The 230,686-nt window shown below is 72.6% G+C and carries 182 protein-coding genes, 13 pseudogenes and 2 riboswitches (2 of these 197 running past the window's edge); of the genes and pseudogenes, 93 read left to right on the top strand and 102 right to left on the bottom strand.

Annotation, left to right across the window (positions count from 1 at the left end; translation table 11 throughout):
- From OG286_RS06195 to OG286_RS06185, 3 genes are all read left to right on the top strand, one after another.
- A protein-coding gene (locus OG286_RS06195) for a hypothetical protein (RefSeq protein WP_396323124.1) crosses the window boundary here: on the top strand, positions 1-119 show its 3' end. 145 nt of this gene lie to the left of the window's left edge; the window shows 119 of its 264 coding nt (coding positions 146-264); its start codon lies off the left edge, out of view; it ends in the stop codon at positions 117-119.
- Between the two features lie 32 nt (positions 120-151).
- Positions 152-1,051 carry a phosphotransferase family protein gene (locus OG286_RS06190; protein WP_405362789.1) on the top strand — a complete coding sequence of 300 codons (900 nt, stop codon included), beginning with the start codon at positions 152-154 and terminating at the stop codon, positions 1,049-1,051.
- Between the two features lie 723 nt (positions 1,052-1,774).
- Complete coding sequence (locus OG286_RS06185) at positions 1,775-3,862, top strand: HelD family protein (protein WP_405362791.1); 2,088 nt, start codon at positions 1,775-1,777, stop codon at positions 3,860-3,862.
- 366 nt (positions 3,863-4,228) lie between these two features.
- Here OG286_RS06185 and OG286_RS06180 read toward each other — a convergent pair whose 3' ends face one another.
- Complete coding sequence (locus OG286_RS06180; protein ID WP_405364825.1) at positions 4,229-5,932, bottom strand: hypothetical protein; 1,704 nt, start codon at positions 5,930-5,932, stop codon at positions 4,229-4,231.
- 194 nt (positions 5,933-6,126) lie between these two features.
- Positions 6,127-7,296, bottom strand: a complete 1,170-nt coding sequence (locus OG286_RS06175; protein WP_405362795.1) for a CopD family protein — start codon at positions 7,294-7,296, stop codon at positions 6,127-6,129.
- A gap of 136 nt (positions 7,297-7,432) precedes the next feature.
- Here OG286_RS06175 and OG286_RS06170 point away from each other — a divergent pair.
- Positions 7,433-7,936: pseudogene (locus OG286_RS06170) on the top strand (5-methyltetrahydropteroyltriglutamate--homocysteine S-methyltransferase); the annotation flags it as partial.
- A gap of 293 nt (positions 7,937-8,229) precedes the next feature.
- Positions 8,230-8,369, top strand: a riboswitch (cobalamin riboswitch).
- Positions 8,370-8,449: 80 nt separating this feature from the next.
- Positions 8,450-9,001, top strand: a pseudogene (locus tag OG286_RS06165) (ECF transporter S component); the annotation flags it as partial.
- 254 nt (positions 9,002-9,255) lie between these two features.
- Here OG286_RS06165 and OG286_RS06160 read toward each other — a convergent pair.
- From OG286_RS06160 to OG286_RS06135, 6 genes are all read right to left on the bottom strand, one after another.
- Complete coding sequence (locus OG286_RS06160) at positions 9,256-11,091, bottom strand: glycoside hydrolase family 15 protein (protein WP_396323091.1); 1,836 nt, start codon at positions 11,089-11,091, stop codon at positions 9,256-9,258.
- A gap of 282 nt (positions 11,092-11,373) precedes the next feature.
- The gene (locus OG286_RS06155) at positions 11,374-12,411 is read right to left on the bottom strand and encodes a sugar ABC transporter substrate-binding protein (protein WP_405362797.1); all 1,038 of its coding nucleotides are present in this window, start codon (positions 12,409-12,411) and stop codon (positions 11,374-11,376) included.
- A 79-nt stretch (positions 12,412-12,490) separates the two neighbouring features.
- Entirely contained in the window at positions 12,491-13,189 is a 699-nt protein-coding gene (locus OG286_RS06150) for a FadR/GntR family transcriptional regulator (protein ID WP_405362799.1), read from the bottom strand.
- Positions 13,190-13,334: 145 nt separating this feature from the next.
- Positions 13,335-14,366 (bottom strand): ABC transporter permease, encoded by a 1,032-nt coding sequence (locus OG286_RS06145; RefSeq protein WP_396323088.1) that lies wholly within the window; start codon positions 14,364-14,366, stop codon positions 13,335-13,337.
- Entirely contained in the window at positions 14,350-15,921 is a 1,572-nt protein-coding gene (locus tag OG286_RS06140) for a sugar ABC transporter ATP-binding protein (protein WP_396323087.1), read from the bottom strand. The genes OG286_RS06145 and OG286_RS06140 overlap by 17 nt, the downstream gene beginning before the upstream one ends.
- 84 nt (positions 15,922-16,005) lie before the next feature.
- Positions 16,006-17,052 (bottom strand): sugar ABC transporter substrate-binding protein, encoded by a 1,047-nt coding sequence (locus OG286_RS06135; RefSeq protein ID WP_396323086.1) that lies wholly within the window; start codon positions 17,050-17,052, stop codon positions 16,006-16,008.
- A gap of 520 nt (positions 17,053-17,572) precedes the next feature.
- Between OG286_RS06135 and OG286_RS06130 the strand changes: the two genes are divergently transcribed.
- The 10 genes from OG286_RS06130 to OG286_RS06085 all read left to right on the top strand — a co-directional run bounded on the left by OG286_RS06130 (position 17,573) and on the right by OG286_RS06085 (position 26,510).
- Positions 17,573-18,424: a fumarylacetoacetate hydrolase family protein gene (locus OG286_RS06130; protein WP_396323085.1), complete on the top strand. Its 852-nt coding sequence runs from the start codon at positions 17,573-17,575 to the stop codon at positions 18,422-18,424.
- Between the two features lie 11 nt (positions 18,425-18,435).
- Entirely contained in the window at positions 18,436-19,776 is a 1,341-nt protein-coding gene (locus tag OG286_RS06125) for an L-fuconate dehydratase (RefSeq protein ID WP_396323084.1), read from the top strand.
- Positions 19,773-20,534 carry an SDR family NAD(P)-dependent oxidoreductase gene (locus OG286_RS06120; RefSeq protein ID WP_396323083.1) on the top strand — a complete coding sequence of 254 codons (762 nt, stop codon included), beginning with the start codon at positions 19,773-19,775 and terminating at the stop codon, positions 20,532-20,534. Before OG286_RS06125 ends, OG286_RS06120 begins: the two co-directional genes overlap by 4 nt.
- A gap of 2 nt (positions 20,535-20,536) precedes the next feature.
- Complete coding sequence (locus tag OG286_RS06115) at positions 20,537-21,529, top strand: aldo/keto reductase (protein ID WP_396323123.1); 993 nt, start codon at positions 20,537-20,539, stop codon at positions 21,527-21,529.
- A complete protein-coding gene (locus OG286_RS06110) occupies positions 21,529-22,269 on the top strand; it encodes a (Fe-S)-binding protein (RefSeq protein ID WP_396323082.1) in 741 nt (246 codons plus the stop codon). The genes OG286_RS06115 and OG286_RS06110 overlap by 1 nt, the downstream gene beginning before the upstream one ends.
- The gene (locus OG286_RS06105) at positions 22,266-23,753 is read left to right on the top strand and encodes a LutB/LldF family L-lactate oxidation iron-sulfur protein (protein WP_396323081.1); all 1,488 of its coding nucleotides are present in this window, start codon (positions 22,266-22,268) and stop codon (positions 23,751-23,753) included. The genes OG286_RS06110 and OG286_RS06105 overlap by 4 nt, the downstream gene beginning before the upstream one ends.
- Positions 23,750-24,403, top strand: a complete 654-nt coding sequence (locus tag OG286_RS06100) for a lactate utilization protein C (protein ID WP_396323080.1) — start codon at positions 23,750-23,752, stop codon at positions 24,401-24,403. Before OG286_RS06105 ends, OG286_RS06100 begins: the two co-directional genes overlap by 4 nt.
- Entirely contained in the window at positions 24,400-24,711 is a 312-nt protein-coding gene (locus OG286_RS06095) for an L-rhamnose mutarotase (RefSeq protein ID WP_405362804.1), read from the top strand. Before OG286_RS06100 ends, OG286_RS06095 begins: the two co-directional genes overlap by 4 nt.
- Positions 24,708-25,568, top strand: coding sequence for an amidohydrolase family protein (locus tag OG286_RS06090; protein ID WP_396323079.1), 861 nt, complete (start codon positions 24,708-24,710; stop codon positions 25,566-25,568). The genes OG286_RS06095 and OG286_RS06090 overlap by 4 nt, the downstream gene beginning before the upstream one ends.
- A gap of 246 nt (positions 25,569-25,814) precedes the next feature.
- Positions 25,815-26,510 (top strand): FadR/GntR family transcriptional regulator, encoded by a 696-nt coding sequence (locus OG286_RS06085; protein WP_405362806.1) that lies wholly within the window; start codon positions 25,815-25,817, stop codon positions 26,508-26,510.
- A 79-nt stretch (positions 26,511-26,589) separates the two neighbouring features.
- On the opposite strand, the gene OG286_RS06080 is transcribed toward OG286_RS06085, so the two are convergent.
- Positions 26,590-26,796, bottom strand: a complete 207-nt coding sequence (locus tag OG286_RS06080) for a hypothetical protein (protein WP_405362808.1) — start codon at positions 26,794-26,796, stop codon at positions 26,590-26,592.
- A 401-nt stretch (positions 26,797-27,197) separates the two neighbouring features.
- On the opposite strand from OG286_RS06080, the gene OG286_RS06075 reads away from it, so the two are divergent.
- Both OG286_RS06075 and OG286_RS06070 read left to right on the top strand, forming a co-directional pair.
- Complete coding sequence (locus OG286_RS06075; RefSeq protein ID WP_405364823.1) at positions 27,198-30,017, top strand: SdrD B-like domain-containing protein; 2,820 nt, start codon at positions 27,198-27,200, stop codon at positions 30,015-30,017.
- Positions 30,018-30,266: 249 nt separating this feature from the next.
- Positions 30,267-30,992 (top strand): hypothetical protein, encoded by a 726-nt coding sequence (locus OG286_RS06070; RefSeq protein WP_396323075.1) that lies wholly within the window; start codon positions 30,267-30,269, stop codon positions 30,990-30,992.
- 54 nt (positions 30,993-31,046) lie between these two features.
- Here the strand turns inward: OG286_RS06070 and OG286_RS06065 are convergent, their stop codons facing one another.
- Complete coding sequence (locus OG286_RS06065) at positions 31,047-32,348, bottom strand: right-handed parallel beta-helix repeat-containing protein (RefSeq protein ID WP_396323074.1); 1,302 nt, start codon at positions 32,346-32,348, stop codon at positions 31,047-31,049.
- Between the two features lie 76 nt (positions 32,349-32,424).
- Here OG286_RS06065 and OG286_RS06060 point away from each other — a divergent pair, with 76 nt between their 5' ends.
- From OG286_RS06060 to OG286_RS06045, 4 genes are all read left to right on the top strand, one after another.
- The gene (locus tag OG286_RS06060; protein WP_396323073.1) at positions 32,425-33,645 is read left to right on the top strand and encodes a Dyp-type peroxidase; all 1,221 of its coding nucleotides are present in this window, start codon (positions 32,425-32,427) and stop codon (positions 33,643-33,645) included.
- A 240-nt stretch (positions 33,646-33,885) separates the two neighbouring features.
- The gene (locus OG286_RS06055; RefSeq protein WP_396323072.1) at positions 33,886-34,584 is read left to right on the top strand and encodes a hypothetical protein; all 699 of its coding nucleotides are present in this window, start codon (positions 33,886-33,888) and stop codon (positions 34,582-34,584) included.
- A gap of 272 nt (positions 34,585-34,856) precedes the next feature.
- Complete coding sequence (locus OG286_RS06050) at positions 34,857-36,077, top strand: ROK family protein (RefSeq protein ID WP_396323071.1); 1,221 nt, start codon at positions 34,857-34,859, stop codon at positions 36,075-36,077.
- A gap of 123 nt (positions 36,078-36,200) precedes the next feature.
- Positions 36,201-37,535: an LLM class flavin-dependent oxidoreductase gene (locus tag OG286_RS06045; protein WP_396323070.1), complete on the top strand. Its 1,335-nt coding sequence runs from the start codon at positions 36,201-36,203 to the stop codon at positions 37,533-37,535.
- A 53-nt stretch (positions 37,536-37,588) separates the two neighbouring features.
- On the opposite strand, the gene OG286_RS06040 is transcribed toward OG286_RS06045, so the two are convergent.
- From OG286_RS06040 to OG286_RS06015, 6 genes are all read right to left on the bottom strand, one after another.
- Positions 37,589-38,479 carry a TauD/TfdA dioxygenase family protein gene (locus OG286_RS06040; RefSeq protein WP_396323069.1) on the bottom strand — a complete coding sequence of 297 codons (891 nt, stop codon included), beginning with the start codon at positions 38,477-38,479 and terminating at the stop codon, positions 37,589-37,591.
- 36 nt (positions 38,480-38,515) lie between these two features.
- Positions 38,516-38,875 carry a ferredoxin family protein gene (locus OG286_RS06035; protein WP_396323068.1) on the bottom strand — a complete coding sequence of 120 codons (360 nt, stop codon included), beginning with the start codon at positions 38,873-38,875 and terminating at the stop codon, positions 38,516-38,518.
- On the bottom strand, positions 38,872-38,994 hold the full coding sequence (locus OG286_RS06030) for a hypothetical protein (RefSeq protein WP_396323067.1): 123 nt from the start codon (positions 38,992-38,994) through the stop codon (positions 38,872-38,874). Before OG286_RS06030 ends, OG286_RS06035 begins: the two co-directional genes overlap by 4 nt.
- Positions 38,995-39,239: 245 nt before the next feature.
- The gene (locus tag OG286_RS06025; RefSeq protein ID WP_396323066.1) at positions 39,240-40,154 is read right to left on the bottom strand and encodes an ABC transporter permease; all 915 of its coding nucleotides are present in this window, start codon (positions 40,152-40,154) and stop codon (positions 39,240-39,242) included.
- Complete coding sequence (locus OG286_RS06020) at positions 40,151-40,975, bottom strand: ABC transporter ATP-binding protein (protein ID WP_396323065.1); 825 nt, start codon at positions 40,973-40,975, stop codon at positions 40,151-40,153. The genes OG286_RS06025 and OG286_RS06020 overlap by 4 nt, the downstream gene beginning before the upstream one ends.
- A gap of 7 nt (positions 40,976-40,982) precedes the next feature.
- Complete coding sequence (locus OG286_RS06015) at positions 40,983-42,038, bottom strand: ABC transporter substrate-binding protein (RefSeq protein ID WP_396323064.1); 1,056 nt, start codon at positions 42,036-42,038, stop codon at positions 40,983-40,985.
- Between the two features lie 571 nt (positions 42,039-42,609).
- On the opposite strand from OG286_RS06015, the gene OG286_RS06010 reads away from it, so the two are divergent.
- The 3 genes from OG286_RS06010 to OG286_RS06000 all read left to right on the top strand — a co-directional run bounded on the left by OG286_RS06010 (position 42,610) and on the right by OG286_RS06000 (position 46,639).
- On the top strand, positions 42,610-42,993 hold the full coding sequence (locus OG286_RS06010; protein WP_396323063.1) for a hypothetical protein: 384 nt from the start codon (positions 42,610-42,612) through the stop codon (positions 42,991-42,993).
- 1,195 nt (positions 42,994-44,188) lie between these two features.
- Positions 44,189-45,583 carry an amino acid permease gene (locus OG286_RS06005; protein WP_396323061.1) on the top strand — a complete coding sequence of 465 codons (1,395 nt, stop codon included), beginning with the start codon at positions 44,189-44,191 and terminating at the stop codon, positions 45,581-45,583.
- 759 nt (positions 45,584-46,342) lie between these two features.
- Positions 46,343-46,639 (top strand): hypothetical protein, encoded by a 297-nt coding sequence (locus OG286_RS06000; RefSeq protein ID WP_396323060.1) that lies wholly within the window; start codon positions 46,343-46,345, stop codon positions 46,637-46,639.
- Between the two features lie 419 nt (positions 46,640-47,058).
- Here OG286_RS06000 and OG286_RS05995 read toward each other — a convergent pair whose 3' ends face one another.
- Complete coding sequence (locus OG286_RS05995) at positions 47,059-47,613, bottom strand: transposase (RefSeq protein WP_405366036.1); 555 nt, start codon at positions 47,611-47,613, stop codon at positions 47,059-47,061.
- Here OG286_RS05995 and OG286_RS05990 point away from each other — a divergent pair.
- Entirely contained in the window at positions 47,556-47,759 is a 204-nt protein-coding gene (locus OG286_RS05990; protein WP_396323059.1) for a CGNR zinc finger domain-containing protein, read from the top strand. The genes OG286_RS05995 and OG286_RS05990 overlap by 58 nt on opposite strands.
- 236 nt (positions 47,760-47,995) lie before the next feature.
- Here the strand turns inward: OG286_RS05990 and OG286_RS05985 are convergent, their stop codons facing one another.
- Positions 47,996-49,141 (bottom strand): lactonase family protein, encoded by a 1,146-nt coding sequence (locus tag OG286_RS05985; RefSeq protein ID WP_396323058.1) that lies wholly within the window; start codon positions 49,139-49,141, stop codon positions 47,996-47,998.
- Positions 49,142-49,522: 381 nt separating this feature from the next.
- On the opposite strand from OG286_RS05985, the pseudogene OG286_RS05980 reads away from it, so the two are divergent.
- Positions 49,523-49,903 (top strand): annotated as a pseudogene (locus OG286_RS05980) (FAD-dependent oxidoreductase); the annotation flags it as partial.
- 21 nt (positions 49,904-49,924) lie between these two features.
- Here OG286_RS05980 and OG286_RS05975 read toward each other — a convergent pair.
- Positions 49,925-50,839, bottom strand: coding sequence for an IS982 family transposase (locus OG286_RS05975; RefSeq protein WP_396326178.1), 915 nt, complete (start codon positions 50,837-50,839; stop codon positions 49,925-49,927).
- Positions 50,840-50,893: 54 nt separating this feature from the next.
- Positions 50,894-51,367, bottom strand: coding sequence for a GNAT family N-acetyltransferase (locus OG286_RS05970; RefSeq protein WP_396326177.1), 474 nt, complete (start codon positions 51,365-51,367; stop codon positions 50,894-50,896).
- A gap of 74 nt (positions 51,368-51,441) precedes the next feature.
- Between OG286_RS05970 and OG286_RS05965 the strand changes: the two are divergent.
- From OG286_RS05965 to OG286_RS05940, 6 genes and pseudogenes are all read left to right on the top strand, one after another.
- Positions 51,442-52,275 (top strand): annotated as a pseudogene (locus OG286_RS05965) (FAD-dependent oxidoreductase); the annotation flags it as partial.
- Between the two features lie 22 nt (positions 52,276-52,297).
- A complete protein-coding gene (locus tag OG286_RS05960; RefSeq protein WP_396323056.1) occupies positions 52,298-53,257 on the top strand; it encodes a sigma-70 family RNA polymerase sigma factor in 960 nt (319 codons plus the stop codon).
- A 209-nt stretch (positions 53,258-53,466) separates the two neighbouring features.
- Positions 53,467-53,592 (top strand): annotated as a pseudogene (locus OG286_RS05955) (FAD-dependent oxidoreductase); the annotation flags it as partial.
- A gap of 730 nt (positions 53,593-54,322) precedes the next feature.
- Positions 54,323-54,625 carry a hypothetical protein gene (locus tag OG286_RS05950; protein WP_396323055.1) on the top strand — a complete coding sequence of 101 codons (303 nt, stop codon included), beginning with the start codon at positions 54,323-54,325 and terminating at the stop codon, positions 54,623-54,625.
- Positions 54,626-54,787: 162 nt separating this feature from the next.
- A complete protein-coding gene (locus OG286_RS05945) occupies positions 54,788-55,315 on the top strand; it encodes a hypothetical protein (RefSeq protein ID WP_396323054.1) in 528 nt (175 codons plus the stop codon).
- Positions 55,316-55,352: 37 nt separating this feature from the next.
- Positions 55,353-55,892 carry a hypothetical protein gene (locus tag OG286_RS05940; RefSeq protein ID WP_396323053.1) on the top strand — a complete coding sequence of 180 codons (540 nt, stop codon included), beginning with the start codon at positions 55,353-55,355 and terminating at the stop codon, positions 55,890-55,892.
- A gap of 70 nt (positions 55,893-55,962) precedes the next feature.
- Here the strand turns inward: OG286_RS05940 and OG286_RS05935 are convergent, their stop codons facing one another.
- Together OG286_RS05935 and OG286_RS05930 are read right to left on the bottom strand one after the other, a co-directional pair.
- Positions 55,963-56,487 (bottom strand): AAA family ATPase, encoded by a 525-nt coding sequence (locus tag OG286_RS05935; protein WP_396323052.1) that lies wholly within the window; start codon positions 56,485-56,487, stop codon positions 55,963-55,965.
- 298 nt (positions 56,488-56,785) lie between these two features.
- Positions 56,786-57,024, bottom strand: a pseudogene (locus OG286_RS05930) (2-hydroxyacid dehydrogenase); the annotation flags it as partial.
- 291 nt (positions 57,025-57,315) lie between these two features.
- Here OG286_RS05930 and OG286_RS05925 point away from each other — a divergent pair.
- Entirely contained in the window at positions 57,316-58,653 is a 1,338-nt protein-coding gene (locus tag OG286_RS05925) for a GH1 family beta-glucosidase (protein ID WP_396323051.1), read from the top strand.
- Positions 58,654-58,762: 109 nt separating this feature from the next.
- A pseudogene (locus tag OG286_RS05920) lies at positions 58,763-58,882 on the top strand (family 1 glycosylhydrolase); the annotation flags it as partial.
- An 80-nt stretch (positions 58,883-58,962) separates the two neighbouring features.
- On the opposite strand, the gene OG286_RS05915 reads toward OG286_RS05920, so the two are convergent.
- Positions 58,963-59,892 carry a hypothetical protein gene (locus OG286_RS05915; RefSeq protein ID WP_405362823.1) on the bottom strand — a complete coding sequence of 310 codons (930 nt, stop codon included), beginning with the start codon at positions 59,890-59,892 and terminating at the stop codon, positions 58,963-58,965.
- 1,357 nt (positions 59,893-61,249) lie between these two features.
- Between OG286_RS05915 and OG286_RS05910 the strand changes: the two genes are divergently transcribed.
- Positions 61,250-64,390, top strand: coding sequence for a putative bifunctional diguanylate cyclase/phosphodiesterase (locus OG286_RS05910; protein WP_396323049.1), 3,141 nt, complete (start codon positions 61,250-61,252; stop codon positions 64,388-64,390).
- A 445-nt stretch (positions 64,391-64,835) separates the two neighbouring features.
- Here OG286_RS05910 and OG286_RS05905 read toward each other — a convergent pair whose 3' ends face one another.
- Positions 64,836-65,330, bottom strand: coding sequence for a universal stress protein (locus tag OG286_RS05905; RefSeq protein WP_396323048.1), 495 nt, complete (start codon positions 65,328-65,330; stop codon positions 64,836-64,838).
- Positions 65,331-65,693: 363 nt separating this feature from the next.
- Here OG286_RS05905 and OG286_RS05900 point away from each other — a divergent pair.
- A pseudogene (locus OG286_RS05900) lies at positions 65,694-65,822 on the top strand (family 1 glycosylhydrolase); the annotation flags it as partial.
- A gap of 357 nt (positions 65,823-66,179) precedes the next feature.
- Here OG286_RS05900 and OG286_RS05895 read toward each other — a convergent pair.
- The 3 genes from OG286_RS05895 to OG286_RS05885 are packed head-to-tail and all read right to left on the bottom strand — an operon-like array spanning position 66,180 to position 69,812.
- A complete protein-coding gene (locus OG286_RS05895) occupies positions 66,180-68,546 on the bottom strand; it encodes an FtsX-like permease family protein (RefSeq protein ID WP_396323047.1) in 2,367 nt (788 codons plus the stop codon).
- Between the two features lie 4 nt (positions 68,547-68,550).
- Positions 68,551-69,312, bottom strand: coding sequence for an ABC transporter ATP-binding protein (locus tag OG286_RS05890; RefSeq protein WP_396323046.1), 762 nt, complete (start codon positions 69,310-69,312; stop codon positions 68,551-68,553).
- Positions 69,309-69,812 (bottom strand): PadR family transcriptional regulator, encoded by a 504-nt coding sequence (locus tag OG286_RS05885; protein WP_360217492.1) that lies wholly within the window; start codon positions 69,810-69,812, stop codon positions 69,309-69,311. Before OG286_RS05885 ends, OG286_RS05890 begins: the two co-directional genes overlap by 4 nt.
- A 144-nt stretch (positions 69,813-69,956) precedes the next feature.
- Here OG286_RS05885 and OG286_RS05880 point away from each other — a divergent pair, with 144 nt between their 5' ends.
- The 5 genes from OG286_RS05880 (at position 69,957) to OG286_RS05860 (ending at position 76,782) form a co-directional block, all read left to right on the top strand.
- A complete protein-coding gene (locus tag OG286_RS05880; RefSeq protein WP_405362827.1) occupies positions 69,957-71,264 on the top strand; it encodes an ABC transporter substrate-binding protein in 1,308 nt (435 codons plus the stop codon).
- 196 nt (positions 71,265-71,460) lie between these two features.
- Entirely contained in the window at positions 71,461-73,161 is a 1,701-nt protein-coding gene (locus OG286_RS05875; RefSeq protein WP_396323044.1) for a glycoside hydrolase family 13 protein, read from the top strand.
- A gap of 52 nt (positions 73,162-73,213) precedes the next feature.
- Entirely contained in the window at positions 73,214-74,542 is a 1,329-nt protein-coding gene (locus OG286_RS05870; RefSeq protein ID WP_405364820.1) for an ABC transporter substrate-binding protein, read from the top strand.
- Between the two features lie 6 nt (positions 74,543-74,548).
- Positions 74,549-75,865, top strand: a complete 1,317-nt coding sequence (locus tag OG286_RS05865; protein ID WP_405362830.1) for a carbohydrate ABC transporter permease — start codon at positions 74,549-74,551, stop codon at positions 75,863-75,865.
- Positions 75,862-76,782 carry a carbohydrate ABC transporter permease gene (locus tag OG286_RS05860; protein ID WP_405362832.1) on the top strand — a complete coding sequence of 307 codons (921 nt, stop codon included), beginning with the start codon at positions 75,862-75,864 and terminating at the stop codon, positions 76,780-76,782. The genes OG286_RS05865 and OG286_RS05860 overlap by 4 nt, the downstream gene beginning before the upstream one ends.
- An 81-nt stretch (positions 76,783-76,863) precedes the next feature.
- Here OG286_RS05860 and OG286_RS05855 read toward each other — a convergent pair whose 3' ends face one another.
- Positions 76,864-77,289 carry an alpha/beta fold hydrolase gene (locus OG286_RS05855; RefSeq protein WP_405364818.1) on the bottom strand — a complete coding sequence of 142 codons (426 nt, stop codon included), beginning with the start codon at positions 77,287-77,289 and terminating at the stop codon, positions 76,864-76,866.
- 323 nt (positions 77,290-77,612) lie between these two features.
- Here OG286_RS05855 and OG286_RS05850 point away from each other — a divergent pair, with 323 nt between their 5' ends.
- Positions 77,613-78,101, top strand: coding sequence for a hypothetical protein (locus OG286_RS05850; RefSeq protein ID WP_396323039.1), 489 nt, complete (start codon positions 77,613-77,615; stop codon positions 78,099-78,101).
- A 22-nt stretch (positions 78,102-78,123) separates the two neighbouring features.
- Here the strand turns inward: OG286_RS05850 and OG286_RS05845 are convergent, their stop codons facing one another.
- Positions 78,124-78,267 (bottom strand): hypothetical protein, encoded by a 144-nt coding sequence (locus OG286_RS05845; protein WP_405362834.1) that lies wholly within the window; start codon positions 78,265-78,267, stop codon positions 78,124-78,126.
- 87 nt (positions 78,268-78,354) lie between these two features.
- A protein-coding gene (locus OG286_RS05840; RefSeq protein ID WP_405364816.1) for an IS5 family transposase occupies positions 78,355-79,283 on the bottom strand; the annotation gives its coding sequence in 2 pieces (ribosomal slippage) (positions 78,355-78,851 and positions 78,851-79,283; 930 coding nt in all).
- Positions 79,284-79,802: 519 nt separating this feature from the next.
- Between OG286_RS05840 and OG286_RS05835 the strand changes: the two genes are divergently transcribed.
- From OG286_RS05835 to OG286_RS05815, 5 genes are all read left to right on the top strand, one after another.
- A complete protein-coding gene (locus tag OG286_RS05835; RefSeq protein ID WP_396323036.1) occupies positions 79,803-80,990 on the top strand; it encodes an alpha/beta hydrolase family protein in 1,188 nt (395 codons plus the stop codon).
- Between the two features lie 66 nt (positions 80,991-81,056).
- Complete coding sequence (locus OG286_RS05830) at positions 81,057-81,596, top strand: winged helix-turn-helix domain-containing protein (RefSeq protein ID WP_405358639.1); 540 nt, start codon at positions 81,057-81,059, stop codon at positions 81,594-81,596.
- A complete protein-coding gene (locus OG286_RS05825; RefSeq protein ID WP_405364814.1) occupies positions 81,521-82,120 on the top strand; it encodes a transposase in 600 nt (199 codons plus the stop codon). The genes OG286_RS05830 and OG286_RS05825 overlap by 76 nt, the downstream gene beginning before the upstream one ends.
- Before the next feature lie 88 nt (positions 82,121-82,208).
- Complete coding sequence (locus tag OG286_RS05820; protein ID WP_396323033.1) at positions 82,209-82,469, top strand: hypothetical protein; 261 nt, start codon at positions 82,209-82,211, stop codon at positions 82,467-82,469.
- A 140-nt stretch (positions 82,470-82,609) separates the two neighbouring features.
- The gene (locus OG286_RS05815; protein ID WP_405362845.1) at positions 82,610-83,359 is read left to right on the top strand and encodes a SpcZ; all 750 of its coding nucleotides are present in this window, start codon (positions 82,610-82,612) and stop codon (positions 83,357-83,359) included.
- 33 nt (positions 83,360-83,392) lie between these two features.
- Here the strand turns inward: OG286_RS05815 and OG286_RS05810 are convergent, their stop codons facing one another.
- The 5 genes from OG286_RS05810 to OG286_RS05790 form a co-directional block, all read right to left on the bottom strand.
- Positions 83,393-84,265 carry a TauD/TfdA dioxygenase family protein gene (locus tag OG286_RS05810; RefSeq protein ID WP_396323031.1) on the bottom strand — a complete coding sequence of 291 codons (873 nt, stop codon included), beginning with the start codon at positions 84,263-84,265 and terminating at the stop codon, positions 83,393-83,395.
- 49 nt (positions 84,266-84,314) lie between these two features.
- Entirely contained in the window at positions 84,315-85,007 is a 693-nt protein-coding gene (locus OG286_RS05805) for a hypothetical protein (RefSeq protein ID WP_405362847.1), read from the bottom strand.
- On the bottom strand, positions 84,970-86,019 hold the full coding sequence (locus tag OG286_RS05800; RefSeq protein ID WP_396323029.1) for a GSCFA domain-containing protein: 1,050 nt from the start codon (positions 86,017-86,019) through the stop codon (positions 84,970-84,972). Before OG286_RS05800 ends, OG286_RS05805 begins: the two co-directional genes overlap by 38 nt.
- Before the next feature lie 67 nt (positions 86,020-86,086).
- On the bottom strand, positions 86,087-95,275 hold the full coding sequence (locus tag OG286_RS05795; RefSeq protein ID WP_405364812.1) for an amino acid adenylation domain-containing protein: 9,189 nt from the start codon (positions 95,273-95,275) through the stop codon (positions 86,087-86,089).
- Positions 95,275-99,285 (bottom strand): non-ribosomal peptide synthetase, encoded by a 4,011-nt coding sequence (locus OG286_RS05790; protein ID WP_405364810.1) that lies wholly within the window; start codon positions 99,283-99,285, stop codon positions 95,275-95,277. The genes OG286_RS05795 and OG286_RS05790 overlap by 1 nt, the downstream gene beginning before the upstream one ends.
- A gap of 875 nt (positions 99,286-100,160) precedes the next feature.
- On the opposite strand from OG286_RS05790, the gene OG286_RS05785 reads away from it, so the two are divergent.
- The 5 genes from OG286_RS05785 to OG286_RS05765 all read left to right on the top strand — a co-directional run bounded on the left by OG286_RS05785 (position 100,161) and on the right by OG286_RS05765 (position 109,330).
- A complete protein-coding gene (locus OG286_RS05785; RefSeq protein ID WP_396323026.1) occupies positions 100,161-100,883 on the top strand; it encodes a hypothetical protein in 723 nt (240 codons plus the stop codon).
- 345 nt (positions 100,884-101,228) lie between these two features.
- On the top strand, positions 101,229-102,743 hold the full coding sequence (locus OG286_RS05780) for a TIGR02677 family protein (RefSeq protein WP_396323025.1): 1,515 nt from the start codon (positions 101,229-101,231) through the stop codon (positions 102,741-102,743).
- Between the two features lie 34 nt (positions 102,744-102,777).
- Positions 102,778-104,022 carry a TIGR02678 family protein gene (locus tag OG286_RS05775; protein WP_396323024.1) on the top strand — a complete coding sequence of 415 codons (1,245 nt, stop codon included), beginning with the start codon at positions 102,778-102,780 and terminating at the stop codon, positions 104,020-104,022.
- Positions 104,019-108,104 carry a TIGR02680 family protein gene (locus OG286_RS05770; RefSeq protein WP_405364808.1) on the top strand — a complete coding sequence of 1,362 codons (4,086 nt, stop codon included), beginning with the start codon at positions 104,019-104,021 and terminating at the stop codon, positions 108,102-108,104. Before OG286_RS05775 ends, OG286_RS05770 begins: the two co-directional genes overlap by 4 nt.
- Positions 108,101-109,330 (top strand): TIGR02679 family protein, encoded by a 1,230-nt coding sequence (locus OG286_RS05765; RefSeq protein ID WP_396323022.1) that lies wholly within the window; start codon positions 108,101-108,103, stop codon positions 109,328-109,330. Before OG286_RS05770 ends, OG286_RS05765 begins: the two co-directional genes overlap by 4 nt.
- Positions 109,331-109,404: 74 nt before the next feature.
- Here the strand turns inward: OG286_RS05765 and OG286_RS05760 are convergent, their stop codons facing one another.
- Positions 109,405-109,899 carry a universal stress protein gene (locus OG286_RS05760; protein ID WP_405364806.1) on the bottom strand — a complete coding sequence of 165 codons (495 nt, stop codon included), beginning with the start codon at positions 109,897-109,899 and terminating at the stop codon, positions 109,405-109,407.
- A 771-nt stretch (positions 109,900-110,670) separates the two neighbouring features.
- Here OG286_RS05760 and OG286_RS05755 point away from each other — a divergent pair.
- Positions 110,671-110,980: pseudogene (locus tag OG286_RS05755) on the top strand (universal stress protein); the annotation flags it as partial.
- Here OG286_RS05755 and OG286_RS05750 read toward each other — a convergent pair.
- Positions 110,971-111,522: a hypothetical protein gene (locus OG286_RS05750; protein ID WP_396323020.1), complete on the bottom strand. Its 552-nt coding sequence runs from the start codon at positions 111,520-111,522 to the stop codon at positions 110,971-110,973. The pseudogene OG286_RS05755 and the gene OG286_RS05750 overlap by 10 nt on opposite strands.
- Before the next feature lie 770 nt (positions 111,523-112,292).
- Between OG286_RS05750 and OG286_RS05745 the strand changes: the two are divergent.
- Positions 112,293-112,994 (top strand): annotated as a pseudogene (locus OG286_RS05745) (LURP-one-related/scramblase family protein); the annotation flags it as partial.
- Positions 112,995-113,060: 66 nt separating this feature from the next.
- On the opposite strand, the gene OG286_RS05740 reads toward OG286_RS05745, so the two are convergent.
- The 5 genes from OG286_RS05740 to OG286_RS05720 form a co-directional block, all read right to left on the bottom strand.
- Positions 113,061-113,426, bottom strand: coding sequence for an iron-containing alcohol dehydrogenase (locus OG286_RS05740; RefSeq protein WP_396323019.1), 366 nt, complete (start codon positions 113,424-113,426; stop codon positions 113,061-113,063).
- Positions 113,427-113,513: 87 nt separating this feature from the next.
- Positions 113,514-114,236 (bottom strand): alpha/beta hydrolase, encoded by a 723-nt coding sequence (locus tag OG286_RS05735; RefSeq protein ID WP_396323018.1) that lies wholly within the window; start codon positions 114,234-114,236, stop codon positions 113,514-113,516.
- A gap of 716 nt (positions 114,237-114,952) precedes the next feature.
- Positions 114,953-115,435, bottom strand: a complete 483-nt coding sequence (locus OG286_RS05730; protein ID WP_396323017.1) for a nitroreductase family deazaflavin-dependent oxidoreductase — start codon at positions 115,433-115,435, stop codon at positions 114,953-114,955.
- Positions 115,436-115,827: 392 nt separating this feature from the next.
- Positions 115,828-117,060: an MFS transporter gene (locus OG286_RS05725; protein WP_405362858.1), complete on the bottom strand. Its 1,233-nt coding sequence runs from the start codon at positions 117,058-117,060 to the stop codon at positions 115,828-115,830.
- Between the two features lie 161 nt (positions 117,061-117,221).
- Entirely contained in the window at positions 117,222-117,803 is a 582-nt protein-coding gene (locus tag OG286_RS05720; protein ID WP_396323015.1) for a TetR/AcrR family transcriptional regulator, read from the bottom strand.
- Between the two features lie 165 nt (positions 117,804-117,968).
- Here OG286_RS05720 and OG286_RS05715 point away from each other — a divergent pair, with 165 nt between their 5' ends.
- Together OG286_RS05715 and OG286_RS05710 are read left to right on the top strand one after the other, a co-directional pair.
- Positions 117,969-118,898 (top strand): alpha/beta hydrolase, encoded by a 930-nt coding sequence (locus OG286_RS05715; RefSeq protein ID WP_405363880.1) that lies wholly within the window; start codon positions 117,969-117,971, stop codon positions 118,896-118,898.
- Positions 118,899-119,466: 568 nt separating this feature from the next.
- Entirely contained in the window at positions 119,467-120,312 is an 846-nt protein-coding gene (locus OG286_RS05710) for an alpha/beta fold hydrolase (RefSeq protein WP_405362860.1), read from the top strand.
- A gap of 92 nt (positions 120,313-120,404) precedes the next feature.
- On the opposite strand, the gene OG286_RS05705 is transcribed toward OG286_RS05710, so the two are convergent.
- The 5 genes from OG286_RS05705 to OG286_RS05685 form a co-directional block, all read right to left on the bottom strand.
- Entirely contained in the window at positions 120,405-121,547 is a 1,143-nt protein-coding gene (locus tag OG286_RS05705; protein WP_405362862.1) for a glycosyltransferase, read from the bottom strand.
- 29 nt (positions 121,548-121,576) lie between these two features.
- Positions 121,577-122,932, bottom strand: coding sequence for an acetyl-CoA carboxylase biotin carboxylase subunit family protein (locus OG286_RS05700; protein ID WP_396323012.1), 1,356 nt, complete (start codon positions 122,930-122,932; stop codon positions 121,577-121,579).
- 54 nt (positions 122,933-122,986) lie between these two features.
- Positions 122,987-125,029 (bottom strand): PEP/pyruvate-binding domain-containing protein, encoded by a 2,043-nt coding sequence (locus OG286_RS05695; RefSeq protein ID WP_396323011.1) that lies wholly within the window; start codon positions 125,027-125,029, stop codon positions 122,987-122,989.
- Between the two features lie 822 nt (positions 125,030-125,851).
- Complete coding sequence (locus OG286_RS05690; RefSeq protein ID WP_396323010.1) at positions 125,852-127,513, bottom strand: serine/threonine-protein kinase; 1,662 nt, start codon at positions 127,511-127,513, stop codon at positions 125,852-125,854.
- A 98-nt stretch (positions 127,514-127,611) separates the two neighbouring features.
- On the bottom strand, positions 127,612-129,216 hold the full coding sequence (locus OG286_RS05685) for an alpha/beta hydrolase (protein WP_396323009.1): 1,605 nt from the start codon (positions 129,214-129,216) through the stop codon (positions 127,612-127,614).
- Positions 129,217-129,549: 333 nt separating this feature from the next.
- Here OG286_RS05685 and OG286_RS05680 point away from each other — a divergent pair, with 333 nt between their 5' ends.
- Both OG286_RS05680 and OG286_RS05675 read left to right on the top strand, forming a co-directional pair.
- On the top strand, positions 129,550-130,233 hold the full coding sequence (locus OG286_RS05680; protein WP_396323008.1) for a response regulator transcription factor: 684 nt from the start codon (positions 129,550-129,552) through the stop codon (positions 130,231-130,233).
- Positions 130,233-131,489, top strand: a complete 1,257-nt coding sequence (locus OG286_RS05675; protein ID WP_396323007.1) for a sensor histidine kinase — start codon at positions 130,233-130,235, stop codon at positions 131,487-131,489. The genes OG286_RS05680 and OG286_RS05675 overlap by 1 nt, the downstream gene beginning before the upstream one ends.
- Before the next feature lie 171 nt (positions 131,490-131,660).
- Here the strand turns inward: OG286_RS05675 and OG286_RS05670 are convergent, their stop codons facing one another.
- The 3 genes from OG286_RS05670 to OG286_RS05660 all read right to left on the bottom strand — a co-directional run bounded on the left by OG286_RS05670 (position 131,661) and on the right by OG286_RS05660 (position 134,835).
- Positions 131,661-132,374 (bottom strand): IclR family transcriptional regulator, encoded by a 714-nt coding sequence (locus tag OG286_RS05670; protein WP_405362869.1) that lies wholly within the window; start codon positions 132,372-132,374, stop codon positions 131,661-131,663.
- 240 nt (positions 132,375-132,614) lie between these two features.
- Positions 132,615-132,833, bottom strand: a complete 219-nt coding sequence (locus tag OG286_RS05665; RefSeq protein WP_396323281.1) for a hypothetical protein — start codon at positions 132,831-132,833, stop codon at positions 132,615-132,617.
- Between the two features lie 6 nt (positions 132,834-132,839).
- Positions 132,840-132,981: riboswitch (SAM riboswitch) on the bottom strand.
- 288 nt (positions 132,982-133,269) lie between these two features.
- Complete coding sequence (locus tag OG286_RS05660) at positions 133,270-134,835, bottom strand: PTS transporter subunit EIIC (RefSeq protein WP_405362872.1); 1,566 nt, start codon at positions 134,833-134,835, stop codon at positions 133,270-133,272.
- A 272-nt stretch (positions 134,836-135,107) separates the two neighbouring features.
- Here OG286_RS05660 and OG286_RS05655 point away from each other — a divergent pair, with 272 nt between their 5' ends.
- Together OG286_RS05655 and OG286_RS05650 are read left to right on the top strand one after the other, a co-directional pair.
- Entirely contained in the window at positions 135,108-135,734 is a 627-nt protein-coding gene (locus OG286_RS05655; protein WP_396323283.1) for a hypothetical protein, read from the top strand.
- A 273-nt stretch (positions 135,735-136,007) separates the two neighbouring features.
- The gene (locus tag OG286_RS05650) at positions 136,008-136,739 is read left to right on the top strand and encodes a heparin lyase I family protein (RefSeq protein WP_396323284.1); all 732 of its coding nucleotides are present in this window, start codon (positions 136,008-136,010) and stop codon (positions 136,737-136,739) included.
- Between the two features lie 161 nt (positions 136,740-136,900).
- Here OG286_RS05650 and OG286_RS05645 read toward each other — a convergent pair whose 3' ends face one another.
- From OG286_RS05645 to OG286_RS05635, 3 genes are all read right to left on the bottom strand, one after another.
- Positions 136,901-138,250, bottom strand: coding sequence for an MFS transporter (locus OG286_RS05645; RefSeq protein WP_396323285.1), 1,350 nt, complete (start codon positions 138,248-138,250; stop codon positions 136,901-136,903).
- Between the two features lie 4 nt (positions 138,251-138,254).
- Positions 138,255-139,055, bottom strand: coding sequence for a GntR family transcriptional regulator (locus OG286_RS05640; protein ID WP_396323286.1), 801 nt, complete (start codon positions 139,053-139,055; stop codon positions 138,255-138,257).
- 152 nt (positions 139,056-139,207) lie between these two features.
- The gene (locus OG286_RS05635; protein WP_396323287.1) at positions 139,208-139,975 is read right to left on the bottom strand and encodes a hypothetical protein; all 768 of its coding nucleotides are present in this window, start codon (positions 139,973-139,975) and stop codon (positions 139,208-139,210) included.
- A 251-nt stretch (positions 139,976-140,226) separates the two neighbouring features.
- Between OG286_RS05635 and OG286_RS05630 the strand changes: the two genes are divergently transcribed.
- Positions 140,227-142,986 (top strand): ATP-binding protein, encoded by a 2,760-nt coding sequence (locus OG286_RS05630; protein WP_396323288.1) that lies wholly within the window; start codon positions 140,227-140,229, stop codon positions 142,984-142,986.
- Positions 142,987-143,066: 80 nt separating this feature from the next.
- Here OG286_RS05630 and OG286_RS05625 read toward each other — a convergent pair whose 3' ends face one another.
- The gene (locus OG286_RS05625; RefSeq protein ID WP_396323289.1) at positions 143,067-143,258 is read right to left on the bottom strand and encodes a hypothetical protein; all 192 of its coding nucleotides are present in this window, start codon (positions 143,256-143,258) and stop codon (positions 143,067-143,069) included.
- Positions 143,259-143,269: 11 nt separating this feature from the next.
- Complete coding sequence (locus OG286_RS05620; protein WP_396323290.1) at positions 143,270-144,121, bottom strand: helix-turn-helix domain-containing protein; 852 nt, start codon at positions 144,119-144,121, stop codon at positions 143,270-143,272.
- Positions 144,122-144,394: 273 nt separating this feature from the next.
- Between OG286_RS05620 and OG286_RS05615 the strand changes: the two genes are divergently transcribed.
- A complete protein-coding gene (locus OG286_RS05615; protein WP_396323291.1) occupies positions 144,395-144,853 on the top strand; it encodes an ATP-binding protein in 459 nt (152 codons plus the stop codon).
- A gap of 79 nt (positions 144,854-144,932) precedes the next feature.
- Here the strand turns inward: OG286_RS05615 and OG286_RS05610 are convergent, their stop codons facing one another.
- Together OG286_RS05610 and OG286_RS05605 are read right to left on the bottom strand one after the other, a co-directional pair.
- Complete coding sequence (locus OG286_RS05610) at positions 144,933-146,312, bottom strand: MFS transporter (RefSeq protein ID WP_396323292.1); 1,380 nt, start codon at positions 146,310-146,312, stop codon at positions 144,933-144,935.
- Positions 146,309-147,112, bottom strand: a complete 804-nt coding sequence (locus OG286_RS05605; protein ID WP_405362877.1) for a glycerophosphodiester phosphodiesterase — start codon at positions 147,110-147,112, stop codon at positions 146,309-146,311. Before OG286_RS05605 ends, OG286_RS05610 begins: the two co-directional genes overlap by 4 nt.
- Before the next feature lie 433 nt (positions 147,113-147,545).
- On the opposite strand from OG286_RS05605, the gene OG286_RS05600 reads away from it, so the two are divergent.
- On the top strand, positions 147,546-150,191 hold the full coding sequence (locus OG286_RS05600; protein ID WP_405362879.1) for a SpoIIE family protein phosphatase: 2,646 nt from the start codon (positions 147,546-147,548) through the stop codon (positions 150,189-150,191).
- 255 nt (positions 150,192-150,446) lie between these two features.
- Positions 150,447-151,736 (top strand): LLM class flavin-dependent oxidoreductase, encoded by a 1,290-nt coding sequence (locus OG286_RS05595; protein ID WP_405366035.1) that lies wholly within the window; start codon positions 150,447-150,449, stop codon positions 151,734-151,736.
- Positions 151,737-151,816: 80 nt separating this feature from the next.
- On the opposite strand, the gene OG286_RS05590 is transcribed toward OG286_RS05595, so the two are convergent.
- Positions 151,817-151,966 (bottom strand): hypothetical protein, encoded by a 150-nt coding sequence (locus tag OG286_RS05590; RefSeq protein ID WP_396323295.1) that lies wholly within the window; start codon positions 151,964-151,966, stop codon positions 151,817-151,819.
- A 469-nt stretch (positions 151,967-152,435) separates the two neighbouring features.
- Between OG286_RS05590 and OG286_RS05585 the strand changes: the two genes are divergently transcribed.
- Complete coding sequence (locus tag OG286_RS05585; protein ID WP_396323296.1) at positions 152,436-153,344, top strand: alpha/beta hydrolase; 909 nt, start codon at positions 152,436-152,438, stop codon at positions 153,342-153,344.
- Between the two features lie 557 nt (positions 153,345-153,901).
- Positions 153,902-154,891: a phospholipase gene (locus tag OG286_RS05580; protein ID WP_396323297.1), complete on the top strand. Its 990-nt coding sequence runs from the start codon at positions 153,902-153,904 to the stop codon at positions 154,889-154,891.
- A gap of 49 nt (positions 154,892-154,940) precedes the next feature.
- Here the strand turns inward: OG286_RS05580 and OG286_RS05575 are convergent, their stop codons facing one another.
- The 11 genes from OG286_RS05575 to OG286_RS05525 form a co-directional block, all read right to left on the bottom strand.
- Positions 154,941-155,903, bottom strand: coding sequence for an NAD(P)-dependent alcohol dehydrogenase (locus tag OG286_RS05575; RefSeq protein ID WP_396323298.1), 963 nt, complete (start codon positions 155,901-155,903; stop codon positions 154,941-154,943).
- A gap of 151 nt (positions 155,904-156,054) precedes the next feature.
- Positions 156,055-156,966: a phytoene/squalene synthase family protein gene (locus OG286_RS05570; protein WP_396323299.1), complete on the bottom strand. Its 912-nt coding sequence runs from the start codon at positions 156,964-156,966 to the stop codon at positions 156,055-156,057.
- Between the two features lie 101 nt (positions 156,967-157,067).
- Complete coding sequence (locus OG286_RS05565; RefSeq protein ID WP_396323300.1) at positions 157,068-158,102, bottom strand: 3-oxoacyl-ACP synthase III family protein; 1,035 nt, start codon at positions 158,100-158,102, stop codon at positions 157,068-157,070.
- Positions 158,099-158,752, bottom strand: coding sequence for an SRPBCC family protein (locus OG286_RS05560; RefSeq protein ID WP_396323301.1), 654 nt, complete (start codon positions 158,750-158,752; stop codon positions 158,099-158,101). The genes OG286_RS05565 and OG286_RS05560 overlap by 4 nt, the downstream gene beginning before the upstream one ends.
- Positions 158,724-160,433, bottom strand: a complete 1,710-nt coding sequence (locus OG286_RS05555) for a thiamine pyrophosphate-binding protein (protein WP_405364803.1) — start codon at positions 160,431-160,433, stop codon at positions 158,724-158,726. The genes OG286_RS05560 and OG286_RS05555 overlap by 29 nt, the downstream gene beginning before the upstream one ends.
- Positions 160,430-161,446 (bottom strand): GlxA family transcriptional regulator, encoded by a 1,017-nt coding sequence (locus tag OG286_RS05550; protein WP_405362885.1) that lies wholly within the window; start codon positions 161,444-161,446, stop codon positions 160,430-160,432. Before OG286_RS05550 ends, OG286_RS05555 begins: the two co-directional genes overlap by 4 nt.
- A gap of 314 nt (positions 161,447-161,760) precedes the next feature.
- Entirely contained in the window at positions 161,761-163,260 is a 1,500-nt protein-coding gene (locus OG286_RS05545) for an NADH-ubiquinone oxidoreductase-F iron-sulfur binding region domain-containing protein (RefSeq protein ID WP_396323304.1), read from the bottom strand.
- Positions 163,257-164,087, bottom strand: a complete 831-nt coding sequence (locus tag OG286_RS05540) for a hypothetical protein (RefSeq protein ID WP_405364801.1) — start codon at positions 164,085-164,087, stop codon at positions 163,257-163,259. Before OG286_RS05540 ends, OG286_RS05545 begins: the two co-directional genes overlap by 4 nt.
- A gap of 462 nt (positions 164,088-164,549) precedes the next feature.
- The gene (locus OG286_RS05535) at positions 164,550-165,353 is read right to left on the bottom strand and encodes an FAD:protein FMN transferase (protein ID WP_396323450.1); all 804 of its coding nucleotides are present in this window, start codon (positions 165,351-165,353) and stop codon (positions 164,550-164,552) included.
- Between the two features lie 30 nt (positions 165,354-165,383).
- The gene (locus OG286_RS05530; RefSeq protein ID WP_396323306.1) at positions 165,384-165,884 is read right to left on the bottom strand and encodes an FMN-binding protein; all 501 of its coding nucleotides are present in this window, start codon (positions 165,882-165,884) and stop codon (positions 165,384-165,386) included.
- Between the two features lie 20 nt (positions 165,885-165,904).
- Positions 165,905-167,260 (bottom strand): ferric reductase-like transmembrane domain-containing protein, encoded by a 1,356-nt coding sequence (locus tag OG286_RS05525; RefSeq protein WP_396323451.1) that lies wholly within the window; start codon positions 167,258-167,260, stop codon positions 165,905-165,907.
- 224 nt (positions 167,261-167,484) lie between these two features.
- On the opposite strand from OG286_RS05525, the gene OG286_RS05520 reads away from it, so the two are divergent.
- Together OG286_RS05520 and OG286_RS05515 are read left to right on the top strand one after the other, a co-directional pair.
- On the top strand, positions 167,485-168,201 hold the full coding sequence (locus OG286_RS05520) for a response regulator transcription factor (RefSeq protein ID WP_396323307.1): 717 nt from the start codon (positions 167,485-167,487) through the stop codon (positions 168,199-168,201).
- Positions 168,198-169,670: a sensor histidine kinase gene (locus OG286_RS05515; protein ID WP_396323308.1), complete on the top strand. Its 1,473-nt coding sequence runs from the start codon at positions 168,198-168,200 to the stop codon at positions 169,668-169,670. Before OG286_RS05520 ends, OG286_RS05515 begins: the two co-directional genes overlap by 4 nt.
- 34 nt (positions 169,671-169,704) lie before the next feature.
- On the opposite strand, the gene OG286_RS05510 is transcribed toward OG286_RS05515, so the two are convergent.
- Positions 169,705-170,208, bottom strand: coding sequence for an Lrp/AsnC family transcriptional regulator (locus OG286_RS05510; protein WP_396323309.1), 504 nt, complete (start codon positions 170,206-170,208; stop codon positions 169,705-169,707).
- Between the two features lie 180 nt (positions 170,209-170,388).
- Here OG286_RS05510 and OG286_RS05505 point away from each other — a divergent pair, with 180 nt between their 5' ends.
- Complete coding sequence (locus tag OG286_RS05505) at positions 170,389-172,107, top strand: histidine decarboxylase (RefSeq protein WP_396323310.1); 1,719 nt, start codon at positions 170,389-170,391, stop codon at positions 172,105-172,107.
- Positions 172,108-172,164: 57 nt separating this feature from the next.
- Here OG286_RS05505 and OG286_RS05500 read toward each other — a convergent pair whose 3' ends face one another.
- Positions 172,165-173,088, bottom strand: coding sequence for a ketopantoate reductase family protein (locus tag OG286_RS05500; protein WP_396323311.1), 924 nt, complete (start codon positions 173,086-173,088; stop codon positions 172,165-172,167).
- A gap of 234 nt (positions 173,089-173,322) precedes the next feature.
- Between OG286_RS05500 and OG286_RS05495 the strand changes: the two genes are divergently transcribed.
- Positions 173,323-175,449, top strand: coding sequence for a SpoIIE family protein phosphatase (locus OG286_RS05495; protein WP_405364798.1), 2,127 nt, complete (start codon positions 173,323-173,325; stop codon positions 175,447-175,449).
- 88 nt (positions 175,450-175,537) lie between these two features.
- On the opposite strand, the gene OG286_RS05490 is transcribed toward OG286_RS05495, so the two are convergent.
- The 5 genes from OG286_RS05490 to OG286_RS05470 form a co-directional block, all read right to left on the bottom strand.
- Positions 175,538-176,149, bottom strand: a complete 612-nt coding sequence (locus OG286_RS05490) for a TIGR03086 family metal-binding protein (RefSeq protein ID WP_405362897.1) — start codon at positions 176,147-176,149, stop codon at positions 175,538-175,540.
- Between the two features lie 470 nt (positions 176,150-176,619).
- The gene (locus tag OG286_RS05485) at positions 176,620-179,811 is read right to left on the bottom strand and encodes an SAV_2336 N-terminal domain-related protein (protein WP_396323314.1); all 3,192 of its coding nucleotides are present in this window, start codon (positions 179,809-179,811) and stop codon (positions 176,620-176,622) included.
- Positions 179,804-180,739: an AAA family ATPase gene (locus OG286_RS05480; RefSeq protein WP_396323315.1), complete on the bottom strand. Its 936-nt coding sequence runs from the start codon at positions 180,737-180,739 to the stop codon at positions 179,804-179,806. The genes OG286_RS05485 and OG286_RS05480 overlap by 8 nt, the downstream gene beginning before the upstream one ends.
- Positions 180,739-182,844, bottom strand: a complete 2,106-nt coding sequence (locus OG286_RS05475; protein ID WP_396323316.1) for a hypothetical protein — start codon at positions 182,842-182,844, stop codon at positions 180,739-180,741. Before OG286_RS05475 ends, OG286_RS05480 begins: the two co-directional genes overlap by 1 nt.
- On the bottom strand, positions 182,841-183,821 hold the full coding sequence (locus tag OG286_RS05470) for an alpha/beta fold hydrolase (RefSeq protein WP_396323317.1): 981 nt from the start codon (positions 183,819-183,821) through the stop codon (positions 182,841-182,843). Before OG286_RS05470 ends, OG286_RS05475 begins: the two co-directional genes overlap by 4 nt.
- Positions 183,822-184,099: 278 nt before the next feature.
- On the opposite strand from OG286_RS05470, the gene OG286_RS05465 reads away from it, so the two are divergent.
- A complete protein-coding gene (locus OG286_RS05465; protein ID WP_396323318.1) occupies positions 184,100-184,243 on the top strand; it encodes an agmatine deiminase family protein in 144 nt (47 codons plus the stop codon).
- Positions 184,244-184,610: 367 nt separating this feature from the next.
- On the top strand, positions 184,611-185,555 hold the full coding sequence (locus OG286_RS05460) for a hypothetical protein (protein WP_396323319.1): 945 nt from the start codon (positions 184,611-184,613) through the stop codon (positions 185,553-185,555).
- A gap of 163 nt (positions 185,556-185,718) precedes the next feature.
- Here the strand turns inward: OG286_RS05460 and OG286_RS05455 are convergent, their stop codons facing one another.
- The 6 genes and pseudogenes from OG286_RS05455 to OG286_RS05430 form a co-directional block, all read right to left on the bottom strand.
- On the bottom strand, positions 185,719-186,585 hold the full coding sequence (locus OG286_RS05455) for an RNA polymerase sigma-70 factor (RefSeq protein WP_396323320.1): 867 nt from the start codon (positions 186,583-186,585) through the stop codon (positions 185,719-185,721).
- Positions 186,582-187,160 (bottom strand): carboxymuconolactone decarboxylase family protein, encoded by a 579-nt coding sequence (locus OG286_RS05450; protein ID WP_396323321.1) that lies wholly within the window; start codon positions 187,158-187,160, stop codon positions 186,582-186,584. The genes OG286_RS05455 and OG286_RS05450 overlap by 4 nt, the downstream gene beginning before the upstream one ends.
- Positions 187,161-187,340: 180 nt before the next feature.
- A complete protein-coding gene (locus tag OG286_RS05445) occupies positions 187,341-188,336 on the bottom strand; it encodes an aldo/keto reductase (RefSeq protein ID WP_396323322.1) in 996 nt (331 codons plus the stop codon).
- A 147-nt stretch (positions 188,337-188,483) separates the two neighbouring features.
- On the bottom strand, positions 188,484-189,359 hold the full coding sequence (locus tag OG286_RS05440; RefSeq protein ID WP_396323323.1) for a geranyl diphosphate 2-C-methyltransferase: 876 nt from the start codon (positions 189,357-189,359) through the stop codon (positions 188,484-188,486).
- A gap of 16 nt (positions 189,360-189,375) precedes the next feature.
- Positions 189,376-190,347, bottom strand: a pseudogene (locus tag OG286_RS05435) (family 2 encapsulin nanocompartment cargo protein terpene cyclase); the annotation flags it as partial.
- Positions 190,348-190,780: 433 nt separating this feature from the next.
- Positions 190,781-191,230: a MarR family winged helix-turn-helix transcriptional regulator gene (locus tag OG286_RS05430; RefSeq protein ID WP_396323324.1), complete on the bottom strand. Its 450-nt coding sequence runs from the start codon at positions 191,228-191,230 to the stop codon at positions 190,781-190,783.
- A gap of 115 nt (positions 191,231-191,345) precedes the next feature.
- On the opposite strand from OG286_RS05430, the gene OG286_RS05425 reads away from it, so the two are divergent.
- A complete protein-coding gene (locus OG286_RS05425) occupies positions 191,346-192,674 on the top strand; it encodes an aldehyde dehydrogenase family protein (protein WP_396323325.1) in 1,329 nt (442 codons plus the stop codon).
- A gap of 23 nt (positions 192,675-192,697) precedes the next feature.
- Positions 192,698-193,471, top strand: a complete 774-nt coding sequence (locus OG286_RS05420; protein WP_396323326.1) for a maleylpyruvate isomerase family mycothiol-dependent enzyme — start codon at positions 192,698-192,700, stop codon at positions 193,469-193,471.
- A 175-nt stretch (positions 193,472-193,646) separates the two neighbouring features.
- Here the strand turns inward: OG286_RS05420 and OG286_RS05415 are convergent, their stop codons facing one another.
- Entirely contained in the window at positions 193,647-195,857 is a 2,211-nt protein-coding gene (locus OG286_RS05415) for an MMPL family transporter (RefSeq protein ID WP_405364795.1), read from the bottom strand.
- Positions 195,858-196,127: 270 nt separating this feature from the next.
- Between OG286_RS05415 and OG286_RS05410 the strand changes: the two genes are divergently transcribed.
- From OG286_RS05410 to OG286_RS05400, 3 genes are all read left to right on the top strand, one after another.
- Positions 196,128-197,354, top strand: coding sequence for a sensor histidine kinase (locus OG286_RS05410; RefSeq protein WP_405362906.1), 1,227 nt, complete (start codon positions 196,128-196,130; stop codon positions 197,352-197,354).
- Positions 197,351-198,076 carry a response regulator gene (locus OG286_RS05405; protein WP_405362908.1) on the top strand — a complete coding sequence of 242 codons (726 nt, stop codon included), beginning with the start codon at positions 197,351-197,353 and terminating at the stop codon, positions 198,074-198,076. The genes OG286_RS05410 and OG286_RS05405 overlap by 4 nt, the downstream gene beginning before the upstream one ends.
- A gap of 71 nt (positions 198,077-198,147) precedes the next feature.
- A complete protein-coding gene (locus tag OG286_RS05400; RefSeq protein WP_396323330.1) occupies positions 198,148-198,957 on the top strand; it encodes an arylamine N-acetyltransferase in 810 nt (269 codons plus the stop codon).
- Positions 198,958-198,997: 40 nt separating this feature from the next.
- On the opposite strand, the gene OG286_RS05395 is transcribed toward OG286_RS05400, so the two are convergent.
- Complete coding sequence (locus OG286_RS05395) at positions 198,998-199,900, bottom strand: GlxA family transcriptional regulator (RefSeq protein WP_405362910.1); 903 nt, start codon at positions 199,898-199,900, stop codon at positions 198,998-199,000.
- 1 nt (position 199,901) lies between these two features.
- On the opposite strand from OG286_RS05395, the pseudogene OG286_RS05390 reads away from it, so the two are divergent.
- Positions 199,902-200,033 (top strand): annotated as a pseudogene (locus OG286_RS05390) (cysteine hydrolase); the annotation flags it as partial.
- A 74-nt stretch (positions 200,034-200,107) separates the two neighbouring features.
- On the opposite strand, the gene OG286_RS05385 reads toward OG286_RS05390, so the two are convergent.
- The 4 genes from OG286_RS05385 to OG286_RS05370 all read right to left on the bottom strand — a co-directional run bounded on the left by OG286_RS05385 (position 200,108) and on the right by OG286_RS05370 (position 203,482).
- Positions 200,108-201,040 carry an amino acid ABC transporter permease gene (locus OG286_RS05385; RefSeq protein ID WP_405362912.1) on the bottom strand — a complete coding sequence of 311 codons (933 nt, stop codon included), beginning with the start codon at positions 201,038-201,040 and terminating at the stop codon, positions 200,108-200,110.
- Positions 201,037-201,702, bottom strand: a complete 666-nt coding sequence (locus OG286_RS05380; RefSeq protein WP_396323333.1) for an amino acid ABC transporter permease — start codon at positions 201,700-201,702, stop codon at positions 201,037-201,039. Before OG286_RS05380 ends, OG286_RS05385 begins: the two co-directional genes overlap by 4 nt.
- Before the next feature lie 107 nt (positions 201,703-201,809).
- Positions 201,810-202,685 (bottom strand): glutamate ABC transporter substrate-binding protein, encoded by an 876-nt coding sequence (locus tag OG286_RS05375; RefSeq protein WP_405362915.1) that lies wholly within the window; start codon positions 202,683-202,685, stop codon positions 201,810-201,812.
- Between the two features lie 32 nt (positions 202,686-202,717).
- Complete coding sequence (locus tag OG286_RS05370; protein WP_396323335.1) at positions 202,718-203,482, bottom strand: amino acid ABC transporter ATP-binding protein; 765 nt, start codon at positions 203,480-203,482, stop codon at positions 202,718-202,720.
- Between the two features lie 236 nt (positions 203,483-203,718).
- Between OG286_RS05370 and OG286_RS05365 the strand changes: the two genes are divergently transcribed.
- The gene (locus tag OG286_RS05365) at positions 203,719-204,513 is read left to right on the top strand and encodes a metal-dependent hydrolase (RefSeq protein WP_396323336.1); all 795 of its coding nucleotides are present in this window, start codon (positions 203,719-203,721) and stop codon (positions 204,511-204,513) included.
- A gap of 132 nt (positions 204,514-204,645) precedes the next feature.
- On the opposite strand, the gene OG286_RS05360 is transcribed toward OG286_RS05365, so the two are convergent.
- From OG286_RS05360 to OG286_RS05330, 7 genes and pseudogenes are all read right to left on the bottom strand, one after another.
- On the bottom strand, positions 204,646-204,873 hold the full coding sequence (locus OG286_RS05360; RefSeq protein ID WP_396323337.1) for a HEAT repeat domain-containing protein: 228 nt from the start codon (positions 204,871-204,873) through the stop codon (positions 204,646-204,648).
- 20 nt (positions 204,874-204,893) lie between these two features.
- Positions 204,894-205,204: pseudogene (locus OG286_RS05355) on the bottom strand (transposase); the annotation flags it as partial.
- A 95-nt stretch (positions 205,205-205,299) separates the two neighbouring features.
- Positions 205,300-206,568, bottom strand: coding sequence for a sensor histidine kinase (locus tag OG286_RS05350; protein WP_396323338.1), 1,269 nt, complete (start codon positions 206,566-206,568; stop codon positions 205,300-205,302).
- Entirely contained in the window at positions 206,565-207,401 is an 837-nt protein-coding gene (locus tag OG286_RS05345) for a response regulator (RefSeq protein ID WP_396323339.1), read from the bottom strand. Before OG286_RS05345 ends, OG286_RS05350 begins: the two co-directional genes overlap by 4 nt.
- Entirely contained in the window at positions 207,398-208,225 is an 828-nt protein-coding gene (locus tag OG286_RS05340; RefSeq protein WP_396323340.1) for a hypothetical protein, read from the bottom strand. The genes OG286_RS05345 and OG286_RS05340 overlap by 4 nt, the downstream gene beginning before the upstream one ends.
- A gap of 151 nt (positions 208,226-208,376) precedes the next feature.
- Entirely contained in the window at positions 208,377-208,988 is a 612-nt protein-coding gene (locus tag OG286_RS05335; protein WP_396323341.1) for a class F sortase, read from the bottom strand.
- A 283-nt stretch (positions 208,989-209,271) separates the two neighbouring features.
- Positions 209,272-209,757, bottom strand: a complete 486-nt coding sequence (locus OG286_RS05330; RefSeq protein WP_396323342.1) for a hypothetical protein — start codon at positions 209,755-209,757, stop codon at positions 209,272-209,274.
- Positions 209,758-210,212: 455 nt separating this feature from the next.
- On the opposite strand from OG286_RS05330, the gene OG286_RS05325 reads away from it, so the two are divergent.
- A complete protein-coding gene (locus tag OG286_RS05325) occupies positions 210,213-210,428 on the top strand; it encodes a hypothetical protein (RefSeq protein ID WP_396323343.1) in 216 nt (71 codons plus the stop codon).
- Between the two features lie 66 nt (positions 210,429-210,494).
- Here OG286_RS05325 and OG286_RS05320 read toward each other — a convergent pair whose 3' ends face one another.
- Both OG286_RS05320 and OG286_RS05315 read right to left on the bottom strand, forming a co-directional pair.
- Positions 210,495-211,304: an alpha/beta hydrolase gene (locus OG286_RS05320; RefSeq protein ID WP_396323344.1), complete on the bottom strand. Its 810-nt coding sequence runs from the start codon at positions 211,302-211,304 to the stop codon at positions 210,495-210,497.
- Positions 211,305-211,484: 180 nt separating this feature from the next.
- Positions 211,485-211,838 (bottom strand): DUF6401 family natural product biosynthesis protein, encoded by a 354-nt coding sequence (locus tag OG286_RS05315; protein WP_396323346.1) that lies wholly within the window; start codon positions 211,836-211,838, stop codon positions 211,485-211,487.
- A gap of 164 nt (positions 211,839-212,002) precedes the next feature.
- On the opposite strand from OG286_RS05315, the gene OG286_RS05310 reads away from it, so the two are divergent.
- The 3 genes from OG286_RS05310 to OG286_RS05300 all read left to right on the top strand — a co-directional run bounded on the left by OG286_RS05310 (position 212,003) and on the right by OG286_RS05300 (position 215,182).
- Positions 212,003-212,929 carry an LLM class F420-dependent oxidoreductase gene (locus tag OG286_RS05310; protein WP_396323348.1) on the top strand — a complete coding sequence of 309 codons (927 nt, stop codon included), beginning with the start codon at positions 212,003-212,005 and terminating at the stop codon, positions 212,927-212,929.
- 264 nt (positions 212,930-213,193) lie between these two features.
- Entirely contained in the window at positions 213,194-213,865 is a 672-nt protein-coding gene (locus tag OG286_RS05305; RefSeq protein WP_405364793.1) for an AAA family ATPase, read from the top strand.
- A 306-nt stretch (positions 213,866-214,171) separates the two neighbouring features.
- Positions 214,172-215,182: a zinc metalloprotease gene (locus OG286_RS05300; protein ID WP_396323351.1), complete on the top strand. Its 1,011-nt coding sequence runs from the start codon at positions 214,172-214,174 to the stop codon at positions 215,180-215,182.
- A gap of 87 nt (positions 215,183-215,269) precedes the next feature.
- On the opposite strand, the gene OG286_RS05295 is transcribed toward OG286_RS05300, so the two are convergent.
- On the bottom strand, positions 215,270-215,677 hold the full coding sequence (locus OG286_RS05295; RefSeq protein ID WP_405364791.1) for a hypothetical protein: 408 nt from the start codon (positions 215,675-215,677) through the stop codon (positions 215,270-215,272).
- A gap of 138 nt (positions 215,678-215,815) precedes the next feature.
- Between OG286_RS05295 and OG286_RS05290 the strand changes: the two genes are divergently transcribed.
- Complete coding sequence (locus OG286_RS05290) at positions 215,816-216,277, top strand: universal stress protein (RefSeq protein ID WP_396323353.1); 462 nt, start codon at positions 215,816-215,818, stop codon at positions 216,275-216,277.
- A 79-nt stretch (positions 216,278-216,356) separates the two neighbouring features.
- Entirely contained in the window at positions 216,357-217,211 is an 855-nt protein-coding gene (locus tag OG286_RS05285; protein ID WP_396323354.1) for a DNA-formamidopyrimidine glycosylase family protein, read from the top strand.
- On the opposite strand, the gene OG286_RS05280 is transcribed toward OG286_RS05285, so the two are convergent.
- On the bottom strand, positions 217,159-217,794 hold the full coding sequence (locus OG286_RS05280) for a uridine kinase (protein ID WP_396323356.1): 636 nt from the start codon (positions 217,792-217,794) through the stop codon (positions 217,159-217,161). The two genes, OG286_RS05285 and OG286_RS05280, sit on opposite strands and share 53 nt — an antisense overlap.
- Before the next feature lie 93 nt (positions 217,795-217,887).
- Positions 217,888-219,189, bottom strand: coding sequence for a PQQ-binding-like beta-propeller repeat protein (locus OG286_RS05275; RefSeq protein WP_405364789.1), 1,302 nt, complete (start codon positions 219,187-219,189; stop codon positions 217,888-217,890).
- Positions 219,190-219,400: 211 nt separating this feature from the next.
- Here OG286_RS05275 and OG286_RS05270 point away from each other — a divergent pair, with 211 nt between their 5' ends.
- Positions 219,401-219,967, top strand: a complete 567-nt coding sequence (locus OG286_RS05270) for a Uma2 family endonuclease (protein ID WP_396323358.1) — start codon at positions 219,401-219,403, stop codon at positions 219,965-219,967.
- Between the two features lie 3 nt (positions 219,968-219,970).
- On the opposite strand, the gene OG286_RS05265 is transcribed toward OG286_RS05270, so the two are convergent.
- A complete protein-coding gene (locus OG286_RS05265; protein WP_396323359.1) occupies positions 219,971-220,318 on the bottom strand; it encodes a DUF4326 domain-containing protein in 348 nt (115 codons plus the stop codon).
- 133 nt (positions 220,319-220,451) lie between these two features.
- Between OG286_RS05265 and OG286_RS05260 the strand changes: the two genes are divergently transcribed.
- From OG286_RS05260 to OG286_RS05235, 6 genes are all read left to right on the top strand, one after another.
- Entirely contained in the window at positions 220,452-222,938 is a 2,487-nt protein-coding gene (locus OG286_RS05260) for a SpoIIE family protein phosphatase (protein WP_405364787.1), read from the top strand.
- Positions 222,939-223,173: 235 nt separating this feature from the next.
- A complete protein-coding gene (locus tag OG286_RS05255; protein ID WP_396323361.1) occupies positions 223,174-224,898 on the top strand; it encodes a sensor histidine kinase in 1,725 nt (574 codons plus the stop codon).
- Positions 224,899-224,977: 79 nt separating this feature from the next.
- Positions 224,978-225,646: a response regulator gene (locus OG286_RS05250; protein ID WP_396323362.1), complete on the top strand. Its 669-nt coding sequence runs from the start codon at positions 224,978-224,980 to the stop codon at positions 225,644-225,646.
- Between the two features lie 638 nt (positions 225,647-226,284).
- The gene (locus tag OG286_RS05245) at positions 226,285-227,070 is read left to right on the top strand and encodes a transglycosylase family protein (RefSeq protein WP_405362926.1); all 786 of its coding nucleotides are present in this window, start codon (positions 226,285-226,287) and stop codon (positions 227,068-227,070) included.
- A 234-nt stretch (positions 227,071-227,304) separates the two neighbouring features.
- Entirely contained in the window at positions 227,305-228,090 is a 786-nt protein-coding gene (locus OG286_RS05240; protein WP_396323365.1) for an SDR family NAD(P)-dependent oxidoreductase, read from the top strand.
- 195 nt (positions 228,091-228,285) lie between these two features.
- Positions 228,286-228,882, top strand: a complete 597-nt coding sequence (locus OG286_RS05235; RefSeq protein ID WP_396323366.1) for a TIGR03086 family metal-binding protein — start codon at positions 228,286-228,288, stop codon at positions 228,880-228,882.
- Between the two features lie 17 nt (positions 228,883-228,899).
- Here OG286_RS05235 and OG286_RS05230 read toward each other — a convergent pair whose 3' ends face one another.
- Positions 228,900-230,147 carry a hypothetical protein gene (locus tag OG286_RS05230; protein WP_405364785.1) on the bottom strand — a complete coding sequence of 416 codons (1,248 nt, stop codon included), beginning with the start codon at positions 230,145-230,147 and terminating at the stop codon, positions 228,900-228,902.
- 271 nt (positions 230,148-230,418) lie between these two features.
- On the opposite strand from OG286_RS05230, the gene OG286_RS05225 reads away from it, so the two are divergent.
- A protein-coding gene (locus tag OG286_RS05225) for a hypothetical protein (RefSeq protein WP_396323369.1) crosses the window boundary here: on the top strand, positions 230,419-230,686 show its 5' portion. Its footprint extends 167 nt past the window's final position; 268 of the gene's 435 nt are visible here — the first part of the coding sequence; the start codon lies at positions 230,419-230,421; its stop codon lies beyond the right edge, outside the window.

The raw sequence follows: 230,686 nt of genomic DNA, 5'->3' as shown, positions 1-230,686 counted from the left end.
CGGAGATCCTGGGCTCCCGAGCGCGGGCGGTGATCGACGTCCTGCCGCCCCGGCTGCGCTCGGTGCGCGCGGTCCGCGAGCTGGGCGAAATTCTCGCGCTGCCACCGGGCGCGATGTGACAGCGGGGCGGCCGTCCGCCAGCCTTACGGGTATGAGTGCACCGAGCCGGATCGGCGGCTTCAGTGAGTCCGAAGTGAACCGTGTCCTCGAAGCCGCCTGCCGTGCGGTGGGCTTGGACGCGTCAGGCGCCACCGTCCTGCGCGGGCATACCAACGCGGTCTTCCTGCTGGCCTCCAGCCCGGTGGTGGTCAAGATCGCGCGACGCGGCTCCACCATCGCGGAGGTGCGCCGGACCGTCCAGCTGGTCGAGTGGCTGGTCGGAATGGATTTCCCGACCGTCCCCCTCCTGCCGCTGGAGCAGCCGGTCCTCGTAGACGGGCATGCCGTCACGTTCTGGAAGTACATACCTCAGCCCGACCATCCGGTCGCAGCACAACAACTCGCCGCACCACTGAGGATGCTTCACCAGCTGCCGGCCCCGCCGTTCCCGCTCCGGTCCCTCGACACCGTCGGTGCGATCCGCCGCTCGCTGGCCGCGATCACGGCGCTCGCCGACAAGGATCTGCAGCATCTGTCCGCCCGTCTCGACGGGTTGGAGAAGTCCCTCGCGGAGGTCCGCTTCGCCCTGCCGCCGGCGCTGCTCCAAGGGGACCCGCAGCACCGGAATGCGCTGCACGATGGCTCGGCGGCCGTGCTCTGTGACTGGGACACGGCCAGCTACGGGGAGCCGGAGATCGACCTGGTGACGATCGAGATCCACTGCCGCCGGTTCGGGTACGGCAAGGCGCACTACGAGGCCTTCGCCCGGTCGTACGGCTTCGATGTCGTCGAGTGGCAGGGGTGCCAAGTTCTGCGGGACCTACGTGAGTTGAGGATGATCACGACGAACGCGAAGCGCGCCGCGCCGGGTTCGGTGACTCTGGCAGAGGTCGTCCGGCGGATTGCCGGGCTGCGCGAGGGCGACGACGGGCAGCGCTGGCACATCCTGTGACGCTGATGCCGATGCGGGAGTGTGGGTGAGCCGCGGTGTATCCCGTGCAATGCCTGATGCCCCGCCGGGGTTCACCTGGCCAGTGCGGGGCTCGCACGACGGCAGACAGGGCGGCGCGGTGAGCCGGCCGATGTCCCCGACTCCACGATGTCGGGGTGGCCAACTGCTGTGGCATGCGCCCCGGAACTTCGTCGCCCGAGTCGAACGCCGCCCGAGGTGGCAGGCGATGGCCCGGTTCCGGCTGCACTTCGCCGACGGCTCGGCGGTGTCGATGTACACCGCGCGTCGCCGCACCATCGAGTCCCTGGCCGATCACCTCGTACGGTGACCGGAGGCCCGCCAGGCGCTCACGCCCTGTCGAGGCGGCTGCCCGTTCCGGCGTTGGTCCCGGGCGCGGCACCCGGCCACGTCCTCGATGGGTGCGTCGATGACGCGTTCGACGGTCATGGTTTCCATGGCGGCTGTCCTCGTCGGTCGAGCGGGCGTGGCGGTTGGTTGCCTTCCTTGTGCGCCAGGGAGACGCCCTTCACTGGTGAAGCGTGACAACCCGCCGCAGTGATGCGCGCCACAGTGTGGCGCCGCCTGCTGACGGAGCGTCAGAGTGCCGGTGGCGGCGTCTCGTACGCGGAGTGCGGCAGGCCATCGTCGAGCGGCCAAGTCAAGCCTTACTTTCGAAGAGGTTTGGCCGCATAGTGGTGGCTCGAACTTGAGAGGGGCCCTGTTTTGTCGCAGGTCAACGATGGTGCCGCGGGTGTGGTGGAAGCGGAGCGGGCCGAGGTGTCCGCCGTGTACGGGCTGCTCGAGGAGCGGCTCGCCGGTGCGCGGGCGGAGCTGGTCCAGGTGCTGGCGGCGCCGGCCGAAGGTGCGAGCGAGTCGTACGAGCGGGAGCTCGCCGCCGGGCGGCTGGCCAGCGAGGTGCGCCGGCTGGAGGGGGCGCGGGAGGGGCTGGTCTTCGGCCGGATCGACGCCGGGGACGGCTTCTCCCTGCGGATCGGCCGGATCGGCCTGCACGTGGACGAGAGCGACCTGCCGCTGCTGGTGGACTGGCGCGCGGACGCGGCCCGTCCGTTCTACGAGGCGACCGCCGTCCACCCGATGGGCCTGCGGCGCCGGCGTCACCTGCGGATGGCGCAGGGCTCGGTCGTCGGCGTGAGCGACGAGCTGTTGGACGGCTCCGCCCCCACGGACGAGGACGTCGTCGGCGACAGCCCGTTGGCCGAGGCCCTCCAGGCGCGGCGCACCGGCCGGATGGGCGCGGCGGTCGCCACCCTCCAGGCCGAGCAGGACGCCATCGTGCGCTCCCGGCACCGGGGGGTGACGGTGGTTCAGGGCGGGCCCGGCACCGGAAAGACGGTGGTCGCGCTGCACCGGGCCGCCTACGTGCTGTACGCGTTCCCGAAGGCCGCCGAGCGCGGCGTGCTGGTGCTCGGGCCGAACGCGCGGTTCCTCGACTACATCTCCCAGGTGCTGCCCTCGCTCGGCGAGAACGACGTGGTGCTGGCGACCTGCGCGGAACTGGCCGGGGTCGAGCCCGGCGCCGTGGAGCCGGCCGGGGCGGCGCGCCTGAAGGGCGGCGCGGTGCTGGCCGAGGCCCTGGCGGGGCTGGTGCGCGCGCGGCAGGCACCGGAGGGCGGGTTCGCCGTGCGGGCGGGCCAGGAGTGGGTGCGGCTGGACGACGACGAGGTGGCCAGGGCCAGGGACGCCGCCGCCCGCCTCGACCTGGGCCACAACCGCGCCCGCCAGGTGTTCAAGGAGCTCCTGGCCGACGCCGTCACGGACGCGATGGAGCGCGGCGCCCTGGAGGCGCTGGAACTCATCGACGCCCAGGTGCTCCAGCTCACCGGCATCGACCTCGACCGCGTCGCCGCCTCGGACCTGCGCAACCTCGGTCTGGAGGGCGCGCCCGCCCCGGACCCCCAGGACGAGTTCGACGCGGACGCCGTCCGGGCCGGCCTGCTGGACGATCTCGGTGTCGAGCGGGCGGTGGAGGAGCTCTGGCCGCACCTGCTGCCCGAGGACGTCGTCCGCGACCTGCTGGGCAGTGCCGACCTGCTCGCCCGGTACCTGCCGCAGCTGACCGACGAGGAGCGGGACGGTCTGCTGCGCGCCCCGGACGCCCCGTGGACCGACGCCGACGTGCCGCTCCTGGACGAGGCGGCCGCGTTGGTCCACGGCGCGCCGGAGCGGGTGTACGGGCACGTGGTCGTCGACGAGGCGCAGGAGTACACCGCCATGCAGTGGCGGATGGTCGGCCGCCGGTGCCCGGCCAGGTCGATGACGCTGGTCGGCGACTTCGCCCAGGCGGGCCCGGCGACGACCGCGCGCGGCTGGGAGGAGGCGCTGGCGCCGCAGTTCGGCACGCGGTTCGCCCTGCACACCCTGACCGTCAGCTACCGCACCACCGAGGAGATCCTGGCCGCCACCCGGGAGCTGCTCGCCGAGATCGCCCCCGGCCAGACCCCGAGCCGCTCGATCCGCCACGGCGAGGCACCCCGCACCCTCACCGCCGCTCCGGACGCCCTCACCGCCGCGCTCGCCGCGGAGCTGGACGTCCAGGCGCTGGCGCACCCCGGCGAACTGGCCGGTGTGATCTGTGCGGACGCCAGGATCCCGGAGCTGGCCGCCGCGGGGATCGCCGACCGGGCGCGCCTGGTCCCGGCCTCCCAGGCGCGCGGCCTGGAGTTCGACACCGTCCTGGTCGTCGATCCCGCGGAGATCACCGCGGCCCGCCCGGGTGGCGAACGGGATCTCTACGTCGCCATGACCCGGCCCACCAAGCGGCTCTGCACGGTCACCGTCACGCCTGCGTGACCCGGCCCGGGCGGCTTCGACCGGGCAGCCCTGCGAGGCCGGGCGGCGCTGCGAGGCCGGGCAGCGCTGCCCGGTCGGACAGCACCGCACGGTCGGGCAGCGCTGTGCGGTCGGGTGCGCACGCTCGGTGTCCGAATCGGTGCCGGCCGTAGCACCCGACAGCTCTGCCGGACCGCCCGGCGCCGCGCTGTGGAGGATCGGACGGTGTTCCCGCGCGCCGCCGGCACGAAGCATGGATGGGTTGGCGCGGCCCGGTCCGCGCCGGCAGCCAGTGGCGCGTCGCGAGCCGGGGCCGGACCGCACCGGCCGCCCGACCCCGGAGGGGCGGGCGGCCGGAACGCGGCGCCGCACGGTGCGGGTGGGGCGTCAGTTCTTGTCGTACATGCCGAACAGGTCGACGATCAGGTCGGTCGGCTGCCAGCCCCGGTTCCACACGTCGACCATCGAGGTGGTGCCGGTGCTCGCCTGGACGAGGTTCGCGACGGTGGCGTCCTTCGTCCAGTTCAGGACGGAGGAGTCCGGCGGGGTCGGCCGGACCGCCGTACCGTGCATGTAGTCGTTGATCGTGTTCGGGTCCGGGGCGACCGAGAGGTGTCCGCTGCCCTGCGGGTTGGTGACGGTCGTGTTCAGGACGACTGCTTCGAGCGCCATGCCGGACGCACCCATGAGCATGTTGCGGTAGTCCTGGCCGGCGAGCGGCCAGGGGTACGGCGTCCGCGAGTCACTGAGACGCTGGGGCTCGAGCGGCAGGTAGGCGGCCTTGCCGTCGGCGCTGTAGTAGCCGGTGACGTCCACGATCACGTCGGTCGGGTCCCCGGCGTTGTTGCGGACGTTGATCCTGCCGTCCGGTCCGACCGGCACGATCACCGCGTTGGCGACCGTCTGTCCGGCGGTGAAGTTCACGCTCGACGTGGACGGCGCCTGCTGACCGCTCGGGAAGACGGTCAGGTTCCCGGCGCCCTGCGGGTCGGTCACCGTGACGTTGAGGGCCACGGCCGTCACGCCCTGGGCCGGCAGCCCGCCCTGGCCGGCGATCTGGACACCGAAGGTGGTCTGGGCGGCGGCCTGGCCCTTGGCCGAGCCCAGCCCCTCCCGGGTGTCGACCAGCCGGGACGGCTTGACGGAGGTGTAGCCGTCGGCGGCGGAGCGGGTGAAGTAGCCCGTCACGTCGGCGATCAGGTCCACCGGGCCGGCGCTGCGGTTGGCCAGCTCGACGTACCCGTCCTCGCCGACCGGCACGATCGCCAGGTTCGGCACGGTCTGTCCCGCCGCGAAGTTGACGTTCGAGGTGGTCGGCTGCGCCTTGCCGGAGGCGTACGCGATGACGTGCCCAGCCGCCGAGGTGTTGGTGGCGGTGATGTTCAGGGCCACGGCGGTCACCCCGGCCGGGATGCCGGCGTTGCCGGCGATCTTCACCCGGGTCGTGGTGAGCGGGGCGACGGGGCCGCCGGCCGAGGTGCCGGTGCCGTCGCGGGTGTCCAGCAGCCGGGCGGGCGCGTGCGGGGTGAACTCGGAGCCGTCCACGACGACGTCCTTGGTGGTGACGGAGGTCGTCTTGGTGAGCAGGTCGGTCGCCGTGACCGTGATCTTGTGGGCGCCGGCCTTGGCGTACCTGTGCTTGAAGTGCGCGAAGTCGCTGGCGGGGCCGAGGTCCTGGTCGGTGGTGCCGTCACCCCAGGCGACGTCGTACTGGACGCTTCGACCGGCCGGCTCCAGGTCGGTGTTGACGGTCGTCGCCAGGATGAGGCTGTGCGCGTAGGTGTTGTAGGTGCCCACACCGACGTCGAAGTGCGAGCTCTGTGCGCGTGCCGACAAGCCCGGTCCGTCCGGCGCGCTCTGCGCATCGGCGGTCTTGGCCCGGGCGCCCCGCGCCGTGGCGTCCTTCGCGGCGGCGCTCTCGGCCGCCTTCCGCCCGGCCGCCTCCTGCGTGTCGGCGTCCTGGGCGGAACCGGCCCCGGGGGCCGGGGAGGCGGCGGTCGCGCCCCGGCCGGGGTCGGCGGCCGGACCGGCTGCCTGGGCCGTGGCGGGTACGAAGCCGACGGCTGCCGCGACGGCGGCGGCGGAGATCATGATGCGGTGACGGTGCACCGGCCCCCCAATGCTGAACGTGTTCACAAAATTAGTGATCAGACTATATGCCTAGTGATTCACGTCCGATGGGGCATTTCCGCTCCAGGCGGCGCCCCCGCGAGCGGTGTGTCCGTGGGGGCGCGACCCGGCGGATCGCCCGGGCCGGCAACGCCGCCCGCGCGGTGCGCAGCGGGTCAGGCGGCGGCCACGGCCAGGCGGCGGGACAGGGCGTCGGAGGCCTTGGCCGTGGCGTAGAGCGAGACGGCCAGCGCGAGGACGAGGGCGGCGCCGGCGGCGAAGACGCTGCCGGAGGAGACGGCCTTGGCACTGCCGGCCTCGGTACGGGCCGAGCCGGCGATGAACGGCATGACCACGAGGACGGCGACGCCGAGGGCGACCTCGCCCCAGACGACCTTCGGGAAGTGCCGCAGGGTCAGGTGGAGGAGGGAGGAGGAGTCGTCGGCGAGGCGGGCCCGGGTGATGCGGGGCATCAGCCAGAACTGGTTGAAGGCGCCCGCGGCGACGAGGCCGGCGACCAGGAGGATCTTGACGAGCAGGGCGATGCCGTAGCCGGTGGTCCACAGCTGGGAGATCGCACCGACGTGCTTCCAGCTGAGCCAGAGGCCCGAGATGGTCACGGCGCCGACGCAGACCATGGCGACGAGGCTGAACCGGCGCCACATGTCGGCCCAGAGAAGGCCGGCGCCGTCGCCGAGGCGGCCGCGGGTGCCGGCGAGCGCGACCAGGAGGGCGAGGCCGCCGAGCCAGACGACGCCGGAGACGATGTGGGTCTGGTCGAAGGCGAGGTCGAGCCACTTGTCCAGGTCGGCGGGCTTGGTGGCGGGCACGGCGGCGATCAGGGTGACGGCCAGGGAGAGTGGCAGTGCGGTGAGGGCGATGGTGTCCGTGTGGCGGCGGACGGCCGGGACGAAGAGGGCGATGAGGGCGGCGGCCGTCACGGCCAGGACGGCGTTCTGGACGAGGTGGACGGTGCCCTGGGCGACCCAGGCGCCCTTGGCGGCCGGGGCGTGGAGGTAGTCCCAGATCCGGTCCGGGGCGAGGGCGTCGCCGAACGGCATGCCCTTGCCGGCGCGGGCGAGGCGGGCGGCGAGCTGGAAGTAGCCGGCGGCCAGCAGCACCAGCCCTGCCCAGGCGAGGTAGGTCGCCGATCTTCTTCGCAGGACCTCGGCGTCCTGGCCGGCGGTTTGCGGGGCGCGCAGCGCGGGGCGCACGGTGGTCGCGTACGTGACGGTGGCGCCGATGGCTCCGCTGAGGCCGATGAAGTAGCCGGCCTTGGTGAGGACCCGCCAGACCTGGGGCATGGTGTATCCGGCCGTGGTCGCGGCCGACAGGACGTGATGCATGAGGTGAGGCTAGCCTAAATAAGGGCGCCCTTACTCACCTGGGTGGCGCCGCTTGTTCAATCGTCATCATCCTGTGAGCTGCCGGCCGGTCGGCTCCCGCCCCGGCGCACCCAAAGCCGTTCCGCCTGGTGAGACGGCCGCCGGCGCCGCGGTCGTCCAGGTCGACGAGCCGGCCCTGCGCGAGACCCTGCCGCTTCGGGCCGCCGACCGCCCGGCCCACCCGGACTGGGCCACCGTCGCCTTCCGGCTCGCCACCTCCGGGGTGCGCGCCGACACCCAGATCCACACCCACATGTGCTACGCCGAGTTCGGTGACATCCTGCGCGCCATCGACGAGTTGGACGCCGACGTGATCTCGCTGGAGGCGGCCCGCTCGCACATGCAGGTCGCCGGTGAGCTGGCGGGCGCCGGCTACCCGCGCGAGGTCGGCCCGGGTGTGTGGGACATCCACTCGCCGCGGGTGCCGAGCACCGACGAGGCCGTCTCACTGCTGTGGGCCGGGCTCGCGGCGATCCCGGCCGAGCGGCTCTGGGTCAACCCCGACTGCGGCCTGAAGACCCGCGGCTGGGCCGAGACCCGCGCCTCGCTGGAGAGCCTGGTGGGCGCCGCCCGCCGCCTGCGGGGCGAGCTGGCCGGCTGACGCTCCGCGCGGGGCCGGGGGTGGGACAGGGGCCGGGCGCCCTGTCCCACCCCCGGCGGTCGGCCGGCGGCCGGTCCGCACGGGCCGCCGACCGCGGCCTCAACCTGATTCGGGCAGTCCGAGATTCTGGTGGATCTCCGTCGTGACCACGGAGAAGTCCGTGGTGTGAAAGGAAGTCAGAGGACAAGGGGAGGCCAGGTGACCGGCTGCGTGATCTCGGTCGCACCGGTGACTCGGCCCGGGCCGGGGGGATGCCGTGATGTGACCCACGATCCCTTGACCCGGTCTTCCGCGCCTCGCCATGATGGGCCGTCATGTTCTGACTCCGCCGCTGGGGGAAGTCCGGTCGAATTCCGGCGCTGACCCGCAACGGTAGGCCGCCGACGGCTGTCGGAGGCGAGCCCGAGTACCCGTCGGCGGAGGTGTGTCCCCTCCTCCCGTCGTGGTCTGCGGGCCGGAGCTCCGAGGGCTGCCCGGCGCTGTGCCGACGCTCTCCGGGCCCCTGCGTCCACCGGCCGGGTCTTCGGCCCGGGCTTCGGCTTCACGCTCGGCTGCACCTCCCTGTTCGCCTCCGCCCTCCTCACCGGCGGCGTCGGCCCCTGGATGCCCTACCAGATGTTCGGCTGCGCCTTCGTCGGCATGCGCCGGGCTGCTGCCCGGGCTCCCGCGCCGGTGGGAGGTGCCGACGCTGGCCCTGTACGGGGCGGGCTCCGGGTACCTCTTCGGCTTCCTGCTCAACCTGTCCTTCTGGCCTTCTCGACCGACCCGAACAGCTCGATCGCCTACCTGCCCGGCCTGCCGTTCACCGAGCAGTGGCACCGCTACCTGCTGTTCGACCTGGCCACCTCGCTCGGCTGGGACACCGGCCGGGCGGTCACCACCGGCGTCGCCGTCCTCGTCGTCGGCCCCGCCGTCCTCACCGTCTTCCGCCGCGCGGCCCGCCGCGCCAACTTCGAGCCGACCGTGCGCTTCGAGCCGACCGCGCGCCACGAGGGACCGGACGCCTCCGCCGCCCCGGCGGAGGCGGCCGGCGCCGCACAGCCGGCCGGAACGGCGTCCGCCTGAGTCCGAACGGACATCACCGTGCCCGAGGCCGAGAGGCCCCGGACGCTGACGGTGGACGGTGGCGAGCGGTCCGGGCGGAACAGACCGCCCCGCCGGGCCGGGGCCGTCCCGGCTCGCCGGCCGAGCGCGCTCGGCGATACCGCCGTCCCGGCCGTCGACCGGCCGTCGCCCGGCCGCCCCCGGCCGTCGACCCGCCGTAGCGCGCCGGGCACCGCCGTCCGGGCGGCGACGAGCGGCATCACAGCGGCGCCGCGTCAGCCCAGCGCGCGGTCGAGGTTGAAGGCGGCGCTGATCAGTGAGAGGTGGGTGAAGGCCTGGGGGAAGTTGCCGAGCTGTTCGCCGGTCGGGCCGATCTCCTCCGCGAACAGACCGAGGTGGTTGGCGTAGGTGAGCATCTTCTCGAAGGCGAGCCTGGCCTCCTCCAGCCGGCCGGCGCGGGCCAGCGACTCCACGTACCAGAAGGAGCAGATCGAGAAGGTGCCCTCGGGGCCGTGCAGGCCGTCCGGGCTGGTGGCCGGGTTGTAGCGGTAGACCAGCGAATCGGAGACCAGGTCCGTGGTGAGGGCGTCCAGGGTGGAGAGCCACTTGGGGTCGGTGGGCGAGACGAACTTGGCCATCGGCATCATCAGCAGCGAGGCGTCCAGCTCACCGTCGTCCAGCGCCTGGACGAACGCGCCCCGCCGGGTCGACCAGCCGCGCTGCATGATCTGCCGGTAGATCGCGTCCCGGGCCTGCCGCCAGCGGGGCAGGTCGGCCGGCAGGCCGCGGCGGTTCGCCATCCGCATCGCCCGCTCCAGCGCCACCCAGCACATCAGCCGCGAGTACACGAAGTCCCTGCGGCCCGCGCGGGTCTCCCAGATTCCCTCGTCGGGCTGGTCCCAGTGCTCGCAGAGCCAGTCCGCCACCGCGCCGACCTCGTCCCAGCGGTCGCTGCTGATCGGCTGCCCCCACTTGTCGTACAGGTAGACGGAGTCGATCAGGGCTCCGTAGATGTCCAGCTGGAGCTGGCCGGTGGCGGCGTTGCCGACCCGGACCGGTGCGGAGCCGAGGTAGCCCTCCAGGTGCGACAGCTCGTACTCGGGCAGCTCACTGCGCCCGTCGATGCCGTACATGATCTGCAACGGGCCGGTCGCACCGGTGCCGCGCAGGATGCCGCGCTCGTCGAGGAACCCCATGAACGCCTCGGCCTCCGAGGTGAACCCCAGGCGCAGCATGGCGTAGACGCAGAAGGCGGCGTCCCGGACCCAGACGTACCGGTAGTCCCAGTTGCGCCCGCCGCCGATCTGCTCGGGCAGGCTGGTGGTCGGTGCGGCGACGATCGCACCGGTCGGCGCGTAGGTGAGCAGCTTCAGCACCAGCGCGGAGCGGTTCACCATCTCCCGCCAGCGCCCGTGGTAGCGCGACCCGGCCAGCCAGCGGCGCCAGTACCGGACGGTCGCCTCGGCCTGCTCCTGCGCCTCGGCCCGCGGACACGACCGGGCCGGGACGCCGTCGCCGATCTGGTCGAGGGCGAACACGTGGGACTCGCCCTCGACGAGCTTGAAGTGCGACCGGACATCCGGGCCGTCGCTCTCCAGCGGTGCGGTGGCGGTGAGCGCGAGCGTCAGTGACGGGGAGCGGAACACCGCCGCATGACCTTCGAGGTGCGTGGTGTGCGCTTCGGCGCCGTAGCCGAAGCGTGGGGCGATGCGCGCCCTGAACGGGAGGGCTCCGCGGACGCAGAGCACCCGCCGGATCAGCCGGTGCCGGGCCGCCTCGCGCGAGTCGTCGACCACCGGCATGAAGTCCTGGATCTCCGCCACCCCGTCGGCGGCGAAGAACCGGGTGATCAGCACGTTCGTGTCAGGGAAGTAGAACTGCCGGGTGCGGGTCGGGACCTCGGCGGCCAACTCGAACGACCCGCCCCGGTCGGCGTCGAGGATGGCCCCGAAGACGCTGGGCGCATCGAAGCGCGGGCAGCAGTACCAGTCGATGGTGCCGTTCGTGCCGACCAGGGCGGTCGTACGAAGATCGCCGATCAGGCCGTGTTCGGAGATCGGCAGGTAGCGGTAGTCGTCCGCCTGCTCGAAACCGGTCGTGTGGAACGCCATGTCGGCCTCCCTGCCGCTGCGCGCGGGCCCGGAGATGCACCTTGCTCTTCATGCTAGATCGCTGCTCGGGGCACGGCTCGGGGCGGAGCCGTGCGGACGGGACTCGGCAGCCGGCTCGTTTCGGGCCGCCCCGCCGGCACTTCCCGGGGTGGCCGCGGCGGCTGCCGCCGAGCGGTCGATCGGCGCCGTCGCCGCCGCGTGAGGCGGCCGGCCCCGACGCGGCGCGGGGCCTCCTGCGGACCGACGACCGTCCGGGAGACCCGGTCCCGAGGCCCGCCCCGGTCAGCCCGTGGCGTGGTTGGCCCAGAGCGACGGGTCGTCCACGTTCTCCTTGGTGACCAGGGCCGAGGGGAGCTGGTCCTCCATGCCGTTGGGCAGCTGGATGATGGTCGACCGGTGGTCGGTGGGCCCGGGCTGGAAGGTCTTGCCTTCCGCGGCGGCCTTGGCGTAGTAGAGGGCGTATTTGGCATAGAGGTCGGCGGGCTGGGAGACGGTCGCGTCGATGTCGCCCTTGCGGATCGCGTTGAGCTCGGCGGGGATGCCGTCGTTGGAGACGATGGCGATGTGGCCGGGCTGGCCGGCGGGCTTGAGCAGGCCCTTCTGCTGGAGCAGGGCGAGGGTGGGCTGCAGGAAGACGCCGCCGGCCTGCATGTAGATGCCGTTCAGGTCCCGGTTGGCGGCGAGGGTGGCCTGGAGCTTCTCGGAGGCGACGTCGGCCTTCCAGTCGGTGGCCAGCGCGATCACCTGGATGCCGGGGAAGTTGCGCTTCATGCAGGCGGCGAACCCCTCGGAGCGTTCGTATCCGTTGATGGAGGTCAGCGCGCCCTGGAGTTCGGCCACCTTGCCCTTGCCGCCGAGCTGCTTGCCGAGGAACTCGCAGGCCTTGGTGCCGTACGAGCGGTTGTCGGTGCGGACCACCATGTAGACGGTGCCGTGCTCCGGTTCGGTGTCCACGCTGATCGCGTGGATGTTGGCACGGAACAGCTCGGAGAGTGTCGTATCGGTGGTCATGGTGTTCTGCGGCGCCATGACGATGGACTTGGGATGCCGGCCGGCCAGTGAGTGGACGTTGGCGGCGAACGTCGCCTCGTCGCCGTCCGAATGGGTCGGGGGCAGGACACTCAGCTGCTGGTCGTTGATCTCCTGCTGGAGGTACTTCGCGTACGCCTTCCAGAAGTCGGAGTCGGCGCGGGGGATGTCGATGGCGATCTGCGGGCGGGAGTTGCCGGGGTCATCCGTGCCCCCGCAGGCGGTGAGGCAGCCGGCGAGCAACACGGCGATGCAGCCGGCGCAGGTGGTCCGGGTGGTGCGGCTCTTCATGTGTCAGACCGTTCTGAGTGGTGGGGTCGTGCGTACCGAGGGAGATGGGAACGGGATGTGCGGGAGCCGGCGGTCGCCGTCAGGCGATGGTGCCGAGCGCCAGGGGGTCGGTGCCGGTGGCCAGCCAGTCCTCGACGGCGGCGACGTGCACGGTGCTGGCACTGGCGGCCAGGACGGCATCGCGGTTGGCCAGGGCCCGCCAGATGGCCTCGTGCTCGCGCTGGGCCTGTGCGCAGGCGGGGGTGTCGTGCGTACCGCGCACGATGCGCAGCCGCTGGGTGTGGGTGGAGAGGATGCCGAGCAGGGTGGACAGCACGGGGTTGCCGACGGCATCGGCGATGGTGCGGTGGAACTCGATGTCCAGCTCGATGAACTCCTCGATGCCGGCGGCCGCGGCGCTCCGGTCGAGGACGGCCCGCAGCGTCCGCAGGCGTTCGTCGGTGAGCAGGCCGGCCGCGAGGGCGGTGGCCTGCGGCTCCAGCAGGCGCCGCACCTCCAGGAGTTGGCGGGCCGTGTGCCCGTGGGAGACGTCGGCGGTGAAGGCCATGGCTTCCAGCAGGAGGTGGGGTTCCAGGCCGGAGACGTAGGTGCCGTCGCCCTGCCTGGGGACGAGGATCCGCATCGCGGTGAGCGCCCGGACGGCCTCGCGCAGGGAGTTGCGCGACAGCCCGAGCTGTTCGGCGAGATCGGCCTCGTTGGGGAGTCTCGCGCCGGGTGGCAGGGCGCCGGAGACGATCATTTCCTTGATCTTCTCGATGGCCCGGTCGGTCACCGCCATGGGTGTTCGCCTCCTGCGTGCCGTAATGGGAGTGGTGGTCGGGGGGAGTGGGGGCCGGAGGCGGGGAAGGGGAGGCCGAAGCGGCGCGACCGGTCCCCGGTGGGCCGGCCGCGCCGCTTCGGCGGCTCTCAGGCTGTCGGACCAGTCACTCCTGCTTCTCGCCCGAGGCGAAGCGGGAGATGATCAGCGCGACGATGATGATCGCGCCGTTGAGGAACTGGTTCCACAGCGGCGGCACGCCCGCGAGGGTCATGACGTTGACCACGAGCTGGAGGGTCAGCACGCCGGTCAGGGCGCCGAAGAGCGTGCCGCGGCCGCCGTTGAGGCTGACGCCGCCGATGACGGTGGCGGCGAAGACCTGGAAGATCCACCCGTTGCCCTGGTCGGCGGAGATGGAGCCGTAGTGGCCGGTGTAGAGGACGCCGGCGAATGCGGCCAGCAGGCCACCGAGGATCAGCACGATCCAGGTGATCCGGTCGACCCGGATGCCGGCGGCGCGAGCGGCCTCGGAGTTGCCGCCGATCGCGTACAGGGCACGGCCGTGGCGCAGCCAGGCGAGGGCGCAGCCGCCGGCCAGGAAGAGCAGGGCGCAGATCCAGATCGCCGCCGGGACGCCGAGCCAGCTGGTGCTGCCGAGGTAGGTGAAGGAGCCGGGCAGGTTGACGATCGACTGGCCCTGGGAGATCGCGACCTGGAGGCCGCGGAGCAGGGTGAGCGCGCCGAGGGTGACGATGAAGCCGTTGAGGCGCAGCTTGAGGATGAGGAAGCCGTTGATCGCCCCGATGAGCGCGCCGACGGCCAGGCACAGCGGGATGGCCGTCCAGGAGGGGAAGAGGCCGAGGCCGTTGAAGCGTGCGCCGTGGTCGGGGAGGACCAGCCATACGGCGATGACGGGGGCCACGCCGATCGTGGACTCCAGGGACAGGTCCATCCGGCCGACGATCAGGATCAGCGCCTCGGCCAGGACCAGCAGGCTCAGTTCGGTGGCCTGCTGGCCGACGCCCAGGAGGTTGTCGGAGGTGAGGAAGGCGGGTGAGACGGCGAAGCCGATGACGCCCAGGACGAGCAGGACCGGGACGAGCGACAGGTCGCGGTAGCGGGCGAGGTCGAAGCGCCGACCGGCCGGTACGGCGGGGGCGGTGGCCGCGTGCGCACGGACCTCAGTGGTGGGAGACATTGCGTTCCTTCGTGTCGGTCGGGCCGGACATGCCCTCCATGGCTGCGACCAGCTGTTCATCGCTCCAGCCGTGCTCGAACTCGGCGACGACGCGGCCGTGGAACATGGCCACGACGCGGTCGCAGACCCGCAGGTCGTCGAGTTCGTCGGACACGATCAGAGCGCTCCTCCCGGCGTCGGCGACCTCGCGGACGGTGCCGAGCAGGGACTCCTTGGACTTGACGTCGACGCCGTTGGTGGGCCGGATGGCCACCAGGACGTGCGGCTCGGTGGCCAGCGCCCGCGCGATGACCACCTTCTGCTGGTTGCCGCCGGACAGGGCGGACACCGGGGCCGAGGGGCCGGGCGTCTTGATGTCGAGGTCGCCGATCATCCGCTCGGCGAAGGCCCTGGTCCGCGAGGGCAGTACCGTGCCGAAGGGGCCGAGCTGGTCGGTGACGGTCAGGGTGGCGTTCTCGGCGACGCTGCGCTGCGGGATGAGCCCCTGGATGTGCCGGTCCTCGGGCACGAACCCGATGCCGGCGGCGAGAGCGGCGGGAACCCGGCCGGTGCGCACCGGCCGGCCCGCGACGCTGATCGTGCCGGCCTGCGGGCGGTGCAGGCCGGCGACGGTCTCGCCGAGCCGGACGTTGCCGCTGGCGGCCGCTCCGGCCAGGCCCACGACCTCGCCGGCCCGCACGGTCAGGGAGACGTCCTGGTAGGCGCCGGCCAGGCTCAGGCCCGAGACGTCCAGCAGCGGGGCGCCGTCGGGGCGCGTCCGGCCGGTCACCGACCAGGCGGGCTCGCTGCCCCGGGCGCTCTCGCCGGTCATCGCCTCCACCAGGGCCTGCTGGTCGAGTTCGGAGACCGGTGCGGTGATGATGTGCCGGGCGTCGCGGTAGACCGTGACGGTGCCGCAGAGGTCGTAGACCTCCTGCAGGTGATGCGAGATGAACAGGAAGGCGACGCCCTGTTCCTGCAGTGAGCGCAGCTTTTCGAAGAGCCGTTCGATGCCGCGCGCGTCGAGCTTGGCGGTGGGCTCGTCCAGGATGATGAAGCGGGCCCCGAAGGAGAGAGCCCGGGCGATCTCGACGAACTGGCGCTGCTCGACACTCAGATCCTCGGCGCGCGCGGTCGGGTCGACGTCCACGCCGTACTCGGCGAGCAGCTCGGTGGCGCGGCCGCGCAGCTGCTTCCAGCTGATCGGGCGCAGGACACCTCTGCCCTGCCTGTCCAGGCTGTGTCTGTTCAAGAACAGGTTCTCGGCGACGGTCAGCGCGGGGATGATGGTGGAGCGCTGGTAGACGCAGGCGACCCGGGAGCGCCAGGCGTCGGTGTCACCGGGGGCCGGGGCCTGCTCGCCGTCGAAGCGCAGGGTGCCCGTGTCCGGGTTCTGCAGGCCGGTGAGGATCGACACGAGCGTGGACTTGCCCGCGCCGTTGCGGCCCACCAGGGCGTGCGACTCGCCGGCTGCGACCGAGATGCGGGCGTCGCTGAGGGCGACGGTGGCGCCGAAGCGCTTGCTGATCCCGTCGGCCTCGACGACGGGGCCCCGGACGGGGCTGGGGTCCGCCATGGCGGGGACGTCCTTTCCGCAGGATCCGTGAACGGCGGCCTCGGAGGGGGAGTCCGGGCCGCCGCTGACGGGAGGTCAGTGGGGTTACTTGCCGACGCCGTTGCCCCAGAGGGACTTGTCGTCGACGTTGTCCTTGGTGACCAGGGGGGCGGGAAGCTGGTCCTCCAGTCCGTTGGGCAGCTGGATGATGGTCGACTGGTGGTCGGTCGCGCCGGGCTGGAAGGTCTTGCCCTCGGCGGCGGCCTGTGCGTAGAACAGCGCGTACTTGGCGTAGAGGTCGGCGGGCTGGGAGACGGTCGCGTCGATGTCGCCCTTGCGGATCGCGTCGAACTCCTGCGGGATGCCGTCGTTGGAGACGATGGCGATGTGACCGGGCTGCCCGGCGGGCTTGAGCAGGCCCTTCTGCTGGAGCAGGGCGAGGGTGGGCTGCAGGAAGACGCCGCCGGCCTGCATGTAGACGCCGCCCAGGTCCGGGTTGGCTGCCAGGGTGGACTGGAGCTTGGCGGAGGCGACGTCGCCCTTCCACTCGGTGGCCAGCTCGATCACCTGGATGTCGGGGAACTTCTCCTTCATGCAGGCGGCGAAGGCCTCGGAGCGGTCGCGGCCGTTGACGGAGCTCAGTGCGCCCTGGAGTTCGGCGACCTTGCCCTTGCCGCCGAGCTGCGTGCCGAGGAATTCGCAGGCCTTGGTGCCGTACGCCTTGTTGTCGGCGCGCACCACCATGTAGACGTTCCCCTTGTCGGGGCGGGTGTCGACGCTGACCACCGGGATCTTCTTGGCGGACAGCTGGTCGAGGGTGGAGGCGATCGCGCCGGTGTCCTGCGGGGCCATGACGACGGCCTTGGCGCCCGTGTTCTGGAAGACCTGGACGTTGGCGACCAGCTTGGTGACGTCGTTCTGCGAGTTGCTCACCGGCAGGGTGTTGAGGCCCTGGGCGGTGGCGTCCTGCTTGACGTACTGCGCGTAGGAGTTCCAGAAGTCGGAGTCCGCACGCGGCAGGTCGATCCCGAGTGCGGGCTTGCCGCCGGCGGCGGAGTCCGACGCGCTGCCGCGGTTGCAGGCCGTGGCGGCCCCCGCCAGGACGATCACGGCGGCGGCCGTGGCCGCGATTCTGGAGGAGCGAGGCTTCATGGTGCTGATCTCCTTGGCTGGGATGTCCGGCTCCCCTGCGGGGGCAGGGAGCCGGTGTGGTGGGAGGCCGGGAGGCCCGTCTCCGGGAGGTGAAGCGGGGGTGGTTGAGCCGGATCTCCCTTCCCGGCCGTCATCCAGGAGGGAGGCCATGGATGCGGCGGTCGTGGCAGGCGCGCCGGATCGTGCTCGCGCTCCCCGAAGTCATCGGATGGATTGCGATCACGAGGACCATACGAGCTTGGCACCTGACTGACAATAGGGATACCTCGGACGAATCTCAACCGTAACGTCCAGGCTTCCGTGCCGGGTTGCAGAGAGTTCTTGTCTCCGTTCTGAGCTGGAGATTTGATGAACAGTGAGGAGATATTCGGCTCCCGGGTCCCGGCGGGTGCCGACAGACATCGGAGGACTTCTTGCGGTGTGTGGCCGGCGCTCGTATGGTCAGGGCGTCACGGATACATCCGATGTGTTGGCCCGGTGAAGAGTCCCGGCCCGCAGACCTTAGGACGGGAGTCAGAGCGTGAAGCTACTGCGGATCGGACCGGCGGGAGACGAGGTTCCGGCGGTCCTCGGCGATGACGGCCGGGTCTTCGACGTCTCGGGCCTGACCGGTGACATCGACGGGGCGTTCCTCGCCTCGGACGGGACCGACGGCGTCCGCGCCGCCCTGGCCGCCGGAGAGCTCCCCCCGATCGACCCGGCCGGCCTGCGGATCGGCGCACCCGTCGCCCGGCCGGGCAAGGTCGTCTGCATCGGCCTCAACTACCGCGACCACGCCGAGGAGACCGGCGCTGCCGTCCCCACCCGGCCGGTGGTGTTCATGAAGGACCCGTCCACCGTGGTCGGCCCCCACGACCGGGTGCTGATCCCGCGCGGCTCGGCCAAGACGGACTGGGAGGTCGAACTCGCGGTCGTGATCGGCCGCGAGGCCCGCTACCTGGAATCGCCCCAGCAGGCCCTCGCCCATGTCGCGGGCTACGCGATCAGCAACGACGTGTCCGAGCGGGAGTTCCAGTTGGAGTACTCCGGGCAGTGGGACCTCGGCAAGTCCTGCGAGACCTTCAACCCGCTCGGCCCCTGGCTGGTCACCCCGGACGAGGCCGGCGACGTGCGGGCGCTAGGCCTTCGTCTGGCCGTCAACGGCGAGACCCGCCAGGACGGCAACACCAAGGACATGGTCTTCGACGTCCCGTACCTGGTCTGGTATCTCAGCCAGTACATGGTGCTGCGCCCCGGAGACGTCATCAACACCGGCACCCCGGCCGGCGTGGCCCTGGGCCTGCCCGGCACCCCCTACCTGCGCGCCGGCGACGCGGTCGAGCTGTCCATCGACGGCCTCGGCACCCAGCGCCAGACGTTCGCCAACGCGTGAAAGGCACCACGTTGTCCGCAACCACACCGCGGATCACCGCCGTCGACACCTACGACATCCGCTTCCCCACCTCGCGGGAGCTGGACGGGTCCGACGCCATGAATCCCGACCCCGACTACTCCGCCGCCTACGTCGTCCTGCGCACCTCCGACGGCGAGCCCGAGGGGCACGGGTTCACCTTCACCATCGGCCGCGGCAACGACGTCCAGGTCGCCGCCATCGACGCGCTGCGCCCGCACGTCGTCGGACGTTCCGTCGCCGAGCTGTGCGCCGACCCCGGCTCCCTCTCCCGCGACCTGATCGGCGACAGCCAGCTGCGCTGGCTCGGCCCCGAGAAGGGCGTGATGCACATGGCCGTCGGAGCCGTCCTCAACGCCGTCTGGGACCTCGCCGCCAAGCGCGCGGGCAAGCCGCTGTGGCAGCTGCTGGCCGACGCCGACCCCGAGTGGCTGGTGTCCCAGGTCGACTTCCGCTACATCGCCGACGCGCTGACGCCCGACGAGGCCCTCGAACTGCTGCGCAAGGGCAGACAGGGCGCCGCCGACCGTTCCCGGCACCTGCGGGAGGTCGGCTACCCCGCCTACACCACCTCGCCCGGCTGGCTGGGCTACAGCGACGAGAAGCTCACCCGCCTCGCCGCGCAGGCGGTGGCCGACGGCTTCACCCAGATCAAGCTGAAGGTCGGCGCCGACCTGGAGGACGACATCCGCCGCTGCCGCGTCGCCCGCGAGGCCGTCGGCCCGGGCATCCGGATGGCGATCGACGCCAACCAGCGCTGGAACGTGGCCGAGGCGATCGAGTGGACGAGCGCTCTCGCCGCGTTCGACCCCTACTGGATCGAGGAGCCCACCAGTCCCGACGACGTCCTCGGCCACGCCGCCATCCGGCGCGGTGTCCACCCGATCAAGGTCGCCACCGGCGAGCACGTGCAGAACCGGATCGTCTTCAAGCAGCTGCTCCAGGCCGGTGCCATCGACGTCCTCCAGCTGGACTCGGCCCGGGTGGCCGGCGTCAACGAGAACCTCGCCATCCTGCTGCTCGCCGCCAGGTTCGACGTCCCGGTCTGCCCGCACGCCGGCGGGGTTGGCCTGTGCGAACTCGTCCAGCACCTGTCGATGTTCGACTACGTCGCGCTCTCCGGCACCACCGAGGACCGGGTGATCGAGTTCGTCGACCACCTGCACCAGCACTTCCTCGACCCGGTGGTCATCGACAACGGCCACTACCGGGCACCCACCGCGCCCGGGTTCTCCGCCGAGATGGACCAGGCCGCCATCGACACCTACCGCTACCCCGACGGCGCTTTCTGGGCAGCCGACCTGGCCGGCGGCGACAAGGAGGAGCTTTCATGAGGACCGACCTCGACGGGCTCACCGCCCTGGTCACCGGCGGCGCCTCCGGCATCGGCCTGGCCACCGCCCGACTGCTCGGCGAACGCGGTGCGGACGTCGCCGTCCTCGACCTCGACCCGAGTGGTGTCCACACCCCGCTGCGCGGCTTCACCGCCGACGTCGCCGACGACCACTCCGTACGCGCGGCCGTCCAGGCGGCGGCCGAGGCACTCGGCGGGATCGACATCCTGGTCAACAACGCCGGCATCGGCGCCGCCGGAACCGTGGAGGACAACCCGGACGAGCAGTGGCACCGCGTCCTGGACGTCAACGTGCTCGGCATCGTCCGCACCACCCGCGCCGCCCTGCCGCACCTGCGCCGCTCCGCCTCCGCCTCGGTGGTCAACACCTGCTCGATCGCCGCCACGGCCGGACTGCCGCAGCGCGCGCTGTACTCGGCGAGCAAGGGCGCCGTCCTCTCGCTCACCCTGGCCATGGCCGCCGACCACGTCCGCGAGGGCATCCGGGTCAACTGCGTCAACCCGGGCACCGTCGACACCCCCTGGGTCGGCCGGCTGCTCGACGCCGCCGACGACCCGGCCGCCGAACGCGCCGCACTGAACGCCCGCCAGCCCACCGGGCGGCTGGTCACCGCCGAGGAGGTCGCCGCGGCCATCGCCTACCTCGCCTCCCCGGCCGCCGCGAGTGTCACCGGCACCGCTCTCGCGGTCGACGGCGGCATGGCCGGCCTGCGTCTGCGACCGGAGCCGCGCCCGTGAAGCTGCGCCGCAACCCGCTCGGCCGCAGCACGGCCCGGGTCACCGCACTCGCCTTCGGCGCCGCCGGCATCGGCAACCTGTTCACCCCGGTCACCGACGAGCAGGCCGAACAGGCCGTCACCGCCGCCTGGGAGTCCGGCGTACGGTACTTCGACACCGCCCCGCACTACGGCCTGGGCCTGTCCGAGCGACGACTCGGCGAGGCCCTGTGGGCGTTCCCCCGGGAGCAGTACACGATCTCCACGAAGGTCGGACGCCTGCTGGAGCCGGCCCCCTCCGGCGGCGGCGACGACCTGGCCAACGGCTTCGCCGTGCCCTCCACCCACCACCGCGTCTGGGACTTCAGCGCCCAGGGGGTGCGCCGCTCCATCGAGGACAGCCTGAACCGGCTCGGCCTCGACCGGATCGACATCGCCTACCTGCACGACCCCGACGACCACGCCGAACAGGCACTCACCGAGGCCTACCCGGAACTCGAACGCCTGCGCGCCGAAGGCGTCCTGGGAGCGATCGGCGTCGGCATGAACCAGGCCGAGCTGCCCGCCCGGTTCATCCGCGAGACCGACCTCGACGTCGTCCTGCTGGCCGGCCGCTACAGCCTCCTCGACCAGCGGGGCCTTGCGGAGCTGCTGCCGCTGGCCCACCGGCGCGGCGTCGGCGTCGTGATCGGCGGCGTCTTCAACTCCGGCCTGCTCGCCGACCCGCGGCCCGGCGCCACCTTCGACTACACCGCGGCCCCCGCAGACCTGCTCGCCAGGGCGACCGACCTCAAGGCCGTCTGCGAGCGGCACGGCGTACCGCTGCGGGCCGCCGCCCTGCGGTTCCCGTTCGGGCACCCGGCGGTGACGAGCGTGCTGGTCGGCACCCGCAGCGCCGGCGAGGTCCGGGACGCCGCCGCCATGCTCCAGCACCCCGTTCCGGCGGCGCTCTGGGCAGAGTTCAAGGAACGCGGTCTGCTGCCCGCGGACGTCCCGACCCCCGAGGAGGTGAGCTGATGCGCATCGCCCTGTTCATCACCTGCTTCAACGACGCCCTCTTCCCCGACACCGGCCGCGCGGTGGTGACCGTGCTGGAGCGGCTCGGCCACCGCGTCGAGTTCCCCCGGGAACAGACCTGCTGCGGCCAGATGCACTTCAACACCGGCTACCGCCCCGAGGCCCTCCCGCTGGTGACCCGCTTCGCCCGGACCTTCGCCGACTACGACGCCGTGGTCACCCCGTCCGCCTCCTGCGCCGGAATGGTCCGCGACAACCACCCCGTGCTCGCCCGGGAGCACGGACAGCCCGACCTCCAGCAGCAGGTCGCCGAACTGGTGCCCCGGGTGTACGAGTTCACCGAGTTCCTGACCGACGTTCTCGGCGTCACGGACGTCGGTGCCCGCTTCGCGCACCGCGTCGCCTACCACCCCACCTGTCACTCCCTGCGCGGCCTGCGCCTCGGCGACCGCCCGGACCGCCTGCTGCGCGCGGTCGAGGACATCGAGCTGGTCGACCTCCCCGCGGCCGACTCCTGCTGCGGCTTCGGCGGCACCTTCGCCGTCAAGAACGCCGACACCTCCGCCGCGATGCTCGCCGACAAGAACGCCGCCGTCCTGGACAGCGGAGCCGACGTCCTGTGCGCCGCCGACAACTCCTGCCTGATGCACATCGGCGGCGGACTGTCCCGCCAGGGCTCGGCCGTGCGGACCGTGCACCTGGCCGAGATCCTCGCCGCGACCGAAGGAACCGCACGATGACCGGCCCCGGCAGCCGTGGCGTCGTCTGGCTCGGCTCCCCGTCCTTCCCCGACGCCGCCCGCGAGGCGCTCGGCAACACCCAGCTGCGCGCCAACCTGAAACGCGCCACCACGACCATCCGCGACAAGCGGCTCGCGGTCGTCTCCGAGCTGGACGACTGGGAGCACCTGCGCGACGCCGCCGCCGCGATCAAGAACCGCACCGCACGCCACCTCGACCACTACCTCGTCCAGTTGGAGGCCGCCGTCACCGCCGCGGGCGGATCCGTGCACTGGGCCTCGGACGCCACCGAGGCCAACCGCATCGTGACCGAACTCGTGCGGGCCACCGGTGAACGCGAGGTGGTGAAGGTCAAGTCCATGGCGACCCAGGAGATCGGCCTCAACGAAGCCCTCGCCGAAGCCGGCATCACCGCCTATGAGACCGACCTCGCCGAACTCATCGTCCAGCTCGGCGACGACCGCCCCTCCCACATCCTCGTCCCCGCGATCCACCGCAACCGGACCGAGATCCGCGACCTCTTCGCCACCGAGATGGCCCACTGGGGGCAGCCCGCGCCCGAGAACCTCGGCGACGACCCGCGTGAACTCGCCGAAGCAGCCCGCCTGCACCTGAGGGAGAAGTTCCTCACCGCCAAGGTGGCCGTCTCGGGCGCCAACTTCGCCGTCGCCGACACCGGCACGGTCGTCGTCGTGGAGTCCGAGGGCAACGGCCGGATGTGCCTCACCCTGCCCGAGACGCTGATCACCGTCATGGGCATCGAGAAGACCGTCCCCACCTGGTCGGACCTGGAGGTCTTCCTCCAGCTGCTGCCCCGCTCCTCCACCGGCGAGCGGATGAACCCCTACACCTCCACCTGGACCGGGCTGGGTCCGACCGGAGTGGCCGACGGCGACGGGCCGAGGGAGTTCCACCTGGTGCTGCTCGACAACGGCCGCACCGACACCCTCGCCGACGAGGTCGGACGGCAGGTCCTCGGCTGCATCCGCTGCTCGGCCTGCCTCAACGTCTGCCCCGTCTTCGAGCGCACCGGCGGCCACGCCTACGGCTCGGTGTACCCGGGACCGATCGGCGCCGTCCTCACCCCGCAACTGGTCGGCGCCGGCAGTGACACCAGGAGCGGGGCGGCCACCCTGCCGTTCGCCTCCACCCTGTGCGGCGCCTGCTACGACGCCTGCCCCGTGAAGATCGACATCCCGGAGGTGCTGGCGCACCTCAGGGCCAGGGCCGTCGAGGCCAAGCGGCGACCGCTCGACCCGGAGGGGCTGGCCATGAAGGCCGCCGCCACCGTCCTCGACTCCCCGCGGCTGCTCTCCGCGGCCCAGAAGGCCGCCGCGCTCGGCGGCAGGGTCCTCGCCAGGGACGGGCGGATCGGCCGGCTGCCAGGCCCGTTGCACGGCTGGTCGGACACCCGCGACACCCCCGCACCTCCGGCCGAGTCCTTCCGCACCTGGTGGCGCAAGAACAGGGAAGGTGAACGATGAGCAGCCGTGAGGCAGTCCTCGGCCGCATCCGGGCGGCGCTCGCCGACGTCCCCGCCGACGAACGGCCCGACGACGTCCCCGTACCCCGCGCCTACCGCCGCAGCCACACCGCGCCGGGCGAGGACACCGTCGCCCTGTTCGCCGAGCGGGTCGCCGACTACCGTGCGAACGTCACCCGCACCGACCAGGCGGGCCTGCCGGCCGCCATCGCCGCCGCGCTCACCGCGTGCGGCGCGAAGAACCTGGCACTGCCCGGCGGCTTTCCCGCCGAGCTGCTGCCGCCCGGCGACTGGCAGTGGCACCGGGAACCGCTGGACGTCCAGGCCCTGAACGCCTTGGACGGCGCCTGCACCCTCGCCGCCGCCGGTATCGCCGTCACCGGGACCATCGTCCTCGACACCGGCCCGGGCCAGGGCCGCCGCGCCCTCACCCTCGTCCCCGACTACCATCTGTGCGTCATCCGCGCCGGACAGGTCGCCGCCGACGTCCCCGACGCCCTCGCCCGCCTCGACCCCGCGCTGCCGCTGACCTTCATCTCGGGACCCTCCGCCACCAGCGACATCGAACTCGACCGCGTCGAGGGCGTGCACGGCCCCCGCACCCTGCACGTCATCATCGTCGACCACCCCACCCACCCGGAGAAGCCATGAGTGTCGCCCTGCACACCCGCCTCCGCCCGGACCGGATCGCCGAGTACGAGGCCGCCCACCGGGACGTGCCCGCCGGACTCGTCGTAGCCATCCGGGCCGCCGGCGTCACCTCGTGGAGGATCTGGCGCAGCGGGTGCGACCTGTTCCACCTGCTGGAGTGCGAGGACTACGCCCGGCTCCTCGCCGAGTTGGAGCACCTCCCGGTCAACGTCGCCTGGCAGGAGAGGATGGGCGAACTGCTCGACATCAGCCACGACTACTCCGACGCCGGTGCCGGGGCCGGCCTCCCGGTGGTGTGGGAGCTGTGACCGGACGTCAGATCGTCGACGCGCACCACCACGTCTGGGACCTCGACACGCGGCCGCAGCCCTGGATCAGCGGCGAGGCCCTCGCTCCGCTGGCCCGCTCCTTCACCGCCGCCGATCTCGCCCCCGAAGCCGCGGAGGCCGCAGTGGCCGCCACGGTCGTCGTGCAGACCGTGTGCGTCCCCGAGGAGACCCCCGAACTGCTGGCGCTGGCCGACGGCAGCGACCTGATCGCCGGCGTCGTCGGCTGGACCGACCTCACCGCCCCCGACGTTGCCGACGCGCTCGCCGCCCTGCGTGAACTCCCCGGCGGGGAAAGGCTGGTGGGCATCAGGCACCAGGTCCAGGAGGAGCCCGACCCCGCGTGGCTGCTGCGCCCCGACGTCCAGCGCGGCCTGCTCGCCGTCGCCGAGGCCGGCCTCGCCTACGACCTCGTCGTCAAGCCGCACCAGCTGCCCGCCGCCGCCCTCGCGGCCGCCCGGCTCACCGGCCTGACGTTCGTCCTCGACCACCTCGGCAAACCCCCGGTCGCCGACGGCACGCTCCACCCCTGGGCAGCCGACCTGCGCCACCTGGCCGCGCTGCCCAACACCGTGGCAAAGCTCTCCGGCCTGGTGACCGAGACCGCGCCCGGCCGGTGGCGGACGGAGGACCTCACGCCGTACGCCGACACCGCCCTGGAGGCCTTCGGCCCGCAGCGGCTCCTCTTCGGCTCCGACTGGCCGGTGTGCACCCTGGAGGCCGGCTACACCGAGGTCGTCCGGATCGCCCGGCGCCTCGTGGACGGGCTCAGCGCGGGGGAGAAGGACGCGGTGTTCCGGCACAACGCCGTCCGCGTGTACGGGCTCGGGCTTGTCTGACGACTCCCGCCGCGCCGCGCATTGTCAGGCGAGCCCTCGGCGCCCCGTGTCGGCCCGCGGAGGGGCGCGCTGCCCCGCCGGGACCGTAGCCGGCCCGGACGAATCACGGCCTGCGCGGGGCAGCCGTCGTACGGAAGGCGTCCGGTGGATCTTGCCGGACGGCCTTGACCGATCGCGATCAGGGCCGGCTCCGGGCAGGTGCCGGGGAGACTATGCTGCAGGGATCAGGACCAGGGAGGCAACGGCGTGCCAGTCACCGACTCGGCGATCGAGAAGATCAAAGCCATGATCGTCGATGGTGAGCTGCACCCCGGTTCGCGACTCCCCAATGAGGCCGACCTGGCCGAGCGGCTCGGTCTGTCGCGCAACTCCCTGCGTGAAGCGGTGAAGGCCCTCTCGCTCATCCGGGTACTCGACGTACGCCAGGGCGACGGCACGTACGTGACGAGCCTGGAGCCCAACCTGCTGCTGGATGCGCTGGGCTTCGTCGTCGACTTCCACCAGGACGACTCGGTGCTGGAGTTCCTGGAGGTCCGCCGCATCCTGGAGCCCGCCGCCGCAGCCATGGCCGCCCGGGTGATGCCGGACGAGGACATCGCCGCGCTCGGGGAGGTCCTGGAGAGCCTGAGCGACGACGCGGGCCTGCAAGAGCTGATCGACAATGACCTCGAGTTCCACCGCAGGATCGCGGCCGGTTCGGGCAACACCGTCCTCTGCTCGCTGATCGACGGCCTGTCCGGCCCGACCGCCCGGGCGCGGATCTGGCGTGGGCTGACCGAGGAGGGCGCGGTCGACCGGACCCGCCAGCAGCACCGCGCCATCCTCGACGCCATCGCCCACCGCCGCCCCGACCTCGCCCAGGCCTGGGCGACGGTGCATGTGGCAGGTGTCGAGCAGTGGCTGCGGGACACCCTCGGCGCAGCCGGATCCTCGCTCGGCTGACGCGGGGTGCGTGCCTCAAGGGGCGTGACCTCCGCGCAGCCGGGGCGGCGGCCGAAGGCCTGGGACCGGCCTGCCGGTCTCACGCGGCGACGTCGAGTACCGCACACCGGGCCGTCCGGGAGCCGCCGGAAAGCTCTGCCAGGCCCCAGTTCGTCCCGAGCCCGCCGACGCTGAGGACCGTCCGGGCGCCCCGGCGCCGGGCCTCGGGCAGCAGCCACTCGAGCTTGCGGACCTTGTTGCCGCCCCAGCCGCCGCTGCCGTAGCCGCTCTCGTCCTTCAGCCACACCGGAGAAACGGAAGCCGAGCTCCGCCAGGGGGCGTACCGGCGTCGGCCCGTCTCCCAGCGGGAGGTGCGGCAGGGACGCGGCGAGCGCCGGCCGGAGCCGGTGGAGCAGCGGACGACGTCTCATGAGGGCGACTGCAGGGGGAAGTCCAGGTGCGAGGGGAGAGCCCCGGGTGCCCGTTCGATCCCGAACCCTTCAAGCCCGCCGTGCCCGAGGCCGCATCCCGTGCCGGAGCCGGCCGGCTCCGTCGGAACGTCTGACATGGTGTCAAAGTTCCTGGTTTTCCTGCGAACTTGTGCGGAGCCCCTTTAAGATCCCTTTAAGGAATGAGCGGCTTCCTGCCCATGCGTGAACTCCTTCGCGAGGTAGGGGCGGCAGGCCCGACTGCACGATGAGAGCAGGGATGACAACGACACGTGAACAGAGGCCCGGTGCCGCGCGCGGCCCGGAGCGGCGGCGGTCGGGTGTGTTCGGCCGCCGCGCGGTGGGCGGCACCGCGGCGCTGGTCGTCGGAATCGGCGCCGGCTCGTTGGTGGCGGCCCCGGCGGCCTTCCCGCAGGCAGGCGACGGGACGGTGACGGTCCGCGTGGTGCGGGCCGTGGACACGAGCGGGGTGTGGACGCCCGCGCTGGAGCCCGGCCTGGCCGGCGTGAAGGTGACCCTCACGGACGACGCGGGCGCCGGCATCGAGGGCACCACGGCGGCGGACGGCACGGTGACGCTGGCGCCGGCCAAGCTCACCGGCGGCAAGTACCGCGTCCAGGTGGTGAATCCGAAGCCGGGCAAGCTCTTCCCGGCCTTCGCCTCCCGGCAGGGTCTGACCGGCGCCCCCACCCAGCTGAGCAGCAACGAGGAGTTCGTCGACCTCTCCGGAGGCAAGAAGGTGGCGTACACCACCGGGCTGTGGAGCCCCGGTGACTACTGCCAGAAGAACGCGCCCCTGGTGACGACCTGTCAGCCGACCACGCGCGAGGGCGGGGGGCAGCGCACGCTGGTGTCCTTCCCGTACAGCGCGCGCGGGCAGGACGGCGTGGACGTCAACGTCACCGACCTCGCCACCAACGCGGAGACCGGCACGCTGTACGGCATCGCCTGGAACCGGGCGGACCGGCGGGTGTTCTCCTCGGCCGTGGCCAAGCGGACCACGGACTACGGCCCCGGCGGTGCGGGCGCGATCTACGTGACCGACCTCGCGACGAAGAAGACCTCGCTGTTCGCCACCGTCCCGAACGCCGGTGCGAGCGTCCACGGCGCCGGCACCGACGACGCGTTCCTGGCGGTGCCGGGCAAGGAGAGCCTCGGCGGTATCAAGATCACCGACGACGGCAAGGACCTCTTCGTCGTCAACCTCAACGACCGCAAGCTCTACCGCTACGACGCCACCGGGCCGACGGCGGCCGCGCCGAAGGCCGCCTACCCGATCCCGGACCCGGGCTGCCCCGCGGCCGGGGACTGGCGGCCGTTCGGCCTCGGACTGCAGGACGGCACCGGCTACCTCGGCGGCGTCTGCTCGGGCGAGTCGACCGGCAGGGCGTCCGACCTGCGCGCGGTGGTGCTGCCGTTCGACCTGGCCACCGGCGTCTTCGCGGCGGCGGTGCTGAACCAGCCGCTCGACTACCCGCGTCAGTCGACGGTCGGCAGCGGTCCCTGCGACGGGGCGGGCTGGTTCCCGTGGACCGGCACCTACCCGACCTCGCAGAACGGCAACGCCTGCGGTGCCTCCGTCATCGCCAACCCCGAACCGGAGTTGGGCGAGATCGCCTTCGAGGCCGACGGCTCGATGCTGCTGTCCTTCCGTGACCGCTTCGGCGACCGCGCGCCGGCCGGTCCCACGCCGGGTACCGCTGCCGTCGTCATGTCGGGCGGTGACCTGAACAAGGCCTGCCCGGTGAACGGCGCGTACGGTATGGACACCAACAACGGATGCGGACTGTCCCCCCGGGGCACCCGCTTCTTCGACACCAGCTGGGGTGGCCACCGCAACACGGCGTTCGCCGGCATGGCCTCCTCCAAGGTCGAGAACACCATCGCGACCTCCGCCTTCGACCCCAACCACACCGCCCTCGGCTACGGCACGTCGTTCCTCCAGCGCGACGGCAAGCAGGACCCGAAGTTCGGCCTGCGCCTCAACCCGGCGGGGACGGTGGCGCCGTTCGGCAAGGGCGCCTCGATGGGTGACCTGGAGGTCCTCTGCGACCAGGCCCCGCTCCAGATCGGCAACCGGGTCTGGTACGACCCCGAGCGCAGCGGAGTCCAGCGCCCGGGCCAGCGCCCCGTACCGGCGGCGACCGTCAACCTGTACGACCAGTCGGGGAAGCTCGTCGGCACCACGAAGACCACGGCGCGCGGCGAGTACTACTTCGACGACTCCAACGTCACCGGTGGCCTCGAACCGCGCACGAAGTACACCGTCAGGCTCGACAACCCGGCCGACTACGCCAAGGGCGGCCCGCTGTACCAGTGGGTGCCGACCGACGCCGACGTCGGCGACAACCGGTTCGTCGACTCCAAGGGCGTCGTCCCGGCGGGCGGGCAGTACGCCGAACGAGCGCTCACCACGGGCGGGCCGGGCGAGAACGACCACACCTACGACTTCGGCTTCCGACAGCAGGAGGGCGCGCTGCGCCTGGTCAAGCACGACCAGGACGGCAAGCCGCTGGCCGGCGCGAAGTTCCGGCTGTGGAAGGAGAGCAACGGCACCGACGGGCTGCAGAGCGACGGCGAGAAGCCCGACACGTCGGTCGGCGACCCCTGCACGACCGGGGCCGACGGCATCTGCAAGGGCAGCGGTGTGCCGGGGACGTACTACTGGCAGGAGCTGGCGCCGCCGGAGGGCTACGCCCAGCCGGAGGTGACGGTGTTCGGGCCGCTGGTGCTGAACGCCGAGAACCTCGCCACCGGAGTCGAGGTGACGGCCGTCAACCGGCTGATCCCCACGCCGACTGCGACGCCGACTCCGACGCCGACGCCGACGCCGACTGCGACGCCCACGTCGACGCCGACCCCGGCACCGACCGAGGCGACGCCGACGACGCAGGCTCCGACGCTGCCGAGCCCGGCGGCGACGCCGCCCGCCCCGCCGGCCACCGCCCCCGGATCGCACCTGCCCGGCACCGGTGCGAGCGAGGGGATCCCGGTGATGCTGGCCGGTGCGGGCACGGCGACCGCGCTCGGCGCGGCGCTGGTACTGCTGGCCCGCCGGCGCAGGGCCCGGCAGCAGTAGCACGCCCTGCGTGGCGGTCCTGAAGGACCGACACCGATCGGGCGGGTCCGTGGACTCCGGTCCCCGGACCCGCCCGACTGTCGTGACCGACCGACGAGAGAAGGCAAGCGCATGGCCCGGACGGCGGAGCCCCGCAAGGCGGCAGCCCGGAAGGCCGAGGACCGGAAGGCGGAGCCTCGGAGAGCCGAGCCCGGGAGGGTGGCGGCCGACACCCGTGGGCCGCGCCGCCGGTCCGTCCGGCTCGGGGCCGTGATCGCGCTCGTGGCGTGCGCCGTCGCGGCGGGCGGCGTCGTCGCCTACCGGACCGTCACCGACGGCACCGGGGAGCGGGCGGTGACCGTCGACGAGGCCTCCCGGCTGGCCCTGTCGCGCCTGAACCTGTTCCAGGCCAGCCCGGTCACGGTGGCACTCACCGCCGCCGAGGGCGGGGGCGTCGACGTCCGGGTCGAGGGCGTCGTGGACTACCGCACCCGCCGGGGCGTGGGCCGCTACCGGGTCACCGGGGCGAGCGGCCCGCTCGACCACGGCCTGGTCGTCTGGGACGCCGGTGGTCTCGGGCTCGCCCCCGAACCGGCCGGTGCCGACGGCCCGGCCTGGCAGCAGGCCGAGCACGTCCCCCGGCAGGGCTGGTCCCCGCGCACCTACACGGCGGACCCGCTGGACGCCGGGCTCCAACTGCTGGTCCAGCTCGGCGCCGACCGGCCGGACAACCCGCTCCTGCTCGCCCAGTCCGGGGCTCGTTGGCTCGGCAGCGACCGCCTGGACGGCCGCACCTACGACCGGTTCGCCGGCCCGCGCGCCCAGGGCGCCGCGCCCGACGGCGGACGGTCGCCGCTGACCTACTGGGTCGACGGCGACGGCACGCTGCGGCGGATGACGATGCGGATGCCGGGCCTGGGCACCCCGGCCACGGTGGAGTTCGCCGGGCAGGACACCGGCGCCAGGCTGCCCGAGGCGCCCTGGCTCACCGGCTGACCCCGGCCCGCCGCCCGCCGCCTCGGCCGTCCCTCACCCCGACGGCTGCGCCCCTCACCCCGCCGGCCGCGCCGGGAGCGTGCCGGCGTCCGTCGGGAGCGGGTACGCCCCCGGGTCCACCGCGCCCGGCAGGCCGGTCGCCGGGCGGCCGGGCACCGTCGGGTCGGGCAGCGACGGCTGCGCGGGCGGCGCCGGCACCCGGCTGAACGGGACACCGGGCGGCGCCTGAACCGGAGCCGTGCGGCCCGGGGACAGCGGCCCGCGCCCCTGGCCGCCGCAGGCCGCCGCGGCCTCCAGGCCGTCCGGGCTCTGCGTGGCGGGCCGGTTGCCGCCGAAGCAGTTGCCGGGATCGGCCGAGGCGAGCACCAGGTCGGCGCCGTTGCCGTCCACCTGGTTGCCCTCGACCCGGTTGCCGCTCGCCGGGTGCCCCGCCGGGTCGGTGACGATCACCCCGGCCGCGCGGTTGCCCCGGACGAGGTTGCGCTCCACCCGGTTCGCGGTGCCGCCGCCGATCCCGATGCCGATCCCGAAGCCCCCGTCCGCCTGCTCGGGCGTGTCGGCGGCGTTGTTGTCGACGACCACGTTGCCCGCGATCACCGCGCCGTGCTGCGGGGCCAGCGCCTCCAGGTCGTTGGAGTTGACCGTGACGCCCACCCGGTTGCCGGCCACGCGGTTGCCCAGGATCGACAGGCCGTCCGAGGCGTTGGTCAGCTCGACGCCGACCGCGTTGCGCTCCACGGTGTTGCCGCGCACCAGGGTGTCGCAGGGCTTGCACTGGCCGACGTAGATGCCGGAGTCGGCGTGACCGGAGGCGTAGGAGTCCTCGATCACGCCGGCGCGCGCGTCGAAGGCGTAGATGCCGTACAGGCCGTTGTTGTACGCCGTCACCCGCGTCGCGCGGAAGCCCTCCACGGGCGGGAAGCGGGCGGTGTCCAGTGGGTCGTACGCCGAGCCGCCCGCGCCGCGCTGCTGCAGCTTCGCGTCGGTGACGCCGGTGAACAGGACGCCGTTGGCGAGGTAGCCGTGGACGGTGAGGTTCTCCACCACCGAGCCTGGGCCGGTGACGGTGATGCCGTTGGCCAGCTTGAGCCCGCCGTCGAGCACCACGGTGGAGCGGTCCGTCCCGCGCACCACGACGTTCCGCTTGGTGACGTGGACGCTCTCGGGGTAGGTGCCGGGGCCGATCAGCACCGTGTCGCCCTCGCGCGCGACATCCACGGCCTTCTGGACGGTGGGGAAGTCCTCCGGCACGCGGACCACGTTCCCGGCCGGATGCCTGGCGTCGTCCGAGGCCGGACCAGCGGAGGAGCACCCCGCGGTCAGGGCGACCGCGACGACCAGGGCGGTCGCGGTCACTGTGACCATAAAAGTTGACTGACGATCAGGCGGCGTGATTTGCATGGCATGTGTTCTATCGTCTCCAATAGGGCGCATGCCCACCGAACCGGAAAACGCGTCGTCGTCGAGCCCGCCCGTCGCGCCCGGTCTCGGGCGGCGACGGGCGCTGCTGGCGGCCGGTGCGGTGCTCGCCGCCGGTGTCGGGGCGGCAGCCGGCGAACTGGCGGACGGCGACCGCCCGCCGGGCCGCGCCACCGCGCTCGGTGGGCCACCGTCCGAGGCGCCGGCTCCGTTCCACGGCGCCCGGCAGTCCGGGCTGACGTCCCGTCAACTCCCGGCGACGAAGCTCGTAGCCTTCGACCTCCCGCCGACCTCCGCCGCCGCGGACCGGGAGGCCCTGCGCACCCTCCTCGCCGGCTGGACCCGCATCCTGGCCGCGGCGACGGCGGGGTCCGGCCCCTCGCCCGACCCGCGCCTGCGGGCCGACGGCACCACCCGGCTGACCTCGCTGGTCGGCCTCGGCTCCGCCCTCGCCACCAGGCTCGGCCTCGCCGTCCCCGCCGGACTGGCCGAGCTGCCGCCGTTCCCCGGCGACCGCCTCGACCCGGCGCGCAGCGGTGGCGACGTGCTGCTCCAACTCTGCGCCGCCGACCACTGGACGCTCGCCGTCGTCACCGAACTCGCCACCACGGCCGCCCACTCCGCCGGCGCCACGCCCCGCTGGTCGCAGTCCGGCTTCCTGCCCGGGACGGAGCCGGGCGCCACACCCCGCAACCTGTTCGGTTTCAAGGACGGCACCGCCAACCCGGACGAGGACGCCGCCCGCCAGTGGGTCTGGGGCCCGCCGGGGCCGCACGAGAACGCCACCGTCCTGGTCTACCGGCGGATCCGGATGGACACCGCCGCCTTCGCCGCGCTCCCCGAGGAGAAGCAGAACCTCGCGATGGGCCGCCGTGCGGGCGACGGCGCCCCGCTGACCGGCACCGCCGAACACGACGAGCCCGACCTCTACGCCAAGCACCCGGACGGCGCCTACGTCATCCCGGCCGCCGCCCACGTGCGCCTCACCGGCCCCCGTCTCGACGGCGGCGCCCGCATGCTCCGCCGGGGCTACAGCTACGACGACGCCCCCGGCGACCGTGGCCTGCTCTTCTGCGCGTTCATGCGCGACCCGGGGCAGTTCACCCGCGTCCAGGACCGCCTCGCCGCCCGCGACGCCCTCAACCCCTTCGTCGAACACACCGCCTCCGCCGTCGCCTACGTCCTCCCCGGCGCCTCGGAGGGCACGTCCCTGGGCGACCATCTGTGGTCGTGACGCCCTGGGGCCTCCACGCCCGCCTCCACGCCCGCCTTCAGGCCCGGCGGACCGGGCACGCGGTCACCGCGCTGCTCGACGAACCGGCAGTCAGCCTGCTGCGCTGACCCGGCCCGCCGATCGGACTTCCACAAGTTCGTCACAAGGGCGCCGTGCCCCCTCCCCCCGACGGCCACGTCCCTGGAAGCATCGTTGCCGGGCATCGGGGAGATGCCCGGCAACGCGATCGAGGGGGTTGCGATGAACGCGCGCATCAGGGACGCGAGGCCGCCCGGCGGATTCCGACGGATCGCCGGGCCGGTCGTCCGTGTGCTGACGCAGGTCCTGTTCCTGGTGGCCGGACTGGTCACCACCGTGCTCGGCTTCACTTGGTTCGTCGACGGCTACCACGCGGTGGGTGCCTACCACCACGCCCCGATGTGCGGCACGGCGGCGGCCACGCCCGGCACGGACTGCGTACTGCACGAGACCGGCAAGGTGGCGGCGCGGAGGGCCGACAACAGCGACGAAGGCACCACCTACTCGCTGACCGTGGCACGCGAGACGGCCCCCAAGCACACCTACACGGTCGGCAAGGCCTTCTACAACGACGCGAAGATCGGCCTGGACGTGGACCTGGCGGTCTTTCGGGGGCACGTGTCCGAGCTCTCCTACCACGGGCACCGCGCCCAGAACCCGAACACGCCCTGGCTGACCAGCCTGAAGGTGGCCCTCCTGGCCGGCCTGGGATCGGCGCTCACCGCCCACGGCCTGACCTGGTGGCGTTCCGGCGCGCAGGCGGGCCCCATCCTCATCGCCGCCTTCCTCACCTTCCTCTCGTTCTTCGGCAGCCTCATCCTCATGTCGACGCAGTGGCCGCTCGCCGTCACCCTGGGCATCCCCGCCCTCGGCTGGCTGGTCATGACCGCCGGGAGCACGGCCGCCGCCTGGGACGAATGACGCTCCCGGCCCCGACCCGGCCGGGAGCTCCACAACTGCGGGACAGGGAGGACGGGTTAATCCCGCGCCCCTGGAACCCTCCCTGGTGAACAGCCTGGAACACCCGCCGTACGGCGGTGCTGTCCCGGCTCGCCGGTGCGGGATCGCGGCTACGACGGACCGACGGTCCCGGCCTGGGCGAAGTCGATGACGCGCCCCCGGTCGGGCACCCGCCCGGGCCGCTTCACGCCCCCGCCACGCCGGTGCAACACGCCGCTGGGAGCATCGACCGCATGCTCTCCCTGGTTGCCCCGCCCACGCACGGCAGAGCCCCGCTGCCCACCGAGGGCGGCGGGGCCGGGGCCGTGTTGCGCGCGGTACTGACCGGCGGCCCGCTGACCCGCAGCGCCGTCGGCCGGGCCACCGCCCTCAGCCCGGCCGCCGTCTCCCGGCACACCGCCGACCTCACCGCTCTCGGGCTGCTGCGCGTACTGCCCCCGCCGGACGGTCCGCCCAGGGCGGGGCGCCCGCAGCTGCCGCTGGACATCGACACCCGTCACCACCTCGCCTGCGGGGTGCACATCGGCGTGCCGTGGCTCACCTTCGCCCTGCTGGACCTGCGCGGACGGGTGGTCGCCCACGAGCGCCTGCCCCGGCGTGGCGACGCCGGCGCCGTCCTGGGCACCATCCGGGCTTACCTGCCGGGCTTCCTGGCCCGTCGGGCCACCGGCCACTCCGTGCTCGGCCTCGGAGTGGTCACCGGCGGCTGGGTGGACTCCGAGAGCGGCAGCGTCGTCGCCCACGGCCCGCTCGGCTGGCACGACGTCCCCGTCCGCGACGTCCTGGCCGGCGCCACCCGGCTGCCGGTGCACGTCGACAGCCACGCCCGGGCGCTGGCCCAGGCGGAGCTGCTGTTCGGCGCCGGCAGCAAGGCCACCGAACTGGTCCAGCTGTTCGTCGGCAACGTCGTCGACGCGGCCATCGCCACCGGCGGCAGCGTGCTGCGCGGGCGGCGGTCCCGCGCGGGCGACATCGGCCACCTCGCCGTACCCGCCTCCACCGAGCCCTGCTCCTGCGGGCGTACCGGCTGCCTCCAGGCCGCCGTCGCGGATCGGACCCTGGCCCGCCGGGCCCACGCCCTCGGCCTGGTCCCCGAACCCGACTTCGGCCTGCTGCTGGACCTGGCCGGCGCCGGGAACCGCGCCGCGATCCGCCTCTTCGAGGAGCGGCTCCGGCTCGTCGCGCCCGCCGCCGGCCTGCTGCTGGACGTCCTCAACCCCGAGGTCCTGGTGGTCAGTGAGGCGGGGCTGTCGGTGGCGCCCTGCCTGCACCCGTACCTGGCCGAACAGATCCGCCTGCACTCCAACGCCGCACCCGAGCAGCTGGTCACCGCCACTGCCTTCGGCGTCGACGTGCTGGCGGTCGCGGCCTGCGCCGGGGTGCTCGACAGCGTCTACCAGCGGCCGATGGAGCTGCGGACGGCCGGGAGCTCGACCGCCCGGGCGATGCGTTGAGCCCTCGTCAACGGCGCATTAATTCCACCGCCAGGCGAATCGTTGAACGGCCGGACGGCGGGTCGGAGAATCGGGTCAATCCCCTTTCTCCCGCCCGCCTGCCGAGCCCCGGAGCGTTCCGCCATGCCCGAAAGTCCCGCCGATCGCCAACTCCACTTCAACCTCTTCCTGATGGGAGTCGGCCACCACGAGGCCGCCTGGCGCCACCCCCGCACCGACCCGTCCGCCGCAGGTGACGTCGCGCACTTCCAGCGGCTCGCCCTGGCCGCCGAGGCGGCCTCCTTCGACTCGGTGTTCCTCGCCGACGGCGTCGAGGCCCGCTCCGACGGGGGATGGGGCCTGATCAGCCACTTCGAACCGTTCACCCTGCTCACCGCGCTGGCCGCGGTGACCACGAGGATCGGCCTGATCGGCACCGTCTCCACCGGCTTCTCCGAGCCCTACAACCTGGCCCGGCAGTTCGCCTCGCTGGACCACATCAGCCACGGGCGGGCCGGCTGGAACATCGTCACCTCGGCCGGCGACCGCGCCGCCCAGAACTTCGGCCGCAGCGCCAACCAGGACCACGGCGTCCGCTACGAGCGGGCCGCCGAGTTCCTCGACGTGGTCACCGCCCTGTGGGACAGCTGGGAGGACGACGCGCTGCTGCTGGACCGCGCGAGCGGGGCCTTCGCCGCCCCGGGCCGGGTGCACGACATCGACCACGTCGGCAAGCACTTCCAGGTGCGCGGGCCGCTGAACATCCCGCGCAGCCCGCAGGGCCACCCGCTGCTCGTGCAGGCCGGATCCTCCGACAACGGCAGGGCCTTCGCCGCCCGTTGGGCGGAGGCGGTGTTCACCGCGCAGCAGACGCTGGCGGAGGGGCAGGCCTTCTACGGCGACCTCAAGCGCCAGACCGCCGCGGCCGGCCGCGACCCGGCCCAGGTGAAGATCCTGCCCGGCGTCGTCCCCGTCCTCGGCTCCACCGAGGCGGAGGCACGCGCGCTGGACGAGGAGCTGGACGCGCTGATCAACCCGGCCCGCGCGGTCGGCGTGCTCTCCACCGTGCTCGGCGTCGACCTCACTGACCACCCGCTCGACGAGCCGCTGCCGCCGCTGCCGCCGGTCACCGAGATCAACGGTGCCAAGAGCCGCTTCGAGCTGATCCGCGACCTCGCCGAACGCGACCGGCTGACCCTGCGCCGACTCGTCGGGCGGCTCGGCGGCGGCCGGGGCCACCAGGTCGTGGTCGGCACCCCCGAGCAACTCGCCGACCACATCGAAACCTGGTTCACCCAGGGCGCGGCCGACGGCTTCAACATCATGCCGCCGGTCCTGCCCGGCGGCCTGGACGACTTCGTCGAGCAGGTGGTCCCGATCCTGCGGGCACGCGGCCTGTTCCGCGAGGGCTACACCGGGAGCACCCTGCGCGAGCACTACGGCCTGCCACGCCCGGCCGGGCGGTACACCACGGCGTGACGGCCGCACGCCGGGCCGGCCGCGCGGAGCCCTCCGCGCGGCCGGGCCGCCGGTCAGGGCGTGTAGTGCAACGCGTCGTCACCCTCCAGCACCTGGCTGGACTCCCCGGTCACGCCCACCGGGACGTCACCGGCGACGGTGACGCGGTGCAGGCGGCGCGGCAGGCCGTCGTAGTCGTCCGGCGCGTAGTGCTGGGTGGCGCGGTTGTCGAACAGCACCACGTCCCCCAGCTCCCAGCGCCAGCGGACCACGTTCTCGGGCCGGGTCACGTACGCCTGCAGGCTGCGCAGCAGGTCGTGGGACTCGGCGTTCGGCAGGCCGACGACCGACTCTGCGAAGCCGCCGATGAACAGCCCGCGCTCACCGCTCTCCGGGTGCACCCGTACCACCGGGTGGGCGGTGCGGTACTTGCGGGCGGTGAAGACCCGGCGGCGCTCCTGGTCCGCGGCGTCCAGCTCCTTGCCCTGCGCGTAGTCGTAGTCGTTGGTGTGCACGGCCCAGAGCCGGCCGGCGAACTCGCGCAGTTGCTCCGGCAGGTCCCGGTACGCGGTCTGGGTGTTGGCGATCAGCGTGTTGCCGCCGTACGGCGGGACGATCAGGCTGCGCAGGGTACTGGCCTTCGGAGGCGTACGGACGAAGGTCACGTCGGTGTGCCAGCGGTTGGCCCGGCCGCCGTCCTCGCTGTCCACCGCCAGGACGTTCGGCTGCCCGTCGAGCGCGGGGACGGTCGGGTGCGCGGTGGTGAGGGCGCCGAAGTTGGCGGCGAAGCGGGTCTGGCCGTCGTCGTCCAGCCGCTGGCCGCGGAAGAAGAGCGCCTTGTGCTCCACCAACGCGGCGTTGAGCTTCTCGACGGTCCCCGCGTCGAGTGCGGCGGCGGTGTCGACGCCGAGGATCTCGGCGCCGATCCGGCCGCCGACCTTGCGGATCTCGAAGGTGCTGGTCATCGGATCTCCTTCGGACGGTGTGTACGGTGCGGACATTCAGGAGGTGATGGGGGTGGCCGAGGCGGCCGGCCCCACGGCCGGGCCGATCGCGCGCAGCGCGCCCGGGGTCCGGCCCCGGCCCCAGCCGATCTGCGCGCGGTAGCTGCCGAGCAGGCCGGCCTCGGTCAGCCGCCGCTCGTCACGGACGGCCGGGTCCTGCGGCAGCGGGTGGGTGTACGGGGCGACGAACAGCGCGTCCACCGGGCAGTTGGCCTCGCACTGGAAGCAGGTCTGGCAGTCGTCCGGCCGGGCGATCGACGGGATGCCGTCCGCGCCCCGCTCGAAGACGTCGGTCGGGCAGACCTTGATGCACCGGTCGCAGGCGATGCAGCGCTCCGGGGAGACGAGGTCGATCACGCGGCGGCCTCCGTGGCGGTGCGGGCGAGCGGGCGGGTCCAGACCTCGCCCGGACCGCCGGTGGCGATCCGGTGGTGCTGCGCCGGATCCTGGTCGGGGTGGTCGAGCCGGCGGGCCATCCCCCGGTGGCACCTGGGCCGGGCGTGGCGCCGCCGGGTACGCTCGGGCGCTCGGACCCGGTGCCCGTCGTCGCACGCTCGCCCCGGCCGGTTGGGCCGGGCTGCGCCCCACCGGGACGCCCGGCGGGGACGCCCGCGAGATCGCCGCCGCCGTCCAGCGCGAGGTGCTTCCGTACGCCGCCGGGCCGCCGCCGATCACCAGGACGTCGGCCGCGAACTCCTGTTGTGTACTCACGTCACACCTCTCAACTGCCCAGCGGGGCGCGCCAGGCGGTGAACCGGCGCTCCAGCGCGACCAACAGCTGGTTGAAGACCAGCCCGATGACGGAGATCGTCACGATGCCCGCGTACATCTGCGGGATCGCGAAGTTGTACTGCGACGCGTTGATCAGATAGCCGAGCCCCGCCTTCGCCCCCACCATCTCGGCGGCCACCAGCACCAGGATCGACACCGCCCCGGCGAGCCGGACACCGGTGAAGATCACCGGCACCGAGGCGGGCAGGATCACCTTCTGGAACAGGCGGGGTGCGGAGAGGTCCAGCGAGCGGGCGAGCCGGATCAGCGTCGGGTCCACACTGCGCACCGCGCTGATGGTGTTGAGCAGGATCGGCCAGAGGCAGGCATACAGCACGATCGAGATCTTGGACGTCTCGCCGATGCCGAGGATCAGCACGAACACCGGGAGCAGGGCGAGCGCCGCCGTGTTGCGGAACAGCTCCAGCAACGGGCTGAGCAGGTTGGCCACCGGCCGGTACCAGCCGATCAGCAGGCCGAGCGGCACACCGATCACCACCGCCAGGCCGAAGCCGCTGAGCGACCGGGTCAGGCTGGCCGCCGCGTTGTCGGCCAGCTGGCCGTTCTGCAGCAGCCCGTACCAGGCGTCCAGCACCTCGCTGAACGGCGGCAGGAAGGTCGGGTCCACCAGCTCGAAGCGCGGGGCGAGCTCCCAGAGCAGCAGCAGCGCGAGGATTGCCACGGACTTCGTGGCGCCGCCCAGCAGCAGCCCCGCGAGGCGCCGCAGCACCCCCTGCCCGTGGGCCGGGGCCGGCGTGCCCGTGGCACCGGGCGGCCGGTGCTTCGGCTCGGCAGACGAAGCCGGGGCGGGCTTCGCGGCCGTCCGCGCGGCCACCGCCGGGCGCGGGTTCAGGTCGGTGCTCATACGCGGCTGACCTCTCTCTCCAACTGCTGCGCACGGCTGACCTCGTCGTGCAGCAGGCTCCAGATCTGGTGGCGATAGCGGGCGAACTCCGGGCTGGAGCGCAGGTCGTGGCCGGCTGCGCGCTCACCCAGGTCGATCGGGACGACTTCCTTCACCCGGCCCGGGCGCGAGGTGAGCACCGCGACGCGGCCGCCCAGGTAGACCGCCTCCTCGATGCCGTGGGTGATGAACACGACGGTCTTGCCGGTCCGCTGCCAGATCCGCAGCAGCTCGTCCTGGAGCGACTCGCGGGTCTGCGCGTCGAGCGCCGCGAACGGCTCGTCCATCAACAGGACGGCCGGGTCGTACGCGAGACTGCGGGCGATCGCGACCCGCTGCTTCATGCCGCCGGAGAGTTCGTGCGGGTGGCGGTCCTCGAAGCCGGTGAGACCGACCAGGTCGAGGTACTCCCGTGCTCTGGCGACCCGTTGACGCCTCGGCACGCCGGTGGCCTCCAGGCCGAACTCCACGTTGCCCTGGGCCGTCCGCCACGGCAGCAGTGCGTACTGCTGGAAGACGATGCTGCGGTCGATCCCCGGGCCGGTGACCGGCCGGCCGTCGAGCAGGATCTCGCCGGAGGTCGGCGCCGTCAGACCCCCGAGGAGGTCCAGCAGGGTGGACTTGCCGCACCCGCTCGGTCCGACAACCGCCAGGAACTCGCCCTTGGGGACGTCGAGTTCGACCGAGTCGAGGGCGGTGAATCCGGAGAGCCGGCGGTCACCCGCGCGCCCCGGTACCGGGAACGTCTTGGTGACCTGGCGAAAGCTGATGTGATCGGTCATCGCGGGCTCAGCTCCCTGCGGCGGTGGGCGTCGCGGCCGGGTAGCCGTTGAACCGGTTGGTGTAGAGGTCGGCTGCCTTGACCTGCCCGGCTTTGATGTCACCGTGGGCCGTCAGCCAGTCGATCCAGAGCTGGAAGGTCCGGTCCGTGATCCGGCCGCCGGGTTCGGCGACGCCGAAGGACTTCCAGTACTGGAGCGCCGCGACGTCCTCGTTGCGGCCACGTCGCCTGATGATGTCCGCGCTGCGGGCTATCACCTCCTCGCGCGGCGTCGTCCTGGCCCACTCGATCGCCTGCGCGACCCCTGTCACGAAGACCTTCGACGTGCTCGGGTTCTGCCTGAGGAACTTGTCGGTCAGCACGTACGTGCCGGCGCTGAAGGCGCCCAGCAGGTCGAAGTCACTGAACAGCGGCCTGATCCCGCCCGCCGCCAGCGCCTTGTCCCGCAGGACGCCGCCCAGCGAGGCGACCTCGATCTGCCGCTGCCGCAGCGACTGCTCGGTGTTGACCGGGGGCACGACGACCCGCTCGACCCGGCGCAACTCCGGTGCGGCGAAGCCGTTGCGCTGGAGGTAGGTGTCGAGCACCGCCTCGACGTGGGCGCCGAGCGTGTTCATCCCGACCTTCTTGCCGATCAGGTCCCGGGCGGAGCGGATCGGGCTGTCCTCCAGTACGTAGTAGCCGTTGAAGGAGGCGGCGTCGACGCCGTAGTAGCTGATCGCCGCCTTCACCGGCGCCCCGGCCGCGATCAGCTTGACGACGGCGCCGTTGAACGCCCCGCCGAAGTCCGTCTGCCCGGTCGCCGCCGACTGGATGTCCTGCGGGCCGCTGATCGTGTTGCCCACCCACTCCAGCTTCACGTCGCCGAAGTAGCCGAGGTCCTCGGCGAGTTCGGGCAACGTCACCTGCCCCACCCAGCCCTGGTAGCGGAGCTTCTTCGTCTCGGCCCCGCTGCCTGCCGCCCTCGCCCGGCCGCAGGCGGCCGCCGCCGCCGCGACCGCGGCCAGCGCGAGGAACCGGCGTCGGGAGGTGGGTCGGGAGGCGGGCCATGAGGTCACGGGCATGGGAGGTCCTTTGCGGGGTCGGCAGAGTACGCCGACGGGGACGGGCAGCGGGGCTGCCCGTCACGCGGCGAGGCGGGTGAACGGCCGGTGGTGGACGGGAGCACCCGGCGCACAGGGCCGGGGCGGAGGCTGAGGAGGACGGCACGGCCGGGTACGGCGACAGCCCGGAGCGGCGGCCGCGACGGCAGGGTGACCGTGCCGGCAGGGTGACCGTGCCGGTTCAGGCCGGCAGGTGAGAGCAGCGCGTCAGCGCGAAGGAGCGCCGGTCAGTGGCAGACAGCACAGATGGCGCTCGCGTGCCGTCGTAGATCGACGTGCAGGCGGCCCACAAGGCGCTCGGATTGGTTCACGTCCGACAGCCTGGCAGCCGACCCGGACCAGGTCAACGAATGTTCAGCCGGCGGAAGAAAACCCGCCTCCGCCGGTGGTGCCACGCGCCCCTGATCACGGCTTCGTCGTGCGTGCCGGGGTGCGCCCACGGACGGCCCCGGATGCGCCGGGCCCGGCGAGGTGGTCAACTCACGACGACGGGACTTCCCGAAGAAACCACACACGGAGTGGAGGCCCACCGATGCCCAAGGTGTCCAAGAAGACGGCGACGCAGGTCCAGGAATTCGGGCCGGTTGTCGACCGGCGTGCGGAGATGGGGGGCTACACGGTCGAGTTCGTCTCCTTCGGGGCCGATTCCGACCTGGACGGGCCGCTGCAGGCGCTGCCCGGCGGGGCGTGCCAGTGTCCGCACTGGGGCTACGTCATCGCCGGCCGCATGCGCTACGTCTTCGGAGACCGCGATGAGGTGTACGAGGCCGGCGACGCGTTCTACCAGCCGCCGGGGCACCGGCCGTACGTCGAGGCGGGCACCGAGCTGCTGCAGTTCAGCCCGACCGACCAGCTCGCCCGGACCGAGCAGGCGATCGCCGAGTGGATGAGCGGGCAGCAGGGCGGCACGCCCTAGCCGGCCGCTGCAGCCCGCTCAGGAGGATCGTTGCGGGCCGGGTAGTCCGCTCGGCCGAGTCCGGTCGGCCGCCAGCCGGCCGGTTCCAGCCGGGACGGGATGGCGCGGTGGGCGCAGATGCCGCCGGCTCAGGCCCGCTTCACCCGCGTCATCGAGCCGCCCCCGGGCTGCGGCCCGACCCTTCGTCCGGCACTCGATCACCATCGGGTGAGCCCACGAACGGCGGTGTCCGTCCGGGGTGTGCTCGTGTGAATCGCCCATGGCGAACCCGGCCCGGGTGTTCCGGGAGGGAACACGGGGCGGCTCGTGCCGCTGCCCACGGAGGCGGAGGCGGAGGCGCACGGGCGGGGTGAACGGCTCGCCCCAGTAGTCGGTCACCCGGACCGCCATGCCGTTTTCAAGCTCGGCGATGGAGACGTTCCGGTGAATCCGGCCCTCGCCGTAGTCGGTGCTCCACTCGACGACGACGGTGTTGCCGCAGGCATGCCGCCTCCCCACCCCGAGTCTCGATCCGACGAAGTGGGACTCCACGTCGGCGATCCGTGACCTCCCCCTGATGAGTTCGCCGCTCTGCGGCCACTGGCGAACCGCGTCCTCCGAAAGCTGAACGCCGAGGATCCGCTCAAGGCGGGTCGAGCGCGCGGATTCTCCCATGAATCGCACAGTAGAACCGATCGCCCCGACGTCCGCAGAGGCTCGCGCTACCCGCGCAAGTGCGGTTCCGGGAGTACCGTCGTGGTGGATCGCCGCCCTGGCCTCTGCCGGGAGACTGCAGAGGCACGGCTGTGCCGGGCCTCCCACCGACGGGCCGGCGCGCGTGCCGGCCGGCACAGCCAGGCGTTGGTTCGTGGCCGCCGCGACGAGTAGACCGGCACCCGGGAGGGCGACCAGCCGACGGCGCGTGGTGCAGGGTGAAACCGGTGGTGACCAGCGTGAGCACCACCAGGCTCTGGATGAGCAGACAAGGTGGCGGATGGCCTCGCGCTCGTTCAGCGCCATGGCCTCGGCAGTGCAGTCCTCCTCGATGACGAGCCTGTGTGCGAGCGGCGTACGGACCGGCCCTGGCGGAGTGCAGGGCGGAAACCTTAACGCCTCCTTGACGCTCCGCTAGCGCGTTCTTGACGTAAAGTCTCCACCTGGTGTGCCGGGAAGCCTGGTCGGCGGTCAGTACTTCGTTGCTCGTGAAAGGCCTGCCGTGGCTTCCCGCAAGACCGTCGTGCCCGTCGCTGGCCCGCCCACCGCTGCCGGCCGTGGCCCGCGTCGCTCGGTGCTGTTCTTCGCCTTCGCGTTCGCTGTGATCGCCGACCCGGTCTCCTCCGTCGCGTACGCGATCGAGGCCGCGCTGCGGGCCCTGCACGGCGATCTCGCACTCCTGCTGCCGACGATGGCGCTGGTGGTGGGCCTCGTCGTGGTGGTCACCGCCAACTACTGGCAGCTGGTGCGGCGCTTCCCCAAGGGCGGCGGCGCGGCGGCGGCCGCCGGTCGCGCATTCGGGCCCCGCTGGACGTTCCTGCCGATCGGCGCACTGGTGGTGGACTTCGTCCTGACCATCGGCATCTCCATCGCGGCGGCCGCCAGCGCGATGATCGCGCTCTTCCCGGGATTGGCCCCCGTCCGGATCCCGCTGGCCCTGGTCCTGCTGGTGATCGTGGCCGGGCTGACCTGGTTCGGGCACGGCGGGCGGCTGCTCTTCGCGGCCATGACCGTCGTGTTCGTGGTCATCTCCGTCGCCGTCGTCATTCTGGGCTTCGTCGCCCCGCACAGCGTGGGCGGCGCGCCCACCAGCACCGACCCTGGCCGGTCCGCGGTCCTGGCCGTGGTGCTGGCCTTCCCGGTCGCGATGGCCCTGGCGACCGGCATCGAGGCACCATCCACCGCGATCGCCCAGCTCGGCCAGCTCGACGACACCCATCGCCGCCGCTTCGGCCGCGGCACCCTCGCCCTGCTCCTGGTCATCGTCGGCGGCCTCACCCTCGCGCTGACCGCCCTCGCCGTACGCCTCCACATCGGCCTGCCGGGCGCCGACTCCACCCAGATCGCCGACATCGCCCACGCCGCCACCGGCCCCGGCTGGCTCTACGGAGCCTTCCAGCTCGCCAGCTCACTGCTCCTGTTGGCCGCAGCAAGCTCCTCCTTCCAAGCAGGCCCCGGACTCCTGAAGGCCCTCGCCGGCACGACCGAGAACCCCAGTGTCCTGCCGGCGGTTCTCGGCCGGACCAACAAGCACCACACCCCGTACTGGTCGGTCGTGGTCTACCTGGCCGCCGCTGCGGTGATCATCGTCGCCGCGGCTGGGCAGGAACAGGAACTGGTGCTGTTCTACGCGGTGTCCGTGTTCGTCAGCTTCCTCGTCGGCCTGCTCGCCATGGCCCGGTTCGCCCGCACCGAGCGCAAGCCCGTCCTCGCGCTCGTCAACGCCCTCGCTGCGGCAGCCGTCGCCTTCACCCTCCTGGTCAACCTCATGCGCGGCTGGCCGATCCTCTCCCTCGTCGCCACGCTCCTCATCGGCGGAGCGCTCTACGCGCTGTGGGTGCGGGCGGGAAGTCCCAGCGGTATCGAGGACCTCGAGCGCCACGCCGAGGAGAACTGAACTCGTCATCCGAGAGCGGCGACCGTGTCATGGAGGCGCGGGAGCCGGACCTCGATGGCCTCGCCGGCGGACCGGGCGAGGCCGCGTTCGCCCAAGGCCCGCTACTTGGGCGGCAAGGTCGCCGCGAAGGTTCGGCCTCGGTCGATCCAGTCACGGAGGGCCGCGTCCTCGGTGAGGGCGGAGGAAGCGACGAGGACCCAGCCGCGCATCGGGCGCCCGTGATGTCGAAGAGGCGGACGCCCGGGCGCGCCGGGGCCGCGTCCGTGTCATCAGGGCGGAGACGGACGATGACGGCCAGGATCGCACAGGACCTCAGCATGCTGGCCGAGGTGGAGCAGCAGGTACCGGAGGCGTTCAGAACCGGGCGCGGCGTGCCGTACTCGGCCTGCCCGCGGTTCCAGGCGCTGCAGGCGGAGGAGTCCGGGGAAGTCTACGATCTCGCCCTCGTGGAGGGGATCGTCCCGCTCGTTCCGGGGTTGGCGGACCGGCTGTGGGAGGGAATCGAGGAGATTGATCACGACTCAATGCGCGCCCAGTGGGCGCGGCCGCACGTAGTGATCGGAATTAAGCGCCAAATCGCCCACCCGTTTGATGGGCGTTCACGCGCGCAAAGCCCGACGCGCTCGTGGTCCGCATCGCCGACCGCGAGCCGCACGTCCGACGCGCGGGCTAACGACCAGAATTTCCGGCCGCGTGTACTAGGATCCGCCTCTAGCATCACTCGATCGACCGCTGCTCACCCAATCGATAGGAGGCCCGATGATCGGCGTGCTCGTGACTTTCGCGCAGACCGACAAGTTCGATCGTTCAGCTATCACAAAGATTGCCGGCGAACTCCGAGGGCCGTTCGAAGGCATGGCTGGCCTTCGCTTCAAGAGCTTCATGCTCGATGAAGACGGCGTTCAGGCAAGGAACTTCTACGTGTGGGATGACGAGGACAAAGCCCGTGCCTTCTTCACGGAGGAGCTCGTCGACAAGGTGACGGGGATTTATGGCGTCCCGCCCAAAATCGAATACCTCGATATCGTGGGGTTCGTCGACAACTCTGGCACCTGATTCTCAAGGGGGCTGTCGCGCAAACCCCTGCTGTCCGGGCCTTTTTGGACCATCGGGCATGCCACAGAACTTCCTCACATGCGATCGAGACCAACCGCCGCTGCGGCCCTGCAGTCCCCTGACCTGAGTGACTGGCTGCCTGAGAAGCCGTTGTCTTTCTGATAGCGACGGGTGCTTTTTCCACTGGTCAGGCATAGTGTCGGCGCCTCGAGGGCAGAGGCGGGGTGTCGTGTCGTCTCTGCGGTGGAGGCACCGGATGCCGTCGGTGATGGGGCTGCTGGAGAAGCGCGAGCGTGGGAGGGTTCGGCCAGGTGGGCCGGCCACTGGGCCGGCAGCCAGCACGCGGCTATGGTGCCGTCCTCCTCCAGGCGGGGGGCGACGGCCGGCCGTGCGCACGCGCAGAACGACGAACTCGCTGGTCAGGTGGTCCCGGGAGCCATGTCGCCAGGTAACCGTGCGGGCCACCGGCCGGCCGGTGGCCCGCACGTGCTCGGCCAGTTGGGACGGGGGCCGAGTCCGCCGTAGGGCGGCTGATGGGCGACCGCATCCATTGGGTGGGCGGTTGCCAGGCCCTTGACCTGCACGATCCACCGCAGGTCGTGCTCGTCGAGGGCGGCGCGGAAGTGCGCGTTGTCGCCGTAGCCGGCATCGGCAACCACCACGGGCGGGACGAGACCCCAGGTGGCGAGTTGGTCGAGCATCTCTACCGCGAGGCGGCATCTGGGGCGGTGTCCCTCGTCGGCGGGGATGCGGCATCGGGTCCGCCGCCGCCCGGCATGGGCGGCGTCGGCCGGGTCCGTGGCGTGCTCCGGATCCCAGGTGGCGGGCCGGAACAGGCGCCAGTCGGGCGGGCAGGACGCCCTGTCGGTGACCGCGTGGACACTCACCCCGACCTGGCAGTTGCCGATCTTGCCGAGTGTTCCGGAGCACTGGCAGGCGACCCCGGGCGAACTCCTACCGTCCTTCGGGACCAGACCGCCGACCTGCGGGCCTGCCAGGCCCCGGCTGCGTTCTGTACTTCGTCAAGAAGCACCCGCGCCGCGAGTGGTGCTCCGCAGGCTGTGGGACCAGGGCCCGCGCGGCCCGCCACTACGAGAGGACCGAGGCGGCCGGGCGCTGACGCCTCGGCGAGCGCAGGCGGGCCCATCTGAGGCGCCGGGGCGGAAGGGCGGCCGGGCGGTGCGCTTCCGGGAGGCGCACCGGCCTGGGCTGTTCGCGGGTCCTGCCGTGACCCAAGGCCGGGACGAGGTGGATGCGGCCGACCCATGGGGGAAGGGGCCCATGGCCGCGGGCGGCAGTCGGCCCGGGTTGCGCACGCCCGGGTGTGGGGACCCGGGCCGACTGCCGTGTGCGGGGTCAGAAGGCGACGATGCCTTCGCCGCCGGCGGCGCCGGGGACGGTCTGGGAGCCGAGTGCGGCGAGGGAGCCGTCAGTGTTGATCGCGAACTCGTCGACGATGCCGTTGATCCCGGTCTGGGCGTAGAGGTAGCGCCCGTTGGAGGAGATGGCGGCGTCGACGGTGCCGGGGTCGGTGGGCGTGTTGCCCAGAACGGTGAGCTGGCGGCCACGGTCGGTGGTGCGCAGGCCGGTGAGGGTGGAGCTGCCCGCGTTGGAGGCGTAGAGCAGGTCGCGCACACCGACGATCCAGCAGGTGGCCGCCTGGCCCGTGGCCGCGAACGCCTCCTGGGTGGCGGTGCCGTCGCGGTGGATCGTGAACGTGGCCACGGCGTTGGTGCCGGCCTCGGCCAGGAACAGGCCGTGTCGGCCGTCGGGGACGAACGCGAAGGGCACAGCGCCCGGCAGGCTCGTGACGACGGGGGTGTCGGCGGGAGCGCCCAAGCGGTTGAGGTTGAACACCAGGAGGCTGCTGCCGTTCGCCTTGGTGGTGACCACGAGCTGCGAGCCGTCGCCGGTGAAGCCCACCTGCCCGGGGGTGTTGGTGAACTGGGGCGTGGCGTTCGGGTCGAGCGCCAGAGCGCGGTTCCAGTCGGCCTTCCGCTTCAGCCGTCCGTCGCGGACGGTGTAACCCTGGATCGAACCGCCGTCCAGGGCGTTGAGCACGTAGACGGTGTCGTCGTGCACCGCAATGCTCACCGGGAAGCGGCCGCCCGAGTTGACGACCTGCCGCAGCGCGAGGCGGTCGCCGTCCACGGAGAACACGGAGACGGTGTCACTTCCGGCATTCACCGCGTACAGCAGCGCGTGATCTGGGTCGTAGGTGAGGGATCCCTGGGAGGCGAGGTGGTCGGCAACCGACCCGTCCAGCACGCCGCCGAGCCCGTTCGTGTCGTAGGTGCCGGCCGGGGTGAGCTGCCCGTCGTCCGCGCGCCGGTAGGCGACGATCTGATTGCCCGCCGGGTTATCGGTCTGCACGAATACGGCGTGGCGCCCGCCACGCGGGTGGCCTTCACCGCCGTACGCGGCTGCGGTCGACGGGGCGCCCGCGGCTGCTGCCGCGAGCGCGGTCGCGACGGCCACGGCGAGCCGAGTGATCTTCTGCATGAGGTTCTGCCTTCTGGAGGTCCGGGGCCGATCCCACCCAGGCCGTGGTCGCCATGGCCGGGAGTCGGAGCGACGTGGGCGAGGGCCGTGGCAGGAACCCCGTCGACGGTGACCGGCACGAGAGAGCTCGCCACATTCCCTCTTGATACGGTATGTGACGTTCTGTCGGAATCGGCTGAAGGCAGCGATCCCGGCCCCGCCGGGGTGCCCACGGCATGAGATCACTCGTTCGGCTTGGCCTGCATCTGTGCAGCCTCGGTGTCGCGTGCAGGGGCGACGCTACCGCCGCTCTGTGATCCACATCACATCCGGTTCCTGTCAGCAATCGGTCCGCTGTTCCGCTCAAGCCACCGGGAGCAAGCGAACCGACAGGAGCAGCACATGAAGCACCGCATCGTCGTCCTCGGAGCCGGCTATGCCGGGGCCTACGTGGCCGGGAACCTGGCTCGCCGGCTGTCCCCGGCGGACACCGAGATCACCGTGGTCAACGCCGTGCCGGACTTCGTCCAGCGGCTGCGGCTGCACCAGCTCGCGGCCGGCCAGGAGATCGAGGCTCCACAGCTCGCCGACGTCTTCGCGGGCACGGGGATCCGGCGGCGCCTGGCCCGCGTCACCGCCGTCGACCCTGACCGCCGGGTCGTCGCCGTGGCCGACGCCGACGGCGGCGGCGAGCTCGGCTACGACACGCTCGTCTACGCGCTCGGCAGCCATGGCGACGACCACGGCGTCCCCGGCGCGGCCGAGCACGCCTTCGACATTGCTAGATGATCAATTCCAAGGGGTTCAGTGGTCGTAGGCAGTGAGCGTGCGCATGGTCGGCTGGCCAGTGCGGTCGTTGTGCCAGATCGCGGCGGTGAGCGCGAGGATGCGTTGCAGGACTCGGACGGCTACACCATTGGGGGTGCGGCCTCGGTGTCGTTCGAGGTCGAGCTGGCCCTTGAAGGTCTCGTTGACCGACTCGATGACCTGGCGCAGTGGCTTGAACAGCTGTGATCCGGCTCGCTGTGGCTCGCCCTTGCGGGTCGGCCGCAGGAGGCGGATGTCCATGTCGGCGAGCCGCTGTTCGAACTCTCGGCCGAAGTAGTTCTTGTCTCCGATCAGTGTCTGTCCCGGGTGCTCGGCGGTGAGACGGGGTTCGACGGCGAGCAGGTCGAGCAGGGTCTCGCGCTCGTCTGCCTTGGCCCCGGTGAGTGCGAACGCGATCGGCAGGCCGTGAAGGGTGCAGACCAGATGCAGCCGCAGGCCCCAGAAGTAGCGCGAATGGCTGGCGCAGTAGCCGTACTGGGCCCATCCGGCCAGGTCGGAGCGTTTGACGGTCTCTCGGGAGCGCCCGCACTCGACGGGCGTGGAGTCCGCCACCCACACGTCGTCGCTCCACAGTGTGGTGTCGCGGGCCAGTGCCCAGGTGACCCGGCGGATCAGTTCGGCGGCCTTGCGCAGCCGCTTGTTGTAGCCGGGCTGCTGGGGCAGGTACGGAAAGAGGTGGCGCAGGTGGGCGCCGGCGTGGCGCAGCCAGCGGGCCTCGGAGGTGAAACCGAGCATCGCCTGCATCATCGCCAGCGTTACCAGCTCGGCGTCGCCGAGCTGCGGCACGATGCCCACGGCCGGACGCTGCGGGGCGAATTGCGGCGAGTCCTTCAGCAGGTCGTCGGTCTTCACATAGAGTGCGGTCGCGAGGGTGTCCAGGTCGTTCGTCACAGACTGACCTTGGGCGCCCTCGCATCGTCCGCGCAGTCAGTGCGAGAACTTCGCTCAGCTGGGCGCGACAGGCTGTTCGAGGAGCTCGTCCGGTCCGTCGAATCCGCAGCGCCGGTACAGCGGCGCACTGCGCTCAGACGGCCACACGATCAACGTATCCAGGCCGTGAGCGCGCGCATAGCCGGTGGCCTCGTCGAGCAGGGCCCTGCCCAGACCGCGATTGCGCTGTTCAGGGGCGACGTAGAAGTTCGTCACGTAGCCCAGGGCGTCGGAACCCGGGTAGGGACTGGGGACCTTCTCCACGAGGCACACGAACACGTGACCACAGGGCCGACCGCCCACTTCCGCAACCCAGGCACGCCACGGCCCGACCATCCGGGAACGCAGCCACTGCTCGCACTCGGCAGTGAACTCCTCTTCGTTCCGCGGGACTTCATCTCCGCCGTCCTCCACCTTGAACCGCCAGCGCATGGCTGCCAGTGCGGTCGCGTCATCGGACTCGGCCCGACGGATAACAACGTCACTCATGACCAAACTCTCGCAGACCGATCCGCCGGAGCGAAACTGCCTACGACCGTTCAACGACCCCTTGGAATTGATCATCTAGCCGGCCCTCGGCGCTGCGCCTGCGCGAGCGCCTGGACAGCCTGGGCGATGGCGGGCGTGTGGTGGTCGTCGGCGACGGGCTGACCGGCATCGAGGCCGCCACCGAGATCGCCGAATCCCGGCCCGGCCTGTCGGTGGCGCTCATCGCCCGCGGAGAGCTGGGCGCCCGGCTCTCCGCCGGGGCCCGCGGCCACCTGCGCCGGGCCTGCGACCGGCTGGGCATCACCGTCCTGGAGCACACCAGCGTCGAAGCCGTCGAAGCGACGCGGGTGCTGTGCGCGGAGGGCGCCGCCCTGGCGTCCGACGCGACCGCGTGGACGGCCGGGTTCGCGGTCGACCCCATCGCCGCCGCCGGCGGGCTGGAGGTCACCGAGAACGGTCGGATCGTCGTCGATCGCACCATGCGGTCCCTCTCGCACCCGAACGTCTACGCCGCCGGCGACAGCGCCTACGCCATCGGCGACAACGGCCGGCCACTGCCTATGTCCTGCGCCTCGGCCGGCTACACCAGCGTGCAGGCTATCGAGGCGATCGTGGGACGCCTGACCGGCCGTAAGATCGCAAACACCACGCTGGCCTACACGTACAACCACATCAGCCTTGGGCGGCGGGACGGGATCCTGCAGATGGTCGACGACGAGGCGCAGGCAAAGCCGAAGTACATGGGCGGCCGGAAGGCCGCGTGGATCAAGGCGGGCACCCTCTGGACGTCGCTGTGGGCCACCTCGCACCCGACCTTCGGCCTGCCCAAACGCAAGCGCCACCTGGCCGCCGCGCCGAACGCGGCTGCTGAGAAGGCGATCGCGCACAGCGAGAACGCGGTCGCGTAACCGGCTCGCCAGGGTGATCCGCGTGGACGCCACCGCCATTGATCGCTTCGACACCAGTCGGTTCGAGGCCAGCCGGACGCGGCTGGCCTCGTTGGCCTACCGACTGCTGGGCTCCGCCGCCGACGCCGAGGACGCCGTGCAGGATGCGTTCCTGCACTGGCAGGCCGCCGACCGGCAGCTGATCAAGGTGCCGGAAGCCTGGCTGACCAAGGTCGTCACCAACCTCTGCCTCGACCGGCTCCGCTCGGCACAGGCCCGCCGCGAACGCACCGCCGGCGCCTGGCTGCCCGAACCGCTCCTCGACGGCGACCCGATGCTCGGCCCGGCCGACACTTTCGAGCAGCGCGAATCGGTCTCCCTGGCCGTGCTGATGCTCATGGAACGCCTGTCACACCTCGAGCGGGCCGTCTACGTCCTGCGCGAAGCGTTCTCCTACCGTCACGCCGAGATCGCCGAGATCCTCGACGTCACCGAGTCCGCAAGCCAGCAGCACCTCCACCGGGCCCGGCACCGCATCACCGCCGTGCGCCGCGGCGGTGGCGAGGTCGACCCGGCATCCGCGCGGAGGATCGTCGAGGAATTCCTCGCTGCTGCCTCCTCGGGCCGCACCGAACGCCTGGTGGCGCTGCTCACCGTCGACGCGACCGCGATCTCCGACTCCAACGGCGCCGGCCTGGCCAAGACGCTGCTGCGGTACGACACTCCGCAGCGCATCGCCGCCATCGCACGGGCCGGGTTCAAGCCCACACCCGCGAAGCGGCGACTTGTCGGCGGCACGCCCACCGTCCACTACGCGCTCGTCAACGGCGACCCCGCCATGCTCTTCGTGCTCGGCGACCAGGTCATCGGCTCCGTGACGTTCGACATCACGGACGGCAAGATCGCAACCGTGCGCGGCATCGCCGCCCCCACCCGCCTCGCCCGACTCACCGAAGCCTGGCGGCAGCACGAACCGGACCTGCCGCTTATCGCCCAGTGGTAACCCGACGCCGACGCCGGGCCGCAGCACCCGCGCTGCGATGAACCGCTCCCGGGCTTCGCGCTACCAGCCGGATGGGGACAAGCGTGCAGCGGCTCGCTGCCGTCATGCGCTGAGAGCCCGGCCAGTCGCCGACGGGGGCGCGATCTGCCGCAGCTGCCGGTCACGCGTCGGCGTCTTGAGGCCGCCTCTGGAAAACGGACGAGCCACCCATGGCTGAGAACACTGACGTCGTCGTTATCGGCGGCTACGCCGGCGTCATGGCCGCCAACCGGTTCCCGCAGCGCGACGACGTGACCGTAACCCTGATCATCCCGCGCCCGGTCTTCGTCCTGCGGCAGAACTGGCTCGAGTGATTGAACGCCCAGACGCGTTCTGGGCGGGGGTGTGCCTGCGGCTCTGCTCGACAAGATCGAGATGCTTCAGAAGGCATCCGCAATCCGCGTGCGGCGTATGACTTTTCGCTGTTCAGGCATGGTGTGCGGGGTTGGGCGGCAGGGTTTCGGCGTCGAGTTGTCGAGGTCGGAACGGAGTATGTGATGCCGCCGTCGCCGCTGGGGTTGCTGGAGGAGCGTCGGGAGGCCGCCCGGGCGCGGGTGGAGGATCTGGAGGCCGAGTTGGAGCGCCTCGAGGGTGAGCTGCGGTCGGCGAGGGCGGTGTTGGAGCGGCGGGTGGTGGCGGTTGAGGAGCTGGCCGAGGCGCTCGCCCCGGCCGAGGATGACGCGGGGCCGGCGGAGGCGGGGGTGCGGGTGCCGCCGAAGGGGGCGGTGGTGCCGGTGTGGCGGGAGGGTCTGGATCCGGTGGACGCGCTGGCGCCGGACTACCGGCAGCTGGTGGAGGCGGTGGAGTCCGGCGGGCAGGGCGGTGTCGGCCGTTATGCAGTGCTTCTGAGACTCAGGACACTACGGCATCCCCGGCGAACGCCTCCGCCACCTGACCGCCGAACAGATCCACGGTGCCACGAGCGAGGAGACATCTCTCCAACTCGGCCAGTCAAGGCTATGGATCCCACCACGCCTGGCCGAACTCCTCCACCAACTCGCCGACGAGCCGTACCAGCGCTCCGCCATGACCCGAAACCTCACCGGTCAGCTGCCGTGGCTGTTCCCCGGCGTCGTTCCCGGCCGTCCACTCAGCCGCAAGGCGTTCAACGACCGGCTCGCGCGCCAGGGCATCCACACCAGACCTGCCCGCACCGCAGCCCTCATCGCCCTCGCCACCGAGCTACCCGCACCGGTACTGGCCGACCTCCTCGACATTCACATCCACACCGCACTGAAGTGGGCCCGTCACGCGCAACGCGACTGGAGCACCTACCTCACCGCGAGGGCCACCGACCTGACCGCTGCCACGCAACCAGCTCGGCCATGAACGCCCTGCACCACAACCCGGCGGCGTCTCTGGAGGGCAAAATAGAAGACTACGAGCGTCCATCTCATCGACACTGGGCAAGAATTGACGTTCACTCCGTTGGCTTCGTCCAGCGCGGGGCTGCCCGGGGCGCCCTGCTCATCCATCGTGAGGAGACCTGGCTTGACTGTCTCATGGGATCTGCTGATATCCACCGCAGGTGGTGTCACCGCAACGGTCGTCGGCGTCATCGCCGGCGGTGTCGTCGGGCGCCGCGGCCAGCACCAGCAATGGCTGCAGGGGACGCAGACCGCCGCCTACGAGAAGTTCCTGCAGGCGTTCGGGGGCGTGGAGGCGGAGCTGCGCGAGGCATTCCTCGACGAGCGCAGGCCCGCTGTTGACTGGGTGCCGTTCGTGGCCGCCCAGCACTCGGTCAGCCTCGTTGCCGACCCGGCGACCAGTGCAGCAGCCGAGCGGGTCTGCGAGATCCTGGAGGACTTCACCATCCTCTTCCATGGGCGTCAGCCGACCGACATCGAAGAACTGCGGCCGATTCATACCGCGCTGGGTGAGGCTCACCTGAGCTTCGTCAATGCGGCTCGCCGCTCCCTTGCCCCGTCCCAACGGCGCCTGGACCGATCACTGGGCGGCCCCTCGCCCTGGCGGGGCGTCGAGTCCTTCTACACCCGACCTGACAGAAGCCTCGACTAGGCCTTGGCTGGACGTCCGACTGAAAGGCAGGAATACCATGAATCTCCCTTGGGGAACCCTCATATCCACCGCCAGCGGAGTGGCCGCGACAATCCTGGGCATCCTCGTGGGCACCCTGGCCGGGCGCCGCAATGAATCCGGGCAGTGGATACGCGATCGGAAGATCGCGGCGTACGAGCGCCTTCTCCAGAGCTTCGGCGCGGTCGAGATCGGCATGCGCCACGCGTACTGGGAGCAACGCGAGCCCGAGGGGATCGACTGGGAGGAGTGGAACGCCGCCTTGGTGTCGGTCAGCCTGGTTGCCGACACCGATGTGGGGATCGCTGCGGAGCAACTGTCCTCATTTGTGGGAGAGTTCAGTGCCTTTCCGTTCGGGGAGCCAAAGGACATGGCGATGCTTCGTCAGATTCATACGAAACTCGACGCTGCGCAACGGGAGTTCGTCAACGCCGCCAGGCGATCGATCCACGCGTCAGACACGAAGCAAGTCCCCTGGCGTTTGGGTGGTCCGCCACCCTGGGGTGAGCTTGAGGAGATCCATCAGAGAGACAACCACATCGGTCGCATCATCCCCTGAACCACATGGGGTTTGGAGCGTCACGGGACATGAACAAAGGGACCGTCCCATACCATTTCGGGCCGAACAGTCACTCGAACGACGGCCAGCGGTAGGCGGCCCACTCTCGCCAGCCCGCCCAGCCGGAGGGCGGGCCGGCGACCTCGCCGCCTCCCAACTCCGCCGCGTCGGGTTCCTCGAAGTGCGCCCGCCCGTTCAGGATGTCGGCCTCGGTCATCGGGAACGTCTCCTCGGGGGTGGTTGCCCAGCGATGGGCGATCCGGGCGCGTTGGGTCCGATCGTCCACCGGCAGGTAGAGCATGCGGAAGGACGCGCCCTCGGCCTGCGCCAGCCACCGGATCGCGGACCGTTCGTCACGGGACCAACAGCCGTAGTCCACCACAACGTTGGTGCCCAGCTTGACTGCCTCCAAGGCGAGCCAGAGCATGCGCCCCTCCAACACGTCGCGCTTCCCGTCCGCCTCCGCCTCACGGAACAGGGGAATCATCCAGTCGTCGGGTGTCAGGCGCAGCGCGCCGTGCTCATCGGCGAGCTGCCGAGCCCTCGTGGTCTTTCCGGCCCCTGGCAGGCCGACCATCAGGAACAACGTGGTCACACCCAGATGGTGGCAGGGAGGCCGGGCAGGCGACCACCGCTTTATCTGCCTGATGCCGGTCAGACCGCCCGCCCCACGACCCGAACAACGGCTCAACGTGATGCGTCACGTGGTCCGCCCGGACAGAACCTGGCCGAAGGAATACTCCCCATGCTCAAAAACCCCACTGCACCAGTTGACCAGCGGCTGCGAGCGGAACTGACCCAGGACGACTTCGTCCTCGCCGGACCGGAGGCGTGAGAGTGAGAACCCCGGGCAGCCGGCACCGCACGGGTGCCGGGCGTCTCAGTCGAGACTGTCAGAGAGGGTAGTCATCGATGTTGCGGGCGGTGGTGTCGATGATCTGGCCGACGCGGTGTGGGTGAAGTAGGCCTGGTGGCTGGTGGCGAGGACCTGGGGGAAGGTGACGAGGCGGGCGAGGGTGTCGTCGGTGATGCCTTGGATGGATTGGTCGGTGAAGAAGATGCCGGTCTCCTCTTCGTAGACGTCGAGGTCGATGTTGTTGAAGCCGGTGGAGCGCTGGGCGATCAGCTCGGTGCCGCCGGCGGGCTGGTGGGCCAGCGTTCTGGCGTTCAAGGCGTCGTTGAGCCGGCCCGGGGCGCGCCGCAGGCCTGGCTCTGCTGCGCCCAAGTAGCCATCGCCCGACCGAACACGCGATCCGCCCGTCATTGTTGTGGGTCGGTTGTTCCGCGAGTCCGGCACGGTTGGCGCTTCGAGCCTTCGCACGACATCTGGTGCTTCGTCGGTTAGTCACTAACATGAGGACTCCTCATATCTGATGCTTCCATTGAGTGCATACTCATCGCCATCGCGAGCAAGGAGCGGGCCATGTCTAACCGACTCGACCTCCCGGCGGGCTTCCGCTGGGGCGTTTCCACCGCCGCCTACCAGATCGAGGGAGCCGTCGAGGAGGACGGGCGCGGCCCGTCCGTCTGGGACGTCTTCGCCGCCCGCCCCGGCACGATCCGAGACGGGCACACGGGAGCGGTCGCCTGCGACCACTACCACCGCTATCCCGAGGACATCGCCCTGATGCAGGGTCTGGGGCTGGACGGCTACCGCTTCTCCATCGCCTGGCCCCGCGTGCAGCCCACCGGGGCCGGCCCGGTCAACCGGGCCGGACTCGCCTTCTACGACCGCCTGGTGGACGCGCTACTGGAAGCCGGCATCACCCCGCTGCCCACCCTGTTCCACTGGGACCTCCCACAGGCCCTGGAAGACACCGGCGGCTGGCTGAACCGCGACACCGCGTACCGCTTCGCCGAGTACGCCGCGGTCGTCGCGGACCGGCTCGGCGACCGCGTGCCCGCCTGGATCACCCTCAACGAGCCCTTCGTGCACATGGTCTACGGCTACGCCCTCGGCATCCACGCGCCCGGCCGCGCCCTGATGCTCGACGCCCTCCCCGCCGCCCATCACCAGCTCCTCGCCCACGGCCTCGCCGCCGCCGCGCTGCGCGAGCGCGGCCTGGAGGTGATGATCGCCAACAACCTCACCCCCGTGTGGGCCGCCTCGTCCTCCGAGGCCGACCTCGCGGCCGCCGAGGCCTACGACGCCCTCCACAACCGCCTGTTCACCGATCCGCTGCTCCTCGGCCGCTACCCCGACCTCTCCGCCTACGGCGTCGCCCCCGACCTCGGCGGCTGCGTCCACGACGGCGACCTCAAGCTCATCTCCGCCACCCCGCTCGATGGCCTCGGCGTCAACTACTACAACCCCACCCGCATCGCCGCCCCCACCGACCCCGGCCTCCCCTTCGCCGAAGCCCCCATCGACGGCGTCCCGCGCACCGCCTTCGACTGGCCCGTCGTCCCCGACGGCCTCCGCGAACTCCTCGTCGGCCTCCGCGACCGCTACGCCGCCGCCCTCCCGCCGATCACCATCACCGAGAACGGCTGCTCGACGACCGCGGCCATCGACGACCAGCCCCGCATCGACTACCTCGCCGGCCACCTCGACGCCCTCGCCGAGGCCGTCGCCCAAGGCGTCGACGTCCGCGGCTACTACACCTGGTCACTGATTGATAACCTAGAGTGGGCGGAGGGGTTCAATCAAAAGTTCGGCTTGGTGTGCGTCGACTTCGAGACGCAGCGCCGCACGCCGAGAGCCTCGTATGACTGGTACCGGGAGCTGATCACTGCCCATCGGGAGCGACTCGCGAAGTAGGCTCCCGGACTGTCGCCTTCAACCCCCTGTTAGATCGCATACTTGGAAAATGTGGTGACTTAGAGTTAAGGCTTCCCTAGAATGACAGCCTGTTCGACGGGCTGAGGGGTTCCACCAGCGCTTCGGTCTCGTCCACGTCGACTTCGGGACGCAGCGGCGTACCTCGAAGGCCTCGTTTGCCTGGTACCGCGACCTGATTGCCGCCCATCGGAGCCGCGTCGCGCGGTAGATCGAGGCGGTCCCGTAGGTCTGACGAGGAGATCGCAGCGGGCACAGCCCGCGGCCGTCTCCGGGCCGCCGGGGTACCGGTCAGGGGGGCGGGGGCGGCGGGCCCGGAAGGGTCGCCGCCTCGGCGGGGCCGCGCCGGATGGACGTTGTGAGCTGCCTCCCCAGAGCGGCTTCCGCCTGCGGGGCCGCAGGCCGTGGCCGGCCGAGGGCGTCGTAGAGCAGGCCCCGGTGGTTGACGAACGTGGCATCGACGAGTTCTGCGTATCGGGCCGCGCTGGTCAGCAGCGCGAGGTACGCCAGCACGCACCCGGTGGCGGCCACCAGGAGGATCCAGGGGCTGGCGACCGACCGCACTGAGAGCAGGAGTGCCCACAGCCACCAGGTCGTGCCGGTGTCCAGCGCGGACCGGGCGCCGGCGACCTCGTTGCGGGTCTGTTCCGGCAGTAGCAGCCACAGCGCCGGCCAGCAATGCACCGGGTCCAGTCCGTACTTGTCGTGCACTCCGGTCTCACCGGCGCGCAGGACGTTCCCGAGCCGAGTGGGGAGGATCCTCCCGGGGCGGGACGAAAGTGCCGCCAGGAGGTGTTCCACGGCGAGAAGTTCGTCCTCCTCGTCGGGTCCGGCCGACCGCTCCACCACCCTCGGGTAGAGGTGCTGCCACCGGTCCTCCAGCTCTGCCAGACGCGCGCGCTGGCGCCGGATCAGTCTGCTTCGGAGGGGTGCCAGGGGACGCGGCCAGAAGCCCTGGAGCATGCGCAGAGCTAGGGGCACCAACTGCTTCACCAGGCCCTCGGTGGCCAGCACGACCATCAGGAACACGACCAGGGCCACGACCTGGGTTGTCGGTGAGAAATGCACGACCCGGTCGAGCGAGGCGTCGAACCGGGACCGTCGGAAGACGAAGAACCAGCAGGCACCGATGCTCCAGAACGCGAGGGCCGGGCTCACCAGCAGCGCGACGGTGCGCTCCGCGAGCCGTTCGCTCACCCCGGACCAGAACTCCGCGATCAAGGCCGAACCACCGCCGGCGTCGGCACCGGCCGTATGTGGTGGGTTCGGCAGAGTGGCACGGAGTGCCCCGCCGTCCGCCGGTACCACACGTAATCGCCGTGCGGGGAGGACGCGAGCCCCGAGGGCGGGGCGCCTGGTCGTCGTGCCGACCGGTAGGGCAGGGTGGTGTCCATGGCAAGTGTGGCGGATCCTGCGGCGTGGAACTCGCTGCGAGAGGCGGCGTTGCCACAAGTGCCTCCGGAGAGTGAGGGCGTCATGCTTTCGGTTCTGGGTACCCGATCCCTGTTGCTGTATCGGATCGATGAGGGCGAACATCGCAGGCGGCAGACGGTAGGCGCCGAGCGGTTGGACAGCATCCCCGTGTTGGAGTGCCTGAGAGCGAGTTGTTCCTGGACCGCTTGGTCGAGCGGGTCCGAGGCAGGGAGCTCGCCGGCCCGTTGCAGGTAGGGTCGGTCCGCCGTCGCGGTGCCGCGCTCGTAGAACGCGGGGGTGCGGGCCGCCGAGCGCGGGCGGTCCTGGTACCAGGCTCCCACCGCCGAGCGCGGCCGAGCAACCGGACCGGCTGCGCCGGTTCATGCGCTTCCCCGCCACGATCGCGGGGATCGTCGCCACCGACAGCGTCGCGGGCAGGACGTAGCGGACGGAGGAGGCCATCAGCGCGAACGCCACGATCATCGCGGTGCAGGCCACCAGGAACGCCGGCCAGGTGCAGACGCGGCGGCTCCACCGGCGACGAAGCCAGCCCGTACGCCCACCTGACCGGCGGGTCGGGAACTCGTGACCGACGGGTCGGGACCTCGGAACAGCCGGACCCGCCTTGGGGTACGACCGGCACGCGGAGGCTCGCCGGACCGGACACCTCCAGCCAAGAACGAACACCACGAGATCGCAAACCAGGGACGCCCGTCTCCAACCGCTCAACCGGCTGACGGCCGGGCGCGGGACGCGGCCGCCGCAATCGCTCCATACCGGCCCCGTAGACGTTGACGTTCACTCAGTTCCGTCACGGCTGCCCGGTCCGGCACCGGAGGGCCTCGCGTCGCCAGTGCGGACGGTACGCAGCGTCACGGCGACGGCCGCTCACCGGCAGCTGTCCGCAGCGGGGCGGCGGCCACTGTCCGTGAACGTGCGATTCCTGCGAACTGGGTATACTGGCAACAGATTTGTGTCGAAATGTCTGGCCCGGAGCTACAAGGCGGAGCCTGCCGGTCCACTGCCGCTTCACTTGCGAGGCAGCCTTCTCCGGCTCCGCATCCCTGGTGTCGAGTGCCCGAACGGTCTCGGGCTTCCTCAGGATTCCTCACGCGATGCGTCGGAGGTGGCTGGGTTGAATACCCAACGGCGCTGGGTCCCCCTGATGAGCGTGTTCGGTGTGACGGTGGCCCTGCTCACGGCCCTCTACTATGCGTTCCCGGACCAACGGCTGATCTTCGTCGGAATCGGGCTGGCCGGTGTCACCAGCATGCTCGTCGGCGTCGCCGTCAACCGGCCGTCCCACCGGCTGCCCTGGCTGGTGCTCGCCGCGGCGAACTTCAGCTTCGCGGCCGGCGAGGCGACCCAGATCGTCCTCATCCAGTTCCTGCACCAGGAGAACCCGTTCCCGTCCCCCGCCGACGCCTTCTACCTGGCGACGTACGTGCTGTACGCGGTCGGGCTGCTGGGATTCGTCCGCTGGCGTTCGGCCGGACGCGACCGGGCCAGTTTCATCGACGCGCTGACCCTGACGGCCGGCCTGGCCCTGCTGTCCTGGATCTACCTGATCGTGCCCTACACCCACGTCGCCGGTCTCACCTGGCTCCAGAAGGCGATCTCCGTCGCCTACCCACTCGGGGACATCCTCGTGCTTGCGATGCTGCTGCGCCTGCTCGCCCCGCGGGGCGGCAAGAGCCCGGCACTGGTGCTGCTCACCGTGGGCACGGTCGGTCTGCTCACCTCCGACGTCCTGTACGCGCTTATCCAACTGCACGGAACGTGGCACACGGGTTCGGCGGTGGAGCTGGGCTGGGCGTTGTTCTACGGCGCCTGGGGCGCCGCGGCCATCCACCCCTCCATGGTGACACTGACCCAACCCGTCAGGTGGCGCGCCGACACCGCGCCCGGCCGCCTCGGCCTGCTCACGCTCGCCTCACTGATCGCACCGGCCGTGCTCCTGCTGCAGGCGGCGCGGGGAGTCACCGCGAACGTCGGCGTCATCGGAGCCTTCTCGGCCATCCTCTTCGCGCTGGTGCTCTACCGGCTGGCGGGCGTCGCGGCGACCCATCGGCAGGCCGTCGGCCGGGAACGGGTCCTGCGCGTCGCCGTGGCGTCGCTGGGCACCGCCGCCGAGATCCGGGACGCGGCCGCCGCGATCCGCACCGCCGTCGCGTCGCTGCTGCCGGACGCCCAGAACCTCGGCGCGCTGCTCGCCATCAAGGACGCCGACATCCTCTTGCTGGTCGACTTCGAGAACGGGGAGCGCCGCGCGGCGTCCGTGGAGACCGCCCGGGCCGTGCACGCCCTGACGCAGACAAGCGAGGCCCGTCTGGTGAGCCGGGCCGACCTGGACCAGGAGCTCGCCGCGGAACTCGGCGAGGCACACAGCGTCCTGGTGTGCCCGCTGGCCGTGCCGGATCGTCCGGAGGACCAGGCGCCGCAGGACGGCCCTGCAGACCCCGGCATCGGGGCGCTGATCGTGGCCGGGGACGAGCAGCGGCTCGTTGTCCTTCAGGACTCGCTGGTCACGCTGACGGCCCAGGCCGCGCTCGCGATCGAACGGATCGCCCTCAGCGAGGAGGTCGACCGGCGCAAGAGCGAGGCCTACTTCCGGACGCTGGTGCAGAACTCGTCCGACGTCATCCTGATCCTCGACGAGGAGGACAGGATCCTGTACGCCAGCCCGTCGGCCGACCAGATCCTCGGACATCCCTCGCTGGAGGGAATGCGGCTGACGGAGCTGATCGCTGCGGAGGACACCGGCGACGTCGTCCAGAGCCTCGCGCAGATGCGGGTCCGGGACTACCCGGGCAGGCGCGAGCACTGGCGGATGATGCGCGTCGACCACGCGGTCATCGAGGTCGAGGTCAGGTGCAGCGACCTGCGGGCCGAGACGACGGTCGGTGGCATCGTGCTCACCCTCCGGGACGTCACCGAGCAGCGCATGCTCGAACGCGAGCTGACCCACCGGGCGTTCCACGACTCGCTGACCGGCCTCGCGAACCGAGTGCTGTTCCAGGACCGCGTCTCCCACGCGCTGACCCAGAGCCAGCGCGACGGCACCGTGGTCGGTGTGCTCTTCGTCGACATCGACGACTTCAAGGTCGTGAACGACATGCAGGGGCACAGCGTGGGCGACGAGTTGCTGGTCGCCGTCGCACTGCGCCTGTCGTCGACCGTCCGGGCGTCCGACACCGCGGCCCGCATCGGCGGCGACGAGTTCGCACTGCTGGTCGAGGACTCGGTGACGCCCGGCGACGTCGATACCTTCGCCGACCACGTGATAGGCGTGTTCGCGGAGCCGTTCCGCCTCAGCGTCGGGCCGGTGAGCGTCTACGCCAGCGTGGGCATCGCCACCACCGAGGACAGCATCGACTCGGTCGAGCTCCTGACCCATGCCGACCTGGCCCTGTATGCCGCGAAGACGGCCGGCAAGCGCCAGTGGCGCGGGTACCAGCCCGTCCTCCAGAGCGGTATGGCCGAGCGGCACCAGCTCCAGGAGAGTCTTGACAACGCGCCCGTCGAATCGTCGTTCGCGGTGCTGTACCAGCCCATCGTGGAACTCACCACCGGGGAGATCGCGGGGTTCGAGGCGCTGGTCCGCTGGCCGCACTCCTCGCGCGGCATGGTGTTCCCCGAGCAGTTCATCACCCTGGCGGAGGAGAGCGGCCAGATCGTCCCGCTGGGAGCCTGGGTGCTCGGCCAGGCCGCGGCCGAGGCCGTCCGCTGGCGGGAGCTGCCGACGACGAGGCGCGATGCGCTGAGCACCGGGCTGTACGTGAGCGTCAACGTCTCGCCCCGGCAGTTCCGGGACGACGGGTTCCTCGACGAGGTCCACCACACGCTGGAGCTGTCCGGTATCGAGCCGTCGAACCTGATCCTCGAACTGACCGAGACCGTCCTGATGCGGCACGACGACCGCATCCGGACCGTGATGAGGAGCCTGACCGATCTGGGCATCCGGATCGCGATCGACGACTTCGGAACCGGTTACTCCTCGTTGAGCTATCTGCGCGAGTTCCCGATCTCGATCCTCAAGATCGACAAGTCGTTCGTCGACGAGCTCGGACGCTCCCCGCAGCAGTACGCCCTGGTGGAGGGAATCACCCATCTGGCGGAGACCCTGGGCGTCAAGGTGATCGCCGAGGGTGTGGAGAACCCGACCCAGCAGAAACTGCTGATCTCGATGGGCTGCCCGCTCGGCCAGGGCTTCCTGTTCTCCCGGCCGATCCCCTCCGGCGAGGCGGAGGCCTTGATCGCGACCCCGTCCGTCTCGTGGGCCCCGGCCGGTCGGCTGGCGGTCTGAGGCGGTGTCGGCAGGCTCGGCGTCGGCCGGGTCGGTGCCACCGCCCCGGCCCCCGACTGGGACAGGGGGTGTAGCGGGGGAGCGACGGGCTGCGGCAAAGCGGAGGCGTCCCGGCCGGTGGGACTTCCTTCAGGGACGGGTGCGAACGATCAACGGCCGGCAGCCCTCCGGTCGGCTCCGGGCGGTACCACCGATCAACGCGAGGATGCCGTTCTGCAGCCCGTCGCGTCACCTGCGTGAAGCCGACCGCATTCACATGGTGGATCAGCTGCAGGCGAAATCCACCGTCCGGGCGCTCACGGCCGAACCGGGTTCGAGCCGGCCCGCGATCATTCTGAGGATTCGAGGTACCTGCCCACGCGGAAGCGGCGGATATCGGTCTCATAGCGCCCCCCCGGCCACTGAGGCTGTCGGCAGTGGCGGGCGCCGCGGCTGGGATCGACGCTCAGGACGATGCGGTGTCGTGTTCCGCCGGGACGACAACGACCGGGAGGCGGGCGTGATGGACGACCTCGGTACTGGTCGACCCGAGGGCGAGGCGCCCCCAGGCGCCCGATCCTCGGGAGCCGACCACGAGCAGGCAGGCGTCCTTGCTCGACTCGAGGATGACCTGCGCCGGACGACCGCGCTCACAGAGGATCTCCACGTCCACGGGCGGTCCGCCGAGTTGTTGCTGCAATTCCTCGACGGAGTCGGCCACGGCCTGCGTGACGAGATCGCTCTGCTGCGGGATGGGGCCGCTGCCGGGGCCGGAGTCGGCCGTCCATTCGAAGCCGGAGTGCTGGGTGGGGGCGTACTCGTACGCGCAGACGGCCCGCAGGCGGGTACCGCGCAGTTGGGCCTCGCGGAGCGCGAAGGTCACAGCCTGCCTGGCCGGGGCCGAACCGTCCGTGCCGACCACGATCGGGCCGACCGGGTGGAGGACAGGAGGATGAGTCATCGAGACCTCCAAGGATTCGGCGGGTGTCGAGACGTGCGGGGCCGTCGCGGCGTATCCGACGGTGGGTCCGCATGGTCGTCTGTCGGCGGGTGCGCACTTCTAAGCCTGCCCCTGCCCATCCATGGGCACCAGCGCACGTCGCGCAGAGGAAGACGTGGCCGGCCCGCGAACCGTCGGTGGGCACCGCATCTCCGTTCCTTGGGCGGCCGACGTATCGGAGCAGTCGCTGGCGGCGCTGACTGTGGAGGGGAACAGCTGCGCCTCGCCCGGCTGGCGGCAGCCGAGGGGGTGCGACATGACGCAGTCGTGCCTTCTGCGGCTGAGGGTGCGCGGGTGTCCGTAGGATGACAGCCTGTCCGACGGGCAGAGGGGTTCCACCAGCGCTTCGGTCTGGTCCACGTCGACTTCGAGACGCAGCAGCGGACGTCGAGGGCCTCGTACGCCTGGTACCGGGACCTGATCGCCGCGCATCGGAAGCGGTCCACGAAGTAGGCGGGCGGCGCGAAGGCGGAACCACAGAGACCCGACTGGCTGGGACGAGCGGACCGCTCCGCTCGTCCCTGCCGCCACCGACCCACTGCCTGCCCCGGAAGCGCCCTGCCTGAAGCGCCCCTCTGCATCGCGAGTTCGTCGGACGGCCGGACAAGATCCATGCGGCACGGGTTCGAAGCAGCCGGCCTGTCGGCCCTGCCCGGTGACGGCCGTCCCCCTCCACCCCGAGGCGCAGGTCGTGGACGGGTCACCTCACCAAGGCCGGAGCCCGCGAAGCCGTCGACGCCGTCACCGAACAACTCGTGGGCGGGAGGGCGAGCAGTGAACCGGTGGTGAGCGGGTGCTGGGCCGGGACGTCTACCGGCCGGCGCCGTTCGGGGCCAGGGTGGGCGGGGGGATGCGCAGCACCGGAAGTGCGCAGAGGGCGGCGGCCGCCGTGGCGCAGATGGCGGCCATGGCGAGGACCGTCCAGGCGGAGGGCGCGCGGGCGATGCCCGCGCCGATGCCGCTCAGTTCGCCCTGCCGGTCGATGAGCCGGCGGACGAGCGGGATGGCGACGGCCGAGCCGACGGCGACCGTGATGAGGGCGATGGCTGTCCCTCGGACGGCGAGCACGACGGCGGACTGGCCCGGAGTCAGGCCGATCGCCCTGAGCAGGCCGAGGTCCCGGCGGCGTTCGTGGAAGCCGGCGGTGGCCGTGGTGAGCACGTCGACCAGGGCGATGAGGGCGAGCAGGAGTAGGAGGCCGACCACGCTGGCCCGCAGGGCGCCGGGCCGGGTGACCGGGCCGGTGGGAAGGCGGATCTCCGTCTGCCCGGCGAGGCCGGCGCGGGCGGGGAGGTCGCGTTGGACCTCTGCCGGGTCCTGGCCGGGGCGCAGGGTCAGCTGCCAGAAGTCGGGGTGGGTGGGGTCGCCGGGCCGGTCGAGGGTGTCGAAGCCGGTGGACAGGACGCGGCCGCCGTGTTCCGGTTCGAGATTGCGTCCGACGATGTGCAGGATGCGCGGGGTGCTCCCGGTGGTGAGCCGCACCCACTGGCCGACCCGAGCGCCGAGGAGGTCGAGGGCGCCCTGTCCGGCGACGGCCTCGTCGGTGGCGCGGATCGCCCGGCCCTCGACGACGGTGTACGGGTACGGGGCGTCGGTGGTGCCGACGGCGCGGAGGGTGAGCGTCGCGGACTGGCCGGGCGCGAGGGCCTGCATCTCGGTGCCCGGATAGACGCCCTGCACGGCGGCGTCGGCGGCCAGGGCGCCGGCGAGCTGCCCGTCGCCGGGCGTCTGATCGGAGGTGGTGCGGCGGGCGGTGACGGACGGGCCGGTGGCGCCGCCGTCGGGCCGGGTGACGGCGTCGAGCGTCGTCCAGGTGCTCAGGGCCAGGGTGGCGGCGACGACCGGGACGGTCAGCCGCAGGGCGCTTCCGACCAGGTCCGAGCGCCGGCGCAGGACGCTGCCGAGCCCGAACACGAGGGCGGGCGGCAGCCGTCTGAGTGGGCCGAGCCGGACGGGCCGGGCCGTCATGACGGGTGGCCGGGTGCCGTCGGTCGGGGGCACGGGGGCGACCCGGGCGGCCCGCAGTGCGGGCAGTGCGGCGGCGGCCCCGACGGCGAGGAGCGCGGCGGCGACCACGGCGCCGGTGGTCGCCGTGCCGCCGGGGACGAGCCCGTGGAGCGCGTCGGTCCCGCCGCCGAGGGCCGGTACGGTGTGGGCGGCGATCGCGGCCCCGCCGGCGCCGAGCAGCACTCCGGCGCCGGCCAGCAGGAGCTGTTCGGCGATGAACATCCAGGCGACCTGGCCGGCGGTGAAGCCGAGCGCCTTGAGCAGGGCGATGTCGCCGGTCCTGGCCCGGATCCGCCCGCCGGCCGCGCCTGCCACCGCGAGGGCGGCGGCGAGCAGTGCGGCGAGTCCGCTGAGGCCCAGCAGCAGGCCGGCCAGCCGGTTGTCCTGCTGCCGTGCGGCCCGCGCGTCCAGCCAGGTGGTGATCCGGGAGACCCGCTCGGCGCCGAGGACGCTGACCACCCGCTGGGCCGTGTACCCGGCGTCGGAGGGGTGGGCCAGCCGCAGGCCGAGGGTGAGTCCTTGGGCCGCCCGTTCCGGCTGCACGAGGTCGAGGGTGGCAGGAGGGGCCCAGCCGAGGTCGTAGCCGGCGGCCTGGCTGGGCAACTGGTCGGGGCTGTCCGCGATGCCGAGGACCTGGAGGTCGACGGGGCCGCCGTGGGCGTCGAGGACGGTCAGGTGGTCCCCGGGGCGGGCCCAGGCGGCGTCGGCCGCGGACTGTTCGAGCACGATGCCGTGGATGTCGTCCGGATCGAGCCAGGTACCGGAGCGCAGCAGCGGGTGGGCCGCGTCCGGGGTGTCGCCGCGCAGTACGAGCGTGGTGCGGCCGGGTGGGCCCGCGGTGGTGGCGCCGTCGGCGCGTCGGCCGACCAGTGTGGTCTCGGCGGTGTGCTGGGGTGGTGAGACGGCGAGTACGCCGGGTTCGCCGGCGAGCACGGCGGCCGAGGGTTCGTCGGCGCTGCCTTGGGCGGGCGCGGACGGGCGCAGGTCGATCCGGATGTGGGGTGATCCGGCGGCATGGAACTGCCTCTGCCACGGGTCGGCGGCGGCGCCGAGCAGCGTGCCGGCGAGCAGGAGGGCGGCGGCGGTGCCGCCGGTGGCGAGGACGATCAGCAGGGCGTGGAGGCGGTGCGAGCGCAGGTCGGCACGGATCCAGCGGAGGATGGCAGGCACCGGCTCACCCGCCGAAATCGATGATGTCGCGAACCCCGACGGCGCGCCGCGCGGCCGGGGGCTCCTCCACCCGGGCGTCGTCGGCGATCCGGCCGTCGAAGAGGCTGACGACGCGGTCGGCGGTGCTCGCCGCCCTGGCGTCGTGGGTGACCAGCACGATGGTGGTGCCCTGTTCGTGGTAGCGGCTGAGCAGGGCGAGGACATCGCGGGTGCTGCGGCTGTCGAGGTTCCCGGTGGGCTCGTCGGCGAGGAGCAGTTGCGGCCGGTTGACCAGCGCGCGGGCCAGGGCGACCCGCTGGCGCTCACCGCCGGAGAGCTCACCGGGCCCGGCGGCGGCCTTGTGGGCGAGGCCGAGGTCTTCGAGGAGTTCCTGGCGGCGTTCGCGGGCGGTGCGGCCGGACATGCCCGCGAGCACCGCGGTCAGTTCGATGTTGTCGGCGACGGAGAAGTCGGGGAGCAGGTTGCCGCTCTGGAAGACGATGCCGTAGTGCCGTCGGCGCTGGCGGGCCCAGGCGGACTCGCGCAGGCGGTCCACCCGGCGCCCGTCGAGCCACAGCTCGCCCTCGTCGGGCCGCAGCAGGCCGGCGAGGAGGTGCAGCAGGGTGGACTTGCCGGCGCCCGAAGGGCCGGTGACGGCGACGAACTCGCCCCGGTCGATCCGCAGGCTGACGCCGCGGACCGCCGGTATCAGGGTCGAGCCGCTCAGGTGCGAGCGCACCACGCCGTCGGCGGCCAGCAGCGGTGGTATCGGCTCCGAGCCGGTCACGTGAGCTCCTCCTGGCAACGCTCCAGCCAGTCGAGGTCGGCCTGCAGGTGCAGGACCGCACCCTCGATCAGCAGCAGCGAGGTCCGGTTGCCGCGCTCGGTGGCGGCCAGCTTGTTGAGTCCGCGCATCGTGTTGATGCAGTGCCGGCGCTGGTTGTTGATCAGCGTCAGCTGGTCGGCGAGGTCGGTGCCTTCGGCCAGGATGAGCTTCATGAAGAACTCGTCCCTGACCCGGGGCCCCTCGGTGGGCGCCTCGAACCAGCCGGCGAGTTCCTCGGTGCCCTTCTCCGTGATCTCGTAGACCTTCTTGTCCGGCCTGCCCTCCTGCGTCACCTCGGTGCCGCGGATCAGTCCGGACTTCTCCAGTCGGCTCAGGGTCACATAGATCTGGCCGATGTTCGGCTGAGGGTACGCCGCGCCGAAGGTCTGCTCAAGCCCCTGCTTGAGCTCGTACCCGTAGGCGGGCTGCCGGGCCAGCAGCGCCAGCAGCTGATGGCGCACCGGGCGTCACCTCTTCCTTCTCGTCCCTGTTCGCTGGTTACACCTCGGTCACACAGTACGGGCAGACGGGTCCCCACCAGCAGGGAGGCCGTATAAAGGGACGTACGTCGGCGCCCACCCGTGCCGGCGGATCGAAGGAGCTCCATGGACAACCGGCCGCCCACCGGGCCCGACACGGGCCGTCGGCGCGTGGTGCGCGCGCTGGTGGGCGGGGCGGCGGTGCTCGCGGCCGGGGGCGCGTCCGCCTGGTACGGCCTGGCCGGCGGTGCGCAGGCGGCGGGCGACCCGGAGGGCGTCGGGCCGGTCACGCTGGCCACCGGCCGGGACACCACCCGCTACCTGCGCGGGCTGCTGGCCGACTGGAACGCCGAGCACCCGGACCAGCCCGCCGAGCTGGTCGAGCTGCCCGAGGCGGCGGACGAGGTGCACGCCCAGCTCGCCGGCGAGCTGTCGGCCGGCGGAAGCCGCTTCGACGTGCTCAACCTCGACGTGGTGTGGACGGCCGAGTTCGCGGCCAAGCGTTGGACCGTGCCGCTGGACGAGTCGGACTTCGCACTGGACCGCTTCCTGCCGCCGGTCGTGCGGACCGGATGCTACGACGGGCGGCTGTACGCGGTGCCGTTCGTCGCCAACGCCGCCCTGCTGTACTACCGGAGCGACGTGCTGGCCGCCGCCGGTGAGCAGCCGCCCGCCACCTGGGCGGAACTGGCGCGGCAGGCACGGACGCTGGCCCCCGCGCACGGGCTGTCCGGGTATGCGGGCCAGCTGAGCCCCTACGAGGGCCTCGCCGTCAACGCGCTGGAGGCCATCCGCTCGGCCGGAGGGGACCTGCTGGCCGGCGACGGAACCGTGGTGGTCGACAGCCCGCAGGCCCTGGCCGGACTGGAGTTCCTGGCCGGGGGCGTGCGCGACGGCTGGATCCCGCCCGAGGTGCTCGGCTACCAGGAGGAGGAGTCCCGCGCGGCCTTCGGCCGGGGAGGCCTGCTCTTCCTGCGGAACTGGCCGTACGTCTACCACGCGGTCGGCGCCGCCGGGTCCCCCGTGGAGGGGCGGTTCGGTGTGGTGCCGCTGCCCGGCCCGAACGGGCCCGGCAGCGGTGTGCTGGGCGGCTCGGGCCTGGCGGTGAGCCGGTTCTCCCGGCGCCAGCGCACCGCCCGGGCACTGATCGGCTACCTGACGAGCCGCCGGGCGCAGCGCCGCGTGCTGACCGACGGCGGGCTGCCGCCGGTCTGGGCCGACCTCTACGCGGAACCGGACCTGACGGCCCGGTTCCCGTACCTGCCCGTGCTGCGTACGGCGATCCTGGCAGCCGGGGCGCGCCCCGGTGTGCCGCAGTACCAGCAGCTGAGCCTCGCGTTCAGCGAGACGGCGTTCGAGGTCGTGTCGGGCCGTCGGACCGCCGAGGCGGCGCTGCCCCGGCTGGCCTCGGACCTGCGCGCCATCGTCGGCTGAGCCGACGCCGGCGACGACCCGGGGGCGCTCAGCCCCTGCTTCGCGGGGCCCCTACCCGCGAGTACCTAACACGTATCTATGACTGATTAGGCATGTCGTCTCGTAACTCCTGGGAAACTCCATCAAGCAAGGGCTTAACAGCGCTGGCATCTGCCTGCTATACCTAACGCGAATGCATAACCGTTGGAGTAGCGAGATGCCCAACCCCACCCTCCCCGACGGCGACGCGGTCACCCTGCCGCGCGCTCGTTCGCACGCCCCCACCACCCCCGCCGCCCCCGCCTGGTGGCGCGACGCCGTGATCTACCAGATCTACGTGCGCAGCTTCCGTGACACCGACGGCGACGGCGTCGGCGACCTCGCCGGCGTTCGGGAACGGCTGCACCACGTGCGGCGGCTGGGCGCCGACGGCGTCTGGCTCAACCCGTTCTACGTCTCACCCCAGCACGACCACGGCTACGACATCGCCGACCACTGCGCCGTAGACCCGGTCTACGGAGACCTCGCCGAGTTCGACCGCCTGGTGACGGACTGCCGACTGCTCGGCCTCAAGCTGGTCCTGGACGTCGTCCCCAACCACTGCTCAAGTGATCACCCGTGGTTCCAGAAGGCGCTGGCCAACGGCGCCGGCAGCCCCGAGCGGGCGCGGTTCCACTTCGCCGACGGGCGCGGCGAGGCCGGGGAGCTGCCGCCCAACAACTGGCGGGCCATGTTCGGCGGCCCGGCGTGGACCAGGGCCACCGAGGCCGACGGCCGGCCCGGCCAGTGGTACCTCCACCTGTTCACTCCGGAGCAGCCCGACTTCAACTGGCGCAACCCCGACGTCGCCGCCCACTTCGAGGAGGTGCTGCGGTTCTGGCTCGACCGCGGTGTCGACGGCTTCCGGATCGACGTGGCGGCAGGGCTGTACAAGCATCCCGAGCTACCGGACTCGCCCGACCCGGACGTGGACGAGCGCACCCGCGACTCGGTCAACCCGCTGGCCTGGAACCAGCCGGAGGTGCACGAGGTCTGGCGCCGGTGGCGCGCGATCTGCGAGGAGTACACCGTCCGCGACGGCCGGCAGCGGCTACTGGTCGGCGAGGCGTCCGTGCCCACGCCGGCCGACCAGGCGCTGTACGTGCGCCCCGACGAACTGCACCAGGCATTCTTCTTCCACCTGCTGCACGCGCCGTGGGACCTCGCGCACGTCCACCGGGTCATCGACGACGCCGTGCGGGACATCACCGCCACCGGATCGACGGTCACCTGGGTGCTCAACAACCACGACCAGGTCCGCACGGTGAGCCGGTTCGCGGGGGAGGATCCGGCCTCCGGCCCCGCCCGGGCCAAGGCCGCCGCCCTGCTGATGCTGGCCCTGCCCGGAGCCGCCTACATCTACCAGGGCGAGGAATTCGGACTGCCCGAAGTCCTCGACCTGCCAGATGAGTTGATCACCGACCCGATCTTTCGCCGCACCGGCAGCCGGACCGGGATCCGCGACGGCTGCCGGATACCGCTGCCCTGGTCGGGCGCCGAGGCCCCGTTCGGCTTCAGCCCGCCGGGCAGCCCGGCCGCGCCGTGGCTGCCGCAGCCGGCCTCGTTCGCCGCCCACACGGCCGAGCGGCAGCGGGCCGATGCCGGATCCGTGTTCCACCTGTACCGCACCGCCCTCCAACTGCGCCGTGAACTCCCGCAGCTCGGCGAGGGCACGCTGCGGTGGCTGGAGACCCCGCCCGGCGTCCTCGCGTTCGTCCGCGGCGAGGGCCTGGTGTGTGCCGTCAACTTCGGCGACACCCCCGCGCCGGCCCCGGTCGTCGGTCCGGCCCTGCTGGCCAGCGGTCCGTGCGATGACGACTTCCTGCCGCCCGCCACCGCCGCCTGGTGGGTCAATCCCACTGCTGTCAGCGGTATCTGACCCTTCATCACATAGCGAAGCCCCCACCCGCCTCACGGAAGAAGACTCGACGATGAGACTCCGTAGCGCTCTTCCCACCCTGGCCGCCTCCGTCGTGCTGGCCGCCACCGCAACCGCCTGCGGCAGCGGGGGAGGCGGCACCACCGCCGACTCCGCCACCCAGGAACTCAAGGGACAGACCCTGACCGTCGCCGCCGTGTGGAGCGGTACCGAGCAGGAGAACTTCAAGAAGGTGCTGGACGCCTTCACCGCGAAGACCGGTGCCACCGTCAGCTACACCTCCACCGGTGACAACCTCTCCACCGTGGTCGGTAGCAAGATCGAGGGTGGCGACCCGATGGACGTGGTCATGGTCGCGCAGCCCGGCGTGATCAGGCAGTTCGCCGAGAAGGGCTGGCTGGCGCCGCTCTCGCCCGCCGTCACCGACGCCGCGAAGAAGGACTACGCCGGTATCTGGTCCAGCCTCGGCACCGTCAACGGCACCCAGTACGGCCTCTACTTCAAGGCCGCCGACAAGTCGACCGTCTGGTACAGCCCCACCGCCTTCCAGAACGCCGGCGTCCAGCCCCCGGCCACCTTCGACGACCTGCTGAAGGCCGGCCGGACGCTCTCCGACTCCGGCACCCCGGCCTTCTCGGTCGGCGGCCAAGCCGGCTGGACCCTCACCGACTGGTTCGAGAACGTCTACCTCTCCCAGGCCGGACCCGAGCTCTACGACAAGCTCACCCGGCACGAGATCCCGTGGACCGACCCGTCGGTCCTCACGGCCCTGACCATCCTCGGCAAGGTCTTCGGCGACAAGCAACTCGTCGCCGGCGGCGGGCAAGGCGCCCTGCAGACCGACTTCCCGACCTCCGTCCAGGAGGTCTTCGGAACACAACCCAAGGCCGCCATGACCCACGAGGGCGACTTCGTCGGCGGCGTCATCGCCTCCGAGCTGAAGAAGCAGGTCGGCACCGACGCCAAGGTGTTTCCGTTCCCCGCCGTGGACGGCGGCAAGGCCCCGGTGATGGGCGCGGGCGACGCGGCAGTCGTCCTCAAGGGCGCCAAGCACCCCGAGGCCGCGCAGAAGTTCGTCGAGTTCCTGGCCGGCCCCGAGGCTGCGACCGTCTGGGCCAAGGCCGGCGGCTTCATCTCGCCCAACAAGGCCGTCGACCCCTCGGTCTACCCCGACGACACCACCCGGCAGTTCGCCAAGTCGGTGATCGACGCCGGCGACACCTTCCGCTTCGACATGTCGGACCAGGCCCCCGCCGCGTTCGGTGGCACCGCGGGCCAGGGCGAGTGGAAGGACCTCCAGGACTTCCTCGCCAACCCCTCCGACGTCCAGGGCGCCGCGGCCAGGCTCGAAGCCGACGCGGCCAAGGCCTACAAGGGCTGATCCACCATGTCTCTGCGCTCACCCCGCAGGGGCCGGGCATCCGGTGGCGCCCTCCGGCGCCACCGGGGCCTCGCCCTGCTCTTCGTCCTGCCCGCCCTGCTGCTGCTCGGCGCCCTCGTCGTCTACCCCATCGGCTACTCGGTGGCCCGCAGCCTCTTCGACGCCTCCGGCCACCGCTTCGTCGGTCTCGACAACTACGGCACCGCCTTCACCGACCACGCCACCCTCACCGCCGTGCGCAACAACGCGATCTGGGTCGCCGTCGCCCCGGCACTGGTGACCGCCGTCGGCCTGGTGTTCGCGGTGCTCACCGAGAAGGTCCGCTGGGCCACCGCGTTCAAGCTGCTCGTCTTCATGCCGATGGCGATCTCCTTCCTCGCCGCCGGGATCATCTTCCGCACGGTGTACGACGCGGACCCGCACCGCGGCGTGCTCAACGCCGCCGCGGTCGCCGTCCACGACACCTTCAACGACCAGCCGACCTACCCGGGCGCCCACCCGCGCCCCGGCGGCGGCCTCGACCAAGCCCAGGGCGGCGGCGACGTCACGGCGCCCACCAGCACGCGCGTCGTGCTGCTGCCGCTGGTCGGCGTGCAGCCCGGCGCGCTCCCGGCCACCGCCCGGACGGCCCAGGAGCCGGCCGCCGGCGACGGGGTCAGCGGCACGGTGTTCCTGGACTTCGTCCCGGGCGGTGGCGGCCACCCCGGCCGGCTGGACGCCGGGAAGAAGGGCCTGCCCGGCGTCACCGTCCAACTCCGGGACGGCGGAAGGACGGTCGACACCACCACCACCGCCGACGACGGCACCTTCCGGTTCGGCGCGGCCCCGTCCGCCACCACGTCGGTGGTGATGCCGGCCGCGAACTTCGCCGCCCCCTACCGCGGCGTCGACTGGCTCGGCCCGGCGTTCATCACCCCGGCCATCATCGGCGCCTACATCTGGATCTGGGCCGGCTTCGCCATGGTCATCATCGCCGGGGGCCTCGCCAACCTGCCCCGCGAGACCATCGAGGCGGCCAGGATCGACGGTGCCGGCGAATGGCAGATCTTCCGCCGCATCACCGTGCCCCAACTCGCCCCGGTCCTCGGCGTCGTGTTCATCACCATGGTCATCAACGTGATGAAGATCTTCGACCTCGTGTACATCATCGCGCCCGGACCGGTGCAGCAGGACGCGAGCGTGCTCGCGCTCCGGCTCTACCTGGTCTCCTTCGGCGGCGGCAACGACCAGGGCCTCGGCAGCGCACTCAGCGTCCTGCTGCTGCTGCTCGTCGTCCCGGTGATGCTCCTCAACGTCCGACGCTTCCGAGGGAGCCGCGCATGACCACCACCCAGGCGGCCCCGTCCGCCACTACCACCATGCCCGCACCGGTGCCCGCCGGCCGGTCCGCACTGCCGCTCACGACCCGGCTCGCCGCCCTCACCCGGAGCGGCCTCGTCCAGGCCGTGCTGATCGTGGCCGCCGTCGCCTGGCTGGTGCCCACCGTCGGCCTGCTGGTCTCCTCGCTGCGCCCCAAGCAGGTCGCCGCCACCGGAGGCTGGTGGACGGCACTGACCGAGCCCGCCCAGCTCACCCTGCAGAACTACACCGCGCTGCTCGGCGGCGGCGACGTCCCCAAGGCGTTGTGGAACACCGTACTCATCAGCGTCCCGGCGACCCTGCTGACCGTCGCCCTCGCCGCGGGCGCCGGCTACGCCTTCGCCTGGATGCGCTTCCCCGGCCGGGACGCCGTCTTCCTCGGTGTGGTCGGGCTGCTGGTCGTCCCCGTCCAGGTCGGGCTCATCCCGGTCGCCAAACTCGAGGGCGCCGTCGGGCTGTTCGGCACCATCCCCGGCGTCGTGCTGTTCCACGTCGGCTACGGGCTGCCGTTCGCCGTGTTCCTGATGCGCAACCACTTCCTGGAGATCCCCGCCGAACTCCTGGAGGCGGCGCGGATGGACGGCTGCGGGGAGTGGCGGATCTTCCGCACCCTCGCCCTGCCGCTCGCCGCACCGGCCGTCGCCTCGCTGTGCATCTTCCAGTTCCTCTGGGTCTGGAACGACATGCTGGTCGCGCTGATCTTCGCCGGCAACGACTCGCAGCCGCTGACCGTCTACCTGCAGTCCCAGATGCGGCAGTTCGGCAGCAACATGGACATCCTCGCACCCGGCGCGTTCCTGTCCCTCCTGGTCCCCGTGGGGGTGTTCCTCTGCTTCCAGCGGTTCTTCATCCAGGGAGCGATGGCCGGATCCGTGAAGTGACACCAGCGGGGGCGATGACGAGAGATGACCGCCCTGGCCGGGCGCGCTCACCAGCGGCCCGGCACTCTCGAAACGCACTCCCTAGTCGGCCGGGGTGAGGCGGCTTCCGGTGGCCAGTTGGTGGAGTAGTCCGATGGTCTCGTCTTCGTGTGATGCGAAGACTCCGTGGTCGCTGTGCCAGGTGATCGCACGGGTTGCGCGTGTGGCGAACCGGTGTTGCAGGTCTGGGTGCATGACGCGGTCCTCGGTGCAGATCACGTAGGTGCTGGGCCGCTGGTGCCAGGCGGCGCTGGTCGTCGGCTGATGGCCGGGGGCCATCCTCTGGGGGACGAGCTCGGTGGTGTGGCGGGCACGTTCTTCTTCGCCGAGTTGGGCATGGAACAGTCTTCCCGCTGCCTTCGGGTCGATCGTCGTGGTTCCGGCAGGGTCACCGATCATGCTGGCCCCCAGGTCGGTGGCCGGTGCACTGGCGAGAAGGCCGAGGGCGGTCTCGCCGCGGTCGGGCACACAGGTACGCACGCCCAAGGCGTCGTCCGCCTGGTACGGCGGCCTGATCGCTTCCCACCGTGCTTGGCAGAAGCGGTAGTTGGTAGCTGCATCTGAGATGACACAGAGTCAGTCCGATGAATCGGGTGCCCGAAGTCGCATTCGATGGCGTCATGGCACTGCGCTGCGCCTGGCAGAGGCCATCTCGTCACCGGATGCATCAGCCGGCCGGCAGGCTCTCCCGCGTCGAACCCGGCGAGCCGAAGCATGGGAAGATCGCTTCCCGACACCATCCGCGTCAACGCGGTCGGCGAAGCCGTCCGAATCGTCATCGAGGAGTAGCTGTGACCGAGCAGCACGGCCCGCAGCAGCGCATCGCCGACGCCATCCGACCAGCGATGCTCAACGGCCTGCAGGACGCCGAACTGATCGGCGCGCCGGGTACCGAGCGCATCAACGAATGGGTCGACTGGATTGCGGCGGTCGTCGCCGGCGAGGTGGTACAGCCGATCGCTGCCGAACGCGACGCCTTCGCGGACCGGGTGGACACCCTCACGCACGTCGCCAGGCGCAACAAGGAGGGATGCAAGGACGCGGCCCGAGACGTGCAGCTACTCGAGGCCCGTGTCGCCGAGCTGGAAGCGGAGGTGACGCAGTTGCGTGTACCCGGTGTCGTGCTCGCCGGTTTGGGGGTGGAAGCCGACGCGGCATCGGTGGCCGGCACGCCGCCGCAATCTCTCCGGGACCGGCTCCGCGCCAAGTACCCCGCCACCGCAGAGGCTCTGGACCGCCGGGATGCCGAGGCCGGTCCGAGTCGGAGTGCCGAGGACTGACGGTCCGTCGGGTGCATCGGCGTCAGTCGTAGGGCGCCGAGCGCACCAGGAGGGAGGCGCCGCGGCGCCTCGCATGCTCGTGGGTGATCCGGACGATCTCGTGCCAGAAGGGCGCCGCGGTGAGGTACGTGCCGAGCGCGGCCATGATCCCCAGGGCCACGTCCACGCTGATCCGGCCCTCCTCGGTGTTTGTTCCGGCACGCCCGTGTCCCGCGAGCAACATGTCTCGCAGGACTAGGCAGTGTCCTGCCGATCACGAGTGGAGCCAGATGACGAGTGCGGCTGCGGTGACGGTACCCAGGTAGACGTAGCCGCGCTTGTCGTACCTGGTCGCGACCGCGCGGAAGGTCTTGAGCTTGTTGATCGCCCGTTCGACGGTGTTGCGCTTCTTGTAGCGGTCCTTGTCGAACCCGGGCGGTCGGCCCCCGGCGCTGCCGCGCCGGGCTCGGCCGGCCTCTTGGTCGCGCTTCTCCGGAATGACGTGTCGGATCCCGCGCCTGCGCAGGTAGCGGCGAGTTCGGCGGTTGCTGTAGCCCTTGTCCGCGCTGACGCTGTCCGGGGTGGTGCGCGGCCTGCCACAGCCCAACCTCGGCACGCGGATCTTCTCCATGACCGGCTCGAACTGGGTGCAGTCGGCGCACTGTCCGGGCGTGATGACGAGCGACAGCACCCTGCAGTGGCCGTCCGCGCTCAGGTCGATCTTGGTGGTGAAGCCGCCGCGCGAGCGGCCGAGCGCTTCACCTCCCGCACCACCTCCGCCAGCCGGCCGATCAGTTCCGCCCGGACTCGAGCGGCTTTGACCATCTGCGCGGAGCCCCCTTTGAGGACGGGCGGCGGAGCGTGGCGGGCGCCGGCGGCGTGGTGATGCGCGCGCACGGACGTCGAGTCGACCGAGACGTCCCAGTCGATCTCGCCGGCCGCGTCCGCCTCCGCCTGGATCCGGCGAAGGAGCATCTCCCACGTTCCATCCGCCGACCAGCGGCGATGCCGCTCGTGCACTGTCTTCCAGGGACCGTACCGCTCCGGCAGATCACGCCATTGCACGCCCGTACGTATTCGATACAGCACCCCGTTCACGACCTGGCGATGATCCCGCCACCTGCCACAACGCCCGTTGCTCACCGGCAGGAGCGGCTCCAGACGCTCCCACTGGGCATCCGTCAGATCCGTTCGACTCCCCATAGTCGACCGCCCGCCTCGCCCACGCCTTCCCGCACGCCGATGTCGTCGGCGTGGACGCCGACCCCCTCCTCCTCGGCCTCGCCGAGGAGGCCGTCACCGGCACCACGGCCCGCCTCCTCGCCCGTGACCCGAACATCCGGCGGCCGGCCGGGACGGGGCCGTGGCGCTGCGAGAGGAGGACCCGGCCGCCGGGGGCGAGCAGCCGGGCGACGAGACGGTCGCGCTCGCCCGGGCCCGCGGGCTGGACCATCAACGACTCAACTGATCGGCAGGACACTGCCTAGTGCAGCGCCGCGTTGATCCTTCGGGGGTTCATGCGGCTTGGAGTGGGCTGCCGTCGTAGGTCCAGCGGTAGGGCTTGGCGTCGTGTTCGTCGTAGGCCAAGACGAAGGTGGCGCTCGGCGATGCCGGCGATGGGAACCTCGCGCCGCTGGGGATCTCAGGGTGTAGCCAGCACCACCCTAAAGACGGAAGCCCGCATGATCGAGCGTCAGGGCGGGGCCGGGCAGGATCGTGCCCGTGAACACTACCTCGAACCGCAAGCGCCGTATCAGCGCTGTCGCAATCCTGGGTCTCGCCGCATCAGTGGCCGCGACCGGCACCGGACTCGCCGCCACGACCCCGCCGTCCACCGTGCACGCGACCGCCGCCACAGCTGCCGCCGCGCCCCCGCGGTCCTTCCAGGGCACGCTCCCCGCGCCGACCGGCCCCTACGCCGCCGGCGAGGACGTCATCCACCTCACCGACGCGAGCCGTCTTGACCCGTGGGTGCCGTCATCCGGCCCCCGCCAACTAGCCGTCACGATGGTCTACCCGGCCGTCCCCGGGACCGGGACTCCGGCCCCTTATATGACCCTCGCCGAGGCAGCCGGAATCGTCCAGCGGCAGAATTTGCCGGCGAACTCCGGCGTCACCCCACAGACCCTTTCCAGCGTCACCACTCACGCCTTCGACGGCGCGCGGCCGCAGCGCGGCAAGTATCCGCTGGTGGTCCTCTCACCCGCGTACGAGGACCCGCGCATCACGCTCACCTCGCTCGCGACCGACCTGGCCAGTCACGGCTACGTCGTCGCGCTCGTCGGCGACACCTACGAGGACAGCGGCGAGACGCTGGCGAACGGCCAGACGCCGCCGTGCGCGATCTGCGGTGACCCGGCGCGGATCGACTCCATCCCCGCCAGCCGCGCGCTGGACGTGTCCTTCTTGATCGACCAGTTGACGCATGGCAATACCGCGTGGCGCCTGGCACACCTCATCGACAAGCACGAGATCGGCATGGCCGGACACTCCATCGGCGGAGCGGCGGCCTCCGCCACGATGGTCGCCGACCCGCGAGTACGGGCCGGCGTGAACATGGACGGCGCCTTCAAGCCGGCCCCGATGCCCGGCCAGATCAACCGGCCGTTCCTCATGCTGGGTACGGCCGACAACCCCGACGACACCACGTGGGGGCAGGCCTGGGCCGCCCTCGGCGGCTACAAGAAGTGGCTGACGGTCGCCGGCGCCGACCACTTCAGCTTCTCCGACCTGGACCTGCTTCACGAGCAGGCCGGGTTCCCAACGCCGCCCCTCTCCCCGGAACGCGGGGTGGAGATCACGCGTGAGTACGTGACAGCGTTCTTCGACCAGACGCTGAAGCGGATCCACCGTCCGCTGCTGGACGGCCCCTCGCCGAACAATCCGGAAGTACTCTTCCAGTACTACTGAACTTGATTGGGTGATGTCGGAGCCGTTCGCCTGACGGCGGTCGGGCCGTTCCGGTAGCCCTGGACCGTGAGATACGCACAGGGCGGCGGGTTGACCGACGCCGGGAGGGCCGCGAGGGAGCGGGTCCGGCTGCAGGCCGTGGAACGCTTTGAGGGCGGGCAGAAGAATCAGGAGATCGCTACCGCGTTGCGGGTCAGCGAGCGGTCCGTGGAGCGGTGGCGGCGCCAGTGGCGCGAGCGCGGCGAGGCCGGGGTGCGGTCGAAGGGATCGCCGGGGCGTCCGAGGCTCAGTGAAGTGCAGATCGCCAGGCTGGAACGGGAGTTGGAGCGCGGTCCGTTGGTCCATGGGTGGGTCGACCAGCGCTGGACACTGGCACGGATCAAGACGCTGATCGGTCGCTTGTTCCACGTGAGCTACACGGTGGAGGGCACGTGGCGGCTGCTGAAGCGGCACGGCTGGTCCTGGCAACAGCCGGCCCGGCGGGCGATCGAGCGCGACGACGAGGCGGTCGAGGTCTGGAAGAAGGAGACGTGGCCGTTGGTAAGAGCACCGCGGCGGCGTGCGACGGCTGGATCGTCTTCGAGGACGAAGCCGGGCAGTCGTTGACGCCGCCGCGCGCGAGAAGCTGGGGACGCAAGGGCAGTACGCCGGTGATCCGGGTGCGTGGCCGAGGCTCGGGCCGGGTGTCCTTCGCCGGCCTGACCTGCTACAAACCGGGGAAGCGGTCCCGGATGTTCTACTCGGTCCGCGAGTATCGGGGCCGCAAGGGCGAGCCGAAGGGGATCGGCTGGCGCGACCTGCGCGACCTGCTGGTCAGGGCGCACATCCAGCTCGGCGGCCCGATCGTGCTGGTCTGGGACAACCTCCGCATGCACCTGGTCGAGCCACTGCGCGAGTTCTTCGCCGCCCATGCCGATTGGATCACCGTCTTCCAACTTCCGAACTACTCACCCGACTTGAACCCACAGGGGGGCATCTGGTCGCTGGTCAAGCGCGACATCGGCAACCTCGCCGCAGCCAACCTCGGTCAGATCACCCGGGCCGTGAAGCGCAGGCTCAAGCAGATCCAGTACCGCCCGGACCTGGTCGACGGCTGCCTGGCCGGCACCGGCCTGATCATGGACGGCTGACCGACATCACGCATTCAAGTTCAGTAGCGGCTGTGGTGGCATTCGTCAGGTCGATCCAGGCTGACGGGGTGTCGTGGAACAGGCGCCCGTGGTTGCGCAGCCGACCCCGGCCGAGATCATGCGGATCACCGAGAGCGCCCTGCGGGCACTCGACCCCGCGCTGCGCATCGCCGTCGAGAAGGAGATGGCGGCGATGGACGACGGCAGGATGTCGATCACCACGCCGCAGCGTGGCCGCGAACTGATCGACGAGCTGGGCCGAGTCGGACGGCGTCACCCGTGCCGGCGATACATCGGCACTGGACTCGCCCGTCGTTCTGGTGACGGCCGCCCAGGCCAAGGGACTTGACTGCCCGCCTGGCGGCAGAGGTTCCACAAAACTCGGCGCGACTCATAAAATGATCACCGGCTTACTCACCCCTCGGGAGTTGACCACGGCTCAGCACTCGCCGGGTCGGCCCGCAGATCACCAGCCCAGGAGTCGCGCCCATGACCACACCTGAAGCCGCCACGGAACGGGAGACGTTCGAGGCCTTCCTCTCTTCCCTCGGAGCCGACGGACGTGCGGCTGGACCCGAGTGGCTCAGGGGCGTGGGGGAAGCGCTTTTCGAGGCGATGGAGGCCGACGCGGCGAGGGACTGGGCGCGTCGGGTGCACCTTGAGCTGGTGCGGCTGGACGGGGAGGTGCCGTTCGGCGTCGTCCACGACTGGCACCACCGCAGCGTGCAGCCGGTCCTGGTCGAGGCGAGCGAGCGGCGCGGTGGGGTCGCCGCTCGGCATCAGGCCGTGGCGGACCTGCACGAGCGGGCGTCGAACGGCGAGTGGATCGGCGAGACGGCCTGGGCCGCCGAGCTCCGGCCCGCGCTGCGGGAGCTGTACGGGTACGCCTACGCCTATGCCGACGCCTACGCCGCGGCCGCCTCGGCGGCGGGCGCGTACGCGTTGGCGAACGGCTACGGCGAGGCCGAGGCCGCCGCGTACGGTGCGAGCTACGCCGAGCTGAACACCGAGGCCAACGCGCGGGCCCACGCCGACGCGAACGCCCTCGCCAACGCCCCGGCCGTGGCAGGCGCGTTGGCGGCCACGGACCCGGCGGCCTACGCCGCCACGTACCCGGCCGCGCGGGTCCGGGCCGTCGTCCGGGCCCACGCGGAGCAGGACCGGACGAGGACGAGGGACGTCGGCGCGCGGCTGGCCGACGGCCTCGCCGACAGTCTGGCCCGGGTCGCGGCGGCCTGACGGTGAGCGGCGGACCGAACTCCGCGGGCCGCCTCAGCCCATCAGCGGGCCGCCGTTGATCGCCACGCGCTGCCCGTAGCGCGTGAGGGGGTGGTAGTCGTACGTCGCGTGGTGCTGGACGCAGCGGTTGTCCCAGAAGACCAGCGTGTTGGGGGTCCAGCGGACGCGGCAGTGCAGCAGGGGGCGCTCGGATATGACCTTGAAGAGCATGTCGAGCAGCGCCCGGCTCTCCTCGGCGGACAGCTGCGGGATGCGCCCGGTGTAGGCCCGGTTGACGTAGAGGATCTTGCGGCCGGTCTCCGGGTGGCGCACCACCAGCGGGTGTTCGCTCTTCGGGATGACGTAGTCGGCCGGCGGGGTGTAGCCCTGGAAGGCGATCCGGCCGTCGTGCACGGCGGTCAGACCGTCCAGCAGCTCCCGCATGGTCGGGGACAGCATCTCGTAGGCCAGGTGCATGTTGGCGAACAGGGTGTCGCCGCCGCTGCCGCCCTCCGGGATGCGGGTGATGTAGAGCATCGACCCGAGGGAGGGTTCGGCGTCGGCGGTGCCGTCGGCGTGCCAGCCGTTGCCGGCCACGTTCTCGGCCTCCGGTGTGGTGCTGATCTCCAGGATGTACGGATCGGCTTCCACCGGAGGCGGGTTGACGGGGCGGAGCTCGCCGAAGTGGGCGGCGAGGCGCTTGTGGTCCTCGGCCGTGATGATCTGGTCGCGCAGGACCAGCACGTGGTGGTCGAGGAAGGCGGACTTGAGCTCCGCCAGCTGCTCCTCCGGCAGTTCCTGTGAGAGGTCGATGCCGGTCACCTCGGCGCCGATGACCGGGGTGAGGGACTTCACCTCGATGGTCCGGTACTTCCGCGCGGGCCTCGTGGTGAGCTGCTTGACGGCGTCGAGTTCGTACTGCTCCATGGGGGACTCCTGAGTGGGGTGTGGGGGATTCGGGTCGGGGATGGAAGAACTACAGGCCGCGCTCCTGCAGTTCGGCCAGGATCAGACGGCCGAAGGCGAGATTGCCGTGGATCGCGTCGTCGGGTTCGCACAACTCGGGCCGCTGGAAGCCGTGTTCGTCGGTCGTCCGGGCCCGCAGGTCGATCATCTCGACGCCGAGGCCGGTCAGCGCCTCCCGGACGACGTCCTGTGCCGCCATGAAGACCAGGGGGTCGGCGTGCGCCGGTACACGTTGCGGTGGCATCACGGCCAGCACCCGCAGGCCCAGGCTGAGTGCGTGGCTGTAGAAGGCCAGCGCGGCGCGGACCGAGGCGCGGACGATGTCGGCGAACAGCGCGCTGGACAGGAAGCCGGGCATCAGACCGTGCGGGCCCCGGTAGAGCTGCCAGTTGTCGGCGGTGGCGACGAAGTGGACGCTGAGCCCGAGGGTCGAGACCACCGGTACCGCGACCGCTTCGAGACCGGCCACCTGCAACCTGGACAGGAAGCCGCGGTAGTGCTGCTCGGCCTCGGGCGTGCGGAACACGAGGTCCGCGTCGCGCGGTTCGAAGAAGTCGGCGATGAACTCCCGTCCGGCACCGAGCGGTCCGCCCTCGAAGGGCAGGCCGGCCGCGCGAGCGGCCCGCCCGATCGGGCCGGCGTGCGAGTCGCCGAGCAGCAGGAACCTAGCGGGGGCGGTAGTAGTCGAGGACGGCGTCTTCACAGGGGTCTCCTCCCGGTCCTGCAGTGGGGGTCAGGGACGGCCGAGGTGCAGGGCCGGGCGCGCCGAACGCGGCCAGGAAGTGGCGCAGGACGAAGGCGACGCCCTCGGGCGTGACGGTCCGCAGATTCGGCTCGTACCAGGCGCCCTTGAAGGGGGCTCCGGTGACGAGCTCGTACGACGGGAAGTAGTCGACGTGGGCGTGGTCCCGAGCCAGCTGCCCGGCGACCGCACGCAGGACGGACTTGGAGTAACTGTTGGCGCTCAGCACGTGCTCGCCCGTCGCGGTCGCGGTGAGCGGGACCGGCGAGACAGTGAGGAGGATCCGCAGGTCCGGATTGGCCGAGCGGGCAACGGCGATGGCCCCGAGCAGGTCGCGGTGCACCTCGTCGAAGGTGGCGTGGTGGAGGACGTGCCGATCGGCGTCGAAGGTGCCGCGTACGGTACCGGGGCAGACCGGGTAGGTGGTGCCGTCGGCGCGGTCCCGCCACGCCTCGGTCAGACCGAGGGTGAAGACCAGGCAGCTCGCCGTGGTGATGCCACGGCGGATCGCGGCGAGGGTCGCCTCCCGGGCGTCCAGCATCTCCTCGGCGGACGCGTAGCCGTCCGGTTCGACGGCCGGGCGGTAGGGGTCGTAGTGCCGACCGTCCTCCGTCCACGCCGTGCGGGGTGCGGCGGTGTGGCCGAAGGCCCAGGACAGCCACTGGTGCAGGACGGCGGGGGTGTAGATGTTGCCGGTGCGGAACGAGAACAGGCCGTAGCGTCGGTTCCTCCGCTGCTCCCCGGTCAGCCCGGGAGGGGCCGGCTCGGCGTCGTACCAGTTCATGCCGCGTTCCAGCAGGGCGCGGCCGATGTGGGCGGCGAAGCAGGAGCCGGCGGTCAGGACGGGATCGTCCTGGCCGAGTGCGAACTTCGGTGTCCAGAGGCCGTCGATGGCGAGCAGGTCGGGCTCGGCCACGGCCGGGCGCCAGAAGGAGCGAACCGGCAGTGCCTGGTAGGGGTTTGCTGGGCTCACGGCAGTGCGTCTCCGATGGTGGGGCGGCCGGTGACGGCCGGGCAGGTGCGGACGGTGGGCCGAGGCGTCATGAGGGCTCGGGCACCTCGTCCAGAGCCGCGTTGATCGCGGCCGCCACCGCGTGCACGTACGGCGGCCGGACGACGCCGTAGTGGGTGGTGGCGAGCCGGTGCCGGCTGCTCGGCGCCGGGAAGTGCTCCTCCCACAGCGCCAGTTGCTCGTCCGGCGTGCCCTGGTGGGGAAGTCCCTCCACCGGTTGTTCCGCCAGCCACAATTGGCCTGGCGTGGCAGACAGTTGCGGTAGCTCGTGGTCGGCCATGCTCGCCAGGTTGGCTCGGCAGCACTGGGTGAGCCGTCCGGCGTACGCCTTCGCTTCGTCGGTGAACGTGGCGCCACTGTCGCCGAGTTCATGGGCGAACACCGCTTCTAGCTGCGTCTCGTCGTAGCCCTGGAACAGCGGGCCGGAGCCGGGCGCGGGTGGGTCGAGCAGGTAGAGCCCCTGCGCCGGCCGGCCGGCGGCCTCCGCCTCGGCCGCCATGCCCATCGCCGCCCAGGCGCCGAAGGACCAGCCCGCCAGGTACAGGCGCCGCGTGCCGTCGGCGAGGTGTCCGTGCAGCGCGGCGTGGTAGTGGCGGGCGCGTTCGGCCAGCGGCCACGCGGGCGGTGCGGGTCGGTGCGGGCCGGTCCGGCGCAGGGCGGGGTCGGCGATGAGGCAGACGGTCAGCCGCCGGTCGATCGCGGACACCAGGGGCCGGTAGGCCTGGATGTCGCCACCGACCGGGTGCACCAGGCACAGCACGTCGCGCCCGGTACCTTCCTGCCAGATCTCCACCGTCACGTCGTCCGCCTCGCCCGCCCCGCGCGGGGCGGCCTCATCGAGCCTGGTCAGGATCTCGTTGACGGAGACCTGGTGGCTCAGCCGGGACAGTTCGAGTTCGACGCCGAAGTGCTGTTTGACCGAGCCGATCAGGTCGAGCATGGTCAGCGAGTCGGCGCCCAGGTCGTACAGGGCTTCATCCGGGTCTATGTGCTCGACGCCCAGCCACTCGCGGAGCCGGTCGGTGAGGAGGTCGGCGGGGGAGAGGGCTTCCTCGGCCGTCGTGGCGGACAGGGCGGTCGGAGCCGGGGCGGGGGCGCTGTAGAACACCCGAGACTTCTCGATGTCCGTGGTGGAGACCAGGAGTTGCGGTAGCTGGAGAGCCACGGCGCGGGCGAACACCCGCTTCCCCTCGTCGGCCGTCAGGCCGGTCGCCAGATGGGCTTGGTGCCGGGCGTCCGTGGCGGGCGCGCGCAGTGCCATACCCGTCTCCCGCCACACGTCCCAGGCGATGCCGAGCCGCGCGGTGGCCTGCGGACCCGTCCCGGTGCCGCCGGGCCGGTGGTGGGCGAAGCCGTCGAGCAGGCCGTTGGCAGCGGCGTAGTCGAGCTGGCCGACCCCGCCCAGCAGGGCTGACATGGAGGAGCAGTAGACCGCGAGAGCCGGTGCGTACTGCTCGATCAGCCGCTCGACCAGCAGCGCGCCGTTGAGCTTGGCTGCCTGGCTGGTCGCTGCAGCGTCGCGTCGGACGATGAGGCCGCCGGTGCCGACACCGGCGGCGTGGACCACACTATCGAGCCGCGCGGTACGGCCGCCCACGCGCCGCAGGACTTCCTCCACCCCGGCTTCCTGGGCGAGATCCCCCTCGATCAGGTCCACCCGGTCGGCCCAGCAGGCCAGTTGGGCCGGCAGCTGCGGCCGTCTGGCCAGCAGCAGGACCCGACCCCCAGTCTGTTCCAGCAGCCAGGCCGCCACGCTCGAGCCGATACCGCCAGTACCGCCCAGCACCAGGTGGACGCCGTCCCCCTGGGGGATCGCCGGAGCGACCGCCTCGGCCACGGCTACCGGGGAGGTGACCTGCTGCCACCAGTAGCCCTGCCGTAGGGCCAGCTGCCTGGTGCGCCCGATGCCGTCCCCGGTGAGCAGGGCGGTCAGCGTCGCCGCCCAGTCGGCCAGGGCGGCGCTGGGCAGATCCACCCAGCGACCGTCCACGGGAGTCTCCTGCGGAGCGACCTCGTTGATTCCGGCGAGCAGGCCCGACTCCGGCCGCTCGACGGCGCCTTCGACGGGCCTGGCTCCGTACGAAAGCCACCACAGCCGCACTGGGGGTGATCCCGGCATCCCGGCCAGCGCCTGGACGAGGGCGGCAGGAGCGTCGACGCACGCCCAGCGGGCCTGCCTCACGGAGCGCGGGCCGACCGGGCCCGCGACGCCCAGGGGCAGCGCGTGCAGCCAGTCGACACCCTGCTGTCCCGCCTGTGCGGTCACCACGTCGAGCAGTCGGCGCAGCGAAGCGGGGTCGGTCGCATCGACCTCGAAGACGTCCTCCCCGTGCCGGGCGAAGGCGTCGGTCGCGCTCACCCGGACGACCCGGGCGTAGGCTGCCTCGAACACCCGGATCGCCGCAGCGGGTGCCGGGCCGTCCGTGACCACTACCAGTACGGCGGACCTGCGAGGGCCGCCTGTGGTGGTCGCGCGGCGCAGCCGTACCCAGTGAGGCTGGCTCAGCCAGTCGGTTTCCGCGAGCCGCTGTGGACCTTCGGGCCCAGGGTGGGGCGCCGTAGCTGTGGCGCGCTCGAAGTCGTACGCCGCCAGCCCGAAGGCGGGTGGCGGGAAGTCCCACGGTGCCTGTGCCGGACCCTGCGGCCAGTCGATCTCACACCCGTCCACCCAGGCGTCGGCCAACTCGCCCGCCGTACGGCCCGCAGTCGGCACGGACGCCACGTCCGCTCCCACCGGCGCGACCGGTACGGCAGTGCGCAACCACTCCACCGCAGCGGACGCGTCGGGACAGACTGCTGCCAGCCGCCACTGCCGGGCCGGCCGGCCGGCCTGCAAGTGCCGCAGCACCTCGCCGTAGGCCTCGGGGCGGACGGCCAGGTAGTCGGCGATGCGGGCGGCGTCGGTACGCAGGGCAGCCGCACTGCTGCTGGACAGCACGAGGCAGCCGTCCGGGGCGGGCGCCGCGGCGCCGGACGCCGGGACCGTCGGCGCGGGCGCCTCCAGCACCACGTGGGCGTTGGTGCCGCCGATGCCGAAGCTGCTGACGGCTGCCACCCGGGGACGGTCGGTCGGCCAACTGTGGCCGGTCGTGGGGATGTAGAAGGGAGTCGGGTCGGCGGCTATGTGCGGGTTGAGGGCGTGGAAGTCGACGTTGGGCGGGATGAGGTCGTGGTGGACGCTCAGGGTGGCGCGGATCAGGCCGACGACACCGGCGGCGGCACCCAGGTGGCCGATCTGGCTCTTGACCGACGTCAGCGCGCAGCGGCCGGAATCGGCGACGCCGAACGCCTGTCGCAGGGCGTCGACCTCGACCGGGTCGCCCAGGCGGGTGCCGGTGCCGTGGGCCTCGACGTAGGCGAGGTCCGCGCCGGTGCGACCGCTGCGGCGCAGGGCGGCGCGGATCACCTCACGTTGGCCGGCGAGTGAGGGTGCGCTGTAACTGAGCTTGCCGGAACCGTCGTTGTTCAGCGCGGAGCCCGTGATCACCGCGTAGACGGTGTCGCCGTCGCGCCGGGCGAGCCGCAGCGGTTTGAGCACCACCACGCCGACGCCGCTGGCACCGATCGTGCCGCTCGCGTCGTCGCTGAAGGGCCGGCAGTGGCCGTCCACGGAGAAGATGTGCTGGGGCTGGTAGCGGTAGCCGCCGGTCAGGGCCGGGTCGACGAGCACACCGCCGGCGAGCATGACCTCGGCGTCGCCCTGGCGGAGCAAGCCCGCGGCGAGATGGACGGCGACCAGCGAACTCGCGCAGGCCGCCTGGGCGGTGAAGGCCGGGCCGGTCAGCCCGAGATGGTAGGCGGCTTTGGTCGCGAGGAAGTCCTTCTCGTGGTGCAGGGCCATCCGGAAGCCGTCGGGCAGCCACCCGGGGTCGGCCTCCCGCAGCATGGCCTGGAAGTACGTGTTCTCGCCCGCCCCGGCGATCAGGCCGACTCGCGGACCGGACGACGGATCGCGGATTCCGGCATGGGCCAGCGCCTGTGTACAGGCCATCAGCAGGTGGCGCTGCTGAGGGTCCATCAGTCGGGCGTCGTAGCGGCTGATGCCGAAGTGGTCCGGGTCGAAGTCCAGCGGTCCGTCCAGCTGACTGCGCGCCCCGACCAGGCCGTCCGCCGCGTCGAAGTGCTCGATGCCCCGGCCGGCGGCGGTCACCATCTCCCAGAAGGCGGCCAGGTCCGGGGCGCCGGGGAGCCGTACGGCCATGCCGATGATCGCGATCGGTTCGTCACCCGCCACGGCCTCGGTCCGGGCACCCGTCGTGCCGACGGTGCTACCGGTCGAACCTCCGGGTCCGTCGAGGAACCGGGCCAGCCGTCGTACGGTGACGTGCTCGAACAGCTCGGCGACCGTGAAGCGCAGACCCAACTCCGTTGTACAGTAGAGGTGGTAGCGCATAAGCGTCAGGCTGGACGCACCCGCGTCGAAGAAGGAACGGTCGGGGCCGATGGCCGCGCCGGTCACCGCCTCGAACGCCTCGGCCAGCCGGGCTTCGTGCTCCGACAGCACGGGCGCGCCACCCGTACGTCCGTGCAGCTCCTCACCGGGGGAGCGCAGGGCTCCCGCGCGGTCGAGTTTGCCGCTGGGGGTGCGGGGCAGGGTCTCCAGACGCCGGAAGCGGTCGATCCGTACGTAGGCGGGCAGCAACGCGGCCAGGTGGGCGGTGAGTTCCCCGGCCGTGGGTGTCCGTCCGCGACCTTGGAAGCAGGCCACCAGCAGCTTGCCGTCGCGCGCCACCACGGCGTTGACGATCTCCGGGTGCCGCAGCAGGGCCACCTCGATCGAGCCCAACTCCAGCCGGTGACCGCTCAGTTTGATCTGCTGGTCGTCGCGGCCCAGGTAGTGCAGCAGGCCCTGCCGGTCGAAGCGGGCCCGGTCGCCACTGCGGTAGAACAGCCCCAGGCCCGGCAGTTCGACGAAACGCCCGTCGCCCGGTCCGTCCTCGCCGAGGTAGCAGCGCTCGGCCATCGTGCCACCGATGAGCAGGTCGCCGGGGCAGCCGGCCGGGACGGCCTGGTCGGCCTCGTCCACCACCCGCAGCACGGCGCCGGCCACGGGTCGGCCGATGGCGGGGCGATCCGGCCAGTGAGCGGGGTCGCCTTCGAGGCACAGGCTGCTCACCACGTGCGTCTCGGTCGGGCCGTAGTGGTTGAAGAGACGGGCACCCGGCAGGCCTGCGAACCAGCGTCGAATGGCCTCGGTGCAGACCAACTGCTCTCCTGCAGTGACCACTTCACGCAGCCGAGCGGGGTAACGACCGAGGTGGACGGCGTGCTCGGCGAGGAGTTGCAGGGCCACGTAGGGCATGAAGACACGCTCCACCCCCGCCGACTCCAGCTGCGCCAACAGGGCCGGCCCGTCCTGCCGCCAGCCGGGCCGCACCAGGTGCAGGCGGCCGCCTCCGCAGAGCGTGCCGAAGATCTCCTGGAAGGAGACGTCGAAGGAGAGCGCGGAGAACTGCTGGGTCACGGCGGGCGCCCCCAGGCCGCCCGCCTCAGCCTGCCACTGGAGCAGGTTGCACAGGGTCCGGTCCGACACCTGGACGCCCTTGGGAGTCCCGGTGGAGCCCGACGTGAAGAGGGTGTAGAGCGGCCGGATGCCGTCGTGCGGAGGAAGAGCGGGCGCGGGAGTGCCTACGGGGGCCAGCGTGACGGCGTGTCGCGTCACGCCGCCCGGGTCGACGGCGTCGAACGCCGCCTCACCGCCCGGCGGCAGCAGAACGCACAGCGGCTCCGCCTGTTCTAGGATCAGCCGCAGCAGGTGCGGCGGGTAGGACGGGTCGAGCGGCACGATCGTCAGGTTGAGCCGGGCCAGCGCCAGCAGTGCCACCACGTGCTCGACGCAGGGGTCGAAGTACAACGCGACGCGGCACGGGAGGTCGGCCTCGTCCGGCGCCGGGCACGCCGACCGCAGTTCGACGGCGAGCGCGGCCGCGTGGGCGTCGAGTTCGGCGTAACTCAGCGTGCGGAGACCGTCGTCCAGGGCGGTCGCGTCCGGGGTCCGGGCGACCTGCCGGGCGAAGCCGTCGGCCACGGTCGTGTACGTCATCTCCGCCGTCGGGCCGTCGCCGTGCTGCGGCAGACTGTTGCGGTAGGGAGCCGCCAACTCGGCCACGGTGGCGGGCTCGTCGGCGGCGAGCAGGTCCAGGCCGCGCCGGAACAGCCCGGCCATCGCCTCGACCTGGGCGGCGTCGAAGTGGTCGGCGGCGTACTCCCACACGCAGTCCAGGTCACCGGCGTGCTCAACCACGAACAGGGTCATGGGGCACTTGGCCTCGGCCGGCGCCCACCACAGCGGGCGGGCGGCGCAGGATGGCAGGGCCAGTGCCCCGAAGTCGGTGTTCTCCTGGACGAAGAGGACGTCGAACGGCGACTCCCCCGCCGCTGGGCCCAGGTCGGCCAGCACGTCGGACAGCGTGACGTCCTGCCGGTCCAGCACCTCGCGCACCCCGGCGCCCAGGCGTCGCAGTTGGTTGCGCAGCTCCTCACCGGGCGTGAGGGACAGCGGCAGCAGCACGGTGTTCGCGAACATGCCGACGCCCGCCTCGAACTCCTGCACCGGCCGGTTGGCCACCGGAGTGGCCACCCGCAGCCTGGTCCGGCCGGTCACGGCGTACAGGCTCCAGGCGAAGACGCCCAGCAGCAACTGGAAGCGGGTCAGGCCCAGTTCGCTGCAGAGCCGGTCGACGTAGGCGCGGCGCACGACGTCCAGCGTGGTGTGCAGCAGCCGCCCCTCGGAGAACGGGCGGGCGTGGCTCGGCTGCAGCGGCTCGGCGACGTCGTCCAACCCGGCGTAGTGGGCCAGCAGTTCGGCGCGCTGCGCGCGGTATCCCGGGTGGTCGGACCACTCGGCCTGCCAGTGTGCGAAGTCCAGCGGCGTGAGCGCGGGCGTGGGCTGCGCCCGGGGCGGTCCGTTCCCGCCGCTCAGGGCGGGCTCGTACCCGGCCGACAGGTCGCGGAAGAGCACGTTGAGCGACCAGCCGTCGACGGCGATGTGGTGCAGGTGGAGCAGCAGGACGCCGCCCCCGTCCTGCGGCAGCCAGCAGGCGCGCAGCATCCGGGGCCGCGCCAGGTCGAAGGCAGGCGCGAAGAACGCCTCGGCGAAAGCCCGTTGGCCGTTCTCGTCGTCGGGCGTGCCGGTGTCGGGATCGGTCCAGGGGTCGTACGGCTCGCCCACCACCTGGCGCAGGCCCTCGGGCGTCGCCTCGAACCCGGTACGCAGCGCCGGGTGTTGGTTCACCAGGCGTCGCAGCGACCGTCGGAGAGCCGCCGCGTCGACCGGACCGTTGATCCGCACGGCGGTGGTCACGTCGTAGGCGCGGGAGCCTGGTGAGCGCTGCTGGAAGAGCCACAGCCGCTGCTGCTCGCTGGTCGCCGGGGCGGTGCGGGCCTCGGTGGGCCCGGTCGGCACGGGATAGTGCGCCTGTCCGGAGGCGCGGGCGGTGGCGATGGCCTTGGCGAGCGAGGCGAAGTCCCCTCGTAGGACGGTGGACTGTGGCAGGTCGCAGTCCCAGCGGCGCCTGACCTCGAAGCGCAGCCGCAGCGCCTTCAGCGAGTCGCCGCCGACGCTGGTCCAGCCGTCGTCGAGCCGGGGGTCGGGTATGCCCAGGACCTCCGCCACCAGCTCCAGCACCTCACGCTGCCAGGCGGTCGCGACGGTGCCCCGTCCGTTCGTCCGTCGCCAGGCCCGGTCGTCGCGGTCCAGCAGCGCGGCCTGGTCGACCTTGCCGTTGGCGTTCAGCGGCAGCGCGTCGAGCAGATAGAGGTGGTGGGGCCGCATGTAGGCGGGCAGCCCGCTCGCCAGGTGGCGGTCGAACTCCTCGAAGGTCAGCTCGCCGTCGAGCACGAGGTAGGCGAGCAGCTCGTTCGGGCCGTACTCGCCGTCGCGGCGGGTGCAGACGTACGCCTGCCGCACGGCCGGGTGCTTGACGATCTGCCGTTCCAGCTCGCCGGGTTCGATCCGGAAGCCGCGGACCTTCACCTGGCGGTCGGCGCGTCCGACGTACTCCACGACGCCGTCGGGGTCGGCACGGACCAGGTCGCCCGTCCGGTAGTGGAGGTCACGGCCGTCGTCGTACCAGGGCAGCCGGACGAAACGCCGTCCGGTCTCCGCGGGCAGGTTGCGGTAGCCGGCCGCCAGACCGGCTCCGGCCAGGTGGAGTTCGGCGACCTCGCCGGGTGCGGCCTCCCGGTCGGTACCCGGCACGACGAGGACCGCCCGCGTGTCGGGCAGCGGGCGCCCGATCGGGACGACGTCCGCTCCGAAGTCCCGGGGGATGGGGTGGTAGAGCGCGAACGTGGTGGTCTCGGTCGGGCCGTAGACGTTGTGCAAGCGGGTGGGGCTGTCCGCGTTGTGACGGTACCAGCGGCGTATCAGGCGGGCGTTGAGCTGCTCGCCGCCCACCAGCACCTGCCCCACGCCGGCGAAACAGCCGGGGACGGCGTCCACCACGGCGTTGAAGAGTGCCACGGTGACGAAGAGGGTGTCGATCCGTTCGCGCAGCAGTGCGGCCGCCAGCCGGTGCGGGGTCTGGACGTCCGCGTCGTCCATGATCACGCAGCAGCCACCGGTCAGCAGCGGCGCCCACACCTCGAAGTTCAGCGCGTCGAACGCGGGGTTGGACATGCAGGCGTAGCGCGCACCCTGCTCCAGCTCGATGTACCCCGGGCGGGCCAGGCGCAGCACGCCGCTCTCCGTCACCTCCACTCCCTTGGGGAGGCCGGTGGTTCCGGAGGTGTAGAAGAGGAAGGAGACTGGCGCTCCGGTGAACATGGGTTCCGGCGCGGGGTGTCGGCCGGGCGAGAGGGCGAGCAGGGCGGCTGCCGGGAGGGGGCGTACGCCCTCCGGCAGGTCCTCGGGCGCTGCCTCCGCGTGGATCAGTGCCACGGCGGCGGAGTCGGTCAGGATGTGACGACGGCGCTCCGGCGGGCTCTGCGCGTCGAGCGGCACGACCTTGGCGCCGACGCGGAGGACGCCGAGCATGGCGCAGACCAGCTGCCAGGAGCGGGGGAGGTGGACCGCCACCGCCTGGCCGGGCTGGACTCCGCTGCGGCGCAGCCCGTCGGCCACCGCCGTTCCGGCCTCGTCCAGGGCGGCGTAGTCGAGCCGCTGGTCGCCGTCGATCAGCGCGAGCGCGCCGGGGGTCTGCAGCGCCCATGCGTGCACGCCTTGGGCGAGGCCGGTGACGGGCGGTGCGGTGACGGGTTCGGCAGTGCTTCGCATCACGCCTCCCGCACGGCGTGCAGGTCGCCGGTCGAGGACACCGACGGCAGGGGGGAGGCCGGGTCCGGCACCCGTGGCAGTTCCGCCGCGATCAGCTCCGCGATCCGCGGCACCGCGTCGCTCTCCAGCATGTCCCAGTGGCTGCAGCCCACCGGCTCCACCACCAGGCCGTCGCCGGCGCGCCGTTGCCAGAACGCGCGGGCGTCGCGCTCTGCCGCCTCGTCCCCCCCTCCCTCGGAGGCCTGGACGAACACCAGCCGGGCCGGTGACGGCGGCACGAGGTAGTCGCGGGCGGACATCCGGTTGTGGTTGTAGATCCGGAAGTACCGGTCGATCTGGTCGTCCTCGATGCCCGGGTACATCCCGTTGAACCTGACCAGCTTCTCGCGGAAGTCCGCCGCCTCGACGGGCTCGATCGCGGCCCGCTCCTGCGGGTCGTCGGTGCCACGGGTATCGAGCAGGACCACGCTGAACCGGGGGTGCCCGGCCTCGGCCAGCAGCCGGCCCATCTCGTGGGCGACCAGTCCGCCGTAGGAGAGCCCGCAGAGCACCAGCGACTCGTCCGCGCGCGGCCCGACCAGCTCCAGGTAGTGCCGCGCCATGGCCTCGACGGTGGGCAGCGGCGTTTCGCCGGGGTCCAGGCCGGGTGACTGGATGCCGTACACGCCGATCTCCTCCGGCAGCGCGGCGGCAAGCGAGAGGTAGCAGAAGGCGGTGCCGCCGGCTGGGTGGACGCAGACCACCCGGCGGCGTCCGTCGCCCGCACGGAACTCGATCAGGCTGCCGCTCCGCTGCCGGGCCGCGCCGGTGCGCAGGCGCTTGGCCAGCGTCTCGATTGTCGGGTGCGCGATGACGTCACGGATGGGCAGGCTGTCGCCGAACTCCTCGCGGACGGCGGCCGCCACCTTGATGGCGGAGATCGAAGTGCCGCCGATCTCGAAGAAGTTGTCGGTGATGCCGATCGCGGGGTGCAGCAGCACGCGCTTCCAGATGCGGTAGAGGGCCATCTCGACGTGGTCGCGCGGGGTGGCCGTGTTGACCTGCCGAGGGACGGCCGCCCGGGCCTGCCGCAGTAGTTCGGCGCGGTCCAGCTTGCCGCTGCGGCCCCGCGGCAGCGCGGGCAGTTCGACGAAGAGCGCGGGAATCATGTAGTCCGGCAGCCGCTCGGACAGCGCGGCGCGCCACTCGTGCGGTTGCCTCGGCTCGGCACCGCCCCGGCCGATGGTGGCCACCAGGCGCAGTTCGCCGGCCTCGTCGCGGTCGGCGAGGACGGCCGCGTCGCGCACACCGGACACGGCCAGCAGTGCCGCCTCCACCTCGCGGGGCTCGATCCGGAAGCCGCGCAGTTTGACCTGATCGTCACGGCGGCCCAGGAACTCGGCGTTGCCGTCGGGGAGTCGGCGGGCGAGGTCGCCGGTGCGGTAGATACGCTCACCCGGTACGAAGGGGTCGGGGAGGAACCGTTCGTCCGTCAGGTCCGGCCGGTTCAGGTAGCCCGCGGCGAGTCCGGCGCCACCGGTCCAGACCTCTCCCGTGACCCCGGCGGGCACTGGCTGGAGCCGTTCGTCGAGCAGGTACAGGCGGGTGTTGCCCAGCGGCCGGCCGATCGGGCAAGGTCGGTCGAGGGGCTGCGGGTCGGTGTAGAAGGTGCAGTAGAGCGTGCTCTCGGTGGGGCCGTAGCCGTAGCAGATCCGCAAGCCGGGCAGCACCTGCGTCATGCGGTGGAGCGCGATCTCGGGGAGGGACTCCACGCCGGTCAGCAGCTGGCGCAGGGCGAGACCCGCCAGGCGCTCCTCGGGTGCCTCGTCGATCCACCGGATGTAGGCCGGAGGCAGGAACGCCTGCACGATGCGGTGCCGGCGCATCCACTCCATCAGCGCCTCGGGGTCGGCGCGCAGGTCGTCGGGGACGACGTGCAGCACGGCACCCGTGGTGAGCGGCAGTAGGATCTCGTGGATCGTCGCGTCGAAGCCGATGCTGGACCACGCCGAAGTCGCCTCACCGGGTGTCGCGCCGAACCGGGCGAGCCAGGTGTCGAAGAGGTTGAGCACACTGCCGTGCGTCACCGCGACGCCCTTGGGGCGGCCGGTGGAGCCCGAGGTGTAAAGCACGTAGGCCAGGTGCGACGGGCCGACCGCGATCGCTGGGGCGTCGTCACGTACACCCTCCGCCTCGACCGTGCGCAGGTCCTGCCAGCCGTCCTTGGAGGTCGCGGTGCTCAGTACCAGGGCCGGCGCGGCGTCCGCCACCATGGCGGTCAGCCGCTCGGTGGGCTGGCCGGGATCGAGCGGGAGGAAGGCGGCACCCGCCTTGACGATGCCGAGGACACCCACGACCAGTTCCGTGGACCGTCCGGCGTGCAGGCCGACCACCTGGTCGGGTCCGATCCCGCGCGCGATCAGCGCGTGCGCCAGCCGGTTGGCGCGCCGCTCCAGTGTGGCGTAGTCGGTTCGCTCACCGGCACAGACGAGCGCCGGTCCGTCCGGGCGGGCCCGCGCCTGCGCTTCGAAGCGTTCGATCAGGCTGCCCAGCCCGGAGGGCGGTACGGCTTCGGCGCCCTGGGTGGCGTCCCAGTCCGTGAGCAGCCGGTGCCGCTCGTCCGCGTCCATCAGCGCGAGCTCCGCGACCTGCACGTCGGGCTCGTCCACCATCTGGGCCAGCACTCGTCGCAGGTAGCCCGCATAGCGTTCGGCGCTGTCATGGTCGAACAGGGCGGTGGCGTAGTCGAGATGGCCTACCAGACGGCCGTTCTCCTCGGCCAGCGAGAGGGCGAGGTCGAACTTGGCGGCGGCGAAGGGGATTTCGAGGGGCTCCGCCTCGACGTCCGGCAGGTCCAACAGGCCGCTGCGCGACGGCTGCCAGGCGAACATCGTCTGGAACAGCGGCGAATGGGCGTTGCTGCGCGGCGGGTTGACCAACTCCACGACACGCTCGAACGGCAGGTCCTGGTGGTCCAACGCCCCACGGACGGCGGTGCGTGTCCGACCCAGCGCGGTGGAGACCGTCGGTGCACCGGACAGGTCGACCCGCACGGCCAGGGAGTTGACGAAGAAACCGATGAGTCCGGCGAGATCACGGCTGCGGCGGTTCGCCGTCGGTACGCCGACCACGATGTCGGTCTCTCCGGCCAGCCGCGACAGCACGAGGGACCAGCCCGTCAGCGCGGCGACGAAGAGGGTGCCGCCGTGCCGCCGCGCGAGCGTCCGCAGGCCGGCCGTCAGCTTCTCGTCCAGGGTGATCGTCACCCGGCCGCCGTGATAGTTCTGCTCGGGCGGGCGAGGCCGGTCGGTCGGCAGTTCGAGCAAGGGCGGGGCACCGGCCAGGTTCTGCTGCCAGTACGCGGCCTGGGAGGTCTGCTCCTCGCTGTCCATCCACTCGCGCTGGCGGCGAGCGTAGTCGGCGTACTGGAGGGGCAACGGTGGCAACGGGTCGTCGTCGCCGCGGAGGAACGCCGAGTAGAGCACGGTGAGTTCGCGCATCATGACGTCCATGGACGATCCGTCGAACACGGTGTGATGCATCGTGAGCAGCAACGCGTGATGGTCCGCGGCCAAGGTGACCAGGCGGCCACGGGCCAGCGGGCCGCTGCCCTGATCGAAGGGTGCGGTGGCTTCCGCACGTTGCAGGGCGGCCAGCCGCGCTTCGGGATCGGGGACACCGGTCAGATCGTCCGTCAGGAGCGGGTACCCGATACCCGGCCGATCGATCCACTGGTGCACGTCGCCGCCCGTGGGGACCAGGCGGGTCCGCAGCACCTCGTGCCGAACGACGATCGTGTCCAGCGCCCGGGCCAGCACCCCATGGTCCAGCGGCCCGCGCAGCCGGTGGACGACCGACTCGTTGTAGGCCTCGCCGGCGCTGGTCAGCTGAGCCAACGTCCAGAGCCGTTGCTGCGCGAAGGAGAGCGGCTGCGGTTCGTCCCGGCGGGCCGCCGCCGATTCGTCTGAGTCGTGCCGTGACCCGTCGCGGTGGCTGCTGGTGGTCGAAGGGGAGGTGCGTATCGTCGGCAAAGCCAGCTCTTTCCTCTGATTGGAGGACAGTTGGGGAGGCGTGAGAAAACAACTCACTGGCCCGGCGGCGGGCGCGAGGGGATGAATGACTATTCGACGGGTGCGCCGCTCGGACTGCGGACACCTGGTGTGCCTATCAGCGGTGCGCCCACAATGGGTCGCCGGGCTGTTCCTCGTTCAGGCGGACTCAGTGCCTGCCGATGAGCCGAGACCGCGTATGGCCGGCGCGGGCGGAACGGCCGCCTCCTTCCACAAGTGCCCCTCGGCGGAGCGGATGTTCGGCACGGCGTGTATTCACCATCTCACCCACCGCGTGCTCATTTCCTGGCAGGACAGGCAGTCGACGGCCAACTGTCTGAACAGGGAGAAAGGTTGGTCGCCGTTCTGATCCAGCGTCTCGCTTGATGATTGATCATGTCGCTGGAGGTGTCAATGCCCGATCTCCTCCGCATGAGCGGCACGGGTTTTTCAGCACCTGGAACAGGCAAGTGATCCGGAGACCGGCAGTTGACGGGTCTCCGCGCCGACCCGGGGCAGCCACCTCGACAAGGCCCTCGCCGAGGGCATGGCAGCCTCCGTCCCTGCGGATCTTCGGGACGCCACCGGCGGAGCGATGTGTGCAAGGAGAAGGCTTGACCGATGCACCGCGTCTCAAGCACGACCGGGCCGACCCGGGGCCGAGGGGTTCGGTCAGCGCCTTGGCCTGGTCCACGTCGACTTCACGACGCAGAGGCGTACTCCCAAGGCCCCGTATGCCTGGTATCGCGCGACCTGAGTGACACTCACAAGGCGAGGTATGAAAGGTAGTTGGGTGACGAGTGACAAGGCCGCACTGGTGCTGGGGGGTTTGGAATCACCTCGACACGGCCACCGTGGTGGCCGATGCGATTCCGTACGCGGGCTTCGGGCAGGCCCACAACCGCATGACGCCGACCAAGCTCATCCGGCACGCCCTGCGCCGCGAGACCGTGGTCCAGACGGCCGGGCCCGATCTGGGACTGGCGGTGGAGCTGGCCAAGGTCTGGAACGGCAGGACCGATGACCTGGCTTCCGCCCTGCGTGAGTGCTGCCACGCGGACGACGCCGTAGAACGGGGCTCCCAGGGGCGGGGCACGCCCGGAGCGGCGTACGCGCCGCTCCCCGAGAACGGCCTGCGCGAGGCGTGGTCGGCCGGGCTGGTCGACAGCTGGGAAGGGCAGATCCGGCACAGCCCCCGCGCCGGTGTGGGGAGATCGGGTGGCACGGAACTCGCCAAGCTGGTCTGGCAGGCTCAGAACCGCGTTCTCCTGCCCCTCATCGACGACGCCCGCGTCGGCTTCGTCGAGCTGCTTCCGCGCATAGCGGTGCGCGGCGTCACCCGACTCGTCGACACCTACGTCCGACAGTCCCTGCGCGACGCCAACGGCGCGTCGGCGGATCCGGCTTCCATGGAACTCGGCGAGCTGTACGACGCGGCGGTGCACCGGGACATCACCCTGACCGGCGAGCAGTTCGATCGGCTGTCCACGCTCCGGAGGGCACGCAACAAGCTCGCCCATCGCACGCCCGTCGACGATGTCCTGCTCCAGGACCTCCTTGACGCCCTCTCCGGCTTCTGACACCTGAGCTGACAGCCGTCCGCGGGGCCGGAGGCTCGGATCACCTCAGCCGGGGAGGACCGGTGACCGGGACGGGGTGGCCGGATCGTGCAGGGTGTTCGCGACCGGGCAACACCGAAGGTGTCCGGTCGCGTGCGTGGGACGGCGTTCGTCCGGGCCGTGGGTGGCAGTCCATCACCCCGCGACAGTGGGCGGATCGCCACCCTCGACTTCGTCCGAGCCGCTCCTTCGCGGATGCGATGTCAGGGTTCCGGCCGGGGCGTCGGTGGGTCCGCGTACGGTGGTGACCACCGGGGACACGGGGAGTCGAGGGGAGGACAGGCTTTGCGGAGGGTGCCGCCGGAGATGTTCCGGTTCACGACGGGGGACAAGGCCGAGCTCTACGGTGCGATCCTGCAGGCCTTCGGTGCGGCCAACGAGCGGTTGGAGACCGCGCTCGGGCTGGACGACGTCCGTGCCCGTCTACGGACGGTCGGCTGGCTGGACGCGATTCATGACGACGATCTGCAGGAGGCACTGCGGAAACTCAGGGAGTGGCAGCTGCTGGATGTCGTCCAGAACCACGCGGAGAACTACCGCACCGCCGAGGAGTACGAGCGCCGCAACCTCCAGTACTCACTGACCCGGCGTGGTGAGGCGGCGTTCGCCGGGGTCGAGCACGCCCTGTCCGTGCTCGCATCGACCGGTGCGCTCCAGACGGCGGTGCTGGAGGCGATCACGGACCGGCTCGACGAGCTGTACGTCCTGCTGGGGGACTCCGCCTCCTCGGACCGGCGGGTGTTCACCACGCTGCAGGAGCTGGAGGGCCACCTGGACGCGCTGCTGGCCAACACCAAGGCGTTCAACGGCGAGTTGCAGCGCCTGCTGCGCGCCGAGGGCGCGGACCTGGCGACGTTTCGGGAGGTGAAGGCGGCGACGGTGGCCTATCTCCAGGAGTTCCTCGTCAACCTCGATCAGCGGGGAAGCGCGGTTGCCTCTGCCGTGGAGCGGCTCGAGGAGCGCGGGGTGAACCTGCTGCACGCGCGGGCACTCCAGGGCGCCGAACTGCCACCGGTCGCCGACGGCGATCCCGTGCCGGCCTGGCTGGAACGACGCCGGGCGCGTTGGGAGGGGCTTCAGGCCTGGTTCCGGCCGGCGGACGGGTCGCGACCCCGCGTGGAACAGCTGCACGACGTCGCACGGCGGGCGATCGTGACGCTCTTGCGGGTCCTCGACCGGATCACCGAATCACGGCGGCGCTCGTCCAGCGCCGTCCAGGACTTCCGGGAGCTGGCCCGCTGGTTCGCCGCGGCGCCCGGTGAGGACGACCTCCACCGCCTGTGGTCGGCCGCTTTCGGTCTCGGCCCGGCCCGCCACGCCCATCTCGCGCACCCCGATCCGGAGTTGGTTCCCTCATCGGACACCTGGGCCGAGGCCCCGCCGGTGGAGGTGTCGGCCCTGTTGCGCACCAGCGGCCGCACCGAGCGGTTCACGCGCACCGGCAGGGTGCGCGACATCGGGGGCCTCAAGGCGTCCCGGGCCGAGCGGGCCCGGAAGGAGCGCGCCGAACTCGAAGCCGCCTGGGACGTCCTGGGCACCGACGGCCCGGTGCGGCTCTCCGGCTTCGGCACGCTGGACCACGCCGTCTTCGAGCGGTTGCTCGACCTGCTCGGCCGGGCGCTGGCGGTACGACCGGACGCCGGCGGAGCGCGCCGGGCGGTCACCTCCGACGGCCGCGTCGAGGTCGTGCTCCGGCCGCTTCCCGACGGCGGGCGGTCCGTGCTGCGGACCTCCCGCGGTCGGCTGGAGGGGCCCGACTTCCTGGTGGAGATCCGCAGCGCGGGCGCCCTGCGGGCGGCCACGCGTGAGGACACCGCATGAGCGACCGGAGTGTGATCACCATCGGGAGGGGCGCATGAGCACCCTGGCCAACCAGCTGGTCCTGGCCGAGAAGCAGGACGTCGCCCGGGGCATCAGACTGCTCCTCGGGCGGCCGCTGATCACCGAGCGCGGTGACCCGCCGGCCTTCGAGCTGATCCGCCGCCGGCAGGACCCGCTGACGAAGTGGTTCGACTACCACTGCGGCTGGCAGCTGGTGGTGGAGCCGCGCCTGGGGTACGCGCGCCTGCTCAAGATCCGGGCGGTCCCCGACGCCTCGCGCCCCGCCCGCCGACTGCGGTCGGGCAAGGCTCCGTTCGACCGTCGCCGCTACACCCTGCTGTGCGTCGTGGCGGCCGAGCTGCTCCCGGTCCCGGTGACGACGGTCGGCCTGCTCGCGGACCGGGTCGTCCAGGCCTGTGCCACCGACGAGGCACTGCCGTCCTTCGACACGGCGAGCAAGTCCGAGCGGATGGCCTTCGTGGACGTCCTCAAGATTCTCGAGGCCCACGGCGCCCTCCTCACCGTGGACGGCGTCACGGAGAGCTTCGTCGACTCGGCGAAGGCCAAGGTCCTCTACCGGGTGGACGCCACCGTGCTGATGCGACTGCTCGCCGCGCCCGTCGGGCCGTCCCGGACGGCCGTGCCGGCGGAGGACGTACCGCTGCGCTTCGAGGAGCTCCTGCGGGGCATCGTGCGCGAGAGCCGGTACGGCGGTACCGACGCCTCCGACGCGCAACGCAACCTCCGGCTGCGGCACTCGGTGCTACGCCGGCTCTTCGACGATCCCGTCCTCCACCACGACGACCTCGGCGCCGACGAACTGGCCTACCTCACCTCGCCGACCGGGCGCCAGATCGTGCGGCGCGCCGCCGAGCAGGGCGGCTTCGTACTGGAGGAGCGGGCCGACGGCCTGCTGCTCGTCGACCCGGACGGGATTGCCACCGACAGTCGCTTCCCGGACGACTCCGCGACGGCCCGCGTCGCCGCGCTGCTTCTGCTGGATCCGCTGACGGCTGCTCCGGACGGGATGACACCGGAACAGCTCACCGTCGAGGCGAACGAACTCCTGCGGCGCTTCCCGCAGTGGGCGAAGAGCTACCAGTCGGAGGACGGCGCCCAACGCCTCACGGCCGATGCCGTTCGCGTCCTCGGGGACTTCGGTCTGGCCTGCCGGATCGGCGACCGCACCGTTCCCCGGCCGGCGGCGTTCCGGTACCGGACGGTACCGGGCCACCGTGACCGACGGCCCCCCGAACCGAACAGGGAAGACTTCCGATGACCGTGACACAGCTACCGCAGCGCTCGGCGTTCCCGACAGCGGCCGCAGCAGTGCGATGGCAGCCCTCCAGAGCCGGCATCCTCAACGTCTGGCGCTACTACGACGAGACCTTCACCTTCCACCAGGGCCGATTGCTTCTGCGGGGGCAGAACGGCACCGGCAAGTCCAAGGCACTGGAGGTGCTCCTGCCGTTCCTGTTCGACGCCAGCCTGCGCCCCAACCGGCTCTCCACCTTCGGCGGCTCCGAGCGCACCATGCACTGGAACCTGATGGGCGAGGGCACCTCGGGCAAGACCCGTGTCGGGTACGTATGGCTGGAGTTCGTCCGCGACGACGGCAGCCCCGTCCATTTCACCTGCGGCGCCAGACTCCAGGCCAGCGTGCACACCACCGGTGTCACCGTCGACTACTTCACCACCGGTGCGCGGATCGACCACCCCGGCGGTCTCTCCCTGGTCAACGACGCGGGCCAGCCGCTCACCCGCGCCGCCCTGGCCGAAACCCTGCAAGGCCGGGGCGAGCTGCACGGATCACCGACCGACTACCGCAGCACGGTCCGTAGCACGCTCTTCCCCGGGCTGAGCGAGCAACGCTACGACGCCCTGATCACCGCACTGCTCCAGCTCCGCACCCCCAAGCTCTCCGAGCGCCTGGATCCCTCGCTGCTGTCGTCCCTGCTCTCACGGGCCCTGCCCCCACTCGGCCAGGGCGAGATCACCGAACTTGCCGAGGGCTTCGAACGCCTCGACCGCCAGCGCGAACACCTGAAGACCCTGGACGACGAGGTGGCCGCAGCCACGGCCGTCTCGAACCAGCAACGCGGTTACGCCCAGCGCGTCCTGCGTGCCGGGGCGGCGGCGCTGATCTCCGCGACGACCGAGATGGACAATCTCACCCGCATCGCCAGGGAGAGCGAGGAGGAGCACGCCGCGGCCCTGGGCCGGCGCGAGGAGAGCAGGGGAGCGCAGCAGGAGCTCGAGCACCGACGACAAGAACTCGACGGCGCCATCGAGGGACTGCTCGGCTCCGAGGTCTACCGGCAGGGGCAGGAACTCGACCAACTCCGCGGCAGGGCCGACCAGGCCGCCCGGACCGCCGACCGTGCCCGCGCCGCCGCCGGCCGGAAGGCCGACGCGGCCACCGAGGACGCCAGGCGTGCCGACGACGCGCGGCTGAGATCCGAGCAGCGGGCCGAACACACCCGCGCTGCCCGGGAGGAGACGCGGGGCGCAGCCCGGCGAGCAGCCATGGAGTCCGTCTGCGCCGAGGTGCAGACGCTGCTCGGCTCCGCACCGGATCCGTCCGGCGGCACGGAGGATCGGGGGCGCAGGGCACGCCGCCTGTTGCGCGGCGCGGTCGTCTCGCGGCACGGCCGGATCGCCGAGGTCCGTGCCGCCGTCGAGCGCCATGAGCGTTCCGCCGCGGACCGGACGACGGCGGAGCAGCACCTCGACACGGCGCGCGAACGGCTGGCCGACGCGACCGCGCGACGCGAGGGCAACGCCCACGCCTACGAGACCGCCGTCGACGCCCACGCCGACCTGCTGCACCGGTGGGCGACGGTCGATTGCACCGAGCTCTCCATCGACGACGCAGTGGAACTCGCCTCCCGTGCCGCTGTCGAGACCGACGTCCTCGCACTGGTCGAGGCCGCCGCCCGGGCAGCGGAGAGCTCCATCACCGCCGACGAGACGACCGCCCGCGCCGGCCGGGACGACGCCCGCGCCCGGCGTGACCAGGTCGTCGAGGAACTGGAACGCACCGCGGCTGCGGCCGACCTCCAGCCGGTCCCGCCACGCACGCGCACGGCCGACCGGTCGGTCCAGTCAGGAGCGCCACTGTGGCGCCTGCTGGCTTTCCGGCCGGACGTGCTGCCCGCCGCCCAGGCAGGCATCGAAGCGGCGCTGGAGGCGGCCGGCCTGCTCGACGCCTGGATGACCCCCGACGGCGGCCTCGTCGTCGCCGGCCACGACACCCTGGCCGACCCGGCATCGGCCGTGCCCGCCCCTGGCCCCTCGTTGCTCGATGTCCTCTCTCCCGAACCCGACGGCCCGGTGCCACCTGGCCGGGTACAGCGGCTGCTGGCCGGCATCGCCTACGGCCCCACACTCCCGGCGGGCCACCCGGCCGCCGTGGCGGCCGACGGAAGCTGGCGGCTGGCGACGGCGGTCGGCTCCTGGGCCAAGGAGGAGGCCGGCCACATCGGTGCCGCGGCCCGGGAACGCGCCAGGCAGCGGCGGATCGCGGACCTCACCGCCGAGCTGGCCGCGGCCGACACCACCGTCACCGGCTTCGAGACGCGGCTGCGGGCCCTCGCCGACCGCCGGACGCGCCTCGGCGCAGACCTCCGCTCCCGGCCGCACCACCGGGAGGTGGAGCAGGCCAGGCGCACCTGGGAACGGTCCGAGTCCGATGCGGGCGCCCGCGAGGACACCGTGCGCGAGGCCGTCGAACGGCTCGCGCGGCAGGAGGACGCGGTCGCGGACGCGCTGCGCGCGCTCGCCGTCGCCTCTGCCGAGCACGCCCTGCCGACCGATCGCGCGGCCCTGGACGCGACTGCCACGGCGGTCGACACGCTGCGCGAACTGGCGGACGTCTGGCTCGACGCCCATCTCGCCTGGACGGCTGCCCAGCACGCCTGGGACACCGCCCGCGGCCACGCCGAGGCGACCCGGGTCGCAGCAGCCGAGAGCCTGGACGAGGCCGAGGCCGCCGAGGCCGCCGCCCGCGGACTCCGGTCCGGGCTCCAGGCCGTCGAGAGTACCGTCGGCGAGGACTATCGTGAAGTGGCCGCCCGAATCGGCGACTTGCGGATCGCGCTCGACCGGACCCGTCGTGAGATCGACACCGGCACCGCGACACTCCTCACCCTCGAAGGCCGGATCGGTGCGCTGGGCGCCACCATGGCCCAGGATGCGGTCCTGCGCGACGGCGCCGTGGCGGCCCGCAACGAGGCGGCCCGCAGTTTTCGGCGCCTGTGCGTCCTCGGGTTCCCCGAGGACGCGGGCCTCGGCCTCGTCCTCACCTCCGCGGACGGCACCCGCGCCACCCTCGAAGCAGCGCGCGAGACGGCCGCCGCCTGGCCCAATCTGCCGCACGGGACCAGGAACCTCGGCGACTCCCTGAACCGTCTCTCCGAGGCCGTGCACCGAGCCCGCCAGAGCCTCAGCAGTCGCGTGGACCTCGAACTCGAAGCCGAAGAGGACATCCACATCCTCACCGCCACCATCGACGGCATCCGGGTCGGCGCGACCAGCCTCCTCGCCATCCTGACCGGCGACCGCGACCGCAGCCGGGACGACATCACGGCCGCCGAACGCGGCCTCTTCGACCGGACCCTCACCGGTGACACCCGCCGCCACCTCGCCTCCCGGATCCGCCAGGCCGGTGAACTCGTCGAGCGGATGAACGGCCACCTCGAACGGGTCCGCACCGCCTCGCGGGTGGCCGTCCGTCTGGTGTGGCAGATCCACCCCGACCTGCCGGCCGGTACCCGGGCGGCCCGTGAACTGCTGCTCAAGGACCCTGGCCGGATCACCGAAGCCGATCGAGAGGCCCTGCACGCTTTCTTCCGAGGCCGTATCGAGGAGGCCAAGACCCGCAACACGGCGGCGACTTGGGAGGAGCAGCTCGCCGAGGTCCTCGACTACACGGCCTGGCACCAGTTCGTCGTCAAGCTGGACCGCGCCAATGGCTCCGGGTGGCAACTGCTCACCAAGAAGCTCCACGGCGCGCTCTCGGGCGGCGAGAAGGCCATCGCCCTCCACCTACCGCTGTTCGCCGCCGTGGCGGCCCACTACGAGGCGGTGCCGGAGTCCCCGAGGCTGATCCTGCTCGACGAGGTCTTCGTCGGCGTCGACACGGTCAACCGCGGGCAGGTCTTCGGCCTCCTCGCGGCGCTCGACCTCGACCTGGTGCTCACCTCCGACCACGAGTGGTGCACCTACCGGGAGCTCTCCGGCATCGCCGTCCACCAGCTGATCACCGGAGGCGACGGCGACGACGCCGTCACCAGCGCCCGCTTCACCTGGACGGGTACCGACCTGCTGCCCGACGAAGCCGGCCCGGACGGATCGGCATGACGGGCCGCCACCCTCTCGACGTCCCCGAACTCCGACCCCTCTGGTCGGCCGTCCACGATCGCCTGTCGGCTGGCCGCCCCGTCAGCCGGGTGCGGTCCGGACCCCTCGACGATGCTGGTCGCGAGGCGTTGGCCGACCTCCTCGGACTCGACCGGCTCCCCGGCGCCGAACCGACGATCCCGCTCGCCGGACTCGACCGCGCCGTGCTGGAGACCTGCGGCCGACCCCTCCGGGACGTGGTCGCCGCGATCCTCGGCCCTGTCCACGACCGGGCCGCCGAGCGTGAACGCAAGACCGGCCAACGCGACGCCCTGTGGGGATGGCTGGCCGGCCACGAGGTGGTCACCGCCCAGCCCGTTCTCCTGGAATGGGTCGGCCACCTGCGGTCCAACGGCCTCGTCGACGGCTCACCCGACCGGACCCGCGCCCTGCTGACCACCGCGCTGACCGTCCTCTCCGCACTCCCGGCCGGCGGTGAGCCACTGCCGGTCCTCGCCGCCCGCCTCCTCGACGGCGACTCCCACGCGCTCGACGACGGGACTCGGCTGTCCTCCCTCGTCCTGCGCGCACTGGCGGTGCTGTACGGCACCGACATGCCGGACGCCGCCGAGGGGCGCCGCGCCCTCTGGAGCCGGGCCGGGGTGGCCGACGACGACCTGTCCGCCACGGTGCTCGCCGTCGGTCTTCGCCCTGGGGGAGAGGGCCCGGTCGCCGGGGTCTCCCGCATCTGCGCCGGAGCCGGTCACCCCGTCAGCCTCACCCTCGCCCAACTGCGCTCACCCGGCGAATTCACCGGGCCGGCAGGGCCGGTGCACGTCACCGAGAACCCCAGTGTGCTCGCCCTGGCCCTACGGCGCTTCGGTCACCACTGTCCGCCGTTGGTCTGCACCTCCGGCTGGCCCAACACCGCCGTGATCCACCTGCTGCGTCGACTCGCCGACGACGGCGCAGCCCTGCGCTACCACGGCGACTTCGACGGCGAGGGCATCCGCATCGCGGCCCACGTCCTCGCCAGGACCGGAGCAGCCCCCTGGCGGATGGGATCCGACGACTACCGGGCCGCCGCGCCCCGGGTCCCCGCAGGCCCCGGCCCGGGGCGTCTCACGCCCGCGCCGTGGGATCGGGCGCTCGTCGAATCCATGGCCGAACTGCGAACCGCGGTGGTCGAGGAGGTGGTCGCCGACATCCTCCTCGACGACCTGGCCGAGTACTGGAACGTGGAATGACAGCCCGTTCGACGGGCAGAGGGCTACCACCACCGCTTCGGTCTCGTCCACGTCGACAACCCCCGGATCGACGTTCAGGAGGATGCCGTGTCGTCGTCCATCGGGACGACGACGACCGGGAGGCGGGCGTGGTGGACGACCTCGGTACTGGTTGACCCAAGGGTGAGGCGTCCCCAGGCACCCGATCCTCGGGAACCGACGACGAGAAGGCAGGCGTCCCTGCTTGCTTCGAGGAGGACCTGCACCGGACGTCCGCGTTCACACACGATCTCCACTTCCACCGGCGGGCCGCCGAGCTGTAGCTGCAGTTCCTTGATGGAGTCGGCCACGGACTGCATGACGAGATCGCGCTGCTGCGGGATGGGACCGCTGTCGGGGCCCGAGCCGGCCGTCCGCTCGAAGCCCGAGTACTGGGTCGGGGTGTACTCGAATGCACAGGCGGCCCGAAGGCCGGTGCCACGCAGCTGCGCCTCGCGGAGCGCGAAGATCACGGCCTGCCGGGCTGGGGCTGACCCATCCGTGCCGACCACGATCGGGTGGGTCGGGCGGGAGACAGGAGTATCGGTCATCGGAGACCTCCGGCGATTCGGCGGGCGGGGAGGCGCGGTCTCTGCGCAGTGAGGGTCGGGGATGTCCCGGGTGCCCCGCTCGCTTGCCGCGTGCGCGGACCACCGTGCACCGCTGCCGATCCCTGCTTGGCTGGCCCTGAGGACGCTGGTCCGAGCGGGTTTGACCAGAGGTTGGTAACCCGTGCGCTTCTCAGCCTGCGCCCGTTCGTGCGCGGGCACCAGCGCACGTCCGGCGTCGGTGGCAAGCGTGCCTTCCCGCAGGACCGCGGGCCCGACTCCGCGATCGGCGGTTCCTGTACGACGACCGTTGGGGGGTGGTGTAGCCGGGCGACCCGCATGACGGTCGGTACGGTCCCGGGCGGCTCGATCGGACGGGCGGCCGCAGCGGTGAACCCACGCGACGGTATTCGTGCACCAGACGGGCCCGGTTACGCGCTTTGCCGGAGTAACCTGGGAGGTGCCGGAGAACTTACCGGCAGGACGATCGCGAGGAGTTGAAATATGCAGATCAGTGGAGCAGGAGCCCTGATTCTGCGACTCGTGGTCGCTAAACCCCAGCCCAGCCTTCTGGCCGGGGCATAAAGGGACCGCCGAGGTGGCGGGGGCGCAGGTGCAAATCCTGTCGTTCAGATCAGCGTTTATTCAGGGCGTGGGCCGTTTTCGCAGAGATGCGGAGGCGGCCTTTTTGTTTTTCCGCCGGACGGTAGTCGCAGTGCGATCCCATCGCGCGGCCATAAGCGTTCGGGCCGTTTCTGCCCCTCCGGGCGGCGGGACCCCTACCCAGAAGTGGATCTCAGGCACTTAGGTGGTCCGCGGACATCCGGTGGCCGTCCTGGCCGAGGCCTCCGAGCATGCCCTGGCCCTGGTAGTCGGCAGGCGGGGCGCCGGAGGTTTCACCGGCCGGCTGCTCGGGTCCGTCGGCCAGGGCGTCCTGCATCACGCTCGGTGTCCCGTCGTCACAGTGTCGGGGACGGTCGGGCCTGGCGGATTCACGCGAGGGCCTCAGGCTGAAGGGCCGCAAACCGCCCGGCACGCTGTTCGCAACAAGCGCTGTCGGGTCCTTCCTCGGCGTCAGTCGTAGGGCACCGAGCGCGCCAGGAGGGCGACGCCGCGACGCCTTGCGTGCTCGTGGGTGATCCGGACGATTTCGTGCCAGAAGGGCGCCGCGGTGAGGTACGTGCCGAGCGCGGCCATGATTCCCAGGGCTACGTCCACGCTGATCCGGCCCTCCTCGCTCCAGTACACGTCCTGGAGGTCCAGCAGCAGCGCGAGCTCGTCCGCGATCAGGGCCGTGCCGGCTCCGTAACCCGCGGCGACCAGCGGATGCCGGACGGCCCGCTCGTCGCCGCGTACGGCGACCAGGCCGACGCCGGCCAGGGCCGCGATTCCGATGTTGTAGTGGTGCAGGTGCCGCCCGCCCACCGACACGTTGCCCCAGGGCAGCCAGCCACCCCGGATGCCGTGGGTGATCAGCCGGACGGTGCCGAAGGTCGTACCGAAGGCGGTCCAGGTCACCAGGAGAGACCGCTTGGTCGGTGTCAGGTGCGTGTCGGCCGCCTGGCTCCAGCTACGTGCCAGGCCTGTGGGCGGGGCGCCGTGCTCCTGCCCTGTGCGGGCGCTCATGAATCAGCCCCTTCTCGTTGTCCTGCGGACGCTCGGGCGATGCGTTCCCGCCGGGCCCCGCGCGGGCGCATTCCCGTGGATCTGCCACCCCGACGGCGCAAGGCCGCTGCCGCCGGCACGAGGGCTCGGCGGTGCGCGGCCGGTCCTGACGGCCCAAACCCTGTGCTCCTGTCAACGGCTCGGCGGAGCGGCCGGGGCAAGGGACGGAGCGGTAGCCGGGAAGTGGGGTGGAGGTCGCCCCCGGCAGACTCCGTTCAGGTTGGCGCGGATCCGAGAGAGGCGAGCCCGCGGCTGCGCAGCACAATCAGGAGTGATGACAGGGTGACTTCGAGACGCAGCGCCGCACCCCGAAGGCCTCGTACGGCTGGTACCGCGACCTGATCGCCGCCCATCGGACTCGAGGAGTGCAGTGGTTGATGTCTCATAGGGCTTGGCGCTCGTCTGGCTTGCTTCGTACTCGGAGGGGGTCGGTGCGAGGTAGGTGCGCTGTCGCCTCGTCGGTCGGTGGGCGAGGCCCGGGAGCTGTTGCTGCGACAGGTCCCGGGCCGGGCGAATACGGTCGACGGGACGGGCGCAGAGGGGGCGTCACGGGTGTGACATCAGACACATCGTTGCCGCCCGGGTGGCGGCCAACTGGCGTTCGCAGTAGCCGAATTTGCAGGTCACGGGCACAATCCGCCGGCCCGGGTGAACCGGGGCCGGTCAAATGACCTGGCCACCCGGGGAGGATTGACCCTAGCCTGCCCGCCATGTCCCAGAACACGAACACCCCCGGCTTCCCCGGGCAGCCGGCCGCTCCGGTCGGCGACTCCGCCAAGGTGCAGCGCCAGGTACAGCAGCAGGCGGGCGTCGGACCGGTCTCCGGTGGCGGCGGCACCCTCTTCTCCGAGCCGGTCCTGGTGGTGAACCAGAAGGCCAAGCTGATCGAGCTGACCAACGAGTACGCGGTCTTCGACCAGCAGGGGGCCGCGCTGGGCTCGGTGGTCCAGGTCGGCCAGAGCGCTCTGCGCAAGGTTCTGCGGCTGCTCTCCTCCATCGACCAGTACCTGACCCACAAGCTGGAGATCCGTGACGCGCAGGGCACCCCGGTGCTGCTGCTGACCCGCCCGGCGAAGCTCATCAAGTCGCGGGTGGTCGTGCAGCGTCCGAACGGCCAGGAGGTCGGCCAGATCGTTCAGCAGAACGCCATCGGGAAGATCAATTTCGCGATGGAGGTCGGCGGGCAGAAGGTCGGCGCCGTCAAGGCCGAGAACTGGCGGGCCTGGAACTTCTCCATCGTCGACGAGACGGACACCGAGATCGCCCGGATCACCAAGACCTGGGAAGGCCTGGCGAAGACGATGTTCACCACGGCCGACAACTACGTGCTCCAGATCCACCGCCCGCTCGCCGACCCGCTGCTCAGCCTCGTCGTGGCGACCGCGCTGACCGTGGACACCGCGCTGAAGCAGGACGCTCGCGGCCTCGGATAGCTGCAACCCGTACGTGGTCCGAGCCCCGCCCCCCGACGACGGTTTCCGGCGGGCGGGGCTCCAGCATCATGGCCTCCCGGGCCCCGGCGTCCGAGCCGTCCGCGTAGGCGCGGCGCAGATTGCGGCCGATGGTGCCGATCGCGGTGAGGGCGAGGCCGTGACCGAGTCCGCCCGGTGCTCGTGCAGCGCCGCCAAGCCCGCGACCAGCGAGTCGGTCGTCGGGTCGGGCACGGTGTCGGCGAACAGTCGTGGGTCCAGCCCGGCCTGGAGCAGCGTCGCCGTCAGGCGCTCCGCCGCGCCGGTCCCGACCAGGAACGCGGCCGTGACGAGCAGGGGGCGGTTCAGGCCCAGTCCTGCGACGACGTCGCCCGGTTCCTGGGCGGCGCCGCGGCCGACGCGCACGATCCGGGGCAGGGACAGGCCGGCAACCACGGAGTACCCCTCGAGGCGTCACAGTCGGAGCACCGTCGGCCGGCGCGCCCGGCCGCCGTTCCTCCCACAGCACGTTCGAAACGCTCCCTAGCCGACCGGGGCGAGGCGGCTTCCGGTGGCCAGTTGGTGGAGTAGTCCGATGGTCTCGTCCTCGTGTGACGCGAAGACTCCGTGGTCGCTCTGCCAGGTGATCGCACGGGTTGCGCGTGTGGCGAACCGGTGTTGCAGGTCTGGGTGCATGACGCGGTCCTCGGTGCAGATCACGTAGGTGCTGGGCCGCTGGTGCCAGGCGGCGCCGGTCGTCGGCTGATGGCCGGGGGCCATCCTCTGGGGGACGAGCTCGGCGGTGTGGCGGGCACGTTCTTCTTCGCCGAGTTGGGCATGGAACAGTCTTCCCGCAGCCTTCGGGTCGATCGTCGTGGTTCCGGCAGGGTCACCGATCATGCTGGTCCCCAGGTCGGTGGCCGGTGCACCGGCGAGAAGGCCGAGGGCGGTCTCGCCGCGGTCGGGCATCATCGCGGCGAGGTACACGAGGTGGTCGATCCTTTGTGGCGGAAGGCCGGTGATGACGGCTCCGCCGTAGGAATGACCGCACGCGATGGCGGGGCCGCCCTCGGGCAGCTGGTCCAGTGCGGTCTCGGCCGCGGCTATGTCGGCTGCCAGCGACCCACGGTGCAGCTCGGCGACGGCCACGGCGACACCACGTGCCCGCAGCCCGGCCGCGACGCCGTCCCAAGCATGACCGGTGTGCCATGCGCCGTGCACCAGCAGCACTCCCCGGGGCGCGAAGGAGGGTGAGGAAAGGATCATGAGGGGCCTCTCGGTGTTCGGTCGATTGCGGAACAGGGGGGCATGCGGACGGCACCCGCACGCGGGTGCCAAAGCTGTGGGACGGCGGCGGGCGTTGCCTACGACAGCGCCGTGGCCGCGTCGCCTGCTGCGAACGCTGCGTCGTACATCTCGGGCTCGGGATGGCTCAATGCGCTGTCGGGGGTGCTGTTCATCGTGCGTTCTTCTCGGGACGGGTGTTCAGGTGCTCGTGCACACCGGCACCGCAACGGCCGCCGTGCCGACGACGACCACAGCTGCCGAACCTCCTCCAGCACGTCCTTCCAGCCGTTCGACCATAAGAGCGACCAGCCGGGAAAAGGATTCAGCTTCCGCCCGGAAATCCTTCGTAGGGGGTCTGCGCGGTCGTCGGCGTCCGCGAGCGGTACGGGCCGTGGGAGCGGATCCACGATCCCCCATGCCCACCCGCGAACCGAACACCGTCGGCGTCCTGATCGCCCGCATCGATCTCGCCGCGACCCAGACCGCGCTCCGACAGGCCGCCGTGAAGGCGGAGTTCCAGCGCAGGAACAAACCCGTTCTCGAAGCGCACCCTGCATCCGATCCGAGCGCCGACTCCGGCGTCGGACGCTCCCGGCCCGATGAACCGCTGACGGAGGTCCTCGACCAGGCCGGCCGCGTTGCCCTCGAACCGGCCGTCGCCGCTGTGCTGCCCGAAGCTCGCGAGGATCCGAAGCTCAGTTCCTCGTCGGCGCCGGGGCCTTCGCCGGCCCGGCCAGGTGCTCGGGTTCGAGTACGAAGACCGGGATCACGCGGTGGGTCTTCTCCTGGTATTCGGCGTACGGCGGATACGCGGCGACCGCGCGCTGCCACCACTGGGCCTTCTCGTCCCCCGTGAGCTCACGGGCCGTCATGTCCTGGCGTTCGGGTCCGTCCTGGAGCTCCACCTGCGAGTAGGCCTTGAGGTTGAAGTACCAGACCGGGTGGCGCGGGAAGCCGCCCTTCGAGGCCACCGCCGCGTACCGCCCGTCGTGCTCCACGCGCATCAGCGGAATCTTGTGGATCCTGCCGCTCCTCGCGCCGCGCATCGTGACAATGACGACCGGCAGGCCCGTGTCCCAGAGCGTCGTGCCCTGTGTGCCACCCGAACTCTCATACAGCTCGACCTGTTCGCGCACCCACTGCGCCGGACTCGGCTCGTACTCGCCCTCAAGAGGCATCGCATTCACCCCATTGTCGTGTACGGACTATGTCGGGACAGTCCAACACAGGCCTCGCGCGAAGGGGAGACCGCCGCCCCCGCTCTGCCGACGGATTCAAGTGTGACGGCAAGGTCCCGGAGTCGCACCCGGCTTTGCGTCTCCGCAGGTCAGGGCCGCACCCGACAGCAAGGTCGAATGAGACAGGGCAGTTGCGGTCGGTGTCCGGTCAGATGCCGGGGGCGGTCCGCCGAGCACGGTCTCGGCGGACCGAGGGACCGCGAAAGGTCCGGACGGCGCTGTGCGACGTCGCGACGCCGTCGGGTGCGGGCCCCCAGTCACGGCACGGCCGCTCGCCCGGCGGCGCCCGCCGCCCGACCGCGAGTACCGGAAGGCGTCCTTTCCGCTGTTGGTCAGCGTCGCCGGTCGGGTGCAGCCGCTGGCGTGGTCGACCTGCGGTCCTCCGGCGCGCGGCGTTGCGGTGACCGGGGCGACTCCGGTGTCACGCGGAGGTGCAGTGCGGCGAGCAGTACGCAGAATGCGGCCATCGCGGACCACAGCGCGGTCGTCCCCGCGTGAGCGAGCAGCTGGGTGCCGAGGACGGGTGCGAGCGTCGCGGCGATCCCCCAGCTGGTACCGAAGACGGCCAGGTAGCGGCCGCTTGCGCCGGGTGGTGCGAGGTCGGTGACGAGCGCGTAGACGCGGCCCATGACCAGCAGATCGCCGAGGCTCTTCACGGCGGCCGAGGCGAGCAGCGTCGGCAGGGTGCGGCTGAGGGCGAGGCCGGTCAGTCCCGTGGCCAGGAGGAGATGGGCGAGGGCGAGCGCGACGGGGGTGGTGAGCCGGGTCGCCCAGGGCAGGCGGATCAGCGGCTGGGCGAGCACGGTGGTGGCCGCGGCGGCGGTGAACAACAGCCCGGCGTCGGCGGCGGGCAGGCCCTGCCGCGCGAGTGCGAGCGGCAGGGCGATCACGGCCTGTTGGTTGATCAGGGCGTAGGCGGTGCCGGTGGCCAGGACGCTCAGCAGGGCGCGGTCGCGCAGCGGCCGTACGGCGGTGTCGTCCCGGTCCGCTGCGGGCGGTGCCGGGCGGTCGCGGGGGAGGGCCAGGTGGATCAGCAGCGCGCAGGCCAGGCAGGTGGCGGCGTCGGTGACGAAGAGCCAGCGCAGGTCCCAGCGGCCGAGGAGGGCGGCGAGCAGCCCGGCGCCCATGGCGCCCGCCGCGAGCGCGGCGCTGAACAGGCTGAACGCCCGCACCCGTTGCTGCTCCGGCACGGACTCGCCGATGATCGCCTGGCTCGGCGGCTCGTAGAGCTCGAAGGCCAGCCCGAGCAGCACCGCCCCGGCGACCGCCCAGGTGAGCGACGCGGAGGCTGCGATCGCCAGCTGTGCGACCGCGCATCCGCAGAGCCCGAGCACGATGGTCGTGCGTCGGCCGATCCGGTCGGCCAGATGTCCCCCGGCCAGCCGTGAGGGGATCGTCGCGAGCCCGAAGACGGCGCTGACCAGACCGGCGGCGGTCAGGCTCGCGCCGTGGTCGGTGCTGATCAGCACGGTGAGAAAGGGCAGTGAGAAGGCCCCGAGCCGGTTGACGACCCGGGCGAGTAACAGCAGGCGGACGGTGCGGGGCAGTGGTTCGGAGCGCGACATGGCGCCTCCTGTTCTCGTGGAAGGAATCGTCGATGTCGGGGATCGGCGGGGGGTACGTGCGCCGAGGTCCGTCTCGTCCTCGTGCGATCTGCGAGCCCTGCCCGACGCCGGCGGCGCCGGTCGCAGCATCGGTCTGCGCTGCCGGGGCCGGCGATCCACCGTCAGGTCGGACCGACGCCACGGGCGAAGTGCGGCAGCACCATCGCGACCAGGGCGTCGACATCGGCATCGACCATCGGTTCGCCGGTCATGCCCATCCGGTGGAGCAGGGTCCCGACGACGGCATCGATGAAGAACAGCACCCTGTTCTCCGGCTCGTCGAGCGCGTCCTGGAGGGCGAGGCGGTAGGGGTCCTGCAACCGTGCGGAGAGGATCTCGCGCAGGGCCGGGTCGCTGACGGCGTCGCTGAACACGCCCGCGAACGCGTCGCCCACCCCGGGCTCGCCGATCTTCGCCGCGATCCAGCGGATGACCGAGGACATGAGCTCGGCCCGGTCGGCGCCCTCCTGCAGCGGCACCGGGCCGAACGCGTCGAGGAGGCAGTCCACGATCAGCGCGCCCTTCGACGGCCAGCGGCGGTAGACCGTCGTCTTCGCGATGCCGGCCGCGGCGGCGATGCGCTCGACCGTGGCGCGCGCGTAGCCGAGTTCTCGGACGGTGCTCAGCGTGGCGGTGAAGACCTCGGCGTCGACGCCGGTGCGTGGGCGTCCGGGCGGTCGGGCGGGAGACGGCGTTCGAGTCATTCCCTCACCATAGCTAGTTCCGCTACCTTGGGTATCGATACCTGAGGTAGCGGAACCATCCGGGGAGGAGAAGGCATGAGCGGGGACAGCGGTGCGCGGCAGCCGTCGGCGGGCAGCAGCGGGTTGCGGCAGCAGGCGTTGGGGGGTGAGCCGGACTGGGCGGGGATGACCGGCGAGGAACTGGCCGCCTACCGCGAGGCGGAGAACCGCAGGCGGGCGTCGCCTGCGATGCGGGCGATCACCGGGATGCCGGACCCGGGTGCCGCGATCGACTGGCAGTCGCTGGAGCTGCCCGGCCGCCGCCTGCCGGTCCGGGTCCACCGGCCGGTGCGCGAACGCGGCGCCGGCTCCGCCGGCCGGGCGGCGGCCCTGCCCCTCGTACTCCACGTCCACGGCGGCGGGTTCGTGGGCACGGCGGTGCAGAGCGACTGGATCAACAGCCGTCTCGCCGCCCGGTTGCCGGCCCTCGTCGTCTCGGTCGAGCACCGTCTCCTCGCCCCGGACACTCCGCTGTCGGCCGCCGCCGACGACGGCTGGGACGCGCTCGACCACCTGGTGCGGCACGCCGCCGACTGGGGCATCGACCCGGCGCGCACCGCCGTCTTCGGCGAGAGCTGCGGCGCACTGATCACCGCCCTGGCCGCGATCCGCGCCAGGCGGGCCGGCCTGCAACTGCGGGCGCAGGTGCTGGTCAACCCCGTCGCGGACGTGACCGGGGCGATGTTCGACCACCCCTCGGTCACCGAGCACGCCCACAGCCCGACCCTGACCGTTCCCCAACTGCGGCTGGTGCACCGGCTCGCCGTCCCCCCGGGAACCGATCCCCGTGCGCTGTCGCCGCTGCACGCCGGCAGTCTCACCGGGCTCGCCCCGGCGCTGGTGGTGGTGCCGACCCATGACCCGCTGGCCGACCACGGCCGCCGCTACGCCGAGCGCCTGCGCGCGGCCGGGACGCCCACGCGGCTGACCGAGTTCCCGGAGGCCACGCACGCCTTCGTCAGCATGCCGGCCGTCGTGCCGCAGGCCGAGGCGGCACGGGCGGAGATCACCGGGTTCCTCCGGGACGCCCTCGGCAGTCGCCCCGGCGGTGGCTGACCGAGCGAGTCCGACGGACGGCCCGCCGCATGCGGCCTCTGGCGGGTCGGCGCCGGAGCGGCGGGTCGGTGCCGGAGCCGCTGGTGGTCGGTGCCGAGGAAGCATGGGCCAGGAAGAGACTGTAGAACGCGTCCCCCCACACGGTGCCGGGGGAGCGTCCGCTGACTCGGGTCGGACAACGCTCGCCGGGCAGCGCCGGTCCGGGTTCAGCTGACGGCGATTCCGCTGACGGCGGATGGGGGTGGACCAACCGGCACGCGGTGGGGACAGTGGCTCACATGCGACTTCTCATGCTCGGTGGATCCGGCTGCGTCCGACGGGCCGACACCGTCGCGGCGACGTCGCACGCGGCGGCCCACCGGTCCGACCGGAGGCCGTTCCGCCGATGGTCGAGCACACTGGCCCCGGCCCGCTGTCCGCAGCCGGCCGGGGCCACCGTTGAGCGGCGGCCCCGGCCGGATCGGCAGACGTCGCCGCCGGCCCGGCGAAGGCGTGCCTCCGGGCGGCCCCTCCGGCGCTCCGCACCGCTTCAACTCCACGATGACACCGCACACCTGCTGGGATCACCATGCCTACTCTCATAGCGCCTGACGGCACCGAGCTCGCCTACCGTGTCCTCGGGGAGGGCACCGGCACCCCCGTGGTCTGCCTGCCGGGCGGACCGATGCGGGATTCCGTCTACCTCGGCGACCTCGGAGGCCTCCCCGCGCACCGGCGGCTGGTCGTGGCCGACCAGCGCGGCGCCGGGCTGTCCGCGACACCGGAGGACCTCGCCTCCTACCGCTGCGACCGTCTGGTCGGCGACGTCGAGATGCTGCGCGAACACCTCGGCCTGGACCGGATCGACCTGCTCGCGCACTCCGCCGCCGCCAACCTTGCCGTGCGATACGCGGAGCAGTACCCGCACCGCGTCGGCCGGCTCGTCCTCGTCACGCCCGGCACCACCGCCGTCGGCCTGGAGGTCACCGGTGAGGACCGGCGCGAGGTCGGGCGGCTCCGCAGGGACGAGCCCTGGTTCGCGACGGCGTCGGCGGCATTCGACGCCATCGACGCCGGCCGGGCCGAGGCCGATGACTGGGTGGCCATCGCGCCCTTCCTCTACGGCCGTTGGGACGAGACGGCGCGCGCCCACCGGGCGGCCGAGGAGGCCCAGTGGAACGCGGCGGCGGCGGAGGTCTTCGGATCCGAGGGTGCCTTCGACCCGGATGCCACCCGGGCGGCGCTCGCCGCGCTCGACACGCCGGTCCTGGTCCTCGCCGGGGAGTTCGACCTGGCCTCGCCCCCGCACCTGCTGTCCCGCTTCGCCGCGCTGTTCCCGCGTGCCGAGTTCGTCGTCCAGCCCGGCGCGGGCCACTACCCCTGGCTGGACGACGCCGACAGCTTCGTGTCGGCCACCGTGCGGTTCCTGACCTGAGACCCGGCCCGGACACGCCGTGGCCGGTGGTCGCATGACACCGGGCTTCGTACCGGACGTCCGACCCACCCCGAGCGGCCGCAAGCCCGGGTTCAGCCGGCCCGGCCACCGGCGCTGTCGCAGAGCCGCGCCGCCAGCGCGGTCGGGCCGGGCATCGCCGAGATCTCCGCGCTGACCTCGTGCGCGGCCCGGGCCAGCGCGTCGTCGGCGAGCAACCGGTCCAGCAGCGCCGGCCCGATCTCCTCGGCGCCTGCGCTGAGTCCGGCTCCCCGCTCGCGCACCGCGTCCGCGTTGACGAAGCGGTCGGACCCGTCGGGCAGCGCGAGCTGCGGGACGCCCGCGTCCAGCGCGGCGAGCGCGGTACCGCTGCCGCCGTGGTGGATCGCGGCCGCGCAGGTGCCCAGCAGCGCCCGCCACGGCACCCAGCCGTACGAGCGGACGTTGTCCGGCAGTGTGCCGAGCGTACTGAGGTCGAGCTCGCCGGTCGCCAGCACGAAGTCCGCGTGGACGTCGGCTGCCGCCGCGATCACCCGCTCGATCCTGGTCAGGCCGTCCGTCCTGGGCGGTACCGTGCCCAGGGTCACCGCCACGCGCGGACGACGGGCGGGCGCGGCCAGGGGCTCGGGGAGCGCGCCTTCGCCGTTGTAGGCGACGGGCCGCATCGAGCAGCCGTAGCGTTCTCCCCGGACCATGCTCGGCGGCGCGAGGTCGACGGTGTCCACCGGCTCCGGCAGCCGGTCGATTCCGTGCCGGGCGAAGGTCTCCGCCATCTCCGCCAGCATCAGCGCGCGCAGCCGGGGGGTGCGGACGAATCCCAGGTCGTGCTGGACCGCGGGCACGCCCAGGCTGGTCGCCGCGAGCAGTGCCACCGGGAACAGGTACTCGTACACCACCAGGTCGGGTCGCCACCGCGCGGCGAGTTCGACGGTCGCGTCGGCCACCGCGCTGTTGACGTGGGCGGCCAGCGGGACGAAGGCCTCGCGGTCGGCCGCATCGGTCTCGACCACCCGCCGCATCAGGTCGGGCCGCCGGGTGCGGCCGGCCTCCCGGATCTCCTTGCGCCAGTCCACCCCGGGGGCGAGGGGCAGGTACGGCAGTCCGCACGCGGCGACCGGCTCGCCGCCGTCCATCGAGGCGACCGCGACCACGTGGCCCAGGTCGCGCATGGCTCGGGCCAGCGGGACCAGGGGGAAGAGATGGCCGACGCCGGGGGCGCCGGCGAACAGTACACGCATGAAAGTACCTCGGTGATCGGCCGGCGGTATCAGCCGGCGGCCCGGTGCAGGGCGGCTTCCAGACCGTTCAGCACGGCGTTGCAGTCACGGCGCAGGGTGGCGGCGTCGGCGGCGCTCAGCAGGTACACCCCGAGCCAGTTGCGCGACCCCGCGGCGGGGTCGAATGCGGGCACCCGCTGTCCCGCCGGCATGGCGAAGGCGGGTACGTCCTCGATGGTGCTGCCCGGTGACAGCAGGCTCTGCCAGTCCACGGCCTGCGGGTTCCAGACGGGCCTGCTCCGCCAGGGCACTCCGGCCGCGTCGGCCGGGACGACGGCCACCGACGCGGCGGCCCGGGCGCCGTCGGTGAGCATGGCCTCGGGGTAGTCGACCCGCTCGCCCAGCAGCTGCCGGACCAGCATGCCGATCGGGTCGAGCCCGAACACCTCGTGGACCTGCCTGGTCGTCAGCAGGCCGCCGAACCGCGCTGCGGTCTCGATGACCACCAGCTCGCCGTTCTCCATCAGCTTGAACTCGGTGTGGGTGCCGCAGTTCTCCAGGCCGAGCGCGTCGACGGCCTGCCTCGACACCTCCTCGATCCGGCGCTGCAGTGGCACGGGCATGACGGAGGGCGAGGTGCTGGCCACCTCGACGAAGGACGGCACGGTCGGCAGTTTGGCGGTGATGGCCAGCGGACGGTACACACCGTCCGCGACGATCCCCTCCACGCTCACGTAGTCGCCGTAGCCGGGTTCCGGGTACCAGCCCTCGGTGGAGCCCAGGGCGATCTCCTCGACCAGCCGGTCCCGGTCGGTGTCCGCGGCGTAGAGCTCGTTCATGCCGACCCGGCTGCCGGCCTGGAGTCCGCGCTCGATCTCGCTCCACGCCGGGGCGGCGTCCCCGGCCGAGTCCAGGACGATCTGGGCGACCGACCCGGCGCCCCAGGCCGGCTTGAGCAGCAGCGGGGGTGTGAACTCGGCCAGCGCGGCGTCCAGGTCCGCAAGGCTGTCGACCCGGCGGAACCGCGGTATCGGCACCCCGGCGGCGGCCCACGCCTCCCGCATCAGCCGCTTGTCCCTGGCGCGGATGATCCCCGGGCCGGCACCGGCCAGGCCGAGCCGACGCGCGGCGTGCGCGACGGCCAGCACCGCGAACTCCGAGAGCGTCAGCACCGCGTCCGCCCCGATGGCCTTCGCGTGCTCCACGATCAGCTCGACCAGTTCGTCGCCGCGCGGCGCCTCGGGGAGCAGCTCGATGCCGGTACAGCTGGGCCGCCACACCTCCTCGGCGGTCGTGGGCAGCGGAGCCAGTGCGAGCACGTGCAGCTCCCCGCAGGCGGCGATGCGCGGGAAGGCGTACTCCAGTGGGGCCCCGCCCTTGACGTAGACGTACAGAATCCTCTTCAACGTACTTTCTCCTGACGGAAGTTCACTGTCCTCACGGACGTCGGCCGGCGCGCTTCAGCCGGCGACGCGGAAGGGGCGCAGCTGCAGCAGGCTGACCCGGTCGCCCTCGATCGCCCACTCGATGTCGACCGGGGCGGCGTAGCTCTCGTCGGGTGAGAAGTGCGACTGCAGCAGCCGGCTGATCAGCGCCAGTCGGCCCAGGAGGTCCTTGGTCGCGGAGTCCAGGTCGGCGGTGGCGGCGCCCAGCGAGACCGTGCGGCTGCCGCCCTCCACGGTGTTGCACAGGTACTGGAGCGGGGCGCCCTGGCCGGAGACCACCTCGGTCACCGAGTGCGGTGAGATGTTGAGGTAGACGTTGCGGAAGTCCTGCGGGCTCAGCGGGTTGCAGGTGACCAGGACGCCGCCGGTGGTGGCGCCGACCTGCTCCTGGACGATCACGCCCATGCGGCAGTGGTCCATGGGGATGCCCGCCTGGTGGCGCAGCAGTACGGCCCGCGGCGAGAACAGCGAGGCCCAGACCTCCCGGACCGCGTCGAGGACGGCGTCGGCGCCGCTGACGTGAGCCACCGACTCGTAGAGTCCGGCGGCCGAGAAGCCGGGCAGGTCCTCGGCGTTGGAGGAGCTGCGGACGACCTGGACGGGTGCGCCGTACAAGTGCCGGTCGATCGCCCGGTCGATCTCGCTCCGGATCGGATCGGGCAGCGGGGTGGCGCGGATCAGCTGCTGCGCCTCGCGACAGAGGTGCTCGATCCGGGAAGTACCGTCCACACCTGCGGAGTCGAGCCGGTCGACGGCGGCTCGGAGCTCCGCCGAGGAGTCCAGGAAGCGCTGTTGGAGGGAGAACGGCAGCACGATCCCGCGCGGCACCTCGGCGTGCTCCTTCACCAGGAGCTGTACGGCGGTGGTCAGTTCGCCGTCCGCGCCCCCGGGGATGTCGAGTTGCCGGGCCAGGTAGTGCAGCAGGTTGTCCCGGGGCGGTCGGGGGACGCGGTAGTAGCCGAGCCAGCGGGGTGAGCCGTGCTGCAGCAGATGGATGACTTCACCGAGGTTCGCGGCCTTGGTGCCGAACCGGACGTGGTCGCCCGCGCGCAGTTCGGACAGGGGGGTGATCGGGCTGGGCGAGAGGTCGGGCCGGTCCACGGTGATGCGTTCGGCCGGCGGCGGCGTCGGCCGAACGCCGTCGCGTCGCGGCTGCGCGGCTTCGAGGAGGAGGTCGGAGCCGTCGGCATCGACCCGGTAGTGGATCCATCGGCCGTTCAGCCCGGCGCGGGCGATCCGGTCGGCGGCTCCGATGCCGACGGCGTTGGGGATCCGCCATCCGGCGGCCATCACGTTGATGTGGGAGAGCGGGGTGGTGTGCTCGGTGTGGATGATGCCGGACACCCGGGGGATGTCCTCGGGCACCCGGGGCATCGCCACGATGTCGTGCCACTCCAGCGGTTCGGGGCTGGCCCGGTACTCCTCCTCGGAGCGGAACACCCGCAGCCGCCCGTGGGCCGCCCCGGGGTTCAACGGCACGAAGGAGGCCGTGGAGTAGAGCTCGTGGGACAGGACGCGCGGTATCTCGGTCTCGGGGATCCGGGCGACGTAGCCCTCCTGCCGGTGGTTGGCCGGTTTGAGGACCAGCGGCAGCGACGGGTCAATGTGGTCGCGCACCCGGTGGTAGAAGGACCGCAGCATGTCCTGGGACATGGTGTCGACGTCGACGGTCTCCAACGACATGAAGGTGTCGGCCACTCGGCCGCCGACGCCGCCGCGCCGGGTGTGCAGGGCGAGGGTGCCGAGATAGAAGCGGCGGTCGGGATTCCGGTAGACCTCGTCGTTGAACGAATCGAGATCGCGGGCCAGCTCTTCTATCGACATGCCGAGTATCTCGGACGCGATGTAGCGCACGTGGAGCGTGCCGTCCGCACTGTCGATGAAGTGGAGCACCGAATCGGTGCGGTCGAGCACGATTTTCACGTAGGGATAGCCGCCGACGTTGCCGGCGAGCCGGGAGAACTCCTGGAGGGTGAGATTTTCGCCTGAGAGGCGAGGCCGCGTGGTCGCTTCGTTGCGACCCGAACGGTTGCTGCGCAAAGTTGAGCCATTCGTCATCGTGTACACGTTCAGTGTGCAGAAGGCCAGAGAGGTGGTACGGCCGCACACATATTGCCATCAAAGCAGAATGTCTGATGAAGTGTCAGATTGGATTTGGCCACTGCGCAATGATCCGGCCATAAAGGCCCGCCTTCGTGAACGTGACTGCAGGTCAGGCTGTGGCAAAGGTCACAACAAGGGTGTGTATGACCCGGGCCAATGATCGAATTTCTCCGGAAATGTTGATTCCTGCACGATCTCTGTTCGGGGTGAACCGTGTCCGGGTGCCTGTCATGCTCAATGCAATTCGTCGGCGTATGGCGAGGCGAGCCCATGGCTGTGCACAGCGCCCGGGGAGGTCATGACGGGGTGTCCGAAAGGCTCCACGGTCTTCGCGGCGGTCCGGCCGGTGGCCCCGCCGAGTGGAAGGTCGGCTCCGGCGGATTCGCTCCGCACGTTGATTCCCGGAGCCGGACGGCCGGGCTCGTGCGGGGTCGGGCCGGCCCGCTTCCTTCGGTGAACGGAACGGACGACGGGCACGGGTGTGCCGTCCGAGGTCCACGCAACCGGCCTCGTCACCATGGGGTATGGCATCAAGCCCTGGGGCGGCCGGTCCGCGGCCTCCCTCGTCGTGGCCGCCCTGGTGGTCGCCCGGGCGATCGACATCCTGCAGTGAACGACGCGTGCACCGGCCCGGGTGAGGAGCCGCGTCATCGAGGAGGTCCGTCGAACGGGCCCCGGCGCGGCGTGGCGATGCCGGTGGTGGGCGTCGCGGTCGTGCTGCGTGGATCGTCTCGCTCGGACCTTCTCCGGCGCGCGCCCTCCGCCCGCGCCGACGGGTCAGCCGTCGCTGCGGAAGTGGTCCATCGAGATCTTCACCGGGCCGTTGGCGGTCACGGAGACGACCCGCACGATCGCGATGTCGTGGGTGCTGCGCGCGCGTAGGCAGAAGGCTCGTCCGGCGGGCAGGTCGCCGAAGCCGAGAGCCGTCGCCGGCTGCCGGTCGATGGCCGCCGAGCACTCGGTCGGGGTGGGCCGGCCGCCCGGGGCGATGGCGGCGTCGCTTCCCGTCGGGATCAGGAACTCGTTGGCGTTGTGCCCCACGGACCACTGGGTGGACTCTGCGGGGGTCAGCCTGCCGGTCTCGATGTCGAAGTCGTAGGACTCGTCGGGGGCGGTCAGGTCCGCACCGGTGTAGACCGCGGTGTACGTGGCCGGGTTGGCGGGCGTCGGGCCGTCGGCCACCGGTGCCGGTGTGTCCGGGCCGGTGTCACGGGCCGTCGGGCTGTCGTCGGCCGATCCCGTGGCTGCGAGGACCCGGTCGAGCTTGTCGGACAGGACCACGCCGCCGACCGTGCCGCCGAGAGCCACCACCAGCGCCGTCGACAGCAGCACCGTCTTCCAGGTCACGCCCTTGCGGCGGGGCCTGCCCACCGCGGGTACCGCGGGAGCGACGACGGTCGGCAGCGGGGGCGGAAGCAGAGCGGTCGGCGCCTCGGGCAGGGGCCGCACAGCGCCGTACGAGCCGGGCGGGGCCTGGACGGCGACGACGTCGGGGGAGATCACGGTGGGCAGGTCGTGCGGGAGGCCCTGCGCCGGGTCCTGCGGCAGGTCGGAGCGGCGGGTGATGTCGCTGCTGACCCGCGTGGGCAGCCAGTCGTCGGCGAAGCGCAGCCCGCCGCCCACGGCGGGGTGGTTGCGGGCGGCCTCGATGATCTCGGCGGGTGTGGGCCGGTCCTCGGGTTGCTTGGCCAGGCAGCGCAGCAGCAGCGCGTGCAGGTCGCCCGGGACGCGGCCGAGGTCCGGCTGCTCGTTCACCACCCGGTAGAGCACCGCGGTCTCCGGTCCCTCGCCGAACGGCTGGGTGCCGCCGGCGGCGTAGGCCGCCAGCGAGCCCAGCGCGAAGACGTCCGTCGCGGGCGTGACCGGCCGGCCCAGCGCCTGCTCGGGCGCCATGAAGGAAGGCGAACCGATCCGGAAACCGGTGCCGGTCAGCGCGACGGCGTCGGCCGCGCGGGCGATGCCGAAGTCGATCACGCGCGGACCGTCGGCCGCGATCAGCACGTTGGCGGGCTTGAGGTCCCGGTGCACCACCGCGGCGCCGTGGATCGCCTGCAGGGCCTCCGCGATCCCGCCCATCAGCAGCAGGACCGTGCGCACCGGCAGTGCGCCGTGTTCCCGGACCACCTGTTGCAGCGACGGGCCCGGAACGTACGCGGTGGCCAGCCAGGGCACGTCGGCGTCCGCGCCGGAGTCGATCACCTGGGCGGTGTACAGCCCGTGGATCCGCCGGGCGTTGGCCACCTCCTGTGCGAAGCGCCACCGGAACTCGGTGTCCTGTGCGAACTCCGGCCGGACCGTCTTGAGGGCCACCGGCCGGCCACCGGGGGTGTAGGACAGGTAGACCCGCCCCATGCCGCCCGCCCCGAGCCGGGCGTGCAGCCGGTAGCCGCCGACGTCACCCGGGTCGTCGGGCTGCAGCGGCTGGAAGGGCGGTGACATGGTCAAGGAGTCCGGGGACATGTCGACGGGCACGTGGAAGGTCTCCAGTAGGGCGAGCTGGGGGCGGGGGCGGGGCGGCGCGGGGGAGTCCCGGCCGTTCAGCAGGTCGTCCCGCTCGGAACCGGCTTCAGGTCGATGAGGTAGGCGTCGACGGCATCGGTGACGCAGGCATTGCTGCGGCCGTAGGCGGTGTGGCCGGGCCCCTTGAAGGTGAGCAGCATGCCGCCGGGCAGTTGGGCCGCGAGGCCTTGCGACCACGGGTAGGGCGTGGCCGGGTCGCCGGTGGTGCCGACGACGAGGACCGGGGGCAGGCCCTCGGCGTTCACGCGGTGCGGCTGCTGCTGTCCGGCCGGCCAGTCCTTGCAGGTGAGTTCGGCGAGCACGGCGGAGGTGCCGAAGACTCCGGCCTCCCGGTCGGCGCGCTCCATCAGGTCCCAGTAGGGCTGCGGGTCCCTGGGGTGCGGCTGGTCGAGGCAGTTGACGGCGGTGATGGCGACGGCGGAGTTGTCGGGGGCCCGCTCGCCGGAGCCACCCGGTTCGGACCCGGAGCCCGCGCTGTCGTTCTGGCCGGATATGCCGGGGCCGGCGATCTCGGCGAGTTTCGTCCCGTCGCCGCCCCGCGCGGCGCGCAGTGCCTCGGACAGGTCCTGCCACTGGGACTCGGGCGAGTACATCGACTTGGTGAGGGCGGTGAGCAGCATGTTCTGGTCGAGCCGCTCGGTGGTGCCCTTGATGGGCAGCGGGTGCCTGGCCGTCCGCCGGTGCAGGTCGGCGATCACCTTCTGGATGCCGTCCGGGGTGGTGGCGGGGCAGGCGTCGTGGACCACGGTGGCGCACTGCCGGGCGTAGTCGTCCACCGACTTCCGGAAGGCTCCGCCCTGCTGGAGGGCGGCCTCGGACCACCCGAGCGAGGGGTCGACCGCGCCGTCGAGGACGAGCGCGCGGACCCGGTGCGGGAACAGCTCGCCGTAGACGGTGCCGAGGTAGGTGCCGTAGGACCAGCCGAGGTAGCTGAGCTTCTCGTCGCCGAGGGCCGCACGCAGCACGTCCATGTCGCGGGCCGCGTCCAGCGTCCCGACGTGCGGCAGGACGGCTCCGCTGCGGGCCTTGCAGGCGGCGACCTGCTTCTCGGCGTCCGCGAGCGCGGCGCTGCGTTCGGCGGCGGTCTTCGGGTACGCACTCGTCGGCGCGGTGTCGGATTCGGGCTGGTCCTGGTCGGCGGAACCGGAGGAGCCGCAGTCGACGGCCGGCTTGCTGCCGGCCACGCCCCGGGGGTCGAAGCCGACGATGTCGAAGCGGGCGCGTGCCCGCTCGCTGAAGGAGGAGAGGCCGCCGGACTTCAGCTGCTCGACCCCGGATTCGCCCGGTCCGCCGGGGTTGAAGACCAGGGAGCCCATGCGCTGGGCGGGGTCCGTCGCCACGGACCTGGCCAGCGGCAGGGTGAAGGTCCGGCCGGTCTCCGGGTGCGCGTAGTCCATCGGGACGGTCAACGTGGCGCACTGCAGCTCGCCGCACGTGGACCAGGCCGGCTTCTGCCGGTAGAAGGTCTGCAGGGCGCTCTGCTGTGCGGAATCGGTCGGCGCCGTGCCGGTGCCCTCCTCAGCCGTGTCCCCGTACGCCGGGATGCATCCGGCAAGTGCCGTCACGCCGAGTGCGGCCAGGGCCAGGATCAGGCCGGCACGCTTGCTCGTCGGGTGGTTCATGAGGGTGCTCCAGAGGGAATCGGCAGGGTTGTTGCGTACGGCGGCCGCGGTGGTCGGTGGTCGGCGGGACCGGCACCACCCCGGTAGCCCGGGGCGGCCGGGCCGAGGGCTCCGCCCGCCGGCCGGTACAGCGGTCCCCGGGCGCGTGGGGGATCGCGCCCGGGGATGTCTCACGGCGCCGCGTGCCGGTCCGCCCACGGATCTCCCGGGCGAACGGCCGCGCTGTTCGGCTCCTGCCGGTTCGCTCCGCTGTGACCTCACAGATGATGGCCGGGCGAAGCTGAGGATTTGATGAGGGCGGCCCCGGCCGCACATCGGGCTATCCTGGCCGCCGTGCGAGTACTGGTGGCCGAAGACGACGATGACCTGCGGTTCGCCGTGGCCGCGGCGCTGCGCAGCGAGGGGCTGGCGGTCGACGAGGTGGCCGATCTGCCGGCCGCGGACGAGGCGCTGTTCGTCACCGAGTACGACTGCGCGGTGTTCGACCGGATGCTGCCCTCCGGGGACGCCGTCGACTTCGTGCGCGAGCTGCGCCGGGCCGGGCGGACCGTCCCGGTGCTGTTCCTCACCGCCCGGGACACGGTCGCCGACCGGGTCGAGGGGTTCGCCGTCGGCGGCGACGACTACCTGGTCAAGCCGTTCGCAGTGCCCGAGCTGGCGGCCCGGGTGCACAGTCTGTGCCGACGGGCGGCCACCGTCCGGCCCCCGGTGCAGCGGTTCGCCGACCTGGAGATCGACACCGCCCGCCGCCAGGTGCACCGGGACGGCGTGCTGCTGATGCTCACCCGCAAGGAGTTCGCCGTACTGGAGCTGCTCGCGGCCCGGGCGGACCAGGCGGTGCCCCGCGGCGACCTGATCGAGAAGTGCTGGGACGAGATGACCGAGCCGAACTCCAATGTCGTCGAGGTGCTGGTCTCCCAGCTGCGCCGCAAGCTCGGCGACCCGCCGCTGATCCACACGGTCCGCGGGGTGGGCTACCGGCTGGCACCGCCCGGCGGCGACGGCGGCGGACGGTGATGACGGCCGCAGCCCGGATCCGGCGGCTGCGCAGACGACTCACCGCACTGTTCGCTCTCACCAGCGCGATCGGACTGATCGGGCTGGCGGCGTTCGCCATCCGCACCGACGACAACGCCTGGAGCGACCGGCTCGACGACGCGCTCACCCTGCAGACCAGCCAGGCGATCCTGCTCCTGAGCTTCGACGACGACGGCCAGTTCGACGCGCAGGCCCTTCAGGACGGGATGGAGACCGATTGCCCGCCGGTGACCGTGGTGACCGGCACGGCCGACCGGCCCGCCGTCGCCTACACCCCGCGCAAGCCCTGCGTTCGGGCTCATCCCGAGGACCTGGAATCGGTGGCCGCGGAGGCCATGCGCGAGGGATCGGCCGTCGTGGCCGACGCGCGCAGCGACAACGGCCACCGGATCCGGCTCCTCGCCGAGCCCTACGCGGGAGCCGACGGCCAGTCGACGGCCGGTGCAGTGGTCGCAGCCGATGACACCACCGGTGACCGGGCTGCGCACCGCAAGCTGGCTCTGCTGCTGGTGGCCGGCTGTGCGGTCCTGGTTGCGCTCTCCGCGGTGGCCGGGCACCTGCTGTCCGGGCGGGCGATCCGGCCGGCGCTGACGGCGCTGCAGCAGCAGGAGGAGTTCCTCGCCGACGCGGCCCACGACCTGCGCACACCCACCGCATCGCTACGCGGCCTCGCGGAGACCGCGCTACGCGACGACGAGCACCGCACCGCCGCGCTCGAACGGACCGTGCGCCTGGCCTCCCGGATGGGGGACCTGATCGACGGCCTGCTGACCCGGGCCCGGTTGATGGCCGGTGTCGGCACCCTGGCCAGCCAGCCGCTGCGCCTGGACCAGCTCGTCGAGGTGGTCGTCGACGACACCGAGACCGGCGAGCACCGCGTGACCGTCCACACCGACCCGGTCGTCGTGGTCGCCGATCCCGACCTGCTCCGGCGGGCGGTGGCCAACCTGCTCGGCAACGCGCTCCTCCACGGCCATGCCCCGGGCCTGCCCGCGGAGGTCGACGTCACCGTGGCCGCCGACGGAACGGTGACCGTCGACGACGCCGGCCCCGGCGTCCCCCCGGCTCTGGCCGACTCCCTCTTCCAGCGCTTCCACAGCGGCTCCGGCTCCACCGGACTCGGGCTGTCCATCGCCTCCTGGGTCGCCCAGGCCCACGGCGGCACCCTCGATGTCGGCACCAGCCCGCGCGGCGGCGCCCGCTTCACCCTCCGCCTCCCGCCCCGGACGAAGTAGGCCGACCCCGTCGATGGGCGGGGAACCGGCCCTGTCCCGTGTTCCCGACCGGCCGCCCGCCCCGAGTGCGGCTGCCGGAGCCCGCCGCGAGCGCAGCCGCCGGCACAGAAGTGCGCCGGACTGCCTGCCGGCGGAGCCGGGTCGGCCGGCCGGACGGCGCTCGGTCCGTGGTCAGGTCCGGCGCAGGGCCTCGGTGAGGTGGCGGGCGGCTTCGATGATGGCCTGGGCGTGCAGCGGGCCGGGGTGGCGGGTCAGGCGTTCGATGGGGCCGGAGACGGAGACGGCGGCCACGACGCGGTTGGAGGGGCCGCGGACGGGTGCGGCGACCGAGGCCACGCCCGGCTCGCGCTCGCCGATCGACTGGGCCCAGCCGCGGCGGCGGACGCCGCTCAGTGCGGTGGCGGTGAAGCGGGCGCCCTGGAGGCCGCGGTGGAGCCGCTCGGGCTCCTCCCAGGCCAGCAGGACCTGGGCGGCCGAGCCGGCCTTCATCGGCAGGGTGCTGCCGACCGGGACGGTGTCCCGCAGGCCGGAGAGCCGCTCGGCGGCGGCTACGCAGATCCGCATCTCGCCCTGGCGGCGGTAGAGCTGTGCGCTCTCGCCGGTGACGTCGCGCAGGTGGGTCAGGACCGGGCCCGCGGTGGCGAGCAGCCGGTCCTCGCCCGCCGCGGCGGAGAGTTCGGAGAGGCGGGGGCCGAGGATGAACCGGCCCTGCATGTCCCTGGTGACCAGTCGGTGGTGTTCGAGTGCGACGGCGAGTCTGTGGGCCGTGGGCCGCGCCAGACCGGTGGCGGCGACCAGCCCCGCCAACGTGGCGGGGCCCGACTCCAGTGCGCTGAGCACCAGAGCGGCCTTGTCGAGAACGCCGACGCCGCTGCTGTTGTCCATGGGTAGTACCAAGTCTCTTTCTTCGAGGCGCGGTTGACCCGCCGGCCGCACGGTGGCGGCAGGCGGTACCGGCGCGCGGCGCCGTCGGCGGTGTGTCGGGTGGGGCACGTCCCGCGTCGTCGCGGGGCCGCCGGTCGGAGCCGGGGAGGGGTGGGGCCGCCGGTCGGAGCCGGGGGAGGGGTGGGGGAGGGCACGTCGCGCCCGGCGGCCGAGGGGCCGAGGCCCGGGGCGGGCGTCCGGTCAGCGCGTGCGGGCGCCCGCGGTGGGGGGCGGCGTGGTGGCCCACGCCGGGGCGCCCGCCGTGGAGCGGCGTCCGGCGTGCGGCGTGGCGCGGGTCACGGTGAGCGGTACCGCGAACGACGTGTGCGGGGACGCGGGGGCGGACGGGCCGGTGGCGTCGCTCGGGGCGGGCCGCTTCAGCGCGCGCGGATCCCAGGCGACGGAGGGCAGAGAAAGCACCGCTTCTCCTCATCTCTCCCGGCGCCACGTTGGCGACGGGCCGGAGTTGGCACTGATCCCGGTGGTCGCGCCCGTGGTCGGGCATCGACGTGGCCGGGGAGTTGCCGGGGCTTCGTAGGGCCGGTCCCTCCACCCCTCTGGATGATTCGCCAGAAACCATACAAGACGGTCGCGCCGCTCTGCCAACGGCCTCCCGTGCCGGGTGACCGCGAGGTGTTCGAGACGGGTCGCCGCCTCCCGCAGCCGACCCTGCGGTTCCCCAGTCCGCGCACGGAGGTCGCCGGGCAGGGTCCCGCACCTGGTGCCGCGACCTGAGCGCCGCCCAACGCGCCGGTCACATGGGGTGGTTGGGTTCCGTCGTGGAGATGTCACCCACCCTGGGCGATACCGGTCGACGGGCATCGTGAATGACGACGTTCGCGCTGCGCACCCGCGTTCACGACTCCGGGACGGCAGGTGAGTCGAGGCCGGGGCCGAAGGGCCCGGGGGCGTCGGCCGGGGTGGCGGCCTCGGTGGCCGGACCGTGCTTCGGTGCGCGGGCGTCGAGCTCGTCGAGCATCTTCCGGGTGAAGCCGAAGTAGTACGTGGCCAGGAGGCCTGTGGCGTATCCGGTCACCAGACCGGCGGCGTAGACGGCCGCGCTGACCCCGAGGCCGCGTGAGCCGGTCAGCAGCGGGAACAGCGCCCAGCCGGAGGGGCCGATGGCGGTCGAGCCGATGGCGGCACCGAGCTGGCCCAGCAGCCCCACGACGGCTCCGCCGCAGGCACCGCCGAGACAGGCCGTGACGAACGGGCGTCCGAGGGGGAGCGAGACCCCGTAGATCAGCGGCTCGCCGACGCCGAGGAACCCCGCGGGCAGGGCGGACCTGATGGTCGCCCTGATCGAGGCGTTGCCGCGCAGCCGAAGGTAGACGGCGACGGCGCAGCCGACCTGCCCGGCCCCGGCCATGGCGAGGATCGGCAGCAGCTCGGTGGAGCCCTGCTGCTGGATCAGGGTGGTGTGGATCGGGATCAGGGCCTGGTGGAGGCCGAGCATGACCAGGGGGAGGAACAGACCCCCGAGCACCATCCCGGCAAGGGCGCCGCCGTGGGACAGCAGCCAGGTCGCGAGAACGCCGATCGCCGTGGAGACCTCTCCGGCGACGAACATCAGGCCGAACAGGGTGGCCAGGCCGGTGACGAGCACGGTGACCGTCGGAGTGAGCAGGACGTCGAGGGCGTCGGGCATCACCCGCCGGCTCCACCGTTCGACCCGGACCGCCAGCAGTGCGGCGGCGAGCGCTCCGATCACCCCGCCCTGGCCCGGTGCGAGGTGGTGGCCGAAGGCTTCCACCTTGGAGACCCCCGCGTAGACGGTCACACTGGCCACGGCGCCGCCGAGCACGGGTGTGCCGCCGAACTCCTTCGCCGTGTGGTAGCCGACGAAGACGGCGAGCAGGGACATGAACCCGGAGGAGATCGCGGTGAGGGCCGGCGCCAGTCCGGGAGCCCAACCGAGGTTGGTGAGCGCGCCGTTGACACCGGCCACGATGCCGCAGCCGATCAGCGCGGGGATCAGCGGCACGAAGACGTTCGCGATCCGGCGGAGCACGAGCTTGACCGGGGTCGCGTTCCTGGCCCCGGCCTCCGCTCTGATCGCCGCCCCGCGCCGGGCCAGGTCCTCGGCGCCGACGGCGGCGCCGGTGCCGGGGCCCTCCCGGGCGTCATCCGGTCCCGGGGCGGCGCCGTCGTCCTCCCGCTCCCGCCGCCCGTCGAGGAGCGCCTGGAGCTCGGGTGCCACCCGGGCGACGACGCCCGGGCCGAGGACGATCTGACAGGTGTCGTCCTCGACGACGCCCAGTACGGCGGGAAGGGCGCGGAGCTTCTCCTCGTCCACCAGGGAGCGGTCGCGCAGGCCGAGCCGCAGCCGGGTCATGCAGTGGGCGACGGAGTGGATGTTGGCGGGGCCCCCGACGAGCGGGAGGATGGCTTCGGCGGTGGCACGATGCTTGTCGTCGGACATGACGGGCCTTCCGTGGGCTCGATGCGGAATGTCGGAGCTGCCGGAGCGCGTCGCGCGGTCGACCGACGGAGCGATGGAACAAACGCGGCGGCGGCCGGAGCGTCGAGCGAGTCGAGGATCACCACAATGGCGCTCCCGACCTCGCCGCCGGTGGCAGGCGGAGCCGGTTCCACGGTTGTGTCGTCCCTGTCCGGGCTGCCGGCGGGGTGTCGACACCGTTGTGTTCGCCTGAGGACCGCGCGCGGATCCCTCTCCTGGGAGACCATGCCCTCATGGACACCGAGACGGTCGTACGCACCCGCCGCGCCCTGCACGCGGTGGCCGAACTGGTCCTCGCCGGCCCCCAGCACCGGGCCGGCGGCACGATCCGGCTGCGCGCCTGTGCGGGCGGTTTCGCCACCAGCGTCGAGCCGCAGCTGCGAGTGATCGGCGCGGAGCTGGTCGCGCCCGGGCAGGTGCTGTCCCTCGAACGGACCACCTGCACCGCGCTCGGCGCGGCCCTCGGGCTCACTGTCGGTGCTCCCGTCGGGCTGTACCAGGACGGGCCGGGCATCGCCGCCGACGCAGCCATCGAGGCGGACCCGTCCGCCGCCCGCCGGCTCGCGCACTGCTTCGCGCTCGGCGACGCCGCGCTGCGCGGGCTGTTCGCGGGAGCGGACCCGGTCATCTGGCCCGAGCATTTCGACATCGCGGTGACCGCCGGCGAAGTGAACTACGGCATCTCACCCGGCGACGCGTTCCAGCCGGAGCCGTACGCGTACGTCGGCCCGCACGCCCCGCTGCGGGGTGCGTTCTGGAACGCGCCCTTCGGCGCCGCCCGGACGATCAGTCAACTCGGCGGCGTGGTAGGCATCATGGCCTTCCTGGAGCAGGGCCGTCGACTGGCCGACGGAGCCTGACCGGTCCGGCGGACATCGAGCCGTGATCGCCCTCTGCCCGACGAGTGCGCACGCAGGAGCCGCTCCTGGACGAGGGCACCTCCTCGTACGACGCGGGCCCCGCGGCGGAGTCGCTGCCCCGGTGCCCGGCCGGCCGGTGGAATTGCCCGAAAGGGCCGCTGCCGGTCGGTCCGCTTGGCCCGACAGGCCGTCAGGTGGTCGAATCGCTCCGTGCGTCCGGGCCGACAGGCCCGGACGGCGTCCGTTCCGGCCACTCATTCACCCGGGAGAGGCATGTCCTTTCTGTCCCACCACCGCAAGACCGCCGTCGGCGTCGTGGCCCTCACCACGCTTGCGATCTCCTGCGGCTCGGCCACCGCCAGCAGCTCCGCCGCCGCGGCGGGCAAGGTCCTGTGGACCCCGAGCACCAGCAAGGGCCCGTCCTCCTTCGCCGCCGTCCAGTGCGCGTCGGGCGACTTCGGCGTCGTCAAGGACTCCGCCAAGGGCAGTGTCTGGCGGGCGTTCCAGGCCGCGGGCGAGGAGCGCTGCGAGACGCTCGGCCCCGACCTGAAGGAGGGCGACACCTTCTACCTCGGCTGGTCGTCCAAGGTGGACATCAAGGACTCGAACAGCCGCTACGTCTTCCAGCTCAAGTGCTCGCCGAGCACCGACACGGCGAACCACCCGATCGAGATCGACGCGACGACCGGGCGCATCCGCCTCCAGGAGTGGGACACCGACCACGTCGCGCACACGCTGTGGACCGCGCCGACCGCCAACAACAAGTGGCACTCCTACGCGCTGAAGATCCGCCTGGGCCGCACCGACGGCACCATCGACTTCTGGTTCGACGGCGTGAAGCAGACCTTCACCACCGGCTCGGGCACCTTCAAGGGCACCACCTGGGACGGCGACCGCAACTACCTCAAGTGGGGCTCCTACCACCCCTCCTCGGGGGACGCGACGAACACCTTCACCAGCCCGATCATGGCGACCACCCTGGAGGCCGCCACCGCCGGCTCGTAAGGGCCCGGTGGCCCGGCCGAGCCGCCCCGGCCGGGTCCACCTGACCTTACGCACACCGGCTGCACGTCGGCCGGGTCCGGCCGGGCACCTGCGCGAGAAGGGCGCGGCGTTGCGCGACGCGGCCCGGCGGCGGCCCGAGGGTACGCGGTGTCGCAGCAGCATCAGACGTCGGCGGTGCTACCCGAGAACCGTCCGGAGCCCATGACATCGCCTCCCGGAGCCAGGCGGCCGCGCTCACCGGGGAGCAGGCCGGAGCGTACGAGTTCGCGATCTCCTACCGCCGGCGGTTCGCGCATGCCTCGAAGCGGTGAGGCGAAGTTCGGGAGGAAGCTCAGCGTCATACCGGCTGCGCCGATCCACAGGGTGGCCGGTGCGCCGAGTGCGGCGCCTGCGGCTCCGCCCAGGACTGCGCCCAGTGGAAGGCCGCAGCACGACACGAACCGGGTGGTCGCGCTCATCCGGCCCAGGAGCCGGTCCGGCGTGAGGGCCTGTTGGATGCTCGACTGGGCAACGACACGGACGACCCCGCCCAGCGAGAGGGCTGCGAGCCCGGCCGCTGCCACGTAGACGGTGCAGCCGGGTCGGGCCAACGGCATCAATGCCGTCAGCGGACAGGTGACGGGGGGCATGAGCCAGATGATCGGACCGTGCCCGAGCCGCTTGGACAGTCGGCTCGCCGACAGCGCGCCTGCCAGGGCGCCGAAGCCCATACCCGAGAACACGAGGCCGATGCCGGAGGAGTCGAGGCCCATTTCCCGCCGCAGGAAGACCAGCAACATGGTCTGGTACATGGCCAGGAAGAGATTGAAGACCGCGTCTCCCAGCACGGTCGCGCGGAGAACGGGATGTGTGAGAACGAAGCGCAAGCCCGCTCCGATGTCACGGAGCAACCGAGGTCGCTCACCGGGTTCCGGCTTCGGTTCGCGCCTTCGGATGCCGATCGCCAGCAGGCCGGACGCCGCCATACCGATCGAGCTCGCCAAGAGCGTGGCAGGAGCGCCCACCCAACCGACCAGCGGACCCGCCACTGCCGGACCGCTGATGCTGGTGACCGAGCGCACCGCCGAGAGCTTCGAGTTTCCTTCGACAAGACTGCCGCGCCCCACGAGGTGCGGGAGACAGCTGACGTACGCGACGTCGAAGAAGGCGGTCAGTGCACCGTGAAGCAGGGCGATCGCGAAGAGCCACCCCGTGGTGAGAAGACCGGCCCACCACGCCACCGGTATCGTCGCGAGGGCCAGTGACCTCACAAGGTCGGTGCTGATCATGACCGACCGCTTCCGCATGCGGTCCACCCACGCGCCTGCCGGCAGTCCGGCCAGGAGCGAGCCCGCCGTGGTCATCGCGGTCAGCAGCCCGACCTGGAACTCGTCGGCATCCAGGGCCACGATGGCAACCAGTGGCAGCGCCAGGAAGATGATGCGATCGCCCAGCTGGCCGAGTGCGGTGGCGGCGAACAGGCGCCGGAAGTCGGGGTCGCGCAGGAGCCCGGGACGGAGGGGCAAGGACATTCGGTCACCCACCGTCGGTGGCGAAGCGGCCCATCGGGCCCATCAGTGAGGGGTGGTCGACCCCGAACTCGTAGACCACTTCGCGGCGCCCGTCGGGAATGACGATGTCGGCGGTCTCCACGGGGCGTCCGCCGGTGTCGTAGATGGTCCGCTCGATCCGGAGTACCAGGTCCCCGGTGCTGATTCCCAGAAGGTTCGCCTGTTCCCGGGTGGCGTGAGCCGGGCGTGGCCGCTCGACCACAGTCCGGACCACGACGCCTAGGGAGCGCATGCGCTCGACCACCCCCTTGCCCGCGAGCGGTCCCGTCTCGGGGAGAAGGATCGGCGTTCCGCCCGTGATGGCCATCGGCTCCCAGGATTCGGAGAGTTGGACGGGTTGCCCGTCGGCGAGGAACTCGTAGTGCGTGGTGACGCAGGGATCCCCCGGGTCGACGCCGAGCCGCTCGGCGATCGCCTCAGTGGCGGGAACGCGCACCTGGCTGTGCGCGTCCCAGGCGTTGGCCCTGCCTCGCTCCTCCGACCGGAGGCGGGCGGGGGAGCCGGTTCGGTGTTCGCGATGCCTGGAGCGGACCATCTGAAGGCGTTCGAGTGGGACACGGACGTAGGTGCCCGAGCCCGCGCGTCCTTCCAGGAGGCCCTCGACGATCAGACATTCCACCGCTCGCTGCGAGACGTTGCGTCCGACCCCGTACTCCTCGGCGAGCCGCACCCGCGACGGCAGCCTCTCCCCGACCTCCCACTCTCCCGCGAGAATTCGTGCACGCAGTGCGTCGCTCACGGCAAGATACGGCGCCTCTCGGGGCAAGGTGTTCCTCCGGTTGCTCTGCTGCGCGGCAGCTGACGACTCCAGGCGGTACCGGCAAGCTATTCCATCGGGCGCGAGCTACTGGAGTAGCGCTGCGCTCGGTGTTCGTGCGGTGGGAGGCCGGGTGCGGAGTGGGAGCACCCGGGCCCGGTCTACCGCCGCGCGGAGCGCCGCCGGCGCAGCGGGAGCCGGGCACGCCGCCAGGACCGCCGGCCGGGGCGCCGGAACCCGTGGTCGTTCCGGAGGAACTGCATGGCCACCACCGCGCCGAACAGCCAGAACAGCGCCGAGAATGCCAACCTCGGCCACGAGGCGCCGCCCGCGACGATCCCGGTCACCGGCCAGAGCGTCCACAGCCCGAACCACACCCAGGCGAAGGCGCGCGTGCCCAGCGTGCCGAAGAACGCGTGGGCGCTCCCGCCGCCCAGCGCGGACCACAGCACCACGCCCAGGCCGATCCAGGCGACGAGCAGGTCCCACATCAGCGCGTTGGTGGACGACGGCGTCATGGTGTCCCGCTTGCCGTCGACCGTGACGCCCACGACCTCCCCGTACCAGGTCTCCAGTTCCGCACCGGCCCCACGTTCCGCTCCGCCGAACAGTGCCCCGCCGACCTCGATCGTCTCTACCGCCCCCGAGGCCCGACGGACCGACAGCTGGTAGACGGTCTCGGTGGTCGTGGACGACGTGTCGGTGGTGCCGGTTGTCTTGGTGCGCGTGGAGGTGTCCTTGTCGACGACCTGGCCGGTCTCGTGCCCGATACAGTCCTGCTGCCCACCCGCCGGGCTGCCGCTCGGGCACGGTTTCGCGTACCGGAACTGCACCGAGTTCCGGTAGGGCTCTCCCGCCAGGTCGACTCCCGCCCAGATGGCCGCCAGGCCGAGCAGCGCCGCACAACAGCGGACGATGATCCGCATCATCCCGGTTCCTCCTGCCTCCCCGCTCAGTTTCGCGGGAGGCCAGGGGTCGAGCAATGCATTTGCGCGGAGCAACACAGGTGCGCGGATTGGGAATTGGAGGTCGACTGCGTCGACCTCCGCGCGAAGGAGGGAAGTTGAAGCACCCTTGGTCTCCGACCGGCCTGATTGTCAAGTCCGCACCGGAACCGTCCGTTCAGCAGTAGCCTCGGCTTCGGTAACGACGGGCGTGGAACAGCGAATCGGAGGCGGCGGTGGCCGAAGGGGAGCCCGAGGCCGGGGGTGACGGCGGGGCCGGCAAGGACGGCTGTCCGCTGCACGAGCGCGAGGCCGAGATCCGGTCCGCCGGGCAGGCGGTCGAGGCGCTCACCCGGCCCGCCGGTGCCGGGACCGGGGAGCTGCTGCTCTACACCGGTGCGGCCGGCCTGGGTAAGACCGCGGTGCTGACCGAGGTGCGACGGGAGGCGAAACGCGCGGGTTGCACGGTGCTGTTCGCCCGGGGCGGGGAGCGGCAGCGCCATGAGCCGTTCCGCGTGGTGCGCCAGCTGGTGCTGCCGGTGCTGGCGGCCCTGTCCGACGAGGAGCGGTCACAGGCCCTCGGGCCGTGGGAGGACATCGTCGGCCCGGCGGTGGGGCTGCTGCCGCCTGGAGGGCAGCTCGACCCGCAGGGTGTGCGGGACGGGCTGGACTTCGTGCTCACCCGCCTCGTGCAGCGGCGCTCGCCGGTGGCCGTGATCGTCGACGACCTGCACTGGGCCGATCCGGAGTCGCTCGGCTGGCTGGCGGGCTTCGCGCTGCGCGCACGGGAGCTGCCGGCCCTGCTCGTGCTCGCCTGCCGCGACGAGTTCCCCGACGACGCCCTGACGCTGCAGCACGGCCTCGTCGGCAGGGCCGACCGGCGGCACGAACTGCGGCCGCTCCAGCCGGCCTCGGTCGCGCACCTGGTCCGCGCGGCCCTGGGCACGCAGGCGGAGGACGCCTTCTGTCGCCACGTCTGGGCGGTCACCGCCGGGAACCCGTACGAGACCACCGCCCTGCTGCGCGAGGTGCTCGACCAGCGGCTCGACCCGGTCGAGGAGAGCACTGGACAACTGCGCGAACTCGCCGCCGTCGCGCGGGGGATGACGCCACGGCACTGGCTGGACAAGCTCGGCCCGACCACGCTGCGATTCGCCTGGGCCGCGTCCATGCTGGGCACCGACATCCGCCCGGACCTCGCCGCCGTCATCTGCGCCCAGGGCCCGGAGGCCGCCGCCCAGTCGATCCGGGAGCTGCGCCGGCACGGGGTGCTGACCAGTACGCCGGGAGACCGGCTGGAGTTCGTCCACCCGCTGATCGCCACCTCGCTCTACCAGTCGATGCCGCCGGCCACCCGGACCGGGATGCACGGGGTCGCCGCCGTCGAGACCGAGAACGCAGGCCTCGGCCTGCTGACGGCATCCCGGCACCTGCTGGAGACGCTGCCCGACGGGGACGGCGAGATCGTCGGCAAGCTGCGCCGGGCGGCCCGCGAGCACCTGGCCATCGGTGCGCCCGAGGCGGCCCAGCGCTGCCTGCGCCGCGCCATCAGCGAACCGCCCGCCGACGAGGACCGGGCCGGGGTGCTCTACGAACTCGGCTGCTCGGCGCTGCTCACCGACCCGGCGACCACGGTCAACCAGCTGCGCCTGGCGCTCGCCGACCCGTACGGGCTGGGCCCCGAGCTGAGGGTGGACGCGGTCTTCCGGCTCGCCCAGGCCCTCGCCCACAGCAACCGGCTCGGCGAGGCCGCCGCGCTGTGCGTCGAGGAGGCCGCTCGCACCCGGCCCGGTCCGGGCCGCCTGCGCCTGGAGGTCGCCCACTTCATGTTCGCCGCCTTCCAGTTCGAGGACGAGGACGGCCCGGGCCGCTCCCGGCGGCTCGCGGAGTTCGACCGGATGCTCGGCACGATCGGTCTGGCCTTCGCCGACACGGGTATGGCCGGCGAGCCGACGCCGGACGAGGCCCTGTTCGAACGTGACGGCCTGGCCCATGCGGTGGCCGTGCTGCGCTGCTGGGATCTCACGCTGCGCGGCGCGGACCGCGAGGAGGCGATCGCCCTGGCCGAGTCCGCGCTGCCGGACGGCCGGCTGCCCCGCAGCCTCGGCTGGACCAACACCACCTGGGGTTTCGAGCTGCCCGGGATCCTCGGCATCAGCTACCTCTACGCCGACCGGGTCGACCGGGCGGAGGAGTTGTTCACGGAGGCGGTCCGCGCGTACGAAGTCGCCGGGTGGAGCGGTGGTCACCTCGGCTTCGCCTACCTGCTGACCGGCATGCTCCGGTTCCGCTGCGGTGCCCTGGCGGAGGCGGAGGACTACCTGCGCCGGGCGCTGCGCATCGCCGAACGGATAGGCCCGGGCGTCCCGCTGCACTGGGACGCGGTCGGGGCGCTGGCGGAGACCCTGGCCGCGCGCGGCCGGCTCGCCGAGGCCCTGGAGCTCGCGCACGCGCACGACTTCGGCCCGCCGTACCCGACGGTGATGGTGCTGCCCGACGCCCCCACGCTGTACGGCCGCCTGCTGCTGGCCCGCGGCGACGCGCCCGGCGCGGCCGCGACCCTGACCGCCGCCGGCGCGGCCCTGGACGCGCGCGGGTGGCGCAACACGGTGTGGGCGCCGTGGCTGGGGCACCTGGCGCGCGCGGTCGCCCCCGACCAGCCGGACCGGGCCCGCGACCTCGCCGAGGAGGCCGTTCGCCGGGCCCGGGAGTCCGGGACGGATTCGGCTGTCGGCAGCGCCCTGCGGCTCTGCGCGGCGGTACACGACCGGCCGCGCGCGGCCGAGCTGCTCGCGGAGGCCGTCCGGCACCTGGAGCGGTCACCCGCCCGGTACGAGCACGCGATCGCCCTGGTCGACCTGGGTGAGGCGCTGGGTACCGCTCCGGCCGCCCATACCGCCCTGGCCCGCGGGCTGGAGCTGGCCACCCGCTGCGACGCCGACGGCCTGGCCGCCCGGGCGGGGGAGCTCCTGCGGACGGCGGGTGCGGCGGGCTGAGGCGGTGACGACCGCATCCGGGTGAGCTGAACCCATGTTCGGGCCGCCGGCGCCGCAGTGGCGGCGGCGGCCCTGAGCAGCTAGAGCAGGTGGTCGGCCTTGCCCGCCTTGATGTCCAGGATGAGGGTGCGCAGGGCAGCCCTGGAGTCGGTGATGGCCCGGTCCTCCTGGCCCTTGACGGCGATGTAGGCGTTGTCGTCGGCGTCGGTGCCTAGGCGGAAGCATGAGTTACCCTCGCCGCAGAAGGGGTCTTCCCAGATGATGGTGGGCATCGAACGTCTCCTTACAGTTGGTTGGCGATCTCGCGGATGAAGTCACGGGATGCTTGCGGGGTCAGCGCCAGATCTTCCAACCGATCAAGCTGGGCGCGGTATTTCGTCAGCTGACCTTCTGCCTCCAGGAACTCGGGGCCGTGTGCCCTGTCCACCTGAACCGTGTCGAGCTGCGGCACCGGCCCCTCCGCGTAGAGAACGGTGTGCCCGGCGCCCGGAAAGGCCCCGTGCTCGAACGGAACGACGCGAAGCGTGACGTTGTCCCGTTCGGATGCGTCGAGCAGGTAATCCAGTTGGGCGTGCATGCCCTTGCGGCCGCCGAACTGCATCCGTAGAGCCGCTTCGTGCACAACGGCGACATAGTTGGGCGGGTCGTCACCGGTGAGCACTTGCCGGCGTTCCGTCCGATGAGCGAGTCGCAGGCCGACCTCATGCTCGGGCAGCGGCGGGAACACTGCCCGGAATACGGCGAGAGCGTGGTCCGAGGTCTGCAACAGCCCTGGAACGTGGACGGTGTCGGTGGTGCGGAGTCGCTTCGCGCGTGCTTCGAGCTCGGCGATGTCCAGCAGCCCCTGGGGAAGACTGCCGCGATACCGCTCCCACCAGCCCTTGTCCCCGGGCTGCGCCATGTCGACCAGGGCATCGACGTACTTCTCGTCTGCGCAGTGGCAGTTGTGGGCCAGGGTGCGCAAGCGCTCGGTGGTGATCGGCCGAAGACCCGACTCCATGTTGGAAATCTTGCCGCGATCGACGCCGAGTAGCCCCGCCGCGTACTCGGCACTCATGCCTGCCGAGGTCCGGATCTTCCGCAGCTCGCTCCCCAACCGCTTCTGACGTTCAGTGAGAGACATCCTGGGAGTCATGCCGTTCCTTCCGTGCGACGTGGGATGCAGTCTGCCGCCCGCAAGGACCAACCCACTACCCGGGGTCAGATTGCCATGACGCTCGGCAAATTTACCCCGCACTGCGGTACTCTCGGTGTTGCAAGGATCACAATCGGCAATGTCCGGAAGTGCACCGCGCGAGCATGCCCGCCTTCCCTGGGACGGGTGTGCCCGCGCCCAGGGAGGCGTGCCACCGGCGGCGGAGCCGCATCAGCGCTTGCTCAACCACTGCACATCCGCGAGGAGTCAGCCATGCCTGGAATCCCGCTTCCGTCCACCTCTGTCGTGCTCGCGCCGACGCCGCCCGGCGTCCCCGAGGTGCCGTCGCACTGGCGCTTTCCCGCCGAGCTCGCCTCCGTCCAACGGGCCCGCCGGGCCGTGGCCGGCGCGATCCCGGAGCCCCACGAGACCCAACTCTCCGACGTGCTGAGGCTGGTGACCTCGGAGCTGGTCACCAATGCGATCCGCCACGGTGCCCGTGCCGGCGAGGACGAGCTGATCGAGCTCGTCCTCTGGATCGCCGACGGCCACTGCTGGCTGGCCGTCTCCGACCCGGGGGCCGGCCGACCCGTGCTCGTCGAACCGCACCCGCAGGAATGCGGCGGGCGGGGCCTGCTGCTGGTCGACGCGCTCTGCGACATCTGGGCCGTCGTGCCCCGCCGGACCTGCGGCAAGTCCGTGGTTGCGGGGGTCAGACTCCACGCGGCCTGACGGACGTCAAAAACAAGCGGCTGCACCGCCGGAGGGGACGGTGCAGCCGCTCGTGGTGCCGGCTGTCGGGCGAAGGGCGCTACAGGCGTTCGGGGACGGGGTTGCCGACGGCCTCGATGGCGCGGCGCAGCGGCACCTTCGTCAGCAGGGCGAAGCCGATCACGAAGAACACCAGCAGGGAGATGATCGCCGAGCGGTAGCTGCCGGTGATCTGGTAGGCGAGGCCGAAGACCAGCGGGCCCATCCAGCTGGTGCCGCGGTCGCTGACCTTGTAGAAGCTGAAGTACTCGGCCTCCCGGCCGGCCGGGATGAGATGGGAGAACAGCGAGCGGGAGAGCGCCTGGCTGCCGCCCAGTACCAGGCCGATCATGCAGGCCAGGGCGAAGAACCAGACGGGCTGGTGGGCGGGCATCAGGTACCCGAGGGCGAGGGTGACCACCCAGCCGACCAGCGAGCCGAGGACGGTCCGCTTGGCGCCGTACCGGCGGGCGATCCGGCCGAGCAGCAGCGCGCCGCCGATCGCGACGATCTGGACCATGAGCACGGCGGCGACCAGCGAGGTCTGGTCCATGCCGAGCTCCTCGCTGCCGAAGAGCGAGGCCTGCGAGACGACGGTCTGGATGCCGTCGTTGTAGCAGAGGAAGGCGCCCAGGTAGAGCAGCGTGAGCGGGTACTGGCGCATGCCGCGCAGGGTGCGGGCGAGTTCGCGCAGGCTGCTGGTGGTGGGCCGGCCCGGCTCGGCCGCGGCGCGTTCGGGCGCCACCCCGGCCCGGGAGGGCAGCCGCAGCAGCGGGACGATCGTGAACAGCGCCCACCAGAGGCCGGCCGAGGCCAGGCAGATCCGCACGGCCGTGCCGGAGGAGACGCTGAGCGCGTCGTGGCCCTCGAACAGCGCCAGGTTGGCGATCAGCAGCAGGCCGCCGCCCGCGTACCCGTACGCCCAGCCCTTGGAGGAGACGGCGTCGCGCTCGTCGGGGGCGGCCAGGCCCGGCAGGTAGGCGTAGGAGAGCGCGACCGACGCCGCGTACGCGATGTTCGCGACCACCAGCAGCGCGCCGCCGAGGAGGTAGCGGTCGCCGTCGAGGAAGAACATCCCCATCGTGGCCGTTGCGCCGACGTAGGCGAAGCCGCACATCAGCTCCTTGTGCCGCCCGGTGCGGTCCGCGATCGTCCCGGTCAGCAGCATCACCGCGACCGAGAGGAGCACGGAGAAGGAGACCGTGTAGGGGAAGAACGACCCCGCGCGGACCGAGAGGCCGAGCGGGTGCACGTTGCCGGCCGGGTCGGCGGCGTCCTTGGCGATCGACGTCAGGTACGGCCCGAGGAACACCGTCAGGACGGTGGCGGAGAAGGCGGCGTTCGCCCAGTCGTTGATGTACCAGCCGAACTGCATCCGGCGCAGGGCGCGGTCGTCGGTGGTGCCCGCCAGGTGGTCCGGCGGGTGGGTGGTGGTGGTCATGAGGCTCCTGCCACGGTGTCGGAGCCGGTGCTGCTGTCGGTCCAGCAGCCGCGCTCGCCGAGGACGTCCCGCAGGACGTCGATGCGATCGGCCATGATGCCATCGACACCCAGGTCGAGGAGAGCCCGGATCCGTGTGGGATCGTCCACGGTCCAGACGTGCACCTGCAGGCCGGCGTGGTGGGCGGCGCGGACGAAGGCGCGGTCGACGACCGGCAGGCCCCGGTGACGCTCCGGCACCTGCGCGCACACCCCGGTGAACGGCGCCCCGCGCCCCCGCAGCAGCGGCCCGGCCAGCGAGCGCAGCCGCAGCCGGGCCACCTCGCGCGGGCCGAGCGAGGTCGCCAGCCGGGGGCCGGCGGCGGCGCGGACGGCTGCGAGGCGGCTGTCGGAGAAGCCGCCGACGCAGACCCGGTCCCAGGAGTCGGTCCGGCGGATCGCCTCGACCAGCGGCCCGATGGCCGGTGCCGCCTTGACGTCGATGTTGAAGCGGGCTGCGGGGAACGCACCGAGCAGGTCCTCCAGCAGCGGTACCGGCTCGGTGCCACCGATCCGGGCCTGCCTGACGGCGTCCCACGGAAGTTCGGACACCGCCCCGGTACGGTCGGTGACCCGGTCGAGGCGGGGGTCGTGGAAGGCCACCAGCACGCCGTCGCGGGTGGCGTGCACATCCGTTTCGAGGTACCGGTACCCGAGGGCCACGGCGGACTCGAAGGCGGCGAGCGAGTTCTCGGGGCGGCCGAGGTCACCACCCCGGTGCGCGAAGGCGAGCGGCCCCGGATGGTCGAGGAAGGGGTGCATGTCGTGCTCCGAGCTGCTGGGAGTGGGACCGGCCGGGCCCGCGAGGCCCAAGGCGGCGCTGCCCGCTCCGACGACGTCCGGGTGGTGCGCGTTACAGTATTACGCACGTTGTCAAGCGGTAACGTCCGGTGCGGGTGGCCGGATCGGCGCCCCGGCCGGCCGGCCGGCGCCCCCGTCCACGGGGCCGGGCACGGAGAGCCGCCCGTCCACCGGGCCGGGCACGGAGAGCACCGCACCGGCGACGTTGCGCTGTGGGGCTGCCGTACGGGCCTCGGTGCGATGTGACCACCTCCTGCCCGGGCGGGACCATGGGTGTATGGCCAGAGACAAAGGCTCCTCTCCCCGGCCGCCCTCGCGCCGGTCGGGAGGCCGTCGTGGGCGGCGCGACCCACGCCCCGTCCCGGGGGAGTCGTCGGCCAGACCCCTGCGGTCGATGCTGAGCATCCGCAGCGTCGCCGGGCAGATGTTCGTTCTCCAGGTGCTGATCGTGCTGCTGCTCGTGGTGGCGGCCGTCGTCGCGCTGCTGATCGAGTCCCGCAGCGACCGGTACGCCGCAGCGCGCGACCGCTCGCTCGCCGCGGCCGAGTCGTTCGCCCACAGTCCCGGTCTGGTGACGGCGATGCAGGGCCCCAACCCCAGCGCAGAGCTCCAACCGCTGACCGAAGCGGCCCGCAAGGGCGCCCAGGTCGACTTCATCGTGGTGGCCGACCGGAACGGCATCCGCTTCACCCACCCCGAGCCCGAGCAGATCGGCAAGAAGTTCGTCGGCACCATCGGGCCGTCGCTGCAGGGCAAGGTCACCGTCGAGCAGGTGAACGGCCCACTCGGCCGGGAGTACCAGGTGGTGGTCCCGGTGGAGGACGCCAACGGTGCGGTCGTCGGCATCGTGTCGTCCGGGATGAAGATCACCAATGTGAGCAGCGCGATCAACCATCAGCTGCCGGTCGTCCTGGGTGCCGGCACCGTCGCGCTCGGCCTGGCCACGGCCGGTACGGCGCTGGTGGGCAGGCGTCTCCTCCGGCAGACCCACGGCCTGGGGCCGGAGGAGATGACCCGCATGTACGAGCACCACGACGCGGTGCTGCACGCGGTGCGCGAGGGAGTGGCCATCGTCAGCGGCGACGGCCGCGTCCTGCTCGCCAACGACGAGGCGCGCCGGCTGCTCGACCTGCCGCCCGACGCGGAGGGGCGCGCCGTCACCGACCTCGGCCTCGGCCCCCGGACGACCGAGCTGCTGCTCGCCGGCCACGCGGTCACCGACGAGGTGCTCTCCGTCGGCGACCGCGTGCTGGCCGTCAACCACCGCCCCACCGACAGCGGGGGAGGCCCGCCCGGAAGTGTCACCACCCTGCGCGACTCCACCGAGCTGCTCGTCCTCGCCGGGAAGACCGAGATCGCCCGCGGCCGGCTCAGGCTGCTGTACGACGCGAGCATGGTCATCGGCACGACCCTGGACGTCCGGCGCACCGCGGAGGAGCTCGCCCGGATGGCCGCCCGGGAATTCTGCGACTACGCCACCGTCGATCTGGCCGAAGAGGTCATGCGCGGCGAGGAGCCGCGGCCCCTGGCGGTCGGCGCCCCGGTGGAGCTGCGGCGGGTGGCGCTCACGGGCATCCGGGACGATTCGCCGCTGTACCCCCAGGGGGAACTGGTCACGTGGGCCGGGAGCACCCCGCAGGCGGAGGGCTTCGTCAGCGGGCATTCCGCGCTGGTCCCCGAGCTGGCGACCGACGCCGGGTGGCGCATGCAGGACGCCGGGCGCACGAGGGCGGCGCTGGAGTTCGGCCTGACATCGCTGATCGCCGTTCCGCTGACGGCACGGGGTGTGCTGATGGGCATCGCCTGCTTCTGGCGCGGCCGGGACAGAGGTCCGTTCGAGGAGGACGACCTGTCCCTGGCCGAGGAGCTGGCCGCCCGGGCCGCCGTGTCCGTCGACAACGCCCGCCGCTTCACGCGCGAGCACGCGATGGCCGTCACCCTGCAGCACAGCCTGTTGCCGCGCGAGCTGCCCGAGCAGAGCGCTCTCGACATCGCCTACCGCTACCTGCCCGCCCAGGCAGGGGTCGGGGGCGACTGGTTCGACGTCATCCCGCTGCCGGGCACCCGGGTGGCGCTCGTCGTCGGAGACGTGGTCGGTCACGGCCTGCACGCGGCCGCGACCATGGGCCGCCTGCGCACCGCGGTCCAGAACTTCTCCACCCTCGACCTGCCGCCGGACGAGCTTCTCGGGCACCTGGACGAACTGGTCAGCCACATCGACCAGGAGACGGCCACCACGGAGGGGGCGCTCGCGATCAGCGGCGCCACCTGCCTCTATGCCGTCTACGACCCCACCACCGCCACCTGTGTCCTGGGCGGGGCGGGCCATCCGCCGCCCGCCCTCGTCCACCCGGACGGCAGAGTGGAGCTCCTCTCCCTCCCCGCCGGTCCGCCGCTGGGCGTGGGCGGGATGCCGTTCGAAGCCACGGAGGTGCGGCTGCCGGAGGGCAGCAGCCTGGTCCTCTACACCGACGGCCTGGTCGAGGACCGTACCCGCGACATCGGCGTCGGCCTGGACCTCCTCACCGCCTCCCTGGCCCACCCCGGCCGGTCGCCCCACGAGGTGTGCGACGCCGTGCTCGATGCCCTGCTGCCCGCCCGTCAGACGGACGACATCGCCCTCCTCGTCGCCCGTACCCGCGTGCTGGACCCCGGTCGCACCGCCGAGTGGGAGGTGGCCGGGACCCCCGCGGCCGTGGCCCAGGCACGCGCCGAGGCCACCCGGCTGCTCACCGAGTGGGGCTTGGACGAGGCCGTCTTCGTCACCGAACTGGTGCTGAGCGAGCTGGTGACCAATGCCATCCGCTACGCGGCCGGTCCGATCAGGGTGCGGCTGCTGTACGACCGCTCGCTGATCTGCGAGGTCTCGGACTGCAGCAGTACCGCCCCCCACCTGCGCTACGCGGCGGCCGAGGACGAGGGCGGCCGCGGCCTGTTCCTCGTCGCGCAGCTCGCCGAACGCTGGGGCGTCCGTTACACCCCCGAAGGCAAGATCATCTGGGCCGAGCAGTTCCTGCGACCGGACACCCCGACGGCCTGACGCGTGGGCGGGCAGCCCGAGAAGCGGGGCGCCCGAGAAGGCGCGTCGCCGGACCGGTGGGCCTGCGCACCGCCCCGATCGCAGTCATGGCGGCCCGTACCTGCAACACGAGTGGTCGCCACGGGCGTTGGTACCGTTCCCTGCGGATGCGACGTACAAGCGGCGGCCGGCAGCGGAGAGAAGGAGTGCGCACCGGCGCGCGCATCCGTGTGCGACATCGGTTCCACGGCAGGCCCCTTATCTGGAGTGACGCGTATGAAGTTCGATATTTTCTGCAGTCTGACGCAGGCTCAGCCAGGCGATGCCTTCCCCCCGCATGCCACGGTGTTACAGAACTTTCTGGAACAGGCCCAGGTGGCCGACGACTCGGGATTCCAGACCCTCTGGGTGGCGGAGAGTCACTACAGCAGTGAACTGCAGCGCACCCACCGGCAGCCGGTGATCCCGCACTGGCGCGGTGAAGTCGGACTCAACACGGATTTCTGCCAGTTGGCATCGCGCGTGCTCGCCCGCACCCGGCGGATCGACGTCGGGTCGGCCATCATGAACGTCGTCTGCAACGGCGGCCCGCTGGCCGCCGCCGAGCGGGTCGCCGCCCTGCTGGCCTGGCACGGTCTGGATCCGGCCGAGCAGCGCCGGCTGCACGTGGGCTTCGCGGGCGGGCGCTTCGACTACATCAACCGGCTGAGCGGAGTGGACGCGCGGACAGACTGGGAGCGCGCCGCCTGGCCGCAGGTCCGGTCCGCGATCACCGCGGAGGCCGCGGAGATCTTCGTTCGGCTGCTCTCCGGAGAGGTCCTCACCAGCGAGGACATTCCGGAAGCCGAACTGGGACCGGAGCAGTTCCCCGACGCGGAGAGCTACCGGCAGGCCCTCAAGGAGACCGGGTCGCCCGGGGACCGGGTGGTCTTGCCCCGCCGCTGGCAGTTCGAAGCGGTCAAGGCCGTGCCGGAGCCCGCCCGGCCCGAACTGCTCACCCTGGTCCTGGGATCGCAGGACCAGGCGCTCCAGGCGCGCCTGAACCGCTTCCGGCCGGTCCGGGTGTTCAACCTGAGCATCACCCCGCCCGAGGTCATCGAGGCGACGCACACCCGCCTGGCGCAGGCCTACCACCCCTCGGGCGGGCCCTGGCAGCGCTCGTACATGCCGCGCACGGTCTTCGTCTTCCTCGAGGACCGGCCCGGCTGGTCGGCCGAGCGCTCCCGGGCCGCGGCGCGCGAGGACGCCGAGCGCCGCCTGCGCGCGTACTGGACGGCCCTGGAAGGCACCCTGGATCCCCGAAAGGTCGCCTCCGCCGCCGACAACGCCCTCATCGGCACGCCGTCCGACATCGCCCAGCAGATCACCGAACGCTTCCATCCGGACGACCGGCTGATGCTCTGGTTCGACTTCTTCACCCACGACAGCGCGCAGGTGTGCCGGCAGATGGAGAGCTTCATCGCCAAGGTCGTGCCACTCCTGCCCAGCCACTTCGGATCCCACCAGGAGGCGCAGTTGAGCTCCCGCCAGGAGGCGCCGGCCGGCCCGCAGTCCGGTCACCGCTGACGGGCACCTGAGGGCCGACGGCTTCGGATGCACCGACGATGCCCCCGAGCGACGATGCCCCCGCCCGTGGGGGAGCGGTGTCATCCCGTGACGAGGCGCACCGCCTGATCGCGGGCCCGCACCGTCCACCCGGCGCGGTGCTGCTCCAGCACCGCGCCGGGTTCGGCCGGGAGCCCGGACGGCGCCGTGTACGGCTGCTGGAGCGGCAGTCGGAGACCTTCCGTGCTCACCCGGGCCCCGTGGCCCGAGCACGTCGAGCGCGGCGGCCTTGCGTTGCAGTGTCGCCGCCGGCTCGGTGAAGTCGACAGGTGCGGAGGGCAGTTCGCTGCCCGGTTGTGCTGTCACAACGTCAGTTCCCGTCGAGTCGGCAGGCAGTTGCGGCAACTCGGTCGTTCTTTCGAATGATCCGCGTGATCGGGCATATCCTGCCGGTGCCCGCCTTGCCCGGCGGGATCGTATGAGGCGAAAGGGGCTTGGTGTGGGGGATGTTGGGTGGGCGGGCCGGTACGACAGCAGCTGCGCCCTGAGGCCGGCGGGCGCCGGCGCGCAGCGGCGCACGCTCGCGGACGAGGTACCGGTCCTCGCGTGGTCCTCGCGACGGGCGTCGTTCCGGTCCGCGTTACCAGCGGGACGGCTGGCTGCGGGTGGCCGTTTAGCAGGGATGCGCCTGCCGGACGGGAGCGGTGCCGCGTGAGCTCGATGACCGTGTATCGGCAGTACACCGCGGAGCAGTTGGCCGTACAGTACTCGCCCAGCTCGTGCGTGCCCGACCTGCGGGTGGAGTTGGACGCGTACGCGGCGGCGAGCGCCCGCACCCGGGCCGCGCTCGAGTGGCGGACCCTGAGCTACGGGCCCCGCCCAGAGGAGCGTCTGGACTTCTTTCCCGCCCCCGCACCGGCCGGGCCGGGCGGTCCCGGGGCGCCGCTGGTGGTGTTCCTGCACGGGGGCTACTGGCAGGAACTGGGCAGGGCGGACGCGTCGTTCCCGGCGGCCGGGCTGAACTCCCGTGGTGTCGCGTACGCCGCCCTCGGCTACGGTCTGGCTCCCAGGTACGGGCTGGACGCCATCGTTGCCATGGTCCGCAAGGGGGCGCGGTGGCTGCTCGCCCACGCGGGCGAACTCGGTTGCGACCCCGCCCGGATGGTGCTGGCCGGCAGCTCCGCCGGCGCGCACCTGGCCGCGATGTGCCTGCTCGACGAGACGCCGGCGGCCGCACCGGGGCAGTCGGCCGGATGGGCCGGCGCGGTGCTGCTCAGCGGCGTGTACGACCTGGAACCGGTGCGCCTGACCTATGTCAACGACCGCGTGGGCATGACCCGGGACGAGGCGCGGCGCAACAGCCCCCTCCACCACCTGCCGCGAACGCTGCCCCCGCTGGTGCTGGCACGCGGAGAACACGAGACGGACGAATTCGCCCGTCAGCAGCAGGACTTCGCCCGGGCGGCCTGCAGCCGCACCAGCCGGCTGGTCGAGGTGGTGGCCACCGGCCGGAACCACTTCGACCTGTGCTTCGACCTCGCGGACCCTTCCACGGCGCTGGGTCGCGCGGTCGGCGAGGTCACCGACTCCGTCCGCACCGGGCCACACGTCTACGAGGAAGCCACATGACCACGGGTGGCGGGCGCGGCCCCACCGAGGCAGCCGGCCCCCGAACGCGCCAACCGCTTCGCGCGACCACGTCACCGCCGGTCGGACAGCTTCTCGGACTGGACTGACCCCGGCTACCGCTTCCGGCCGAGGGTTTCCACCGGCGCCTCGCCCCGGTCCACGTCGAGTTCCGGACACGGCGCCGCACGCCGAGACCCCGGTCCTCCTGGCGGAGGCGTCTGATTGTCACTCACCACCGATGCTCACATGGGTAGTGAGGGCTGGGGACCTGTCTGGCCGAGATCCGACCGGGTGCCTCGCGCAGCCCGGGGACTCGGGGCAGAGTGGATACGACCGATCGGCTCGCGGGCCCTCGGCAGAGTTCCCCGCCGAGGTGGCGGACCGGCGCTCTTCCGCTGCCGGCACGCCACCTCGGCCATGCCGTCGGAGCCCTGGAGGGCGCAGCGGCTGCCGGATCGCTCTCTCTTCGCCACACGTCGGCGCGGGGAGGGTTGTCTGCCGCTCATGACCACCCTGGCCCGGACACCGACATGAAACGACATGAAGGAGTACGTTCCTTGACCACTCACCTCAGGCACGGCGCCGGCCCGCGGATCCTACCGGCGCTGATGGCAGCGCTGTGCGGGATCATCGGTGTCACCGTGACGGGTACGACCCCGGCGGCGGCAGCCGATCAGCGTCAGGCGATCTACGCCATCGCGCACCGCGTCGACACCCTGGACGGCGTGGACGCCGCGCTCGGCCACGGTGCCAACGGCATCGAGATAGACGTCTGTGCCTGGTGGAACCCGAACGAATGGCGCGCGTACCACGACTGTTCGTCGGCCGGTGACTCCCGGCTCGGGCCCAGCTTCGACAGCATGATCGACCGCATCGTCTCCAACGCCAACGCAGGGCGTCGGCTGGCACTGGTCTGGCTGGACATCAAGGACCCCAACTACTGCGGGGAGGAACCGAACCGTGGGTGCAGCGTCGCCGGACTGCGGGACAAGGCGCAGCGGCTGACGGCTGCCGGGATCCAGGTGCTCTACGGTTTCTACGAGTACCACGGTGGCAGCACCCCGGATGTCGGCGGCAGGGGCTGGAAGAGCCTGGAAGGCAAGCTCGGCCGCCTGGAGGGCATGACGACGACCGGTACCCGCGATCAGGCCCGAAGCGCCTTCGACCGGTCCGGTGCCGCGATCCCGCCCGGTCACCGGGCGATGGACTACGGCGACAGCAATATCGCCAACGGGTTCGGCAACTGCACGGAAGCCACCTACAACACCTGCGCGGAACTGAAGAAGGGCGCCGGGGACCGTGCCGCGGGACGGCTCGCGGCCACGCTGTCCTGGACGACCACCTACAACGATCCGTGGTACGTCGACAAACTGCTGGGCGACGCGCGTGTGGACGGCATCATCGCGGGCTACGGCAGCTTCACCGGAGTGCGCGAGTACGACAACAGCTGGCAGTGCGCCAACGCCATCAACCTCGTCCGTGACTGGGTGAACCGCCACAGCACCACGCACCGCCTCGCCACCAGCGCTGACCGCATGTTCGGGTAGGGCGCGCCCCTCGCCGGGCTCGTCCCGAGGGAGCCGTGAGCCGCGGACCTCAGGGCAGCAGGATCAACTTGCCCGTCATACGCCCACTTCGGCTGAGCAGGTGGGCCTCCTCGGCGGCGGTGAGCGGCAGGGTCCGCGCGATCGCCACCCGGAGCCGGCGGTCGGCCACCGCAGCCACCAGCGGTGCCAGCCGCCGGCCGGTGGGCCTGCCCAGGATGCCCCTGGAGCGCGACGGCGCCACGAGCATCTGCACGAGGGCTGCGGGGTCGTCGCCCGCCACCATGATGTGGCGCCCTCCCGACGACAGGAGGGCCCGGCAGCCGGCGCCGGAGTAGCCGCCGACGCAGTCGATGACGAGATGGAAGGGAGCATGGGCCCGGGCCTGGACCAGCGTGTCGCCCCGGCCGTAGTCGAGGACCGCGTCGGCGCCCAGCCCCCCGACCAGGTCCGCGTTCTTCGCCGAACAGACGCCGACCACGAACGCGTCCTCCGACTTGGCGATCTGCACGGCGAGTTGGCCCACGGCGCCGGAGGCACCCAGCACCAGCACGCGGCGGTCGGCGGTGCTCTCCCGGCGGATGCGGCCGAGGTCCACCACCGCCATCCGGGCGGTCACGCCGCTCACCGGCAGGGCGGCGGCCACGGCGATGTCGACGGAGTCGGGGACGGGGCACAGCTGGTCCTCGCGCACCACCACGGTGTCGGCGTAGGAGCCGCGTTGCCCCCGGGAGAAGTCGGTCCCGCCCACCACCCGGTCGCCCGGTGAGAAGCCCACGACCCCCGGGCCGACGGCGTCGACCACCCCGGCGAAGTCCACCCCCACGACCACCGGTGGCTTCGGCCCCAGCAGACGGGCGGCCTGCCGCAGCGGGCCGTGGCTGCGCATCTTCCAGTCCACCGGGTTGACCCCGACGGCCTGGACACCGACCCGGACCTCACCCCTGCGCGGTTCGGGCGTGGGCAGCTCCACGAGCTCCAACCGCTCGCCGGCCTTCCACGTGCGCTGCGCCATGGCTTTCATGAGTCCGTAGCGTACGGTGGCGGGCGGCCTGCCGGGGAGCGTCATCGCGCAGGTTCCTTCCGGCGGACCGGTCAGGAATGGGGGAGGGCCCCGCGCACCGCCCGCACCGCACCGCCCGAAGCGACCGGCGCGATGGTGACGTTCAGCGCCTGACGCGGCGCGCCCGCAGGTATTCGAGGCCGAGCAGGCGAAGGGCGGCGAGCTTGGGCGGGCCGGCCGAGCGGCGCAGCAGGGCGGGGATGTCGGCGCGGGCCGCGGTGCTGGTCAGTTCGTCCAGGCCGATCATGCAGCGGACCATGGGCCGGTGGGCGGGCGGGACGTGGCCGACGACGGCGCGGCCCTCGGCGAGGGTGCGGTCGACCCGGTCGAGTTGGTCGGTGATCAGCGCCCGGATGCCCGTGAGGTTGCGGGCGTGTTCCAGGTCGGCGCGGGTGACCTCGTGCCGGTTCAGGGTCTGCTCGGGGATCGTCAGGCGGTCGTCGGCCAGGTCCTCGGCGAGGTCGCTGACGAAGTCGAGCCGTTGGCTGGCATCGATGAAGGTGCGACAGGCGGCACGGTAGGCCGTCTGGTCTCCGTCCGGGCCGAGCAGGGTGGCGACGACCATGAACGCGGGCAGCGAGTAGGCGTCCACGTAGTGCTGGTAGTCGGCCTCGGTGGCGAACCCGGCGAAGTCGAGGTCGGCGCCTGCTCCGGCGAGGTGCTCCAGCGCGCGGTCGCGCAGGGCGGGGTGCGCGGCGACGGTGTTCAGCAGCGGACGCAGTTCGGGGTTGTCCGTCCCGCCGTTGGCGAGGCTGTCGGCGACCTCCTGCTCCCAGCGCGAGTACGCGGCTTTCCGCTCGTCGCGCGGCCCGCTGTCGAGCAGGGTGTCGGTGCGGTGCATGTGGGCGGTGGCCGCGATCACGTGCGGCACGAGCCGTGCCGGCAGGAGGAGATCGGCGGCCAGCACGGCCTCCCGCTTGTACTGCGTGACCTGCCGGCGCTGCCGGCTGTAGTCGTCGCGCAGTCCCGGGTCGTCGATCCCGGCCGCGTCCAGCGCGCTCTCCCAGCTGCCCACTCGTGTTCGCCCTCTCCTTGGTCGATGTCCCCGAGCCTAGACGCCGGGGGACATCGTCCGAGCAGGAGGCCGTGATGCTCGCGTTGCCGCGTCGGCAGCCCTTACCGGCCGAGTGGGGCGGTGCTGCCGGTGTTCCAGCGGATCGCGGCCGCGCCCGCGTAATCGCCCGCGTGGGCGAATCCGCCCAGCACCACGAGGTCGCCCTCCTCGACCCGTCCTGAACGGATGGCGTGGTCGAGGGTGATGGGGATCGCCGCGCCGAACAGGTTGCCGCAGCTGTCGAAGGTGTCGGGGTGGCGGTGCGGCGGCAGCCGCAGTTGCTCGCGCCAGTTGCGCAGGAACGTGCGGTTGGGCTGGTTGGTCACCAGCAGGTCGATCTCGCCGGTGGTGACCCCGAGCCCACGGCACAGCTCGGTGACCACCTCCGGCACCAGGCGGTTGCCGCGTTCGAGGACCTTGGCGGTGGTGGCCTCGGTGAAGCCGATCCGCAGCTGGGACTCCCCCGGCTCCCAGTACTTGCGACCGTCATCGAGGACGGCCTTCATGTCGCCGCCGTGGCCGGCGATGTGACGAGTGATCAGATGCAGGACGGGAGAGCCCTCCGATGTGGTGACGTACCCCACCCCGCAGCCGTCCCCGGGGATCGCGGCCTGGGCGAGCCGGCGCACGTCGGGCTGGGTGAACAGCTGGCCGGCGGCGCTCTGCGCGTTGCAGATCAGCGCGGTCCTGGCGTCGGTGGTGGTGAGGATCTGCCGGGCCAGTTCGAGCATGTGGACGAAGGAGGCGCACCCGGCGTTGGCCACGTCGATCAGCCACTGCGGTTTCAGTCCCAGCCGGCGTGCCACCTCGGTCCCGGCGCCCACGAAGGGCGAGTCCGGAAGCTGACTGTGCATCAGCAGGACGTCCACGGAGCGGATCTCGGCTGCCCCGTGCCGCTCGATCAGGGACGCGACCGCGCGCTCGACCATGTCGACGTTGGTCTCGCCCGCGGCCACGTGGTGGCGCATCGGGGGAATCCTGAACATGGGGTTGTCGCGGAGCCTGTCCTCCGCGCCGGGGTACTCGGTGTAGAACTCGGCGGGGACCGGCTCGCCGGGAAGGTAGCCGGCGACGTCGGTGAGGCTGACCGTGGTCACCGCACCACCGCCGTGGTGGGGGAGGAGCAGACCGGCAGGCCGTTGCGGTGGCGGTGTTCCAGGATCGCCTTGAGGTTGCCCATCTCCACCGTGTGGCCGGCGTAGAAGAGGTCCCAGTAGTCGCCCACCCACGGGCGGTCGGCCCGCGGGGCCAGGCCGGGGTGGGGGTTGGCGTCGTAGTACGGGTGCCGGCAGTTGGTCCAGGTGATCACGGAGCCGGGCTTGCCGAGCACCGACCGGGCAGGCAGGACGCGCATCAGGTACACCATCCAGAGCTCGTCGCCCTGGTCCCAGGAGCAGTGGAAGTCCACCGTCATGGCCTCGGCGTTGGTCTCCACCCTGCAGAAGATCCGGGTCTGCTCCTCCAGGCGGTCGTCACCGACCCAGAGCCCCGGGGTCCCGGTGGGGCCGAAGTTCCGCAGGCTGTACGTCCATTCCTCCAGGTGGTGGCCCTGCCTCAGGTACTCGTACGCCTGCTCCGGCGGGCAGGCGACGTATTCCTGGATCGTGCAGTACTTCCCGTAGACCTCGCCGTGTGGGTAGGCGGGCCGGGTCAGTTCCGCGCAGCGGGCCGTCAGCTGCTCCAGGTCGGTGTTCTCGACCCTCGTGAGGCCGGGAATGTCAGCCAACACGGACTGGTCCGCGCTCATGGGAGGTCTCCTCGTTCTGGGCCGGCTCCCGGCCGGCGATGTTCAGGAAGGGAAGGAACGGCGGTATCTCGGCAGGATCGAAATCCAGCGTGACGAAGGCGGGACCGTTGCTCGTGTTGCTCCGCAGCAGTGCCCGGCGCAGCTGTGCACCGTCCTCGGCCCGGGTCACGTCCAGGCCGGGGAACATGCCGGCCATGCCCCTGGCGATGTCCGCCGGGCGGAACAGGTTGCCGGGGTGCACGGCCCCGAGGAACAGGTGCTCACGAGTGGCGCACATGGCGTGGGCGTTGTTGTTGAAGATCACGAAGGTGACGGGCGCGGCGTGCTCGACCGCGGTGTGGACCTCCATGCCGTGCATGAAGAACGCGCCGTCACCGGCGATCACGTACGTGCGCTGCCCGGTGGCCAGCGCCGCGCCGATCCCGGCACCGAAGGTGTAGCCCATGCCGCCCATGCCGACCGCCACCACGAAGCGGCCCTCGCGCGGCGCGGGGAGCAGGTGGATCGCGCTGGCCCCGGCGTTTCCGGCGTCCACGAAGACGTGTGCGTCCGTGGGCAGCGCGGCCTCGACCGAGGCCACGGCCGCGGCATAGGAACCCGCCGCGGGGTGGGAACCGGCCGGGGCCTGCGGGGTCGGCAGAGGGGAGGGGCCGGCATGTGCGGGGGCCGGGTGCCGGCCGGGAGCGAGCCGGGCGGCGAGCGCGTGCAGGGTGTCCCGCAGGTCGCCGCGCAGGGAGGTCCCGGGCACGAACGGTGCCTCTGGATCGATGCAGATCACCGGCGTCCCGGCCAGCGCCTGCTCCAGGCCGCCGCGGGCGAGGGCCGGCAGCCGGGTGCCCACCAGCAGGCAGGCGTCGGCCCGGCGAAGGCACTCTGCCACGTTCGCATGACCCATCACCCCGGCCACCCCGGCGAACCGGGCGTCCCGGTTGTCGAACACGTCCTTGGCGTCCGGGGTGACGGCCACCCAGGCACCGAGCCGGCCTGCCACGTCGGCCAGCTCGGCCCGGGCGTCGGCCGAGGCCACGCCCTCACCGGCGATGACCAGGACGCGTTGTGCGCGGCGAAGGACGTCCACCGTGGGGCCCGGGAGGTGGGGTTCCGTACGGACCGGCGGGGCGGCCGGCAGCGGCTCCCGGAGCTCCACCGGTGCCCGCTGCACGTCCTTGGGCAGCAGGAGCACGACCGGGCCCTTGGGATCGGTCTGGGCCACCGCGACCGCCCGGGACAGCAGCTCCGGGAACGAGTCCGGGTCGTCGACCCGGGCGCAGTACCGGCTCACGGGGGTGAACAGCTCCCGGGCGTCGATGGAACCCGCCCTGCCGCTGGAGTCCTGGAACGCTCCGAAACCCTCCTGCTCGGTGGGCGGTTGTCCCACGATTGCCAGCATCGGCACCCGCGAGGCGTACGCCTCCGCCAGCCCCGGCACCAGATTCACCGCTCCACCGCCCGAGGTCACGGCGACGACGCCGAGGCGCCCGGTGGCCCGGGCCTGGCCGTCCGCCATGGTGGCGGCGGAGAACTCGTGCTTGGCCACGACGGTGCGGATCACGTCGCCGGAGGCGTGCAGGGCGTCGTAGAGATCCTCGATGTTCGCGCCGCCGACACCGAACACGTGCCTGACGCCGGACTCGGCCAGCTCCCTCGCGAGGTGGTCGACGAGCCGGACCACGGCGGTCATGCGGAGCTCCTGTCGGACGGGCCCGGCCCGACGATGCGGCCGGCCGGCGAGGCGGTCTGGAAGCGTTGGCGGTATTCCTTCGGGGTCAGTTCCAGGGCTCGGCCGAAGGAGCGGAAGAACGTCTCGGGGGCCGGGAAGCCGCAGCGCCGGGCGATCTGGGTGACCGGGAGATCGGTGGACTCCAGAAGCTTGCGGGCCCGGGCGATGCGCATCTGGTCGATGTACTGGCCCGGGGGTGTCCCCACCTCGCGCCGGAACACCCGGGCGAAGTTCCGCACGCTCATGTTGGCGCGCTCGGCGATCTCGGGCACGGGCAGTGGCTGTTCGAGGTGCGAGAGAATCCACTCCTGCGCGGCGCGGATCGGCGCGCGATCGGCGAGTTGCGCCTCCAGGACCGTGCTGAACTGCGACTGCCCGCCGTTGCGCTTGAAGAACAGGACCAGGAACCGCGCCACGTCCAGCGCGAAGGCCGCACCGTGGTCGGCCTCCACCAGGGACAGGGCCATGTCTATCCCGGTGGACACTCCGGCCGAGGTGACGAAGGAGCCGTCCCAGACGAAGATCGGCTCGCGGTCCACCGTCACGTCCGGGTACCGCTGGGCCATCTCCTCGCAGAAGGCCCAGTGGGTCGTGGCGCGCCTCCCCGTGAGAAGGCCGGCCTCGGCGAGCAGGAACGCCCCGCCGCACACCGAGGTGACCCGGCGCGCCCGAGCCGCCGCCCGGCGGATCCAGGCGACCAACTCCCGGTCCGCCAAGGCCTCCTTGAGGCTCCATCCGCCCGGGACGAGGAGGGTGTCGATCGGGCCGTCCCCCGTGGCGAGCGGCTCGGCCGCGATCACCATGCCCGAGCAGGTCCGCACGAGCGGTGTGTCGGGGGAGACGAACTCGATCCGATACCGGACACCCGCCTCGGGGAGCATGCGGTTCACGGTGTCGAACACCTCGATCGGACCCGCTATGTCCAGTGCCTGTGCACCGGGATAGACCAACACCACAACTCGTCGCTGATGCACAGTCACAGCCTGTATCCGGAGCGGAACGGCGGCAATGACGGTCTACTGACGAATTCGGCCATGGGTCCGTCGCCGGGGGCTACGGACCGGCACTGACCAGCTCTGTTCGCGGAGAACGACGGTCCGGTGTGAAGTGGCTCACGGTGAGGGTGGGTCGACAGGAGCCGCAGCCGCATTCGCGCGGGCACATCCGCAGCTCGTCGGCCTCCGAACCGAGCCGGACGGGGAGCCGTTGCGGACGGGAGATCGTGGTGGACGTCCCCGGTCCAGCCGGGTCACCGCCAGCAACGTCTCCCTCCGCTCCCGAACACCGCTCACCGGGGTCGGCCGGGTGCCCGCTCGGGGCGGCGGATGCGCAGAGCAAGTGCCGGGCACTGGTTCACGGCCCGGCGGGCGCCGTGTTCCTGCCAGGGGGCGACGGGGACGGTGGTCGACGCGGGATAGCCGTGCGGGCCGAGCCGGACGAGGCCGGGAGCCAGTACGCCGCACAGCCCGTGCCCGGCGCAGCGGGACCAGTCCACCTCCAGGCGTGCGCTCTCGTCGCGGGGGAGCGGCAGCACGCCGAGGACCGGCCTCCCGCACCCGGCGCCGGCGACGTGGGCCTCGACGTCCCGGGTGAAGACGTCGAGCGCGCTCAGCACGAAGCGGGCCGTGCCGTCGGGGTGCGAGCAGGCGCCGCCACCCTGCGCGCCACCGAGGGCGCGCCGGACATCGTCCAGGACCGCGGGCCCGCCGGCGCCCGCGGCCAGCACGGCGAGCGCTTCGGCGGCGTCGGGCAGCCCGCTCCTGCACGGCCCGCACTGCCCGGCCGACTCGCCCGCCAGCCAGGCCGCGACCCGGGTGATCTCGCCGAGCGGGCACGTGTCAGCAGGGAGTGCGACGATCGCACCGGCGCCGAGGGTGCCGCCGACCTCGGCGAGACCCGTGCGGGAGAGGGCCGCCCCGGCGGCGTCCGCCGGGGCCAGCCAGGCACCGTGATAGCCGCCCACCAGCACGCCGTCGCCCGGCCGCAGCCCACACGCGTCCAGTACGTCTCCCAGCCCCGTTCCGAAGGGGGCCTCGACCACGAGAGGACCCGCCGCGGGGCGGTTGACCGTCAGCAGGACAGTGCCCGGCTCGGCGGCGGTGCCGACGGCGGCGTAGGCCTCGGGGCCGAGCCGGGCGGCCACGGCGAGCTGAGCCCAGGTCTCGGCGTTGGAGAGCAGCGTCGGGCGCCGCCGAACGCCTCCCGTTCCGCCCTCGGCCGCGCGGGTCTTCACCGCGGCGGGTTGTACCGGAAGCCCGTTGACCCCGCGGATCAGTGCGCCGGACTCCCCGGAGACGAAGCGCTCGGGAAGACGTACGGTCCGGGCCGGGCACGGCAGGTCGCGCTCGTCGAGGGCGGCGGGGATCGAGACCTCACCGGGGCTGCCGGCGGCGACGCCGATCACGATCTCCTCGGCCCCGAAGGCGGCTGCGGCGAGGCAGGCGCCGTCGAGCACGAGGTGCGGCGCTCGCGCGAGCAGCATCCTGTCCTTGGCGCTCGGGGGCTCGCCCTCCGCGCCGTTCACCACGATGACAGGACGGGTTCCGGTTCGGCCGGCGGCGGCGACCGCGGCGCGGGCCTTGCGGGCGAAGGGGAAACCCGCGCCGCCGCGTCCGCGGAGATCGACGCGCTCGGCCAGGTCCAGCACGTCGTCCCGGGTGGGCCGGGGCAGGGGAGGGTGGACGCGGGTGTGGGCGGCGAGGTCGAGGCGTTGGAAGCGGTCCAGCCCAGCGGTCAGCCGGGCCCGCCCCATGTGGCGCACCTGCGGCAGGTCGATCCGGGCGCTCACAGGCCACCACCGGGCCGGGCCAGCCCCAGATGCCTGGGTGCTGTTGGTGCGGCGTGCCGCGGCTGGCGCGGCACCGTGCCGCTCCGGGCCGCCACGCCTGCCGTTGCCGGGGGCCTGCCCCGGACAGCCGCCAGATCGCCACCGTGCGGTGCCGACGGTGCGGAGAGGGCGATCAGCCCGGCCGGGAGCGGTGCGCCGGCCCGGTGAGCCTTCGAGCGGCGTCGGTCCCGGGTGACGGTCCGGCGGCGTCCCAGCCAGGCGAGGATTCGGACCAGCAGAGCGAGGGCGACCAGCGCCGCACACAGGCCGTATCCCCACAGGACCCAGGCGTGCGCCGCGCGTCCGGCGGTCAGACCGTGGGCCAGCGCGATCGGCCAGCAGGCGTATGCGCCCGCATGCATCACCCGCCAGAGCCAGGCGTGCCGACTCCCCGCGAAGCGCCCGCGGACCGCGCCCGTCGCCGCGACCAGGACGAGCAGGTCGGCTGCGACGGTTCCCAGGCTCACCGCGACGGCGGTGCCGCCGGTGAAAGGGACGACCGTGCCCTGCGGGCCGGCGTGGCGTTCGGCGACCTTGACAGCGATGTGGACGGCCAGGAACCCGAGCGCCGCGACGGCGGTTGCCCGGTGCACCGACTGGACGGCCACCCTCAACCGGGGCGTCAGGACCAGGCGGTCCGTGGCGACCAGCCCGCATACGACCGCCGCGGTCACCGAGACCAGGGTGAAGACCCCGGCGAAGTAGTCCAGGAAGGTCATGACGCGGCCGGCCACAGCGGCCGGCGCGCCGCCGACCGCGGCGGCCCCCAGAAGGGCAGGTCCGGACATCTGAGTACCTTCTTCCGTGGGTTCGGGTCAGCCGGCAGGGAGTGGGCCGACAGCGGTGTCGGATCGGCTGTACCCGCCTCGAAGCCACATCGGGGAGCGCGCACCCGGCTGTGGGGCGGGTGGCACGGCTTGACCCGCTCCATTCTTAGCGGGGCCCGAACCGGGGACAAAGGTTGCCGAATACGACACCGGGCCGTAGGACGGCCCCGTCGCACGGGGTCTGTCCGCAGCCCGAGCAGGGGGACGTGCCTACGGCCGGCCGTAGTAGGTACCTGGAGTGACGTAACCGGGCTCACGCTCCGAAGCCGCAGGCGGCAATGGATCGTAGTCGAATGACCTCGCTCGGTCGGTCACCGACCGTGCCTGCCGACGGCGACCCGGGATCCGGCCGGCCCGGAGGACAGGTGCCCACGGCGCCGTCCCGCGGCGGTGTCGGCTGGACCAGGCCGCGAACCGCCGCGTTCACAGCCCTCCGGGCGGTTCCGCTCCCGGTCTGTCTGTACTGACCCCGCCGGGAGCGGGGGGCCGGTGCCAGTCGGTCGGGCCGCTCGGCGGGAGGTGGCGGGGCAGGCCTTCCGTCCATCGTTTGGTGCCGTCGGGCAGGACGGCGAGGGCTTCGACGCCGGGTTGCCGGGCTACCCAGGAGAGGGCCCGGTCCGGGCCCATGGCGAACGCCGCGGTGGTCCAGGCGTCGATGCGGGCGATGCCGGTGCCCGGGCCGGCGACCAGGGTCAGCGAGGCCAGGCCGGTCGCGGGGCGCCCGGTGTGCGGGTCCAGGATGTGCGGGCCGCGCTCGGCGGTGCCGGAGGTGGCCACTGCGAGACCGCTGCCGCCCAGAACGGCGGTGAGCCGGCCGGCCCGCAGGGGGTGGGCGACACCGATCCGCCACGGGCCGCCGGCGGTCTGCACGTCCCCGCCGCCGCTGACGCAGAACTCCCGGGATCCGGCGGCGTGGAGCGTCCGTGCCGCCTCCTCGACCGCCCAGCCCTTGACCCAGCCGCTGGGGTCGAGGCGGCCGCCGGGCCGGTCGGTGAAGTAGCCGTCGGTCTCCGCGGCGACCGCGCGGCAGGCCGCGTGCACCTCGCGGACCTCCGGGGCGCAGCCGTCCGGCCCGAGTTCGCCGCGGTCGAGGCGGCTGATGTCGCTGTCCGCCCGGTAGGTGGAGAAGACCGCGTCGATGCGGTGCAGCCGGTCGGTGATGTCCCGGAACACCGCAGGGGTGTCCGGGCCGGGGTCGCGGACGGCGATCGAGAAGACGGTGCCCATGACGGGTTCGGTGTGGCGGAGCACGGCAGCTCAGCGCCCGGCCTGGTCGAGGGCGCTCTGCAGCGAGCGGATGTAGCCCTGGCTGGTGAAGGTCGCGCCGCTGACCACGTCGATCCCGGCGCTCTGGGCGGCTATCGCCTCCTGGTTGAGCAGCGGTAGGGCAGAGCTGTTGATCTCCCGGTCGCGACGGTCCTCCGTCGGGTACTTGATCACGTCGACGGTGGTGATCCGGCTGCCGGAGAGGGTGATCCGGACCTGCACCGGCCCGTAGCGGGTGCTCGCCGCGCTACCGGTGACCTTCCGCGTCCCGCCCGTGCCGGTCGCCGCCGATGAGGGCGCCGTCCCGCCGGTCGATCCTGTGGCGCCCACGGACGGCGAGGCCGCGTCCGACGGCCCGGCGGCGGCGCCGGACGCGTCGCTCCCGCCCGAGCTGATGACCGCCGACGGGCCGGCGGCCTGGTGTGGTTTGAGGGAGAGCAGCAGGATGATTCCCGCCGTGGTGGCGGCGCTGCTGACGACGGCTCGGCGCATGGAAGGTGCTCCTCGGGAGATCAGAAGGTGAAGGACTCGCGGTGGATGCGGCCCCGCCGTACCCCGGCCGCCCGCAGCGAACGCACGGCCTCCTCGGCCATGGCCTCCGGGCCGCACAGGTAGACCTCGTGGTCGGCGAGGCCGGGGAGCAGCCGGGCGAGGGCCGTCCCGAGGTCGCCGACCTGTGCCCTCGACCCGACCAGCTCGTACGCCCGACCGCCGCGCCGACGGGCGACCTCCGCCAGTTCCTCCCGGAAGAGGAGGTCCTCCGGGCGCCCGGCCCGCTGAACCAGGGTCACCTCGCCCGGCATCGTCTCGAACAGGGCCCGCAGCGGGGTGATCCCCACGCCCGCCCCGATCAGCAGCACGCGGCGGCGTCGCTGCACGCGTGCCGTGAAGGCCCCGTACGGGCCCTCGGCGCGGACGCGGGTGCCCGGGCGCAGCGAGGCCACCGCTGCACTGTGTCCGCCGAGCTCCTTGACGGTGAAGCGCAGGAAGTGCGGGTGCGGCGGTGCGGACAGCGAGTACGGGTTGGCGGCCCAGCGCAGGCCGGGCGCGTCGAACTGCAGCCGGAAGAACTGTCCGGGCTCGGCCCGCAGCTCGTCGAGCCGATGCCCACGCAGGAAGAGGGACACCACGCCTGCGCCTTCGGGCCGGACCTCGGCGACCGTGAGCTGATGGCGGCGGTCGCGCAGCCACGGCCGCACCAGTCGGTACCAGCCGAGCAGGCCCGCGGTGCCCAGGTAGAGGGCGCACCAGGCGGCCCGGGCCGGGCCCCCGCCGAGGTCGGCGCCGGTGGCCAGCTGATGGCCGAAGGCCAGGGCCACCGCCAGGTACGTCGCCAGGTGCAGGTAGTACCACGTCTCGTAGGAGAGCCGGCGGCGGGCCGCCCGGGCGGACACCGCGCCGGTGCCCAGCATCAGGAGCGTGGCCAGAGTGGCCTTGAGCATCTCGGGGAAGTGGAACACGATCTCCACGCCCTCGCCGAGCACACCGCGGCCGTCCGTGAGGGCGTACCCCCAGACGATCGTGAGCACGTGCGCGGTCACCATGGCTACCAGCCATCGGCCGCCGAAGGCGTGCCAGCGGGCCAGGCGGTCGGCGCCGACCTCCCGTTCCAGCGGCGGGAGCCGGGCCACCAGCAGGAGCAGCACGGGTGCCGCGTACCCGGCGAGCAGGCCGGAGATCCGGCCTGCACCCTCCAGCCAGCCGGCCGCACCGGTGACCGCGGTCGTGTTCGTCCACCACAGTGCGACGACACCGAGCGCGCCGGCGACGATCAGGCCGAGGGCGGCGGCCGGTGCGGCGGCGGACGGACGGCGTGGTGCCGCCCGGTGTATCGGGCTCGCGGAGCGCGGCGGGGCGACGCCGGCCATCGGGATCTCCTTCCTGTCGGCGGCGGTGGCCACCGGGGTGATCACGATGGCACCGCAAGCTCTCAGTTGCCTCTGAACCCGCACCGGCGCCCCGCCCGTCCGAGCGGCATCGGCGCAGCTCGGAGGCTGTTCCGCCGGATCACCCGGCAGATCCGATCTCATGGCTTTCTCACCGTTGCGTGACCAGAATGAACGCCGACGACAGCGCATGCCGAGGGAGCACCATGGACGACACCGCCGAGACGCGAGCCTGGCGAATCCTCGTGGTGGACGATGAACCCGATCTGGTCGAGGTGGTCTGTGGTGCGGTCCGCTACGAGGGCTGGCAGGCCCTGGGCGAGACCACCGGCCTGGCAGCCGTGCGGACCGCGGCGTCCTGGCGGCCGCACGCCATCGTGCTCGACATGATGCTCCCGGACCTCGACGGCATGGAGGTGCTGCGCCGCGTCCACGAGGACCAACCCCAGGTCCGGGTGCTCTTCCTCACCGCCCGGGACGCCGTCGAGGACCGCATCGCGGGCATCGCCGCCGGCGGCGACGACTACGTGACCAAACCGTTCAGCCTGGCCGAGGTCGTCGTCCGGCTGCGCGGGCTGCTCCGCCGCACCGCACCGGCGGGGGCGGCGCTTCCCCCGCCCGCGCACGCGCTGGTGCTCGGGGATCTCGTCCTCGACGAGCAGGCTCGTGAGGTGACCCGGGGCGGCGACACCATCGACCTGAGCCCCACCGAGTACGCGCTTCTTGCCCATCTGATGCACCATCCGCGGCAGGTGCTGAGCAAGGCCCAGATCCTGGACGCCGTCTGGTCCTACGACTTCGGGGGGCAGGCACACGTGGTCGAGCTGTACATCAGCTACCTGCGCAAGAAGGTGGACGCGGGCCGGGCGCCGATGATCCACACCGTGCGCGGGGCCGGCTATCTGATCAAGGCGGCCGCGTGATCGGCGGCCTGCGCGGCCGGGCGGCCCGGCTGGTGCCGAGGACACTGCGGGCCCGGCTGATCGCCGGGCTGCTGGTGCTCCTGGTGGTGACCTGCGCCGCCGTCGGGCTCGCCACCACGGCGGCGCTGCGCCACTTCCTGGTGGACCGGCTCGACCAGCAGCTCGCCGATGCCGGCGGGCGGTACGCGGCCAGCCTGGAGCACGCCGGACAGGGCGGCGACACCCGTGCCCAGGCGCCCGGCACTTTCGGAGCCCGGCTCCTGAACGGCCGGGTGACCGCGGCCGCCGTGGTCGACGGCGACGCCGACGATGCGGACGACCCCAACGACGATGACCGGGTGGCGCTGTCACCGGCCGGGCAGCGTGCTCTCGCCGCCCTCCCGGTCGGCGGGCCGGCCCGCACCGTCGACCTGGGCGGTTCCACCGGCCCCTACCGGGTGCGCGCCGTCGCCGGCCGGGACGGTGACCTCCTGGTCAGCGGATTGCCCCTGCAGCAGGTCGAGGACACCGTCGACCGGCTGGCGACGCTGGAGGTCACGGTGTTCGCCTTGGCGGCCGCCGGGGCGGGAGTCGCGGGTGCGCTCTGGGTCCGCTGGTCGCTGCGCCCGCTGGACCGGGTGGCGAGCACGGCCGAGCAGGTCAGCGCCCTGCCGCTCGCCAGCGGCGCCGTCACCCTCGCCGAACGGGTCCCGGACGACGATCCGCGCACGGAGGTCGGCCGGGTCGGTACGGCCCTCAACCGGATGCTTGATCACGTGGGGGCAGCCCTGGCCCGTCGGCACGCCGTGGAGGAACGGCTGCGGGCGTTCGCCGCTGACGCCAGCCACGAACTGCGCACCCCCGTGGCAGCGGTCCGCGGGCATGCGGAACTCGCGTTGCGCCACCCCGGTGCCGTGCCCGGGCCGGTGCGTCACTCACTGGAACGGATCAGCGCGGAAGCGGACCGGATGGGCGCCATCGTCGAGGACCTGCTGCTGCTCGCCCGGCTGGACGCAGGCCGGCCGCTGGCCGACGAGGAGGTCGACCTGACCAGGATCGCGCTGGACGCGCTGGCGGACGCCCGAGCCGCCGGACCGGAGCACCGCTGGCGTCTGGCCCTGCCCGAGGAACCCGTTCTGGTTCGCGGGGACACGCACCGGCTGAGCCAGGTGGTGGCCAATCTGCTGGCGAACGCCCACACCCACACCCCGCCCGGTGCCGAGGTCGAGCTCGGTCTGGAGCGGTTCGGGGACCAGGTCCGGATGACGGTCACCGACAACGGCCCGGGTATCCCGCCCGAGCTGGCCGACCGGGTGTTCGAGCGTTTCGTCCGGGGCGACCGGGCCCGCTCGCGCACGACGGGATCGACCGGCCTCGGCCTGTCGATCGTGCGGGCCGTGGTCCGAGCACACGGCGGTGAGGTGGAGGTGACGAGTCGTCCGGGGCGCACCGTGTTCGCCGTGCGGCTCTCGGCCGCGCCTCGGACGTGACCGGCGGGCGGTGGATCGCCCGGCCGTCGGTGGCTCAGGTGGTGGCCGACGCCGGGTCTCCCAGGTAGCGGCGGCCGGCTATCTGCTCGAAGATCAGGTTGGTCCGGGTCTGTGCGACCGCCGGGTGGGTGGTCAGGTTGTCCACGACGAAGTCGCGCAGGCCCTCGGGGCCGGCGACGCCGACGTGGAGCAGGTAGTCGTCGGACCCCGCCATGTGGAACACGGCAAGGACGCCGGGCAGGTCGGGGGCGGTGCTGCGGAAGCTCTCGTTCTGCTCACGGGTGTGGGCCCGGAGCCGGACGGAGATCATCGCCTGCAGCGGCAGGCCGATCGCGGCGGGGTCGACGTCCGCCCGGAACCCGCGGATGATCCCGCGCTCCTGCAGTGCGCGCACCCGGGCCAGGCAGGTGGAGGGGGCGATGCCCACCGCCTCGGCGAGCGCGTTGTTCGGCATGCGGGCGTTGTCGGCAAGGGTGCGCATGATCGCCCGGTCCACGTCGTCGATGGGCGCCCTCCGGGCCTGCGGATTATTCGGCATGCGGGGCATGATTCCAGCTGATCCCGCCGATTCGCAAGACATTTCGCGGCCATACCGAATGATGTTCGGAAGATCTTCCGCTCGGCTCCGCGAAGTTCCATCCTGGCCGCGGGCGGCGAACGCCCCTCCGCCGCTCCCCGCCCGTGGACCGGCCCGCACCGACCCCGGAGTGCCGCGTCCATGAGCCCCACCGCCACCTTCGCCACCATCGCCGCCGAGACGGCCGAGACGGCCGGGACAGATGCGACCGCCGTGACCGCTGCGGCCGCCGCGACCGCCGGCACCGTCGTCGACCCGGGGGCGGAGCTGGACGGCCGCGACTTCGAGCTCCCCGCGAGCGGGTTGGACGACGACCGGCGGCTGCGCGCCCTCGACACGGTGGACGAGTACCTGTCGAGGAAGCGCCGGCACCTGGTGGGCTACCAGGCCACGCAGGACATGCAGGGCTGCGCGCTGGACCTGGCCCGGTTCATGCCGAACAACATCAACAACCTCGGCGACCCGTTCCAGAGCGGCGGCTACAAGCCGAACACCAAGGTCGTCGAGCGCGCGGTGCTCGACTACTACGCGGCACTGTGGAACGCCGAGCGGCCGCACGACCCCGCCGACCCCGAGTCGTACTGGGGCTACATGCTGTCCATGGGCTCGACCGAGGGCAACATGTACGCGCTCTGGAACGCCCGGGACTACCTGAGCGGCAAGGCGCTGATCCAGCCGCCGGCGGCCCCGTTCGACGCCCTGCGGTACGTCCAGGCCGCACCCGACCGGCACAACCCCAATGCCCACCGCCCGGTGGCGTTCTACTCCGAGGACACCCACTACTCCTTCGCCAAGGCGGTGCGGGTGCTCGGCGTGGAGACCTTCCACGCGGTCGGCGTGGAGAAGTACGCGGACGAGTGCCCGCTGGTCGACCCCGACACGGGCCGCCGTGAGTGGCCCACCGAGGTGCCCTCCCGCCCCGGCCCCTCGGGCCGGTCCTGGGACGGCCCGGGCGAGATCGACATCGACGCCCTCGCGGTGCTGGTCGAGTTCTTCGCCGCGAACGGGCACCCGGTCTTCGTCAACCTCAACCTCGGCAGCACCTTCAAGGGGGCCCACGACGACGTCCGGAAGGTCTGCGAGCGCCTGCTGCCGATCTTCGAGCGGCACGGTCTGATCCAGCGCCAGGTGACCTACGGCACGGACCCGCGGACCGGTGAGCCGCTGGTCGACCTGCGCCGGGGTTTCTGGATCCACGTGGACGGCGCCCTCGGCGCCGGCTACGCGCCGTTCCTGAGAATGGCCTCCCAGGACCCGGCGTACGGCTGGACCCCCGAAGTGGAGCTGCCCGAATACGACTTCGGCCTCAGGCTGCCCACCACGGAGTTCGGCGACCTCGACATGGTCTCCTCCATCGCCATGAGCGGCCACAAGTGGCCCGGTGCGCCGTGGCCCTGCGGCATCTACATGACGAAGGTCAAGTACCAGATCTCGCCCCCGTCCCAGCCGGACTACATAGGCGCGCCGGACACCACCTTCGCGGGCTCCAGGAACGGGTTCTCCCCGCTGGTCATCTGGGACCACCTGTCCCGGCACTCCTACCAGGACCAGGTGGACCGGATCCGCAGCGCCCAGGAGCTGGCCGGCTACCTGGAGCGGCGCCTGAGGGTCATGGAGCAGGAGACGGGCGTCGAGCTCTGGCCGGCCCGCACCCCGGGCGCGGTCACGGTGCGCTTCCGCAAGCCCAGCCCCGAGCTGGTGGCGAAGTGGTCGTTGTCATCCCAGGACGTGCTGATGGTCCCGGGCGACGAGTCCACCCGCCGCAGCTACGTGCACGTCTTCCTGATGCCCTCGGTCGACCGCGCGAAGCTGGACGCCCTGTTGGCCGAGCTGGCCGAGGACCCCGCCCTGCGCGCGTAGGTCCCCGGTCAGCTCCGGCGCGCCCGGCCGTGGTCGGTCACGCCGGCCCGGCGGAGCTCACCCGGTCGACAGCTCCGCCACCAGCCGCGTCGTCAGCGGCACCCGGATGCCGTGCCGTTCGGCCGCCCGCAGCAGGGCTCCGCCGATCGCGTCGAGCTCCAGCGGGCGGCCCGCCTCGGCGTCGCGCTGCATGGACGACCTGCTGTCGGCCGGGAACGTGTCATACCGCGCCAGGACGTCGGCGACCGCCGTCCGGCCTCCGCAGGCCCGGCTGACCGCCACGGTTTCCTCCACCAGGGCCGTCAGCTCGTGCCGCCGCTCGGACCGGATGGCGCCGACGGGCAGCCGGTGGCGGGTGGTGAGCAGGGCGAAGGGGGCCAGGAACGCGAGCTTCCCCCAGAGGACTCGGTCCTCGTCCGGCATGACGCGGGTCGTCACCCGTGCACCCTCCAACAGTGCGGCGAGCGGCGCCATCGGCTCCGGCCGGCCGGCCAGGTCGATCTCGACGAACGGGCTGCCGTGGTCGATGACGCCCGGCGCGGTGCGGGTCGATTCCACGCGGACCACGGCGGGGACGACGCGCTCGCCCCCGTAGCGTGCCCGGAGGGCCTGCGTGTGCTCGACGCCGTTGAGCAGGGGCACCACCACGCCGTTCGCCAGCCACTGCGGCGGGAGGCGGTCGAGTGCGGCGTCGAGTGCCGTGTTCTTGACCGTCACCAGGCACAGGTCGACGGGCTCGCGCAGGATGTCGTCGGCCTCCACCGCCGCCGTGAACTCGCCGAACTGCCTGCTGCGGACGCGGATGCCGTCCCGGCGCAGCGGGCCGGCGGTCTCCTCGCGGGCGAGGCAGATCACGCGGTGCCCCGCACGGGAGAGCAGTGCGGCGAGCAGGCCGCCGACGCCTCCGGGGCCGAGCACGGCGATGGTCGGACGGGTCGGGAAGGGGGCGGATTCGATGGTGCGCTGTCCGGATCCGGACATGGCTGGGTTCCTCTCAGCTTGCGGGTCGACACCCGGAATGGGTTGTCGCCCTGGGCCCTGCGTGATCATCTCCGCGGGTCCGCGGCCGAGTCAATGCCCTCGGGGGCGTCCGCCACGCGTCGTCCGTCCGCACCGCGCCGGACTCCGTCGGCTTCCTGGCGGTGGACACGACCTGCACTATGGAAGGAAGGCGGTGGGTCCACCGTCGGCTCGAACGAGAGAGCTGCAATGGACATGTCACGGGATGGGGCGCCGCAGCCCGGATACGAGGCTGCCGAGGCGGTGGCCGGGCGCGGCCTGGAGGTGGCCGCGCAGATCCTGCGGTCGGTGCCGGACACGCTGGGCGCCCACTCCGGCGGTCTCTACCTGCTGTCGGAGGACCAGCAGGTGCTCGAACTGGTCATGACGTTCGGAGCGGTCCGGCAGTTCACCAGGCCGTGGCAGCACATCGGCATGAGCGCGCCGATTCCGGTGGTCGAAGCCGTGCGCAGCGGCCAGGCCGTCTGGGTCGGCGGTGCGGAGGAGATGGCGCGACGCTACCCCAGGGTCGCGGTCGCCATGCCCTACGCTTTCGGCCTCGCGGCGGCGCCGCTCGTCACGCGCAGGACCACGTACGGCGCCGTCTTCGGCATCTGGCCCGCCGCCCACCCCGCCGAGCTGTCCCCCCGCGAACGCGACCTGCTCGACGCGCTCGCGCTGCGCCTGGCCGAGCTGCTGGCGGAGGCGGCCAGGGCGGGCCGTCCGATCAGGCCCTCCCCCCGCGCCGCGACGGCGGAGAACCGGTCCGCCAACGCCCTGACCATGGTGGCGGCGCGACTGCCGGAGGGCATCTGCGGCATCGACCTGGACGGCCGGCTGGCGGCGGTCACGCCGGCCGCCGCCGAACTGCTCGGCGCGCCGGTGGAGCGGCTGCTGGGCGTCCGGCCGTGGACGGCGCTGCCCTGGCTGCGCGATCCGGTGTACGAGTACCACTACCGGGCAGCGGTGATCGGCGGGGCGACCACCTCGTTCGTCGCCATGCGGCCGCCGGACCGGTGGCTGTCGTTCCAGCTCTACCCGGACGCCACCGGAGTCACCGCGCGGATCGCCGCCGCCGATGCCTCGCTGTACGAGCACACCGAGGCACCCGCCGAACAGGCGGTGCACACGCGGCCCGGAGCCCTCTACCACCTCCTGCACCTCGCCAGCGCGCTGACCGAGGCCATCAGTGTGCAGGACGTGGTGAGCATGGTCGCCGAGCAGATCCTGCCGGCCTTCGGCGGCCGGGCCGTCGCGGTCCTGATGGCCGAGGGCGGACGTCTGCGCCTCGCCGGTCATCGCGGCTATCCGGCCGGCCTGGTCGACCAGTTCGACGGCACCCGGCTGACGGAGCCCACGCCCGGTGTCCAGGCGTCGACCAACTCCGTGCCGGCGTTCTTCGAGACCCGTGCGGAGCTGGAACGGCTCTACCCGGACCGCCACGAGACGCAGGACGGGATGTCCGCCTGGGCCTATCTGCCCCTGGTGACCTCGCGCCGGCTGCTCGGCACCTGCGTGATGGCGTTCGACGAACCGCACCGCTTCGACGTCGAGGAGCGCGCCGTCCTCACCGCACTCGGAGGTCTGATCGCCCAGGCCCTGGACCGTGCCCGGCTGTACGACACCAAGCTCGTGCTCGCCCACGGTCTCCAGGAGAGCCTGCTGCCCCGTGCGCTGCCCGTCGTACGGAACCTGGAGATCAGCGCGCGCTACCTGCCGGCCACCGAGGGCATGGACGTCGGAGGCGACTTCTACGACCTCATCAGGGTGGGGCCCGACGCCGTGGCCGTCGTCATCGGTGACGTCCAGGGCCACAACGTCCACGCCGCCGCGCTGATGGGCCAGGTCCGCACTGCCGTCCGTGCCTTCGCCGCGGCCGATGCCGATCCGAGCACCGTGCTCGCGCGCACCAACCGCCTGCTGGCCGACCTGGACACGGCCCTGCTGGCCAGCTGCGCCTACCTCTGCGTCGATCTCGAACACCGCGAGGCCTGGCTGGCCAATGCCGGGCACCCCGTGCCCCTGCGGTACGGCCCGGACGGCCGGGCGGAGGCACTGGAGTCGCCCGGTGGCATGGTGCTCAACGTCGACCCCGATGCGGAGTACCCGCCGATCCGCATCGACCTGCCGATCGGCACCACCCTGGTCCTGTACACCGACGGCCTCGTCGACAGGCCCGGCACCGACCTCGACCAGGCGATGGCCGGCCTCGTCGACACGCTGGCCCGGCACGGCCGCGAACCGCTGGACCGGCTGGCCGATGCGCTGATCGGCCAGACCGGGCAGTCGGAGCACCGCACCGACGACATCGCGCTGCTGCTGGTCCGCTCCGTCCCCGGGTGAACGGACGCGGTCCGTCGCCGGGTGAACGGACGCGGTCCGTCGCGGTGAACCGACGGCGGGAAGAAAGTGGCGGCCGGCCCGGGTCCGGTCAGATCCGCTCGGCGGACCAGTGGGGGTCGCGGCCGGTGAGGGCCAGCAGGAGCTCCTGGGCGTCGGCACCCGGCAGTGCGGTGAGCGGCGGGTCGAACAGGCCGGTGCCGGCCAGGTCGCGGTAGCCCCGGAACTCCGCGAGCGCGTACCGGGCGGCGCCCTGCGGCATCCGGCCGCTCTCGCCCAGCGCCCGGGCGAGGTCCCAGCTGTGCACGACGGTCTCGGCGGTCAGCTCACGGACGTACCCGCCGACGTCCCGCACCCCGTACGACACGTGCACCAGGAGGTCGGGGGCGCCCGGCCGGCCGAGCGCGCGTACGGCGCTGTCCACGGCCATCTCCCACACGCCGAGCGGGTTACGGCCCAGGACGTCCCCCTGGAAGCGGCGGCCGATCTGGTCGGGGGTGTAGCCGGCGATCGCCTGGCAGACCCAGAGGTGCTGGGCGGCCAGGTGGTTCACCAGCGTGCGCACCTCCCAGTCACGGCAGGGGGTGGGCGCCGACCACTGGTCCTCGGGAGCGGTCCGGATCAGCCGGGCCACCTCCGCCCCGGCGGCTGCGTAGTGGCGGCGGACCTCCGTGTGGGTCCCGGACGGGTGCGGACATTCCATCGCCGGGCCTCCGTTCCTGCCCTGCTCCCTCCCAGTAAACCGCTACGGGGCGTGACAGGCCAGAGGTGCCGGGCCGGTTTCGACGGCGAGGCCGGTCGGCGCTGTCGTGGTGACGCCGGGTGCCCGTCCGGGCCGTGGCGGACGGCTGTCCGCCGCCCGGCCGTCCCTCGCCACCCCGGCACCGTCACGGCCCGTGCCCGGTCCGTGTCCGTGTCCGGTCGGTGGCCGCTCCGAGGGGGCGCGGCGGCCCTCTCGGAGCGGTCCGTCATGGTGACAGGGTGTTCACGGACCGGGGGCTGCCGCCGGCGTTCCGGCCGCGTCCCCGCCGCGGGCGCCGCCCTGCCGTACCCGGAACACGTACCGGACCCGGATCACGTACCGACCGCCGGCGGGGCTCGCCCGCCCAGCGGCGGGCAGGCGACCCTGGCCGAGATCGTCCGGAAATCGCGCGGCTTCCGGTCCGGAAGGGCTCAGACCTCCATGCCTGCGTATTCCAGCGTCACCTGGAAGTCGGGCCCGTCGACCTGGGCGTGGAAGATGAGCCCCGCCCGGATCCTCGCGGACAGCTCGGCGGGGTGTTCGTCGGTCCATTCGGGGGCCTCGACGGGGGTCACGAACGAACTGAGGACGATATCCGCATCCACCCGGACCTCGCCCAGAGTGAGTCCGGATTCGAAGGCCTCCACCAGGTGCCACTCCACCGTCAGGAGGTCGGGCTCCAGGTGCTCGATCGTGGCGTCGGACGCACCCGACAGCTCGGGCACGTCCGGTTCGAGGCCCAGCTCTATGACGTCGCCGTGCAGGTCCTCGCAGGCGCTGACCACGGCTTCGCGCAGCGCTTCGTCGAGTGTCCGCGCCCTCGGCGCCACAGGACCGTGAACCGGGATCCGCAGGACGACGACCTCCGACGTCCGGCCGGCGCCGTGGACGGTGGTCACGCCGACATCGGGCGAGATGTCGAACAGCTCGGAGTCCCGTATACCGTCGGATCGGTCGAGCACGACAGTGACCCTGAGAGGCTCTCTCACGCTGCTGATCATGATCGCGTCCACTGGGCCCAGTCCGCGAAGACTCACGGTGCGAACGTCCACAGGCATACGGAAGTCACCGTCAGCCTCCTGGACGTAAAGCGTCGTCACGTCGGATTCCGCCCGACGGACGACGAGTTCGGGTTCCAGATTGCGGGCGAGGAAGTCTTCGACCGAGCGCTCCACCATCGCCGACGGCCTCTTCTCGGTCAGCGTGATGACGTGGTTGCTGGCGAGCGTGATCAGCGCCAGGAGGATGCGGTGGATCTCGTTGTAGAACCGCACGGGATACCGGGCCACCAACTGGCCTCGCACGGCATGGCACACCTGGGCGAAGACGTCGCGGAGGTGGGGCTCGACATAGCCTGGCGCTCTCCGGTTGCGGAGCATCGCGAGCGGGCGCCTTGACGCGCCTGAGCCGTCTCGCATCCCGCTGGCCGCGTCCCGGTGCACGCCGGCGGCGACGGTGGGGAAGTCCAGTAGTTCCGGTGCACCCGGTAGTCCCATCTGCAGTAGGCCGAAGAGGTGATCGGCGAGCAGGAGCGAGTGTTCCGTGGCGTTCACGTCATGGGTGGACAACGCGTAGAAGTCCGACTCCGGGCTGCCGTACCCGAGATGCGCCCCGGCTCTGCTGCTGCCGCACAGGTCCATCAGCAGCACCACTCGGTCGGGCGGCTTTCGGGCGAGAACCGCGCTCAGCCGGGAGAGCAGAAGCCCCGCGGTGTCGTCCAGCGCCAGGAGAGTGTCGGTGCCGCGCGCCCCACTCGTGACACCGTGCCCGGCGAAGTACACCAGAACGGTGTCATCGGCCCGGTCGCAGGCGGCCCGGAGAGCGTCGAGCACCATCTCGGGTGAGCTCGGGTCGAGTAGGGTCTGGCAGCGGTCGGTGCTGAGGTTCCAACTGTTCGACGAGGTCAGAACCGACCGCATGTCCTCCAGCGCCTGTTCGACACCGGGGGGCGATTGCAACGCCCGGTACCCGGACACTCCGATGAGCAGTGCCGCGCTTCTGGCCGGGTCGGGGAACTCGGGCCCGGCGGATTCGGCCTCCGTCGGTTCCTCGTGCGAGAGCGCCGGTTCGGGCGTGTCTGCCCGGGCTTCCCGTCGACCTCCGTCGAGCACCGCCAGCAGCTCGTCCGAAGCCACCGCGAACGGCTGGACGTCAGGCGGGAGGAGGGCCGGGTCCTCCACCGCGACGGCCGCCAGCCCGCGGCCTGCCTGGGGCCGGTGCGAGGCGATGTGGCGGGTCAGGGCGGTCTGGACCGTCCACGCGTCGTGACGGGTGACCAGGCGGGACAGTCGGGTGCGGGCGGCCTCGTGGAAGGTGAGGATGGCCGGGGCGTTCTCCACGACCTGGATGTCGAGGAGGCCGCTCGTGAGCAGCTCGGCGACGTCACCGACGGTGGCCTCCGGCACCGCCGTCTGGCGGACGAGCTGGAGCAGCGGGAGGCTGAGACGGGTGAACGGGCTGCACAGGGCCGCCAGTTGCCTCGCTGCCGGGGAAGCGGTGTGCAGGAAGGCCGCCGTGCGCCGCGCGGCATCGGGGGCAGGCTCGGCATGGTCGGCGAAGGGGGAGTCGAGGACGCCCGACGCGGGGACGAGCACGGCATCGTAGCCCGCCGGTGCGCCGCGCATCACGCCGTTGGCCCAGCGGTGGAGTGAGTGCGGGGTGAGGGCGAGGGTCGGCAGCGGCATCCAGCCGGGGTCGGTGCCGAAGAGGGCGCTCACCATCAGTGGTACGTCGTAGGAGAGTTCTGTGTTGTGGGCCGACGGCTTGCGGTTCTGTACCCGGACGGTCGGCAGGTCGAGGCCCGTGGCGCTCCATAGCCTGCTGGGTAGCGGGTTGAGCAGTACCACCGGTGTGCCGGCGCCCCAGGAGCGCAACAGCTGCCAGGATTCCGGCCGGCGCCAGCCGGGGGCCGCGCAGTCGGAGAGGACGAGGATCAGCCGCCGCCCTCCCGGTGCGGTCACCCGGCCACGGGGGACGGCGCGGCCGCGGTCATCCGTGATCGGCGGCTCGCCGTCGACGGTGAGCCGCAGCGACCGGACCCGGCGGAACGCGCCGATTCCCGCCAGCAGGGTGGTGAACTCCTCGATGGTCTCCCGCCACACCTCCATGGTCGGATGGGTGTCGACCAGGACGACGACCTCGAACCACGGCTCCGGTGCGGGACCGAGGACGGGCGCGAGCTCGCCGCCCCGGGCGTATTCGCGTACGGTCGCCTCCAGGTCCAGTGCCCGCCGCACACCGCGCGGGTGGCGGCGCTTGAACGGGCGCAGCGCACGGCCGAGTTCAAGGGCGTGTGGCAGCGCCCGGCCGGCAGCCACCCGCACCGGGCGGCCTGGCGCTGAGGGCCCGGCAGGCAGGTTCTCGTACAGCGGCACGCCGGGGACGGCCTCGGGCGCCGGGTTCGGCAGGGTGTCCGGCGAGGGAGCGGCCGTGCTCGGGCGCGTCCCCTCCGGTAGACCGGCCGCGGCGGACGGCGACGGCATGCTCGCCGGCTCGCCACCGTCGGTCGTGTCCTCGCCCGAGTTGGCGGCGAGCCAGAGCGCGTCCGCCACCGTGGCGGCGTCCGTGTCCGGAGGCAGGATCCGGCTGAGAGCCGCGACCAGGCCGACGACTCGGTCACCCACCGGAAAGATCCCGCAGCATCAGGTCCAGTAGCCGGCTTCGCAGTGCCCCGGTGGGCGCGTCCGCGTCGGTGACCAGCCGGACCGCGTTCAGGAGTTGGTCCACCGCCAGGCTGTCCCCGCGGGCGACCCGCTCGGCGAACGCACTGATGAGTGTGGCTGCTTCGCCCAGCTCGTCGCGTCGGAGCCCCAGATGGGACTCGACGGCCCGGCACAGCGTCTCCTCCGTGGGAGTCGGCATGTCGAAGCGGATGCAGCGGCGCAGGAACGGCGCGGGGAAGTCCCGCTCGCCGTTGCTGGTCATCACGATGAACGGGAATGTCGTGCACTGCACCAAGCCGTCCACGACGGTGTGGGTGGCCTTCGCGTCCCACTCCCGGACGGCCACCTCCCGGGTCGAGTGCCGCGCGAGTTCATGGATCTCGAACCGCCCGCTCTCCAGAACATCAAGGAGGTCGGCGGGCAGGTCGATGTCGCTCTTGTCGATCTCATCGACGAGGAGTGCCCGGGGCCGGTTCCCGGGAAGCAGCGCGGTGCCCAGTGGGCCGAGTTGGAGAAAGGGCGCGATGTCCGCGGGTTCCTCCGAGCGCCCCTGCTGGAGCCGGAGCGCGTGGATGTGCCCGAGCGCGTCGTACCGGCACAGGGCCTCCGGCAGGGTGCTGCGCGAGGTGATGTGCCACCGCAGGACCGGGCCCAGCTTCAGTTCGGCCGCGACCTGCTCGATGACCGTCGACTTTCCCGTGCCGGTGTTGCCGGTGATCAGCAACGGTCGGTGCAGGTAGAGGGCGGTGTTGACGGCGTCGGTGAGGCCCTCCGGCGGAAGGAACGCCTTGTGGGCGTCGTTCCGGGTAAAGCTGCGCCACGGCGGCGGAGGTGCGAGTTCGACGTCCCGTGGCTCGCCGTCGCCTCGGTAGTAGTTGTTCCAGGACATCAGGTGCTCCTCGGGGCGGGGGAGGGGTGCTGCGCGTAGCGGCTGCAGAAGTCGAGCCAATCGCGGTCGTGCCACGCCGAGCGGACGTCGGCCAGGTCGTCGAGGTGGCCATCGGTCTCCGGGTCTCGGCCGCCGGGGCCGTGCCAGCGACGGCGGTAGGCGTCGCTGAAGCCGTCGGGCAGGGTTTCCCAGAGGTGGGCCAGACAGGGCCACTCGGTGCGGGAGAGGTCGGCGTCCGCGCTCGGCCAGAACAGGATCGGGGTGTACGGCAGCAACGTCGTGACGAGATCCTGAAGGTGGGGTGGGTGGTGGCCGATCCCGATCGCCCGCTGGTACGCGCCCCTCTGCAAGGCGCGCAGCAGTTGCGGCGTGCCGGCGCCTGCCAGGTCCACCCAGTCGACCGGTGCGCCTTGGTCGAGGGAGGCTCTGTCCATCTTCTCCAGCAGGGCACGGGCGTGTTCGTTCATGCCGCGGATGTAGCCCGGCACGACGAGCCGTCCGGCCCAGCGGAGGGTCACGGTGCGAGTGGCGCCCAGGACGAACATGCCGACCATGGTCTGTTCGGGATGCCAGTCGAGCAGGACGGGCGCGGGAACGACGATGTCGACGTGTGTCACCTGAACCTCCCCGGGAAGCCGGTCCTCGGCCCAGGCGACCACCTCGGGAAGTGCCTTCTCCACACCGTGCCGGTCCGGCACGCAGGGGAAGTGCTGGTGGTGGACGCAGTCGGGCCCGCTACGCAGGCAGGCGGAGAGGGAATCAGGCCAGTCGACCCGGGCGGCGTGCAGGCTGACCACCAGCCGGAGCGCCCGCCCGTGCGAACGGTGTGCCTCGTGCATCGCGCGGGCGTCGTTCAGCGCGATCTCGGCGCCGGTCTGCTCGGCCCAGTGCCTCACCCTGGCATCCGACGGGTCGAACCCGCACGCCTCCGCCGCTGCGACCACGTACCAGGCCAGCGCGAGGTACGTGGGCTGCTGACTGTCCGTCATCGTCGCCAGCAGGGCGGCGTGTTCGAGGAGGTACTGGAGCAGCGGTCGGCCGGCGAGCGCTGCGGGCGGTCGGACCGGCCCGGGGAGGCGGTCGGCCCATTGGCGGTTGAACTCGGCGGCCAGGCGGCGGAGCAGCGGCGTGTTCAAGGCAGGACCGGCCGACTCCAGAACGAGGCGGCCGGTGTCCATGGCAGCGACCACGCCCGCGGCGACCTCAACGGCCCACCCCGCGCCGGAGCCGGCGGCCTGTGCGGCCAGCTCGACCAGGCCCTGACGAGTCCAGACGGCCGGTGCGGCCGGGGCGTCAGGCCAATTCCGGAGGGCCCTGGCGATGTGGTCGGTGCCGATCCGGCCGATGGCCGCGCTCGGCCGCCATGCGGGGCGTTGGCTGTTCAGCGCGAGCCACAGCGGTCCGTCGGCGTCGGAGTCGCCGTCGAACTCGAACGCCTTGACGTTCTGCTGTCTCAGCCTCCCTGCTACTGGCAGCTTCACCACTCCGGTGCGCAGGAACTCGCCCTCCCCCGGAACGCCCTGGGTCAGTGTGGCGACGAGCTCCCGGGTGAAGCTCAGGCCGTACGCCTCCTGCCGGGCGCCGCACGCCGCCAGCACGGCGATTCGCTTGCCTCCGGCGTTGAAGCCTCCGATCAGCGCGCTGATGTCCGGCATCGCGGCTTCGGCGTGGCAGGTGTCGATCACCGCGATGACTCCGGCCACCCCCCTGCAGTCCGCCGCCATCTCGAGCAGGGCCGGCACGTCGACGGACGTGTCGGTCTCGTCGGCCTCGCTGTCCGCGGCCATGTACCAGAGCCGCGTCCCGTTCGAGGGCGTCTGGCCGTGGCCCAGGAAGGCGAGGACGAGCGTCGCCCCGGCCTGGCCGGCCGCGCGGACGGCTGCGCGGACGGCCTCGTCGATCTCGCGTCGGCCCACCGATCCCGACCGGAGGCGGGTGGCTTCGGCCGCGGGGCTGGGCAGGCAGCCCCCGATCGCCGGGTCGGTGAGCGCCCTGAACAGATCGTCGGCCGCCGACTCCAGCTGCGGCAGCTTTTCCCCCGCCGCGTCCGACTGGGTGGCTATCAGCAGGACATGGCGGGCCGGGGGCTGCCACGCCTCGTTCATGACCGCGCGGTCCAGGCTGCCAGCGTCTCCATCACGGGCTTCGCGATCTCTTGGCGCCTCAGGTAGGTCGTCGCGGTGTGGGACCAGAACAAGGCCGACTCCAGCCGATCGGGAACCGGCTGCACACCCGCGGTGTTGGGCGCGACGAGGTCGGCCAGCCTGCGCTTCGGCACGACGACGTCGTCACCGTCCCGGAAGTCGAGCCAGGCGGCGACCGACTCGGGAGTCGCGGGGGGACGGGGGCGCAGCAGAGGCCAGATGAAGCCTCGCATGGCGATCGGCGAGCCGACCGTGACGAACAGCTCGACCGGGCCCCGATATTCGGCCAGCGCCTCCAGCGCCACGACGGTGCCCAGTGAATGGGCCACCACGATCGTGGGCCTTCCCGGATCGAGACAGTCGAGCACCCGCTCACGAATCCGCTGGTCCAGCGTTCTGCCGGACTCGTCCGACTCGGCCCGTCGCAGGTAGCGGCCCGGCTGGGAGAGGATCCCGAGGAGTTCGCGCTGGCTCAGCTTCCGGGCACCCCAGCTCAGCCCGGGGAGGGAGGCGACAGCGGCGAGCAAGCTGCTGAGGTGCCGGCCGGCATTTCCGATGCCCTGTGCCTCGCCGTCCGGCCGCACCTGAGCACGGATCCGGGCCAGGCGCCGGTTGTCGCGGTGTTCGGGCAGGACGGCCAGCTCGCCGAGGAACTCCTCCAGCAGGCCGAGAACGATGTCCGTCTGATCCTCGTCCAACCCCTCCGCTCCGGCCGACCCCTGGGCCTGTCGGTCCGAGGCGAACAGGTCCCCGTAGTAGGCGAACGAGCAGTCGGCTGACCACTCCGCGGTCAATGCGGAGATCTCTGAGGCGTACCCGGACTCCCGCGCGCCCTCGGCCAGCGCCCTCTTCCAGTCGGTGAGTTCCGCCTGCGCGTCGCGCCGGCCGCCGATCCCGTGCACAAAGACCAGCTTCGGCTTCACACGCTCGATCGCCATGGTCCGTTCCCCCGCTCCACCAACGCGTCACCCCACCGGCACCGACTGCCCCGTCCGCGCGCAGCACTGCCCCTGCGTACCGGAGACGGCGGAAAAGAACCGTACCAACAGCACGGGTTCTGTGAGGAACCGACGAGGCATGTCCCGTCCGAAGGGCTCCGGCCACCGGCACCTCCCGGAGGGCCGATGCGCAGGCCGGTGCCGGTGAGCGCGCCGGCGTCGGCGGCGCGGGCGATGCCGAAGTCGATGACGCGGGGGCCGTCGGCGGCGATCGGGACGTGGGCTCCCGGGCCGATGCGGCGGCGAAGGCGAGGCTCCAGTCGCTCTTCCCCGGCCGCGTCGTCGAGCAGCTGAACATCGACTACATCGGCCTGGGCGGCGGCGGGATCCACTGCGTCACCCAGCCCCAGCCGGTCGCGTAGGCCTGTCCTCCCCGCGGCGGTCCCTTGCGGCCCTGGTGCGGCGACAAGGGGCCGCCGCGGGCGCGTCGGCCGAGATCGTCTCCGGCCGCGCCGGAAGCAGGCGTACAGGGCGGCATCGCCCTGTCGAATTCCGGTACGGCGGGTCATCGCGACGCGGTAATTCGGCCACTCGGAATCCAATTTCCTGACGCGCAATCACCTGTCCGAAATGCGAGCGGCGGACGGGAATGCGCCGCACCACGGGCCCGGGCCTCGTCCGGTCGCTGTACGAGACGGTAAGGTCACGGAACCGGAAAATAGCACCGGGAAATAACAATTGACTCCCGAAGGCTGTCCGGAATTCCGCCGGGGGCCTAGGCTGCGGCGCGTGTCGATATTTCGAAGACTTCGCGCTTCCGGCCCGCGTCTGCTGCCGGAACTCGATGACGTCAGACTCGGCCGCGTACGGCGGCAGCTGAATTCCCCCGGGATACCGGGCCAGGACGGCATTCAGATCGACCAGGTCGAGCGGCTTCTCCAGGAGGCCGGTACGGACTGGGACCGTCGTGGGCACCGATTCGCCGTGCTCGCCGAGGCCGCGGCGCCCTCGGGACTGGCCCGCACCTGGCGGCTGCGCCGCGCGCGCAACGCGGACTCACTGGTCTTCGAGGCGTGGGTCGAGCTGGTCCGCGGCCGGCACGCGGGGCGGATGGAGGACCCAGCGGCCGCCGCCGACCACTGCCACCGAGCCGCCGAGGCCCTCCCCGACGACCCCACGCCCTGGGTGGTGCTGCTGGGCATCCTGCGCCAGACCCGCGCCGATTCGCGCGAGCTGTTCGCCGTCTGGCACGAGGTGACCGCGCGGGACCCGTGGAACCGGGAGGCCCATCTGCAGATGCTGCGCTACCTGTCGCCGGAGGAGTGCGGTTCGCGCAGCGGTCAGCAGGAGTTCGTGCACGCCGTCCGGGCCGGGGTGCCGTCGACCGCGCCGGCCGTGGGCGTGGAGTTGACCGCGCTGGTCGACGAGCACGCCCGCACGCTCGCCCGGGGTGGCGTCGAGGGGCTGCTGGTGCGCCGCCAGTGGGCGACCCAGCGGGCCACCGGCGCGCTGGACGCCGCCCTGGCCGGCTGGCTCCGCCCCGGTCAGCTCACGCACGCGGCCGCCCGCGCCGACCTCAACCTGCTCGCCTACGCGCTGGTCCAGGCCGGGCGGGTGCGCGAGGGCGCGGCGACGTTCGACCTGATCGGCGACACGGTCACGCCCTGGCCCTGGGCGCTCGACGGCGACCCGCTCCGGCAGTTCGGCTACTGGCAGTCCAAGGCACTGGCCTGACACGCCGTCGGCCGTGGGGGAGTGACCCCCGGACATGCGTCAGGGATCCGCGACGGCCTGGATGCCGGTCAGGGCGACGAGGAGTCTGCCCTGATCGATGGCCGGGTGCTCCGGGCGGTCGTCACCGTCCGGAACACCCACCGGCCACCGAGCCGCAGCCGGCCTACCTGGCGAGTTCGACCGGTTCGTCCAGCCGTGTCAGCTTCTGCGGGTTTCTCACCACGTAGATCCGGGTGACCCGCCCCTCCTCCACCACGAGGCTCACCGTGGACGGCTCGCCGTCGATCTCGATCCGGCCCGCCGGCGCGCCGTTGAGCCACACGGTCGTCGTCTCGAACGCCGCCACCACCCGGTGGGCCCGCGCGAGCAACGGCGCCACCAGTCCGGCCCCGTGAACCGGAGCCAGAGCGGCAGCCACCAGTCCGCCACCATCGGCGACCATGACGACGTCCGGTGCCAGCACGTCCATCAATTCCTGTAACTGCCCCGTGCGCAACGCGAACAGGAACCGCTCCACCACGGCCCGCTGCTCCGACCGGCTCACTCCCGTCCGAGGCCGCCGGGCCGCCACGTGCTCGCGTGCCCGCCGCGCGATCTGCCGTACCGCGGCCGCGGACTTCCCGACGGCCTCGGCGATCTCGCCGTACGGCAGCTCGAAGACCTCGCGGAGCACGAACACCGCCCGCTCCGCCGGCCCGAGTGTCTCCAGCACGGTCAGCATCGCGATCGAGACGCTCTCCGCCAGTTCGACGTCCTCGGCAACGTCAGGACTGGTCAGGAGCGGTTCCGGCAACCACTCGCCGACGTAGTCCTCCCGCCTGCGCGACAAGGTCCGCAGGCGGTTGAGCGCCTGCCGCGTGACGACCCGGACGAGGTACGCCCGCGGATCCCGCAGCTGCGACCGGTCGACGTCGGCCCACCGCAGCCAGGACTCCTGCAGCACGTCCTCCGCGTCGGCCGCCGACCCGAGCATCTCGTAGGCGACGGTGAACAGCAGACGGCGATGGGCGACGAACGGATCCTCGGTCATGCCGTTTCCGCGACGTCGGACTTCTTCTGACGCTTTGCCAGCGGAATCGCGCAGGCGTCGCCGAAGCCCTGCGACGCGACCCCGTTCGCGTTGTTGTTCCTGGTCGCCATGTTGACGAAGGCGATGTAGGCGGTCAGCTCGACCATCGCCGCCGGGCCGAGCCGCTCCAGCAGACCCGCGTACAGCTCGTCGGTGACGGTCGGCGGCGTGTTCGTCATGGCCTCGGCGTACTCCAGCACGTCCCGCTCCAGCGGCGTGAACACCTCCGACTCCCGCCAGCGCGGCACCTGGCTCGCCTTGGTCAGGTCCAGGTTCTGGTTCTGCGCCTGGAAGTAGCCGACGTCGAGGCACCAGCTGCAGCCGACCTGAGCCGCGACGGCCATGTGCGCGAACGACTTGAGGCTCGCGTCGGCCGCATCCCACTCGCTCAGCCTGGCCGAGAACTCCAGGTTGGAGGTGGCCACCCCGGGGTTGTGCCACACCACCTCGACGGGCTCGGGCACGGCGCCGAGCTGCTTGATCATGTTCTCGCTCATCTCGGTGGGGAGCTTCGCCTTGGGAATGCGCAGTGTCATGGTGTTCCTTCCGTCGGACTGTCTGACATGAAGACACCGACACCCCCCTCGCCTGTGACAACGGCGGCCGGGGAGCGATCCGGTCCGCCGGTCCGCCGGTATGGCGAAGCGGCCGACGCGTACATCCGGGAAGGGGTCCGGGCCGGCGGTGGCGGCGGCGGTCGCCGCTGCCGCCGGAGCTCATGCCCAGGACAGGGCCGCCCGGGTGCGCCAGTACGCCTCGGCGGGCTCGGCGAGCGGGGCGAGGCCGGCCAGCCGGTCGGGGGTGAGGCCGAGCCCGGCGGCGGTGAGGTTCGACGCCAGCTGCGCGGGGGTGGCCGCCCCGGAGAGCACGATGTCCGCCCACGGCTGGGCCGCGGCCGCGGCCAGTGCGAGGGCGTCGCAGGACGCCCCGGTCCGGGCGGCGAGGGCACGCAGCGGGGCCGTGTCGGGCCCGGTGGCGTTGCGGTCGGCGAGGCGCCCGTTGGCCATGCCCTCCTTGACCACCACCAGCCAGCCCGCCGCGTGGGCCTCGGCCAGTGCGTCACCGGCGGACGGCTCCAGCAGGTTCCAGGTCGACTGGACGGCGGCGAACAGCGGCCGGCCCTCGGCCGTCACCTCCAGCGCCGCCCGGACGGTCGCGGCCTGGGCCGGGCCGCTGGTGGACAGGCCCACCCGGACGCCCTCGGCGGCCAGCTCCGCCAGCCGGGCGTGCAGCGCGGCATCGGTCAGCGCCGGGCTGTCCGGGGTGACCGAATGCACCAGGTACACGTCCAGCCGCTTGCCCAGCAGCTCCCTGGTCTCCTTGATCTGACGGTCGAACACTGCCGCCGAGTGCTCCTTGACCTCGTGCACCGGCACCCCGGAGGCCTGCCAGCCGGCGGTGTAGGTGTAGCCCCACTTACTTCCCACCCTCACGTCGGCGGCTGCCTGCGGCCGGGTGTCCAGCCACTCGCCGACGAACTCCTCGGCGCGGCCGTACGACCGGGCCGTGTCGAAGTACCGGACCCCCGCCGCGTAGGCGGCGTCGAGCAGGGCGTGCGTCCGCTCGCGCAGCGCCTCGACGGTGCGCTCGGCCGGCAGGTCGAGGTCGCGCCCCAGCGTGATGTAGCCGGGCCTCCCGACGGCGGCCGTGCCCAGGCCGAACCGCGCGAGCGGCGGGGCGGCGGGGTGGCCGGTGGCGGGTGCGGTCGGCATGGTGAGGGTCCCTTCGACGGTTCCGGCGGGCGGCGGCGCGCGCCCCACGGACTGAACCCTAGACGGGTCGCCGGGGACCCGGCGGACGGCACCGGGCCGCTGGCGCACTGGCGCCCGCGGCCCGGTGGGGCGGCCCGGCCCGGCCGGTCAGACCCGGTCGGCCGCGATCAGGACGTACTGGAAGGAGCCGTCCCTGTAGGAGTTGATGAACGCCTCCTCGATGCCCGTGACGAGGGAGGAGGTGGCACGCAGCTCCCAGTAGGGCAGGGTCGCGGGCGTCAGGTCGATGACGGCCTGCGGTACGAGGCGGTTGTCCGCCATGGCGCGCAGGTACTCGCGGCGGGAGTGGATGTTGCACTCGAAGTGCGCGTTGATCTGGGAGACCCACTTCGACGGCTGCCCGTAGGCGGGGTTCCAGCAGCCCGTGATGGTGACGTACCGGCCGCCGACGGCGAGGATGCGGGAGTGCTCGGCGAAGAGGTCGTGCAGGTCGACGTACATGCTGGACTCGTTGTTCCAGGAGCCCGCCACCCGGCCGGTCTCGAAGGGCATGTCGAGCATGTTGCAGACCTGGGCGCGGACGTGGTCCTCGATGCCGAGCTCCCGGGCGCGCCGGTTGCCGAACTCGGCCTGCTTGGCCGAGAGGGTGACGCCCTCCACCTTGCAGCCGAAGCGCTGGTGGGCCATGACGCTGGAGCCGCCCCGGCCGCAGCCGGCGTCCACGAGGGTGGCGTCGCGCCGGACGGCGCCCAGGTGGTCCAGGAGCACCTCGGCCTGCGCGGACTCCAGCCGGTGCAGCTCGGTGATCACCTTTTTTTCGCGCTCGCTGTCGTCCGGGTCGCCCAGCGAGGCGTGGTCGACGTCGCCGATGCCGTAGTGGTGGTGGTAGAGGCCGTCGACGTCACCGAGGCGCAGGTTCACGGGCCGGGCCTCATGGTCCCAGTACCGGGCGATGTCGCCCTGGTAGGGAGTGGCCGGGCCGGGGAGGGAGACGGTGGTCGCGGGGAGGTCGGTCGTCGTCACGGGATGAGCTCCTTGGTTACCAGAAATCGGGAAGGCTGTAGCGGTAGGTGTTGGTCCGGTGCCAGTAGTGGTTGCCGTCGACCCACACGGCTACGCCGCGCAGGAACCGCACCAGGGACGGTGAGGGCCAGGCGGCGGCCAGGGCGGCGGCCTCGGCCTCGAAGTCGTGCATGAGGTCGTTGTGCACCTCGACCGCCTTCAGGTAGGCGTCGCGGTCGGCGAGGTCCTCCTGCTCGGCGAGGACCACGGGCAGGTTCAGGTGCCGGCCGGGGCCGGCCAGTTCCTTGGTGTAGGAGTACAGGTCGTTGACGATCGTCGTGGCATTGGACGCGAGCGCGATGACCCGTTGCAGGGCGGGCAGGGCGTGGAGGTCGGCGGGCAGTTCGTAGCCGCCGACGGTGTCCGTGATCGTCGGGCAGGGGCGGAAGTTGTTGAACTGGCGCATCGCCAGGTACTCCCACACCGCCGGCACGTGGTCCGTCTCGGCCCAGGCGGCCTCGGCGAGGTACCCGAGGTGCAGGCGGGCCATGTCGTGCCGGAACCGGTCGGTCTGGGCCGGCGTGGCCGCGCGGGTGAAGTAGTCCATGGCGGAGCGGTAGGCGCGCCGGGGGGCGTCCTCGTGCAGCGACTCCGCCCAGGCCGGCTGGTACTCCCGCGTGGTGTGCACGGGGTCGAGAGCCGTGTGCGCCAGGAGGAGGCGCCCGCCGAGCCCGATCGGCGAGCCCCCGTGGTCCTCGCAGTAGCAGTCGTCGACCGCGTTCTCGGCGGCCATCAGCCGGGCGGCGATCATCAGGTGCTCGATGTCCGGCGCGTCGGGATGGCAGGCGACCATGTAGCGGCCCACCGAGAAGCCGTCGAACTGGTCCTCCCACTCCGGCGGGTAGAGCTCGACCTCGTCCTCCGCCCAGGCCTTGATCCGGCGGCCGACCTCCGCGGAGCGTTCGGCGTCCGGCTCGGGCACCGGGTGGTGGTACAGGCCCGGGATCGGATCGCCGGGCTTCGGGCGCCCCTCGCGCCGCCCCGGGTGCAGGCTCGCCGTCCCCAGGCCGCTGGGGCCGCCGAGGATCCGCTCCAGGGCCGTACGGCTCATGACCGTACCGCCGGGGTCTCCCCGTTGCCGGTCTCCACGCTGTTCCCGGATCTGGTGTCCGCGGACATGGAAGTGCCTCCCTCTGTGAAGGACTGACGTCGAAGAAGCGCATGCCATGACAGGCCGTCACCTGGCATGGCAGAAAAGGGATCGCCGCATCGGGCGTCCCTTGTCGCTTGCTGATCAACGGTAGGCGGGGCGGCGGGCCCCGCGGCGCTACGGAGTGTTCTCTGTACCCGATAGGGTGAACGTTCGGGATTCCCAGGTTTGAAGCGCACAGCCAGCCTCCGCGGCTCTCCGCGGCGGAGGGGCCGGGCCCCGGGGGCCGGCCCTAGCCCTGCGGGGCGGCGGTCTCGGGGAAGGCGCGGCCCAGCAGGGTGTGGAGGGTGTCGCGCTCGTCGGGTGTGAGCTGTTCCAGGGCGGTGAGGCCGGACATCAGCTCGGCGCGGATGCGGCCGACGGTGTGCTCGCCCTGGTCGGTCAGCACGATGTTCTTGATCCGGCGGTCGGCCGGGTCGGCCTCGCGGCGGACGAGGTGCTGCGCGGTGAGCCGGTCGACGATCCCGGTGACGTTCGAGGCGTCGCAGGCCAGCAGCTCGGCGAGGGCGCGCATGGGCCGGGGGCGGATCAGCAGGCTGAGCGTCTTGCCCTGCATCAGCGTGAGCCCGTGCCCGGCGGCCACCGTGGCGAAGTGGCGGTAGTAGGCCGCGGCCACCCGCGCGAGCCGGTCCATCAGCTCTTCGGGGGAGGGGGAGGGTGCGGGCCGGGGCGTCTGGAGCATGCCTCCAGCATAGGGAGATTGCTTGACATCATCAACCATTGAGGTCTACCGTCGAATTACTTGAAGACATCAACCATCTAGGCCTTCAAGCCCCCGGAAGGACCGCGAGACCCTCATGACGCACCCCCCGACCTCCACCGCGGCAGACATCCCCACCCTGGTCGCCCGCCTGCGCGCCACCTTCGACAGCGGCCGGACCAAGCCCCTCGCCCGGCGCCTGGATCAGCTGGCGGCCCTGCGCTCGCTGCTCACCGAGCAGGCCGAGGTGTTCCAGCAGGCGCTCGCCGCCGACCTCGGCAAGAGCGCGAAGGAGGCGTACCGCACCGAGATCGGGTTCACGCTGAACGAGCTCGACCACACCGTGGCGCACCTGGAGGAGTGGCTCCGGCCGAAGCCGGCCGCCGTCCCCGGGTTCTTCCAGCCGGCCGACGCCCGTGTGGTCCGCGACCCGCTCGGCGTGGTGCTGGTCATCGCGCCGTGGAACTACCCGCTCCAGCTCGCGCTGGCCCCGCTGGTGGGCGCCCTGGCCGCCGGCAACACCGTGGTCGTCAAGCCGAGCGAGCTCGCCCCCGCCACCTCCGCGGCGATGGCCCGGCTGCTGCCGCGCTACCTCGGCCCGGAGACCGTGGCCGTGGTCGAGGGCGCCGTCCCGGAGACCACCGCCCTGCTGGATCAGCGCTTCGACCACATCTTCTACACCGGCAACGGCACGGTCGGGCGGATCGTCATGGCGGCGGCCGTCCGGCACCTCACGCCGGTCACCCTGGAGCTCGGCGGCAAGAGCCCCGTCGTGGTCGAGCCCGGCGCAGACCTGGCGCTCACCGCACGCAGGATCGCCCGGGGCAAGTTCCTCAACGCCGGCCAGACCTGCGTCGCCCCCGACTACGTCCTCGCCATCGGCGAGACCGCCGCCGGGCTGGAGAAGCACCTGGCCGACGCCGTCCGCGAGATGTACGGCGCCGACCCGGCCGCCGACCCCGAGTACGGGCGGATCGTCAACGACCGCCACTTCGACCGCCTGGCCGCACTGCTGGACGACGGGCGGCTCGTCACCGGCGGCGGGCACGACCGCGCCGAGCGCTACCTCGCGCCGACCGTCCTCGCGGACGTCTCCCCGGACGCGCCCGTGATGCGCGCGGAGATCTTCGGCCCGATCCTGCCGATCGTCGCCGTCCCCGACCTCGACGCGGCGATCGCCTTCATCAACGAGCGGGACAAGCCGCTCGCCCTCTACGCCTTCACCGAGTCCGAGCGGACCAAGCGGCGGCTGACCGAGGAGACCTCCTCCGGCGCGCTCTCCTTCGGCCTGCCGGTCTCCCACCTGGCCATGCCCGAGCTGCCGTTCGGCGGCGTGGGCGAGAGCGGGATGGGCCGCTACCACGGCGAGTACTCCATCGACACGTTCAGCCACGCCAAGGCCGTCGTCGACAAGCCCCTCGTCTGAGCCGGACCCAGCCACCCGGGAGAATGACCCTCGTGACCACCACCACCCTCGACCACGCCGCCGGCGTCGCAGCCGAGACCGCGCGCCTCGTCGCCACCGTCCGGACCGCCGATCCGACCACCCCGGTGCCCAGTTGCCCGGGCTGGACCCTGACCGACCTGGTGCGCCACACCGGCAGCGTGCAGCGCTGGTTCACCGTCCTGCTGCGGCAGAGGATCCAGGAGCCGCCGCGCAGCCGCGACGTCGACCTGCACCTGCCGCAGACGCCGGACGGCTACCCCGACTGGCTGGCCGAAGCCGCGGCGCAGGCCGGCGCGGAGTTCGCCTCGGCCGACCTCGACGCGCCGATGTGGGCCTGGGGCGCCGACCAGCACGCCCGGTTCTGGGTGCGCCGGATGCTGTTCGAGACCCTCGTGCACCGCGTGGACGCCGACCTCGCGCTGGGCCTGAACCCCGGCATCGACCCGGCGCTCGCTGCCGACGGGGTGTCGGAGTTCCTGACCAACCTGCCGTTCGCCGCCGGCTTCGCCCCCGGGACGGCCGCGCTCCGCGGCGCCGACCGGACCATCCGGTTCACCCGCACCGACGGCGACGGGGACTGGCTGATCCGGCTGCGCCCCGACGGTTTCGGGCTCGAGCCGCAGAGCGCGGACGCGACCGCCGACGCGACCGTCCGGGGCTCCGCCGCGGACCTGCTGCTCCTCCTCTACGGCCGGCTGGACCGGTCCGCCGACCGCTTCGAGGTGCGGGGGGACGACGAGCTGCTGGCGCACTGGGTCGCCAACTCCGCCTTCTGAGCCGCGGACGGGACCGTCCGCCGGGAAGCCGGTCGGCCACGCGGCCACGCGGCCACGCGGCCGGGCGACCGGGCGGCCGGGCGGCCGGGCGACCGGGCGACCGGAGCGTGGGACCGCCGGCCCCGGGGCGCGTGGCCCCGGAGCCGGCGGTCCCACGCCTCCGCGGTCCCACGCCTCAGTACGCCGTGACCCGGTCGGGCTCCGGGGCCGGTGCGGCCGCATGGTGCCGGGGGCGGCCGCCCGCGGTGGGCCGCGGACGGACCGGCCACCACAGGGCCCGGCCGAGGAGTGCCGCCAGGGCGGGGACCAGCACCAGCGAAAGGACGAGCGCCGAGAGCATGATGCCGAGCGCCATCGCGAAGGCGACCTGTTCGCTCCCCGGGGTGGTGGCGAGGGTGGCGAAGGAGCCGGCCAGCACCAGCCCGGCCGTCGCGATGGCCGGTGTCGTGTGCCGCACCGCGCGGGCCACGGCGGCGCGGGCCGGGCCCGGCCGCTGCATCTCCTCCCGGATCCGGTCGGCGATCAGGATGTTGTAGTCGGTGCCCAGGGCCACGACGAACAGGAACAGCACCAGCGGGAGGGTGAAGTCGACGCCCGGCTCACCGAGGGCGTGCTGGAACAGCAGCGTGGCGGCGCCGAGGGTGGCGGCGAAGCCGAGCCCGACGGAGAGCATCAGGACGACCGGTGCGAGCAGGCTGCGCAGGAGCAGCAGCAGGATCAGCGCGATCAGCGCGGCCGCGACGGGGAACACGACCCTGAGGTCGTGGTCGACGGCGGTCGAGACGTCGGCGAGGACCGCCGCCGTCCCGCCCACGTGTGCTGTCGTCCCGGCGGGCGTGTGCCGGGCGACCGCGGCCCGGACCGGTCCGGCGACCAGGTCGCGGGCCTGCTTGCTCTGCGGGTCGGCGGTCGGATAGAGGTCGATCCGGGCGGCGCGGTGGTCCTCGTTCAGAACGGTCGGTGCGACGGCGCCCACGCCGTCGACCCGGGTGAGCGCGCGCGAGAGGCCGTCGAGCCCGGCGGCGGTGAGGGTGGCGCCGTCCGGGGCGGTGACGAAGACGCTCGTCGGGTCCGACACCCCGGCCGGCAGCGCGCGGGAGATCTCGGCCGCGGTGGCCACGGCAGCGGTCCCGTCACCCGAGCCGCCCCGGCCGTAGTCCATCCGGATGCCGGCCGACCCGGCGGCCAGGGCGGCGAGCAGGGCGACGGAGGCGGTCAGCATCGCCAGCGGCCGCCGCGTGACCAGCGCGCCGAAGCGGGCGGCGCGGCCCTCGCGCGGCTCGCGCTGCAGGGTCCGCGACGGCCAGAACATCCTGCGCCCGGCGGCGGCCAGCAGTGCGGGCAGCAGGGTGAGGCTGCCGAGCAGCATCACCAGGACCGCGACGGCGATCGCGGGGCCCAGCGAGCGGAACTGCCCGAAGGTCGCCAGCCCCAGGGTGGCGAACGCGGCCACGATGGTCAGCGCCGCCGAGGTGATCGCGGCACCCACGCGGCCGGAGACCTGCTCGGCGGCCTCGCGGGCGGGCTGATCGGGCCGGGTGCGCAGTTGCTCGCGGAAGCGGAACAGGAGGAACAGCAGGTAGTCGATGCCGATGCCGAGCAGGACGACGTTGATCAGCCCCGGGGTGCCGGCGTCGAGCTTGCGGCCGGTGAGCACCGCGGCGCCCGCGACGGCTCCCGTCGCCGCGCCGCCGATCATGGCGACCGCGAGCAGCGGCAGCAGGGCCGCGAGCACGCTGCGGAAGACCAGCACGTTGAGCACGACGATCAGCCCCGTGACGAGGGCGCTCCCGACCGTCGCGGCGGTGCTGTGGGCATCGGTGGTGTCGACGCTCCCGGCGAGGCTCCCGGTGAAGCCGGTGCGCATCCCCGCCTCGGAGAACTGTGTCCGGGCGGAGTCCCGGAAGCTCCGGTAGACGCCCTGGACCCCCTTGTCGGTGGGATTCCCGGTCAGCTGGGCGGCGAGCAGCTCGAAACTCCGGTCGGGCGCCGTCATCGCCGGGGCGATCCGGGGCGTCTGGGAGCGGTCCGGGACCAGGAACCGCGGGACGTCGTCCTCCCGGGGCATGGCGACCCGGCGCCGGCCCAGCTGCGCCGCCTCGGCCTCGATCCGCTGCTGGTCGGCGGCGTCGAGGGGCTTGCCGTCGGACCGGGCGACCAGCACCGTCACCGTGGTGGCGTCGGGGTTCACCCCGAACCGCTCCTCGGCGATCTGCTGTGCGGCGGCCGAGTCGTAGCTGCGGGGAAGGAAGTCCCCGGTCTGGTGCTGGGTGACGCGGGCGAGCAGCGTCGGGGTCAGGGCGCTCAGGACGACACCCAGGACCACCCAGAGGGCGATGACCTTCCACGGGTGTCTGGTGGAGTAGCCGGTCAGGGCGCGGATCATGTGGTGTCCTCCGGCGGACGGACTGGGGTGCGGACGTTTGGCGGGGTCTCCCGGCCGGTCTCCAGACCATCAGCCGCGGGGGCCGCCGGGCGTCGTGGGAGCGGATGATCCGGACCGGGGACCTGGGGCCCTGCCGGGCCCCTGACCAGGACCACGGTCCTGGTCAGGGGCCCGGGGCCGCCAGCCGCCGCCGGTGCTGACACCACGGCCGGTGTGCAACCCTGTCCCGGGAGACAGGAGGCCGGAAGGCCGGCAGAGGGGGGAACGGACATGCCCAGGAGCCGACACACCGGGCCCGGCGGTGCCGGGGAGCCGTTGGCGGTCGACGGGGCCGAGCCGCCGTGGTCGCGCAACGACGCGCTCGTGACCGCCGGGGCCTGCGCCATCAACGTGCTCAGCTACGCGTTCTTCGACGACCCCGGCGCCCAGTACGACGTGAGCGTGGCCGGGTTCCTCCTCGTCGCGGCGGCGGCGTTGCCGCTGCTCGGCCGGCGCCGCCACCCGGTGGCGGCGCTCGCCGCCGTGCTGGTGCTCGATGCGACGGCCGCCCTGACCGTCCCGCTGCCCAGCCACTTCGGCGCCGTCCTGGTGGTCGCCCTGTACGCGGTCGCCAGGGCCTGCCCCGGCCTGGTGACGGCGGTGGCGGCCGTCGCGACGGCGTCGGTGACGGTCCTGAGCCAGAGCAACGGCCGGATTCCGCCCTGGCACGTGGCCGTCGGCCCGCCCGTCTCCAGCCTGATCGTCGTCGGCACCGCCCTGGTGATCAACCGCTGGCAGCGGGAGGTGGCGGCCAACCGCAGACTCCTCGCGGACCGTGCGGTGGCCGACGAACGCCGCCGCATCGCACGGGAGTTGCACGACATCGTGGCCCACCACATCACCACCATGCAGCTGATGGCCGGGGGAGCCCGGGCCAACATCGCCGATCCGGAGGTGGTCCGGGACGCCCTGGTCACCCTGGAGGCCTCCGGGCGGCTCGCGCTGCGCGAGATGCGCCAGCTCCTCGACGTGCTGCGGGCCGGAGAAGAGCCGGAGACGGCTCCGGCGCTGCCCCAGCCGGGCGTCGACGACCTCGACCGGCTGGTGGCGGAGTCCCGCCTCGGCGGACTGCCGACCGAGTTCGGCGTCCACGGGGCGCGGCGGCCGCTGCCGCCGACCGTCGGGCTCACGGTGTTCAGGATCGCCCAGGAGGCTCTCACCAACGCCCGCAAGTACGCGGGGTCGGCCCGCGTGTCCGTGCAGTTGACGTACCGTCAGGACGGGGTGACCGTCGAGGTGCGGGACGACGGCGGGGGCGCACCGCCGCAGGAGGGGGTGCCGGCGGCGGGCCCGGGCGGCTACGGCCTGATCGGCATGCGCGAGCGCGTCGCCCTGCACGGCGGTACCCTCGCCGCCGGCCCGCAGGCCGGCGGCGGGTTCGCCGTGGTGGCCGACCTGCCGCTGACCACGGACGAGGTGGACGAGGCGGCCGTCCGGTGCGAGGGGGCGAGCCGATGACCGGTGCCGGCCCGACGCCGCCGAGGATCAAGGTGCTGATCGTGGACGACCAGCCGCTGGTCCGGCGCGGCCTGTCGCTGATCCTCTCCCCCGACCCGTCCTTCGAGGTGGTGGGAGAGGCCGAGAACGGTGCGCAGGCGGTCAGCCTCGCCCGCCAACTGCGCCCCGACGTCGTGGTGATGGACATCCGGATGCCCGTCCTCGACGGGGTCGGCGCGACCGGGGAACTCGCCGCGACCGTGCCCGGCTGCCGGGTCCTGGCCCTCAGCACCTTCGACCTCGACGAGTACGTCGTGGGTGCCCTGCGCGCCGGAGCCTACGGGTTCCTGCCCAAGGACAGCTCCCCGGAGGACCTGAGCGCCGCGATCCGCACCGTCCACGCGGGCGATGCCGTCGTCGCGCCGCGCCTGCTCACCCGGCTGATCTCCACCTACGTACGGGCACCCGCCGCCGCCCGGCCGGTCCCCACCGGCCGGGGTGAACTCACCCCTCGCGAGATGGAGGTGTGGCAGCTGATGGCCACCGGCCTCGACAACACCGGGATCGCCCGCGCGCTGGACATCAGCCTCTCCACGGTCAAGAACTACATCACCAGCATCTTCGACAAGCTCGCCGTCCGCGACCGTGCCCAGGCGGTCATCGCGGCCTACGAATCGGGTCTGGTCGCCGCCCGTGCCGCGGCCGCGGACCCGCCCGGCGCCGGGCAGGCGGGCCGGACCTAGGTCGCGCGTTCCAACGCGGCCGGGTCCATGGGCGGAGGGCAACACCCCCTTCTGGTACGTAGGGTGACGGTATGACTGTTGATGTGGAAAAGTACTTCGCACGCATCGGGTGGGACGGGGAGCCCACGCCCACCCTGGCCACCCTCCGTTCCCTGCACCACGCCCACGTCCTCGGCATCCCCTTCGAGAACCTCGATGTGGTCATCGGCTCGGTCCCGTCGCTGGACGTCGCCGACCTGCACACCAAGCTCGTCGAGGAGGCCCGCGGCGGTTACTGCTTCGAGCACAACACCCTGTTCGCCGCCGTACTGGACCAGCTGGGGTTCGAGGTCACCCGGCTCACCGGCCGCGTCCGCGTGGGCGCGCGCGCCGGGGAGATCCGGCCGCGGACCCACATGGTGCTGGCCGTCCGGGTGCCCGGTGATCCCGGCCGTTACCTCGCCGACGTCGGCTACGGGTCGATCGGCGCGCTGCTGGAGCCCCTGCCGATGATCCCCGGGCAGGTCCGCGAGGCCGCCGGGCGCGTCCACCGCCTCGTGGTGGAGGAGCCGGACGGCCCCGCGCCGGTCTGGGCGCTCCAGGCGAGGACGGGCGACACCTGGGGGGACCAGGTCGCCTTCACCCTGGACCCGGTCCCCGCCCCCGACATCACGATGGCCAACTGGCACGTGGCGACCCACCCGCGCTCGCCCTTCCGGCGGCTCTACATCCAGCGCACGAGCGCCGACGGCCACCTGCGGCTCGAAGGCACGACCTTCACCCGTACCGAGGCCACCGGAACGACCACGACCCGGGAGCTCGAAGGCCCGGAGGATATCGGCGAGGTGCTGGAATCCGAGTTCGGGATCACCCCGCCGCCCGGCCTCGGGGCGGCCCTCTGACCGGGGTCCGCCCTTCTCTCCGCCTTGGCGCCCGTGGTGCTCAGCCGGTGCCGGAGCGGAACCGGAGGCGGTACTGAGTCGGTGTCGTGTCGAGCCTGCGGCGGAACGCCCGGACGAGGGTGTCCGTCGTACCGAAGCCGCAGGCGGAGGCGATGCGTTCGAGGGTCATGTCGGTGGATTCGAGGTGGTTGCGCGCCATTTCGACCCGGGCCGACTCGATGTAGACGCTCGGGGTCATGCCGAGCTCGGCCTTGAAGATCCGGGTGAGCTGCCGCTCGCTGACGTGGGCGAACTCGGCGAGGCCGGCGACGGTGTGCTGCTCGCCCAGGGTGCGGGTGATGTGGTGGCGGAGGTCCTCGATGCGCCGGGTCGTGGAGACGGGTTCGAGGGGAACGCTGAACTGGCTCTGCCCGCCCGGGCGCTTCAGGTACATCACCAGCTGCCGGGCGACGCGCAGCTCCGTGGCCTCGCCGAAGTCGTCGGCGACGAGGGCGAGGGACAGGTCGAGGCAGGCGCTGATCCCCGCCCCGGTCCAGATGTCGCCCTCGCGGATGAAGATCGGGTCGGCGTCGACCTCGACAGCCGGGTGTTCGGCGGCGAGTTGCTGCGCGGTCGACCAGTGGGCGGTGGCGCGCTTGCCGTCGAGCAGCCCGGCGGCGGCGAGCAGGTGCGCCCCGACGCAGACGGAGGTGACCCGTCGCGTCGTCGCGGCGAGCGTCCTCACCCAGCCGACCACGGCGGGGTCGGTGAGGGCGGGGACGCGGCGCCGGTCGTCGACCTCGACCGCGCCGGGCACCAGGAGGGTGTCGATGGCCCGCGCGGACGCCTCCTCGAAGGTGAGGTCGGGGAGGATGCGGACGCCGGCGGAGGTGGTGACCGGGTCCAGCGTCTCGGCGGCGAGGACGACCTGGTAGCCCGTCGCGTCGTCGGTCTCGCGCCGCACCGACGCCTGCGCGACGCGGCCGCTGCGGTCGGTGGGCGTCGAGCCGACCGCCGAGCAGATCCACCACGGCGCGCTCGCGACCGTCGCCGACCTGTACGGGGTCGTCGTGGAGTCCGGGGAGTCCCTGGGCTGAGCCCCTGGGCCGAGTGCCGGCGGCCGTGCGAACCGGCCGTGCGGCACGGCCGGCCGGTCACCCGGGGCCGGCCGTCACGTGCCGGGGGGCGCCGGGCCGCCGCCGAGGTCGTCACGGGTCACGTGCTCGCCCGGCGTCGCCAGCTCCTCGACCGCGTCGGCGCCGACCACCGCGCCTGTGGACCTCTTGCCGCGCCGCAGCCGGCCCTCCAGCCAACCGGCGAAGGAGGTGAGCGCGAAGTTCAGCAACACGAAGATCACCGCGACGACGGTGAAGCTGGCGATGGTGTTGGCACCGTAGTTCGCGCTCATCGGGCGGACCGACGCCAGCAGCTCGGAGAAGCCGAGCAGCGCGCCGCCCAGTGCGGTGTCCTTCACGATCACCACCAGCTGGCTGACGATCGCCGGCAGCATCGCGGTGACCGCCTGCGGCAGCAGCACGTGGCGCATGACCTGGTTCTTGCGCATGCCGATGGCCTTGGCCGCGTCGGTCTGGCCCCGGGGGAGGGAGAGGATGCCGGCCCGGACGATCTCGGCGAGCACGGAGGCGTTGTAGAGGACGAGACCGGTGACCACGGCGTACAGCGGCCGGCTGTCGGGGCTGACGTCGGTGAACTCGGAGTACGCCGCGTTCGCGAAGAGCATCAGGATCAGCACGGGGATGGCACGGAAGAACTCCACGACCGTGCCGGCCGCGCCCCGTACCCACCGGTGCTCCGAGAGCCTGGCGATGCCGAACAGCGCTCCGAGCGGCAGCGCGAGGACCATGGCGAGCGCGGCCGCCTTGAGCGTGTTCCGCAGCCCCGGCAGGAGGAACGTCGCCCAGGCGCGGGAGTCCGTGAAGAAGGGCCGCCACTTGGCCCATTCGAGCTGGTTCTTGTCGGCGAGGCTCTGGACCACCCACCAGACCAGGAGCGCGAGGGCGACCAGGAACAGCACCGTGTACAGCACGTTGTGCCGCTTGGCGCGCGGCCCCGGGACGTCGTAGAGCGTGGTCGGCCCGGTCACCGCCGCACCGAGACCTTCTTTCCCACCCAGCCGAGGAAGAGCCCGGTCGGCAGGGTGAGACAGATGAAGCCGAACGCGAAGACGGCGGAGATGAGGATGAGCTGGGCCTCGTTCTCGATCATCTCCCGCATCAGTGCGGCGGCCTCGGCGACCCCGATCGCGGAGGCCACCGTGGTGTTCTTGGTCAGCGCGATCAGCACGTTCGCCAGCGGGCCCACCACCGAACGGAAGGCCTGCGGCAGGACGATGAGCGTCAGCACCTGGCCGAACCTCAGGCCGATGGCCCGCGCCGCCTCGGTCTGGCCGACAGGCACGGTGTTGATGCCCGATCGCAGTGCCTCGCAGACGAACGCCGAGGTGTAGGCGATCATGCCGAGCACGGCGAGCCGGAAGTCGATCGTCTTGAAGGTGCCGCCGCCGAGCGTGACGCCGAGCGTCTGGAACAGGCCCAGCGAGGTGAAGACGATGATCACGGTGAGCGGGATGTTCCGGACCACGTTGACGTAGGCGGTGCCGAAGCCCCGCATCAGCGGTACCGGGCTGACGCGCATGGCGGCCAGGACGGTTCCCCAGACCAGGGATCCGATGGCGGACCAGAACGTGAGCTGCACCGTCACCCAGAAGGCCCCCAGCAGGTCGTAACGGTCAAGAAAGTCGAACACGGTCTCCCGGCCTTCCGCGTGGGTGGAGCCTGCAGCGGGGTGGCGCTCTCGCGCGGGTGAACGGCGGGGCGCGCCGCTGCGGGGCGGCGCGCCGTTGGTCACCCGCTTCAGCTGACGATGACGCCGATCTTCGGTGCGGGCTCGTTCTGGTAGCCGGCCGGGCCGAAGTTCTTCTGGACGGCCGCCTCCCAGGAGCCGTCGGCGACCATCTTCTCCAGGGCGGTGTTGATCTCCGCCTTGAGCTCGCTGCCCTTCTGGACGCCGATGCCGTAGTTCTCGTTGCTCATCTTGAAGCCGCCCAGCTTGAACTTGCCCTTGAACTCGGGCTGCGCGGCATAGCCGGCGAGGATCGAGTCATCGGTGGTCAGGGCATCGACGGCCTTGTTCTCCAGGCCGGTCAGGCACTCCGAGTAGCCGCCGTACTCCTGGAGCTGGGCGTTGGGCGCGATCCTCGTCTTGACGTTCTGCGCCGAGGTGGAGCCGGTGACCGAGCAGAGCTTCTTGTTGTTGAGGTCCTCGGGCTTGGTGATGGAGTCGTCGTCCGCCCGGATCAGCACGTCCTGGTGGGCCAGGAGGTAGGGGCCGGCGAAGTCGACCTTCTCCGAGCGTGCGGGGGTGATCGAGTACGAGGCGGCGACGAAGTCGACGTCGCCGCGCTGGAGGAGGGTCTCGCGGTCGGCGCTCTTGGCCTCCTTCCACTGGATGTCGCCGGGCTGGTGACCGAGCTCCTTGGCGACGTATGTGGCCACGTCGACGTCGAACCCCGTGTACGTGCCGTCCGGGGTCTTCAGCCCGATGCCGGGCTGGTCGAACTTGATGCCGACGGTGATCTTGCCGCCGCCCGTACCCGCGCCCGAACCGCCGCCCGGGCTGCCGCCGGCGGTGCTGCCGCTGCTCGTGCCGCCGCCGGAACTGCAGCCGGCGGCGGTCAGGGCCAGCGCGAGCGCGGCGGTGGCCGCGACCGTGACCTTGCGAAGCTTCATGGTGATCTTCCCTGGTGCTCGAGGGGGTCCCGTCAGTGGTGCAGGATCTTCGCGAGGAAGTCCCTGGCCCGCTCGCTGCTCGGGTGGCTGAAGAACTGATCGGGCGTCGTCTCCTCCACGATCCGGCCATCCGCCATGAACACCACGCGGTTGGCGGCCGAACGGGCGAATCCCATCTCGTGGGTGACGACGACCATGGTCATTCCGTCCCGGGCGAGCTGCCGCATCACCTCCAGCACCTCGTTGATCATCTCGGGGTCCAGCGCGGAGGTCGGCTCGTCGAAGAGCATGATCTTCGGGTCCATGGCCAGCGCTCTGGCGATCGCGACGCGCTGCTGTTGGCCGCCGGAGAGCTGGGCCGGGTACTTCTCCGTCTGGGACGCCACACCCACCCGGTCGAGCAGCCGGCGGGCCCGCTCCTCGGCGGCCTTCCGGTCCTTCCTGCGGACCTTGATCTGGCCGAGCGTCACGTTCTGCAGCACGGTCTTGTGCGCGAAGAGGTTGAAGGACTGGAAGACCATGCCCACGTCGGCCCGGAGCGCGGCCAGTTCGCGGCCCTCGTCGGGCAGCGGCCTGCCGTCGATGGCGATCTCGCCGGAGTCGATGGTCTCCAGGCGGTTGATGGCGCGGCACAGGGTGGACTTCCCGCCACCGGACGGCCCGATGACGACGACGACCTCGCCGCGCGCGATGGTCAGGTCGATGTCCTGGAGGACGTGGAGCGTGCCGAAGTGCTTGTTGACCTTGCTCAGCACGACCAGGTCGCCCGTGGCCGCGGTGGGGATCTCCTGGGTCACCTGTCCCTCCGCTCGTCGGCCTCATGGTCCGCCCTCGCGAGGACGGCCGCACGCCGGGGGCAGGGGCCCGGCGCGCCGGCGAACCGGGCCCGGCCGGCGGCGGGCAGGGGAGCGGCAGGGGAGCGGCAGGGGCGGCCGTCGTCACGATGGTCGGGCTGCAAGATCATCTGTCGATATGCTGCGGGACCGCCGGGCGCACGGGGTGCCCGGCAGCTGATCGAGGGATGGTTCTCGCCATGATGGGACCGGCACACGCGCTTTCCGGGGCGGCGGCCTGGCTGGGGGTGGGCGCCGCGGCGGCGGCCTGGGACCACCCGATGCCGTGGCCGGTACTGCTCGCGGGGGCCCTGATCTGCGCCGGTGCGGCGCTGGCGCCCGACCTGGACCACAAGGCGGCGACGATATCGCGGGCCTTCGGGCCGGTCTCCCGGACGCTCTGCGAGGTGATCGACAAGCTCTCCTACTCGGTCTACAAGTCGACCCGGGGCAAGCGCGACCCGCGCCGCTCTGGCGGGCACCGGACGCTCACCCACACCTGGCTCTGGGCCGTGCTCTGCGGCGCCGGCGCGGCGGCGGTCTGTGTGTACGGCGGCCGCTGGGGCGTGCTGGCGGTCCTGTTCGTCCACATGGTGCTGGCGATCGAGGGGCTGCTCTGGCGGCACGCCCGGGTCTCCAGTGACGTGCTGGTCTGGCTGCTGGGCGCGTGCAGCGCCTGGATGCTGGTCGAGGTGCTCGACCGGCCCGGCAACGGCGCCGGGTGGCTGTTCACCGAGCCCGGCCAGGAGTACCTCTGGGTGGGCCTGCCGATCGTGCTCGGCGCGCTCGTGCACTGCGTCGGCGACGCGCTGACGGTCTCCGGCTGCCCGATCCTGTGGCCGATCCCGGTCGGCCGTCGGCGCTGGTACCCGGTCGGGCCGCCGAAGGGCATGCGGTTCCGGGCCGGCAGCCGGGTCGAGATCAAGATCCTGATGCCCGTCTTCATGGCCCTCGGCGGGGTGGGGGCGCTGGGCGCGCTCGGCCTCATCGGCTGACGCGCGCCCCTCGGCCGGCCGTTCGGGTGATTGACGGCGCTCCAGGCGCTCCAGGGGATGACCGTCAACGCGGCCCGGGCCGCCGGGGGGAGGGGACGGCCGGCCGCCTGGCCGTCGGCCACCGGGCCGGCCTCACCGTGCGCGCAGTGCCCGGAGCGCGAGCCGGGCGTAGGCGCGGACGTCGGCGTCGGGGTCGGCGAGGCGGGCGCGCAGGGCCGGGGTGACGGCGGGTTCGGCGGCGGATGCGGCCAGCGCGCGGACGGCGGCCTTGCGGACGTCCGCGTCCGGGTCGCCGAGCAGGCCGAGCAGGGGGGCGGGCGACCCGGCGGCGGCCGGCGCCGCGGCGGACGCCTTGCGCACCTGCCAGGCCTCGTCCCCGTGATCAGGCGCTCGACCAGGTCTCGCAGCTGTCCGGCGGTGACCGCCGCGAGGTCGTCGCCGGGCCGCAGCCGGACGGCATCCAGCGGTGCGACCCACGAGGTCCGACCCGCTTCCAGGGCGACGACCCACGAGTACGGCCAGCCCGGGATCATCATGTGCTTGCTCTCACCACGGCCGTAGGTGTGGCAAAAGAGCGGGCATCTCATGTGGCAGCGCCGGGCCGCAGCCAGGGCGAAACGTCCACTGCCAGGATCAGCCGGCCGTCAGCAGCCCTGGGCAGCGGCAAGTCGGCCAACGCAGTCCGCAGCCGCCGCGGAACAGCCGCAAGGTCAAAAGACAAGTTCAAGGCTTGTGCTCATTCGTCCGGCAACCGCCGGCCTCGCTCCGGGGGCTCCCGGAGCGAGGTCACGGCTGCAGCCGTCGCTCCTGCGGGCCCCCGCCGTCCACCGCCTCCGGCCCGGGGTCCTCCGCCCCGGGCGGCAGGACGAGGGTCGCCACCGCGCCGCCGTCGGGGTGGTTGGCGAACGTCAGCGCCGCGCCGATCACCCGGGCGTGGCCCTGCGCGATCGTCAGCCCCAGCCCGTGGCCGCGTCCGCGCTCGCGCACACCGGTCCGGAACCGCTGGGGCCCGTGCCGCAGCAGGTCGTCGGGGAAGCCCGCCCCGTGGTCCCGCACCGTGATCCGCAACCCGTCCACGCCCAGCAGCACCGGGCCGCCGCCGTGCCGGTCGGCGTTGACCAGCAGATTGCCCAGGATGCGGTCCAGCCGGCGCAGGTCGGTGCGGACCACCCCGTCGGCCTCGCCCGTCACCGTCACGGTCAGCCCGGTGAGCGCGACCGTGCGGCGCACCGCGCGCTCCAGCGGCACCGCCGACAGGTACGGCGTCTCGGCGTCCGCATCCAGCCGGGACACCTCCAACAGGTCCTCCACCAGCGAGCGCAGCACCTGCACCCGGTCGCGGACCAGCTCGGTCGGCCGGCCCGGCGGCAGCAGCTCTGCGGCCGTCACCAGCCCGGTGAGCGGGGTGCGGAGCTCGTGCGCCACGTCCGCGGTGAACTGCTGCTCGTCCTCCAGCCGGCGGTGCAGCGCCCGGGACATCGAATCGACCGCCGCCGCGAGATCGGCGACCTCGTCCCGCCCTTCGACCAGCTCGCCGATCCTGGTGTCCGTCCTCCCGGCGGCGATCCCCCGCGCGGCCGCCGCGGCCGTCCGCAGCCGGCGGCTGATCCGGTCCGCGACCAGTACCCCGGCCAGCACCGTCGTGAAGACCGACGCGGTGACGGCGATCAGGATGATCCGGTCGAGGTCGGCGATGGCCTGCCGGTCCTGCGCGAAGTCCACGCGGACGGAGAGCGCCCCGTTCCGGACGGGCGTGGCCGCCCACATGGCCTCGCCCTGCGACCCGACGGCCAGGACCGAACCCTGCCGGCCGTCCGCCACCAGCGTGCGCAGCGGCTGCGGCAGCGCCGGGTCGTCCAGGGCAGCGCCCCGGCCGGCGACCTCGCCGCTGCGCTGGTACACCGCCAGCGACGAGTCCAGCGCGGCGAGCGCGGATCCGCGGGCCTGGTCCATGTGCTGGCGGACCATCGCCTGGTGCACCAGCAGGCCGACGGTGACCGCGACCAGGACGGAGATGGCGGCGACGGCGGTGGCGATCTGACGGCGCAGCGTCATACCGGGCGCCGCAGCTTGTAGCCGAATCCGCGCACCGTCTCGATCCGGCCGGCGCCGATCTTCGCGCGCAGCCGCTGCACATGGACGTCCACCACCCGGGTGTCGGCTCCCCATTCGTAGTCCCACACCCGCTCCAGCAGGCCGGAACGTTCCAGCACGATGCCGGGCGCGGCGGTGAACTCCAGCAGCAGCCGCAGCTCGGTCGGGGTGAGCGGGACGAGCCGGCCGTGCACCCGTACCTCCATGCTGTCGGTGTCCACCTCCATCCCGTCGAGGCTGCGCACCGTCCGGGCCGGTGGCGCGGGCACGGTGCCGGCCGTGGGGACCGCAGCGGCCGACGGCCCGGCAGGCGTGGAGGGAGCGACGGCCGGGCCGGAGGGAACACCGCCCGGGAAGGGGACCGGTGACAGCGCGGCGGCCGGTGGCGGGGCGTCGGCCGTCGGCACGACGCGGACCCGGCGCAGCACCGTCCGGATCCGGGCGACGAGCACCGCGCTCTCGAACGGCTTCACGACGTAGTCGTCCGCGCCGGCCTCCAACCCCGAGACCACGTCCACCGGGTCGGTGCGGGCCGACATCATCAGGATCGGCAGCTGGCTCTCCTCACGGATCCGCCGGCAGAGGCCGACCCCGTCCAGGAGCGGCAGCATCACGTCGAGCAGCAGCAGGTCCGGGCGGACGGCGTGGAACGCCTCGAGACCCTCCAGGCCGTCGGCGGCCGTGGAGACCGGAAAGCCGTACCGTTCCAGGGCCATCCGGGTGGCCTCCCGGATCACCTCGTCGTCCTCGACGATCAGGATGTGCGGCTGGGCGGGCGGAGCTGCGGGGTTCATGGCTTCGCTTCCGGGGGAGCTGGGGTCGGACGGGCGGGCGCCGGGACGGCCCCGCCGGTTCCGTTCCCGACGGTGGGGGCGCCGGGCTGGGCCGGGGCGCGGCTGGGGCGGGCCGCACTGGGCACGGCGGTGGGTGTGGCGGTGGGCGGCGCCCCGGTCTCGGCGGCACCCCCCTGGCCGGGGGCGGGGACGGGGCCGATCCCCTCGTCCTTCCGCTCCACCAGGCCGAGCCGGACGCCGTCCCAGTGGTAGCGGCTGCTGGTCCGGACGGAAACGGTGGTCGGCTCGTGCAGCCACAGGTCGGCGCCGACCGTCTCGGCACTGAAACCCTTCAGCACCTGGACCCGCAGCACGGGCACCACGCGGTCCCCGGCCAGGGTGTAGACGTGCAGCACCACCGGCCCGACGGTGCCGACGGCGGCGACCAGTTCGGGCCGCCCGTCACCGGTGAGGTCGCGGTACTCGGGGCTGCGGAGCTCACAGCCCGGGCAGCCGTCGAGGGTGCGTCGCTCGTCCGCCGTCACCTGTGGGTCCTTGGCGAGCACGGTCCGGGTGTCGAGCGCGGTGATGTCCTGGCCCGGCACGGTCACGTCCGGGACGGGCTGCGGCGGCGGATCGGTGGCGGCGGTCGGGGGCGCCGGCGGCGGCGCGGTCGCCAGGCCCGCCCAGAGCGGCTGGGCCACCGGCGGTGGAGTCACCCGCGCCGTCGCACCGTTGTCCCTCAGCTCGCCGGGCGTCGCGCACCCGGCGAGCACCACGGCCAGCGCGGCACCCGCCAGGGCCGGCACACCGGCTCGCCGCCGGGCCGGGAAGGCTGTCGTCACGGCCCGCCCCTCCTTAGCTGGTCTGCGGCGATCCGCCGGTTCGTCCACGGTGATAGGTCGTCCGGAGGGGAGCCCCCGGTTCCGCCCCGCGACGGACGGGCGGGGCCCGCGGCAACCGCCACGGGCCCCGCCCGTCCGTCGCGGGGCCGGCTCACCCCGCCTTGGTGGCCAGGTCCGCCAGGATGATGATGTTGTCGGTCCAGTGGCCGTCCGCGCCAATCCGGCCGCCGCAGGTGATCAGGTGGAGCTCGGGCGCCGGGGTGTCGCCGTAGACCGTCTCGGTCGGGAACCGGTCCTTCGGGGCCTGGAGCAGCGTGCGGACGCGGAACTCGACCGTGCTGCCGTCGGCCCGCTGGACCTGGATGGCGTCGCCCGGCCGGAGCTTCGGCAGCGAGTGGAAGACGGCCGGGCCGTGCGCGGTGTCGTAGTGCCCGATCAGGACGGCCGGGCCGGTCTCGCCGGGGGTCGGTCCGTTGCGGTACCAGCCGACCTCACCGGCCCGGTCGGCGGCCGGGACCTCGACGGTGCCGTCGGCGTTCAGGCCGAGTCCGGTGACCGGGGCGTCCACGCCGGCGGCCGGGACGAGGAGCCTGGTCGGCGCCGAGGCGGCGAAGGGGCGTGGGGCGGTGGCGGGCGTGGTGGGAGCTGCCGTACCGGTGGTCGGCGCGGACGCCGCGGGCGGGTCGGCGGCGTTGTGCACGGAGGGTTCCACGCGCACCACCGGGGTGCGCTGGCCCGACAGTGCCACGGTGGCGCCGAGCACCAGGCAGAGCAGGCCGGCCGCGCCGAAGGCGGTCCGGCGCAGCCCGTCCGCGCCGGGTTTGGTGTCCCGGCGGCCGCGATGGGCTCCGGTACGCCTGCCGCGGCGGTCGGCCGAGCGCCCGGCCCGGTGGGCGCCACGGTCCGCCCCGTCCGCCGGCTCCGTGCGGTCCGCCGCTTCGCCGGTTCCGGGTCTTCCGTCGTCCGGCAGGGGCCCGCCGCCCCACCCCGGTACGTGACCGTACGGGGGCGGGGCGGCGGGGTGCCCGGAGGGCCCGGAACCGGTGTCAGCCGCGCGCACCGGAGCGGCGGCGCAGGACGGCGTAGCCCAGCGCCCCGGCCCCGAGGGCGGCCACGGTGCCACCGCCGACGAGCATGAGGCCGGAGTCACCGGCGGAGCCGGAGCCGTCCCCGGCCTGGGCCGCGCCCTTGGGCACCTCGCGGACCTGCGGGGCGGTACCGCCGGGGGTCTGCGGCTTCACGGGCGTCGCGGTGGGGGTGGTGCCGGCTCCGGCTCCGGCGACGGCGGGGGCGGAAGCGGCGGGGGCCGCAGGCTGCGGGGTGGCGCTGGGAGTCTTGGCGCCCTCGACGGCCGGGGCGCTGGGGGCGCTCGGGGTGGCGGACGCGGGGGCCTGGGAGGGGGTGGCCTTCCCGCTGCCCCCGTCGGCCCAGGCCGTTCCGCCGGTGACGGCGGTCAGCAGGGCGGCGCCGGTGAGGGCGCAGACCGCCAGGCCCCGGCGGGCGGTCGAGCGGTCGGTACGGCTCCTGGTCATACGGGGTGTCTCCTTCATCGTGACTCGCGCCCGGCCGGGTTCGGCCGGGGTGTCGTCAGTGACGCTAGGAGCGCCGTGTCGCGGTCCCCGGCCGGTCGTGTCACGGCCGCCCATCGGCTCTGTAACGGTGTCGCGGGCACGACCGGAGGGGCCGGATACACGGGGTCGGCTTCCGGGGCCCGGCCCCGCCCCGGGGTCGGTTCTGCGGCCCCTGGTGGAGGGCGCGGAGACACCTGCTCTCCACCGACGTCAACGGTGACCGGGCGGAGGGAGGTCACCAGCCGGCCAACCCGATCGGCGTCTTCACCGCCGAACTCGAGGCGGAGTTCCGCCGGTCCCAGGGCGTGTGAAACCGGGCTCCGCCCGGGGTGCGGAGGCGTTCGGGCCCCGGTGGGGAGTTCGCTACGGTGGGGTGCCTGGTGGACAGGCCGTACGTACTGGGGGAGTGGCCGGCAGTGGTGACGACATCCGAACCGTCCGATTTTCATGGCTTCGACGTGGTGCGGCGGGGCTACGACCGTGTGCAGGTCGACGGCTGTCTCGCGGCCCTGGCGGCCGGGGACGCGCCGACGGACCCGCCGGTGTTCAAGATCGTGCGGCGGGGCTACGACCGCGATCAGGTGGACGCGCACGTTCGTGGGCTGCTGGCGCGTCGCGGCGATCACGCGTAGCAGTCGGGCCCCGCATGGCGCTGGGCAGGCCCACCCCTCTTGCGGCGGGTCCGGCCCGCCTTCGGCTCAGGCGTCCGTCGGCAGGGCCGGTGCGGAGCGGCGGGGAGGTGCGCTCCGGGGGTGGGCCGGGAGGGGGAGGGTGAGGGCGTCGGGGGAGCCGGCGGGCAGGGCGAGGGCGGCAGTGACCTCGGCAGGGAGGTCCCGCAGGCCGAGGAGGCCGGCCCCGAGGCGGGCGGTGGCACGGTGCCAGTCGCCGATCCGCTGCAGCAGGGCGTGGCCGCTGCCGGCCACGGTGTAGCCGCAGACCCGGGCGCCGGCCTCGCGGCCGCGGGCGGCGAAGTGGAGGGTCTCGGCGGGGGAGGTGACCTTGTCCCGGTCGCCGTGCAGCATCAGGACGTCCCGGCCGGCGAGCTGCTCGCAGGGGTCCTCGGGCGGGCACCAGGGGGCGAGGGCGACGACGCCGGTGACGTTCGGGTGTCCGGCCGCGCGCAGGGCCGCCCGGCCGCCCATCGAGTGGCCGACCAGGACGGTCGGTACGTGGCCCAGCTCCTCGGCGAGGTCGCCGAGCGCGGCGTCGGTGTCCCGGGCGGCGTCGGCGCGCTCGCCGTTCCAGCCCCGGTGGCGGTAGCGGACGGTGCCGATCGCCACCCCCGCGCCCGCCGTTTCGAGGCGCAGCGCGCGGAGGAAGCCGTACATCCGCAGGCCGGGCAGGTTGAGCGGGCCGGGCCGGGAGAGGCTGTGCTCCTCGCCGCCGTGCAGCACCAGCACCGCGGCCGCCGGCTGCTCCGGCAGTTCGCGCCAGACCAGCGCGCGGTGTCCGCCGGTGCTGCTCGCGCGGCCCCTTCCGGCCGTGCCCGATGCGTCGTTCCCGCTCACCCGTACCGCCCCGCCCCGCTGTCCGTTCCGTGGACCGCCACTGTACGCGCCGACGGCGGGCCGGCGGCAGCGGTGGCGGCACAGCGCCGGGTGGGCGCCGCCGACCGGCCCGCTCGCCCACCCGGCCGTTCCGTCGGCCCGGGCCCGACGGAACGGTGCGACGGCCGCCGCCGTGAGCGGTCAGGAGCCGAGCAGGCCCTGTTCGCGGACCAGCCAGCAGATCGCGGTCAGCCGGTGCACCGCGTAGTCGTAGCCCACCGGCTCCAGCCGGCCGGTCTCGCCGAGCGCGTCCAGCAGGCCGAGCGCGTAGTCCGACAGTTCCGCACGGTCCAGCGGCCGGGGCACCAGCTCCGGCCCCTGCGCGTACAGCAGCTCGCGGATCTGGGCGGCGTGCTGGTCGACCACGGCGCCGAAACCCGGCTCGACGGCGAACTCGGCGAGCCGCGGCGTGAAGGCGGCGACGATCCCGGGCAGGGGACAGCCGGGCGGCTGGTCGGGTGAGCCCCGGTGGGACTCGTCGGGCGTGGCGAACATCCGTCCACGGTAGGCGAGCCGGGCGGCCGTCCGGGCCGCTCCGGCTGAGACCTTTGCCACCCGGAGGAGCCGGGGCCCGTCGCCCTGCCGAGACCGGGCGCCGGCGCCCGGCGGATTCGGCGAATCGCCGGGAGCGCGGGGCGATCTGCACCAGAATGGCCCGTATGGATCTTCGAATCTTCACCGAACCCCAGCAGGGCGCGAGCTACGACACGCTGCTGCGCGTTGCCCGGACCGCGGAGGAGCTCGGCACCTTCAGCGCGTTCTTCCGCTCCGACCACTACCTGAAGATGGGTGGCGCCAGCGGCCTGCCCGGCCCCACCGACGCCTGGATCACCCTGGCCGGCCTGGCCCGTGACACCAGCACCATCCGGCTCGGCACCCTGATGACCGCCGCGACCTTCCGGCTGCCCGGCGTGCTCGCCATCCAGGTCGCCCAGGTCGACGCGATGAGCGGCGGCCGGGTCGAGTTCGGCCTCGGCGCCGGCTGGTACGAGGAGGAGCACGCCGCGTACGGCATCCCCTTCCCGAAGGAGAAGTTCGGGCGGCTGGAGGAGCAACTGGCGATCGTCACCGGCCTCTGGAACACCAAGCTCGGCGACACCTTCGACTTCACCGGGGAGTACTACCGGCTGACCGACTCGCCGGCGCTGCCCAAGCCCGCCCAGGCGAAGATCCCCGTCCTGGTCGGCGGCACGGGCCCGACCCGCACCCCGGCGCTGGCCGCCCGCTTCGCCGACGAGTTCAACATGCCGTTCACCTCGGTCGAGGAGAGCGCGGCCCAGTTCGGCCGGGTCCGCGCCGCCGTCGAGCAGGCCGGCCGCCGGGCCGACGACCTGGTGTACTCCAACGCCCTGGTCGCCTGTGTGGGCCGCGACGACGCCGAGGTGGCCCGCCGGGCCGCCGCGATCGGCCGCGAGGTGGACGAGCTGAAGGCCAACGGCCTGGCCGGCACCCCGGACGAGGTGGTGGCGAAGCTCGGCCGCTACGCCGCCGTCGGCACCGAGCGCGTCTACCTGCAGATCCTCGACCTGGACGACCTGGACCACCTGGAGCTGATCGCCTCCCGGGTCGCTCCGCAGCTGGGCTGAGCGCCCGGGCCCCCGCGCACCGTCACCCCCGTCGCACCGCCGTCACCCCCGTCGCCGTCGGGGCGGCGGTGGTGCGGTGCTGTGAACGGACGGTGAAGGCGCTCGCCCGGAGCCGCTGACCACTAGTCTTTACTTCCTCTTGGAGCAGGGAAGGCTCCTTCGAGAAGCGGAAGCCGGGGGAGTCAGGGGGGAGAGCCGGTGGCGGAGACGACGGTGCCGGGGGCGGGTCCCTCGGGAACGGGGCTTTCCGGGGCCCGGGTGCCCGTGCCGAGAGCGGGGAGCGCCGCCGCCGTTCGGGCGGCCGGCCCGAGCGGGCTGTCCGAGCCGGTGCTGCGCCCGCGCGGACTGCACGACCAGCGGCGCGACCGCCCGGGACAGGTGCCGGCCGGCCCCGCGCCGGCCGCGCTGCACTACCGGGCGGACGACCTGCTGGTCGTCTCCGGCCTGCCCGGCAGCGGCAAGAGCACCCTGATGCGCCGGTGCATCACGGCCGGCCTGGTCGACTCCCAGCAGGTGCGGGAGGAGTACGCGGCCCGGTTGCCCGGCTGGCTGCCGTACTTCGTCTACCGCCCGCTGGTCCGGGCCGCGCACTACCGGCGGCTGCGCCGCGCGGTGCTCGACGGCGGCCCGCTGGCGGTGCACGACTGCGGGGCGCTGCCCTGGGTGCGGCGCTGGCTGGTCCGGGCAGCGGCCCGCCAGGGGCGGCGGGTGCACCTGATCCTGCTGGACGCCGCCGCCGGCGAGGCCCGGGACGGCCAGCATGCCCGCGGCCAGCGGGTCTCCGCGTACGCCTTCGCGCGGCACCGGGAGTCCGCCCGGCGGCTGCGCCGCCGGCTGGCGGGGACGGGGGAGCCGCCGGCCGGATGTGCGTCGGCCGTGGTACTCGACCGGGCCGGTGCGCGTGCCCTGCGGGAGATCGTCTTCGTGGCGTCGTAGTCTCGGCGAGGCGGTGCGGGGCCGCCCGCCGACCCGTCCGGGTGGCCTTCCGGGGCCTGCCGGGGCTCTCCGGGGCGGACGGTGTGTCAACTTTCGGACAACTCGGGGTCATTGCTGCGATCGCTCGACACGGGAAATGTTCCACCTGTAGCCAGTGTCGACCTATCAGGCTTCCGGGTTATGTCCGATTTGGCGTCAGGACTTTCAGGCCGGAAGACATCTGACGCGTACACGTGGCCCTGCGTAGCCTTGGCTCGGCGGCTCCCCCAAGCGGCCGCCCCCCACAACTCCCCCTCAGGAGCGCAGATGCGTCGTTCTGCCCGCGTCCCCTCGAGTGTCCCCCGCAGATTCCTCAGCGCCGCCGCCCTCGTCGCCGCCCTCGGGCTCACCCAGTTCGCCGCCCCCGCCTCGTTCTCCACCGCCGCCGCCCAGGCCCCGGCCGCCCAGTGCGTCGGCGGGGACGGTGCGGTGAGCCAGGACGCGGCCGCCCGCAAGCCCGCCGGCAGCGCCGTCGGCCAGGAGCCCAACGCCGTCACCCAGGCCCAGGCCCAGGCCATGGACGCGGACCTGCAGGCCCGGGTCGCCAAGCTGGCGCAGTCCTCCCAGGGCAGCGCGCTGCTCGCCCCCGGCACGCTGGCCGCCACCACCACCATCCCGGTGTACGTGCACGTCGTCCACTCCGGGACGACGGGCAAGCTCTCCGCGACGGACATCGGCAAGCAGATCTCCGTCCTCAACGCCGCGTACAGCGGCCAGGGCGCGGGCAACACCCCCAGCCAGTTCCAGTTCCAGCTGGTCGGCACCGACTACACCGACAACGCGACCTGGTACAACGGCATCACCCCGGGCTCCTCGGCCGAGAAGTCGATGAAGAGCTCGCTGCGCAAGGGCAGCGCCAACGCGCTCAACCTCTACACCGCCAAGCTCGGCCAGTCGCTGCTCGGCTGGGCGACGTTCCCCAGCTCCTACAGGTCCAACCCGAGCGACGACGGCGTCGTCATCCTCGACTCCTCGTTCCCCGGCGGCTCGGCCGCCAACTACAACGAGGGCGACACCGCCACCCACGAGGTCGGCCACTGGCTCGGGCTCTACCACACCTTCCAGGGCGGCTGCGGCGGCCAGGGCGACTACGTCTCCGACACCCCGGCCGAGAAGAGCGCCGCGTACCAGTGCCCCGCGGGCCGCGACACCTGCACCGCGACCGGCCTCGACCCGATCCACAACTTCATGGACTACACCTACGACTCCTGCATGACGCAGTTCACCCCCGGTCAGGTCGCCAGGATGTCCAACTCCTGGGCCGCCTACCGGGCCTGACGGCTCCGGCCGGCCGAATCCCTGGCGGGTGCGTGGGTGATGGGGCCCGCGCACCCGCCAGTACCAGTTCCGGGCCCGGGAGCGGGCTCAGCAGAACGTCTCGACGTAGAGCAGGGTCCGGCCGTCCTGGCCGGCGAACTCGTAGGCCAGGTAGGACGGCAGCGCGTCGACGTTGCAGCGGCCCCCGATCTCCAGCCAGGCGGCCGGGCGGTCGGCCTCGGGCAGGAGGGCCGGGAAGCGGCGCTCCTGCTCGTGGTCGTAGGCGCTGCCCATGGTCATCAGGTCCGCGCTCACGGCGAGCCGCTTGGCGCGGCGCGGGTCCAGCGGGCCCCGGACGAGCGTCCATCGGCAGTCGGCCGCATCGGTGAAGCCGTGGTCGGCGACCGGCGACCGGACGGACCCGGGCCACTCCTCCTTCGCCGGCCGCTCCGGCCCCGTCAGGGTTTCGGCGAAACCGGCGGTGAGATGCGGCTTCTTCGGCCTGTTCCTCGCCATCCGGCCAGGATGGCACAGGGTTCGAAAGTGTTCGACGCCTTCGGTGCGGCAATCGGTGGTGGAATGTCCCTGTTGATCTATGTTTGGGGAGTCAGAGGCTGGTGAAACCGAGGTAGCAGTCGAGCAAGGAGCAGCGGCATGGCCAACAGCGCCACCCCCCGGATCGTCGTCGGCGTGGACGGCTCGCCCGCCTCGGAGCAGGCGCTGCGCTGGGCCGTGGACTACGCCCGGCTGGTAGGCGGCAGCCTCAACGCCATCGCGGCCTGGGAGTACCCCGCGTTCTACGGCTGGGCCGGGCTGAGCGTGCCCCCGGTCGAGGGGTTCAACCCGGAGGAGCTGGCCGGGCGGACGCTCTCCGAGACGGTCGCCAAGGTCGTCGGCGACGACCCCGGCATCCGGATCACCGAGTCCGTGCTGCCCGGCAACGCCGCCCAGGCCCTGCTGGAGGCGGCCGCCGGCGCCGCACTGGTCGTCGTCGGCAGTCGCGGGCTCGGCGGGTTCTCCGGCGCACTGCTCGGCTCGGTCAGCCGGCACCTCACCGAGCACGCCCCCTGCCCGGTCGTCGTGGTCCGCGACCAGCGGGGGCCGGCGGCCGGCTGACCCCCCGGGGGCGATGTGCCGGACCCCCGGCCGGCCGAACGGGCCGCCGCGCGGAGCCCGGACGGGGCAGGATGGAGGCATGCCAGAAGGCGACTCCGTCTACCGCGCGGCGGCCCGGCTGCACGACGCCCTCGCCGGCCAGCTGCTGACCACCGCCGATCTGCGGGTGCCCGCCCACGCCACCGCCGCCCTTGCCGGACGGCGGGTGCTGGAGGTCGCGCCGCGCGGCAAACACCTGCTCACCCGCCTCGAAGGCGGCCTCACCCTCCACACCCACCTGCGGATGGACGGCCGCTGGGAGGTCTACCGCCCCGGCGAACGCTGGGCCGGCGGGCCCGACTGGCAGATCCGCGCCGTCCTCGGCACCGACAGGGGCACCGCGGTCGGCTACCGGCTGCCTGTCGTCGAACTGCTGCGCACCGCCGACGAACAGCGCGCCGTCGGCCACCTCGGGCCCGACCTGCTCGGCCCCGACTGGGATCCGGCCGAGGCCGTCCGCCGGCTCCTCGCCCACCCCGGCCGGTCCGTCGCCGAAGCCCTCCTCGACCAGCGCAACCTGGCCGGCATCGGCAACGTCTACGCCAACGAACTCTGCTTCCTCGCCGGTGTCACCCCGTGGACCCCGGTCGGTGAACTGCCCCGCCCCGAACGGCTGGTGGAGCGGGCCCGGCAGCTCCTCGACGCCAACAGGCTCCGCTCCGGCCACATCACCACCGGCGACACCCGGCGCGGCCACCGGCACTGGGTCTACGGCCGTGCCGGGCACCCCTGCCCGCGTTGCGGCACGCAGGTGCTGACGGCCGCCCAGGGAACGCCGCCGCAGGAACGGGTGGCGTTCTGGTGCCCGTACTGCCAGCGCGGCCCGGCGCCCAAGGCCCGGCCTACCGGTGCTCGACCAGGGCCGGGTGCCGGGGGTCGTCGACCCGGACGATGAGGTCGGCGAGGTCGGCCGGGACGGTCTCGGCCTCGTAGCGGGCGAAGGCGGGCAGCGTCCACTGCTCCTCGGGCGGGGTCCGGCGGGCCAGTGCGGCCGGGGAGAGCGCCAGGTGGACGGTCAGCTCCAGCGGCAGCCAGCGGCCGAGCAGCAGTGCGCCGTCCAGCAACAGGACGCCACCGGGCGGCAGTTCGGTGTAGGGGGCGCGGGTCGACCGGTCCGTCACCGGGTCGCGCAGCGAGGGCAGGACGCGGCCGCTGCCGCCGGGCTCCAGCGGCTCCAGCACCTCGCGCAGCAGGGCGCCGTCGTCCAGCCAGAGGTCGTGGAAGGCGTCCGCGTCCTGCCTGCCGTACTCCAGCCGCACCGAGGCGGGCCGGAGGAAGCCTGCCGCCGACACCCGCAGCGCGGGGCGCCCGCGCAGCCGCAGCGGCTCCACCAGGGCGTCCGCCAGCGCGCCCGGCCCGGCGGCCGTGGCGCCGTCCACCGCCACCCGCAGCCACCGCTCCCCGGCCCCGGGGAGCGCGGCGATGCGGTCGGCGAGGAGCTCGGCGAGGCGGTCGGGCGAGATCGGGTGTACCTGCACCCGCCCATCTTGCCCGGACGCCGCGCGGCCGGGCGGCGCCGGGGTGGGGTGGCGGGGCCGGGAGCGGTGGCGCCGGGGTCGGGCGGCGCCCGGTCAGGGGAGGGGCAGGGCGTGCAGGACGTCGTCGTGGCCGGCGTAGAGACGGGTGGGATCGTTGGAGAGCGACCAGACGTCGACGCCGGGGCCGGAGTCGCGGAACGTCCAGCGCTCCTCGCCGGTGGCCGCGTCGAGCGCGCAGACGCCGGCGGCCGCCGGGCCCGGCACGAAGAGCGTCGGCCCGGCCAGGAGCGGACGGCTGCGGCGGTCCAGCCGGAACGGCAGCCGGTGCGACCAGAGTTCGGCCCCGGTGGCGACGGCGTGCGCGGTGACCAGACCGTCGTCGCGGGGCAGGTAGACCCGGGCGCCGTCGCTGACCGGCGGCAGACAGCGCCACTCCTCGGACGGCCCCGGCACGACCGACCAGCGCGGGGTGCCGTCGGCCAGCCGCAGCGCCCGGACCCCGGCCGAGTTCGCGGGTGCGTAGACGTGCTCGCCGTCGGCGACGGCCCAGCTCGTGTTCACCTCGACGGGCACCTCCCAGAGCCGCTTGCCGGTGGCGGTCTCCAGCAGGGCCAGGTGGCTTCCGCCCGCCTGGGTGTCGACGACGGGGACACGGCCGTCGGCCGAGGTGAGCGGGGTGAACGGCCGCTCGCCGCCGACGGACGGACGGGCCCAGCGCACGACCGTCTCCGGGTAGCGCACGGCGAACAGGTCGCCCGCGGAGTCGAACGGCCGCGGCGTGGCCCGGCCGTAGACGAGGTCACCGTCGCAGCCGAACAGCGTGATGCCGCTGCTCAGCTCCTCGGGCAGCGGCAGGCTCCACTCCGAGGCCGGGTCGGTGAGGTGGCGGCTGTCGATGTGGCCGTTCGAGACGGTGTACACCCGGTCGCCGCCGATGGCGACGCGGGCGTTCGACAGCTCCACGTCGCTCGGCCAGTCCGTTTTGGGCACGGGGAAGGCCAGCGTGCGCAGCGGGGTACCGGTGGCGGGGTCGAGCACCTGGAGCCCGGAGCGGGAGACGAAGACCGGCCGGGAGGGGCGGTCGCTCAGCCGCTCGGGCATCATCGCATCCGGGCCCCGGAACGTCCAGAGCGGCTCCGGGCCGGCCAGCCGGGTCGGCCGCGGCTTGGGCGGCACGGGGCCGGGCCCGCCGCCGCCGGACCGGGTGAACGCCCAGACCGCCCCGCCCGCCGCCAGCACCCCGGCCCCGGTCAGCAGCTGCCGCCGGCTCAGCCGGGGCCCGCCGTCCTCCCCGCCACCCCCGCTGACCACGTCGCCCGGCGCCTCCGACGTCTCACCGCCGTCGCCGTCCCACTGCCACGACGCCCCGCCCGCCCCGTCGGGCTGCCCGGGCACACGCGCTGCGGAACGGTCGGACGCTGCCGGCTGCATCTTCGGTACTCGCTTCCCCCTGGGCAGCCGCTGCGCTGCGCTGTCCGAGCGAGGATATCGAAGCGGCGGGCGATCGTTCGCAGGCGCCCGTCCACCGGTGCCGCTCCGTCAGCCGGCGGCAGTAGGCTGTGCTGCGCAGTCCGAGTCCGCCGAGCAGGCTCCGGGGAGGTAGGCCGTGAGCGCCGAGATGATCGCACCCGCGTGGATGCACCGGCAGATCACCAGTGACCAGTACGACTCCTGGTCCGAGGAACAGTGCACGGGTATCGAGATCGTGGACGGAATGGTGGTCGTGAGCCCGAGTGCCTCCAAGCGCCACAACCGGCTGGCCCGCCTTCTGGCCAACGCGCTGGACCGCGCCGGGGGTGCGGAGTGGAACGCCGACACGGACTTCGATGTCCGGTTGCAGGACGTGCCGCTGAACAACCGCCGCCCCGACGTGGTGGTCTACCGGGCGGACACCATCGACATCGCGCCGACGAGACCCGAGCACGTGGCGCTCGTGGTGGAGGTCGTCTCGCCGGGGTCGGAGACCACCGACCGGGTGGTCAAGGTGGATCAGTACGCGAAGGCCGGCATCCCGTTCTACTGGCGGGTCGAGCAGGTGGCCTCGGGCGTCCCCGTCGTCTACACGTCCGTGCTGGACCCGGCGAGCTGCGCCTACCGGGACGGCGAGGTGTTCGCGGGCACGGTGAGGACGGCGGTGCCGTTCCCGGTGGAGATCGACCTCGGCGCGCTCTGAACCTCAGGCCTCGCCGCCCGGGCCGTGGTCGGCGAGGTCGGCGAGGACCTGGGCGTGGCAGGGGAGGGGGACGCACCAGCAGCCGAGCCGGTGGCCGCGGAGCTCGGGGACGAGGGCGAGCAGATCGGGGCGGGCCAGGAGGTGGGCGCGGTACAGGGTGAGCATCCGCTCGCGGGTGAGGTCCGGGCCGGGGCGGTAGGGGCAGTGCAGGGGGTGCTCCGGGAGGTGCCAGCCGCCGCGGTGCATGGCGCGGCCGACGTAGACGACGTCGGCGTACGCGGGGTCGTCGCGGTGGCCCTTGAGGTTGACGACGGTGGTCGGGCCGGTCGGGCCCCGGTCGGTGCGCGCCATGGTGACCATGCTGGCGCAGCCTCCGGCGGCGGGCATGCCGGGGCGGGGCCGGGCTCGCCTTGACAGTCTCTTGACCCGGGCGTAGCAAGAGAGGATGCGCCAGGGTGTGCCGGCGGACCGGTCCGGTCCGCACGTGACCGGCGGTCCCCGGGCGGTGCGGCCCGACCCGCACCGCCCCCGGGAGAGCGATGCCGCGGCCAGGGCGGCCCACGAGCGGGACGCCCTGCTCGCCACCGCTGTCCGCAAGGCGCTCGGCAGCACCGACGCGTACGGCGGCATGGTCTACCTGCGCTCGCGCGACCGGCGGTCGCTGGTGCTCTGCACGATCGCGGGCGTGCCGCTGTCGATCATCAGCGCGTTCCGCCGGGTGGCCGCGGCCGGGCCGCTGCCGGTGGCGGTCAGCTACCGCACCGGGCGGACGGTCACGCTCTCCGACAGCGAGGACACGATGCGGCGGTTCCCGCAGCTCGCCGTCGGCATGCCCTACGACTTCGCCTCCGCCTGTGTGCCGGTCACCAGGGGCGAGGAGCGGTACGGGGTGCTCAGCGTGCTCTGGGCGGCCTCCGACGAGGGCGTGCCGGAGGGCGCGCGGCGACACCTGCGGTCGGTGGCCAACCGGCTGGCGGCCGGGCTGGCGGCTCTGGAGGCGGACGGGCACCCGGTGGAGCCGAACGGCGACACCGCCGTGGTCGAGCTGGTGTCGGCCACCCCGCCCAGCACCCGGGTGGGCCTGTTCGACTGGAACGTGGCCACCGGGGCGCTCTCCGTCGACGACCAGTTCTGCGAGATCTTCGGCCTCGACCCCGTCGAGTTCGACGGCCGCGCGGCCACCCTGACCACCCGGATCGCCCCCAGTGACCTGCCGGAGTTCCGGGCCGCCGCCCGCGCGGCCCTCGACCGCGGCCGGATGCTGGCCGCCCGGGTCCGGGTGCTGGACCAGGAGGGGCGGCCGTTCCCCGTCGAGCTCTGGGGCAGGGTCCCCGAGGGCGGCGGCCCGGGCACGCGCACCCACCTGGTCGGCGCCGTCCTGGACACCCGGACCGGCACGGCCGCGGCGGCCGCCGTCGAACGGCTCCGCGACGGCGTGTTCTCGCTCGACCCGGACGGCCGGATCACCTACGCCAACCGCAGCGTCGAGCTGCTGCTGCGCACCCGGCGCGAGGACCTGGTCGGCCACCACCCCTGGGAGGCGCTGCCCTGGCTCTCCGACCCGGTGTACGAGAACCGCTACCGGGCCGCCATGCTCTCCCAGCAGCCCACCGCCTTCCTGGCGGCCAGGCCGCCGGACGACTGGTTCGCCTTCTCGCTCTACCCGGACGCGCACGGCGTCACCGGCCGCGTCGTCGCCGCCGAACCGCCGCCCGGTGCGGCCGAGCCGCCGAGCGAGCCCCCGCCGGGCGCCCGGACCGGCGTCGGCGGCATGTACCACCTGCTCCAGCTCGCGAGCGCGCTCACCGAGGCCGTCACCGTCCGCGAGGTCTGCCGGGCGGTCGCGGACGAGATCCTGCCGGCCTTCGGCGGCCAGGAGCTGGCCATCTACGCCGTCCGCGACAAGCACCTGCACCTGATCTCGCAGAGCGGCTACCCGGATGGGTTCCTGGACCGCTTCGAGGGCACCCCGATCGGCGCCCGGGTGCCCGGCGCCGAGGCGCTCAGCACCGGGACGCCGATCTTCTTCGAGTCCGTCCACGAGCTCGCCGCCGCCTACCCCGGCATCGCCCTGGACGAGATGCGCGCCTGGGCCTTCCTGCCGCTGATCGCCTCCGGTCACCCGGTCGGCAGCTGCATCATCGGCTTCGACGAGGCCCGCGCGTTCACCGTGGAGGAGCGCGGCCTGCTCACCGCCCTCGGCGGCTTCATCGCCCAGGCGCTGGAGCGCGCCCGCCTCTACGACGCCGAGTTCGCCCTGGCCCGAGGCCTCCAGCAGGCCCTGCTGCCGCACCGGCTGCCGCGGATGGACGGCATCCGGATCGCCGCCCGGTACCTGCCCGGCACCCAGGGCATGGAGATCGGCGGCGACTGGTACGACGCCATCGTCACCGGCCGCGACCTCACCCTGGTCATCGGCGACGTCGAGGGCCACAACGTGGGCGCCGCCGCCACCATGGGCCAGCTCCGCAGCGCCGTTCGGGCCTTCACCACCGGCGGCCACCCGCCGGACGAGGTGCTCGTGCGCACCAACGAGCTGCTGCTCGACCTCGACCCCGGACTGCTCGCCAGCAGCTGCCTGATCCGGCTCACCCCCTCCGACGGCAGCGCCCTGATCGCCCGCGCCGGGCACCTGCCGCCGGTGCTGCGCCACCCCGGCGGGCGCACCGAGGCGCTGTACGTCGCGGGCGGCCCGCTGCTCGGGGTCGACCACAGGTCCGAGTACCCCGTCACCGAGCTGCGGCTGGCCCGGGGATCGCTGCTCGCCCTCTACACGGACGGGCTGGTCGAGGACCCGGCGGTGGGGATCGACGAGGGCGTGGACCGGCTACGGGTCGCCCTCGCGCACGCCAGCGGGGCGGCGGATCCGGAGGAGGAGGGGCTGGACCGGCTGGCGGAGCGGCTGCTGCACGAGGTCGGCTCCACGCACCGGGTGGACGACGTGGCGCTGCTGCTCACCGCGTACGGGTGAGCGCCACAGGCCGTGTACGGGCCGTACGGGGCCGTCGGGCCCGGGCAGGGGAGGCGGCCGCAGCCGTTCGCCGGGGTGCGGGCGCTGCTTCGGCGGGGGTACGGGCGTTACCCACGTAGGGTGCGGTCGCTGCTTTCGCCGGGGGCGTGGTCGGGTGCGGCCGCTACTTTCGTCGGGGGTGGATCGAGACGAAGGGTGAAGGCGCCCGGTGCGGTGGATTCGTTAGCCTCGACGGGTGGATGCACTGGCAAAGGCCTGGTCGAAGGCGGTACGGACGGCGGTCCCAGGGCCCTGGCGGCCCAGGCTGGTGGTGCGCGAGGCCGGCGGCGCGCTGCTGCTGGGCGCGCTGGGGGTACTGATCGAGCTCGGCAGCGACCCCGGCCTCTGCGTGGTCTCCGGGCCGGTCGCCGCCGCGCTCTTCCTGCTCCGGCGCGGCCTGCCGGCCACCGTCCTGGTGCTCACCGCGACCGCGAGCGGCTTGGGCGCCGGGCCGCTGCCGCTGCTGGTCTGCGCCGGCTGGTCGGCCGGGGCCCGGGTGAAGCGGGTCGCCGTGCTGGCCGGCTCGTTCACCGGCGGGTTCCTGCTGATGACGGCCACGGGCGTGCTGAAGGACGCCGGCTCGGCCCCGGTCAAGCTGGTGATCGGGTTCTCGCTCGGCGGCTTCCTGCTGCTCGCCGTGCTGCCCGCGCTCTGGGGCCGCTACCGGGCACAGCGCCGGGCCCTGCTGGACGCGCTGCGCGAGCGCAACGACCAGCTGCTGCGCGAGCGCACCATGATCGCGCACCAGGCCCGGCTGCGGGAGCGGCACCGGATCGCCCAGGACATGCACGACAGCCTGGGCCACCAGCTCGCCCTGATCTCCGTTCACTCCGGCGCCCTGGAGGTGGACCGCACCCTCACCGACCGGCAGCGGGAGGCCGTCGGCGTGCTGCGGCTGGCCGCCGTCGCCGCGATGCGCGAGTTGCGCGAGGTGGTCGGCGTGCTGCACGACGAGTCGGCCGCCCCGCCGTCGGTGCCCGGCGCCGCGGTGGCGCCCGGAGGCGGCCGCACCGGCGGCCTGGACGGGATCGGGAAGCTGGTGGAGTCCTCCCGGGCGGCCGGGACGCAGGTCTCCCTGAGCGAGGCGGGCGAGCACCGCCCGCCCGCCGCCAACGTCGGCCACGCCGCGTACCGGATCGTCCAGGAGGCGCTGACCAACGCGCACAAGCACGCGCCCGGCGCTCCCATCACGGTCGCGCTGCGCTTCGAGCCGGACGCCCTGGTGGTGGAGGTCGTCAACCCGCGGGCGCCCGAGCCGGCGGGCGTCCGGGCAGGCGGCGGCACGGCCGTGGTCAGCGGTGGCCAGGGGCTGACCGGCCTGCGCGAGCGGGCCCGGCTGGTCGGCGGCATGGTGCACGCCGGGCCGACGCCCGGGGAGGGGTTCCGGCTCGCCGCGGTGCTGCCGTACGAGGGGACGGGTGGTGCGGCGGACGGCGCGGCGGGTGCTGCGGCGGGCGCGTCCGGGGACACCGGGGGCACGTCCGGGGCCGGGGGCGCGGAGGCGTGGATGCTGGACGCGCTGCCGGCGGCCGAGGGCGGGACGGGTACGCGGCGGTGGCGCAGCCCTGCGCTCGGCTGCGCCGTGGGTGGGGGGCTCGTCCTGCTCACCGTGCTGGGCCTGCTGGTCTGGGGCGTGGTGTCGTTCGTCCGTGCCGCCGACGAGGCGACCGTGCAGCGGTCGGTCTACGACGCGATCGAGGTCGGGACACCGCAGGCCGACGTGGAGAAGCGCCTGCCTGTCGGCAACGACTTCTTCACCAGGGAGTACAAAGGCTCCGGCCCCACCCCGCCGGCAGGCTCGGCGTGCAGCTACTTCCTCTCCGGGGAGGCGTCCGCCGGCTGGGGAGAGGACAACATCGTCCGGCTCTGCTTCAAGGACGGTGTCCTGGTCGACAAGCAGCACTACCCGGCGAAGTCCTGACCGCCGGAAACGCCGGGGGCCGGAGGTGTGAGGATGGTGCCGAGCAGTGCCACCCGCACCACCGAGGGGATGACCAGCAGTGATCCGAGTCCTCGTCGCCGACGACGAGCCGCTCATCCGGGCCGGGATCAGGATGATCCTGTCCTCCGCCGACGACATCGACGTGGTCGCCGAGGCCGCCGACGGCCGGCAGGCCCTGGATCTCGCCCTGGCCCACCGGGTGGACGTCGTCCTGCTGGACATCCAGATGCCGGTGATGGACGGGCTCACGGCGCTCACCGAGCTGCGCCGGGTGGCGCCCGGCGCGCGGGCGCTGATCCTCACCACCTTCGGGGAGCGCGACAACGTGCTGCGCGCCGTGACGGAGGGCGGCGCCGGATTCCTGCTCAAGGACACCGCGCCGGCCGAGCTGATCCAGGCCGTCCGGGCCGCGGCCACCGGCAACGCCTTCCTCTCACCCGCCGCCACCCGGCACATCGTGGACTCGCTGGCCGGTGGCGGCTCCGGCCCGGCCGCTGCCCGGGGCGCGGCGGCCAGGCGGCGTCTCGAGGTGCTGACCGCGCGTGAGTTGGAGGTGCTGGCGCTGCTGGGCGAGGGACTCTCCAACGCGGACGCCGGCGCCCGGATCCACATGAGCGAGGCGACGGTGAAGACGTACGTCAGCCGGATCCTGGCCAAGCTGGGCTGCGAGAACCGGGTGCAGGCGGCGCTGCTGGCGCGGGACGCGGGGCTGGACGGCGGGGTCTGACCGCTCGCGGCACGCGGGGGCCGGGGGTGGGCGGGGGCGCGCAGGCACGTCTGGTGCATCGGATACGGACCGGTCGTGCACCATGCGCTGCGCCATCGCGCGGCCACGGAGAGTGGTGAGTGTGGGCGACGCCACTGCGGGCCGGCGCGGAACCGGGAACTCCGGAGGCGTCGGTGACGGTGCGTCAGTATTTCGTCACGCCGGGTCGACGGTGTGGGCGGCCTCACGGATGGACAGATGTGAGTGCGGGCACGGAAATTGACCATTTGATCTTGAAAATGCCGTCAAACCCGGTCATTCCGGACCGGGTTTCATGATCGATACCGCCGGTAACAGTCAACTGGCCTGCGGCGTCCAAGAATTGCTTGTGGCGGCCCGGGAGGGCCCGTAGCTTCATTGGCGGTGCAACGAGCACCACCCGGGTTCACCCCCGACGCACAGCCCGCCGACTGACCCCCGGCGCGAGGGCAGTGCCCGCCGACACGGCCGGCTCGAACAGGCCGTCGGCGAGCGAGGGTGGCCGGGGCGGCAGGGCACGTCCGACACGTGCGTGGCCGCCCGTCGAGTGAGGTGAGCGCGAAGGCCCTGCCAGGGGTCTGGTTCCGCCTGCCCGCCCGGGGCTTGTCGAGAGGACTTTCATGACTTTCCGTCACGAGACCGCCGCTGCCACCACCAACACCGCCACCACCGGCAGGCGCCGCAACCGCGCCCGCCTGGTGCTGGTCGGCGGGGCCGTCGCGGCCCTTCCGGTGGCCGGCCTCGTCACGGCCACCTCGGCCTCCGCCGCGTCCACCTCGACCTGGGATGCGGTCGCCCAGTGCGAGAGCGGTGGCAACTGGAGCATCAGCACCGGCAACGGCTTCTTCGGCGGACTGCAGTTCACCTCGTCCACCTGGGCCGCGTACGGCGGCACCGCGTACGCGTCGCAGGCCGGCCGGGCGACCAAGGCGCAGCAGATCTCGGTCGCCGAGAAGGTCCTCGCCTCCCAGGGTCCCGGCGCCTGGCCGGTCTGCTCGGCCAAGGCGGGCCTCAGCAAGGGCGGCGCCCCGGCGGCCGTCGACACCTCGGCCCCGGCCGCCAAGGCCGAGGCCCCGAAGCCGGCCGCGCCCAGGGCGGCTGCGCCCAAGGCCCAGCAGCAGGCCAAGCCCGCGCAGACCCCGCAGGCGAAGCCGGCCCAGGGTGAGCAGACCCGGCCGGCCGGGAAGTCGCAGAAGTCGCAGTCCTGGAAGTCGCAGGACACGGCCAAGCCGGCCGCCTCGGGCACCAACACCGCCGGCGGCAGCTACACCGTCAGGAGCGGTGACACCCTGAGCGACATCGCGGCCAAGTACGGCACCGACACCGCGAGCCTGCACGCCAAGAACGCCAAGGCGATCGGCGACAACCCGGATCTCATCTTCCCGGGCCAGGTCCTGAGCCTCTGACGGACCGCCCCGCCTGTCCCGAGCGGCCGTCCCTCACGGGGGCGGCCGCTCCGGCGGGCCGGGGCGCGTGCACCGGGTGCCTCGGCGGCGCGGCCGCGCGAACCCGCGCGAACCCGCGCGAACCCGCGGGGATTGTTGAACGTTGAACGCGACGTCCGAATACCGCCGGACTCGCGAGCGCCACGGGCCGAAGATCGAGTCATGTCCGAGAACGAGTCGAGGAGTTCTACCGATATGACGACGATGACGGCTGTGACGACCGGGGCGAGCGCCAGGCCCGGGAAGCTCGACGGCAAGGTGGCCCTGGTGACGGGCGGCAGCCGCGGGATCGGGGAGGCGGTCGCGCTGCGGCTGGCCGAGGAGGGAGCCGACGTCGCGCTGACCTACCGGGGCAGCGCCGAGCGGGCCGAGGCGGTCGCGGCCAAGATCACGGCAATGGGCCGCCGCGGCTGGGCGGTCCGCGCGGACAGCGCCGACCCGCAGGAGGTCCGGGACGTCGTGGAGGCGGTGGCCGAGCGCTTCGGCCGCCTCGACATCCTGGTCAACAACGCGGGCGTCGGCGTGTTCGGCCCGATCGAGGAGCTCGCGCTGGACGACGTGGACCGGGTGCTGGAGGTCAACGTCCGGGCACCGTTCCTCTTCGCCCAGGCCGCCTCCGCCCACCTGGCCGAGGGCGGCCGGGTCGTCACCATCGGCAGCTGCATCGCGAAGCGCGTCGCCTTCCCCGGCGCCTCGCTCTACGCGACCAGCAAGGCCGCGACGATCGGGCTCACCAAGGCGCTGGCCCGCGAGCTGGGCCCGCGGGGGATCACCGTCAACGTGATCCACCCCGGGCCGATCGACACCGAGCTGAACCCGGCGGACGGCCCGTCGGGCGACTTTCAGGCGGGCCTGACCGTGCTCGGGGCGTACGGCCGCGCTGCCGACGTCGCCGCCACCGTCGCCCACCTCGCGGGCGAGGACGGCCGCTACATCACGGCCGCCGAGATCGCCGTGGACGGCGGGCTCGCGGCCGCCTGACCCGCCGAGGGGGCACGGGCGGGGGAGGCGCCGGGGCGGGTGGCGCCTGGATGCGGGCGGGCGAGCGGGGCGAGCGGGGCGGACGGAAGGGGACGGTGATCGGCCCGGCGCGGTGTTGCGCCGGGCCGGGGGACGGCGGTCGCGTTTACGATCGGCCGGTCCGAGCACACGTCCCAGCCCCGAAGAGGTGTCGCCATGACCGCAGCGGAAGACCCGATCGACCTGCTCGCCCGGGCCCTCGCCCAGACCGCCGGCCTGATCGACGGCGTCGGTGCCGAGCAGGCCGGCCACCCGACGACCTGCCGGTCCTGGGACGTGGCCGATCTGATCAGCCACCTCCTCTGGGACCTCCGGCAGTTCACCGTCCGGGCGAACGGCCACGACCCGGACTTCACGCAGTCCTTCGAGCGGGTGGAGGAGGACTGGCTGCACGCCTTCGAGGCGGGGGCCGAGAAGCTGGTCGCCGCCTGGCGCAGCGCCGGGGAGCTCAGCGGCACCATCGAGGCCCCCGGCGTCGGCGTCATCCCCGCACGCTTCCCGGTGGACCAGCAGACCGCCGAATTCGCCGTCCACGGATGGGACTTGGCCCGTGCCACCGGCCAGTCCACGGCGGGTCTCGACCACGACGTGGCCCGTACCTCGCTGGCCTGGGCCCACGGCGCGCTGCGCCCCCAGTACCGCGGCAGCGAGGGCGACGGCCGCGCCTTCGGCCCCGAGGTGACCGTCCCCGAGGACGCGCCGGTCTACGACCGGCTGGCCGGGTTCTTCGGGCGCGATCCCCGGAGGGTCTGAGCCGCCCCGCCCTGCGGTCAGTGGAAGACGGTGAGGACGGCCCCCCACTGCGACGTGGTCCGCCCGGTCGCGGCGCAGGGGCCGTCGGCCGTCGCCACCTGGTAGGCGGTGGTGAGCCGGTAGGAGGAGAGGGCCAGCACCGGGAGGGCGGTCCACCCGGTGCCGAACTCGGGGGCGGTGCCGGTGTTGGTGCCCGCCGTGCCGACCATGAGGTCGCCACGGGCACAGGTGGCGGGGGTGGCACTGGTGGTGAAGGTCGTCCCGCCGGACGGTCCGTGCGCCTGGGCGGTGCCCCGTGCGACAGAGATCCCGCGGAACTCGTCCACCGCGATGTGGTACTTGCTCGCGTGCGGGTAGGTCACGTGGATGGAGTCCGCCGTCGTCAGCGCGGGGACGCCGAAGGCCGCGAAGACCAGCACCCGGTGCCGCCTGGAGTCCGTCACGTCCCCCGCCGTCTCGAACGGATCGCCCCGGGTGTCCGTGACCGTGACGCTCCCGGGGCAGGTGCTGGTCAGCATCATCGTCACGACCAGCGCGTCCCCCCGGACGACCGGGGAGAAGACCGGCAGGACGACATCCGTGCCGGGGAGGGCCTGTTGGTCGGCGGCCGGACGGGCCACCCAGGCCGGATCCGCCGCCGTGGCGGGCTGCTCCGTCGCAGGGCGGGGCGCGCCGGCCGGCGGGCCGGCCGCGTCGACGTCCGTGGCGGGGGACCGGACGGGCGCGGGGTCTTCGGTCGGACAGTCCTGGGGGAGCGGGGCCGCGGCGACGGGCTCGTGGAAGGAGAGGACGCCCAGGGTGGAGCAGACCCCGACCAGTGCGCCGACCAGCAGGGCGACCGCGTGGGTCCAGAGCCGGTGTCCGCGCGCGGACGGTCCGGCCGGTGTGACGGCCGGGGGCGCCGACGGTTCGTCGGCGGGCCGGTCGGACGCGGTGGGCTGCGGGGGTACGGCCGGCGGGGTTCGGGTCGGCGGGTTTTCGGGGGCCGCCTCCCTCCCCGTTGCGGCGGACCAGCGGCGGCGCCACTCGGCCTCGTCGCCGCCACAGGCCTGGACGTAGGCCCTGGTGGTGGGCCAGGACGGCAGGCGTGAGCCGGAGGCCGCCTCGTACAGGGCGGTGTGGGAGATCGAGCCGGCCTTCTTCGCCATGGTCCGGAACGAGGGCTGGCCCGCCTCCCGGCGCAGTCGGCACAGCTCGGCGGCGAAGCTCTCGGCCGCCGTCCGCGCCTGTTCTCGCTCCTCGGCCTGCGGCTCCCGATCCACCATGACGCCCCCTGGTGTCAGACAGTGTCAGATCCATCGGCGACCACTGTTCGCTTGTCGCGTACGGATCATAGCGGCGAGTGGCGGCGGCGATCGGCGATCGCCCAGATCCTCGTGGGGGAAGGGGTGTTCGGGACAGGGGGCCCTCGGTGTCAGCTGTTGTCAGTTCCTGTCAGCCGGTACCGAACACCGCAGGTGGTCGGGTCAGCTGTCTCCGCCGCCGCAGTCATGGCGGCGGCACCCGAGGAGACGACGGACCACAGGGGAGACCGGTATGAGCAAGGGACTTCTGCGCAGGATCGGGCGCCGCGGGGCCACCACGGCAGCGGCGGTGGCACTGGCGGCCGGCGGCGTCGGCCTGTCGGCGGGCGACGCGTCCGCCGACGGGTGGTACTACATCAGCAGCCACACCCCCAGCGGTCACGGGGTGGGCCTGTACTCCCTGCCCCAGTCGTACGCGCCGTCCTACAAGCCGTGGAGCCTCGACCTGGGCTCCTACGCCGGGTGGGGCGACAAGATCGCCCCCGACTGCTGGACCCGGG

It is taken from the genome of Kitasatospora sp. NBC_00039 (genome assembly GCF_045160625.1).
Classification (GTDB): domain Bacteria; phylum Actinomycetota; class Actinomycetes; order Streptomycetales; family Streptomycetaceae; genus Kitasatospora.
Note: the sequence above shows the minus strand (reverse complement) of the source record. Positions and strands in the feature narration are given on the sequence as shown.

What these genes read in the sequence shown, in the direction of transcription:
- OG286_RS06050 (WP_396323071.1), top strand. Translation starts at nt 34,857, where the DNA reads ATGCTCTCCCTGGTTGCCCCGCCCACGCACGGCAGAGCCCCGCTGCCC.
- OG286_RS05475 (WP_396323316.1), bottom strand. Translation starts at nt 182,844, where the DNA reads ATGAACGAGGCGTGGCAGCCCCCGGCCCGCCATGTCCTGCTGATAGCC.
- OG286_RS06190 (WP_405362789.1), top strand. Translation starts at nt 152, where the DNA reads ATGAGTGCACCGAGCCGGATCGGCGGCTTCAGTGAGTCCGAAGTGAAC.
- OG286_RS05455 (WP_396323320.1), bottom strand. Translation starts at nt 186,585, where the DNA reads ATGACCGAGGATCCGTTCGTCGCCCATCGCCGTCTGCTGTTCACCGTC.
- OG286_RS05635 (WP_396323287.1), bottom strand. Translation starts at nt 139,975, where the DNA reads ATGATGCGGATCATCGTCCGCTGTTGTGCGGCGCTGCTCGGCCTGGCG.
- OG286_RS05675 (WP_396323007.1), top strand. Translation starts at nt 130,233, where the DNA reads ATGACGGCCGCAGCCCGGATCCGGCGGCTGCGCAGACGACTCACCGCA.
- OG286_RS05620 (WP_396323290.1), bottom strand. Translation starts at nt 144,121, where the DNA reads ATGACTCCCAGGATGTCTCTCACTGAACGTCAGAAGCGGTTGGGGAGC.
- OG286_RS05645 (WP_396323285.1), bottom strand. Translation starts at nt 138,250, where the DNA reads ATGTCCTTGCCCCTCCGTCCCGGGCTCCTGCGCGACCCCGACTTCCGG.
- OG286_RS06020 (WP_396323065.1), bottom strand. Translation starts at nt 40,975, where the DNA reads ATGACCGATCACATCAGCTTTCGCCAGGTCACCAAGACGTTCCCGGTA.
- OG286_RS05715 (WP_405363880.1), top strand. Translation starts at nt 117,969, where the DNA reads ATGACCGGCGAGGAACTGGCCGCCTACCGCGAGGCGGAGAACCGCAGG.
- OG286_RS05925 (WP_396323051.1), top strand. Translation starts at nt 57,316, where the DNA reads ATGTCTAACCGACTCGACCTCCCGGCGGGCTTCCGCTGGGGCGTTTCC.
- OG286_RS05525 (WP_396323451.1), bottom strand. Translation starts at nt 167,260, where the DNA reads ATGGCCGGCGTCGCCCCGCCGCGCTCCGCGAGCCCGATACACCGGGCG.
- OG286_RS05575 (WP_396323298.1), bottom strand. Translation starts at nt 155,903, where the DNA reads ATGGCGCAGCGCACGTGGAAGGCCGGCGAGCGGTTGGAGCTCGTGGAG.
- OG286_RS05760 (WP_405364806.1), bottom strand. Translation starts at nt 109,899, where the DNA reads ATGACCGATACTCCTGTCTCCCGCCCGACCCACCCGATCGTGGTCGGC.
- OG286_RS05775 (WP_396323024.1), top strand. Translation starts at nt 102,778, where the DNA reads ATGAGCACCCTGGCCAACCAGCTGGTCCTGGCCGAGAAGCAGGACGTC.
- OG286_RS05505 (WP_396323310.1), top strand. Translation starts at nt 170,389, where the DNA reads ATGAGCCCCACCGCCACCTTCGCCACCATCGCCGCCGAGACGGCCGAG.
- OG286_RS05330 (WP_396323342.1), bottom strand. Translation starts at nt 209,757, where the DNA reads ATGACCAGGAGCCGTACCGACCGCTCGACCGCCCGCCGGGGCCTGGCG.
- OG286_RS05585 (WP_396323296.1), top strand. Translation starts at nt 152,436, where the DNA reads ATGACCGTGTATCGGCAGTACACCGCGGAGCAGTTGGCCGTACAGTAC.
- OG286_RS05940 (WP_396323053.1), top strand. Translation starts at nt 55,353, where the DNA reads ATGAATCTCCCTTGGGGAACCCTCATATCCACCGCCAGCGGAGTGGCC.
- OG286_RS05540 (WP_405364801.1), bottom strand. Translation starts at nt 164,087, where the DNA reads ATGTCCGGACCTGCCCTTCTGGGGGCCGCCGCGGTCGGCGGCGCGCCG.
- OG286_RS05770 (WP_405364808.1), top strand. Translation starts at nt 104,019, where the DNA reads ATGACCGTGACACAGCTACCGCAGCGCTCGGCGTTCCCGACAGCGGCC.
- OG286_RS05405 (WP_405362908.1), top strand. Translation starts at nt 197,351, where the DNA reads ATGACCGGTGCCGGCCCGACGCCGCCGAGGATCAAGGTGCTGATCGTG.
- OG286_RS06120 (WP_396323083.1), top strand. Translation starts at nt 19,773, where the DNA reads ATGAGGACCGACCTCGACGGGCTCACCGCCCTGGTCACCGGCGGCGCC.
- OG286_RS05795 (WP_405364812.1), bottom strand. Translation starts at nt 95,275, where the DNA reads ATGCGAAGCACTGCCGAACCCGTCACCGCACCGCCCGTCACCGGCCTC.
- OG286_RS05420 (WP_396323326.1), top strand. Translation starts at nt 192,698, where the DNA reads ATGACCCTCGTGACCACCACCACCCTCGACCACGCCGCCGGCGTCGCA.
- OG286_RS05725 (WP_405362858.1), bottom strand. Translation starts at nt 117,060, where the DNA reads ATGTCGCGCTCCGAACCACTGCCCCGCACCGTCCGCCTGCTGTTACTC.
- OG286_RS06140 (WP_396323087.1), bottom strand. Translation starts at nt 15,921, where the DNA reads ATGGCGGACCCCAGCCCCGTCCGGGGCCCCGTCGTCGAGGCCGACGGG.
- OG286_RS05730 (WP_396323017.1), bottom strand. Translation starts at nt 115,435, where the DNA reads ATGCCTCTTGAGGGCGAGTACGAGCCGAGTCCGGCGCAGTGGGTGCGC.
- OG286_RS05365 (WP_396323336.1), top strand. Translation starts at nt 203,719, where the DNA reads ATGATGGGACCGGCACACGCGCTTTCCGGGGCGGCGGCCTGGCTGGGG.
- OG286_RS05295 (WP_405364791.1), bottom strand. Translation starts at nt 215,677, where the DNA reads ATGGCGAGGAACAGGCCGAAGAAGCCGCATCTCACCGCCGGTTTCGCC.
- OG286_RS05415 (WP_405364795.1), bottom strand. Translation starts at nt 195,857, where the DNA reads ATGATCCGCGCCCTGACCGGCTACTCCACCAGACACCCGTGGAAGGTC.
- OG286_RS05445 (WP_396323322.1), bottom strand. Translation starts at nt 188,336, where the DNA reads ATGCCGACCGCACCCGCCACCGGCCACCCCGCCGCCCCGCCGCTCGCG.
- OG286_RS05450 (WP_396323321.1), bottom strand. Translation starts at nt 187,160, where the DNA reads ATGACACTGCGCATTCCCAAGGCGAAGCTCCCCACCGAGATGAGCGAG.
- OG286_RS06055 (WP_396323072.1), top strand. Translation starts at nt 33,886, where the DNA reads ATGAACGCGCGCATCAGGGACGCGAGGCCGCCCGGCGGATTCCGACGG.
- OG286_RS05315 (WP_396323346.1), bottom strand. Translation starts at nt 211,838, where the DNA reads ATGTTCGCCACGCCCGACGAGTCCCACCGGGGCTCACCCGACCAGCCG.
- OG286_RS06105 (WP_396323081.1), top strand. Translation starts at nt 22,266, where the DNA reads ATGACCGGCCCCGGCAGCCGTGGCGTCGTCTGGCTCGGCTCCCCGTCC.
- OG286_RS05875 (WP_396323044.1), top strand. Translation starts at nt 71,461, where the DNA reads ATGCCCAACCCCACCCTCCCCGACGGCGACGCGGTCACCCTGCCGCGC.
- OG286_RS05375 (WP_405362915.1), bottom strand. Translation starts at nt 202,685, where the DNA reads ATGAAGCTTCGCAAGGTCACGGTCGCGGCCACCGCCGCGCTCGCGCTG.
- OG286_RS05780 (WP_396323025.1), top strand. Translation starts at nt 101,229, where the DNA reads ATGTTCCGGTTCACGACGGGGGACAAGGCCGAGCTCTACGGTGCGATC.
- OG286_RS05285 (WP_396323354.1), top strand. Translation starts at nt 216,357, where the DNA reads ATGCCAGAAGGCGACTCCGTCTACCGCGCGGCGGCCCGGCTGCACGAC.
- OG286_RS05695 (WP_396323011.1), bottom strand. Translation starts at nt 125,029, where the DNA reads ATGACGAATGGCTCAACTTTGCGCAGCAACCGTTCGGGTCGCAACGAA.
- OG286_RS05480 (WP_396323315.1), bottom strand. Translation starts at nt 180,739, where the DNA reads ATGTCCTGGAACAACTACTACCGAGGCGACGGCGAGCCACGGGACGTC.
- OG286_RS05605 (WP_405362877.1), bottom strand. Translation starts at nt 147,112, where the DNA reads ATGCACCCCTTCCTCGACCATCCGGGGCCGCTCGCCTTCGCGCACCGG.
- OG286_RS06100 (WP_396323080.1), top strand. Translation starts at nt 23,750, where the DNA reads ATGAGCAGCCGTGAGGCAGTCCTCGGCCGCATCCGGGCGGCGCTCGCC.
- OG286_RS05265 (WP_396323359.1), bottom strand. Translation starts at nt 220,318, where the DNA reads ATGGCGCGCACCGACCGGGGCCCGACCGGCCCGACCACCGTCGTCAAC.
- OG286_RS05595 (WP_405366035.1), top strand. Translation starts at nt 150,447, where the DNA reads ATGAAGTTCGATATTTTCTGCAGTCTGACGCAGGCTCAGCCAGGCGAT.
- OG286_RS05670 (WP_405362869.1), bottom strand. Translation starts at nt 132,374, where the DNA reads ATGGACAACAGCAGCGGCGTCGGCGTTCTCGACAAGGCCGCTCTGGTG.
- OG286_RS05240 (WP_396323365.1), top strand. Translation starts at nt 227,305, where the DNA reads ATGACGACGATGACGGCTGTGACGACCGGGGCGAGCGCCAGGCCCGGG.
- OG286_RS05950 (WP_396323055.1), top strand. Translation starts at nt 54,323, where the DNA reads ATGACCCGAAACCTCACCGGTCAGCTGCCGTGGCTGTTCCCCGGCGTC.
- OG286_RS05535 (WP_396323450.1), bottom strand. Translation starts at nt 165,353, where the DNA reads ATGGGCACCGTCTTCTCGATCGCCGTCCGCGACCCCGGCCCGGACACC.
- OG286_RS05310 (WP_396323348.1), top strand. Translation starts at nt 212,003, where the DNA reads ATGGATCTTCGAATCTTCACCGAACCCCAGCAGGGCGCGAGCTACGAC.
- OG286_RS06045 (WP_396323070.1), top strand. Translation starts at nt 36,201, where the DNA reads ATGCCCGAAAGTCCCGCCGATCGCCAACTCCACTTCAACCTCTTCCTG.
- OG286_RS06150 (WP_405362799.1), bottom strand. Translation starts at nt 13,189, where the DNA reads ATGGCGGTGACCGACCGGGCCATCGAGAAGATCAAGGAAATGATCGTC.
- OG286_RS05750 (WP_396323020.1), bottom strand. Translation starts at nt 111,522, where the DNA reads ATGAGCGCCCGCACAGGGCAGGAGCACGGCGCCCCGCCCACAGGCCTG.
- OG286_RS05735 (WP_396323018.1), bottom strand. Translation starts at nt 114,236, where the DNA reads ATGATCCTTTCCTCACCCTCCTTCGCGCCCCGGGGAGTGCTGCTGGTG.
- OG286_RS05610 (WP_396323292.1), bottom strand. Translation starts at nt 146,312, where the DNA reads ATGACCACCACCACCCACCCGCCGGACCACCTGGCGGGCACCACCGAC.
- OG286_RS05905 (WP_396323048.1), bottom strand. Translation starts at nt 65,330, where the DNA reads ATGACTCATCCTCCTGTCCTCCACCCGGTCGGCCCGATCGTGGTCGGC.
- OG286_RS05490 (WP_405362897.1), bottom strand. Translation starts at nt 176,149, where the DNA reads ATGGAATGTCCGCACCCGTCCGGGACCCACACGGAGGTCCGCCGCCAC.
- OG286_RS06030 (WP_396323067.1), bottom strand. Translation starts at nt 38,994, where the DNA reads ATGGCCCGCCGGCTCGACCACCCCGACCAGGATCCGGCGCAGCACCAC.
- OG286_RS05500 (WP_396323311.1), bottom strand. Translation starts at nt 173,088, where the DNA reads ATGTCCGGATCCGGACAGCGCACCATCGAATCCGCCCCCTTCCCGACC.
- OG286_RS05705 (WP_405362862.1), bottom strand. Translation starts at nt 121,547, where the DNA reads ATGCGTGTACTGTTCGCCGGCGCCCCCGGCGTCGGCCATCTCTTCCCC.
- OG286_RS05860 (WP_405362832.1), top strand. Translation starts at nt 75,862, where the DNA reads ATGACCACCACCCAGGCGGCCCCGTCCGCCACTACCACCATGCCCGCA.
- OG286_RS05660 (WP_405362872.1), bottom strand. Translation starts at nt 134,835, where the DNA reads ATGTCCGACGACAAGCATCGTGCCACCGCCGAAGCCATCCTCCCGCTC.
- OG286_RS05410 (WP_405362906.1), top strand. Translation starts at nt 196,128, where the DNA reads ATGCCCAGGAGCCGACACACCGGGCCCGGCGGTGCCGGGGAGCCGTTG.
- OG286_RS05625 (WP_396323289.1), bottom strand. Translation starts at nt 143,258, where the DNA reads ATGCCCACCATCATCTGGGAAGACCCCTTCTGCGGCGAGGGTAACTCA.
- OG286_RS06040 (WP_396323069.1), bottom strand. Translation starts at nt 38,479, where the DNA reads ATGACCAGCACCTTCGAGATCCGCAAGGTCGGCGGCCGGATCGGCGCC.
- OG286_RS05350 (WP_396323338.1), bottom strand. Translation starts at nt 206,568, where the DNA reads ATGACGCTGCGCCGTCAGATCGCCACCGCCGTCGCCGCCATCTCCGTC.
- OG286_RS05345 (WP_396323339.1), bottom strand. Translation starts at nt 207,401, where the DNA reads ATGAACCCCGCAGCTCCGCCCGCCCAGCCGCACATCCTGATCGTCGAG.
- OG286_RS05810 (WP_396323031.1), bottom strand. Translation starts at nt 84,265, where the DNA reads ATGGAGCAGTACGAACTCGACGCCGTCAAGCAGCTCACCACGAGGCCC.
- OG286_RS06060 (WP_396323073.1), top strand. Translation starts at nt 32,425, where the DNA reads ATGCCCACCGAACCGGAAAACGCGTCGTCGTCGAGCCCGCCCGTCGCG.
- OG286_RS05765 (WP_396323022.1), top strand. Translation starts at nt 108,101, where the DNA reads ATGACGGGCCGCCACCCTCTCGACGTCCCCGAACTCCGACCCCTCTGG.
- OG286_RS05880 (WP_405362827.1), top strand. Translation starts at nt 69,957, where the DNA reads ATGGACAACCGGCCGCCCACCGGGCCCGACACGGGCCGTCGGCGCGTG.
- OG286_RS06025 (WP_396323066.1), bottom strand. Translation starts at nt 40,154, where the DNA reads ATGAGCACCGACCTGAACCCGCGCCCGGCGGTGGCCGCGCGGACGGCC.
- OG286_RS05430 (WP_396323324.1), bottom strand. Translation starts at nt 191,230, where the DNA reads ATGCTCCAGACGCCCCGGCCCGCACCCTCCCCCTCCCCCGAAGAGCTG.
- OG286_RS05985 (WP_396323058.1), bottom strand. Translation starts at nt 49,141, where the DNA reads ATGCAGAAGATCACTCGGCTCGCCGTGGCCGTCGCGACCGCGCTCGCG.
- OG286_RS05690 (WP_396323010.1), bottom strand. Translation starts at nt 127,513, where the DNA reads ATGTCACCGCCCTTCCAGCCGCTGCAGCCCGACGACCCGGGTGACGTC.
- OG286_RS06175 (WP_405362795.1), bottom strand. Translation starts at nt 7,296, where the DNA reads ATGCATCACGTCCTGTCGGCCGCGACCACGGCCGGATACACCATGCCC.
- OG286_RS06010 (WP_396323063.1), top strand. Translation starts at nt 42,610, where the DNA reads ATGCCCAAGGTGTCCAAGAAGACGGCGACGCAGGTCCAGGAATTCGGG.
- OG286_RS05560 (WP_396323301.1), bottom strand. Translation starts at nt 158,752, where the DNA reads ATGAGCGCGGACCAGTCCGTGTTGGCTGACATTCCCGGCCTCACGAGG.
- OG286_RS05720 (WP_396323015.1), bottom strand. Translation starts at nt 117,803, where the DNA reads ATGACTCGAACGCCGTCTCCCGCCCGACCGCCCGGACGCCCACGCACC.
- OG286_RS05300 (WP_396323351.1), top strand. Translation starts at nt 214,172, where the DNA reads ATGCGTCGTTCTGCCCGCGTCCCCTCGAGTGTCCCCCGCAGATTCCTC.
- OG286_RS06145 (WP_396323088.1), bottom strand. Translation starts at nt 14,366, where the DNA reads ATGTCTCCCACCACTGAGGTCCGTGCGCACGCGGCCACCGCCCCCGCC.
- OG286_RS05235 (WP_396323366.1), top strand. Translation starts at nt 228,286, where the DNA reads ATGACCGCAGCGGAAGACCCGATCGACCTGCTCGCCCGGGCCCTCGCC.
- OG286_RS06110 (WP_396323082.1), top strand. Translation starts at nt 21,529, where the DNA reads ATGCGCATCGCCCTGTTCATCACCTGCTTCAACGACGCCCTCTTCCCC.
- OG286_RS05710 (WP_405362860.1), top strand. Translation starts at nt 119,467, where the DNA reads ATGCCTACTCTCATAGCGCCTGACGGCACCGAGCTCGCCTACCGTGTC.
- OG286_RS05615 (WP_396323291.1), top strand. Translation starts at nt 144,395, where the DNA reads ATGCCTGGAATCCCGCTTCCGTCCACCTCTGTCGTGCTCGCGCCGACG.
- OG286_RS06000 (WP_396323060.1), top strand. Translation starts at nt 46,343, where the DNA reads ATGATCGGCGTGCTCGTGACTTTCGCGCAGACCGACAAGTTCGATCGT.
- OG286_RS05520 (WP_396323307.1), top strand. Translation starts at nt 167,485, where the DNA reads ATGGACGACACCGCCGAGACGCGAGCCTGGCGAATCCTCGTGGTGGAC.
- OG286_RS05970 (WP_396326177.1), bottom strand. Translation starts at nt 51,367, where the DNA reads ATGAGTGACGTTGTTATCCGTCGGGCCGAGTCCGATGACGCGACCGCA.
- OG286_RS06015 (WP_396323064.1), bottom strand. Translation starts at nt 42,038, where the DNA reads ATGCCCGTGACCTCATGGCCCGCCTCCCGACCCACCTCCCGACGCCGG.
- OG286_RS05400 (WP_396323330.1), top strand. Translation starts at nt 198,148, where the DNA reads ATGACTGTTGATGTGGAAAAGTACTTCGCACGCATCGGGTGGGACGGG.
- OG286_RS05245 (WP_405362926.1), top strand. Translation starts at nt 226,285, where the DNA reads ATGACTTTCCGTCACGAGACCGCCGCTGCCACCACCAACACCGCCACC.
- OG286_RS06155 (WP_405362797.1), bottom strand. Translation starts at nt 12,411, where the DNA reads ATGAAGAGCCGCACCACCCGGACCACCTGCGCCGGCTGCATCGCCGTG.
- OG286_RS05600 (WP_405362879.1), top strand. Translation starts at nt 147,546, where the DNA reads ATGCTGAGCATCCGCAGCGTCGCCGGGCAGATGTTCGTTCTCCAGGTG.
- OG286_RS05650 (WP_396323284.1), top strand. Translation starts at nt 136,008, where the DNA reads ATGTCCTTTCTGTCCCACCACCGCAAGACCGCCGTCGGCGTCGTGGCC.
- OG286_RS06075 (WP_405364823.1), top strand. Translation starts at nt 27,198, where the DNA reads ATGACAACGACACGTGAACAGAGGCCCGGTGCCGCGCGCGGCCCGGAG.
- OG286_RS05555 (WP_405364803.1), bottom strand. Translation starts at nt 160,433, where the DNA reads ATGACCGCCGTGGTCCGGCTCGTCGACCACCTCGCGAGGGAGCTGGCC.
- OG286_RS05230 (WP_405364785.1), bottom strand. Translation starts at nt 230,147, where the DNA reads ATGGTGGATCGGGAGCCGCAGGCCGAGGAGCGAGAACAGGCGCGGACG.
- OG286_RS05290 (WP_396323353.1), top strand. Translation starts at nt 215,816, where the DNA reads ATGGCCAACAGCGCCACCCCCCGGATCGTCGTCGGCGTGGACGGCTCG.
- OG286_RS05870 (WP_405364820.1), top strand. Translation starts at nt 73,214, where the DNA reads ATGAGACTCCGTAGCGCTCTTCCCACCCTGGCCGCCTCCGTCGTGCTG.
- OG286_RS05655 (WP_396323283.1), top strand. Translation starts at nt 135,108, where the DNA reads ATGGACACCGAGACGGTCGTACGCACCCGCCGCGCCCTGCACGCGGTG.
- OG286_RS05510 (WP_396323309.1), bottom strand. Translation starts at nt 170,208, where the DNA reads ATGCCGAATAATCCGCAGGCCCGGAGGGCGCCCATCGACGACGTGGAC.
- OG286_RS05685 (WP_396323009.1), bottom strand. Translation starts at nt 129,216, where the DNA reads ATGAACCACCCGACGAGCAAGCGTGCCGGCCTGATCCTGGCCCTGGCC.
- OG286_RS06095 (WP_405362804.1), top strand. Translation starts at nt 24,400, where the DNA reads ATGAGTGTCGCCCTGCACACCCGCCTCCGCCCGGACCGGATCGCCGAG.
- OG286_RS05530 (WP_396323306.1), bottom strand. Translation starts at nt 165,884, where the DNA reads ATGCGCCGAGCCGTCGTCAGCAGCGCCGCCACCACGGCGGGAATCATC.
- OG286_RS06135 (WP_396323086.1), bottom strand. Translation starts at nt 17,052, where the DNA reads ATGAAGCCTCGCTCCTCCAGAATCGCGGCCACGGCCGCCGCCGTGATC.
- OG286_RS05910 (WP_396323049.1), top strand. Translation starts at nt 61,250, where the DNA reads ATGAGCGTGTTCGGTGTGACGGTGGCCCTGCTCACGGCCCTCTACTAT.
- OG286_RS06180 (WP_405364825.1), bottom strand. Translation starts at nt 5,932, where the DNA reads ATGATCTCCGCCGCCGCCGTCGCGGCAGCCGTCGGCTTCGTACCCGCC.
- OG286_RS05815 (WP_405362845.1), top strand. Translation starts at nt 82,610, where the DNA reads ATGACCACACCTGAAGCCGCCACGGAACGGGAGACGTTCGAGGCCTTC.
- OG286_RS06160 (WP_396323091.1), bottom strand. Translation starts at nt 11,091, where the DNA reads ATGGCGTTCCACACGACCGGTTTCGAGCAGGCGGACGACTACCGCTAC.
- OG286_RS05495 (WP_405364798.1), top strand. Translation starts at nt 173,323, where the DNA reads ATGTCACGGGATGGGGCGCCGCAGCCCGGATACGAGGCTGCCGAGGCG.
- OG286_RS05865 (WP_405362830.1), top strand. Translation starts at nt 74,549, where the DNA reads ATGTCTCTGCGCTCACCCCGCAGGGGCCGGGCATCCGGTGGCGCCCTC.
- OG286_RS05425 (WP_396323325.1), top strand. Translation starts at nt 191,346, where the DNA reads ATGACGCACCCCCCGACCTCCACCGCGGCAGACATCCCCACCCTGGTC.
- OG286_RS05470 (WP_396323317.1), bottom strand. Translation starts at nt 183,821, where the DNA reads ATGGCGATCGAGCGTGTGAAGCCGAAGCTGGTCTTTGTGCACGGGATC.